Origin of the sequence: Rhizobium oryzicola (genome assembly GCF_030504645.1) — a bacterium.
Taxonomy (GTDB): Bacteria; Pseudomonadota; Alphaproteobacteria; order Rhizobiales; family Rhizobiaceae; genus Neorhizobium; species Neorhizobium oryzicola.
In genome coordinates this window covers 336,333-563,262 of record NZ_JAUKWQ010000001.1, presented here as the reverse complement: position 1 = coordinate 563,262, position 226,930 = coordinate 336,333, and the positions used below count along the sequence as shown (strand labels likewise).

The following is a 226,930-nucleotide window of genomic DNA, read 5'->3' as shown; positions in this document are numbered from 1 at the left end:
CGTCTGCAGGTTGGCGTCATAGCTGCGGTTGGCTTCGCGAAGGTCCGCCATCTCGACGAGCATGTTGACGTTCGGGAGCTTGACCATTCCTTTGTCATCCGCGGCCGGATTGCCGGGATCGTATTCCATCTTGAAGTCCGATTCGTCTTCGCCAAGTTTCTTGACGTTGACCACCTGGGCGCCGCTCACTTTGTCGAGCGTCGTGCCGAAGGTGATGGTCTTGCGGCGATAGGGTTCCGCACCAGGCGTATCGCCGGTGGAGCGGGAGTTTGCGATGTTTTCGGAGACGATGCGCAAGCGGGTTGCCTGTGCCTCCATCCCCGATCCCGCAATTTTCAGGGAGGCTGAAAGCGGATCCGTCATGGGTCTACCTCTTCACTGTCATCAGCATCATGCGATGGAAGGATGATACGAGGCCGTTGCTTAGGTCCGCCTGGCGCTTGATTTCGCCGGACTTCGCCAATTCCTGTGCCAGAGCCACGGTGTTGCCGGACTCCTGCACGCCGATCTCGTTATTGAGCTTTGCGTTTTCGACGTCGACGTTGATGCCGGTGTTCAGCGAATTCCCCGACAGGTGCGCCGGGTTGGTGCGGGCCATCGTCATGCTCGTTGAATTCAGGACCGCCGAAAAGGGCGTGATGTCCTTCGCCTTGTAATGGGGCGTGTTCGCATTGGCGATGTTGCCCGCAACCACCTCCTGGCGGATCGAAAGCCATTCAGCTTGCCGCGATGCCAGGTCAAAGAGTTGAATCGGTTGCATGGGCTTGTCTCCATTGTCTAATTGGAGACTATGCTGATAAACTTGCGTCAGACTTACGGGCGCGGCTGGCCTTGGTCGCCGTAGACCTCACCGTTAGACGTGACGATCACCCATTTGCCCTGACGCTGCTCAATCGTTGCCAAACGGCTGTTGTCCGGGAGGATCGATCCGATCTTCACCATGTACATCCCGCTGGCATCCTCGATCAAAGCTCGTCCGTTTGCCACATGCATGAGGCGGAACGTGTTCTTACCCGGCAGTGGCTGGTTCTGCCTGGGATCGGACTTGTCCGTTTCATCCTTGCCGGCTGATGGCACGGTGGCTGTGGTCAGGCGGTCCGTTTCCGGCAGTTCCTTTGTCTCATCGCTGGCGTTCTTATTGATGAGGGCCAGCGGCGACACGCTAAAAACATTCCGAGCGGGGCCATCCGGGAGATCACGCGTGTGGTCCATCGGGGTGACCCTCAGACCAAACTTGTCCTGATTGAAGAAAACATACCAGGGAAAGAGAGCTGAAGCACTGGCCAGTACGATCCCGCAGCCGATCAAGAGCTGATCGGATCGATCCCGCCGTGAGCGTCGCGGCTTGATGGGCTCGATGGTTTCATCAACGTCATCGTTGCTCATGAATTATCTCCTGCCACCGATACCTGCCGCAGACCCGGCGCGCAACGCTGCGGCCAGATCGCCATAGGCATCATCTGCGAATGCTTCGCCGGGCGTCTGTTTCAATACATCGTAAATGATGGGAACCTGCTTGATCGCCATATCGAGATCAGGATCGCTGCCGGCGCGGTAGCCGCCGATCAGCCGCAGGTCGCGGGTTTCCTCGTAGCGGTGGATGAGGGACTTCAGCCTTGCCACCAACTTTTCTTGATCCTCCGTCCAAGCCTTGCGCGCCAGACGTGAGATGGAAGACAGCGGGTTGATGGGCGGATAGCGCCCCTCTTCCGCCAGGCTGCGCTCCAGAACGATGTGACCGTCCAGAATACCGCGTGCGGAGTCGGCGATTGGATCGTTGTGATTATCGCCATCGACAAGGATCGAAATGATGGCAGTGATGGTGCCGGACCCCTCAATGCCGGGACCGGAACGTTCCAGCAGGCGCGGCAGTTCGGTGAAGACCGATGCCGGATAACCGCGAGCGATCGGCGGCTCCCCGGACGCCACGGCCACCTCACGGATGGCATGAGCAAAACGGGTCACGCTATCGGCAATGAAGAGAACGTTCTGGCCTTGATCGCGGAAATGCTCGGCAATCGTGATCCCGACGAGTGGCGCCATTTTGCGCAGCATCGGGCTTTCGTCGCTGGTCGCGACAACCGCGACGCACTTGCCCATGTTTTCGCCAAGGGTGTCCTCGATGAATTCACGCACTTCGCGACCGCGCTCGCCGACGAGGGCAATCACCACCTTATCGAAGGCATCGGCGCGCGCTACCATCGACAGAAGCGTGGATTTGCCGACGCCGGATCCCGCGAAGATGCCGAGGCGCTGACCGAGGCAGAGCGGAGAGAATATATCGATGGCGCGCACGCCGGTCTTGAAGCCGTGCTCGACGCGCGCACGGGTCATAGAGGGCGGAGCGGTGGTGGAAATTGGCCGCTTCATGCTGCCGTTTTTCAAAGGGCCACGACCGTCAATGGGTTCGCAAAGCGCGCTGATGGTACGCCCGCACCAGCTCTCATCCGGTGCGACACGAAAGGCACCCTTGCGAATGACGATATCGCCAATACCAATCGGCTCACCCGGCTCGATCGGGCAGACATAGATGACTTCCGGCTCCACGCGCACCACTTCGCCGAGATGGATGCCGGTAGCGCTTCTATGCGCAACGAATTCCCCAAGCCGCACATGCCGCGAAAGGCCGGACACCGTATAGTGGCCAGCCGCGATGGTCCGCACATGCCCGCCATGCGCGACGGACGCGCTTGGCTCGGCATATTTCTTCGCGAGATCAGCCAGCTGCGAAAGCTTGCCGCCCTTGATTGCCTCAGCCGCGATCCGAGCGTTCATCTAGACCAGCCTTTGATCACTTCGACCCGCCCAGTGTCTTGATGGCATCGCCGAAGCTGCTTTCCGTGTCACGCATCAGGGAGGCGACGGCTTCGAAGGCGCGGTTGACCTGGATCAGCTGCGTCATCTGCGACAGTGCGTTGACGTTGGAATGTTCGACATAGCCCTGCGCGATACCAGTATCGATGGTATCGACTACAGGCTGCGGCGGATCGACGGGAATGACACCGGAATTGTCATAGCGCAGATAACCCTTGGAGATATCCGCCTTGAAGACGCCGAGGGTCGCGACCGGCTGGCCGTCCTGCGTGATGCGGCCGTCGGGGCCAACCACTGGAGGACCGCCGGCACGGTTCAACTGGATCGGCGCACCGCCGGCATCAAGCACTGGAAAGCCACGCGTGGAAACCAGTTCACCGGTCTCCTTCATCGTAAAGCGGCCGTCACGCGTCAAAACCTTGCCGCCGGGGGTGCTAAGCTGAAACCATGCATCACCCTTGATAGCGAAATCGAGCGGACTGCCGGTCTGCTCCAGGGCGCCGCTGCGCGTGGAGAGATAGTCATTGCCCTGCGTAACGAAGGAAACCTTGGCATTGAGATCGTTGTGCGTCTTGCTCAAGACCTCATCGAACTTTACGTCCGTTGCGCGAAAGCCGACCGTGTTCATGTTGGCCATGTTGTCGGCGATCGTGTTCAGCCGCCGCTCAAGCGCGATCTGGGATGAAATACCGACATACAATCCGGACTGCATATCATGTGCCTCCGCGTTTCAGGAAATATGGCGCGTGCCAGCAGGAGACGGCGGGGTTTCCCGCTTCGCCCATGTCGTGACAGGCCGAATCGATGAAGATGCCGGACAGACCGGACCTGGCGGGAAGGCTTAAGCAGAAAGACTTGCGCGAAACTGTCTCAACCAGAAACACGATTCAGCGTCCGATTACCAAGCCTCACGCAAGCCACGACGCCTATCCAGAAGCCTGATATAACCACGGCACAGGCTTGCGATGATTATTGTAGTCGGATTCATCATTATCGTCGGGGCCGTTATCGGCGGCTTCATGGCCGAACACGGTCCCGTTGAGCGGCTGGTTCAGCCGTTCGAGCTGCTGATCATCGGCGGCGCCGGTCTCGGCACCTTTATCATGTCCAACTCCATCAAGGTGGTGAAGGACTCCGGCAAGGCACTGGGTGAGGCATTCGGCAACAAGGTTCCGAAAGAGCGCAACTATCTGGACGTGCTCGGCGTGCTCTACTCTCTGATGCGTGACTTGCGTACGAAATCGCGTAACGAGATCGAAGCGCATATCGACAACCCGGACGAATCGACAATCTTCCAGTCGGCGCCCACGGTGTTGAAGAACAAGGAGCTGACTTCGTTCATCTGCGACTATGTGCGCTTGATCATCATTGGCAATGCGCGCTCCCACGAGATCGAGGCGTTGATGGATGAGGAAATCGACACCATTCTGCATGATAAGATGAAGCCGCATGACGCCATCCTGGCTGTTGGCGACTCCTTCCCGGCCATCGGTATCGTCGCCGCCGTTCTCGGCGTTATCAAGGCCCTGGGCGCCATCAACGAATCGCCGGAAGTGCTTGGCGAGCTGATCGGTGCCGCACTTGTTGGCACCATGCTCGGGATCTTGCTGTCCTATTGCGTGTGCAACCCCATCTGCTCGCAGATCAAGATCGTCCGCAGCAAGCAGCACCGCCTTTACATCATCGTGAAGCAGACGCTGCTCGCTTACATGAACGGCTCGGTCCCGCAGGTCGCACTCGAATACGGACGCAAGACCATTTCCAGCTACGAGCGCCCATCCATCGATTCGGTCGAGCAGGAAATGATGAACCCCGGCGGCGGCGGGGATAGCAAGGCAGCGTGAGCACGATGAGCGAGCAAACCGACACGAATACGGCGTCTATGGATCTGGCGTTGCTGGCAAAGCTCACAGGTGGGCTTGGCTACCAGGAAATGGTCGAAAAGATCTGCAGCGAGTTCGGCCACCTCTACAGCGAATTCCTGCCTGATGTGTTTCACAGCGAAACGAACATTTCGATCAATGTCACCTATGGCGGCTTCAAATCCGGGCTGATGCGTGACCTCCTGGCGGATTTCGGCGATACCGTCTGCTTCTCCGATGGATCGCTGCGGAACTGGTGTCCGAACTTCGTTCTTGCCTGCGGCAACAGTTTCGTCATCGCGCTGATGGAACAGATGCTGGGCGCTGCCCCCGAACTGATCGAGCAGCCGCCGGAGCGCCCGCTCTCGGATATCGAGCTCGATCTCGCATCCATGGTCTTTGAACGCATCGCCAATGTCTTGCGGTCCGGCGTCAACGCGGCAGGCGGCTTCGAAGCCCTGCTGGAGCGCCCGCACAATGCCGATGACCGGCCGGCCCCGGACCCGGAAGCACCGGTAGAATTCGGCGCTCAGATCCGCATGACGGTGGAGCTTGGCAAGGTCACCTCCGAAGTGGCGCTGATCATTCCCCAGCGGGCCCTTCTCAAAACCAAGGTAATTGCACCGAAACCCAAGGGGCAGATAGCCAAGAGCAAGCAGGAATGGGCCGATCGGATCAAGGATCAGGTGCGTCGCTCTCCCGTCACGCTCGAAGCCCGTATTCGTCTCCAGAGCCTGGCGCTGAAGACGGTGGCCCACCTGGCAAAGGGCGATTTCATCGCCTTTGAAGACAAGGAAGACATCAAAGTACAGGTCAGCGCGAACGGCAAGGACATGTATGTCTGCGAGTTCGGACGATCGGGCGAGCGCTACACGGTGCGCGTCAAGGACAATATTTCAAACGAGGATGAGATCCTCAATCACCTGATTGGCTGATGATTGCGCGCCTGAGTTCCAAGCTTTTCGGTTGGGCAGGCTGACGCAAGTTTCAGAAGGGATAATGAACGCATGGTCAGAAAAAAGACACCACTCACCGAAGACGATGCCTTTCCGGCGGCCGGCAATGAAGCCGAGCTGGATCAGGCTATCGACGACCTCCGCGGCGTGCTGAAGGCAGATGCCGACGGCGGCGCGCCGGACTTTGGCGCCGAATTCGGCGCCGGCTCGGATTTCGCATCCGAACCGTCTTTCGGCGGTGGCATGGACCTCGGCGGCGATACGAGTGCCGATCTCGGTGGCTTCGGCGGCGATACGGACAGCTTCGGCGGCGGCAGCAGCTTTGGTGGCAGCAGCGATTTCGGCGGTGGGCTTGGCGATGACTTCGGCGGAAGCTCCGGCATGGGCCATTCGGTTCAGGAAGCAGGCAGCGCGCTGAATGCAAACCTCGACCTGATTATGGATATCCCGATCACGGTGGAAATCGTGCTCGGAACAAGCCGGATGCAGGTATCCGGCCTGATGGAACTAGAGGAAGGCGCCATCATCGCGCTGGACAAGAAGATCGGCGAACCCGTGGAGATTACCGTCAATGGAAGACGGATTGCCAAGGGAGAAATCACCGTTCTGGAAAACGACGATACGCGCTTCGGTGTGAAATTGACGGAAGTTTTAAGCTCTAAGAAAATCTGATCCCGGTTCGGGACAGTGAGGGAAGACCATGATGGACTTTGACGATTTCGGAGGCGCAGTCTCCACGAAACCGTTATCCCAAGCTGAAAAAGCCGCTGCAGTGCTTCTTGCCATGGGCAAGGGGGTAGCGGGCAAGCTATTGAAATATTTTACGCAGAGCGAGCTCCAGACGATCATCGCCTCCGCGCAGACCCTTCGTGAAATTCCTCCTGACGAGCTCTTGCAGCTCGTCAACGAATTTGAGGACCTCTTCACGGAAGGTGCCGGTCTAATGGACAATGCCCGCGCTATCGAGGGCATCCTGGAAGAAGGCCTGACACCGGAAGAAGTGGACAGCCTGCTGGGCCGTCGCACGGCATTCCAGGCTTACGAAACATCCATCTGGGACCGCCTGCAGGATGCCGATCCGAACTTCGTTGGCAAGTTCCTGCTGCGCGAACACCCGCAGACGATCGCCTACATCCTTTCGATGCTGCCATCTTCCTTCGGTGCCAAGGTTCTCCTTCAGCTGCCGGAAAACCGTCGCGCCGATATCGTCAACCGTACGGTCAACATGAAGGATGTCAGCCCGAAGGCCGCGCAGATCATCGAAAACCGCGTGATGGAACTGATCCAGCTGATCGAGGCAGAGCGCAATTCCAATGGTTCGAACAAGGTGGCAGAGCTCATGAACGAGCTCGAAAAGCCACAGGTCGACACATTGCTCAATTCGCTGGAGACAATCAGCAAAGAATCGGTCAACAAGGTACGCCCGAAGATCTTCCTGTTCGAAGACCTCATGGCCATGCCGCAGCGCAGCCGCGTCATGCTGCTCAACGACATCGCTGGCGACATCCTCACGATGGCGCTGCGTGGTGCTTCGAACGAGATCAAGGAATGTGTGCTCTCGGCGATCAGCCCTCGCCAGCGCCGCATGATCGAAGCAGACCTTGGCGCAACGAACGCTGCCATCAACCCGCGCGAGGTGGCAATCGCCCGCCGCGCCGTGGCCCAGGAAGCAATCCGTCTGGCCAATGCTGGCCAGATCCAGCTGAAGGAGCCGGTGGCAGAAGGCGAAAAGGCGCCCGAAGCGGCCTGAGATTAAGTCTGGTTGCGAGCTCAAAGATCGGGATCGCAACTAGACCGACAGAATACCCGGCCGGCAAGGCCGAACCTGTGGAAGCCATGATGGCTTTCGGATGACACCACGAGGCGGCTGCGGCCGCCGCGCCTCAAGGATGAAGCCTTGTCGGAAGAACAGGACAGCAAAACAGAAGACCCGTCTGGCAAAAAACTCAAAGATGCCGCGGACAAAGGTAATGTGCCATTTTCGAGAGAGGTCACGCTTTTTGCGTCCTCTCTCGCTTTCTATTTCTACCTGGTCTTCTTCCTGCCTGGTCGCACCTCGCAAATCAGTGAGCGCCTGAAGGATTTCTTCGAGCAGACCGACCAGTGGCCTCTCAATAATGCAACGGACGTGGTGTCTATTTCCTACCGGCTGGGCTGGGAAATGGCGGCTTTCCTGTTGCCGGCAATGCTGCTGTTTTGCATCTTCGGTGTTACCTCATCCATCGTTCAGAACATGCCTTCTGCCGTGCTGGAGCGTGTACGTCCGCAGTTTGACCGCGTCTCTCTGAGCAAAGGATTTTCGCGAATCTTCAGCGTGCAAGGCGCTATCGAATTTGGCAAATCCATCTTCAAGCTGCTGATTGTCGGCATCTGCATGTATTTCGCGATGCGCGCGGATTTCCTGCATTCGCTGGACGCGATGTTCGCGGACCCGCTGCTCATTCCGAACATGCTGTATAACGGCGTGAAGAAGATGATGATCATCATCATCCTGGCAACAGCGGTTCTCGCCGTTGCGGACTTCTTCTGGACACGTCACCACTGGTTCAGCCAGTTGAAGATGACCAAGCAGGAAGTGAAGGATGAAAACAAGCAGGCGCAGGGTGACCCAGTGGTCAAATCCCGCCAGCGGTCGCTCATGCGCAGCCGCGCAAGACAGCGCATGATCAACAACGTACCACGCGCAACCCTCGTTATCGCCAACCCCACTCACTATGCGGTCGCGTTACGTTATGTCCGCGAAGAAAGCGATGCTCCGATCGTGGTTGCCAAGGGCAGCGACCTGATTGCCCTGAAAATCCGCGAAATTGCAGAAGCGAACGACATCCCTGTTTTTGAGGACCCGCCTCTTGCTCGCTCCATGTTTGCGCAAGTCTCGGTGGATAGTGTGATCCCACCAGCCTTTTACAAGGCCGTGGCAGAGCTTATTCACAGGATTTACGCCTCTAGGGCGGCTAAAAAACGGGTTCGCTAGACGCTATGAAACGATGCAATTATTCGCTTGAACGAGAAAAAATACTGGCTCAAGCGATCAGCCCGGTAGCAACGGAATTACGTCTGCTTGACGCTGGAGATATCATTTCCTTACTGCGACTGGAATGTTACGGCAGCATCGCCGATCTGGTTTCTTCGGCGGCTGAATTGTACTTTCATCCTGGTACCGTTAACTTCGGATCCGGCGGTGAATACAAATTGGAATGGTCCGGTCAGCCCGAGGTCGTTCTAGACCTCGAAATCAAGCCGCGCGGCGTATCGGTCTATGCACGATTGATGCTTACAGACGAACGAGCCGGAATCGAAATCGATCACATCGCCTTCCAGTCGCCCTCCGATGATCCGGAAGAGAACACTGCTTTCCTGGCGCGCAGCCTAAACGAAGCGCGCTTCGTCCGGTCTCAGCCCACAGCAATGGCCAGCTGATAACGGCCTGTCCGGCGTAGTGGCCACTCTCAGTGGATATAGCCAAGGCGGATGGCCTTGGCGATCGCCTGGATTCGGTTCACAGAATCCAGCTTGATCGTGGCAGAGCCAAGATAGGCGTTTACGGTATGAACTGATAGTCCGAGCCGCTCAGCAATTTCTTCGCTGATCTGCCCGTCACCAGCCAGCTGAAGACATGCAATCTCGCGCTCGCTGAGTGTTTCCGCGGGAACTGTGCGACGCTCGTCAAGCGCCAGCAGGTCCATCATGATATGACAGCTGCGGACATGTGATTCCAGTACCGAATCTGGCGAGAGGGTCAGCTTGTCGCCGGAAAACACCACATACCCATTTCCGACCGCACCGAGCCGCACGGGGAAAGCGATCCCCGCGAACGGTAGATCCCCCTCGTCGAGCTTCAGGACCAACCCGTAGCAGTCCTCGAGCGTCGCTGCATTTGCATGGCCTGCCCTGCCCCAGGCAAGCGGCAGAACGGATACATCGATATGGTGGATCAAAACCTCACCGTAAATCTGGATGAGCGCATTGGAATACTCTCCAGCTCCTACACCCCAGTTGTCCAACTCGCAGACCATCTTCCGCTTGTTCGGCATGCCTGCGCCGGACACGCGAAAAATCGCAAAGTTTCTGGCATTGACGGCCTTCTGCATGGCTACCAATTTGGGAAAGATATCCGACCTGCTTGAGGCCCGCTGCACACGCAGAAACTGCATCCCTTATTCAATCCCCCGAGGTGCCCGCGAAGTCTACACCAGATTGTTACGTACCGCGAACGCGATCGCTTCAGATCGCGTCTTGGTTGCCGTCTTGCGCATCACGCTGGTGATGTAGTTGTTGATCGTATTTCTGGAAATGCCGAGGATAACGGCGATCTCGTCACTCGTCTTGCCTTCGGCAATCCAAAAAAGACATTCGAGTTCTCGATCCGTCAGCTCGAAATCGCGTTCCACCCGTGTGTCACGCTTGTCACCAAGGCTCAAGGCATAAGACGCGAGCAGCCCTACATCCCGCAAACATTCCTGCGAGAGGATAATCCCTTCCAGAAACAGCAGCATGATTGAAAAACGTGTGCGACCGACACAGAAGGTTAGCGAGCAGTATTCGCGACTCACCTCTTCCGGAATCGCACTTTCATCGGGCAACAGGTCAAATTGCGGGGTCAGCATGGACAGACATTTTTCCACCTCAGTGGATTTGCCATAGCCACGCGCCAGTTCCACGCCGAGCTGACGCACGAGATCGAAGGGCCAATTCGACGCAACGATAAAATCGAGCCCCTGTTCCTGGATAAGGTCGTAGCGGGCGAGAAGATAATAGGAAGCGCCGGCATAATCGGCCAGGATCCGCATCGTGCTGGGAATGTTAGCGCTACCGGCAGCCAGAGCAAGTCGTCGGAAGAGTTGATCCTTGGTTGCGGCTCTCGAAGAGGCGGGATCAATAAAACTACGTCCGTCAGTCCTCGTCTCTGCGCTTCTCAGCTCCATACACTCTTATCTCCGCTTCCCGGGAAAGAGAATTCTTTCCCCACTGGGATCACTTCATGTCGTACCAACCGAAGGGGGACGTTTTCCGACCAAAGCATCATGCAAGCTACCGAATCAAAGTCATTCTAGAAACTTGCCACGCAAATGCCACAAGTTGATCCTTTTTACCAAACTGGTCGGTCGGTTTTACACAAATGTAACCCGCTGTTTTTGAGCAGCAATCTGGCAAACGACAAAAGGGCCGGATTTTCCCGGCCCTCTGTTCACGCGATCGTGATCGAATTTCATCCTCAGGCGGCGGTTCCGACCGCCCATTTGCGAAGGATCTTCGCGGCGCGCTCTTCGGAAATTTCCACCATTCGTGCAAGCCGACGCTCCGGCCCTTCCTTGACCCGACGGTTGAAGCCGCCATTGGGGTCGTCTTCGGCACCAAAGACGTCGTCGGAACTGTCGAAGCCGAAGTCGGAACCGAAACCGTCCATGAGTGCGGGGCTTGCGCCACCGGGCGAGAAGTCCGGCAGTTCGAGACCAGCAGTTTCTGCAGCGGCCTCGCCAGCGACCGTCGTGCCAGCCACGCTGCGGACCACAGGCCGGACACCGAGCCAGATCACCAGGAAAGCAACCACGACGAAGGCGACCGAGTTAATAATTCCACCGAGGTTGCGGGTCAGCACCTCCATGACGCTCGGGCCTGCAGCCGCTTCGTCAAGCAACTGAGTTTCGAGGAAGTCCATGGCCGTGACAGTCACCACGTCCCCACGCTCGGCATTGATGCCTGCCGCAGAGGTCACGATCTTCTTCATTTCCGCGAGATATGCATCAATCTTCTGCTGATCCAGCGGCTCGCCGACCATCTTTGCAATGCGGCCCTTGTTGATCACAACAGCGATCGAAAGCTTTTCAATCTTGTAGCTGTTACGCGTCGTGGCGGTCGTCTTGCTATTAATTTCGTAGTTGGTCTGCTCTTCCTTCTTGTCCGACTGGTCGGAGGATTCAGGGCCATTACTACCACCGGGCTGCGGCGCTGCCTGGGGTACATTCTGTTCAACGGTGGTGGCCGAGTCAGACTGCTTCTGCTGAGATTTCTGCGCTTCCTTGGTCACCTTCACGGAGCGCTCTACACGCGATTCTGGATCGAAGGTGGTTTCCTGGATCTGCTGGCTGTCAGTATTGAGCGAAGCGGTGGCACTGGAGCGGAAGTTATCCATGCCGAGGAACGGAGCCAACGCCTTATCAACGCTGGTTTCGATTTCCTTCTGCACGTTCTGAACGATGTTCAGCGAACGCGTCATCGTGCTGTTGCCGTACTCGTCGCCCGAAGCGAGAAGCTGGCCGGTTGAATCAAGGATCGTGACATCATCGACGTCCAGACCGGGAACAGCGGAAGCGACCAGATGGCGGATGGAGGAAGCAGCACGCCGACCGACTTCAGCGGTCGCGCGGATCATGACAGATGCGGTGGGCTTCTGGCCAGCGCGGCGGAAATTGCCGACATCAGGCATAACGATATGAACGCGGGCTGCGGAGACACCGGAGATCTGCTGGATGGATCGACCAATCTCGCCTTCCAAGGCGCGGACACGCGTCACTTCCTGCATGAAGGAGGTCAGGCCAAGGGAGCCGACGTTGTCGAAGAGTTCGTAGCCGGCATTCGAGCTGTTCGGCAGACCCTTCTCGGCCAGCATCAACCGCGCCTTGCTGGTCATGCCAACCGGAACCTGAATGCTCTGGCCGTCCTGCCCGGTCTTGAAATCAATGCCTGCGGAGGCGAGCGCTACGCTCACCTGGCTCAGGTCGCTCTTTTCCAGTCCGACATAAAGTGTCTCGAATGCGGGCTTGTTGACGAAGAGCGCCGCAGCAATGATGATTGCGATGGAGAGCACGCCGACCCCGGCGAGCGCAATAAGGCGCGTCTGCCCTAGAGACCCTAGGTTCTTCGCAATTTGTGTAAACTGATTCAACAGATTCATTCTGTTCCCGCACCGTCAACTAGGATTGAGAGCCTTTTTGGCCAACGTCAAAGTAGCCAATGAAGCTTGCGCGAGCGTTTCGTCTTGCGAAAGCTCAACCTGTTGATGGCGCGGCGCGAAAAACGCCGTCAGAAGAAATCGAAGTCGCCGGCTGCCTTTGAGAGTGGCTGGGAGTGGCCGTGGCGAAGGCCCTTGCTCAGGGACTTGTGCATGTCTGCGAGTTTGACGAGGCTAAGCGCCGTCGTGACATCGACCGTCCAGCCATCCGGGATCGTTGCAGTGATCGTGTCGATGAATTCGGCAAGACCGCGCGTCTTTTGAACGGCCAGATCAATGCCCTGCAGAACTTTCATACTATCTGGCGACTGAAGAATTGCGGGCCCGCCAACCTCCAGCAGCTGCGGCTCTACACGCTCGATGAGATAGGCAACGTCGTACAGTTCCGTTACGATCCGCATCAGGACGTCGGGCAGGTTTTCTTCGAAGGAAGCGGACTGCTGGGGCATGGTGTCTGTCATCACTTCCTCTATTATTAAAAGAATTCGATAGAGCTTTCGACCGGTTTTGCGGGCTTTGCCGGGCGCTGCTGCTCCATTGCAACTGTCTTCTGCGTCTCGGCGCCTGTGAGGGGATAAGCACGCGCGCGGCCGCTGACCGGCCAGTATTCCAACTTGCGGCCGAATTCACCCCCAACGGATGAGCCGACAACCGAAATGCCTTCGTCTTTCAGGAACTGGGCCGCAAAGGCCGCGTTCTGCTCGCCGACATTCGAGAAGCTGGCGATCGTTTTCGCGCCGCCGAAGATCTTAGCCTCCAGACGCTCGCGTCGACCGCCCTGCTTCAGAATGCCGTTGATCAGCAATTCCATCAGGTGAACCCCGTAGCGGGACATGTCACCGCCTGACATCCCGCCAGGTCCGGTACCCGGCAGAAGGAAATGGTTCATCCCCCCCACACCAGCAACCGGATCTCTTAGGCACGCAGCCACGCACGAGCCCAAGATCGTCGTGATCACGGCGTTTGGATCATCCGTTACCTTGTACTCGCCCTGGATGATATTCATCCGTTTGGCTGCGGCCAGTTGGTTCATTTAAGAGCTCCGAATACAGCCTCGATGGCAGCCTTCATTTTCTCGATCGTGAAGGGCTTCGCCAGAACGTTGTTCGCGCCGAGCTGGGCAGCCTTCTGCACAAGGGCACGGTCGCCCTGTGCGGTCAGGATGATGAAGGCGGCCTTTTTGGTGGCCGGATTGGTCCGGACAGCCTGCAGCAGCCCGAGGCCATCCATCTTCGGCATGTTGAAATCCGAGATGACCAGGTGGTGCGGCTGCTCCGACATGATCTTCATACCTTGCTCGCCATCGCCTGCGGCGGTGATCTGCTTGAAGCCGAGTTGTGTCAGGGCGTCGCTGAGCAGCAACCGGCTCGTCACCTGATCATCGACGATCAGAACTTTGATTTTTTCAGCGAGAGACATTTATTCGGTACCTTCTTTTCGGGCGGCGGTTAATTTCATTATTTCTTCTCCAATCGAGCCAAGCGGCAGTTGCTGCTCGACCGCACCTATCTCATGCGCAACCCGCGGCATGCCGTAGACCACGCATGTTCTTTCGTTCTGCCCAATGGTGCGCGCGCCCGCGCCGCGCATCTTGAGCAGGCCGGAGGCTCCATCCCTTCCCATTCCTGTCAGGATGACGCCCACAGCATTTCGCCCGGCCAGTTCAGCAACCGACTCGAAGAGAACATCGACAGACGGCCGGTGACCGTTGACTGGATCGCGTTCCACAAGCCGGCAGCATGGCGCTGACGAATTGACGACCTGGAGATGCCGTTCACCACCGGGGGCAAGGTAGATCTTTCCGATCTCCAACCTTGCACCATCGGTCGCTTCCTGCACGACAGGTGCGCATATACGATTAAGCCTTTCTGCAAAACTTTTCGTAAACGTCGGCGGCATGTGCTGCGTAATTACAGTTGGAGGACAATTTTGTGGGAATTTCTGCAGCACCGTAATCAACGCCTCGACGCCACCGGTCGAAGACCCGATCGCAACGATCTTCCGGCCGACCCGATAATCGGCGACCGGCGTGCTTGCCACGGGCGCCACAGGTGCGGCAACCGGAGCCTTCGCGTACTGGGTGCGCGCAAGTCCAGACCGGGCCGCCGCCTTGACCTTTTCAGCCAGATCGCCGAAGGGGCGCGCATCACCTGGCACCGGCTTGCTCACACAGTCGAACGCACCGATCTCCAGCGCTGCCAGTGTCGCATTGGTTCCCTGGTGGGTCATGGTGGACACCATGATCACCGGCATGGGACGCAACCGCATGATCTTCTCGAGAAATTCGAGACCGTTCATGTTGGGCATTTCGATATCCAGCGTCACGACATCGGGATTAAGCTGCTTGATGGCAGCACGGGCCTCGTGCGCATCACCGGCCTGACCGACAACATTCACTTCCGGATCTGAATTCAGGACGGCGGTGATGAGACCACGCATCGTCGGCGAATCGTCAACAACCAGTACTCGTGCACGCATACTTATTTCCTCCCTCCGCCTTTTCCGATGTAGCGGTAGGTGGTAATTCCAATATTATCGAAGAGGTTCTTCGCGTCTCCCGTCACACGCTCGGAATGTCCGATATAGAGGTGCCCCCCCTCCGGGAACAGCGAAGCAAAACGCGACCAGATTTTCATCTGCGTCGGCTCGTCGAAATAGATCACGACATTGCGGCAGAAAATGACGTCGAAATTGCCCTTGAAAGGCCACTGCGCCATCAGATTGAGCTCGTTGTATGTGATCAGCTTCTTGACGCGATCATCGACCTGATATTTGCGGCGCCCACCGGCATCCACTTCCTTGAAGTATTGCTTGCGCATGGCAAGCGGTACGGTTTCCAAGGCATTCTCGTCATAGATGCCAGCACGGGCCTGCGCCAGAATCTTGGGATCGATATCGGTGGCCAGAATGCGGAAGTCGTAATCCACGGCATTCGGCAGCAGTGACAGAACCGTGAGCGCGATAGAATAGGGCTCCTGACCGTCAGAGCTTGCCGCGGACCAGATCCGCACACGCCCACCGTTTTTGGCACGCTGGATCAGTCCCGGCAGCACCTCGTCACGCAAATGCTCGAAATGATGGTTTTCCCGGAAGAAGCGTGTGAAGTTCGTCGTCAAGTGCGACAGCATTTCCCGGCGGGCGTCCGCGCCTTCCGGTGAGGATACAAGTTCGCAATAATCCCGGAAGCCTCTGAGCCCGAGGTTGCGAATGTGCTTCGACAGTCGGGAATAGACCAGCGAAGCCTTGGAGTCGTTGAGGTAAATCCCGGCATCAGAATAGATCATCGCAGCGATCTCCGAGAGATCCCGACGCGAGAGCGGGTATTCCCCGCTCGCCAGGATCTCATCCGGAGACTGTCGGCCGTCTAGTATGCCGGTCGCTTTCATGCAGCCTCGCTATCGGTGTCGGGGAACAGAGTGTCCAGTTCAATCAGGCAGATCATGCGCTTGTCGATCGCAAGAATGCCGCGAGCATACTGGCGCTCCAGTTCGGAAGAGACTTCCGGCACCGGCTGAATGTTTTCGTCCGTGACGGTGAGGATATCGGACACAGCTTCAACCAACAGTCCGACCACACGGTTCTTGACCTGTGCCACGATGATCACGTGGCGAGGAGTAGGCTCCGCACGACGCATACCGAGACGTGCGGACAGATCCACGATGGGCAGAACTGCGCCGCGAAGATTGATCACGCCCATCACATAGGAGGGAGAGTGCGGAAGGCCCGTTGCTTTGGTCCAGCCACGGATTTCCCGCACAGACATGATATTGACGCAGAACTCCTGATCCCCGATGCGGAAGGCAATGAGCTCCCGGCTTCCTTGAGCAAGATTCTTTACGGCATACGACATACACTTAACCCGCAGCTGCCAACGACATATCCGACTTCAGTGAACTTTCCTGCTTCAGCGACTGGCCGCGCGAGGCAGCGACAACCGCGTCAACATCGAGAATGAGCGCCACACGACCGTCACCCAGGATCGTCGCAGCCGCGATACCGGGTACGTGGGTGTAGTTTGCTTCCAGCGACTTGATGACCACCTGACGCTGGCCCTGGATCGCATCGACCATCAGTGCGCGCTGACCGCCACCTTCCGATTCCACGAGAAGGGCAACGCCTTCGACCGGGTTTGCCTGCGTGCCGCGGAAGTTCAGGATACGGCCGACATCGACGAGCGGGCAGAAGGAATTGCGGATGGAAATCAGGCGCTGGTTCGCACCGAAGGAATGGATACTTGAAGCTTCGGGCTGAAGTGTTTCCACAATCGCCGTCAACGGAACCACCAGCGTCTGACCGGCAACAGTCACGACCATGCCGTCAAGAACGGCGAGCGTGAGCGGCAGGCTCATGGTAAAAGTCGAACCCAGGCCAGGGCGAGAGCTGATCGAGATACGACCGCCGAGCGCCTGGATTGACCGCTTGACCACGTCCATGCCGACGCCACGGCCGGAGATGTCGGAGATCTTGTCGGCGGTGGAGAAGCCCGGCATGAAGATCAGGTTGTCGATTTCTTCGTCCGACAGATTGGCATCGGCCGGGATAAGATCATTGTCGATGGCCTTCTGGCGCACCTTTTCGCGGTTGATGCCGGCGCCGTCGTCGACAAGTTCGATAACGATGCGGCCCGAACGATGCTTTGCCGTCAGCTTGACCGTGCCTTCCGGGTTCTTGCCGGCGGCCTCGCGCTTTTCAGGGCTTTCGATACCGTGGTCGACCGCGTTACGGATCATGTGGGTTAGCGGTTCGGCCAGCTTGTCGATAACCGTCTTGTCGACTTCGGTGTTTTCACCTTCCGTGACCAGGCGGATCGACTTGCCCACCATGTCGGCCACTTCGCGAACAATACGCGACATGCGCTGGAAGACAGGCTTCACAGGCTGTGCGCGGATGGCCATGACCGAATCCTGGATCTCGCGGGTGAGCTGTTGCAGCTCTTCGAGGCCCATATTGATCGACGATGTACCAGTCGTGTCGTTTTCGATGACGCTCTGCGAGAGCATCGCCTGGTTGATGACAAGCTCGCCCACCAGGTTGATCAGGCGATCGACGCGGTCGAGGTCGACGCGGATCGTCTGGCCAGCACTGTTTGCAGCATTCGCCGCATTTGCAGCCGCGGCGGCAGCGGCCGCAGCAGCCTGGCTTTCCTTCTTTTCGACGCGCGAAGCGGCGGCGGCCATCTTCGATACATTCGTTGCCGTTTCAGCTGCGGCAACGGCTTCGGCAGCGGCAGCCTGAATGCTTGCGGCGTCCTCGGCAGCATCTTCTTCGCTGGCGCTATCATCATCGAGAGCTGAAAGATCGAACGGAACCGGAACCATCGGCAGTTCCTCATCTGTCGTTTCCGCCAGCTTCACGTCGAGATCGCAATCCCATTCCGCGAATTCGAAGACACTGCGGATATCCTGCTCACCCTTTTCCGTCTTGACGGAAATCTTCCAGCTGAAATAGGCGCCTTCCGGATCCATCTTGTCGAAATGCGGAAGCGTCTCGGTATCGCAGTTGATACTCATTTCGCCGACGCGGGTCAGATCGCGGAGCAAGAGAGCCGCTTCGTTACCCTTAGCGTAAAGTTCGCGGCGAGGCTTGAACGTGACCTCGTAAACCGAGGGTACAATCGTTTCTTCTTCGTCGTCGAACGAGAAGGGAACCGGCTGGAAGCCGCTTTCGTCCGTCGGCGCGGGAGCGGCAGGAGCCGCGGCTGCGGGGGCCGGAGCAGGCTTCGGAGCGGCCGGCTTGGGTGCTTCGGCAGCTCCACCCGTCGGCAGCTCTCCGCGAGCCAGCGCTTCCAGTTCCTTGACGAGGCCACGGCTACGGCCTTCGTCGACGCCTCCGCCATCGCGGGAAGCACTCACCAAGTCGGCCAACACATCGGCCGACTTCAGCATGACCTTGAGAACATCCTGCGTCGGTTCCAGCTTGTTCGAGCGAACGCAATCAAGCGTCGTTTCGAACACGTGGGCAAACGAAACCAGATCATCAAGACCAAATGCGCCGGCACCGCCCTTGATTGAGTGTACCGCACGAAATACGGCATTCACCGTCTCCGGGTCGCGGTCGCCATCATTCAGCTTGAGGAGACCGGATTCCAGTTCCGCGAGCTGCTCCTCGCACTCCTGGAAAAAGATCTCTTTGATTTCGTTCATATCCATCGCAGGAATTCCCGGTTCAGGCGGTTACACGCTCGATCGCATCAATCAGTTTCGCAGGATCGAAGGGCTTGACGATCCAGCCCGTCGCACCGGCCTGGCGAGCCCGGTTCTTTTTCTCAGCATCGCTTTCCGTCGTCAGGACAAGAATCGGAACTGCGCGATATTTGTCGTTGCGGCGAACGCCTTCGATGAAGCCGAAGCCATCCAGGCGGGGCATGTTGATGTCCGTGACGATGACGTCCGGATTGCATTCTTCCAGGACTTCCAGCCCTTCGACGCCGTCTTCAGCCTGAATGGTTTCAAAGCCAGCGTTGTTGAGCGTCACCAGAAGCATGTTCCGGATCGTCCGTGAGTCATCCACGGTAAGTACTTTTTTCTTCACTGCCGAATCTCCTTAGCGAGCAGATGATCGATGTTTATTCCGATGAGTTGCATGGTCTTGCGGAAGGCGTCGGAAACCTTCTCGAAGACGAAGGTCTTCTTGTCCTCTTCCCATGCCTTGGCTGCCGCCATAAGCACCTGTACGCACTGAACGCCCACGCGCTGAACCTCCGACGCATCGATGGTGACATCGTGGCCCCGGGCGTTCATCAGCTGTCCGTGGAGAACCGAGGCTTCGTTGAGGTCTAGAACCGCAACGAGCTTCAAATTGCCCTTTTCCGCTTTCTTGCCTGCCATGCGATCAAACCCTCATCGTCCAATTTCATCGTCTGCAACCATCATTAGCTGCAAGCATATTAAATTCCGGTATCCAGCAGACGAAGTTCGCCTACCGCGCTGCACCGGCCATGGAGACCGGAAACAGCATTGCATGCCCCACCGGCATGTCGTCTTCCGCAGCTTCACCTTCGCGAAGGACAGCGTCGTCTGACTGCATTGTCTTTGGCTGCCACACACGAGCCGGTGAACGGTTTTCCCGCTCGATGCGGAATTCGCGTATGGTACGTCCCAGTTCGAGAATGACCGTCTGAAGCTCATCGGCGCCGCGCCCGGCACGTTCCGCCGTATCCGCGCTCACAACCACCTGCTGATCGAGGCTACGCAGATCGGTCGCGACACGGTCGAGCTGTTGCGCCTGCTCACCCGTCGTACGCGCGATATCGGCGATAACGGTGTTGATGCCGGACACCTGCTCGACGATGCCGCCTATGGCGTCCTGCGTGCGGTGAACCATCTTCACCCCTGCATCCACCTGAGACTTGGTACCGTTCACCAGAACCTTGATCTCGCGCGCTGCCTCGGCGGAGCGCTGCGCAAGTGCGCGCACTTCCTGGGCAACCACGGCAAAGCCACGACCTGAATCGCCCGCCCGCGCGGCCTCGATGCCGGCATTCAGCGCAAGAAGGTTGGTCTGGAAGGCGATTTCATCAATCACCCCGATAATCTGGCCAATCTTTTCAGCTGAATTCTCGATATCGGCCATAGCGTTGATTGCACGCCCAACCACTTCACCGCTTTCGGTCACGGTCCTGCAAGTTTCGGCGGCAGCCTTTTCAGCAGCCAGCGTTTCCTCGGCATTCCGGCGCACCTGACCGGCAACTTCGCCCAGTTCGCTTGAAAGACGGCCAAGTTCCTCGCTGTTGCGGCGCGCATCCGACGCAAAGGCTGACGCTTCCTGCGACAGGAGAGAAGCGGCGGCCTCTGCAGCAACCAGCTTGTCGCCAGCATTCCGAACGGCAACCGATATCGCTTCCAGCGCCTGGTCCAGAATCGTCGAGAGCTCTTGATAGGCGCCCGGGACGTCCAAGGGCATCCGGGCCGTCAGATCCTTTTCGGCCAATGCCGTCAGCGTCGGGCCGAACAGGTTGGCAGCCTCCGCCTGGTCGCGCTGCTTCTGCTCCGCCAGCATTCGCTGATGCTTGATCCGCAGCTCATTGAACCGAAGCGAGATGGCAATCTCAACATCGACCATCACGAGGCGGATGACGCCACGAATGGCATCCGCAATTTCCTTTTCGCGCTTGCGACCACCCGTCAGCAGCGACTTGCCCGCCATCTGCTGGAGAAGACAGTCAACGAGATTTTCCAGCATGACCGCATGGCCGGCGATATGCCAGCGCGGATCGAGCCCCATCCGGCCTTCCGCATCGGACAGGACTTTCACACGCTCCGCATACAGCGCGTCAAACTGCGCATCCGTCAGCACGCTCCAATGGGAGGCCTGCAGATCGTGAAACCGTTCCAGCTGGTTATCGCTTTGGAAAAAGCGCATTGCGTCCTGGGATGACTGCAGGCGATGGAAAAAGTCGCGCAATCCTTCCTTCAAACGCTGTTCAAGCATAGGGCGAAAGCGACGCAACAGATCGCACTGGTCCGCATCCAGACCGGCAAAGGCAAGGCGATCACGCAGGCCACCAGCCTGTGTCCGTCTTCCTTGATCCGTTGGCGTTTCCTGAGCCAAGCTCGTCCCCATAAAAGCCGACCATAGATCGGCAGCAAAATACCTGGTGCGACACGCAAGCCCCTTCCCCTTTGGGATTATCTTTGCGTGCACGTTGGAAACAGCATGAGGGAACAAGCCCGCATGCAGTCATCTGCTTGTCCGTTGAACCCCTGATTTGCTTGTGCCAGGCTTGTGTCCCGCAAGGGCCAACGCTTGGCTCGCAATCACGAATGACCGGAAGTATCTGGATGGGATACCGGATCAGAACCGGTACGGCGGGGCGGCTTCATGCCTGAAAGGGATGGATCTCTTCCTCCCATTTCGCCGTGTAGGTCTATTTGTATGGTTAATTCCTTGCCCGAAGGTTAATGCTGTTTGGGCGCAGCCTCAATTACAACTCTATGATTTCATCTGCACAAAATCAGGGTCCGACAAGCTCGGTGCAAGTCATGGAGGATAAAGTACAACGATCAAGCATGATGTCCTTGGAGCCAGAGCAATGATTGTTCTTCACGTCGGCGCTACATTTATAGCAGCCTTGATATTCTTCGGAATTTTGCTGACAAGCAGCCGCGATGCGGGGCACAACACCTCACGCAGCCGAATTCTCTGAACTATAACAGTCGTTAAGTCGACCGCTATTGGCATTGCGGTGCCGCGGCGGCGGAAGGTGCGAGGGTTCATTCTCCGCCCTTCAGGGCCAACAGACGGACTGCCTGACCAGACCTGAAACCTGTTCCAGTTTGGCGCAGTCGGAAAAACTTTGTCGCTTTTTCGGTAACAATTTCTTATGACGCGACTGACTGCGACGTTGGGTGTTTTTGCGTAAGCAAACCTGCAGTTTGACACCATGATGTCGCAAGGTCTGCTTATAACCGCGTCCCGTCGCCGGAACACTATGGGCTTGCCGCACTTTTGTCCAAGTTGGAACGAGAGGAGTAGCGGCTGCGCCGCACTTTCGGTAAAGCAGCCTTGCGAAGACGCAGAAGCCAGGATCAGGTATTGGATGAGCACCCAGGAAACACATTCGGCGCCCGACGTGACGCGCCATCCTATCATCGCCTTGCTGACGCGCTTTCGCGTCTACTTGACCTCCCTGATCATGCTGGCCGTCTTTGCCATGATGGCCTATGCGGTCTACAAGCTGACAAATGAGGTCAGCTATGATGACGTGGTGCTGGCGCTGGAGAATACCAGCTGGTCGGCGATCCTGTGGGCGACACTCTTTACATTCCTGAGCTTCGCGTCGCTCATTTATTACGACATGAACGCGCTCGACTATATCGGCAAGAAGCTGCCCTTCGTGCCGGTTGCCGTCACGGCCTTCAGTTCATACGCCATCGGCAACACCGCAGGTTTCGGCGCTCTCAGCGGCGGCGCTATCCGCTTTCGCGCCTATAGCCGCCTCGGTCTCTCCCCCGAAGATATCGGGCGCGTCATTGCTTTCGTCACCTTGGCATTTGGTCTCGGCCTGATTTCAGTCAGTGCGATTGCTTCGCTGGTGACTGCACCGCGCCTTGCCGTCGTAGTTGGGCTCGATCCCGATTGGCTCCGCGCCTACTCGATCATCATTATCGCCATCCTCGGCTCTCTGCTCTTCGTCGGTCGCAACGGCAAGACGGTGCGCATCATGCGCGTGCGGCTTCGTTTGCCCGACAGCCTCACCTCGTCGCGCCAATTCCTGATCACCGCTTTCGACATCGCGGTTTCTGCCTCCGTGCTTTATGTATTGCTGCCAGAGACCAATGTGGGCTGGCCGACATTCTTTGCGATCTATGCGACCGCCGTCGGGCTTGGCGTCATCAGTCACGTGCCCGCTGGTCTCGGTGTTTTTGAAGCTGTCATCATCGGCGCGTTGAACAATGCCGTATCCGTGGACGCGCTGCTCGGCAGCCTGTTGCTCTATCGCCTGATCTACCACGTCGTACCGCTGACAGTTGCGATCATCATGATCGTGGTTTCGGAAGCACGCGAAATGGCGCAGCATCCCGTTGCAAGTGACATCAGCAATGTCGCAGGCCGCATATCGCCGGTTCTTTTGTCGGCCTTCGCTTTGATGCTCGGCACAATGCTGATCTTTTCCAGCGTGACGCCGACGCCGGATGCAGACCTCGACATCCTCTCCGACATTCTGCCCTTGCCTGTTGTGGAAGGCGCGCACTTCATCTCGAGCTTGCTCGGGATTGCGCTCGTTATTACCTCGCGCGGACTCAGCCAGCGATTGGATGGCGCCTGGTGGCTGGCGCTTATTTCGGCGAGCGCCGCCTTTGTCTTTTCATTCCTGCGCGCCGTCGCGATCTTTGAAGCCACGTTCCTCGGTGTCTTCATCGTCGCACTTCTTCTCAATGCGCGGCGGTTTCGTCGCCCGGCCTCGCTCTTCGCGCCGATGCTAAACCTGCCATGGATCCTGGCACTTCTCGTCATCGTCGCAGGTGCAACAACAATCCTGCTCGTTGTCTATCGCGACGTGGACTACAGCCATGACCTCTGGTGGCAGTTCGAATTTTTCGGGGAAGCGCCACGCGGACTTCGCGCCTTGCTGGGCGTGACGATTGTCACTTCGGCCATTGCCGTCTTTAGCCTTCTGCGACCTGCCTTTCACCATCCCGACCCTCTTACGGACGAGGATTTCAAGAAAGCAGTCGAAATCCTAGAAGGGCAGAACAATTCTGACGCCAATCTCGTGCGCATGGGCGACAAGCGCGTCATGTTTTCCGAAAGCGGACGAACCTTCGTAATGTACGGCATCCAGGGGCGCTCGTGGATCGCGCTCGGTGACCCCGTGGGCGAAAAGAGCGAGACCGGGGAGATGGTCTGGCGCTTTGTGGAACGTGCTCGGGAAGCCGGCGGTCGCGCCGTCTTCTACCAGGTATCGCCCGCACTGCTTTCCTTCTGTGCCGATGCGGGTCTGCGCGCCTTCAAGCTCGGTGAGCTTGCCGTGGTCGATTTGCAAAACTTCGAGCTGAAGGGGGGCCGTCTCGCCGGCCTTCGTCAAGCACTCAGCAAGGGACGCCGGGACGGCCTGGAATTCGAGGTGGTTGATCCGCCGCATGTGCGCGACATCGTGCACGAACTTCGCGCGGTTTCCGATGCATGGCTGGCCCACCACGACACCCGCGAGAAGACCTTCTCGCTCGGATCATTCGATGACGACTATGTGAGTTCGCTTCCCGTAGCGATTCTGCGAAAGGAAGGGCGCGCAGTTGCATTTGCGACGCTCTTCGTCACCGACAAGAAGTCCGAAGGCAGCGTGGACATCATGCGCTTCGCGCCGGATGCGCCCAAGGGGTCGATGGATTTTCTGTTCGTCAGTCTCCTAGAGTACCTGAAAAATGTCGGATATTCCTCCTTCAATCTGGGCATGGCCCCGCTTTCGGGTATGTCGAAGCGGGATATGGCGCCGGTCTGGGACCGGATTGGAGGAATTTTGTACGAACACGGCGAGCGCTTCTACAATTTCAAGGGTTTGAGAGCTTTCAAATCCAAGTTTCATCCACGGTGGCAGCCACGATACCTGGCGGTTGCCGGGGGAACGGCGGTGGTACTCGCAGTCATGGATGTGACACTCATCATCAGCGGAGGCGTACGGGGAGTGGTTGGCAAATGAAGAAGCTGATTGCAGGTCTTTCCATTCTTGCCGGACTGGCCGCCCAACCGGCGGCTTCGCAGACAGCAACACAGAGCTTCGATCTCGGCATGCTGCCGCAGCCGCATATCGTGCTGCCGAAGGGGCAGATGAAGGCCAATATCTTCCTACTGTCCGACATGAACGGATGGGGTGCGGAAGAAGACAAACAGGCCAGGACCCTTGCCGACAAGGGCGCGGTCGTCATCGGCATCGATCTTCCCTCCTACCTTGCGGCCCTGAACAAGGACGAGGGCGAATGCGTTTACATGATTTCCGATATCGAATCGGTTGCTCAGCAGGTGCAGCGCTCGCTCGGAAACGGTAACTACAAGACCCCGATCATCGCCGGCATCGGCGAAGGCGGCGCGCTTGTGTTGGGCATGGCCTCGCAGACGCCTCCCGCCACGATCGGCGAAGCTGTTGCGATCGATCCGAAGGCTGCCGTGCCGTTGCAGAAGGAATTGTGCACGCCGGCCGACAAGAAGACGGTGCCGGAAGGCATCATCTATGGCCTATCGGAAGGCGAGTTGCCTATGCCGATTTCGATCATTCAATCGAAGGGCGCCGACGAGGAGAGCAAGCGACACTCAAAGGAGCTGCAGGCGGCGCATCCCGATGTAGATATTGAATCCGTCGATGCCGAACCGGTCGATGCATTGCTGAAGGCGCTCTCCGATGCCATCGTTGCAAGTGCGGCCCTGGAAGAGCCATTGGGTCTGCCGCTCACGATCCTGGACACCAAGCCTAAGTGGGATACGATCGCCATCATCTACTCTGGCGACGGCGGCTGGCGCGATATCGACAGCGAAGTTGGTGCGGTGCTGCAACAGGACGGTGTGCCTGTCGTTGGCGTTGATGCGCTTCGCTATTTCTGGTCGGAGAAGAAGCCCGAGCAAACATCCGCCGACTTGAGCCGGATCATCCGCGCCTATCGCAAGCAGTGGAACGTCTCCAACGTACTGCTGATCGGCTATTCCTTCGGCGCCGACATTTTGCCGGCCACCTTCAACATGCTGCCGGAAACCGATCGCAGCAAGGTCATTATGATGAGCTTGCTCGGTCTTTCACGCCAGTCCAATTTCGAGATTTCCGTGTCCGGCTGGCTCGGCGGCAAGGGAAGCGGACGCGGCGGCGATCCCACTGTTCAACTGGAAAAGGTCGATCCGAAGATCATCCAGTGCGTCTATGGAACCGAGGATGAAGGTCAGGCCTGTACGGCTCTTCAGCCGCGTGGTGTGGAAACGCTCGGTATCGAAGGCGGCCACCACTTCGATGAAGATTACGAGAACCTCGCCAAGCAGATTCTCGTTGCACTCAAAAAGCGCTTGAAAAAGTAAAAGCCCGCTGCTTGCGAAAAGGCGGGTTTACTCGTCTTTCCGTGTTCAAGCACTAATTGCGCTTGCAAACCAAGCCCATTCGCTCTTTACCCTCAATGATGCGTTGGGGATGAAACGCACTGGACCGGGGACGAGGTTAAGGGACAAGCGCCTTATGGAAATTTTGACAGCCGCGGGCCTCGCGGCTCTGTTTCAGGTCATCGCCATCGATCTGGTGCTGGCAGGTGACAATGCGATTGTGATTGGCCTTGCTGCAGCGGGCCTTCCGGCAACGCAGCGACGTAAAGCGATCCTGGTCGGCATCATTGCCGCAACCATTCTACGCATCGGCTTTGCGACCATTACCGCCTATCTGCTGGGTCTGGTGGGTCTACAGCTTCTCGGCGGAGTTCTGCTTGCCTGGGTCTGCTGGAAGATGTGGAGCGAGTTGCGCCAAGGTGGCGACGATGCACAGGAAGCCCTCAGCGAAGCCGAGGCGGAGGTCACCAAGGTTGAGAAGACCTTCTTCCAGGCCGCCATGCAGATCGTCATCGCGGATGTTTCGATGTCGCTGGACAATGTTCTGGCGGTTGCCGGTGCGGCGCAGGAACATACAGTGGTGCTGATCATCGGCCTCATCGTGTCGATCGCCCTGATGGGATTGGCAGCAAACCTTGTCGCCAAGCTGTTGCATCGGCATCGCTGGATCGCCTATGTGGGGCTTGCGGTGATTGTCTATGTCACCATCAACATGCTCTATCACGGCAGCGTTGAAGTCTGGCCTTATGTGAAGGCTTGGATCAGCTAAAGACAGCCTTCTGGTATTGGGCGTGACATGAAGGGTCGGCATATCTGCATTATCGGTGGCGGACCTGCTGGCCTGATGGCGGCGGAACGTCTGTCTGCCTCCGGGCACCAGGTCCACGTTTATGATGCGATGCCGACCTTCGGACGCAAGTTCCTGCTGGCCGGCAAATCCGGGCTGAACATTACCCACAGCGAAGCCTATGAACAATTTCGCACCCGCTTCGGCGCTGCAAGCGATGCGCTCGCCGCTGCCCTTGATGCCTTCCGCCCGGATGATGTGCGGGCATGGGCGGCAGGGCTGGGCACCGAAACCTTTGTCGGCACGTCCGGCCGCGTCTTTCCCACTGTCATGAAAGCCTCCCCGCTGTTGCGCGCCTGGCTGAGGCGTCTGGACCAACAGGGCGTTACCTTTCATTCCCGCCACCGCATGGTGGATTTAGCGGCGAACCAAGCAACATTTGAAACCCCTGATGGTCTGTTGAGCGTAGAGGCCAATGCGATCCTGCTGGCGCTTGGTGGTGCGAGCTGGCCTCGCCTCGGTTCGGACGCAGCCTGGGTGTCTCTGCTTGCGCGGCAGGGCGTATCGATCACTCCCTTTCGCCCAGCCAATTGCGGCTTCGAGCGCGACTGGTCAGAAATCTTCGTAACGCGTTTTGCCGGCGAACCGGTCAAGTCGGTTATGGCCCATTCGGATGCCGGCTCAAGCCAAGGTGAATTCGTCATCAGCGACTATGGCATCGAAGGCAGCCTGATCTATGCGCATGCCGCGGCTCTGCGCGACAGGCTGGAGCAGACCGGAGCGGCAAATCTTCTCCTGGACCTTGCTCCCGGACGCAGCGAAGACCGGATTGCCGAAGCGCTTTCAAAACAGTCCTCGAAGATCAGCCTCTCCAACCGCTTACGGAAGGCGGCAGGGTTCGATGGGGTGAAAGTGGCACTGCTGCGCGAGATCCTGCCGGCCGATGCTTTCCGCAGTTCGGAAGCCATCGCCAAAGCCATCAAGGCGCTGCCACTCGACATCGCCAGGCCCCGCCCGATCGAGGAGGCCATCTCGTCCGCCGGCGGCATTAGACTCGATGCGATCAACGATCATTATATGCTAAACGTCCTGCCCGGCATCTTTGCCGCCGGCGAGATGCTGGATTGGGAAGCCCCGACCGGCGGATATCTGCTGACGGCCTGCTTCGCCACGGGCCTTGCCGCGGCGAAGGGAATTGAAGGATGGCTGGTGAAATAGCCCAAGCCAATGCGCCGCCGATCAACGCTTCGACAGATCAACCTCATCCGCAACAATCGCTGCCGCCTCTGTCCGCAAGACATCCTTTTCATTCTTGCGGGCGTTTTCGATCGCAACGTCAACGCTGAGACTGCGTTCGTTGGACTGGAGTCCATCGTCCTTGGCAGCCAGATCGTCCGCGCCCTTGTCTGACTTCAGAAGCTTGGCCGCCTCATCCATCTCCCGTTTGCGCTCTACCTCGTTCAATGACACGACAGCCTTTTCACGCTGTGCCTTGAGCTGAGCAGCGGCTTCCACGAATTTCTGGAAATCCGGATTGGTTTTCACGCGCGCATCATGACGTTGTTGCAATTGCGACAACAGCGCCTTGATGTCACCCTTCGCCTTGTAAGACGCCGGCTTGATCTCTGCCCATGGCAAGGCATTGTCGAAGCTTGCCTCACCACGCGTCTTCGGATCGGCAAGGCTTGGCAGGCTGATATCCGGCGTCACGCCACGCAATTGTGTGGTACCACCGTTGACCCGGAAGAACTGCGCGATCGTCAGTTTCAATTGGCCCAGAACCGGCTTGTCGTTTCGAGCCGCCTTATCGAGGTCGATCACCGTTTGCACCGTGCCCTTGCCGAAGCTCGGTTCACCGATGATCACACCACGACCGTAATCCTGAATGGCCGCCGCAAAAATCTCGGAGGCGGATGCCGATCCCCGGTTGATCAGCACGCCAACCGGGCCCGTGTAAAGCGGTTGACGGCGATCATCGCTTTCCACTTCGACATTGCCCGAAGCATCACGCTGCTGAACCACAGGTCCCTTGCCGGTAAACAATCCCGTCAGCTCGATTGCTTCCGTCAGAGACCCACCGCCATTGTCGCGCAGGTCGATCAGAACACCGTCGACATGCTCCTCGTTCAGTTCTGTCAAAAGCTTGGCCACATCACGGCTGGCGCTGCGATAGTTCGCGTCGCCCTTCCGCTTCGCTTCGAAATCCTCATAGAAGACCGGCAGCGTGATGACGCCGATCTTGCGTGTAAGCCCACGATCCTGAATCGGTACGATGCTCTTCTTGGCGGCCTGCTTGTCCAGGCTCACCTTGTCGCGCACGAGGCTGATGACACGGTGGGCTCCATTTCCACCCGCATCTGCGGGAAGAATGTCGAGACGTACGATGGAATCCTTGGCACCACGGATCAACTGAACCACTTCATCAAGACGCGTGCCAACCACTTCAGTGATCGGGCCATCAGCGCCCTGCCCCACGCCGCTGATGCGGTCGCCAACGGCAATCTTACCCGAAAGCTGTGCTGGGCCGCCAGGCACGAGCTCACGAACGGTGGCATAACCATCACGATCCTGAAGCACAGCACCGATCCCGACCAGCGAGAGCTTCATCGAAATGTCGAAATCAGCCGAAGCAGCGGGGCCAAAATAATCCGTGTGGGGATCGATCGACGTGGTGTAGGCCGTCATGAAGGACTGGAAGACATCCTTGCTGCCATAGGTTTTGATGCGCTCCAGCAAATTCAGGTAACGCTTTTCAAGCGTTTCGCGGATCTTGGCCTCGTTCTGGCCAGCCAGCTTCAGCCGCAACCAGTCATTCTTCGCGCGCTTGCGCCAGAGGTCATTGGCCTGCTCCTCCGTCTGCGGCCATGGCTCCTTCTCGCGCAGCAGGGGCAAATCTTCCTGCACGCTGAAATCAAAGCCCTTGTTGATCTGGGTTCGTGCCGAGATGATGCGTTCCGCCAGACGGCGCAAGTAGAGATCAAAGATCGAAAACGGCGTATGCAGATCGGCATTTTTGATGGCGTCGTCGATAGAGGTTCGCTCTTTCATGAAGCCATCAATATCGGCTTGCAGGAAAATGCTTCGGTCCGGGTCGAGCGATTTGATGTAGCGGTCGAGAATCTTCTCCGACAAGACATCGTCGAGGGGCACGGGCTTGTAAGCATAGCGGGAAAGCAGCTGTGCACTGAGATTGGCTGCCTGGCCCTGCGTCTGTATCGGTGCCAGCTGCGGCAGTTGCACATCAAGCGCAACGGCCGGCGATGCGAAGGCAATGAGAGCGCCGACAATCCAGTTTCTGAAGTGCATTAGAGCCGTTCCTTGAGCAACACCATGTCTTGACCCACGGTGTTGAAACAAAGGGAGCCGTTTGGCAACCAGATTATGCCACACAGTTTCGTGCGCGGGGCGCGCAAACATCATTGCAGCAGAGAATCTCTTCAGTAGCGTGGGCGTGAGCACAACCACCAAAGTCATATTTACCGGCACTGTCGAAGCACCAGATTGCCGGACACAAAACAAACCGAGAAATACGAATATGGGAAAAATGGTGCCCGGAGGCGGATTTGAACCACCGACACGCGGATTTTCAACAGGACTGGGATGCTCGTCAAACAGCATCAACTTATAGCAGCCTAGAGGCGAAGCTATTTTTCGCAACGACTATGAGTATTCCACTGCTTCGCAACCTTATAAATACTCATCCATCCAAGCGCACGATTATTGTGACCCATTTAACACCCAGCCTTATCATGTCGTAAGCTTATGCTTCAGTAGGCTTGGCCCAAGCGTACACTTGAGACGGAGACATCGAGCATAGGCGGGTAATCAAATCCTCATTGAACTCGACAGGCGATCTCATTTTCTTTCTTTTCTCACTCGCCATTTTCTTGTTCGTTGACAACCCGTTTTGACGGAGCCTCGCCAACACCGCCGTATAACGGTCGGATTGATCCCGGCCCCATACAGATTGAATGCTTTTTTTTCGAAGGCGTTCGGCATCAACACCTGTGAGTTCACGCGGGACGTACCAGATTAAATCCTTCAAGAATTGCTCAGAATTTAGGTCTCGAAAAAGCGCGTCTTCGAGCAACTCTACCAACATCTGGGATGCATGGATAAGAGAAGCAACCTCTTTAAATCTAGGGTCACCGTCCTCAAAACCAGCTAAAAACTCTTTGGCATCCAATCCCCGAAAGTCAGCTCTTAGCCTGCCAGAATTCTCTTCAATTATCTGACGCACGGAATCGTCGATATCTACATCTGCTTCAGAGTGCGCGCCTCTGTTTCGCCAAGCGACCATTACTAGCACCATTGCAAAGAGCAACGGGTCATGGGAGCCGTAAACTTTTTGAACAGCTAGAACCTTCCTGAAGATGCTTCGCCCGGCACCATCAATGTCATTTCGAAGGCCAACATTTTGGATAATTGAAGGAGCGCGCCTTGCATAGCGTATGTATACGTCGACAGCATCAGTGGCCCGGATCAAAGCGGTATCAAGGGCCATCCGCCGAGCCCTACGCGCGGAGACTTTGAAGTCCTTCGGACACCAAGCTGCTCGCAGCTCAGGCGGAGCTTCTTCCACCAAGTTCGCTTCAACTGCATGCAATCCCACCAAAGTAGTAATTATTAGATGGTTTGCATTACCTAGAAGATCTTTGAATTTTGATCTGGCAATACTGTCGTTTAAATACAAGCCATTCTTCATCTGATAAGCACCGGACACGATTCGAACGTGCATCACCCGATCTAAGGAAACCGAAGTTTTTTGAAGTCAGGCGCTCTAACCATTAAGCTACCGGCACATCATTCTGTTAATCCAAGACAAAGCCTGACGCAACCCTTAGATGAATTTCTTTTTCTACAATACGCGGCTTAACAAAGTCAGGCATGGTGTGCGGCTGCAGGTCAAGGACAAACTGCACAACCTTTTCATCAATTGCCTTTGTAACGGCCCTTCTGAAATCAGTTATTGTATTAAGATTTTCTTTCCGAGCTTCGCGCCTCCAAGATCGTTTCGCGCCGTCAGGCAGACTCCAATCAAGCAACCGAACCAACGCAGTGTGAGCGAACTGGATTCCGTCATTACCGGCTGTATGCCGAACCCAAATATGGTCGTCCGCATGATCTTCTTGCATCTCAAGATCCCAAGTCGCAAACAACGACCGCACGTCGTCAGATAAGTTGGTGATTGACTCTCCCTCCCGACCGCTAAACGCCACCTCACTTAGCCGCATTTGCCACTGCTCAAATCTTCCGTCTTCATTGTGATCCACAGACAAAATTTCTTCTTTTTCAAGTCGAAAATGAATGCCCGCACCTCTTCCAATTTTGTAGGCCAGATCACCAGCAAGAACTCCCAGCAGGTTCTCCTTTAAAGCATCTCCGAAGGAGATGTTAAAGTTCCTTTTCATTTTCTTGAGATGCTTTGCTTCAAACAGGACCCACATGGAATAAAATTTCCATGCGATCAGAAGCGGCATATCGACCATATTTGCATAATTTTCTAGACGCGCAAGATAATCTGGCGAGAATGAAAGAGTATTTGCTCTTTTGCTTTTAACCTCAATCAAAACGGGTTTTCTTAGCGACTGGGTGGAAAAGAAGGCGAGAATATCGGGCACCTGATAGGCTTTTTTTGACGCCCTTGGCATTTGATGCTGTTCTAACTTGTGCAGCAGCTCACACTTTCCAAGCCATGCACACAGCACCGAAAACTCGTCTTCGGCTGGCAGCCCAATGTCGAGCCTTTTCACTTGCTCAACAATTTTTTCGACGTCGGCGTTCCAGCCTACGGCTTCAAGAGTCTGATGGATCAACCTGTGTAAATCGTCTGGATAACCGCTCAATGTCTACTTACCACCGAGTGAGGGGATAAAAAGCTGTTTTACAGTTCTGGCGCGGCTGACGCTTCCCCCCCGAAACTTGGGGCAAGGAGCTTTAGATCGCGAAGGCCATATGAAGGAATTTCATTGAACAGCGTTTTTAGATCTTCTCGCAACCAGTCTGATGCGCCGCGAACCACTGCACTCTCATCAGGCAATCCACCAAATCCGGTATCTCTACCATGAAAATCCGGTAGGAGTATCGTTGATTCCCAGAAGGTGTAACTACCCTCTAATGGACGCCCCAGGCGCTTCCGCAATCGATCAGTTTCCCGCATATACGCTTCTATTGCTTCCCAACTGTTCCAATCGGAAGGAGCCTCTGGAAAGGCTACGACAGCACCAGCCTCCTGATAGCTGGCCACAGGAAATCCACGCTTGTGAAGCCAAGTGCGTACATAACCAACATCAGAGTTGAATCCCATTTCGATTTGCATAGAAAAAGGCATACTTCTAAAGCGAGTAAGGTAAGGTTTGAGCGCGGGCAAGCTCTCTTCAATAATCTCCGCATACGCGAGTTGGCGGCGTCGATAGTACTCGTCCAGCGTTTCTTGGCACAGCTGTTCAATATTTTCGGACTGTGGCCCCAATTGCTCTAGGTCGTGCCACCAAGGTTTTATCGAGGAAATCCCTCGATCTGTCAGCCAGCGAATGTCCTGCAGTAGCCGCTCAATCGAGAAGCTCTGTCCTTTTCTAAAGCTTTCGCCGGATACCATCTCGTCAGCGTGCGGCTCGAGAAACGCTAGGCATTCTCGAAGATCGGTAGCATCAATAGGAAATTCGTATTCATTCTGCAGGTGACGAATTCGGCCATAAACCAGTTCTTCAGTCCAAACCTCTCGGCCTCGTAGATCACGCTTACCTACAATTTCCAGCAAAATATCCCGAAACTTCGAGCATCCCAGGATTCTGCCTGCTTCTGGCCCATATCCCACTCGTCTCAGGGCATGCCCATACATTCTCGGTCGACGCGGTGTGCTGGCAGGTGACCGATTTACAATCACTGATGCGCCGGTGTCCTGCTCGATAAACGAATAGCCAATGTCATCAGCTCCCATTACGCCTTCGATCGCAAGCTTCTGAACGGGATGCCCGACAACTTCCTCAAAAATACTGTCACGCAGGCTTGTCGCATAATCAGCAACGAGAATTTCGAAAGACTCTTTGATGTCTGACAGAAGAACGCGAGCATCGCTCTCTGGATTGACCGGATCAAAATTTTCATCGCCTGATGCGAAATGAAGGGATCGGATAGCAACTTGCAGATTCCAGGTCGCGATTGCATTCCAAACGGTTCGCCTGTCTTCTCGTGAAGTAGCAGTCGAGAGCAAGAGTATCGGGAGTTGAGCGGACTGATCCGTCAATAGGTTGGTCAAATCAGCTTGAACGCATCCACGTTTCTGCTTCCAGAATTTCTGAGCTCTGAGGAAATCAGCTAGCCCCTCGTGCTGAAGCTCAACTGTCGTGCCGCGCACCGAATTGCATCTGCGTCCGATAATCTCTCTAGCGCCTGCCGCGAATCCTCATAATTGCGCCCAATAGCAACAGCATCTTCAATTGAAACAGGCCCTTCTGTCGTCTGCTCGGCAAGTTCCCCAAGAAAAACTCGATCAAGAGCACGTTCCACAGAAGAATATCTCGCGAGGATTTTATTTAGCCAAGCTTCATACAATGCGTTCAAGTTTGTCGGATACTTCCTCGTTGTCGAGTAGATTTGGATCACAAGCTCGGCTAGCAGCGGCACCTGCGAAACATTTTGGATGTAATGAGGAGCTGATACGAACACGTATTTAGCCTCTGGCAGCTCCGTCGCACTTCGCCGATCCGCAAGGTCGCGCAGGTCACCAACATCATATCCTTCCAACCACAACTCTGGCAGACTCAAATCTGTCGGCGCAGATTGCTTACGTGACATGATGACGGTCTGCGTCTTGGGGTAATCACGCATCCACTGCCGCAGGGCTGTTTCAACCGCACCTCGTTGTCCTAAGGGCACACGATCAAAACCATCCGCGAGGAGCAACACGCCAAAGTCTCGCGCAATTTTCAGAAGAGCCTCAACTGTAAAACCAGGCTTATGACTGGCAACCCTCTCGACGAGAAAGCCAGCAAGGCTCGATTGGCTGTTCGTGAAATCCGGTAAGAAAATTTCAAATGGCAAGATGGTTGAGGTTTCTTCAATCCGCCGTTCAAGAGCCTCATGCAAAAGCTGTTTCGCCAATGTGGTCTTGCCATAGCCTGACATACCCAACACCAATGCGCCACGCGAGTTATGGGTAAGCAGGTCCAAAGCCGAAATGGTAGAGTTCGTATCCGTTCGCGTCAGGCGCCGAGGAATTGATAAGCGTGTAATCGGGCCGATACGTTCGATTTCCGCTGATAGATATGCACCCAAGTCGTTGGCGGCGACATCAAACCGCTTGTGTCGTAATGCACCACAATGGTCCTTAAGGGCCTCCCGCGACAATAGCGATTCTATTTCGGCCCGCTTGCCAGCGATCTCCGCGACAGAGCAATCGAAAATTTTCTCACTCTCCGTCGTCAATTGCATCTGCCAGATTTCAAGCCTCTGGCCGTTCGTCATCAAGAGGATAGGAGTTCGTAGATTCTGCGCATATGATTCGCCTTGATCCTTGCCGTCGCCCAAAGGTTCGTTAGGACGTTTCGCTTCCACGACAATCAATGAGGTTGCGCGACTAAAGGGGCGTTCCGCATAGACGACAAAATCAGCTTCCGGCTTTCGCCCCGGGCGCTTTTCTCGACCTTCCTGGAAAGTGACGGGCACTTTCGAAGCTATACAATCGCGGTCATAGCCGAGTTCCTGGAGAAGCGGCAGGACTATCCGAGTCTCGACGTCTGCTTCATTGCCATCCGCGATCTCAACTACGCTGTCCCAAAAACCTCGCGAAGCCATCATCCAACATCACTCTGCTAACCGCTTGGTCCAGCTCTCATCTATTCTTGAACCTGCGCAAATCGTACCCTGACACGCGGACGTTGCAATCTTATTGTTACGTCATGCGAAAGAAACTCACACCCAAGCTGCTCGACAATCTTTCTCCCGCTGAAGACAAGCGGTACGAGATCCGCGACGAATTGGTCAGGGGGCTGTTGATCCGAGTGTCTCGGACCGGCGGAAAGGTCTGGTATCTCGCCACCCGCGTTGATGGCGTGCTTCGGCGCATCAAGCTGGGCACCTACCCGGTGCTGTCGCTAAAGGACGCTCGCGAGAAGGCGCAATCGCTGCTGCGCGACATTCAACTGGGCACGTTCCAGCACCGTGACGTTGAGCCAGCACCGCCGGTTTTGACGCTTGGCGATATCATACCTCAATTCATCACGCGATATGCCCAGCGGCAGACGAAGGATTGGAAGGGCACCGAGAGCATTTTGCGACGCATGAGCGGCCTTCACCCTATGCCGATAACTGCCATCAAGCGTGGCGACGTGACGCGAGAACTTGAACGCCTGATCAGCGATATCGGCGCGAAGGGAGGCAAAGGCACGCGGGCGAACCGTGGGCTGGCCGCAATCAAGAAACTGTATTCCTGGTGCATTGATCAGGGCATTGTCGAAACCTCGCCCGTGGTCGGTCTGAAGCCGCCGATCAAGGAGGAGTCGCGTGACCGTGTCCTGACCGATGACGAAATCGTCGCCTATTGGAAGGGATGCGAGTCCGAAGGCTATCCCTTTGAACAGTTCGGTAAGCTATTGCTTCTAACTGGACAACGCCGTGATGAAATTGCATCCATGCGCTGGTCGGAACTGGATCTGCATCGGGGGACGTTCACACTCAAGGCCGACCGAACGAAAAACAGCACTGCACATATTGTCCCGTTGTCCCGGCAGGCGCTGGACATTCTCCGTTCCATCCCGCGATTTCTCGGCTCGGACTATGTGTTCACCTCAACCGGTAAGACACCGATCTCGGGTTTCGGTCGCTTCAAGGATCGGCTGGATACCTTCGTCGGGCTGGATGCAGAGGATTGGCGCTTTCACGATGTCCGTCGCACCGTCGCAACCAACATGGCTATCCTGAAGGTCCAACCCCATATCATCGAGGCGGTGTTGAACCACAAATCCGGGATAGTCTCCGGCGTCGCCTCGATCTACAATCGCCACGCGTATTTGGACGAGAAGCGCGAGGCCTTGCAGACATGGGCGGATCGGGTGGAGAAGCTGATGGCGAAGATGAACCTTGGACATGGGAACGCGCCAAAGCATTCGCTGATAGCTGCGGTGAGCTGAAAGCCCGGTTTATCAACCACTTCGTAAGTCGGCCCTATAATGGCCACGCATATGGTCCTCACGATCTGGCGCAACTTCGACGCATATTATCACTGGACGAAAACGCATGGCCTGACACCGTGCTTCACGAGCACACCGACACCTTGGTGATTTTAACAGCAAGAGCATTCGTGATCACACCTCAAGAGGGTGCGAAGATCCGGCTGCAGCGGTTGAACAGCAAACTGCTCACCCCCACGAGAAAGTTGCTCATGGCATTGCAGGATGAAGAATTCGCACGGGAGTATGTCCAAGACGGATCGCCGTTGACCGAAGAGGATAGGCAACAGCTGATTGAGAGCGTTACCGTGTTCAAGGCCAATCTCGAAAAGCATATCGCAGAAATAAAGGATGCTGGGCGACGAGGAAAAGCGTGGGACAGCGATTTGAAGGACAGGTTTGTTACCTACGTTGATTGGATGTGCGAATTCCTTGACAACAATTTTGAACCGAAGCGAGCCGTAGATGCTGGCTCCGAGGATCACAGCCACTTCGGCAAGTGCGTCTATTTGCTAGCCCGCCCGCTAAAATGGAGTTCCGACGGCATACGCCCCGTTGGGTTCGATGGCGCGATCAGAAAGCATGTTGATCAATGGCGCAGTTCGATTTTTAGGGTCGCTCAAGAATTGGAAGATGAACGTAATGGACGAGATGGGGAAAATCCTCCCCCTTCCTCATCCATGTAACGCATTGGAATTCCTCGCGATAATTTGAGATAAAATCTTCGTCGCGAACAACCGAACGAAGAAGCGCTTCTTCATCACCTCAAACCTGATGGAGAATTCACAATGTCGAATACCATTACTCAGCAGATCATCGTTGGCCGTGAGGAACTTCGCAAGATGGGAATCCGCGTCAGCAACAGCAGCCTTCTGCGCTGGGAGCAGTTGGGCCGCTTTCCTCGCCGCATCCGTATGGCCGGTACCAGCGTGGCTTGGCTCAAGGCCGAGATCGATGCGTGGTTCGAAGCCCGCGCGGAAGAACGCAAGCGGCACGTTTACGCCGATTTCTGACAGAGGGGCCTGAGCGCCCCTCATTTCTCCCCTAGAAAATTTGGAGACCACCGATGCCGAACCTAGTTCGTATCGACGGGGATCTTTTGTCTTCGTCAAGATTAGAAGCAGCATGTGCATGGATCGATGCGGGTGCGAAAATCGTCGCCCTACATGGCATTGCCGCCAACGGGCGTTGTGAATGCGGAAATGCAAGTTGCCAATCACCGGGCAAGCATCCCATCACTGCTGAATTCCGGAACGGACACAAAAGCGCAACCGACTCGAAACAGAAGATCACGCGCGTCCTGAAATCCCATCCCAACGCAAACCTCGGCGTTGTCTTGCCTGAAAACATCCTCGTGCTCGATGTCGATGGCCCAAAGGGGAGAAAGACATACGAAACGCTCAAGCTGCCGAACACCGCAACAGTGAAAACTGGCCGTGGCACGCATCACTACTTCATGATCGATCGGCCACTGCCCAAGAAAAAGTTGCGTCTCGAAGGCATCGACATCAAAGACGGCGGAAGCGGCTACATTGTTGTTCCGCCCAGCAGGCATCACTCCGGCAAGCAATACCGCATGAAGCCGGAAAATGCTGGGAAGATTGCTACGTTGCCACCGAGTTTCCTTGATGTTTTGAAGCCAAAGCAGTCAAGGACGGTGAGCTTCGACATGCCTGGAAGCGTTACCAAGGGCGGCCGCAACAACACGCTCACGAGCTACGCGGGGTACTTCAGGTCTAAAGGCCTGCGCGGCTCGGCCCTTGAGCGGGTTCTCGCCACCGTAAATCGCGTGATATGCAGCCCACCGCTGGATGACGACGAAGTTGCTAACATCGCCCGAAGCGTTAGCAATTACGAGGCTGGATTCGAAAACGCTTTCGGCAGCCTGGCTGATGTTCAGGAGCAAGAGGTTCAGTTTCTTGCCTATCCCTATATCGTGAAGGGGGCGACCACCGTCCTCGACGGAAACATGGGGCAAGGCAAGTCGACCTTCACCGCTGCACTGGCGGCGGCTGTAACAACCGGCAAACCGCCACCTTTTCTTACGACAATTGAAGAGGGAGGCGTCTTGTTTCTGTCTGCGGAAGACGATCCGGCACGGGTCCTGAAACCGCGACTTGTCGAAAACGGGGCCGATGTTTCGAAGGTTCGCTACCAGGAAAAGGTCTTTTCCCTTGATGCCAATGGCATGATGATGTTGCGGCAGGAGATCGAAGCCCATCGGCCCGCGCTAGTGGTGATTGATCCAATCATCGCTTACATGGACGCGGACACCGACGGAAACAAAGCCAACGACACCATGCGCTTCATGGTCGAGCTGGACCTGATTGCCCGCGAATATGATGTCTCCATCCTGATCGTACGGCATTTGCGTAAGGCCAAGGCAGACAATGCGATGCATCAGGGTATCGGTTCGATTGCTATCTCGGCGCGGGTCCGATCTGGGCTCATCTTGGGCATACATCCCCATGACCCGACAAAACGCGCCATTGCACACGCGAAGGCGAATTATTCGGAAAAGGGGCCTACCCTTGTCTTTGAATTGCGCAGCCAGGAGAAAGGGCGCCCGCCAGTTGTGATATGGCATGACGCCGAGCCAGACATCAGCGAGGACGATCTTCTCGCTAAACCACCTGGCACGATCGGCAGGCCTAGCGAAGAACGCGACTTCGCCAAGGACTTCTTGCGTGAAACCTTATCCAAGGGGCCGGTGGAGAAGAACAAGCTCGACCAGATGGCGTCAACCCGGTCGATCACGCCCGAAACGCTGAGACGTGCCGCTAATGACATGAACATCGTCAAGCAGCGCGGGACGTCCGGACGCTCCATGTGGTCGCTGCCGTAGCATCACTGGCAACATCACCAGCGCCTGCCTCATTTGGCGGGCGCTTTCGCGACCACTTGTTCAAAACACCCCCATGTACGTGAATTTTGAACAAGTGAATTGCTTGCCTGTTTCCGTTCGATCGGTGGCGCGACAACATAAGCAGTCTCTCAAAAATGTTTACATACGATTGTTCTGAACAACTGCATTACCTGCCAAGTCCTCTTTTTCTGGCGCGAGGCGTTTCAAACCGTACCGGGACGCGTGCTGTTCAAGTTCCTAAACTTGCGAGGTTCACAGAAGGAGACAACCATGAACAGCAACTCTAAAATTCAGACGAAACTGAAGACCACGATCCAAGCAGCAATTTGGCAAACCTTGAATGCCGACGGCGAAGTCAAAACGCGCGTGGAAAACACCGATATCGTTGAGGCCCTGCTGGAGGTCGTCGGGGTATGGTCCGCTGTCCACGGCTTCCAGACCTATTCACGCAGCAACCTTGCCTTCAAACATGCGATGACGATCACGGCGCACATCGAAAAGTACGAACCCATCATGAAAAGTGGCAAGATGCCTTTCGACATCATCCCGCGCACTAATGCCAACTAAAGACCGAAGCCGGTACCAGGTTATGGTATCGGCTTTGTCCAGTTCTTGATCAGAAGCTATGCGCTCAAAATCTCGGCAGCATGTAACCCTCCCAATCCGCGCCAAGGCAGGTCGCAAATAAAAAAACGCCCTCCCCCATACCTGCGATGCCGTATGCGTCATGGACAAGTGGACGCTATCACCTCGACATGCGCCCTCAACCGTTGATAGGCTCGAGCCTAAGACAGAGTGCAGGGGGAACCGTGATCGAAACGCTGATCGAGAGAATTCAACACCGTCTACAGACCGGTTCCTATCCGAACGAGGCCGCCATTTCTTTCAGTGTTGTCATGCCCATCTTGCGCGCTTTGGGCTGGGACGACAGCGACCCGGAACAGGTGATGCCGGAATATGCGAGCGGGGGCAGGCGGGTAGATTTTGCCCTCAGCGGTATCGGCAAGAGGCCGAGCATCTTCATTGAAGTGAAGGGCGTAGGCCGCGCACTAGAGGGCGACCGCCAGCTTTTCGAATACGCCTTCCATGAAGGGATTCCGCTCTGCCTTCTGACTGACGGACGGGACTGGAGCTTCTACCTACCCAGCGGCCAAGGGACTTATGACGAGCGCCGCCTTTATCGGCTGCAACTGACGGACCGACCGCCTTCGGAGTCGCCACAGGTGTTGCGGCGCTATCTTGAACAGCCGCGCGTAAAAAGCGGTGCTGCATTTGACGATGCCATGCGCGACTACCGTGACATTGCCTCAACCCGAGAAGCGGCACGTAACCTACCTAAAGCATGGGCAGAACTCGTCGAGCAACCGGAAGACCTGCTTGTTGAACTTCTGGCAAGCCAGACGGAAACGAATTGCGGCTTTCGGCCTTCGGCGGAGGAAGTCATCGGCTTTCTTCGGTCACTGAAACAGACAGAACAGCTAAAAGGGCCACTGTCTTCGAAGCCAGCAAAAGTCGCGGCGGCGAAATCCGATCCTCCAAGCGCCAAGGTTCCGGAGCCTTCAGCCTCGCAGGTAAGCGAGCTGCAATCAGCAAGGGCCCTTACGTTTGAGCTTTTCGGAAAACAACAAGCGTCACCGCATGCCGCTGCCGCATTGGTCGATATCCTGCAGGCGATAGCACGCCGTTTTCCAACCGAGATGGAGGCCATTGCGGAGTCGGCGAAGGGACGCAGCCGAAACCATATAGCCCGCTCACCAGAAGAGATTTATCCGGCACGTCCTGACCTTGCACGGGCTGCGGAAATAGCGCCGGGATGGCTGGTCGGCCTCAATATCGCAAACCGTGAGAAAATGCGCATCATTCGCGAGGCTTGCCGCGTAACGGGACTAACGTTTGGCGTGGACGTGAAAATCGAGATGCCGAATGCAGATGCATGAACGGTGATGAAGCCGAAGACCGACACTGGGACTAATCATCAACCTGTCGGTCCGCCGGACCAAGCGACTTTGCCAACGAATACAACGATGACGGCTCAATGAGCGAGGACCAGCACGTCTCCTGGGTGCCAATCGGGTGAAATGCTGTCACGGGAATCGTTGAGTTTGACCTCTGAGGACCGTTTATCGGCGGAGGCATGTCACAACACCGAGCCATGTGCCGACAGCGCGTGCTGGCTCGTCAGTGAGCGACGCGGCGATGCTTCCGGCGCTGATGCAACGCGGCCGCGTGCGCATAGTCCGCACGGTCTTCCGGTCAGTTAAAGACGGCTGCGGCGTTCAAGCTCCTTGCGCACCCGCCGCCATTTGCCTTGATCGAAGTTCTGAGAATAGCGCCAAGCGCGATCCTCTTCGATCGCCGCGAATTCTTCAGCGCGCTCCCCGTGTTTGTCGATCAGTTCATCCGCCAGCTGCTCGATCTCGGCACGCGGGATGAGCAAAGGGCGAATGCGGCCTTGCCATTCAACGGAAAGGAATGCGCCAGCGGCAAAAGCGGCGACGCCGATAAAGGGCGCATAGCTTGAAGTCAGAAGTTCCATTGCTGCACTCCATCGAGAATATGCAGCACATTATCCCCAAATGGGATAATTCTAAATCGGGATTATTGCAGTCGCTCCGGAATTCCTTGGACGTCGGAGCGCGTGACCAAATCCACCCACACACCCGAGTATCACCGTCTCGTCGAGCTCCTTGTAGAGACACGACGCACGGCTGAATTGACCCAGCAGCAGGTTGCCGACCGGCTGGGCAAACCACAGTCCTATGTTGCCAAGGTCGAAGGCGCGGAACGGCGGATAGACGTGCTGGAGTTTGCAGCGCTGGTGAAGGCCATGGGCAGCAACCCGACGGCGCTGCTCGACAGGCTGCTGTCCGACCTCGAATGATCAGAAGGACGCGGGATTTTCCCTGACAGCCTCTCTGACCTTGTTTTAATGAAAAGATCGTCTTGAACCAAAGGAGACGATCATGACCGACAAGGCACCCGAAATCATCACCCTCAAGGCGCTCTGCGCCGAGTTGAAGATTGACCCGAAAGAAGCACGCGAACGCCTGCGTGATGCCGTCCGCGATCCGAAGAAGTATCCGGAGCTAGCCAAGTCGCACAAGCCGCGTTCGCCTTGGCAGTGGCTGAAGGGCACGCCCCCCGAGCAAGAAGCCCGAAAAGCACTACTGACCCAAGCAAGCGAAGAAGTTGTATCGCGTGGTTAAATGCTTAGGTGACGGATCGCAACAGCGCCTCGGCCTGTTCTAGCACGAGCTTCACAGCATCCTCCGAAAGGTCTGGGGGATATCCGTACTTTTTGAGGATGCGCTTCACGAGAACGCGCATCCTTGCCCGCGCGCTTTCCCGTTTATGCCAATCAACTGTTGCATTCTGCCGAAGTTGCTCCAGAAGCTCGTGGGCGATCAGTCGGAGTTTGTCGTCCCCGAGGACTTGAATGGCGCTCTCGTTTTGCGCCAAGGCGTCGTAAAATGCGATTTCTTCGCCAGAAAGCCCACTTTCCTCACCGCGACGTCTTGCGGCCTGCAAATCTTTAGCGAGAGCGATAAGCTCGTTGAGCATCTCCACCGCAGAGATTGCATTAGAGTGGTATCGGGCAACAGCTTCTTCCAAGCGCCTGGAGAATGTTCGGCTCTCGACAACATTGGTTTGCAGGCGACTTTTGATTTCTCCGTTCAGAAGCTTCTTCAAGGCTTCGAGTGCAAAGTTTTTGCGCTCCATCCCTTGAAGTTCCGCCAGAAAGTCGTCTGACAGAATTGAAATATCGGGGCTCTCGATACCTGCCGCACGCAACACGTCGATGATTTCCGTCGAAGCAACTGCACGGTCGATGAGTTGCTGAACGGCGAACGCTCGATCGGTTCCAGTGAAAGAACCCTTAGCGGTAGATTTCGCGATTGCCGCGCGGACGGTCTGGAAGAAACCAACCTCATCCCGCACAGCAGCGGCTTCGTCGCTTGCAGAAGCCAAGGCGTAGGCTTTTGTAAGAGAGAGAACTAGGTCTTGGTACGCACGGTGTGCTTGCTTGCGAGCGTCGTCACTGGACGCCTTAACCGCTTCACTCTCCTGCCACTTCAGGACCCAGTCGATAGCCAAGGCAAGCGCCCTCAAGCGCTCTTGCGGACTACCATTCAAGCCGCTGCTATAGTCGTGCCCGTGGAAGACCGATTTCACCCGCTGAAATGACTCAAGCATGACCGCAACGGCTTCCTCTTCAGGTATGCCCGTTTTGTCTTGGTCGTTTGGACTGTAGTCCTTGAGAGCGTTTTTCAAGTTTTGGAGAATTCCGATGTAGTCAACGATCAAGCCGCCAGGCTTGTCTCGGAACACACGATTGACGCGAGCAATCGCCTGCATGAGGCCGTGCCCTCTCATCGGTTTGTCTACATACATTGTGTTCATGGACGGAGCGTCGAAGCCTGTCAGCCACATGTCGCGGACGATCACTAGCTTGAGAGGGTCATTCGGATCTCGGGCGCGCTTTGCAAGCAAATCACGGCGCCGCTTGTTCCCGATATGCTGCTGCCAGTTCAATGGATCGGACGCCGCCCCCGTCATGACGATCTTGACGGCCCCCGCAGTGTCGTCCTCGGAATGCCAGTCCGGCCTCAACTTGACGATTTCATCATACAGCTCGACGCAAATGCGGCGGCTCATGCAAACAGCCATGGCCTTTCCGTCCAAAGCCGCCAGACGCGCCTCAAGATGTGCCACGAGGTCAGCCGCCACCAAGGAGAGCCGCTTCTCCGCGCCGACAAGGGCCTCGACGGTCGCCCACTTCGCTTTAAATTTCTCGGCTTCAGTCAGCGTGTCGTCTTCCACCAAAGCCTCGACTTCAGCGTCAATCTTGGGCTTCTCATCCTCGTCCAGTTCGATGCGTGCCAATCGGCTTTCATAATAGATTGGGACGGTCGCACCGTCTTCGACCGCACGAGATATGTCGTAGATGTCGATATAGTCGCCAAAAATAGCAGGCGTATTGCGATCTACGCCCTCAACGGGCGTGCCCGTGAACCCAATAAACGACGCATTGGGCAGCGCTTGGCGAATGTAGTGGGCATAGCCGTATCGCCGGACACCAGTCTTGGTATCGAGCCGTGCATCCAGACCATATTGTGTGCGGTGGGCCTCATCGGCGATGACAATGACGTTTCGGCGGTCCGTCAGAAGTGGAAAGCTTTCCTGCGACCCCAAGGGCAAGAATTTTTGAACCGTGGTGAAAATCACGCCGCCTGCCGAACGCTCTAAAAGCCGCTTCAGGTCATCGCGATTCTCGGCCTGCTCCGGTGTCTGGCGGATAAGATCACGGCAGAGGCTGAACGTGCCAAATAGCTGATCATCCAGATCGTTGCGATCGGTCAGGATAAGGACAGTGGGATTCTGAAGCTCAACTGAGCGTACGGCGAGACCCGCAAAGAATGCCATGAGGAAGCTCTTGCCGGAGCCTTGCGTGTGCCAAATCACGCCGATCTTTCGGTCGCCATCCGGGCGCGATGCATCAATCGCTTCGCGGATTGCCTTCTGCGCACCGTGGAACTGGTGGTATCCCGCGATGATCTTGAACGGCCCGTCCCCCCTGTCCCCAAATACGGTGAAATCCCGAATAAGCTTCAAAAACCGACTTTTCTCGAAGACGCCCTCTAGAAGCGTGTCGAGTTCGGGGGTGCCAGGAGGAGCATAGTCGTTGCCGTTCACCGTGCGCCAGGGCATGTAGCGCTCTTCCTGCGCAGTCAGCGACCCAATGCGCGCCTTGATGCCGTCGGAGGTTACCAGAAGTGCATTGGTGCGAAACAGCGAGGGGATGTCGCGCTTGTAGGTCTCGATCTGATTGAACGCCGCCTTGAGCGTTGCGTTTTCGTCGCCGGGATTCTTCAGCTCCAGAACTGCCAATGGCAAGCCATTGACGAATAGGACAAGGTCTGGACGGCGGTTCTTGCGTCCCTCGATTAGTGTGAACTGATTGACGACCAGCCAATCATTGGCATCCGGGTTTTCGAAGTCGACGAGCCAAACCTTTTCGCCGACGATCCGGTCTTTGGATCGGTACTCGACTGTTACACCCTCGGTGATCAGCGAATGGATGCGCCGGTTCTCCTCGACGGTGTCGTTCGTCTGGCTCACCAGAACCTGACGGATCGCCTCGGCTCGGGCCTCTTCGGGTATGTCGGGATTGATCTGCTCCACCCATGCTTCCAGCCGCTTCACCAGAACCGGGTCGGAGTAAGACGGGCGCTGGGGTGATGAGCCGTCTGGCGCTATCACGCTGCCATGCAGATACAACCAGCCGAGCGACTGCAGCGTCTCAATGCCAGCCTGTTCGACCGTGTCCTCAGAAAAGCCTATCATGTTTGTGCAACCGCTTGCTCGTCGGCAGTATCCCACACTCTGGAGGCAAGCCGTGCAAGAAACGCCTGGCGCTTCTCAATCGCGTCTCTATTCCAGACAGGAAATACATCGAGCCCGTCGACCGCTTTGGTGATCTTGTCAGCAACACCGACCTGCCCGCTTGCCTTGTCGGCCTGACACCGTGTCAGCAGATATTTGGACTGAGGATAGATCTTGATCTTGTCAGAATATTTCCCGTTCTGGATTGCTCGGTTGATGGACTTCTCGATCAGTAAGAGGTTGCCAAGTCGCTGGATGATCAGCTGATCTGTACCGCCTTCGCCAAATTCGGTGATCGCATCCGGATCGCCATGATCCGGCAAGATATGCTCAATGTCGTTCCCGCCTGAGAAATAGTCATCCAGATTGTCCCGCCCCTGGCTCGGACCATAGGCCTGGAGGTCAACGTATTGCGTGAGCTTTGCCAGCAGATAGCGCAACCGGAACTGCCGGGTGTCGCCAACACGCAGGGAAAGCAATCTCTGGCGGAACAGGATTGCCAGTCCGGCGCGCTCCTTCTTGAAATGCCGCTGAATGAAATCATCGAAATTTTCATCTGTCACCGCGCGAAGCTCGTGCGCTGCATCGACAATTCGGCGCTCGTATTCCTTGCCTGCCGTGCCACTCATAAGCCACACGAACATCGTCTTCTCGACTTCATCGCAAAGCGTCGTGAAGTTGGTCGGACTCAGGTGACGCCCAGCCATCAAAATGATGAAGTGCTGCTTGATTGACTTACCGCCGAGCGTTCGCGTGTTGACCAGGCCGCGCTCAATGCCGCCTGAGGCATTCATCCCAGTCGTAAAGCGGCGATAGGCTCTGGCGGCCTCAAGCAGGCGGTGAGCAAACGTCAGAGGCTCGCTTGCGTGCTTGGTAAGGTTCTCGTTCTTCTGAAACCAGTCGTAGATCAGCTCTTCTCGTTGCGTGCTATCAACGTCGAAGGTGGCCATCAGATAGTAGCGCAGGAAGCGCAAAGGCTTCTCGTTGGCCGCGTAGATTTCGCCTGTTAGCTGCTTCCAGACGTCCTTTAGCTTCGAATACTCCGCCTCCTTCGCGTTCATGAAGAGCAGATTTTTCAGCAGGTCCATCGCATCAAGGCCAACGCCCCGATCGTTGATGGTCTCGAAGATCTTCAAGGCTTTTGCGATCGTAGGAGTCTGAATGCGGATGATCTTAACCTTGTTTGTCAGATACCCGTGAAAGCGGCGGATGTTGATGGGATCGTTTTTCAAGGTGGAGGTGATGAACTCCCGGATGACACGATAAGCGTTACCGATATTCCGGATGGAGCGTGTCGATTGCCTATCTGCGGTAGCCCCATTGCCCTCAGCATATTGAACGAGCACACCGCCCGAGTCCTCATACTGAAGCTCAAGCCGATAGCGCGCGATGCTCTCACCTTGCCAGTCGACGGTACTTGATGCGATCTGACCTTTAAGCTCTTCCGGCAGCGACTGCCCCAACTCAACGAGTGCGTCCCGCAAAGCGCAGAGAGTGAGATAGGCTGTCGTGGTGCGCTGTTGGCCATCAACGAGCTCGAAAACGTCGTCTTTGCCCATGCAAACGACGATTGTGCCGATGAAATACTCGGGCGCAGCATCCTTGGTAGCGTTTTCGTATTCAGAGTAGATGTCCATCAGGAACTGGTCGACTTCTTCGCCGCCTTCACCCTTCGGATTGGTCTCACCCCAGACATATTCGCGCTGGTAATCGGGAACACGATAGAAGTCCTGAAAAAGACGCTTCAGGGTCATGTCATCGGATATGATGCTCTGTTCAGTCATCCAGCCCGCCTCCCATCAGTGTAAGCAACAGATCTTCAATATATTGGTCGTGGTCGTCAGCCGGATAATAGATCGGATGAATTTCAGCTTCAGCGAGAAAGGCCCGACGGGCTGCGCGCTCATTGTCCGCAGGTAGTGGAAGAAACGCATAGTGGCGAACTGGCGCATCCGCATTCTCAGCGCGGATGTCACGCAACGCGGCGTGGGTGCGGTCCGATTGGAGGCTTGCACCCATAAACAGTAGGCTGCGGGTACCAATCAGTGCGCCAAGGATATTGGTCAAGGTGACGCCACCGTTATAAGCAGCATCGTATTCATTTCGGGTTAGCACGCGCCCCTCACTGGCATCTGCTTCTCCATGGAGACGCAGAAGGCAATGCGGGTCGTTGCCGATGCGCTGGCGGGCTTCGCGTAGCCGCATGCCGCAGAACTCGTAAGCAAAAGGTAGCTCCGCGCGATGGTAGACGTGCGTCAGCACGTAATCGAAATTGGTTGTCAGGACCTCGTTGGGAAAGAGACGTGGCAGAAGGCAAACGGGTCCGGCCGTTTTGGGGCGATGGCGACCGAGTTGATTGGCGATCTCCTCCGCGAGCACATGCGACTGCAAGGTGTCGTGTACAAGTTGCGCGGCTTCTTCATATTCGCTACGACCCAGCATCGCCTCGACATCGGCCCTAATGTGCGGCGCATCACCCAAAAGCGACAGCAGGAATGCACCCCAAGGTCGATAACCACTGGCGATGGACATACCCGCCCCGACAAAAGGCAGAACTTGGCCGTTCTGTTTGCGAGCGCTCAAGGCACGAAAGCGGTCGAGGCACTGAGTTTCCTCCAGAAATTCCCGCGCGCGCTCTTTTGCCAATTGTATCTGGTCCTGTACAAAAACTGTGAACGTAGCTTCATAGTCTCCTTTTTCGCCATTCAGCCCTGTTGTCATTTTTTCGAATACGTCGGCGTTTTCCCAGGTGAAACCCGCGATCTCCACTGGACCGTTTTCGTTGAGGTACTCATGGTACCTTTGGCGGAAGTACTCCATGAGCCTACACCGCCAAAAGTTGATCGAGAATTCTGCCAACCTCTGCCAGCGTTTCTGACTGCAAGCAGATCAGATCGACGTTGCCGAGGTTCGGCATCTTTTCTAATGCGCTGTGGCGCCCGTACTGCGGGTCTCCGTTTTTACCTATTACTGAATAGAGCGATGACGCGAGCGATTGACGTTGCTTAATGCCGCTTGTCGTGAGCGCCCCTGCTAATCGTCTCTCGATCCACAGGTTGGCCGGTGTTTTTGGACTTTGCTCGAACATCAGTTCAAGAGGCATACCGCTGCGGGTCGTGAGGATGTACCGGCGCGCATAGGTGTCCTGATGGCCAAGTGGGTGTTCTTGGGCTAGCGCGTCCAAAATGGCGGCCATGGCCGTTTTGAGGTGGCTGCGATCAACGGGCATCATGACACCGCCCTTTCCGCATCCCGCACCCGCACCGCACCTGACATCAGCTTGGGCAGAAGATAGTCGCGGGTTTCGGCGAGAGTGCGGTTTTCGTTTGCTGCCGAAACGATGCGAGCAATGAGAGGGTCAACGATTTCCACGAAGGCCGTAAGGATCCTTTCATCCGAAGGGACCGCTGATTTGATGGGGCGGAAGTTCCTCTTGCTAATCTCCTGAAAAGTCGAACCGTTCGCATTAGCTTGGATCTGTTCCATGTTCGCCTTACACCAGAAATAAAGGTAAGCCGTACCAAAGCTCTCGCTAGGTGGCAGCGCGATGAACCCCTGATTGATCGCAATAGGGACTTGGCTGATCGCGAGGTAACCAATCGGTGCCCGAGAGGATAAAAGGACCGTCCCGGCGGGCAACAAGCCAGACGTGATGCGGGCCAGGCCTGCGTCACTTATCTTTCGTTCCGTTTCGAACAGAGCGAGGTCTGATTGCGCCGAAAGGTCCTTGGGAGTGGCCCAGCAGTGTTCCGCAGGCTCCCAAAAAGCTGGTTCCTTTGTGCTTGGGGTTGAGCCTCCCAAGGCTTGCGATTGTTCGCCAATCTCGCGCAACTCCCACCCTTGCGGCAATCCATCTTCTCCAAGATTGGTCGAAAAGAGGGCGGCAAGATAGGCAGCCTTAGCAGGGTCGGAGATGAGGCCGCCGAGGATGGCGACGGGATTGATTGCACCGCCCATCTTGCGGCGGGTGGGGCCGAAGCTAACGAACCAATCCTTGAAGATCGCCTGTGCCAAAGCCTCCAGCGTCTCATTCATACGGCGGTTTAACTGGATCTTCTCTTCAATTGCAGAGAGGACAGATGCGATGGCCTTTTGTTCGTCCGCTGTGTCGGGAACAACAAGCCTGTGAGTTGAGGCAAATTGGGTGTATTGAAACCGAGCGACGCCGGTATGCTGAACGTGATAGGGCAAAAGTTCGCCCCTCAAATATTCGTCCTGCAATTTCCAGAACAGAAATTGAGGATCAATAGAACCCTCTCTCACTCGCAAGAAGCGAGCGAAACTGGCACAAAGCAATGGCTTGTCTATAAGCTGGAAAAGCTCGTCCCTTAGATAGACGGTACGACCAGTTGGCTGGTCTTTGGTTCCACCGGCTGTCTCTATGAGAACATCTCCCGGCCTCAGTTGCTTCTTTTCGACGACGCCCGCGCGCACGTAGCGTGTGGGAATGCCAGAAAGGTCCCCGTATCTCACGCTCGAAAAATCTGTTCCCCGAATAATGCCCACGTTGACGAGGCCGTCACCTGCCTCGCCTTCGCCCCACTCTCCATCTCGAGTGAATTCCAATAGATCCGCCAAAACCGCCACGGTCATTCCACGACTCGTAACAAGTTCTTGGCTATCTGGATCTCAAGGCTTCTAGCATCCGAGAATTGCCGCGACAGTGTTTCCCGCAGTTGGACTAATCGCTCCTCAAACTTCACACCATCATCCTCCGCATCCTCTGCACCGACGTAGCGCCCCGGCGTCAGCACGTAACCGTGCTTGGCCACGTCCTCCTTTCTGGCCGATTTGCAGAAGCCAGGGACGTCCTGATAACCGCCGTCCTTGTTGCGCCAGCTATGATAGGTCGTCGCAATAACTTCGATATCCTTCGGGTCAAGCTCTCGCCGGGTACGGTCCACCATCGTACCGAGCTTGCGGGCGTCGATGAACAGGAATTCACCGCGCCGGTCACGATGGCCATTGGCACTCTTGTCTTTCGCCAGAAACCACAGGCAGGCTGGAATCTGCGTAGAATAGAAGAGCTGACCGGGGAGAGCCACCATGCAGTCCACCGCGTCCTTTTCGACCATTTGCCGGCGCATCTCGCCCTCACCCGATTGCTGGGACGACATGGACCCATTAGCGAGGACAACCCCCGCAGTGCCACGCGGGGCGAGGTGATGGTAGATGTGCGATAGCCAGGCATAGTTGGCATTGCCCTGCGGCGGCGTACCGAATGCTTCCCACCTCACATCTTCGGCCAAACTTTCGCGCCACCAATCCGAGACATTGAAGGGCGGATTGGCCAAGATGAAGTCGAAGTAGGTATTGGAGAACTCGTCTCGAATGAACGAACCCTCATTGTTCCAGCGAATGTCCGCATCGATCCCGCGCACCGCGAGGTTCATTTTGCAGAGCTTCCAAGTGGTGTGATTGCGCTCCTGCCCGTAGATCGAGATCCGGCGCTTGGCCGCCTCGATATCGCGCTGGTCAGAATGATCCTCGATAAACTTTTCGGATTGTACGAACATGCCGCCCGAGCCGCAGCAGGGATCGTAGACACGGCCCTGATAGGGTTCGAGCATTTCGACCATAACGCGAACGACTGAGCGAGGGGTGAAGAACTCTCCGCCGCGGCGCCCCTCGGCACCGGCAAAACCAGACAGGAAGTATTCGTAGGCCCGGCCCAGCAGGTCGCGGGACTTCTCGCCCTCGGTATGCATGGTGACATCGGAGAAGAGCTCGACCAGGTCGCCGATCATCTCCTTGTCGAGCGCGGGGCGGCCATAATCTTTGGGGAGAACGCCCTTGAGAGTCGTTGCATTGGCCTTTTCGATGGCCTCCATCGCAACGTCGATCAACCCGCCGATGTCTACCTTCTTTTCCTTGCCGGTGACCGGGTCAGTGATCTTGAGGTCACGGGCACGGGCATTGTCCTTGAGGTAGGACCAACGGGCAATCTCGGGCACCCAGAAGACGCGCGCCGCAAGGTATTCTTCGGGGTCTTCCGGATCGGCGTATTCTTCCTGTTCCAGCTTCACGCGCTGTGCTTCGAAGGCTTCGGAGATGTATTTCAGGAAGATGAGACCAAGCGCGACGTGCTTGTATTCCGACGGCTCCAGATTGCCTCTGAGTTTGTCTGCGGCTTTAAAGAGCTCCGCCTCAAACTGGAGATCGCTCCCGTTGCTTTCGTTTGCCATTCGTCTCGTTCACCTCTGTACAAATCACGCCGCACAATAGGCCAGTCAAACGAGAAAGGTGAAGAGGCAACTTCAACTCAGGCAACATAGCCCAAAGTTTTTGCAACAAATGGTGATTGACACCCAGAATGACACCCAGCCTCGCCCGACGCCAGATTGCGCAGCAATGCCACCGACTATAACATGTTGTTTTCTATTCTGAAAAATGGTGCCCGGAGGCGGATTTGAACCACCGACACGCGGATTTTCAATCCGCTGCTCTACCAACTGAGCTATCCGGGCATCTCGGCTTTCATGAAGCCTTCCGGTTTCTTTTCGAAACCGCCGGGGCGTGTCCCCCGGGAGCGAGCGGGGTTATAACATCTTGTTCGGGCATGGCAAGCAGGTTTGAAAACTTTTTTGACAGTCCCGTGAAAAACTTTGCCAAACCCTTGTTATCGCTCGCCAATAGCTGCGCGGGGTTCGCCCGAGCGCTGTGTATTACTGCTCGTCCGGGAAGTCCGCCTTGCTCTCATCGTCAGCCACGGGAATAGCATAAGCGCCGTTCAGCCAGCGAGAAAGGTCGAGTGTCCGGCATCGATCCGAGCAGAAGGGATAATGATCACGGGCGGAAGGCTTTCCGCATTCCGGGCATGGGCGTGCCTTGCGCAAGGGCTCAACCTTTGCGCCATTGTTGATGGTGTTGTCCGTCATGGATTAATCCTCGCCCCAAAGAGCGGCTACATCGAACCCTTCGCCATTCAGCAGAAGCGCCGTTTCATACAGCGGCAGGCCGACGACATTGGTATAGGAGCCGACCAGCTTCTGCACGAAGCTGCCGGCAATGCCCTGAATGGCATAGGCGCCTGCCTTGCCGCGCCATTGATCGGACGCCAGGTAGGCATCGATCTCGCGGCGGGAAAGGCGCTTGAAGCGCACCTTCGTTTCCACCACCTTCTGGCGGAACTGGCCGCCGGGCGTCACAAGGCACACGCCCGTATAGACCTTGTGTCCACGGCCGGACAACAGATGCAGCGCCGAAGACGCCTCATCCGTATATTCGGTCTTGGAGAGGATGCGCCGCCCGACCGACACCACCGTATCGGCGGAGAGGATAAAGCTCTGCCGCCATGTGGCATCTTCGCGAATGGCGGCAAAGGCTGCTTCCGCCTTCTCGGTGGAAAGCCTGCGCGCCAGGGAACGCGGATGCTCGGACCGCTTCGGTGTCTCGTCAATGTCCATCGGCATCAGGCGCGCCGGCTTGATCCCCATCTGATTGAGGAGGTCAAGGCGTCGCGGCGATCCGGAGGCCAGGATGAGCTTGTGTTCCAGCGCCATGGTTTTCCTGAAGGGTTGAGATCCCGGCTACCGCCTGCTTACTTGAAGCGGTAAGTGATGCGGCCCTTGGTCAGGTCGTAAGGGGTCATTTCCACGAGAACCTTGTCGCCCGCCAGAACGCGGATGCGGTTCTTGCGCATGCGGCCTGCAGTATGCGCGATGATTTCATGCTCGTTCTCAAGCTTGACGCGGAATGTTGCATTCGGCAGCAGTTCCGTCACAATGCCCGGGAATTCTAGGACTTCTTCTTTCGCCATCTAGAGCTTGTCTTCCTGTCGTTTAAGAGGGATGCGGCCGGCGAAAAGGCCAGCCGGTTTCAAAATTGCGCGGAAACTACACGTTTGCCGCCCGTTTGTGAACCATGTGAACACCGAATTCGCCGGTTCTTACACCTTCTGTATCCTGTGGGATATGGGTGTTGCGAATCGCGCCTCGATTTGCCGCCACAACTGGTCGCGAACAGCGCGATAGGCGTCGAGGATCTGCTCCCGGCTATCGCCGCCGACCGCTGTCGGATCGATCAAGGGCCAGTAGATCACCTCCACAGGCTGCGATCGCGTCAGTTCCAGCGCGAAATGATGCGCCTCCGGTGCCAGCGTAACGATGACGTCGAAATAATCATCCTCCAGCTCCTCCAGCGTGCGCGGCTGGTGACGTGGCAAGGCAAGACCGATTTCCTGCAGGACGGTATCGACGAAGTGATCCGGTTCTCCAGCCTTCACGCCTGCCGATTGGATGTAGATATCGGGTGGCAGCAGGCGTTTTGCAATAACCTCGGCCATGGGCGAGCGGATGGAGTTCTGGCCGCACATGAACAGAATGGAACCCGGCTTGTCGATCCGCGTCTCGAAAGCAGGCGCCTCTTCCATGCCTAACCCCGCCAATAGAGCACGCAGACGAGCGTAAACAGACGGCGCGCTGTATCGAAGTCGATCTCGATCTTGCCCTTCAATCGTTCGCGCAGCGTATCGGAGCCTTCATTGTGAATGCCGCGCCGTCCCATGTCGATCGCCTCGATCTGCGAGGGCGAGGCAGAGCGGATCGCCTGGTAATAGCTCTCGCAGATCATGAAGTAGTCCTTGATGATCCGCCGGAAGGGCGTCAGCGACAGGATGTGCGTGGCGACGTCTTCGCCGGTCTCCGTGGTGATCTTGAAGACAAGCTTGGTATCCACCAGCGAGATATCCAGACGGTAGGGGCCACCGGCATGACCCAGTGGCTCGAACCGGTTTTCCTCGATCAGATCGAAGATGGCGACAGCGCGTTCGTGTTCGACATCCGGCGTGGAGCGGCCAATGCTGTCATCCAGCACAACGTCGCATAGCCGAAAATCCCCCGCTGCCATCGATGGCTCACCCCTGGTTCAACCGGATTGCCACCGATCGCGCATGGGCGCTCAAGCCTTCGGAATGCGCGAGCGTGATTGCGGCGGGCCCCAGCGCCCGCAACTGATCCGGCCCAAGCCGGAGGATCGACGTGCGCTTGACGAAATCCAGCACCGAAAGACCGGAGGAAAAGCGCGCAGAGCGGGCGGTCGGCAGAACGTGGTTGGAGCCACCGACATAATCGCCGATCACCTCCGGCGTGTGACGCCCGACGAAGATGGCGCCGGCATTGCGGATATCGGCCATCAGGCTGTCAGGATCGGCGACGGCGAGTTCCAGGTGCTCGGCAGCGATACGGTTGGCGAGCGGCACGGAAGCCTTCAGATCGTCGACCAGAATGATGGCGCCAAAATCCCGCCAGCTGGCAGCCGCGGTTTCTGCACGTGACAGGGTCTTCAACTGCCGCTCGACAGCCGTTTCCACGGCCTCGCCCAAGGCCCGGTCATCGGTGATGAGGATCGACTGCGCACCGACGTCATGTTCCGCCTGGGCCAGAAGATCGGCGGCCAGCCAATCGGGATCATTCTCCTTGTCGGCAATGACCAGCACTTCTGAGGGACCGGCGATCATGTCGATGCCGACAGTGCCGAACACCTGCCGCTTGGCGGCTGCCACATAGGCATTGCCCGGGCCAACGATCTTGGCGACCGGCGCAATGGTTTCAGTGCCATAGGCAAGGGCCGCGACGGCCTGCGCGCCGCCGATGCGGTAGATTTCGGAGACACCGGCGATGCGCGCGGCCACCAGAACGGCGGGGTTGATTGCTCCGCCGCCGGCCGGCACGACCATGACGACACGCGGCACGCCGGCAACGCGGGCCGGCACGGCATTCATCAGAACGGAGCTCGGATAGGCGGCCGTACCACCCGGCACATAAAGGCCGACAGCATCAATGGCCGTCCAGCGCGAACCGAGACCGACGCCCAGCGCATCCTCGTAGATATCGTCCTTCGGCATCTGGCGGGCATGGTGGCGCTCGATCCGCTCCGCGGCAAGCTTCAAGGCGTCGACGACGGAAGTATCGACCACGTTGAACGCGGCATCGATTTCGGCTTGCGTGACCGCGAGACCGGCAGTTGCCAGGTCTACCCGGTCGAAGCGAAGGGTATAGTCATGCAAAGCCTTGTCGCCACGCGTCCGCACATCATCCAGAATGGCGCGTACCGTTGCGTTCACATCTTCCGAGACTTCCCGCTTGGTCAGCAGAAACGCCGAAAACCGCTGCTCGAAATCCGCAGACGCCTGATCAAGCCAAATTGCCAAGACTATCCCCTCAACTCACATCACAGTCTATCGAAGCTCAAGCGCCGTGGGCAGGCAGGTTGTTGGTACCCCAGACCCCGCCGGTATCGGCCAATTGCACTTCGATACATTCCACATCGAGGCTGATCGCCGCGCCACTGGCCAGCGTCAGCTCCACGGTGCCGTCCGGCCCCTCGCCGTTCTGATCGAAGCGCAACGCCAGCAGCGCATAGACCTCTTCCGCACCGCTGCGATCCACGCCCAAAGACCTGACAGCCTGAACGCGCTTGAAGGTCAGCACAGCACGACGGCGTTCGTAACCCTTGTTCTCGCGAACTGCCTTTTCCCAGACAAAGCGATTAACCACCAGCGAAAAATCGCCGCGGCGCGGTGTCCAGGCAATATCGCCAGCCTTGAAGACACTGTCCTGCATATGCGCAGAAATGATCTGCAAGTCATCCTTGTCCAGCGCCAGAAGCTTCAGTTCACTCATCGCCACCTACCATCCGTAGCCGCCCGGGGGCGGCCTGTTCCAGAGCCTTGGAGATAGGATGCGCGACGGGATTAAGCAACAGGCGAAGGCTATTCGCTGACGCGCTCCACCACGGCACCGCAACGGGTCAGCTTTTCTTCCAGCCGCTCAAAACCGCGATCCAGGTGATAGACGCGGCTGACCATGGTCTCGCCTTCGGCGGCAAGGCCGGCAATGACCAGCGATACGGAGGCGCGCAGATCGGTTGCCATGACAGGCGCACCCTTCAGCCGCGAGACGCCCTCGACACGGGCCATCTGGCCGGAAAGTGAAATGCGGGCGCCGAGGCGAGCAAGCTCCTGCACGTGCATAAAGCGGTTTTCAAAGATCGTCTCGGTAATATGGGAGACGCCGGATGAGCGCGTCATCAGCGCCATGAACTGCGCCTGCAGGTCTGTCGGGAAGCCTGGGAAAGGTTCTGTCACCACATCGACCGGCTGGATGCCATTGCCGTTGCGCACGACGCGCAGGCCGCTTTCCGTCTCGGTGATTTCCGCTCCCGCCTGGCGAAGCGTATCCAGTGCATTATCCAGAAGGCTGGCGCGCGTGCCGGCGAGCGTCACGTCGCCTCCGGTCATGGCAACCGCCATGGCGTAGGTGCCGGTTTCAATACGGTCCGGTAGCACGCGGTGGCGCGCGCCCGAAAGCGAGGAGACGCCTTCGATGGCGATGGTTTTCGTGCCGGCGCCGGAGATCTTTGCACCCATCGCCGTCAGACACTGGGCGAGATCGACGATCTCGGGCTCGCGGGCTGCGTTTTCGATCACGGTCGTGCCGCGCGCCAGTGTCGCGGCCATCAGCATCACATGCGTGGCGCCGACGGAAACCTTGGGGAAGGTGTAATGCGCACCGATGAGCCCGCCCTTCGGCGCCGTCGCGTTGACATAGCCTGCATCGATGTCGATCTCGGCACCCAGCGCCTGCAGGCCTTCCAGGAAGAGATCGACCGGGCGCGTGCCGATTGCGCAGCCGCCGGGCAGCGACACACGCGCCTTGCCTTCACGGGCAAGCAGCGGGCCGATGACCCAGAAGCTGGCGCGCATCTTCGACACGAGTTCATAAGGAGCGGTGGTATCGGCAATCGTGCGGCAGGTGAAATGGATCGTACGGGAATAGCCGTCTTCCTGGCGCTCGCGACGGCCATTCACGGCGATATCGACACCGTGATTGCCGAGGATGCGCAGAAGCCCTTCGACATCGGCCAGATGCGGCACATTCTCGAGCGTCAGGGTATCGCTGGTCAACAGCGAGGCGATCATCAGCGGCAGGGCTGCATTCTTCGCCCCGGAAATAGGAATGATGCCCCGCAGTTCATTGCCGCCGGTAATTCTGATGCGATCCATAAATCCTCGAACGGGCAGATTGCCCGCCTTTCTTTGTCCGTCAGGCGCCTTCGGCCTTTGTCTCGTCGCATGCCGTTATCGCAAAACCGCTATACACTTTTGCGCGGACCATGCTTCAGGTGTCGCGTCCTTAGCGGAAATCACCCTGCGCTTCAATTCGATTAGCGACCGCGCAAGGGAGACACACTTATGATTCGCCGTCACGCGAGGGCGCGGCAGGCAGGCCCTCCACCAGATCCGCCTCGCCGGCACGGCGCGCGCGCGCCTGCTGTTTGCGCCGCGCCAGGTTTTCCCGCAGCTTCTGGGCAGAGCGTAAGCGGCGCTGCTCCGCAGCATCAAACGGCGCAGGCTTTGCAGGGCGATCCGATTCGTCTTGAGCGTTCATGGAGCTTTCTTATCCTAAATGTGCAGCAAGCCAAAGACGTCCCTACCGTCCACACTTTCGTCACGAAAGTGGAAAATGCGGCTTGCACTCCCGAACAAGCTATGGCAATAGGCCCCTCGTTCCGACGCGGTCACCGACCGGTCACAGGATGCTGCGGTAGCTCAGTGGTAGAGCACTCCCTTGGTAAGGGAGAGGTCGAGAGTTCAATCCTCTTTCGCAGCACCATTTTCTTAAGCTCATCTAAAATTCTTCATGATCCTGTTTTGACGGCTGTCGCCAGATCTCACTTCTGCATGCGATATTCTGTCGGAATATATCATGCTTCTCTAAAACTCACAGACGATAAGTTGGTACATTATGGTTTCCGCTTCTTAACCAAATCGGCCCCATTTTGAATGATAAGCCCGGTTTTTCGGGCAACCCGTTCAAGTTGGCACGTGGTGAGGAGCGCATGAGAAATATTCCGATTCTTGGTAAGTTTACTGCGATCATGCTGCTATTCGGTGTGTTCGCGACGGGCGTGGCGTTTTATGCCGGCCACAGCATCATGACAATTGATGACGAATATAGCGCGCTCATCGATCACGATTCCTCGGTGGCGCTTTACACTGCACGCACCAATCGCGCTCTGCAGGCTTCGCGTGCGGCGATTGCAGAACTGATCATGGCGCGCGATGACAAGAGCACCGAGCTTGCGGAAAAGGATCTGAAGGATGCACGCGAATCCTTTAGCAAATTCGTTGACACGGCGATCAAAGCAAGCGGCAGCAACCCAGAAGTCGTCACGCTGAAGACCGAGGGCGAAAAACTGCTTGATTCCACCTGCTCCGCAGCCATAGCCCAAGGCAAAGCGGCCCGACAGGATGCAGAGATCGCCGCTGCGCAGCAGACCTACATGACCACCTGTCGCGCAGCTTTCAATGATGTTGCAGCCAAGGTCAGCAAGGTCACCAACGCGACGGTGGAAGCGTCAGCCAAGCGCAGCGACGAACTGACAGCAACCTCGATTACGACATCGCGCCTGACGGTCGGCGGCGTCATTCTGGGCGCTATTGCGATCATTGCACTCGGCTTCTTCCTGATCCGCGCCTGGTTGGTGACCCCGATCCGCGGCCTTGCTTCCACGATGGAAGTGCTGGCAGGCGGCAATCTGTCGGCCAATGTGGATGGAACCGATCGCCGCGATGAAGTGGGTGCCATGGCCAAGGCCGTGCAGGTGTTCAAGGACAACGGCTTGAAGGCCAAGGCTCTGGAAGCGGAAGCCGAAAGCAATCGCAACATGACCGAGGCCGAACGCGCCCGTGTGGCGGCATCGGATGCCAAGCGTGCTGCCGAGATGGCAGAAGCCACCTCCGGCCTGGCCGAAGGTCTGAAGCAGCTCGCCGGCGGCAATCTCGGTTTCGAACTGTCGCGTCCATTCGCGTCTGACTTCGAAGGCCTGCGCAACGACTTCAACCTCGCAGTCTCCCAACTGCGCGACACCCTCTCTTCCGTCGCCGAAGCCACCCGCTCCATCGACAGCGGCTCGCGCGAACTGTCTTCCAGCGCCAATGATCTTTCCAAGCGCACCGAACAGCAGGCGGCCTCGCTCGAAGAGACAGCCGCCGCGCTGGATCAGATCACCGTCAACGTCACCAATGCTTCGAAGCGCACCGAAGAGGCGCGCACGATGGCGATGGATGCCAACAGGTCCGCAGAGAAGTCGGAAACCGTCGTCGCGGATGCCGTCAATGCGATGCAGCGCATTGAGGCCTCGTCCAGCCAGATCTCCAACATTATCGGGGTCATCGACGAGATCGCCTTCCAGACCAACCTGCTGGCGCTGAACGCCGGCGTCGAAGCCGCACGCGCCGGTGAAGCGGGCAAGGGTTTTGCCGTCGTTGCCCAGGAAGTGCGCGAGCTTGCCCAGCGCTCCGCCCAGGCGGCGAAGGAGATCAAGGACCTCATCCGCACCTCGGCGGATGAAGTGGAAAATGGCGTCAGGCTCGTCAGTGCCACGGGCGATGCGCTGAAGATGATCGGCGGCTATGTCGTTTCGATCAATGGACAGCTGGATGCAATCGCCACCTCGGCCCGCGAGCAGTCGGTCGGCCTGTCCGAGGTCAACACCGCCGTCAACCAGATGGACCAGACCACCCAACAGAACGCTGCCATGGTGGAACAGGCAACCGCCGCCAGCGCCTCGCTGGCCGGTGAAGCAGACAAGCTTCGCCAGCTCGTCGGTCGATTCCAGATCGGTGGCGGCAGCGCTTCCGGCTATGGCCATTCCGGCCCCAGCGCAGCCTCCCCAGCCCATCGCCCGGTTGAGTCTCCAGTTCGGCGCATGGTTGGCAAGGTATCCAAGGCACTCAACCTGAACGCTGCCCCCAAAGCGGAAAGCTGGGAGGAATTCTGATGAAGACACTGCAGATCACCACGGACGGGCTTTTGGAAATCATAGCCTTCCGTCTTCATGCGCAGGAATTTTGCATTCGCACCACCTCCATTCGCGAAATCCGCGGTTGGGCACCGGTGACACCGCTGCCGCACGCCCCCTATGAGGTCATCGGCGTTATGAACCTGCGCGGCACAGTCATCCCGATCGTGGATCTGGCGGTGAAGCTTGGCATGCACAATACCGAAGTCAACGAGCGCAGCGCGATCGTGGTAACCGACATCAAGGGCATGACGGTGGGACTGCTGGTCGACCGTGTGTCTGACATCATGACGGTCCCGACAGAGCGCCTTCAGCCGGTTCCGCCGGCTGCCGGTTCGAGCGCGGCCTTCTCTGACGGCATCATTGCGCACGACAACGGCATGATCTGCTTCCTGAACCTGGAGCGGATGTTTGGCACTGACGACATGGACGACTGGGGCATGGTCGCCTAAGGCGACCTACCCATCCATTGCATACACGCTGCTTCGTTTTAAGCCTTGAGGGCTCTTAGTGGTGCAAGGCGCTCGCGGCCGGGAGCAACCTCCTGTCTGCGGCGCAGATCCAGCTTGCCTTCCCAGGCAAGAGCAGATTTGACGATGGCGGTCAGATCATCATGGCGTGGCTTCCAGCCGAGCAGCCGTCTTGCAAGCGTTGAATCCGCGATCACCGATGCAGCATCGCCCGGGCGGCGCGGTCCATAGCGCACATCAACATGGCGACCGCTGACCTTCTCGACAGCGTTGATGACTTCCAAGACGGAGTAACCGCGCCCATAGCCGCAATTGGCCACCAGAGGCTCGCCACCAAGCCGCAGATAATTCAGTGCCTTCAGATGCGCTGCAACGAGATCGCTGACATGGATGTAATCGCGGATACCGGTGCCGTCCGCCGTCGGGTAATCCGTGCCGAAGACGTCGACGCCGGCCCGTTTGCCGAGTGCTGCCTCGCAGGTAATCTTGATGAGATGCGTCGCACCTTCCGTCGAAAGACCGGTGCGCCCCTTGGGATCGGCTCCTGCTACGTTGAAATAGCGAAGCGCTACATAGCGGAAGGGGTAGGCTGCAGCGGCATCGCGCAGCATCATCTCCGCCATCAGCTTCGACATTCCATAGGGATTTTTCGGAACAAGCGTTCCGCTTTCGCGAACGGGGGTATCGTCCGGCTGCTCGCCATAAACGGCCGCTGTCGATGAGAAGACGAAGTGTTGAATACCGGCCTCGATGGCAGCGGCAGCAAGTGCGCCCGTCTTGCTCGTATTGTTGTCATAATATTCAAGAGGATGGGCGACCGATTGCGGCACCACAATCGAACCTGCGAAATGCATGATCGCATCGACACGATTTTCGTGGAATATCCGCTTCAGGATATCGGCATCGCCTACATCGCCCTGATAAAAGCGCGCGGCATCCGGCACAGCCCAACGGAAGCCGGTCGACAGCCGATCGAGAACCACAACGTCCTCGCCCGCGTCCAGCAACGCCCAAACCATGTGGCTGCCGATATAGCCTGCTCCACCAGTCACCAAGACCGCCATGCCGTACTCCCTGCCTTCTTTTTGTTGACGGCAGGAAAACACGCGAGATCTTCATCAGAACTTACCGGGACACGCTCCGGTAAGCTATTGTTCCGTTCATCGAAAACAGGAGCTTTCGATTTTAGGTAAAAGTTTAGCGAAGAACCTCAGAGGCGCTTGATATAGTCAGCCAGGCGGCCGGCTGCTTCCGTGATCTGATTGGGATCGCGCAGGAAGCATGCACGCAGGAAGGCTTCGCCGCCCATACCAAACGCCGTGCCAGGCGCCAGACCCACCAGCGTCTTGTCGACGATATCGAAGGCCGCTTTACGGGGATCGTCTATGCCATCGACCTTCAGGAAGGCGTAGATCGCGCCATCCGGCTTCAGTGTCTCGACACGGTTGGTGGCAATCAGTGCATCGCAGAGCAGATCGCGCGACGTACGCGCCCGTTCGATATTGGAACGGACAAACTCATCGCCATGATCGAGGGCCGCAATCGCGCCACGTTGCATGAAGGGTGTGAGGCCAGAACTCGAATACTGGATGAGGTTTTCCAGCACCTGACCGATGGCCGGGGGCGCTACGATCCAGCCGACGCGCCAGCCGGTCATGGACCAGTTCTTGGAGAAGGAATTGGCGTAGATGATCAGATCATCCGGCTCTTGCACATCCATGAAGGACGGCGCACGACCGCCATCGCGGAAGTAATAGAGCGCGTAGATCTCGTCGGCGACGATCCAGAGCCCGTGCTTGCGCGCAACCGCAAGAATGGCGCGCAGGTCATCATGGGTTGCCGTCCAGCCGGTCGGGTTCGAAGGGGTATTGATGAAGAGCGCACGGGTGCGCGGCGTGATTGCCGCTTCCAGCTTGTCCACATCCACCTGCCAACCGCCATTGACGAAACTCAGCGGCAGGCCAACGGCCTTGGCGCCAGCCACGCCGATAGCCGCGACAATGTTCGGCCAGCTTGGCGAAAGATAGATGACTTCATCGCCGGGCGATGTCAGCGCCTGCACGCAGATGTTGATGGCATGCATTCCCGAGCTGGTGGCGAAGAAATGTTCGCGCGGCAGGCTGACATCAAAGTGCCGCTGGTAGTAGCGCGACAGGGCATCGCGCAGTTCCGGCAGCCCCCGTTGCCAGGTGTAAAAGGTCTCGCCGGCATCCAGCGAATCCTTGGTGGCCTGGTTGATGAAAGGCGGGCTTGGCAGATCGCCCTCGCCGGCCCAAAGCGGAATGAGGCCGGGGCGTCCGCGCGCATAATTGACGAGTTCGACAATGCCGCTTTGCGGCGTGGCAAGGGCGCGGGGGCTGAGGCGTTCAACAAAGGTCATCGGACAATTTCTCCACGGTTGCGCCGTTCATAGCGCAGACCGAGGAGAAATTCCCATGACAATCCTTGAGATGCGCATCGATTTCGGTGATGCGCACAGGCGTATCACTTAGTCTTCAGGATATCGCGGATTTCCGTGAGCAGTTGAACATCTGCCGGCGGGGGTGCAGGCGTGGCCTCGGCCGGCTTCTTGTCCTCGTGAACGCGGATCTTGTTCACGCCCTTGACCATCAGGAAGATGATCCAGGCAAGGATGACGAAGTTGATGACGACTGTCAGGAACTTGCCATAGGCGAAGACCGCCCCCTGCGCCTTGGCAGCCTCCAATGTCGTGGCCGTCACCGTGGACTTCAACGGCAGGAAGTAGTTGGAAAAATCGATACCGCCGACGACGACGCTGACGACAGGCATGATGACATCATTGACCAGGGAGTTGACGATGCCCGTAAAGGCGCCGCCAATGATGATACCGACCGCCAGGTCGATCACATTGCCCTTGGCAATAAAGCTTCGAAATTCGCCGATCACTGACATGCGGGTCCCTCTCCATGCATAAATGACTTCGGTCGCCCAACATAGCGTGATGGCAGGCCGTGAAAAGATGCATCGCCACTTATAAAGAGACCTCGCATTGGACTTTTTGCCGAGACCAGCCTCGATTTCCAAGCGGGGGCAGATATCGTATCTTTCGCAGGGGGATGGATAGACCATCCCCGCCGTCCGTGGAGGGCCGATGCTGCCTGGCTGGATCATATTGCTGTCGGCATGCGCCTATATCCTGCTGCTGTTTGCCGTAGCAAGTTACGGCGACCGGCGCAGCCGCAGGCTTGGTGTGCCAAAGCGCGGGCGACCGGTGGTCTATGCCCTCAGCCTCGCCATCTACTGCACGTCCTGGACCTATTTCGGAGGCGTGGGCCTCGCATCGGAAAGAGGCCTTGAATACACCGGCATCTACATCGGACCGATCCTCGCCTTCACCCTTGGCCTGCCGCTGGTGCGGCGGATCATCGAACTGGCCAAAGCCGAGAAGCTGACCTCGGTGGCGGATTTCATCGCCGCGCGCTACGGGAAGAATTCCGCAGTCGCGCTGATCGTCGCAGTCATCTCCCTGGTCGGAGCCGTTCCCTATATCGCGCTCCAGCTGAAGGCCGTTTCCAATTCAGTCGCGGCCATGGTCAATCCCCTGGATTACGGGATTGGCAACGGCAATCTCTACTTCATCGATCTTCCCCTGATCGTCACGGTCATGATGGCCTGCTTTGCCGTCATGTTCGGCACGCGCCATACGGATGCGACGGAGCATCAGGACGGCTTGATCCTGGCAATTGCCATGGAATCACTGGTTAAGCTGATCGCCTTCTGTACCATCGGCCTCTCCGTCATCTTCCTGCTGTTCAACGGCCCGTCGGACCTCTGGGCGCAGGCGGCCGCGAACCCGCTGGTGGAAAGCGCCCTCTCCTATCACACGCCCTTTGCCCGCTGGCTGCTGCTGATCGGCCTTTCCGGCTTTGCCATCATCATGTTGCCGCGCCAGTTCCATGTCACCGTCGTGGAGAACCGGACGGCCTCCGAACTGAAGATGGCGGGATGGCTGCTGCCTGCCTATCTCGTCGGCATCAATATCTTCGTCCTCCCGGTTGCTTTTGCGGGTCTGCTGACCTTTGGAGGTTCCGGCAATGCAGACCTTTACGTGCTTCTGCTGCCGCTGAAACACGAGATGCCGCTGGTGACAATGATCACCTTCATCGGTGGTTTTTCTGCTGCGACGGCTATGGTGATCATGGCTTCGGTCGCGCTCTCCATCATGGTCTCCAACGATATCATCGTGCCGATCTTCCTGCGGCGGCGCCTGATGACATCGGTCGGGCAGCGGCAGGATTTTGCCCGAACGCTGCTTCGCATCCGCCGCTTCTCCATCTTCGTCGTGCTGCTGCTCGGCTATGCCTATTACCGTTCTGCCAACAGCCAGTCGGGCCTTGCCTCCATTGGCCTGTTAGCCTTTGCGGCCATAGCACAGATGGCACCCTCCCTGTTCGGCGGCCTGTTCTGGCGGCGCGCCAATGCGCGCGGCGCCATCATGGGCATGAGCCTCGGCTTCCTCACCTGGGCCTATCTGCTCTTCGTGCCTAGTCTCGGCGGACCGGACAATTCCGCGCTTGCCGCCATGATCCTGGACTTTCTGCTTCCCGGCACCGGACTGTTTTCGGGGCCGACATCGGATTCGCTCGTCAATGCCGTCCTTCTCAGCCTGATCATCAACAGCGTGGCCTTCGTCATCGGCTCCCTGTCGCGCAACCCGAAGCCGGTGGAGCGCCTGCAGGCAGGCATTTTCGTGAAACGGCATCTGCGCTCCCAATTTGCGACGCGCGGCTGGAAGACACGGGTCAGCGTTGGTGACCTCAAGGCCGCCATTGCCCGCTATCTTGGTGAAGAGCGCATGCGCCGATCCTTTGCCAATTACGAACGCACGATTGGCCGAAAGCTGGGTGACGAAGACGCCGCCGACATGGCGTTCATCCATTTTTCTGAGCAGGTGCTGGGCAGTGCCATCGGCTCCTCTTCCGCACGGCTGGTGCTGTCGCTGATCCTGCAAAAGGCGGAAGACACCAATGCCGATACGGCCTGGCTACTGGACCAAGCCAGCGAAGCGCTACAATACAATCAGGATATGCTGCAGACTGCGCTCTCCCAGATGGACCAGGGGGTTGCCGTCTTCGACAGCACGGACAGGCTGACCATCTGGAACCGGCGCTTTCGCAACCTTCTCGACCTGCCGGAGCAGGTGGGTCAAGTGGGCTTTCCGCTGCAGGATATCGTAGAGATTCTGACGGAACGGGGTGACGTTGCGCCTGACGACAGGGACGCTGTCATCGAGCAGTTTAAGACGCTGGACACGCCATTTACCCTGGTGCTGCGTGCCGGTGAGAGCATCATTGAAGTGCGCTCCAACGCAATGCCGGACAAAGGTATCGTCGCCACTTACACTGACATTACGGACCGGGTTGCAGCAGCCGAAGCGCTGCGCCAGATCAACGAGACGCTTGAGCAACGCGTGGCGGAGCGCACGGCGGAACTGACCCATGTCAACCGGGAGCTGGCGGAAGCGCGCGCCACGGCAGATGAGGCGAACCTTGGCAAGACGCGGTTCTTCGCGGCCGCCGGTCACGACATCCTCCAGCCCCTGAACGCCGCCCGTCTTTATTCCTCCGCTCTGGTGGAGCGCCTGGGCGATTCGGACAACAGTTCGCTCGTCCGTAACATCGATTCGGCGCTGGAGTCGGTCGAGAGCATTCTCGGCGCTGTTCTCGACATCTCCCGGCTGGATACGGGGGCCATGAAGCCGCGTCTTTCCTCCGTGCCGTTGGACGACCTTTTGAAGCGGATCGAGACGGATTTCGCCCCAATCGCACGTGAGAAAAAGCTGAAGTTCAAGGTCATGCCGACTTCGCTACAGGTGCGCACCGACCCCAACCTGCTGCGTCGCCTCATCCAGAACCTCGTGTCGAACGCCATCAAATACACGGTGAGCGGCAAGGTGATCGTCGGGGTGCGTCGCCGCGGCAAGGACGCCATTATCGAGGTGATGGATTCCGGCATCGGCATACCGCCCTCGAAATACCGCACGGTCTTCAAGGAGTTTGCGCGGCTGGAGGAAGGTGCAAGAACGGCAGCCGGTCTGGGGCTCGGGCTGTCCATCGTGGATCGCATCTCACGCGTGCTGTCGCATCCGGTGGAGCTGATCTCGACACCCGGCAAGGGCACGCTGTTCCGGGTAAAGATCCCGCGCGATGTCAACGCCATGCGACCGGCCACGACCGATACCGCGGCTCCGGCGGCGCCCCAGCCTCTTTCCGGCCTCAAGGTACTCTGCATCGATAACGAGCCGCGCATCCTGGAGGGCATGTCGCTCCTTCTTTCCGGCTGGGGCTGCACCGTGCTTCAGGCCGAATCGATGGCGGCTGTCGAGCGATTGGCCGCAAGTGGCGGAAGCGCGCCGGATATTGCCATTGCAGACTATCATCTGGACGACGGAACCGGCATTGAGGCAATCGTCAAACTGCGTTCGCTGTTCGGCAGTGCCATTCCCGGTCTCGTTATCACGGCCGATCGCGGACAGGATGTCCGCACACAGGTCGAAGTGTATGGTCTGACCCTCCAGCACAAGCCGGTCAAACCCGCAGCCCTTCGGGCCTTTCTGGCCCAGATGGCGAGCGCGAGGCGTATCGCTGCCGAGTGAATCTCGGTTTTTAAGAGTGCTGACAATTTTGTGACAATTTGTTCCTGTTTTGAGAGGTCTCTGCGGCGGAACCGTCCATCTCATGCCGCGTTACACGCCGACACTTGCCACCCGCGAGCGGCGGCTCGGACCCACTGGTTGTGACCATCGGGCTTGAGCCAAGACGGAGACGCCACCGATGAAACGCTATGACCTGATCGATGGAATGCGGGGATATTTCCTCGTCTTTATGCTGATCAATCACCTGATTTTTGCCGGCGGCTACTGGTTGGTGAATATCAACCATAACCAGCTGGCATTCGTGGAGGATGCGCAGGGCTTCGTCTTTTTGTCAGGCCTGCTGATCGGCATGGTTTACGTGCGCAAGATGGCAAAGAACGGTTATGCGGCCGGTCGTCAGGCGATCTACTCCCGCGCCTTCGAACTTTACCGCTATGCAATGGGCCTGATACTGTGCGTGCTCGCAATCCAGATGGTTCTGCCGGGCGCCTATTACATCTGGTTCAACTGGCTGGGCTACACCACGTTCGATGACCCGATCCGTCTTGCGGCAATCGCCACCTTCGTCTACCAGCCGACCTTCATGGATATTCTGCCGCAGTACATCATTTATATGATCTTTGCGCCCATGTTGGTAAAGCTCGTGATCGACGGCAAGTGGGCGCATGTGATGGCAGGCTCCCTCATTCTCTGGATGGCCGGGCAGCTCGGCCTGCAGAAGCTGGTGACGGATCCGCTCAACAGCTTCTTTATGCGCCCGGACGACCAGGGCATCCGCGTGTCCTTCAACCTGCTCGGCTGGCAGATCGTTTTCTATTCTGGTCTCGTCCTCGGTGCGCTGACCTCGCTGAACCGTATCGAATGGGGCCGCATCTTCTCGCCGGAGAACACGTTCATCCCGACGATATGTGCACTGATCTGCGGCTTCTTCCTGCCACTTCGGGTGATGACGGCCCACGGCCTGATGCCGGCGGAACTGGTCAGCAAGTTCGCGACGATGGAAATCCGCGCCGATTTCGGCCCGGTCTATCTCATCAACTTCGCCGCTGCGGCGACGCTGATCACCTGGCTGATCATTGCAGGCCCGCGTCATCGCTCGCCATGGGTTCAGACAATCGCCAATGCCATCATCTCGGTTCTGTCCCTGCGCTTCCTACAATTGCTCGGCCGTCATTCGCTTTACGTCTACGTCTGGCATGTCGGGATCGTCTACGCCGTCTACTATTTCGATGGCCGTACACCGGAACTTTCGGAACTGAGCAAGACGGCTATCGCCGGCGTGTGCATCGCGCTTCTCGCCATCCCGGCGCTGTGGCGGGAACGGGACAAATGGCTGGCACCTGCAGATGTCAGTCGCGATGGTCCCGTGACTGCCAAGGTCCCAGCCAAATCTTCCACAAGCATTGGCTCTTCAGGCATCAAGACCGCCTAAGTCTATGAATGAGAGGGCGCCAAGCGCCCTCTCAAGCCTGTATGCTGGCAAGCCGCATCGTGAAGCGCACGACCAGGCCGCTCGGCGCATATTCGAAATGGCATTCGCCGCCCAGGCTCTGCCCCATGCGCCGGACAAGCTCCGTACCAAAGCCATGACTTTCCGGTGCCGTTGCTGCGGGACCGCCTTGCTCCTGCCAGGCGAGATCAACGAAAGTTTCATCAGCTTCGGCATCCTCCGCCTCTACCCGGCGAGTGTTCCAGGTGAGGAGGATACGGCCATGATCGCTGGACAGTGCGCCGTATTTGAACGCATTGGTGCCGAGTTCATGCATGATGAGGCTGAGCGCAATCACTGAGGAGCCGTTGAGGCTGATCTGTTCTCCCTCAAAGGCCAGCCGGTCGCCGCGCGAAAGGCCAAGCGGCTCCAAGGCGGCGATGATTACATCGCGAATATCCGACTGCCCACCATGCAAGGAACCGCGCAACAGGCTGATGGAATGGCCCATTGCCTGGATGCGCTGCCGCAGTTGCGTGCCAAGCTGTTGGGGCGTGGTCGCATAACGTTGCGAGAGTGCAATGAGCCCGCTGGTGGTGGCCAGCAGGTTCTTCATGCGATGATCGACCTCTTCCGAGACCAGTTGCTGCAGTTGCAGGTTCTTTGTCAGCTCTTCGGTTGCCCGCATCTGCGCGCTATAGGCATTGAGAAGGAGCTGTAGCAGACCAAGATCGATCGAAATCACGGCGACATAGAAGGCAAGCGCCGTGATCGATTGAGGCGTCAGTGCAAAGCTCTCGACCGGCGGAATGAACCAGTACCAGGCCACAATCCCCGAAATCAGCGTGGTCAGCATGGCCGGATAGATGCCGAAGAAAAAGCCGGTCAGAATAACGGCCGGAAAAAAGGTCAGATAGGGGAAGCCTGGCGGCAGATAGTCATCCACCAAAAAGCGAACGAGGCTGGCAAAGCCCGAGATAATCACCGCTGCCGTATAACCAAAAAGTTTCTGGCCGGTTGTGCTACCATGCACGGCATCGCGAAATGCCGGAACCCGTGCCAGAAAACTGACGACCGCATTTTCCCTGACGAAGAACCGACTGGCGCCGAAGCTGCGAAAACCGGATTTTGCAAAACCCTTCGCCTTTCCTTCGCTATTCGAGCCGGTCATTCAATGCCTTTCCTGCGAACCAGAACCGTGAATTAGCATTTCAGCGTTTCATGCGACAGCCTGCTCTCCCCCGGAAAATGATGGACGAAAATTCCCGTCGCGGCTCAAATAATCCCGATCACCGCATCTGCTGCCTCTGTTCGCCACAATGGCTATTTTGTAGCATGGAATAAGTGGTGGTGAATATTACAAGAGATTAGCGGTTGCTTAGATTGGGGATCCTAGCATGCGTTTGATTCCGGTTTCAGTGGTTTTACTTGCCGGCTTTTTGGCTGGCTGCTCAGGAACGATGGACAAGGTGGAGAATGCGGCAAACCGCTCCTATACGGGATCGGTGATGGGAAAGACCTATGCGGAGGTCGAGGGATACGAAAGAAATCCGCTGATGCAGATGTCCGGCTCCGGGCCGGTCTTCGGGCCGATGATCGGCATGACCCGCCTTACCAACGGTATGACGATCTATCGTCATATTGCGCCGGGTGCCCGCACGGAGACCAAATCCAATTTCGGCGGTCTGGTGGGGCATGAGACCGTTTCACATCGTAATCGCCTCTCCTATTTTCTTGTGGGACAGGATGGCGTTATCAAGGATTGGGCCACGGGCTCGGTGGAAGGCACGACGAATGACTGCATCCGCTATATCGGCGGCTTGATCCAGAAGTGCACGGATGCCAACCAGTTGCAGGCATCGCTGGCGCTGTATGACATCCGGGTGTTGACGAAGGATAACAAGCCCATCACGTCCTGGGGCGAGGCGGTTCCCGACATAGCTCCGCCAGTTGCTCAACCAGCCACCATTGCTGTCGCCCCGAAAAAGCCGGCCAAGCCGATTCGGTAGGCCCAGCGGTCATCGCACGCTCTTGCAGAGGGTAATTAGGCAGCGCCGTTTCGCGCTGCCCAACATAATCAGTTGCCTGCGGGATGCAGCGAGTTCAGGATCCCATCCAGCTCCGCGCCGTGCTTCTCCTGCTCTCCCTTGGTACCCCAATAGGTGATGAGAAGCAGCTTGTCCGGCTTGGGCGACAGGACAGCGAGACCGATATTGACTGGACCATCGTCATCCTTGCCCTCCCAGCTGAAGATTGTGGTGTCCATGCCGTTGATCTTGTCGTCCGTCTTCTTCTGCGTGGACGCATCAATCGTCACGCCGTTCTTGTCCAGAAAGGCTATCGCTTCATCAATCACGCGATCACTGGTGCGCGAGGTCGCAACATCAATTGCGATATAGACGGCGCCATCTTCCGACGTCGCCTGAATACCGCTTTCCGTCTCTTCCGGTTCCCATTCGGAAGGAATGGAGATGCTTGCCACCGGCTTTTCGCTGGGGAACATCAGGTTTGTAGACTTTGCGAAAGAAGAAACGGGGCTCAGCAGCGCAAGAGCCAAGGTAACTGCAAGGATTTTTTTCATGGCGGATTCTTCCGGTGGGGTCTGAGTTTTACAAGCAAAGCTCGTGTTATTCACAACACGCCTATTTTATAAAACGATTCGGCCACACCAGACTTATGCCACCTCCTAAAATTCATAAATTTTTAGAGTGATGCTGCAAAGCAATCCCGGCTTCGCGTCGCGATAACGACAACAGAGGTAGGCATTGAACCATACCTACCTCTGCGCCCTCATCATACCGGTCGCGGCGTGCTCGATGGCTGCGCGGAGTCTGCGGAAGGCCGCATATCGGATAGTTTCTTCACGGCGGCGCCGCGTGCAGCGGCCACGCCGCCCGGAAAACCGCTGCGGTCGCCATAGGTGCGGATCGCCCCCGTTGCCCACGGCCTTGCATGACGGTTGGTGGTGGCCCGGGCCGCAATGATGTCGAGCAGCGTGATGCCGACCACCATGGTCAAAGCGAAGCCCACATTCTCCCGCTTCGGATTGTCGTGGGAAAGCGCCGGAAGCAGCGTCGCAATATCCAACCCATCACCCGCCACGCGGCTGACCAGACCCGCCTGCTTGTCCAACGATAAAGTGAGCATGCCGCTGGCGATCTCGCGGGCGCCATAGGCCCGCACCAGCCCCTCCTTGCCGCGCATGCCGAGAGCAGAGGTGAGTTTGTGCGGCGCCAGCAGCTCCGCAAGACCAAGCCCAATGCTGAACCAGCCAAGCGCACGTGCAAGGGAGTCTGATGAACTGAGCGAGCTTGTGCCGGTCGAGACGATCTTCGGGTCGCCTTCGGGGCGCAGATAGTTTGCGAGGAATGTCATGGGATGACCCTTCATGGCTTGAGCACGACCTTGATGCAACTGTCCTGCTTGTCGCGGAACAGCTTGTACATCTCAGGTCCGTCCGAGAGGTTTTCGGTATGGGTGATGACGAAGGACGGATCGAGTTTCCCCTCTTCGATGAGGCGGATGAGATCGTCCGTCCAGCGGTTCACATGCGTCTGCCCAGTGCGGAAGGTCAGCCCCTTGTTCATGGCCATGCCCATCGGCATCTTGTCGATCAACCCGCTATAGACGCCGGGTATCGAGACAATACCGCCCGGACGGCAGACATAGATGATTTCCCGCAGCACATGCGGCCGGTCATTTTCCAGCATCATCATTTGCTTGGCGCGGTCATAGACCGTATCCGGCTGAGCCATGGACACGTGGCTTTCGAGCCCAACGGCATCGATGCATTTTTCCGGTCCCTTGCCTTGTGTGAGTTCGTTCAGCCGCTCGATGACGCTTTCCTCCAGGAAGTTGATGGTGATGGCACCACCCGCTTCCGCCATGGAAAGGCGCTCGGTCAGACAATCGATCGCGACCACCTGTTTGGCACCGAGCAGTACGGCGGAGCGAATGCACATCTGTCCGACCGGGCCGCAGCCCCAGACCACGACCGTGTCTGTCGGCTCGATGTCGCAATGCACGGCCGCCTGCCAGCCCGTCGGCAGTATGTCGCTGAGGAACAGCGCCTGCTCGTCCGGCATGCTGTCCGGCACCTTGATGTGGGTGGCGTCGGCAAAGGGCACACGTAAGTATTCCGCCTGCCCGCCAGGATAACCGCCTGTCAGGTGCGTATAGCCGAACAGGCCCGCCGTGGTGTGGCCAAAAGCCTTTTCCGCCATGCCCTTGTTGCGGTTCGAGCGCTCGCAGACGGAGAAATTGCCGCGCTTGCACTGGTCGCATTCGCCGCAGAGAATGGTGAAGGGGATGACGACGCGATCCCCCTTCTTCAGCTTGCCGCGCATGTCGGATCCGGTTTCTACCACCTCACCCATGGTTTCATGGCCCATGATGTCGCCCGGCATCATGGCCGGGATGAAGTTGTGAAACAGGTGCAGGTCCGAACCGCAGATGGCGCAACTCGAAACTTTGATGATGGCATCACGCGGATGTTCGATTTCCGGATCCGTGACGGTATCGCAGCGAATATCTTCCTTGCCGTGCCAAACGAGGGCTCGCATTCTGGCGTCTCCTGGATGAAGGTTGCTGAAGCAACCGGGTTGGCGCGCAGCCTGCCCGGCATAACCGCGCCAGCAGACCCACTGCCCCACGAACAGGGGAACACCGTAATTGTTTCAGCGAGAGGGGATATTGGGTAGCAGCACTGACCCACGCACCTGCCATCACACCTCAAACGTGCAGTAGACCGCTGAACTTCTGGACAGGCTGTCGGCTAGGGAATACGATCGCGCGGTTGCTATTGAGATTTTGCCTGTGGACGAGGTCATCTGTTATTCATGAAGCGCAGTGCTTTGGTGTTACTCGTGAGCATGGGCGCCGCCACGGCAGGGCTTTCCACTCTCAATCGCGCTCCAGATTGCACGGCAGAGAAAGAAAAGTCGGACAAAACTTGTTACGGAAGCAGCAGTAGCTCTGGCCACGGAAGCGGTGGAGGGAATGCCAGCGCCTCCTTTGGATCGTCACACGTTGCAGGCAAATCCTCACGAGGCGGCTTTGGGATGACAGGTGAGGCACATGCAAGCAGCGGTCACGGCGGCGGCGGTCACGGTGGAAGCGGCGAATGATCCGGCGCTCCAGCCCCGTACGGCCAGATCTTGCCACACGTACAGCAGATCTTGGATTTGAATTTGCCGTTGGTGAGGATGATAGCCTCTATTGGGATGAAACGATCCGCTACGAATTCAGCCTTCGGCAGATCGAAGACGACCTCGAGGATCCCACGACGGAATTATGGTCACTGTGCCAGAAGTTGGCCGGAAGAGCCGCCCATGATCAATCCATATTGGAACGGCTCGGAATTCCACGTCGGCTTCATTGGGCAGTGGGAAATAGCTTCGACCACAACGCGCCGAGCCTCTATGGTCGTTTCGATCTCGCCTATGATGGCGACGGTCCCGCCAAGCTTCTTGAGTTTAACGCGGACACTCCAACAAGTATCTATGAGGCGGCTGTTTTTCAGTGGCACTGGTTGGAAGATTTGAAGGTCAGCGGGGCGCTACCGTCACATGCGGATCAGTTCAATTCACTGCACGAAGCCTTGATTGCCCAATGGCAAGGGATGATGCCGAATGGCGGAATGATCCATTTCGCTTGCATGGATAATGTGGAAGATCGGACTACCATTGAATATCTGGCAGACTGCGCCCTGCAGGCCGGATGTGATGTAGAATGCATGCGGATTGCCGAAATCGGCCTGCGGCACTCGCGTCTCGTTGATTTGAACGACGAGATCATAGGCACGCTTTTCAAGCTATATCCGTGGGAATGGCTCATCGCGGACGCCTGGGGCAGATCACCCGCCCTCTCCCAACTGACCATCATCGAGCCGATCTGGAAAATGATGCTTTCCACAAAAGCCATCCTGGTGGAGTTGTGGCGGATGTTTCCGGATCATCCCAATCTGCTGCCTGCTTATTACACCGATGAGGAACCTCGCTGGATGAAGCAGACAGATCGCGTCATCAAGCCCCTGCATTCGCGCGAAGGTGCGGGAGTGTGCATCATCAGTCAAGGCGACGCGCACATAGGAGCCAAGCTCGTATCCGACTCCCGCTACGTCACACAGTCCTTCGCCCGTAACCTTTTTCGAACAGAGACGGGACATGCCGTGATCGGCAGTTGGCTGGTGGGTGGCAAGGCATGTGGCATTGGCCTGCGCGAGGACGAAGGATTAATAACGCGTAACACCTCTCGCTTCGTTCCCCATGTGATCCTTTGACGGTTTCACCTGCAAAAGGCCAAAGGAAGCAGGCCCCGCAACCCGAGCGGAGCCTGCTCAAAGAGCAAATTACTTGGCGGGCTTCAGCGAGCCGATGATGTTTTCCATCGCCTTGTCGTGCTTGCTGTCCTTGCCCTTGGTACCCCAGTAGGTCAGCAGCAGAAGCTTGTCTGCGCTCGGAGCGATTGCGGCCAGGCTGATGTTGACCGGACCATCCTTGTCCTTGCCGGTCCAGTCAAAGCTGGTCAGCGGCATGCCGTTCAAAGTACCCTCGGTCTTCTTTTGGGTGGAATCGTCCACCTTGATGCCAGACTTGTCGAGGAAGGCGATCACTTCATCCACGGCCTTGCCGGCATCAGCGGCTTCGGCAACGTCGACCGCCAGATAGATGGCATTGTCGGCAGAGGTGGCCTGAATGCCGCTATCGGTTTCTTCCGGGTTCCAGCTATCCGGAATGGTGATGCTGGCAACCGGAGCATCGCTCGGGAACGAGAGCGTCTTGGCAAAGGAAGCGGCGGGAAACAACATGGCTGCAACAGCAGCGGCGGCGAAGATCTTCTTCACGGGATAGGTCCTTCGTGCGATGAAACTGATGGTGACGACAAATCGCCTCGCGGGAAGCTTTTATCGTTAAGAAATTTCTTACAAAATTTTTTCTGTCCGCAAAATGAATGAAAGTCGAGTGCTTCACTTTTCATAGTCGGTGATTGGCGTACACAACCAAAGGCTCCGACGACACTCTAAAAGCACTATAGAATACCCCAGAAACGCGAACAGGCCCCGAAAGGGGCCTGCTGCTATTCTATGAAATGGAAGACCGCTTATGCAGCCTGCTGCTCGGCCCCGTAAGGATTGAAGCGCGTGTAGAAGGTCTCACCCTTGGCGGCCATGTCGCGCAGCAGCGGCGTCGGCTTGAAGTGTTCGCCGTATTCGGCGGCGAGCTTTTCGCACAGAGCCACGAAAGTCTTCACACCCATGCCGTCGATATAGGACAGCGTGCCGCCCGTGTACGGCGCAAACCCAAAGCCGAGGATGGAGCCGACATCCGCCTCACGCGGATCGGTGACAATGCCTTCCTCTACTGTACGCGCGGCTTCCAGCGCGATCGTAACCAGCAGGCGCTGCTTCAGCACGTTGACATCCACTTCGGAAGCCGGCTTCTGGGGATAGAGATCCTTCAGGCCCGGCCACAGGAACTTCTTGGCGGGCTTGGCTGGATATTCATAGAAGCCCTTGGCGTTCTTGCGGCCGCGGCGATCGAGTTCATCCACGAGCTTGTTGACTAGCGCCATGTGCTCCGGCTTCACCGAGGCCTCACCGAGATCGGCAATCGAAGCCTTCATGATCTTCTGGGAGAGATCGACAGCCACCTCGTCGTTCAGCGACAGCGGGCCAACCGGCATGCCTGCCATCTTGGCGGCATTTTCGATCATTGCTGCCGGCACGCCTTCGATCAGCATGTCATAGGCCTCGTTGATGTAGCGGAAGACGCAACGGTTGACATAGAAGCCGCGCGTATCGTTGACCACGATCGGCGTTTTCTTGATCTGCGCGACATAATCCAGCGCGACTGCAAGCGCCTCGTCGCCGGTTTCCTCGCCGAGGATGACTTCCGTCAGCATCATCTTTTCGACCGGCGAGAAGAAATGCACGCCGATGAACTGTTTTGGACGCTTGGAATTCTTCGCCAGACCGGTGATCGGCAGCGTCGAGGTGTTGGAGGCGAAGATCGCCGTTTCCGGCAGGACGGCTTCGACCTTCTCGATGACGTCCTTCTTCACCTGACGGTCTTCGAAGACAGCTTCAACAACGAGCGAGACATCCGACAGCGTGGAGTAATCGGCGGTCGGGGTGATCAGCGAAAGAAGCTTCTCGCCCTCTTCCTTGGTCATCCGTCCCTTACCAACACTGTCAGCCACCAGCTTTTCAGAGACGGCCTTACCCTTGGCGGCGGCCTCTTCGTCGCGATCGATCAGCGAAACGGCAATGCCGGCGGCGGCCGTGACATAGGCGATGGAGGCGCCCATGAAGCCAGCGCCGACGACGCCGATCTTCGAGAGCTTCTTCTTTTCGACGCCTGCGGGGCGGCGCGCGCCCTTGCCTAATTCCTGCATGGAAATGAACAGCGAGCGGATCATCGAGAAGGCTTCGGTGGAGCGCAGCACCTGCGTGAAATAGCGCTGCTCGATCTTCAGGCCCGTATCGAAGGGAACCTGGAGGCCTTCATAGACGCATTTGAGAATGGCCAGAGCGCCGGGATAGTTACCCGCGGTTTCACGGCGAAGGATGGCGGGTGCTGCCGGCCAGAGTTGGGCGGAAGCGGGCGTCCAGATGCCGCCGCCCGGAACCTTGAAGCCTTTCTCGTCCCAGGGCGCGACCGGCTTCAGACCGTCCTTGATCATCTGCTTTGCGGCGGGGATCAACTGGTCGGGCTCGACCACCTGATGCACGAGGTTCATGGCCTTGGCGCGCGACGGAGTCAGCGTCTGGCCGGTCGTCATCATCTGCAGGGCATCCTGCGTATTGGCAAGGCGCGCCACACGCTGCGTGCCGCCGGCACCGGGGAAGATGCCGACCTTGACTTCCGGCAGCGCCAACTTGACCGACTTTGCGTTGGAGACCACGCGTCCATGGCAGGCGAGCGACAGTTCCAGCGCACCGCCCATGCACACGCCATTGATGGCGGAGACCCACGGCTTGCCGTTGGTCTCGATCTTGCGCCACAGCCAGGTCATGCTACCGGCCACGTCGAACAGTTTCTGCATGGCGGTGTCGGGGTTGTTGGCCTGTTCCTCATGCAAGAGCGAGAACATGCCGCGGATCATGGTGAGATCCGCACCGCCAGAGAAGGAATTCTTACCCGACGTGAAGACGACGCCCTTCACAGCCGCATCGGCGACCGTCTGATCGACGATCGCGTCGATCTCGTCCATCACCTCGACGGTGAAAACGTTCATGCTCTTGTCCGGCATGTCCCAGGTGACGAGAGCAATGCCATCTGCGTCGGTTTCGACAGTGAAATTCTTGTAGGTGCTCATATTGGGATTCCTCTTCCCTGAATTTTTTGACCGTCAGTAGAAGGTCACGGCCAGCGCAGCGACAACGAAGACAACCACCAGCATGATCAGTAGAGCCCGGTTTGTCTCACCAAGCACGCGCGCATGCTCTTTCGGAGTGACAGAAAGGCTCTCCTGATAATCTTCCGCCATCTGTTGCTCTCGCCGATCGTGTTCACGATTGTTGTCCAGGTGGCGTTGCCAATGGTCCATTTCGGCGCGCCCCTCAAACCCGCTCGATGACCGTTGCCGTGCCCATGCCCGCGCCGATGCAGAGCGTGACCAGCGCGGTGTTCAAATCGCGGCGTTCCAGTTCGTCCAGAACCGTGCCGAGGATCATGGCGCCCGTGGCCCCCAGCGGGTGCCCCATGGCAATTGCACCGCCATTGACGTTCATCTTCGCATGATCGATCTCGAAGGCCTGAAGATAGCGCAGCACGACAGCGGCGAAGGCTTCGTTCAGCTCGAACAGGTCGATGTCGAAGATCGACATGCCAGTCTTCTTCAAGAGCTTTTCCGTCACATCAACCGGGCCAGTCAGCATCAGGGCCGGATCGGAACCGATATTAGCAAAGGCCTTGATGCGGGCGCGAGGCTTCAACCCCATCGTCTGACCGCCTGCCTTGGAGCCGACGAGAACGGCGGCAGCGCCATCCACGATGCCCGAGGAGTTACCGGCATGGTGAACGTAGTTGATGCGCTCGACTTCGGGATGCGCCTGGATGCCGACGGCTTCGAAGCCGCCCATTTCACCCGGCATCTGGAAGGACGGGTTGAGAGAGGCCAAGCCTTGCATGTTCGTATCCGGACGCATGTGCTCGTCCCGGTCGAGGATGACGAGACCGTTCTGGTCCTTCACCGGAATGACCGAGTTCTTGAAGTAGCCCTTTTCCCAGGCGTGTGCTGCGCGCTTCTGGCTTTCTACCGCATAGGCGTCCACGTCATCGCGGGAGAAGCCGTATTTCGTGGCAATGAGATCGGCGGACACGCCCTGCGGCATGAAATAGCCGGGGAAGTTGACGGAGGGGTCCATGTACCAGCTGCCGCCGGACATGCCCATGCCGACGCGCGACATGCTTTCCACACCACCGGCGATGACGATCTCGTCCGAACCGGCGGCGACCTTGCCCGCAGCAAAATTCACCGCATCGAGACCCGAGGCGCAGAAGCGCGAGATCTGCATGCCGGGCGCCTTGGTGGAATAGCCTGCCTCAAACGCCGCAGCCTTGGGGATGACGGCACCGGCATCCATGACCGGATCGACGCAGCCCATGATGATGTCATCGACATTGGCCGTATCGAGGCCGTTTCGATCACGGATCGCTTCCAGCGTCTTCGCGGCGAGGCGAACGGACGGCACCTCGTGCAGCGAGCCATCCTTCTTGCCGCGACCGCGCGGCGTGCGCACGTGGTCATAGATATAGACTTCGGTCATTATCTCTCTCCCTTGGGCGCGCGGAGCGCCTCATGAAATTTCTTCTCACCGGCCAATCTGGAAGGGAGACTGCCCCTCATCCGCCTACCGGCACCTTCTCCCCGTGATGACGGGGAGAAGGGAAAATGCTTCACCGTCCTGCCCACACTCTTTCGTTTGCGTCGGCCACGTCCCCTCTCCCCGCCTGCGGGGAGAGGGTTAGGGTGAGGGGCAAACTTCAAAAAGCTTCCGCGGCCAGTTCCATCAGCGTATCCGCGCCCGCCTCGATGCGGACCTTACGAAGCGCCGTTTCCGGCATGATCTTGTCCATGTAGAAGCGCGCCATGACAAGCTTGTTGTTGAGGAAATCGGTGCGCTCATCGCCTGCCGCAATGAGATCCTGCGCGGACTTCGCCATCTTTGCCCACATGTAGCCCAGCATCACGAGGCCAAAGAGGTGCATGTAATCGGTCGAACCGGCACCGGCATTGTCAGGCTTGGCCATGGCGTTCTGCATGAACCACATGGTGGAAGCCTGAAGGTCGTTCAGACCCTTCTTCAGCGCCTTGGTAAACGGCGCCATCTGCTCGTTCGACCGGTTTTCCTCGCAGAAATCGCCGATTTCTTTGAAGGCGGCCATAACGGCGCGGCCGCCGTTCAGCGCCAGCTTGCGACCAACGAGATCGAGCGCCTGGATGCCGTTGGCGCCCTCATAGATCATGGCGATGCGGGCATCGCGCACATACTGGCTCATGCCCCATTCTTCGATATAGCCGTGACCACCATAGACCTGCTGCGCCATCACCGCATGGTCGAAGCCCTTGTCGGTCAGCACACCCTTCAGGATCGGCGTGGCAAGACCCAACAGATCGTCGGCATCCTGACGTTCTTTCGCATCCGCAGAGCGATGGGCAATATCAGACTTCAGCGCCGTCCAGAGCATGAAGGCGCGGCCCGCCTCATTGAAGGACTTAATGGTCATCAACGTGCGGCGGATATCGGGATGCACGATGATGGGATCAGCCGCCTTTTCCGGTGCCTTGGGGCCGGAGAGCGAGCGACCCTGTATGCGGTCCTTGGCGTAGGCAACGGCATTCTGGTAGGCCACTTCGGCAATCGCGAGACCCTGGAGACCGACGCCCAGGCGCGCCTCGTTCATCATGACGAACATGGCGTTGAGGCCCTTGTTCTCGGCCCCGATCAGGTAGCCGGTCGCCTCGTCATAGTTCATCACGCAAGTGGCATTGCCGTGAATGCCCATCTTGTGCTCGATGGCACCGCAGACGACCTTGTTGCGCGCGCCGAGCGAACCGTCCTCGTTGACGAGGTATTTCGGCACGATGAACAGCGAAATGCCTTTGGTGCCGGCTGGCGCACCTTCGATACGCGCAAGGACAAGATGGACAATATTGTCCGTCATGTCGTGTTCGCCGGCAGAGATGAAGATCTTCTGGCCGGATATCCTGTAGGTGCCGTCACCGTTCGGAACGGCCTTGGTGCGCAGCAGGCCGAGATCGGTACCGCAATGGGGTTCCGTCAGGTTCATGGTGCCGGACCATTTGCCCTCCACCATCTTCGGCAGATAGGTCTGCTTCTGTTCGTCGCTGCCGTGCACGAGGATCGCGGCAATCGCACCCTGCGTCAGACCGGGATACATCATCAGCGACATGTTGGCGGCGGAGGTATATTCGCCGACGGCCGCATGCAGCGTGTAGGGCAGGCCCTGTCCGCCAAACTCTTCCGGCACGGCAAGGCCGATCCAGCCGCCCTCGCAGTAGGCATCATAGGCGGACTTGAAGCCTTTCGGTGTCTTCACCGTTCCGTCATCGGAACGAACGCAGCCTTCCTGATCACCGGAGTAGTTGACCGGGAACAATACTTCCTCCGAAAGCTTTGCGGCTTCCGAAGCGATGGCGTCGATCATCTCAGGCGTCGCATCGCCAAAACCCGGCAGGTTGTTGTACCGCTCGATGCCGAGCACATCATTCAGGATAAACAGCGTATCAGCGACCGGAGCCTTGTAGACAGGCATTCGCGAACTCCTCCAAATCAGCGGCCGGATGGACCGGCATCCATAGGCTTACAAAATATTGACGTGCGCGTAAACGTCAATTGGAAAATTCGCCGCGGCCCGAGGCAAACAATCATGTGATCTGGCCGAAGCCTGTGAGAACAGTGATACGCAGCAGAGACCGAATGGAAAGCCATGGCAAGTGATGTTGCGGGAACATAGGTGCCAGCAGTGTTTCGCAGACTGCTGCGGGTGCGCAAGTCAATGCTGAAATACATTGCGAGACAATGCCTGCGCGCAATCTTAAGCGGCAAGATCACGTTAAACTTTCAGAATGTTAAAGCCTTGTTAACCATGTTTCGCGAAAGGTGAAGAGCAGAGCTGTCGTGCGTCGCACCGGCAGCCGGGTCCGCCCTTGGAGCGGTCCGCAGCGAAAGTTTCGGGCAAGCCCCGCGACCTAGTCCGGACCAATGCGCTTCCTGAAAGGCTGCCCGGACTGGCGGTCAGCGCTTTCACCCAGGCTTTCCCGGATTCAAGCTGCCGAAGCGAGCAAATTATGAACGGATCACGCCACAATGCCAATTCTCGCGGGGAGCGGACCTCGCTGGATGCGTTGAACCGCACGATCGAGAATCTGGAAGCGCGTATCGAAGGGTTGATGCATGGCGCCCCCGCCGATGACATCGACCGTCGAGCCGCGTCGCCGCGTCGCCCGCATCAGGATTCGCCGCTTTTGCAGGAAATCCGCGAACGGCAGCGCCTGCTGGACAGCAGCCGTGAGCCGCAGCGACCAACGCGCGAGCAGCAACGACAGATCAGTGAGCGGCTCACTGCAGCCGAAACTGCACGACCTGACCCGCGTACAGCCGTTTTCAGAAACCCCAGCCCCGCGGCCCCAGCAACCCGCAACGAACGGGTAGACGCGGTCGACCTGTCCGGCATCACGGCCACACTGCGCAACGAAATCTCCGCCACTATTTCGCGCGAGATCCAATCGCTGCGCGATTATGTCAAGTCCGCTCCTGCTCGCTCAGCCGATCCGCATTTTGAGGACGACATCCGCCATGAGTTGTCGCGCCTTTCCGAACGCGTCGATGCGTTGGGTGGCCAGACCAGCGGCGCACCGGGAGAGCTTCGCAAGGAGCTTCATCGCCTGCAGCAGCAGATCGCCGGCCTGAATCAGGATACGGTGCTGAAACAGCTGGAGCAGCGCTGGGACGATCTGGAAACGCGCCTTCAGGATATCGATACGTCAGGCATTCGTCAGGAGCTGATCGCGCTTGCCTATCGTATCGATGGCGTGAAGGCCGAACTGGGCAGCATCTCCAACAGCCCCGCTATCCTTGCCCTGGAAGACAGGCTGCTGTCGCTGGCTCAGACCGTCGAGGCGCTCGGCTCACGCGCAATTCCCACGGATCTGTTTGCCGAACAGTTTTCGCAGATCGATTACCGCCTGGAAGAGATCAGCCGCACCATCGCCAACTCCCCCCGCCATCGCAGTGACGGCAGCGAGCAGGTGCTGATTCACCGGATCGAAGACCGCCTGGACATCATCGCAAGTCAAGTGGATGCCATGGCGCGGGCGGCAGCCTCACTTTCCGCCCAGGATCTGGCATCCCGCGTCGAGGCGCTGACCGACAAGGTCGAGCTTCTGGCAGACGCCCAGCATACGGGGCGCGTTGAGGAACAGCTTGAGGGGCTGACTGAGCTTCTCCATCGAGGCGTCAACGTTCGGCCGCAGGCCGAAGTCACCGGCTTCCTCTCCGACATTTCACGCAAGATCGACGCGCTGGAAACCGGTTCGGTGAGTGACGTGCTGGCAGACCGGCTGGATTATCTGTCGCGACGGATCGATGAACTCGATCATGTGAGCGACCGTCAGCATAGCACCGAAAGCGCGCATCTGGAGCGGCTCACCACCCGCCTTGACGACATCGCCGCACGGCTGGATGATGCCGTTGCCAGCCCGCAGGCCGACAACCGGGCGATCCGCGACCTTGAGCAGCAGATTGCCAACCTCTCGACCCTGCTGTCCAGCTCGGAGCCGATGACGGCGACGCTGCCGCGCGCACTCGATGAGCGCATGGCGGCCATAGAAAGCTATATATCGACCAGCGACGAATATGTGCTGGAGGCGGCACGCCACGCTGCTGAGACCGTCGTGGAAGCCTATGGACGCGGCGGTCATTCCTCGCAGGCAACTCCGGACATTTCGGCGATCCTGGGTCTGGCGGATGATCTTCGTCACCTGGAGGCTCTCACACGCGGCTCCGAAGAGCGGACCCAGCAGACCTTTGACAGCCTGCACCGCACGATGGTGCAGATTGCCGAACGCCTGGACCGTATGGAAACCGGCACGGGCCGCTCGTCCATTTCGCAGCGTCCGCTTCTGGACGAAGCAGGCTACGAACCGGCAACGGTGCGCCCGCCCATGGCAGCCCCCGAGACGCGCAGCCGCGCAGTCCAGCAGGAGCCCGCGCCGCGCGTGCTGGAAAAGACAACCGAAGCGTTGATGTCCAACACCGCGCCGCCGATCGAAATGGCAGAGGCCGCCGAAGCTGACATCGCTTCCGTTCAGGAGCCGCAGCGCAAGAGCCTGTTGGGCGCACTGACAAAGCGCCTGATCCCGACCCAGAAGCAGGATGCGCGGCAGACATCGCCTTCCCCGCGCACGGTGGTGAGCCCAGCCCCGGCGCTCGACCCAGCCGACACCCTGTCGGATGGCCATGAAAACGACCTGCTTGAACCGGGTTCCGGCGTACCTGATGTTCGCAAGATTCTGGAACGCGTACGCGCCAGCCAAACGGGCGGCACGGGCCAAAGCCGCGGCATGGACGAGGAGCGGGTCGACTATATCGCGGCAGCCCGCCGGGCGGCAAAAGCCGCCGCGCAGGAAACGGCGCCATCACAAGCCCAACCGATCCGAGTTCCGAAGGCTGATGCCAAAGGCGGCTCCAAAAGCCTGCTTGCCCGTCACCAGCGTCCGATTTTGATGGCCGTTGGCGCAATCCTTCTCGCGCTTTTGGCGATGCCGCTCGTCAACACACTGACCGGGTCGGATCGCCCGCAACCATCCAGCACCACGGCGCAAACCGACTCCACTTCCAAGGGGCTGGAAGCGACCGGCAAGGCCGACAAGGTGCCGGGCGCCAACCCGCCCGCCTACACAACCACGAGCGACGGACCAAAGTCGCAGACGGCGGCGCCCACAACGCAGCCGCCCGTGACATCGACCGCGGCACCGCTTCCGGCCACCAATGGAGCTCTTGATAGCGATAGCGTCAGTGTCGGCGCAGATACGGTATCGGCTGCACCAGTTGCGCCCGTGACTGCCGCACCAGTTGCCGCGGCAGCAACGGCGCCTGCTACTGCCAAGAGCACCATTCCGGTTCCTGCGGAGATCACGCCGAAGGCGTTGGCCGATGCAGCCGCCAATGGCGACCCGCAGGCGCTTTTCGAAATCGGTTCCCGCTATACCGAAGGCCGTGGTGTTACGGCTGATCCCAAGCAGGCAGCCAATTGGTATCGACTGGCAGCGGATCGTGGTCTTGCACCGGCGCAGTATCGCCTTGGAGGCCTTTACGAAAAGGGAACGGGCGTCGAGCGCGACCTGAAAAAGGCCATGGCGCTTTATGAACAGGCAGCCCGTGCAGGCAATGCCAGTGCCATGCACAATCTGGCCGTGCTCTATGCCTCCGGCGCTCAAGGCACGCCGGACTACAAGAACGCCATGGAGTGGTTCGAGAAGGCGGCAGAGCTCGGCGTGACAGATAGCCAATTCAATCTGGCCATTCTCTATGCCCGTGGCAATGGTGCGACCCAGAACCTCGAGGAATCCTACAAGTGGTTTGCTATCGCGGCGAAGGGCGGCGACAAGGATGCCGGTCAGAAGCGCGACGAAGTCGCCAATGCCCTGAAGCCCGATCAGTTGAAGGCCGCTCGTGAGAAGGCGGAGAGCTGGAAGCCGCAGCCACTGGACCCGAAGTCCAATACCATTTCCTCCGCAGAAGCCTGGGGTGACAAGACCCAGAACGCTTCCGTCGACATGGGCAAGGCCATCCGCAACATTCAGGCGATCCTGAATCGCAAAGGATATGATGCCGGCCAGCCGGACGGAATGATGGGCAAGAAGACGGTACAGGCCATCAAGGCTTTCCAGCGCAAGAACGGCCTGCCCGATGACGGCAACGTGACGGAAGCGCTCGTTCGCAAGCTTCTTGAGCAGAACGGCCCGAAGGGCGCTTGAACCGCGCTCTCTCGACCACAAGCGTCGAAATTCGACCTTGGCAGTCGGATCGGAAGCGACATCGAAATTGACTTGGCCACAGGGCCAGCGCATGACGAATGATGCCGGACGCGGGTTTAATCCGCCTTGGCACCAGGAATGCCTGACGCCGAAACGGACGGCCTTCACCGGCTGGCCGCTGCGGTGTCCATTGTCGTATTCGAGGGGCTGCCGTGACTGTTTACCTGCCGATCGCAGAGCTGTCGGTGAACATCTTCATCATTCTCGGCATGGGCGCAGCCGTGGGCTTCCTGTCCGGCATGTTCGGCGTGGGCGGTGGCTTCCTCATCACGCCGCTCCTGATTTTCTATAATGTGCCCCCGGTCGTGGCGGTCGCCACCGGCGCCAACCAGGTGGTTGCTTCCTCCGTCTCTGGTGCCATCACGCATTTCCGGCGCGGCACCCTGGATGTGAAGCTTGGCACCGTGCTGCTGATGGGCGGCCTGGCAGGCGCCAGCGTCGGCATCTGGATCTTCTCCTGGCTCAGGCGCATCGGCCAGTTGGATCTGATCATTTCCATTCTCTACGTAGTTTTCCTGGGCACGATCGGCGGCTTGATGCTGGCGGAGAGCCTGCGCGCGATGCGCCGCGCCGCCCGCAACGAGGCCCTGCCGCTGAAACGCCCAGGCCAGCACAACTGGGTACACCGGCTGCCGCTGAAGATGCGGTTCAAGAAGTCGAAGATCTATCTCTCCGCCATTCCCGTCGTGGGCCTGGGTTTTGCGATCGGCATCCTCACCTCAGTCATGGGCGTGGGCGGCGGCTTCATCATGGTGCCGGCCATGATCTATCTGCTGCGCATTCCGACGAATGTCGTCGTTGGAACCTCGCTGTTCCAGATCATCTTCGTGACCGCCTATACGACCATGGTGCAGGCCGCGACGAACTATTCCGTCGATATCGTGCTGGCCACGTTCCTGATGGTGGCGGGCGTGATCGGTGCGCAATACGGCGTGCGTGTGGGCCAGAAACTGCGCGGCGAACAGCTGCGCGCGCTTCTCGGCCTTCTGGTTCTGGCGGTCGGCTTGCGTCTTGCACTCGACCTCGTGCTAACACCCGATGATATCTATTCGATTGCGGTTGGAGGCCCGTCCAGCCGATGAGACGGATTGCCCGTGCACTGAGCCTTGCCTTTACTCTGATGGCACTGCCGGCGACCGCCCAGATGCTGCCCGGTCAGGCGCAAAGTGTGCGTGAAGGTCTGGAGATCGGCACCTCCACCAGCGAAATCGCCATCACTTCGGATTTTCGCGGCGCAGACCTCACGATCTTCGGGGCGCTGACCAATACGGACGAACTGTTTCTCGCTATCGGGCAGTATGATGTGGTGGTGGCGCTGGAAGGCCCGCGCGATTACGCCACCGTGCGCCGCAAGGAGCGCGTGTTCGGCATCTGGATGAACACCCAGTCGATGACCTTCGAACAGGTGCCCGAATCCTATTCGATCGCCAGCACCCGCAAGATCGAGGATATTCAAGGACTGACCACGCTGAGCCGCATGGGCACAGGCGTCGGGATAGACCATATGACGCTGTCACCCACTGGTTATGTCGGAAATGCCGGATCGATTTCGGACTTCCGCAACGCCTATAAGCGGCTGAAACTCTCCAACGGGCTTTACCAGCGCGACACGACCGGCGTGCGCTTCGTCAGCTCCAGCCTTTTCCGCGCGACCTTGAAACTGCCCGCCAATATTCCTGACGGCGTCCACATCGTGCATGCCTATCTGTTCAAGAGCGGCGATCTGATTGCGCAACGGGAACTGCCGTTGCGCGTGGTGAAGACCGGCGTGGAGCAGGCCATCACCGATGCCGCGCATGAGAAGCCAGTAGCCTACGGCCTGCTTTGCGTGCTGATTGCGATCGTGACCGGCTGGGGTGCCAGTCTGGCCTTCCGCAAGGACTGACCTCTCGGCATATTGGCGTCACATGGTTTGCACAGATGGCCGCTAAGGCCTGCTTTATTGCCATATCCTTGAGGGTCAGCCCCATGCATTTAAGAACCGTCCTGCTTACCGCCGCTGCCTGCCTGATGGCTTGCACCAGCTCTGCCGAAACGCTGACCAGCGACAAATACATTGCCCTGATGCGCCATGGCGTGCGGCCACAGACCAGCATGAAGGAGCTGGAAAAGATGTCGCCCAAGGCCTGGGCGAAATGGGACACGGCAGACGGTCAGCTGACCCCGCATGGCGCTGAAGCTGCCGCGCAGCTGGCCCGTTGGGAGGTTTCCATGCTGCGATCCAAGGGCCTCGTTGCTGCCTCCGGCTGCCCGGCCAAGGGCGATGTGTTCGGCTGGGCCAATGGCCCAGTCCAGCGCACGATCGATACGGGCAATGTGGTGCTGTCCACCATGTTCGAAGGCTGCGGCCTGAAGGTCGGTTTCGTGAAGGCGGAGGTCGATCCGCTCTATGCGGCCTCCGATACCGCACTCGGCGCCATCGACCCCTCAAAAGCCAAGGCCGCGATCCTGGAAGCGGCTGGCGGTAGCTTTGACGCCATGAAGGCCAAGGTGCAGCCGCTGATGAAGGAGATGGACGCGATCCTGGGATGCGATGCACCCGGCAGCGCCTGCTCCCTGCAGAACCGCGAATGGTCGATCGAGGTGAAGGAAGCCAAGGGGGACAAACCCGCCAGCGTTTCCCTGAAGGGGCCCCTGGCTGAGGCTGGCACAGCTGCTCAGGTTTTCCTGCTGCAATATGCCAATGGCTTCCCGGCCGATCAGGTGGCCTTCGGGAAAGCATCGACAGCCACCGATATCATCCGCCTGTCGGAGCTTCGCCAGGTCAAATACGATATCGGCAACCGCGTGCCCTATCTTGCCAAGCGCGATGCTTCCAACTTCCTGAATCAATTGGTGTTGGCACTCGGCACCGGTCCCAGGGATGCAGCGCCCCAGGGCGGGCCGCCGAACGCAAAATTCCTGCTCCTGATGGGCAGCGACACTCAACAGGTCGAGATCGCAGCCATCCTCGGCCTGCATTGGAAGATCCCGCCCTATCTGGACGACGAAACCCCGCCCACCGGCGCATTGACCTTCGAGCGGCTGCATGATGCGAGCGGCAAGGTCTATGTGAAGCTCGGCTTCGTGGCGCCCAGCCTCGACCAGATCCGCAACGCGTCCGCGATCAACGAAGCGTCACCGCCGTTGCAGGCTGCTGTAACCGTGCCCGGCTGCGAGGCTGAAGCCGTGGATGGCGCCTGCCCACTCGACACCTTCATTTCCATCGCAAGGTCAAAGATGGACATGACGGCCGTGGCGGCGGTCACGTACAACTGATCAGCCGATCAGGCTGTTGAACCGCACCGAATAGATGCGGTCGCGGCCCAGCAGATGGGCAATCAGGGCCGCATGGTCGAACAGGCCATGCATGGCCTTGTGCTTCAGGTCCAGCCCGCCGGTCAGCACGCCGAAGGCTGGCATGACGAGGCGGGCACCATCAGTTGCAAAACAGGCGCGGCGGACATATTTGCCGCGCCGCCCGACGGTGGCCGAAGGGTGCAGATGGCCGGCCACCTCGCCGCGTCCGGCAATCAGCGACGGTTCGTGCCGGAAGACCAGCCCGCCATAGACCAGTTCATCCGCCGACTGCCCCGGCAGGTCCGTGGTACCATCCGGATCGTGATTGCCGTTGATCCAGATCCAGTCCCGCCCGAAGGCCAGTGTGCGGATCATGTCGCGGAAGGCGTCGGGCATCAGGGCGGAGCCGCGTCGATCATGAAAATTGTCGCCCAGCGAAATCACCGTCCTGGGGTCATAGCGCGCGATGACGGCGGCGAGCAGATTGAGGGTGGCCAACGTATCATAGGGCGGCAGCATCATGCCGCGCCGCGCAAAGGCAGCCCCTTTTTCCAGATGCAGATCGGAAATCACGAGACAGGACAGATCCGGCAGATAGAGCCCGCCCAGCGGGTCGCACACCGCCGCCACGCCGTGGACGGTGATCTCTGCGCCTGCGGCGGGAGCGGGTGTCTCTGCGGCGGCAAGCGCCAGTCTGTGGTTCATCATTGTCTTTTACGTCTTGTCTCATGCCATTTGGTGCAGCACGACTTGGCAGAGCGTCATGACGTCACCCCATCGCTTCGGCAATCAGCTCTTCCGCCGCCTCTGCCAGCACGAATTCCTGCGCTTCACCTGCCACAGGCTCCCGCCCGATTTCCAGCATGACGGGCACGGCAAGCGGCGAGACATGTTCTAGCGCGCGGTGAATCACATGGCCCTTGATTCGTGCCAGCATAGCGCCAAGCCGGCCAATATCCAAAAGCCCGGATGCCGCATCCCGGCGTGTGGCCTCCAGCAGGATATGGTCTGGCTCATGGCTGCGCAGCACGTCATAGATCAGGTCGGTGGACACCGTCACCTGCCGACCGGTCTTTTCCTTGCCCGGATGGCGGCGCTCGATGAGGCCCGAGATGACGGCGCATTGGCGGAAAGTTCGCTTCAGCATGAAGCTTTCGGCGAGCCAGGCTTCGAGATCATCGCCCAGCATATCCTCATCGAGGAGGTCGCCCAGCGACAGGCGCCCGCTGTCGATCATCGCGCCCATATCATTCAGCGACCAGATGGCGAGCGCATAATCATTGGCCACAAACCCCAGCGGCCTTGCCCCTGCCCGCTCCAGCCGCCGCGTCAGAAGCATGCCGAGCGTCTGGTGCGCGAGCCGCCCTTCGAAGCAATAGGCGACCATGAAGAAGCGGTTGCCGCGCGGAAAACTCTCGATCAGCAACTCGTCCCGCTTCGGCAGCATGGACTTTTCCTTCTGGATCGCCAGCCAATCGCGCACCTGATCGGGCAGAACATGCCAGCGGGAGGGATCAGCCAGCATGGCGCGCACCTGGTCCGCCAGATAGGTGGAGAGCGGAAACTTGCCGCCGGCATAGGCGGGGATCTTCGGGTCCAGCGAGAAGGCATTGGTGACGAGGCATTCATTCTCGCGAATACCTTCAAAGCGCAGCACCTTGCCGGAAAACAGAAACGTGTCACCCTGCACCAGCTGTTCCAGAAAGGATTCCTCGACCTTGCCGAGCGACATGCCGCCACGCCCGACAGTCCCAAGCTGGTTGCGCTTCACGAGGCGAACATTCAGCTCGGCGGCCTCGACGATGGTGCCGAGGTTCATGCGGTATTGCTGCGCCACTTGCGGATTGGAAACGCGCCAGCGCCCTTCCTTGGTCCTGCGGATTTTTGCATAGCGCTCATAGGTGCGCAGCGCATAGCCGCCGGTCGCGACGAAATCTACAATGCGCTCGAACATCTCCCAGCTAAGCCCCGCATAGGGCGAGGCACTGGTGACCTCATCATAGAGTTCCAGCGCATCGAAGGGTTCGGCGCAAGCCATGCCCAGCACATGCTGGGCAAGCACATCGAGCGCCCCCTCCCCCACCGGCGGCGTATCCTGGGCACCGAGATAGTTGGCGTCGAGTGCCGCCTGGCACTCCATCACCTCGAAGCGGTTTGCAGGTACGAGGATCGCCTTGGACGGTTCATCCATCCGGTGGTTGGAACGGCCGATGCGTTGCGCCAGTCTTGACGCGCCCTTGGGCGCGCCGACGTGAACCACCAGATCCACATCGCCCCAGTCGAGGCCCATATCGAGCGTCGAGGTGGCGACGACGGCGCGCAGTCTGTTGGCGCTCATCGCCGCTTCCACCTTGCGGCGCTGACCGGCATCCAGCGAGCCGTGATGCAGCGCAATCGGCAGATTGTCCTCATTGATGGTCCAGAGTTCCTGAAACAAAAGCTCCGCCTGAAAGCGGGTATTGACGAAGATCAGCGTCGTCTTGTGCTTGCGGATCTCCTCGTAGACGGCGGGAATGGCATAGGTCGCCACATGACCAGACCAGGGGATGCGGTCCTCCGTCGTCATGATGGAGATGTCAGGTGCCGCACCGCCCTTCACATGCACAAGGCCCGCAGGTTCCTGCGGGTGCAGCACCTCTTGCCCCGGGCCGCTTTGCGGCACCAGCCAGCGCTGCAGATCCATGGGGTCGGAGACGGTCGCCGAGAGGCCGATGCTGCGCAGACCCGGCGCATGCCGTCTCAGGCGCGCCAGACCCAGCGACAGCAGGTGGCCGCGCTTGGAGGTGACAAGCGAATGCAACTCGTCCAGCACCACATAACGCAGATGCTTGAAGAAGCGCTCCGCCTCCTTGTTCGCGAGAAGCAGCGCCAGCTGCTCCGGCGTGGTCAAAAGGATGTCGGGCGGATTGGTCTTTTGTCGCTGCCGCTTGGATTGCGGCGTATCGCCGGTGCGGTTTTCGATGGAGACCGGCAGCCCCATTTCCGCCACCGGCTTCATCAGGTTTCGCTCGATATCGACGGCCAGCGCCTTCAGCGGCGAGATGTAAAGCGTATGGACGCCGACGAAGGAGGAACCGGGCGGGACCTTGCCGCGCCGCGCCAGATCCGTCAGCGAGGGCAGGAAGCCAGCCAGCGTCTTGCCGGCACCGGTCGGCGCGATCAGCAGCATGTTCTCGCCGGCCGTCGCCCGCGCCAGCAATTCCATCTGGTGCGCACGCGGCGCCCAGCCCTTCTCCGCAAACCATGTCTGGAAGGGGCGAGGCAGCAGATCCGGCAGGTTGTACGGGGCGTCGGCGAGGGTCTTTTCCACGAGGTCGAAAGTAATGGCAGGCGCGAAAATTTGAAGAGGCTTGACGGCAAATCGAATCATGGATATTTTTTATCCATGATATGGAGATGGTGCGATGAAACTGGGTGACGGCGTTGAACAGGCCATCCACTGTGTTGGCCTCATGAGCGGACTTGACGGCAATGATGTGCTGTCAGCCGCAGCGCTGGCGGAATTCCACGGCGTATCAACGAGCTATCTGCTGAAGCATCTGCAGGCACTTTCCGGTGCCGGCCTGTTGGAAACGGTGCCGGGGCCGAAAGGCGGCTATCGGCTCGCCAGGAAACCCGCCGACATCAGCCTTCTCGATATCGTGCTGGCCGTCGAAGGCCCGCAACCGGCCTTTCGCTGTGCGGAAATCCGCCAGCGGGGACCGAACCCGCTGCCGAGCAGGTATTTCACCAAACCCTGCGGCATCAATGCCGCGATGCTCAAAGCCGAACGCGCCTACCGTGCGGAACTCGCGAAAACATCCATGGCCGATATCCTTGAGGGACTGGCCGCGGAAGACGATGGAGGCATTGCCGAGCGTGGCTGCCTCTTCCTGCAAAGCCATCAACGCGCCGCAAGCCGCAAGGGCTGAAGGCCCATCAAGGAGAGAAGATCATGCAACCCCGCCTCAACTTCTTCAAAGCCGCACCGGAAGCCTATCAGGCTGCCCTGGCGCTCGAAAACTTCGTGCAGTCCTGCGGTCTGGAGCGCCGTTTCATCCACCTGATCAAACTGCGCGCCTCCATCATCAATGGCTGCGCCTTCTGCGTGGACATGCATGTGAAGGAAGCGCGCCATGACGGCTTGTCCGAGCAATGGATCAACCTAATGAGCGTGTGGTGGGAATCGCCCGTCTATGACGACAAGGAACGGGCGCTGCTCCAATGGGTGGATGCGGTGACGAAGATTGCCGAAACCGGCATTCCGGACAGCGCCTACGCGCCGCTGCGAGACCATTTCACTGATCAGGAACTGGTCAACATCACGGTGGCGATCGGTGCGATCAACATCTGGAACCGGTTGGCCGTCGGCTTCCGTTCGCAGCATCCGATCGACAAGCCGGCCAAGGCGGCGTGATCAGCGAACAATATACCGGTCCGTGCGGTGGTTGATGGCCAGCGTCAGGTTCAACGTCACCGCCGCAAGGATCGAGCATGCTATCACAAAGGGCGTGGCGACGAAGAAGGATAGTGCCAGCACCACGAAATCCAGCCCCAGTTGGACGAAGCCGGCGCGCCAGCCGAACTTGTCCTGTAGGTAGAGCGCGAGAATGCCGAAGCCGCCGAGGCTGGCGCGATGGCGAAATAGCGCCAGCATGCCGGTGCCGATCAGGAGCCCGCCGAACAGCGCCGCAACGAGTGGGTTGATATCGCCGATCGGGATCAGCTTCGGCAGGACTTCCGTGAGGAAGGAGGTGAGCGCCACGGCGCAGAATGTCTTGATGGTGAAGGCGAGACCCAGCCGCTTGTAGGCCAGCCAATAGAAGGGCAGGTTCAACAGGAAGAAGACGACGCCGAAGCTGAGGCCCGTTGAGTAGCGCAGCAGAAAACCGAGACCCGCGGTGCCGCCGATCAGCAGATGCGCGGAGGCCAAGAGCGTCACGCCGAGCGCCGCCAGCATGGAGCCTGCCACCACGCCCTGGATATCCTCCAGAATGGAATGGCGCTCCGAGGTGGAAGCCCAGAAGCCGACGGGCGTCTTTTGTTGCGTTGCATTGGCCATCAGCGCACCACAATATAGCGGTCCGAGCGATGGTTGATCGCCAGGAACAGGTTGAGGATCACAGCGCCGAGGATGGACCAGATGACCACATGCCAGTCAAGCACCAGGAAGGCGGCGGCCATCACGCAGGCATCGAAGGCCAACTGGATGAGGCCTGCCTGGATACCGAATTTCTCCTGGATGTAGATGGCAAGAATACCGACCCCGCCGAGGCTCGCCCGGTGCCGGTAAAGCGCCAGCAAACCATAGCCCAGCAGCAGCCCGCCCATCAGCGCACCCCAAAAAGGATGCAGGTAATCGATCAACAGGAAGCGGCGCTCGATTTCCGTGACAACAGAGACCAGTCCGATCGCGACAAACGTCTTGGCGGAAAAGGCGAGACCCAGTCTCTTGAAAGAGAGATAGTAGAAGGGCAGGTTGACGATGAAGAAAAGCAGGCCAAACGAAATGTTGAAGGCGTAATGTACCAGGAAGGCGACGCCCGCCGTGCCGCCTGTCAGCAGTCCGACGCGCCCCAGCAGATAAAATCCGAGGCCTGAAACCAGCGCGCCCGTCAACAGACCCTGGCTATCCTCCAGAACAGTATGTTGCGATGGGTCAAGGCTATAAAAGCCCAGCGTCTTCTTACGCGCCACGTCTTCGTCCCCTTGTCTTTTCAGGGATTGTGCACCGCAAAATAATGGTCTTCAAGATGTGACAGCGATGCTGTCGCAAAAGGCAAGAAAACTGCCCGTCATGAGGTGCGGCGGGCAAGAAACAGCATGCCATGAACCGGTTTTCCGGCATCCATGCGAATCTCTGTTTTCCGCGTCTCGACGAGATCGAAGCCCTTGGCCGTCAGCAGTTGCCGCACATAGGCTTCCGAGTGGGCATAGCGCAACGAATCCTGCAGCCGGAAGCCTGAGCCGTCACCCGCATCCTCGACCGAAAACGCAAAGAAGCCACCCGGCATCAACAGCGCAGCGGCGAGGTCAAAGGCATTGTCGAGCGCGCCGAGATACATCAGCACATCGGCTGCCGAGACGAGATCCGCACGGTGGCGGGGATGCTCTTGCGAGAACAGACCGGATTGTTCTGCGGCCAGCGACAGATCTGCCTGGGCGAGATGATGGTAGAGGCTCTTCTGCGCGGCCTTAGCCAGCATGTTGGCCGAGAGATCATAGCCTTCGAGACGTGCCGTCGCGCCTGCCGCCTCGACGCCGAACAGGCCCGTGCCGCAGCCAAGATCGACGGTCAGCCGGAAGGGGCCATGCGGCTCAACCAATGAAAACAATTTTGCCGGCACGCTATAGTTCAGCTTTTCGACCAGCGCCGTCTCGAAGCGCTCGGCATAATCATCGAACAGGCCTTCCACATAGGCCGAAGGTGGCGCCTCGGGTACCGGGGCCGCACCCAGCAGCGCCAGCTTCAAGGCGGCGCCGAACACGCCCTCCTTGTCCAACTCCGCCGCACGGGCATATGCCTCGACGGCCTTGTCCTTCAGCCCCGCCTTCTCGGCAGCCTCGCCGAGACGAAACCAGCCGGCCGCCCAGTCGGGTGCAAGTTCCAGCGCCTGCTCCCACAACTCGGCGGCGGCGGCATGATCGCCTGCCTCCATCAGCATGCGGGCATAATCTGCGCGGCGATCGGCGATGACATCGCCGGAGGAAAACTGCTTGCGGGTCATTGTGCGGTTCCGAGGTGTTTCCGGCATCTGGCCGAAGCCACAAAAAAACTCAAGTTCTATCGCACCTCCCCGCCATCCGCTTGCGGCAGAGGGCGCCACCGCTTATCTGAAGCCGAAGAGTGGATCGCCCAACCGGAGAGAAACCAAGATGTCCGACCAGATGAACAGGCTGCTGGGAGATACGCCCGGTCGCACCGTGGTGAAACTGATCGTCGTCTCGCTGATCGTCGGCTTCGTCATGGCTGTCTTCAACCTGCATCCGTGGGATATCTTCTATGGCATCCGGGACTTTTTGGTCGATCTGTGGCATCGCGGCTTTCATGCGCTGGGCGCCGTGGGCGATTACCTGCTGCTAGGCGCCACTATCGTCATCCCCGCTTTCATCATCCTTCGCATTCTCAACTACAGACGTTAAATGACATTCCTGACTGATCTGACCGCCCGGCGAGGCTTTCTGCTGCTTTCGGGCGGCGCTCTTCTAACCATCGCCGGCTGCTCCACCACACGGCCCAAACCACCCGTCACCGCGGGTGCAACCGATGAGACTGCAGGCGCGCTTCCGCTCGTCAATGCTCTGCGCGCCAAGCACAAGCTAGGCTCGCTTTCCGCCAGCAAGGCAACGGCTCAGGCTGCGCAGGAACAGGCTGTGCGCATGGCACGCGCCGGCGAGATGAAGCACCTCATCGGTTTCGGCGACGATTTCGGCACACGCATGCGCCGTAACGACGTTCCGTTGCCGGCCGCGGAAAACATCGCCAGCGGCCAGAAGTCGGTAACGGAGGCGGTCGAGGCCTGGATCAATTCCAAGAAACATCTGGAAAACATGCTAGGCCCCTACAACTATGTGGGCGTGGCAGTGGCGCGATCCAGCAGCGATATGCGAGCCTACTGGGCGATGGTTCTTTCCGCCTGACTCCCTCTTCCTTCGGAAGCAGCCCAGGCAACTCCGGAGGCAATCGACATGGACAAGGCCACGGCCCAAACGCGTGCCTTTGAGGTGACGCATCGTCTTGTGCTGTCGATTGCCGTCCCGATGACACTCGGCTACCTGACCACACCCTTGCTGGGCCTCACCGACACTGCCGTCGTGGGCCATCTGGGCGACCCGGCGTCGCTGGGCGGACTGGCGATCGGCGCGCTGCTGTTCGATCTTCTCTATGGCAGCCTCAGCTTCCTGCGCACGGCAACAACGGGGCTGGTGGCACAGGCCTTCGGTCGGGGCGATGAACGCGAACAACAGGCTGTGTTCTGGCGCTCCCTCGTCAGTTCGCTGGCGCTCGGCGCGCTGATGCTGCTGCTCACGCCGCTCATCGTTCGCTTCGCACCAACTTTGCTGTCCGATGATCCAGCCGTGGTGGATGCCACGCGCACCTATTTCGGGCTGAGGGCGCTGACCAGCCCTGCCACCTTCGCCAATTATGCCATTCTCGGCTTCGTGCTGGGGCGCGGCGAAGGCATGCTGGGCCTAAAACTGCAGATCCTGCTAAACGGCACAAATATCCTGCTGACGCTCTGGCTCGGTTTGTGGCTCGGTCTTGGAGTAAAGGGCGTGGCGCTCGGCACGGCAGGAGCTGAACTCATTGCAGCGGGTGTCGGCATGGCGGTGATCATTACACGCTTCCGTCGCACGCCGATGAAACCGCGACGGGAAGAGATCCTCGATCGGCGACAGTTCACAGCGCTGTTCAAGCTCAACGGTGATATTCTGATCCGCTCCCTCGTCCTGAACGTCGCCTTCGCACTGATGGCACGGCTGGGCTCCAGTCAGGGTGCCGTGGTGCTTGCCGCCAATGCGGTGCTGATGAATATCTTCATGCTGTCGTCTTTCTTTTTAGATGGCTTGGCAGGCGCGGCGGAACAGCTTTCGGGACGCGCAGTCGGCGCTGCCTATCGCCCGGCCTTCCGGCGTGCACTAATCCTGACAGGCGGATGGTCGCTGGCCATCAGCCTTTTGATCACACTGCTGTTTCTGGTGGTTGGCACGCCGCTTATTGCGCTGATGACGACGGCACCTGATGTGCGTACCGTTGCAGCGACCTACTTGCCATGGGCGGCGCTCACAGCCATTACCGGAGCAATTGCTTTCCAGATGGACGGGGTTTTTATCGGCGCCACATGGTCACGCGAGATGCGAAACCGCATGCTCGGTGCCTTCGCAGGATACTGCGTTAGCCTGGCAATCCTGATACCACTTTTCGGAAATCACGGACTCTGGGCCGCGTTGCATGTATTCCTGCTTCTGCGTGGCGGACTGCTGGCCGCACGGCTGCCAGCGAAGATGCACCAGACCTTCGCGAGCAAAGGTCTTTAACGGACGAAATGTCAGGCGCCCGGCGCAAATGCCCAGATCGCCAGACGAAGAAAAAGGGCGCTCAAAAGAAGACCGCTAATGGTGACGCCCGGTAAACTGAAATGTGCTCGCATGAAAGCACCTCCGCGAATGTAACCTGACGTAACATATAGTGAGCAATGGTGGCGGAATTGTCAAAATCCGCCGACAAAATTTCGTGACCCAGAAATATTAGTGGCAATCACTTCCCAGGCTTAATCGAGAGTTTCCGCCGCCCATCGATCCACTGCACTGTCCCGCAATGCGCCAATATGGGCAATGCCATCCCTCTGCAGACACGCGGAAAGACCGCGAACGATCTCCGCCGCCAGTCCTGGCCCCTTATAGACCATGCATGAATAGACCTGCACGAGATCGGCTCCTGCGCGGATCTTTTCCAGTGCGGTATCCGCCGAGGATACGCCGCCCACACCAATGATCGGCAGTTGCGGACCAACGCGCTTGCGAATCCGCGCCAGTACCGCCGTGGAGCGGCGGAAGAGCGGCTTTCCGGACAAACCACCCGCCTCGCCGGCCTGGCGCGTATCCCGCAGACCGTTGCGGGAAAGGGTGGTGTTGGACACGATCAGACCATCGAGCGGATGCGCGAGCACCTCGGCTGTTATGTCGTCCATTCCCTCCTCGGTCAAATCAGGCGCGATCTTCAGGAAGACAGGAACCTTTCGGCCAGCCTTCTGTGCCTCTTCGTCCCGCGCGGCAAGAACGGCGGACAGCAGCGCCTTCAGACTGTCGCGCGCCTGCAGATCCCGAAGACCCGGCGTGTTGGGCGAGGAGATATTTGCGGTGAAGTAGCGCGCGACCCCATAGAAGCGGCGAATGCCGGCGACGTAATCGGCAATGCGGTCTTCGCTGTCCTTGTTGGCGCCGATGTTGACGCCGACGATGCCTGAGGTTTCCAGCGCCTTGAGCCGGGCGAGTGCCGCCTCATGCCCTTCATTGTTGAAGCCGAGCCTGTTGATGACGGCCTCATCTTCCACCAGACGGAAGATGCGCGGCTTCGGATTGCCACTCTGCGGCTTCGGTGTCAGCGTGCCGACTTCCGTAAAGCCGAAGCCGAGCCGAAGGATCGCTTCCGGCACCTCGGCATTCTTGTCGTAACCTGCTGCAAGGCCAACAGGGTTGGGGAAGCTGAGCCCCGCCACATCCACACGCAGCCGCGGATCGGCCATGGCGGTGCAAGAGGGAATGAGACCGGACTTCAGGGCCGCAATGGATGCGCCATGCGCGGTTTCAGGATCAAGCAGGAAAATGGCGTTCTTGGCCAGATCGAACAGGGACATTCAGGCAAGCTCCGGAAACACGTGAAGACCATCGGCGCCGAGTGGCAGCGGCTTTTCCCAAACAACCGCTTGAAGGGCCAAGCGCCCATAGAGATGCGGAAAAAGGTCGCCGCCGTGCGAGGGCTCAAAGACCAGTTCCGAGCCCAGAGCTTCGCCATCGACGGCCACCAGCAGAAGCCCTGACTGGCCGGCAAAATGCCGGCGTGCGGTTTCGACCGCCTGGGCGGCGGTGGAAAAATGAATGAACCCATCATGCAGATCGACAGGAGCGCCTTCGAAAAACCCGGTTTCTCTGGCCTTGTCCCACAGGTGTTCGTGCACGATCTTGTAGATGGTTCCAGTCATTTTGTTGAATCCCGGCTGGGTTAGACTTCGCTACAGCCTTTGCAGCAAAGCCTTTGGAATGTCCACCGGGCGGCGGGGTCGATCGCCGGTTTTGAGGAGGTAGCACCATGCGCAGTACTCTGTTGACCGCTCTTGCGGTCGTCATACTTGGCGGGATGCCTGCGCGGGCGGAGGAGCCAGCCAACCGTTTTCGCCTGGAGAAGACGGATGGCGGCTTCATCCGGCTGGACCAGCAGACCGGCGCCATCACCTTCTGCCGCGAACAGAACGGCTCACTGTCTTGCCGAATGGCCGCCGATGAGCGTGCCGCCTACGAGCGGGAACTGGATATGTTGACCAAGCGTGTGGAGGCCCTGGAAGCAAAGGCCGGCAAGGAGACCCTGCGCCAGCCAATGCCGAGTGATGCAGAAGTCGAACGATCCCTCTCCATCATGGAGCGCTTCATGCGCAGTTTCATGGGGCTTGTCCGCGAATTTCGCTCCGAAGAGCAGACTTCTCCCAACCGTACATGACGGTTGTCAATTTGCCCCTCTAAACTTAGTCTTGTCTCGTGATCCTGCCGGGTTTATTTATATTAGCGGGCAGAAAAAAGCTGACTATGCTCTTGGGAGGGGGCGTGGATATGCATACATTTACAATCATCATTGCAGACGACCATCCGCTGTTTCGTGGCGCGCTATGTCAGGCCGTCAATCTCATTTCCAACAGCATCTCAATCATTGAAGCCGGCACGCTGGAAGCAGCGCGCGAGGCAGCAACCGATCATCCGGAAGCAGACCTGATGCTACTGGACCTCGCGATGCCGGGGGTGAGCGGGTTCTCCGGCCTCATGTCCCTTCGCCAGGAGTTTGCAAGCCTGCCCGTCGTGGTCGTTTCTGCAACGGACGATGCCGGCACGGTCAGGCGCGCGATCGAACTGGGCGCCTCAGGTTTCATTTCCAAGTCCTCAGGCCTGGATGACATCCGCGAAGGCATTCAGACGGTGCTGGATGGCGGCATCTGGACGCCCGCATCTCTCAGCCGCGCGACCGAGGAAGATCCGGCACTGCTGGAGCTTCTGGAACGGCTGAAAACCCTTACCCCGCAACAGAGCCGGGTTCTGTCCATGCTGGCCGAAGGCCTGCTCAACAAGCAGATCGCTTATGAGCTTGGTGTCTCGGAAGCCACCATCAAGGCGCATGTCTCGGCGATCCTATTAAAGCTCAATGTGGATAGCCGCACCCAAGCCGTGATCAAGCTCGGCAAGGCAAATATGTCGCTGGTGGCGTGAGCGTTCATTAGACATCAGAAAAGGATTTTATTCCTTTCTCTCTTTACTCTTTAAGCGGCTTTCAGTACATCTAGAGCTACCGGGGCAAGATGTTGCCCCGTTCCATTGGCCGGAAGCTCGGAATTGATTTCTCTGGTCTCCCTGCCATTCCGAAAATCTGCAGCCCCTTGGATTTCGTTTGGCGAAAGGGGCGCTGGAGCGAAAGACGATGCTGTCACACGAGGCGGTCTGGAAAGCGATCGATACGCTGGCGGAGCGTCACCAGATGACGGCATCCGGCCTTGCCAGACGTGCCGGGCTGGATCCCACTTCGTTTAACAAGTCGAAGCGGCTGGGACCGGATGGACGCCTGCGTTGGCCGTCCACGGAGTCGCTCGCCAAGGTGCTCGAAGCCACAGGCGCAAGCCTGGATGAATTCATGAGCTATTTTCCGCCGGGTGCGCGCCCCTCGCTTGGCATGCCTTCCGGCGCGTTTCCGCCTCAAGCCAGCTCCATTCCGCTTCTCGGCTTTGCCCAGGCAGGTGCTGGTGGCTTCTTTGACGATGGCGGCTTTCCGGCAGGCCAGGGCTGGGATGTGGTGGATTTTCCGGTCGCTCCATCCAAGACCAACAGCGTCTATGCGCTGGAGGTTCAAGGTGACTCCATGCTTCCGCTTTATCGTGACGGCGACCGGTTGATCGTGGAGCCGGGCGCGCAAGTGCGCCGGGGCGACAAGGTGGTGGTGAAGACACGAGAAGGAGAAGTCATGGCAAAGGTGCTTCTGCGCCAGAGCGCCAAAACGATCGAACTCAGTTCACTCAATCCCGCTCATCCCAACCGTGTCTTCGATATGTCCGAGCTGGATTGGATGGCACGTATCATCTGGGCCAGCCAGTAGGCTTATTTTCCTGAAATACATTCACGTTCAGGGCATCCAATCCATCACCGCAGGCAACCGTACGCCACCTGATCCTCTCTTGTATCACTGTCACTTCGGGCGCAGCTCGCGACGAAGGATCTTGCCCACATTCGACTTCGGAAGCTCAGTGCGAAACTCGATGAAGCGCGGGCGCTTGTAGTTCGTCAGGTTCTCGGCGCAGTGCGCCTTCACCTCCGCTTCCGTCAGGTTCGGGTCCTTCTTGACGACGAACAGTTTTACCGCCTCGCCAGAATTGGCATCGGGCACGCCGACGGCCGCACATTCCAGGACGCCCGGATGCATGGCGGCGACTTCCTCGACTTCGTTCGGATAGACGTTGAAGCCGGAGACGAGGATCATGTCCTTCTTGCGATCAACGATCTTGATATAGCCGCGCTCATCCATGTAGCCCATGTCACCGGTGCGGAAATAGCCATCTGGCGTCATAGCCTTTGCAGTCTCATCCGGTCGCTTCCAGTAGCCCGCCATGACCTGCGGACCGCGAATGCAAATCTCGCCTACTTCGCCATAGACGAGCACATTTCCGTCGTCATCACGGATGGTCACCTCCGTTGAGGAAACCGGCAGACCGATCGCGCCGGTAAAATCCGTGACATCCAGTCGGTTGGCCGTTGCAACCGGCGAGGTCTCGGAAAGTCCGTAGCCCTCGGTGATCGGGCATCCCGTCATCTGGAACCAGCGCTCGGCCACGGGCCGTTGCACGGCCATGCCGCCGCCGAAGACAAGCTGGTAGGATGAATGGTCGAGCTTCTGGAATTCCGCATTGTTCATCAGCGCGTTGAACAGCGTGTTGAGGCCCGGGAAGACGTGGATCTTGTGCTTCTGCATCTCCTTGACCAGAGCGGCTAAGTCGCGTGGGTTGGCGATCAGCACATTATGGCTGCCGGTGGCGACGCCCATCAGGGAATTCACTGTCAGCGCAAAGATGTGGTAGAGGGGCAACGCGCAGAGGAAGGTCAGCACCTCCGGCCGCTTGCGCGTGAGGAAACCGCTGTCCAGCCAGACCGACATCTGCTCCTTGTTCGAGAGCAGATTGCGATGGGTCAGCATGGCGCCCTTGGAAACCCCGGTCGTACCGCCCGTATATTGCAGGAATGCGATGTCATCGAGATTGACGGTTACCGGCTTCAGGCTGCTTTCAGCGCCCTTTGCCTGCACCTGCTTGAATGTGTGGGCGGCGGGAAGCGACCAGGCGGGAACCAGCTTCTTCAGGCGGCGAACGACGAAGTTGACGATGTGGCCCTTGAGGCCGAGCATATCGCCCAGGCTCGTCACGACGACATGTTTGACATCTGTATGATGGACCACCTGCTCGACGGTATGAGCGAAATTCTCCAGCACGAAGATGGCACGCGCACCGGAATCGTTCAGCTGATGCTCCAACTCGCGGGGGGTATAGAGAGGATTGACATTCACCACCACCAAGCCAGCCCGCAGGATGCCATAAACGATCACGGGGTTCTGGAGGATGTTCGGCAACATCACCGCAACCCGGTCGCCCTTTTGTAGACCCTGGGCCTGCAGCCAGGCGCCTACCTTACGGCTTTCCTTTTCCAGCTCCGTAAATGTCAGCTCCCGCCCCATGCTTGAGAAGGCAACGCGATCCGCGTAACGCAGGCAGCTGTCTTCAAACAGATGACCGAGCGACGTGTGGGTGAGCGGCGGCAGTTCCGCCGGCACAGTGGGAGGATAGGAGGCCAGCCAGATCTTCTGCTGTGCGTGCGCACTGGACGCGGATGACATATTCATGCGGTTTCCTCCTCCATTTCAGGTTATCGCCGTTTGGCCTCCACTCCAACCGGCACCTGATTATTCGACGGGTCTCATCACAGCCGTCAACACAAAGCTAAGTAACTTTGACGTAAGCGTCAATATGAGTGCGGTGGCTTTGGGCGAATATGGGAACTTGCTCCAACGGAAAACGTTGGGAATGCACAGTCAGCAGCAAGAGGAGGTAACCCATGTTGCATCAGGAACCCAAAGCTGGTCAGGATCCGTATGTGAAGGAAACCTACGCGCTCATCGCCAGCGACAAGGTGGAAGGCACTAGCGTTTATGGTGCCGATGGCAAGCGGATCGGCAGCATCTCGCGCCTGATCCTTGAGAAGCGCGGGGGCCGCGTCGCCTATGCGGTATTGAGCTTCGGCGGCTTCTTGGGAATTGGAGATGATTACTACCCGCTGCCCTGGGAAAAGCTTCAGTATGACGAGCAGCTCGATGGCTATCGGATCGATCTCACCAAGGATCAGATCATTGGCGCGCCGCGTTATGAGGATCTGGAGGACGATCGATTCTATCGTCACAAAGACCCGACCATCTATGATTATTACGGCGTGCCGCCTTACTGGATGTAAGCGCTAGAGAACGACAAAGGCAAGAGGCTCCATTTGGGGCCTCTTTCGCGTTCATGCGAAGCGCCAAGCTTCAGTCAGGAAACTGGAGCGGGTGAAGGGCTCAAAACCTTTGTAGAAATCGTCAAAATAAAAATTTAATGTCAATGACTTAGTGAAGGAAATGTGATCGCGCCGTTAGTGTCGTGTAGCACAACTTGGGGCGCAGGTGGTGGCACAGCGGCGCGAAGATTTTTTTGACGTCGCTCTGCGGAAAACATGTGGTGCGGGCCGCCATGGTTGTGGCTCCCAATAGCAATCATGACGAGAATCGATCTAATATTTTTGCTATCGATCGCGAAAAGGATCTTGCATGCATGTCAGATGACTTAGAACAGATCTTTAGTCCGATAGCCTTCCGGCAGATGCAGCAGTTCAGGGACAGCGGTCGCCGCTTCGCCTATTACACCGACGCTGACACCGCATTGAAGATCATAAGCGGTGAGAAGCTTTGGCTAAGGAAAAGCCAATGCATGAATGATAGTGCCGAATTACATTGGGGTTTGTCGCACCTGTCCAGGCATCAGGAGAGGATTACCGCCGCGCTCAATCAAGCCTTCTCCCATATTGGAGAAGATCTTGGGACCGCCATTTGGCATTTGTTTATGGCCAACGAATGGAAGTTTCGTTGGAACAGTTTCGTTGCGTGCGTCTCAGAGCATGGCCCGGAGGATGACAGATTTGGCCGACTCTCTATGTGGCGAGCATATGGACGCAATTCCGGCGTCGCACTGGTATTCCACGCGGATAAGCTGATGCGTCTTTTCCAGATGCGGGGCCAATGGGCTTCACCGGTCTTCTATGCAGATGAAGACTCATTTTCTGACGCCGTGGGGGAGTGGGAGCGGTCTGTAAGAGATGGGACTATGGCGATAAGGGCGCACTTAACGACTGCGGATGACGCCATTCAGTCCGGTCTTCGGTGGCTGGCCGCAGCGACGATATGCACAAAACACAGGGCATTTGAGGAGGAGCGAGAATGGCGAGCGATTATCGCGCCCGATGCGCACCCAGCCGATTGCGAACGTTTCGTCCATACGTTCGGCAATACGCCTCAAGTTGTCTATTCTATGCCACTAAACTGTGGCGGGGCCGAACCTGTGCGGCTCGTTGACCTCCTTGAGCGGATCATAATCGGGCCGTGCCAGTTTCCTGCGGAAGTGTTTGATGCACTCGTTCATACGCTCCGGCCCAAATACAACGAAACAACTCAGTTTTCTGAGTGGGTAAAGATCCACGATTCTCAGATCCCTCTACGAGCCAATCCGGCATAGCGCCGAACCTACCCCGACACCCCGAAAATCAGCCCCACCGCCTCCAGGCCGGGACGCTCGCGAAGCAACTCCTTTTCCGCGTCGGGGTCGTCAACGACTTCATCCGAGCTTGCCTCGATATCGATGAAGCCGGGGCGTCGGTCATAGAGCACCTCGACGGCGCTCGCCATTCTTCCAACCTGCGACGGGATGCAGATCCGTACGAGTCGTTCGGTGGGGTTGTAGATGGTAATCATGCGTTGGGGCTCCTATGCCGCGTCGAGATCTAGAAGGTTGTAGGGTTTCTGTGCTGGTGCCGGTTGCTCCGGCAGGTCAGCGCCGTCAAGAAATGCGGCCCATTCCGAATCGGTATAGGGCCGCACCGCCTTTGGCCGGAGCTCGGTGGCCGGTTCGGGGCTGAACCCGGCTAGCTGGCGAACGAACGCGGGCAGCGTCTCCCGGACACCGGACACCGATTCCTCAGCCGCGATTGCGGCGCGGATCGCTGCCAGTTCGTTTTCCGCAAAGGCGACGGCGATACTGCCCCGTTGAGCGGGGCGCTCCAGGGCGCGCAGTGGCAGCAATCCCATCCGATGCCGGAAGGCGTCAGACGGCTTTCCGCCGTGGTCGCGGGCTTGAGTGCGGACGATATCCGCTTCCAGGCGGTTGGCCGAAATCCAAACGTGTTCGATGCGTCCAGCCGGTGCCGGGAAGGCTGCGCGGGTGGCTGGAGCTACAGTGTCGGGTCGGTCCTTCAGCGCGATTTTCGGCTTGGAAAACTTTGGGCCTGCACCGTCTCGCGCACCGCCGCGAATGGGCAACCCTGCCCGCTGGCGGATGATGTCGGGCGCCTTTAGGCCAAGGCGTAAGCCCTCTCCGTCGATCTCTTGGAAAACCGACTCATCCAGGTCAAATCTTACGGTGTTCGGGTTCGATTCGCAGGTGGTGAAGCAAGCGCGAATGAACTCCAATCCCGCAAGCGAAGCGAGTGCCAGCGCCGGATCGGCTGCCAATTCGGAAAGCAACTGCACCTGTTGCTCCGTCAAACGAACCGTAATGACTTTATTGCCCATCTGTCGCTCCGATGTCTTGCCTACCCCCATCCTCGCGGGCGGCACCGACATTTGACAAGACGTGCATCCGCCGCGCACCGTTGCAGGACTCCTTGTCGATTGCCTCCAGCCCGTCGCGTTGCCTAGCGCGGCGGGCACAGGCAAGTAAGAGATGGGAAGTTTCCCAACATCTAAAATATTCTTGAGAAGTCGATAAGATTTCTTATCGGAGATATGCCATAAATTTTCTTATTGGATACATGCAGGTGTGAACCCCGATACTTTGAGGGGGTTGACGCAAGTTGGGGGTCGGGGGGATTATACCTTTAGCCGCCCGCAAGGGCATAATGAAGCATTCGCTTCTAGCAATGGCCTGAAAAGATTTGGGCCTCACATCTTGGCGGATGGAGGCCCGGAGAAACTAGGTCATCGAAGGCGTTGACGCGCCCCGCTGAAGCGATCCACACAGCGCCGTGGACCCGATGACGTTTACTATTCTAGGCGGAAAGACCGCTAACCTGCAAGCATCTTCCGTCGCGGAAGAGTCTCCCAGATTCACAAACGCCTCTTACCGATTGGTGCAATCTCGCTATGCGGGTTGCTGGACGATAGAATACCTCCATTTCACAAACGCCTTCCGTGCCAGCTACGCCGCGTTGCTGGAAAATGGCTATTGCCCGCTGCCGGTTGGCTTCAACAAGCGGCCTGCCCTCTATCGAGGCATGTGGCACCCCGACGAAATCGCCGTCGCCCGCGAAGAAGGGTGGCCGTCCTATGTGGATGGCCGCTTTTTTGTCCGTCCCTACGACCCGCGTTGGAAGCCGCTGGAAAGCTGGCAATCCATTGACGCCACTTCCTACGAGGAAGGCGGCATTCTCTACGCGGACCTTGAAGTCGCCAAGCGGGCACCCGTTCAAGGCGTCGGAGTCCACCACGTTGGCGGGCTGCTAGGAATCGATGTCGATTCCGACGATCCGGCTTTTCTGGAGGCTGTCGAGTGTGGGCTTGCGGGGCTGGTCGGCGTTCGCGTTCGCCGTAAGGGCAGCAAAGGATTTCTGCAATACGTCCGCTGCCCGGAAGACATGGGGCGTTCGAAGCTGACAGTTGGCGCTCATGTGATCGACCTATTGGCCGGTGCCGGTTCGCAGTCGGTCTTGCCGCCTACATGGCATCCATCGGGCAAGCAATACGTTTGGGTCTCGCCCGACACGCTTTTGGATACGCCGCGTGAAAAGCTTCCGTTCGTTGATGCTGAATGGCTGGAACAATTTGCCCGTAACCTTGCCGACGCGATGGGAGTCGAACCGGCTACCATCGAACGCCGCACCCCCGGCAATGTAGAGGATCGCGGCAGCTTCACTGTTGCCGCGCTTGAGAACCTTGACAGCTGGATTCATGACCTTGGCCTGTACGGCCTAAAGCCGAAGCGCGGCGGCGGATACTGCGCGGTCGCCCACTGGAGAGGATCCGGCACCGGGCGCCCACTCTCCAAGCGCAAGCGCAATCTGCATATCGATAATGTCGGCATCGTGGATTTTGGCGATAACAACCGCGCCTATTCGCCGGTTCGCCTTGTTGCCGCCGCGCTTCGGCTGTCAGAGGCGGAAGCCTTCCGGTGGCTGGATGATCGCCTTGGCCTATCCGATGCCCGCCACGCGGCAATCCGGGCTGAATTAGCAGCTATGCCCGCAGTACGGATGCGCATCAATGGCGGGCGTACATGGCTGGTGATCGATGCCGGTGGCGAGAATCCGCGTTTGGTGGAGGAACCCGCCAATGATGACGCCTTTGACGCAGCAGAAGCCAATGCAGCCGCCCTTGCCGCTGCCAAGGAAGTTCGGGAGCGTCTTAGCGATCAAGCCGCCCTTGCGATTGCTGGCGACCGCTCCGCCGCCATAGAGCGGCACCGCGCAAAGGTGGACGCCGCAAAGCAGGCCGTTGAAGACTTCAAAAACGATCCGCGCATTGAGCTTGCGGAGCAAGAGCTTGCCGATAGTCGGGCAGCACTGGCAGCGGCGGAAGCCAGCTTCGACCAACTTATTCGCACCGATGATGATCACGCGGCGGCGGCGGCTCGCGACCACGTACGGGCATTGAAGGCGGAAGTTGGCGAGACTTACAAGGAACTCCACCGACTGCGAAAGGTTCGTCGGATTCAGATTCGAGACGCGCAGCGGATCATCAATGCGCCCGCCCCAAAATGCCCGGTGCCGGTGCAGCAGATTAACGTTTATCCGGGCCTTGGCAAAACCACGGCAGCCCGTGAGGAACTGTTTCCCCTGCTGGCTATGGCGCGGGTTTCGTTTGTCTATGCGGCGCCGTCGCATCACCTCGCCAAGGAAACGCTTACCGGCTTCCAGGCTGTGGCCGGTGCCGATGCTGGCACGTGGTGGCCGGGGCAGACTGCCGTGCAGGACGGCGAACCGATTTGCAAGCGCCACCGGGAGGCGGAAGCCGCCCGCAAGGCGGGATTGTCTGCGGGGGGTCTCTGTGGCGTCGATGCGGTGGACGAAGATCAACGCTGCCCGTTCTGGCAGTCGTGCCCCGTGTGGAATGCCCGTTCGGGGGTGGAAGGACGTTCGTATTTTACCGCGACAAGCATGCTGTTTCAGCCCCGCCCGGATCATATCCGCCCGCGCGCCATCGTGATCGATGAATCAATCACGCCGCTCGCCTTGGGCGCTGATGCCATCGAAATCGAACTTGAACGTTTCCTGACGGTGCCGGACCTCCCGCCGCCCAAGGGCGAAGCCGCTCGCCAAGCTTGGGAGCGGTTGCTGGCAGATGGTGAGATGGTGCTTCGCGCCATCAGAGAGCGCGCAGGAGTGCGTTTGAACGCCGTCGGGGTATTGATGTCGGATGGATCGCGGGAAGCCGCCATGCTGGCTGATATCGGCCCCCGCAGCGCGGAAGCCTTGGCGCGATTGGCCGGCTACGTTTCCAGCACCTTGCGCCGTGCGGCTTTGACCGCGAAAAGCAATCTTGCCGATATCGAATCTTTGGGACGGCAGCGGGCAGTGTCGATCCGCACAGCGGAAGCGTGGGCTGCCCTGGCAGATGAGTGCCTGCGGCGCGAATACAACGCGGAAACCGGTCGCATTCGCTTCATCGAGCGCGGCGGCAAGGTATTCGTTCGCATCCTGCCACTGTCGCGCATTCATTCTTCCTGGCTGGAACCCGAGGCCGGAGTCGAGCGGATTATCCTATTGAACGGTACGCCTGAGCGGACGGAATGGCTTCGCGAAGTCTTCAGTTACCACAAGCGCGGGCGGATCGAACGGCCAAATTTCCTACCTGCCATTGAAATCACGCGCCCACCGCTGGCGAAGACTGTTCGGGTCGAACAATGGCGCGGTGTGCCGTTTGCCAGCAGCAAGTTGGGGATGACAAACCGCAAGCGTGCGAATGTCGATCTTGGGGCGCATAACCGGCTGACGCTGTCAGCAATAGTTTCGGAGGCTGTTGCAGAGGCCGGTGCCGACAAATCGGTGATCATCGCCCCGGAGAAGCACCGCAGCGCGATCTTTGCCGGTGCCGGGGCGAACATGCTGGAGCGCGGCAAAAGCGCAGGCACAAACGATTATGAGCGCGCAGGGCTGGTTGTCTATATCGACGCGCATCAGCCCCCGGAAGCGATCCGCGAGAAGGCCATGCGGTTGGCGGGGCGCTGGCTGATGCCCGATCAATGGACCATGTCGGCGGATCGCGAGTACCTGCCGGACGATGACACGGCAGCGGACTATCTGCGGTGGGAGCGCCGTTCCGCTGCGCTCCAGGCTGCCGAGCGGTGCCGCACGCGTTGGGTGAAGGTCGGTGAAGACGGCAAGCCGATCCGGCAGCGCGTGATCATCATGAGTGATGCGTCGGACATTTTCCCCGCTGATGAGGTCACGGTTCGCCAGTGGGGCAGCGTTTCGGCTGGCGGCCTCAAAGCTGAGGCTCGCGACTATGCGGCTATCCAGAAGCTGCGGACAGAGGTTGCTGACCTGATGGCAAATGGCGGCATCGTTACGACGCATCCGGGGCTCATGGAGGCGATCCATGGCCGGAAGTTCGATGACCGGCATTTGTCACGGCTGATGGCTATCGCGGTGGAGGCCTCCTTTATTCCCGATGAATCCGCGCAAAGTGCTATATATAATAGGGAGGGTGATCCTATGCACTTTATGCGAATTCATCGTCCCATTAAATTCCGCGAATTGCCCGCAAATAAGCGCCGTTGGACCGTTGCTTTCGTCCGAGACGAAGCCATCAAAGCCATGATTTCAAAGCACTTTCGCGGGAATGTAGAGTTCCAGGGGGGAAGCTGCGGATAGCGATGCTTCTCCGAACAAGGCGTCGCATTCTCCGAACATCCTTGCTCCGAACACACCTACGTTCTCCGAACATCCGAAGCTGATATTTTGCAGCCCCGGTGCCGCTGTAGCTGCCGATCCTCATAGGTGGGCCTCTGTAGACGCCGCCAGAATGGCACTTAAGCGCACCCCACCGACAAAGCCGGATGGTTGGCTAGAGGGGCACGTCACATTAGAGGGAAAAGGTGAGAAGCCTGGGCTTTTCTACTATCACCCCGGCATCACGAACTTGGGGGCCGCTATCGAGGCGGCAACGGGGCGTAAAGTGCGGGCGGTCGCCAAACAATAGCTAATCGAGGTTGCGCACGCAGCAGGCGGCGCGCATAAAGCGAGTAGGCGGGCGGGTATTGAAGTACCTGCCTAGGATCAGGGCCGTAGGCATTTGGGATATGGATATGAGGAAAATTGCATTGATCGCGGGGCTGGTGGTTGGCGCTGCTGCGGGAGTCGCGGAGGCAGATATCCTAAAAAGAGGTGCGCTTATATGCACAACAGAGGATGCCATCACACGGATTGGTAACGCAGTGGTAGAGATGAATGAGCGTTTGGTGAAAGACATGCTGGAGACAGAGTGCGTCATCACCAAGGACAGGGCTGTTTATGAGCTGGTGAAGCGTGGCTACATCACCGCTCAAATTCTCGTATGGGCAAAAGGAGAGCGCAGGGAGGGGTACGTCCTGGTTCAGGATCTGCAATAGGCGTATTTTGCGCCACCGTGGCGCAAACCCCTAAAGACCGGAACTTTCTTTCAACAACGGTGAAAGCCGAAAATCCTCAGCGGCCAAGGTTTGCGGCCTAGTAACCATTATGGTCTCGCCTTGGTAAGCTATAGAGAATCCTTCCGCAATTCGCCGCATGTTATACGCTTTGAATTCTTCCCCATCAAAGAGTGTCGCGAGGCCCTCTAAGACATTCGGAAGGAACAGTTCTTCCGCTTCATTGCACTCTGACAAAAGCCGGTCGATTCTCTCTGCTGCTTCCTTCACGCTCTTGGAGACAAGGTCGATTCTCCGTCCGCTGATGTCCAAGACTTTGACATTATTCATTTGCGCCAGACTGCTGCCAACGGCTTCAGCTAAGCGATCCCGTAAGGGGCGCGACTGAACAAATAGATTAGAAGCAGGGCGGCGCAAAACGCCTCTGGACACGAAGGTGTACTGCTTGGTTACTCTCGCAGCTTGTAACCGCTTTCTTATTTCACTTATCACTGCTGGAGAGGCGCCGTCCTGCACCGCTTTGTCCAGTTCATCACCCGTCGCTTCGATCAATTTGCGCTGCTTGAGGGGGTCCTCCACCCTATATGTCGCAGACAGCATTTTTCCGCGCTCATCCGACCCACCTTGAAAATACTGAAGCAAGGGACCAGGAATCGTGTGAATTTGCCTTCTTAAATCGTCTACTGCGGCAACGGCTGGCGAGTTAGCAATTTCCTTCAATTGCTGTTCGTGCGACAGCAATAGCTCCACAGCTCTATCCAGCCAAAGCAAATCACCCCTGCGCTTGGCGGCAGTTTTCACATCGTTTTCCAGCCGAGACCACTGCAAGCCATAGTGATCTGCTGCGCAATCTTTTCCAATCAAAAACCGAGCTGAAGCGGAATTCTCCAGAACAAACCCGCGTCTGTGCAAGTGACCATATGCGCAAGTTTCAGAATTATTGCTCTCGTATCGAGCAACGAACCTGAGATCTTCTGTGGGGTCCGGCGGATGATCAACGATGCCGCTAAAGCTTTTAGGATCGTTTGTGTCAATTTGCTGCGCCCTAAGATCGTGGTCGCTCATATTCTCAAATATCAGCCGCCCCGTGACTTCAGGTTTCGGTTTCGCCATTAGACCTCCGTCGAATAATCCCGGATATATATCTCGAAATAGTGATTCTAAGGACAACTACAAGGTTTACCCACAATAAAGGCGCCCGCCGTGATGCCTTCAATATATAGGATTAGGCCCCCTCGACTCGCGCACGTTTAGGCGCGTTTGACAGTTTTTGGGCGCGTTCTGCACAATGATTTCAGAAGCGCTGGCATCCCGCCACGCGATGGAGATCAAGCAAAAATGCTCCTTTCGATCCAAGAAACCGCAAGGCGGCTGAACCTCAGTCCCAAGACGATCCGTCAAAGCCCTCACATTGCGAAAATCAGGCCCAACGGCGAGCACGGCCACCTGCGCGTGCCACTGGCAGAAGTCGAGCGCATCATTGCCTCCGGCACCGTGAAGGGGGCGGATCGATGATTACAATTACGGTACATGAGAGCCTCTCGGAAAACCAAGCCCGATACCGAGAACGCGAGCGCCGCGAACAACAGCGCGAAGAAGAGCGCCGTGCCTTGGAGCGCACCGTCTGGGATTTGGCGCACGATTTGCACCGCGAAGGGAAGTTGACGCGGGACAGCCTCGCAAATGCCGTCACCAGGGCGATTCCCGAGCACCAGCGCAAGGAAGCGCATTTTATCGCCGACTCATACTGCATGCGCAATCGTTCAACTCTGGGGATTGAAATATGACATTCTATACAGAACAGCAGGTCAAATCCTTGCTCCAGGAATTCGCCGCCAAAGGTGCCGTCAGCGTTGCTGGACAAACCTTTGCCTATGGCGCCGCAGCGGCACCGGCCAAGCCGCTGGACCCGCAGGCCGCACGCAACGCGGAAGCCGTAGCAGTAGCTCGCGCCTACAACAAGGCGCGCACCGGACGGCAGGCGCAGTCCCTGGCGGAAATCAAAGCCGAAATCCTAGCCACCATGCCCGCGTCAATGCCGCCTGATGATCGTGATCGCGCAGCGGAAGCAGCGGCAACGGCTCGCGCATACAATAACGCCCGCCTGGGCAAGCGGTAGGCGCTAGATGGGCATCGTTATCGATCTTGCGGGGGTATACAGCCCCCGCAACTATGACCGGGCGCAAGGCTTGCGCTCCCGACTATTGCAGCGCGCAGCGAATGACGTTGATGCGATTGGAGAGCCTTTTTTGGAGGCATCGCGCCAAGCTCAGCACATCGAGCGCGGCTTGCTCTCCAGCATGGCAAAGCATCGCATGCGCACCGAGATTGCGCGGGAGTTGGCGGACGGCGGCAGCGTTGAATCGGGCGTTCTCGTTGGCTGCCAGCGCGTCCAGGCTGCACTTGAACTCATTCAAGACCGGCGGGAGTTAATCGAACCATGCATTGCCTCACTGCTGGAGGATGCACGAGTCGCCCGGTGGGCGTCGGATGGGCTGCGCGCGATGGCTCACCCCTCCAGCAACCGGTAGACGGATGCACGCAAAGAAGAAGATTTGCGAACGCTTAGCGCTGACTCCCAAATGACGTGCGTGATAAGCTACTGCGAGTTTCAGCGGAACGGTGGGTTACGGAAATGAAGGCGGTTTTGCTCGTCGGACTGAGCCTAATCATGATGAGCTACAGCATAGCTCATGCAGATCCCACCAAAGCGGATCAGGCGGTGTTCAGGCTCGTTTATGACGAGCTTAGGGAGAAAACGGGGCTACCATCAGACCGTCGGAAACAGCTTGCCAACGCGATATTGGACTTTTGGAAAGACTTCAACATGAGGCTGCCCCGAAACTCACCCACCATATCTGAATGGTTGAACAACGAATTAAATACGACAGACACAAGCCGGATAGGAAGGGCCACATCTACGACAGAATACGCTCTTCGCGAGCTAGGAACGTTGACTGACGACTGCATATCAGACGCGGAGTTGGCCCAGAAATCCGTCGGGAAAAGCGCCCTTGTCGAAATGTACGCTTGGCTGAGGGTAGCTGGATGCTATGGCAACCCGCTAGGGACAGAACACTATCTAAAACTCGCAAAGTTATCTCAGGGCCTCTACGAAGGCCCTGTGACGATGGCGCACGCGGTTGTGCTTCACAACTTCATCACGGGAAGAGTGGGGAATGCGATCCTCTCGCAAGCCCAATAGCCACCGACAACCCGGCAGGGGTGCCTACGCTGGCGGATCGCTGAAGGCCGGTGCCGCTGCGGTGAGTCTGTACGTGGTAGGGGCACCCCCCCGGGGGGCTTTGTTAGGTTCTGGGAATGTCCTCAGCCTCATGCGGGGCGAACGACTGGCGATGTATGACAAGAAACCGACCATCCCTGGGGGCCTTGTATCATTTCGTACCCGAAACGAATTTCGCCAGATTCCGGCTTTTGTCCTTGAAAAAAATCCCATCAATTTTTCTAGGGGCCTACTATCACTGCGAGTTCGCGGCACCGGTGGGCGCAAAAATCCAGGCTGCGCTAGGGGTGATGCAGAGTTGGCGGCGCGCATCTGTGGGAGGTTTGCGCCATGTGGCGCAAACTGTCGAATGGACGTGCGCCACGGTGGCGCAAATTGGGGTCTTCTGCATATGGAGAAAACGGGTTTTGCTTCGCGGTGAAGCGAACGGCGCCCCATGTGGGGCGCGTACCCTCGTTACTCAAAGAGCGCGGGCGATGCGCTTCCTGGTGCGGTCTACCGCCCTCGGATCGCTGGCATCCTCACCGATAGCTGCCGCAACATGGCGGGCGATGAGCCGGTCGCCGCTAGGCATATGCTGCTCACCCCTGCGGCGCCCGTCCGGCAAGACTGCTGGGAAACTTGTCCCAGCAGTCAAAACCTCAGCCGCCTTTTTCGCATCCGCGAACTCGGCATCGGCTGCGGCCTTGGCTTGTTCCGCCAGCCGCAGGCGTTCAAGGGTGCTTATGCCTGGGCAAGCTGCCGGATAAATTCGCGGTCGCCACCGTCATCGTAGTCGTCGGCAAGCACGCGGATGGCAGCAAGCTCCATGCCCTCACCAGGGTCGTTTGCAGCCCGTAGGAAGTACGAAACGAATTTCTCATCCGCAGACTCTCGGTTGTGCGGCTCATATTCGATTTTGACCATCTGGCGTCCCTTTCTCATAATTAGGCGACACGATGCATACACGATACTGATGAGTCAAGTGCATGATTATAAACAAAAAATTCTTATCGGTGTTCGACCAGTCTGCTAGCATCTTGTCAGATTTCCGACTGCTACCGCAGACTGAAGATGGCCCCAGGCAATGGCCGTATTTTGATAAGGATTGTGCAATGATTCACTCAAGACTCCCCGCCCGCAAGTGGCCGGGACAATTCGCCGCCATAGGCTTCAACCCTGGCCAACGGAAGCTGGCAGTGGCAGTAGTCAAGGCTTTGGACTTCGTTGAAACTCACGGCGTTGACTGGACAGAGCGCGGTCAGCGCCTCAAGCAAATCGTAGAGTTGATGCGCGATTTGCGGGCCACGATACCCGACGGCAAACTGGATTTCCTCAAGTTCGCGCACGCCGTTGACGCATGTCGGGGCGCGCATGGTGGCGACCGCCTCCGGGTACTACTTGAGGCGACCGCCTGGGCAGCGCCCACTTTCGGATTGTCATGGAACGAAGTCGGCGACCTCATCAAGGCAGGGTGGGAGGCCGAACGTCGACGGATGTACGGCTATAGAAGGTGGGCCGCATGATCAAAAAACGCCCTCCGGCAGCGCCTCAGCTTCGGAGGGCGACACGTCTGTGGCCTTGCGGCGCGGTAGTTGGGGGCCGAGTATAGAGTGGCTAAAGGGCAGAGCGGCGCGTCGCATCACCTCTGCTTTTGTCCGTAAATCAAACCCCGCCCCATATTCTTGGTCGCGCCTGTTCCAGCCGCCAATATAGCGAATAAGTTCATCTCCGGCACCGGCCTTGCGCAGCCTGTCTTTGAAGGAATGCCGTAGGCTATGGACCGGGCGCGGCCTGCCAGTTGATGCCTTGCTTGCCGCCTGCGCTGGAGGCAGCAACCCGTTCTCACGAAAGAATTTGCCAATCGCCGTTGATACGGAGTTCTCGTTGTCTCTGTCCTTGGGGAACCCCTTAGGAAAGAGGCGCATGGCCGCTAGAGACACGCCCACCAACGGTACAGCCCGAACGCTGGCGGCGGTTTTGACTTCCCGCCTGAGGTCGCCGCCGTCGTCATAGTCAGTGACTAGGATGTGGGGAATTTCGTCATCAAGGCGGATATGCTCAGGCAGCAAATTCACGATCTCCCCAAGACGGCAGCCGGTTTCAACGCATGCCAAGAATATCGCCCGTCGGTCCAATGCCATTCTCTGGATACCCTCGCCTTGAAGGATCTTGTCGCGAACCCAGTCCTCTTGATAGGGGGCAGCTCGCTTAGTCTCCTCACGAAATCGCAACCCCTTGAACGGACTCTCGTAGGCTAGATCACCGGCATATCGGGCGTAGTCCCGCAGCATCTGGTTCAGTGTCTCAAGGCACCTGTTAGCCGTATTGGTACTGAACCGCGCACCAGTGCGGATGTTCTTTTGTTCTAGCCGCTCCGCCCAATGATCATAGACTGCCTGCGCATCCTTCCTGCTGATGCGACTCACGAGCCGGTCGCCAATGACATCAACAAACACCGCTGCCGCCCTGCGAGGCCATATCTCGGCGCGGCGACGTTGACTGTCGGACTTGCTGCGGAATGAATCGGTTCGAATTCTGCTGATCCAAACATCGGGCAATTCAGACACCCGAATTTCCGTTTCTTTGGCACCATCCGCAACCGGGGCAAGCCGTTCGAAAGCCTTAAGTTGATCGTCTGTTGGCGTGTTGTCGATGCCGTAAACTGTGTCTGCGATACGCGCCAGCCGGTTCGCCTCCCGCAGGTTTCCGGGCCGGTCCAATTCGTCCAGGCCGAGGGCGGTTTCTAGCTGATCTATAGCTCGGTTCCGGTCCAGGTCGCCGCCCGCCTTAAGAAACAGCTTGAGGGCATCCCAAACGCGATCATTGCGCCTGTCCCGCCTATCTCGTTCGCTCAGAGCTACGCGAAGATCCTCTGTGCCCAACCCCTCGCGAATGACAGGTGCGCGCCGGTCGTACGGGATTGCCCAAACCGGAACGCGGCGCGCATAAGTCCACCGCCTCCCGCGCAGTTTCAGATGACGCATGTCCTTTGCCATCGATATCGAACTCCAACTCCGTGGCACCGTCTATGGCACCAGTTGTGGCACACTGGCCCGTTGGAGCTAATATCGCGTAACACTGGGTTCCCGCGCAAGTCCCTGGCAATCAAGGGCTTTGTTGTATTGTGGAGGAGTATGGGAATGGAGCGGGTGAAGGGAATCGAACCCTCGTATTCAGCTTGGGAAGCTGCTGCTCTACCATTGAGCTACACCCGCGACGCTTCGAGAACTAGCACCAAGCGGCGCCCTGGTTCAAGTGCGGAAATGCTTTGAAAGCTTCAGACCCTGCGCCTGATAGTTGGAACCGAGCCCCGAGCCATAGAGGCCTTCCGGCCGCTCCTGCATATGCTCGTAAACCAGCCGGCCGACGATCTGGCCATGTTCCAGAATGAACGGCACCTCATGGCTGCGCACTTCCAGAACCGCCCGACTGCCGGTGCCGCCTGCCGCCGCATGGCCGAAACCCGGATCGAAGAAGCCGGCGTAATGCACGCGGAATTCCCCAACCAGCGGATCATAAGGCGTCATCTCGGCCGCATAGAGCGGCGGCACATGCACGGCCTCGCGGGAAACGAGAATGTAGAATTCATCCGGATCGAGGATCAGCTCGTCGCGGCCGCGGCTGTAGAGAGGCTCCCAAAAATCGAGAACGTCATGAGCAGCCTTGAGATCCACATCGATGACGGACGTGTGGTGCTTGCCGCGATACCCCACCAGACCGTCAGGGCCGGTGCCCTTGAGGTCGATGGAAAGTGCAATGCCGCCGCCGGAGATGTTCGGGGTTTCGCTCGCGACCAGCGTTTCTGCGTGGTGCAGGTCCAGCAGTTCATTCTCGCTGAGAAGAGCCTGGCCGACACGGAAACGGATCTGAGACAGGCGCGAGCCACGCCGCACGATGACCGGGAAGGTGCGCGGCGAGATCTCCAGATAGAGCTGACCCTTGTAGCCCGCCGGGATCTTGTCGAATTCTTGGGCATGGTCGACCATCACGCGGGTGAAGATATCGAGGCGGCCGGTCGAGCTTTTGGGGTTGGTGGACGCGGAAAGCTCTGCCGGCAGGTCCAGGCTTTCCATCAGCGGCACGATATAGACGCAGCCGGTTTCGAGCACGGCGCCCTGGGTCAGGTCGATCTCGTGCAGCGTCAGCCGCTCCAGCTTGGCCGCGACAGTACTGTTCGGTCCGGGCATGAAGCTTGCACGCACGCGCAGCGCCTTGGAACCAAGACGCAGGTCAAGGCTTGCCGGCTGGATCTGATCAACATCCAGCGACGCTTCGGAAACCAGTCGCCCTTCGGAAAAAAGCGAGGCGATCGCACTGTCTGCCAGAATGCCTGCGTTACGTTCCATTTAACCCAACTTTCATTAATCGCGCGACAAAAGCAAAAGGAGGCAATTGACGCAAGCATTGCTTGGGCGTATGGCAGATTTATCCCGTGGTGATTTGGCCGGTCGGCTTGCAGCCACGTTAAACAAGTGGCTAAAAGGACCGGGTGCGAAACCGGTCCGCGAACGCGACCGGTTTTTTTGTTACGAAGTGGTGACACGCATGAGCAAGACCTGGCGCCCCGCAACCCAACTGGTCCACGAAGGCACGCTACGCTCCCAATATGGTGAGACGTCTGAAGCCATCTACCTGACCCAGGGGTTCGTCTACGATACATCCGCATCGGCTGAAGCGCGTTTCAAGGGCGAGACGGACGGTTTCATCTACGCCCGTTACGGCAGCCCCACCAATGACATGTTCGAAAAGCGCATGATCGCGCTCGAAGGTGCGGAAGATGCGCGCGCCACGGCCTCCGGCATGGCGGCTGTATCGGCAGCCATTCTCTGCCAGGTGAAGGCCGGCGACCACATCGTCGCTGCTCGCGCGCTCTTCGGTTCCTGCCGCTGGGTGGTGGAAACGCTGGCGCCGAAATACGGCGTGGAATGCACGCTGGTCGATGGTCGTGACCTGAAGAACTGGGAAGCGGCAATTCGCCCCAACACCAAGGTCTTCTTCCTGGAAAGCCCGACCAACCCGACGCTGGAAGTGGTCGATATTGCCGGCGTCGCCAAGCTTGCCAACCAGATCGGCGCGAAGGTGGTGGTCGATAACGTGTTTGCCACGCCGCTCTTCCAGAAGCCGCTGGAGCTTGGCGCGCATATCGTCGTCTATTCCGCCACCAAGCATATCGATGGCCAGGGCCGCTGCCTCGGCGGCGTCATCCTATCCGACAAGCAGTGGATCGACGAAAACCTGCATGACTACTTCCGTCATACCGGCCCGGCCATGTCGCCATTCAATGCCTGGACGCTTTTGAAGGGCATCGAGACACTGCCGTTGCGCGTCAAGCAGCAGACGGAGAACGCTGCTCGCATTGCGGACTTCCTGGCCGATAGCGGCAAGGTGGGCAAGGTTATCTATCCCGGCCGCAAGGATCACCCGCAGGCAGATATCATTGCCCGCCAGATGAAGGGCGGCTCAACGCTCGTTTGCTTCGAACTGAAGGGCGGCAAGGATGCAGCGTTCGCGCTGCAGGACGCCCTGGAGATCGTCAAGATTTCCAACAATCTGGGTGATGCCAAGAGCCTGATCACCCATCCGGCCACGACCACGCACAAGAACCTGACCGACGAAGCCCGCGCAGAGCTTGGTATCTCCGGTGGCACGTTGCGTCTCTCCTGCGGCATCGAGGATACCGATGACCTGCTGGAAGATCTGGATCAGGCATTGAAGGCGATCGCTGGTTGATCCCTCAAGGGATTCACCATCTTGATTATGCTTAACGACTGAAAAGCAACGGCTTATTGCCCTGAGAAGGCCGGTTTCCTTGACGTTCCGGCCTTCTTGTATGATATCCGTCCCATGGATGGAAAAGGTGTCGCGATGTATCGTGCGCGGACAAAAGATATCGAAGTCGAGGTTGAGCCCTATTATCTGGAAGAGCAATCTGACCCGGATGAAAGCCGCTATGTCTGGGGCTACCGCATCGTCATCTCCAACCATTCAGATCTGACCGTAAAGTTGGTGCATCGCTATTGGCACATCACCGATCAGAACGGTCTTGTCGATGAAGTCGAAGGACCCGGCGTGGTTGGCGAACAGCCGCGGTTGGAGCCGGGCGATAGCTTCGAATATTCCTCAGGCTGCCCGCTCGACACGCCCTCCGGCATGATGTTTGGCCATTACGAGATGGAAACCGATGAGGGAGAAACTTTCATGGTCGATATCCCCGCCTTCTCGCTCGATTCCCCCGGCCTCACCCGCGTCCTGAACTGACGCGACATCCAACCTATCGCCTTACGCCGGTTCGAACTCCGACACCTCGTAGCGATAGGTGGTGGAGCAGAATTCGCAGGTCACTGCGATATGGCCGTCTTCCTGGCTCGCCTCGATTTCTTCCGCCGTGAAGCCTTCCAGTACGCCCTTGATCTTGTCGCGCGAGCAGCTGCACCGGTCGAAAACCGCCTGCGGTTCATAGATGCGCACGCCGCGTTCATGGAACAGGCGATAGAGAAGCCGCTCGGTGCCCACCTGCGGGTCTGTCAACTCGTCGGTATCGACGGTTTCCACCAGCACGCGGGCTTCCGACCACGCATCATCCTCGCCCTGATCATGGGCACGCTCGTCGCCATCGCCCCCATGCAGATCCGGCTGGCGCATGCGCTCAGGTGCCTGCGGCAGGAACTGCGCCAGCACGCCGCCGGCACGCCAGTTGTGGCGCGGCTTGCCATCGGCATCGCGGTCATAAAGCTCAGCCACGCCGAGGCGCACCTTGGTTGGGATCTGTTCCGACTGGCGGAAGTAGACACCGGCGATATCTTCCAGTGACGAACCGTCAAGCGGTACGATTCCCTGATAGGGCTGCATGCCGTGGCCCTGATCGATTGTGAAGGCGAGGATACCTTTGCCCAGCAGTTCCGGCGGAGAGGTACGACCTTCAGCCATCGCGGACTTCAGCGCATCTTCATCGAAGCGGGCATAGGCGCGCATGCTTTCGGGGCTGGAAAAGTCCGCCACCAGCAGGTCGACCGGTCCGTCACCCTTGGTCTGAACGGTGAAGCGACCTTCAAACTTCAACGAAGTGCCGATCAGCGCCGTCAGCACGATCGCCTCCCCAAGAAGGCGGGCAACCGGCGTCGGGTAATCGTGGCGCCCAAGAATGGCGTTGAGAAGCGGGCCGAGTTGTACCGCGCGACCACGCACATCCAACCCTTCCACCTGGAAAGGTACGACATGATCGTCACCGGCAAGGGTGAGACTGCTCAGTTCAACGGTGGCTTCTGCCATGATCTGCTCCTTGACCCTGTCTCCTCGTCTGGCTCATTTCGCACATAAAACGGCCAAGCGGAACCGCTGGCCGGGCACAAAACGATGACAGGGTTTGTGTGGTGTTCGGCATCCCACAGGCGCATGGGATGCAATACTAGCCCGAGAGATGGGTGGCGACAGCTGAAAATTCAAGCTGCCGCCCATGTTCGCCTCAAACGGCGCCCAGGCACCAGGCCAGGACGGACTTCTGCGCATGCAGGCGGTTTTCCGCCTCATCAAAGACGACCGATTGCGGGCCATCGATAACGGCATCGGTCACTTCCTCGCCGCGATGCGCCGGCAGGCAGTGCATGAACAGGGCATCCGATTTCGCCTTTTTCATCAGCTGCTCGTTGACCTGGTAGGGCTGGAAGATGTTATGGCCGCGTGCCTTGTGCTCCTGGTTCATGGAGACCCAGGTATCGGTCACCACCATGTCGACGCCTTCGACGGCGCGGTCGGCATCGTGGCACAGCATGATCTCGCCGCCATTGTTGCGCGACCAGTTCAGATACTTGTCGAGCGGCTCCGAGCCCATGGGCACGGCCATGTTCATCTTGTAGCCGAAGCGGGCAGCCCCTTCTACGAAGGAGTGCAGCACGTTGTTGCCATCGCCCGTCCAGGCAAACGTCTTGCCCTTTACCGGGCCGCGATGTTCCTCGAAGGTCAGAAGATCAGCCATGATCTGACAAGGATGCGTCTCGTCCGTCAAGCCGTTGATGACGGGCACGGTCGCGTGCTCTGCCAGCTCCAGCAGACGGTTGTGATCCGTGGTGCGGATCATGATGGCGTCGACATAACGGGAGAGAACCTTGGCGGTATCGCCAATCGTTTCCGCGCGGCCCAGCTGCATTTCCGTGCCCGACAGAAACAGCGTTTCGCCGCCGAGTTGGCGCATGCCGACATCGAAGGAAACGCGCGTGCGGGTCGAGGGCTTCTCGAAGATCATGGCCAGCACCTTGCCGGCCAAAGGCTTGTCGGCCGTGCCGGCCTTGGTGGCCTTTTTGCGGGTCAGCGCATCATCCAGAATGGTGCGCAGATCGCCGGTGGAAACCGCAGAAAGATCGAGGAAATGCTTCGGTGCTGCCATGATCGAATCCATCGAGGCGCCATCCGGCGGCCCGTTTGAGTGGTCCCTTGTGTCGATTAAGCCGTCTTCTTCAACTGTTCGCGCTGAATACGCTCCGCCGCCTTTTCAATGCGGGCAATGCCGTCACGCGCTTCTTCCGCCGTCACCACCAGCGGCGGCAGAAGACGGATGACGTTGTCGCCCGCCGGCACGCCAAGCAGATGTTCCTCGCGCATGGCGGTGTTCAGTTCGCCCGCCGGCACCTTGGCCTTGATGCCGAGCATCAGGCCTTCGCCGCGAATTTCCTCGATGACATCGGGGAAACGATCCTTGAGCGCTGCGAGGCCCTGGCGGAAGACCAGTGCGACATCGCGAACATTTTGCAGGAAGCCTTCGGCCAGCACCACGTCCAGCACGGCATTGCCGACAGCCATGGCCAGCGGGTTGCCGCCGTAGGTGGTACCGTGCACACCGGGCTTCATACCGGACGCTGCTTCGGCGGTTGCAAGGCAGGCGCCGAACGGGAAGCCCCCGCCAATGCCCTTGGCAACGGCCATGATGTCAGGCGCCACGCCCGACCATTCGTAGCCAAAGAACTTGCCCGTACGGCCGACACCGGTCTGCACCTCGTCGAACATCAGAAGCAGGCCATGCTCGTCGCAGAGAGTGCGCAGCGCCTGCAGGAACTCCTTCGGCACAACGCGAATGCCACCTTCGCCCTGGATCGGCTCGATCAGGATTGCCGCGGTGTTTTCTGTGATGGCTGCCTTCAGGGCCTCCAGGTCGCCGAACGGCACTTGGTCGAACCCTTGCGCCTTGGGGCCGAAGCCCTCCATATACTTCTCCTGACCGCCGGCCGCGATCGTCGCGATGGTACGGCCGTGGAAGGCACCTTCAAAGGTGATGATGTGGAACTTCTCGCCGTGCCCCTTGGAATAGTGGTAGCGGCGCGCCGTCTTGATGGCGCATTCCAGCGCTTCCGCACCGGAATTAGTGAAGAACACCTTGTCGGCAAAGGTAGCGTCCGCGAGCCTACGCGCCAGACGCTCCTGATCCGGGATTTCATAGAGGTTGGAGAGGTGCCAGACCTTTTCGGCCTGGTCCCTCAGCGTATCCACCAGATGCGGATGCGAATGCCCGCAGGAGGTGACGGCAACGCCGGCACCAAAGTCGAGATATCGCTCTCCGCTTTCCGTCACGAGCCAGACGCCCTCGCCGCGAACAAAGCGCAACGGGGCCCGGGAAAACGTGTCGAAAAGGGCGGCTTCAGCCATGGCGGCATCCCTCCTTGGGCATTGGGTTTTGATATGGCGGACAGCGCCGCCGGAAATTGAAAATGCCGCCTCGAAGGGCGGCGGGGGCACTATCCGCATTTCCCCCCGTTCTGTCAACAAACCGCTTGGATTTCCGGGCCTTTCGCGTGCAGAACCTCCCCTTGCAATATGTGACAAAAATGACTCGGGTTGCCAGCAAGTTGGGGAAAAACCCGAAATCGATTCGCGAGGATTCCGGCGACTCTTGTCAGCGAGTCGGGCGACCGTTAGGTTAAATAACAATTACTAGACTGCATGCGGCGGAACTAGTCACCAAAAGTATAGATGTAGTATGTATGCCGGCGAGGTTCCGCTTCGCCGAACGGTGAGAGATTCTGTCATGCGATCATTGCTGAAGGCGGAGACACAGCATGAACAGCGTGAACTGGACGGACGAGCGCGTCGAGAGATTAAAGAAATTATGGGCCGAAGGATTGAGCGCAAGCCAGATTGCGGCACAGCTGGGCGGCGTAAGCCGTAACGCCGTCATTGGCAAAGTACACCGGCTGAGCCTGCCTGGCCGCGCCAAGGCCGGCGGCAATGCAGCTCCGAACCGGGCGCAGAAGCGTCCGGCCGCGGTCCCGCAGCGTCCTGCGACTTATGCTGCACAGCCTCGCGCGGCAGCACCTTCCCGCCCGGTGTCGCGCCCGGTTGGCGCAACAATGGTGAAGGAAGAGGTTGAGGCCGAAATCTTCGAAGCTGTCGATTACGTACCGGCAAAGAATGTCGTCGTTCCGATTTCCCGCAAGATCGGCCTGACGGAACTGACCGAGCGCACTTGCAAGTGGCCGATGGGCGACCCGCTGAAGGACGACTTCTGCTTCTGCGGCGCAGAAGCTCCGGATACGTCTCCCTACTGCAAGTACCATGCGCGCATGGCCTACCAGCCGGTGGCAGAGCGCCGTCGTTCCGCTGAAGCACGCGGCTGATCCGCAACACAATTATTGACGACATCAAACGGGCTTCGGCCCGTTTTTTTGTGCGCTTGCAGTGGATCAGCGAACTAAAACGCGCGACACGCTGACCGCGCATGACATTCAAACTGGTTCAAAGGATGAGATTTTCAGGAGAAGTGGTGCCGCTTACGTGACTCGAACACGTGACCCCGTCATTACGAATGACGTGCTCTACCGACTGAGCTAAAGCGGCTTACGCTTTCGACGCATGTTTGCGTCGCGGTGTGAGCGGCCTGATACAGGCAATGAATGCGGATTTCAAGCGGATAAATTCATTCCGGACAAACTCTTTCCACAACATTGGATTTAAAGCCCGCGGTGGACACACTGGTCATGCCCGCATGGCAGTGCTTGCAGTTCCGCGGGCGAGAGGTTACCGAAAGATGAACAACCTCGGCATGGCAGACGACAAAGGATAATCAGTGAGCGGTTTGGAAACGGCAATCAGGAATGCGCTGGAGCGTTCCGACCGCAGCGATCCGGAAAACCGTGCGCGCATTTATCAATCGGCGCGCCAGGCTCTGGAGGCCGGTCTGCGCAAGCAGTCAGTCACCGATCCCCAGGTTATCTTTGCCCAGCGGCAGCGCCTGGAGGATAAGATCCAAGAAATCGAGATCCAGGAGCGGGTGCGCCTGCGGGAGGCAGCGCGAGAACCGGAACCTGATGTGCCTGATATCCTCGTGGACAGTCCGGCTGAACCCGTCGCCGCCGATAGACATCTTGAGCCGGAAATGACGCTGGGTGGACAGAGCCGCGCATCCTCGCCGGAGGCTGCTGCCCCTGTGGCTGACATCCTGCATGTGGCGCCTGTCGCCCCGGTCTCGCGGGCGAATGCTGAACCTGTACCGAACGATGGGGATGGATTCAGCGAAATGCGGGCCGAGCGCGAGGCAGAGCGCCCTGCGGCCCCCATCGCTCCCTCGAAAAAGAACAAGCGCGCTAAAGCGGATACAGAGCCTGCCGCCGAATACGCACCGCAGGTACCCGGGGAAAAGCGCAAGCGCCGCAAACGTCGCGGGACGATCGGCTATATTCTCTCGCTGATGGTGCTGGCTGGCGTTGGCTATGGCGGCTGGTGGGCTTACTCCAATGGCCTGCTGCTACTTCCGGCAGGCAAAAGCGCCAATGCACCTGTCAATCGCGCCGGCTTGGCCAGAGATCCAGGCACCGGGCGCGAGCCAGGTGCTGCCTTCGATCCACAACGCGGTTTCTCCTCCGACTGGCTTGAGGTTTTCTCTGCCGGGGGCAAGGCTGCGGCCTCACCGGGCAAGGATGCCTCTGCCGATCCCATGCCGCGCGCGGATGGGACAGCCTTGCGCATCACGTCGCGCTCCCCAGGTGCCAGCGGCGATGTCGGCATTGATGTGCCGGTGGACATCCTGCGTCAGCTGTCTGGAAAGACCTCGACCATTGCCCTCACGCTGCAATCGGCTTCGGACAATTCGGTGCAGCTTTCCGTGCGCTGCGATTTTTCCAGCTTGGGCAGCTGCAGCCGTCATCGCGTAACGGCAACGCAGGAGCGGAGCGATACCCTCTTCCGCGTCGCCTTCGATCGCACGCTGGCCCCGAACCAGCCGGGCCGTATCTATATCAATAGCGATATTCTGGGCGGTAGCCAGCCGGTCTTCCTCTACTCCATACGCGTTCTGCCCGGGCAGTAATCAGCCGCGCTCTAATTACTTGAGGAAGTCCGGGCCGAAGCCCAGGATGCTCTCGTCGATGTCGCCGATTGCCTTCAGGTCGCGTCCTTCGTAATCGACCGACAGCAGGATCTGCCTGATGATATTGATGCGCGCACGCCGCTTGTCATTGGCACGCACCACCGTCCAGGGGGCGGTCTTGCTGTGCGTCTTGTCCAGCATCAGGTCGCGCTTTTCGGAATACTCCCGCCACTTCGTCAGCGCCGCGATATCCATGGGCGACAGCTTCCAGATCTTGAGCGGATCGTGGCGGCGGTCATGAAAGCGCTTCAGCTGCATTTCCCGGCCGATGTTCAGCCAAAATTTGAAGAAGTGAATGCCCTCATCCACGATCAGGTCTTCGAAACGGGGTACGACCTTGAGAAAATGCTTGTGCTCTTCCGGCGTGCAGAAGCCCATGACAGGCTCCACGCCAGCACGGTTGTACCAGGAGCGATCGAACAGCACGATTTCGCCCTTGGTGGGGAAATGCGTCACATAGCGTTGGAAATACCATTGACCTGCCTCCGTCTCCGTCGGCTTCGTGAGTGCCACCGTGCGCGCATAACGGGGGTTGAGGCAGTCCTTGATGGCGGAGATCGCGCCACCTTTGCCAGCGGCATCACGCCCTTCGAAGAGGGCCATGATACGCTTGCCGGAATTCTTGAGGGATAGCTGCGCCTTGACCAGTTCGATCTGCAGCGCCTTTAACTCTTCGCGATAGATCTCCTCGTCCAGCTTTTTCTTGTATGGATAGCCACCCGACGTCAGCGCCTCATCGGAAATCCAGTCGGGAAGCTTCGGGTCCTCGATATCGAAAACCCTTGTCTTGCCGCCGATTTCCAGTTCCACGCCCTTGTCCGTTTCCTTCTCCGCCATGTGTTACCTCTCCTGCGGCTTCTCAATTCGGTGGCTTGATATAGAGCTGGTGCGGTTAAAGTCCTCTCCAACCCGCGCGGTGATGTGATGCTGCCACATCATTTCGTTTTGGCCGCGCGCCATGCTGCCATGCGAAACAAACATGCAATTCTGTCACGCAGAGCGGCTATGAAGGCCGGATAATAAGAATGGCAAGACCGAGCGATTCGGATAGGGGTAAAGATGGATCTGGGAGACTGGAGCCGTATATTGTTGGCTCGCGTGAGGCGGCAGTTTCCGGTACTGGCAGCGGCGACCCTGGTGGCGGTGCTGGCGCTGGCCGGTGGCGTCACTCCCCTGTTTGTGGCGGCTTCCTGGTTCCTGATCCTCCTGTCCCTGCTCCTGGGAGCGGCTGAGAAGGCTGAAGCGGAGCCGGTCGCAACTGTAGAACCGATCCCGGTTGAGGTCGACCCTCTGCCAGCCATCACTGCGGCCTTCGGGGCGCTGGACTGGCCGGTCATTCTGCTTTCCGCCGATGCGACGGTGCTTTTTCAAAACCGGTCGGCTGAAAAGGCGTTTGGTCAGGTGCCGGAAGGTGTTCACCTTTCGGCGCGTCTGCGCTCACCCGGCATTCTGGACATGGTGCGCGAAACGATTGCCACCGGGCAGCCGACCCAGATCGAACATTCGGAACGTCTGCCATCCGAGCGGGTCTATATCCTGCGCATTGCTCCGGTCGACCTGGGGGCGACCGAAGGCTTTGGATCCCCACAACGCCTGTTCGCCTTGGCCTTCCGCGACATCTCGGAGCTTCGCAATATCGACCGCATGCGCAGCGATTTCGTTGCCAATGCCAGCCATGAACTGCGCACGCCTCTTGCCTCCTTGCGTGGCTTCATCGAAACGCTGCAGGGGCCGGCGAAGGGCGACGTCAAGGCGCATGACCGTTTCCTCGGGATCATGCTGGAACAGGCCAACCGTATGAGCCGGCTGGTGGATGATTTATTGTCCCTGTCTCGGCTGGAACTGAAAGCCCATATCGCGCCGGATCAGACGGTGGATCTGGTGCCTGTCATCAATCACGTACGGGACGCCTTGCTGCCGCTCGCCCAGGAACTGGGCGTGGATGTGAAACTGCACCTGCCGGAGGCCAAAGCGGAAGTCCTCGGCGACCGGGACGAGTTGGTACAGGTCTTCGAAAACCTCATTGAAAATGCCTGCAAATATGGGCAGGAGGGCAAACAGGTCGACGTCTACGTGCGCGCAGAGCCAGCCTCGGCAGTCGAGGTGAGCGTGGTCGACTACGGACCCGGCATTCCGGCCGAACATGTGCCGCGCATTACGGAACGCTTTTACCGTGTCAGCGTCGCCGATAGCCGTTCGAAAAAGGGCACCGGCCTCGGGCTTGCGATCGTGAAGCATATCCTGACCCGGCATCGCGCACGGCTGATCGTAAAGTCGGAGCTTGGCAAGGGTACCGATTTCACAGTCCGGTTCTGATCGCTTTAGTTTGCCCCCAACAGGGATAAATGGAATCGTTCTGCCGAAAACCGAAGATAACGGCGGAAGATGATCCGGCCCCCGTTACGTCGCGTCGCCGATGCGAAGCGAAAAGCCGTAACAGAGGGTTTTGATGCTTGCCGGACGCCAAAGGCAATCCGGCGGGCGGATTGGCTGAGGCGAGGCATCTGCTTTATGGAGCGGCTTGGCCGTGTGCACTGGCTACGACACTTGGCCAGCTCTCCTTGCAGCCAATCCCTCCTGAGCCCGCAGAACTGTTCCTATTGAACACTGACGGGCTCAAGCCGTGACAGGGCCTCAGCAGGCACCTCGGTTGGGTCGCTGCTTTCGCTTTTCGATGGGCTGTGTGGCGTCTTCTTCCAGAAGAACGGATTTGTTCGAAGCTCGTTTGCCGCGCGCCATGCCGCGTAGGACACCATCAGCCAATGCATAGGAACCGCCGCCCAGCGCCAGCCGATCATTCTCTTTTCGTGATCGATCATGGAGCCGACGCCGAGCCCCAGAAACACCGCATAGCTGCCAAGAATATTCGTCGTGTCCAGCGCGAACAGGGCCAGCATGCTGTGAGGAATGGTGGCTACCGTTTGGCTGGAGAACGTGATGCTGGTGGAGATGAAGAACAACAGGATCAGCGGGTGTAGCAGGGCAGACGCGAGCATGCCCCCGATGAGAAGATGAAATGTCAGGCAACCGGCCCAGCCCATCTGTTTGAAAAGTCGGAGGGGTTGGCGCATTACCACCAGCCAGGTCTGAATCCAGCCTTTGAACCAGCGCACGCGTTGCCCCGTCCAGATGCGCAGGTCGGTCGGTGCATCTTCCAGCGTGTGATAGTGGAGCGTATCGGAGCGGTAGCCGAGCCGGTAAAGCCGAAGGCCAAGATCGGCATCCTCCGTCACGTTGAAAGGATCCCAGCCACCAACATTTTTCAGGATATTCGCCCGGAAATGCGGCACTATGTATCAACAGCACCAAGAACCCATAAGACTAGATACGTCGGTAGAGGGTAGGATAGGAGCGCACCAATGGATGCAGAAAAGGTGCGGTTTATCGCAGTAGATCTCCTTGGAGCTTTCGAGACGCTAGATAGGGAAGACGCTACGTATCACGCAATGTTGGGTCTTTCAGACATATTGCTTCACGTGGCAGACGACCCGGTTGCCGTAGATCTTGTTTCTAGGATTGAAGATATGATCGATAGAGAATGTGGAGTCGGCAAGCCGGACGCTTCGGAACTTATCGACGGTGAAGTTCCGCCACTCGTTTCTCTCTAAGGGCTCTGATGGATTTTTTACTTGGTTTCCGGCAACACAAAGATTGTTCTTGCTGGTCCAATAGACAATGTAAGGCGAGAAAATGCGTTCTGAGGAATCCTCATCATACTTGATCAGAACGTTTCTTCGCTCACGGATAGCCTCACAAAACATCTGCTGGTGCATGTTCCCCTCCCTCAAAGGACCATGCCGATATGAACACAGCACGGATAGCGCGTACAGAGACATTCGAGCACACCATAACCGGATTGCTTGGTAAGCGTGCAGACCTCTTCAACGAAGCAGAACGCATCCGCGACCGTCTGGCAGAGATTAAAAACGACATTGGCGCGATAGATAGAACGCTAGGCGTTCTCGGCTATGCTGGCGATCTAGACGCTGCCATGCCTCGCCAGAAGCGAGAAGTCATATTTGGACGTGGTGAGTTGACGAGGGCCATCATGGGCGAGCTACGGCACGCGGAAGGCCCGGTATCCAGTCGCGACATCGCAAAAGAGATTGTCGCCATGCGAGGGGAAGACGCTCGCGACAGGAAATACATCAGTGATCTGACAAAGCGCGTGAGCAAAGCCCTCCGGCAGATGAAGGCCGAAGGGCATGTTAAGAGCGCTGTGGACGCTAAGGGGAGTGTGAGTTGGGAGCGGCGTGCCTAATAGGCACCATCAATGGTGCAGCGTAAAAAGCTCTTCCGCTTTCACTTTCGAGCCTTCGTGCTTCTCGCCGCGAAACACTTCGCCAAGGCGATGAGTGTTCGTTCCAAGACGCTGTGCAATGATGTTGTATTTTACACCTTGCATCTTGAGCAAATGCGCAGTCACGGCCTCGTCAAACGTAAGTGCCTTGCGTTCGATCAGCACGGGGTTCATTTCCACCCCAGTCATGGGGTGCACCAAAGTAACCATCATGGTCCTTTCTACATAAAAGGGCCGATACGGTCTTGACGTCTCCCGCAGCATGAATCATTGTGCCGTGGTGATCACAACGCAGCCCGTACCGGCTGTTTTTCTCGAAGCCGACACGTCTGATTCACGTGTCGGCTTTACTATTTGAACGATTAAATTTTACTTTGTCGAATCTTTTTTAATAAGTGCGCCTTTTTTTGTTCATTTTACGTTCATGCGAAGCTGGACCGCTGCCAATAGCCTTTCCATGTGCGGCTAACCGGATGCGCGAGCGAAGCGCCAAGCAATGAGAAGGCATTCGCGCCGTTAGAATTACGGCGATGATCTTCCATCCAAGCCGCATGGTTTGCGTACTGGTACAGGTACTTGTGCGAAACGTGGTGATGCTGCCCCTGCACCATGCGACGGAGGCGCGAGAAGAAGCTTTCGACCATGTTCGTGTGCTTGCCGTTCAGGTCGCTGTACATCTGGCTATGGTTGATGCGGCCTGTCTCGTAGTGCATTTCGAGCGCATCCCAGTGGGCGGCTTCGTCAGCGAACAGCATGGAGTTCGCAGCGACACGAGCCTTTGCAATTGCAACGCCTTCGGCTTCTTCGCGGCGAACAAAGGTAAGGGTACGGCCATCGCGTTGACGCAGAGCGATAACGACGCGGCGGCGGTCTGACTGGTTAGCCTTCAAGCGGCGGTCCTTGCGGTCTTCCTTCATGTTCTCAGGGCGAACGTGACCACCGAAGTAAGCGCCGTCGATCTCAACTTCGCCTTCGACAACTTCGGAAGCGGTTTCAGCAGCCAGGGCTTCGCGTAGCTTGTGGGCCATAACCCAAGCGGTTTTGTACTGGACATCAATATCGCGGGAAAGCTGGAGAGCCGAGAGGCCCTTGGAAGCATTCACGAAGATGCAGATAGCAGCCAGCAGATCGCAAAAGCCAAGCTTGCGGCTTGCGAAGATCGTGCCGGACGTAACCGAAAACTGAGCATGGCAGGCAGCGCACTTGAACTTACGGCGTGTGGTGATCTCGTAGGTATCGACGCAGCCGCACTTAGGGCAAACGGCTTCACCGTTCGTCTGCTGCCAACGGAGCTTTTTGAACGTGAGGTAAGCCTTTTCCTCTCCACCCTTGTAAATCTCCTTAAGGGAGAGGGTGCGGGCTTCTGCTGAGAGGAGAAAGTGCTGGGCCATTTGTCAACGTTTCCGATGCTTATGTATCGCATATAGTACGTTGACCGGACTCTGTAAAGTGCCTATATCATCATATGCGATACGTTTTGCATCAACGGTGATACATGGCTGAAAAGACCGACTGGGAAATGAAGGCCGCAAACCTTCTCAAGGCCGAATTGAAGCGCAAGGGAGTGACTTATGCGCAGCTAGTCGAAAGGCTGGCGCAACTCGGTATTGATGAGAAGGAGGCAAATATTCGCAACAAGCTAAGCCGTGGGAAGTTTACAGCCGCATTCATGTTGGGCTGCTTTGCCGCGATAGAAGCGGAAACTGTTCGGCTTTGACTTTAAATGAAAAAAATCCGTTCGCCTTTTGGGGGTGCGAATGGAGCAATTTCTGTAATCAAGCCAGCATCCAGACCTTCCTCTGCATCAAGCCAGAGGTCGGCAACTTTGTGGGTTTCCCAATGTGTTTCAGGCAACGCAATCTCGGCCTTCAAAATTGCTTCCATTCTCGCGTCGTCAATGACCAGGCTGTTTGCTGCTGCGGTCATCCGTTCGGATGTCAAAGACAAAGCGGCGGATTGCGCTCTATGGATCATAAACGTCGAACTTTGCGCGGCGACTCTATTGGGTGCCCCCAAGTAGGCGATTACTCCTATCGAGCATATAGACCCAACATTATAGAGGCGAACCGTAATGGGCATTGTCTTGAAGAAGTTATACAATGCAACGCCGTCCCCAACTACGCCGCCAGAGCTTTGAAATAGGCAATGTATGTCCGTAAAGCCGTCTTGCGTTGCGGTCGAGAACATTGAGAATATGCTTCTGACAGAGTCTTGATTGATCATGCCAGCAAACACCATCCACACTTCCTTTTTTGGAAGTATGGTGCTCGACAGCAATCCTCCTATCTTATGTTCTGCCATTGCGCCTTCCCGATACCAAGCCGGTAAAAGCTTACTCTGTTTTTCCCAGTTGTTAAGCTGATAAAAGCCCTAACCCCTCTGGTGCTTCTGATACATAAGGCCGCGGAAATGATTGGATGTGCCGCCCAGCGGCATGGGCAGCCGGTAGCGGCCCAGCATGGGAAGAAGACCCCGAAACAGCGCCGCATATTCCACGGCAAACAGAGAACTGATGAAGGAAGCCCGCATATTGGCGATGATCAGTGGTGACTGCAGACAGGCCAATTCAGGGCCAGCGCGCTGGAAACGGCTGTAGGCTTCGAGCAATTGCTTGGGATGCGGTCGGTCTTCCGCGTCATAGATGGCGACGTAATCGCCTCTGACGGCAGAAAGTGCATAGGTGAGCGCCTTGGGTTTTGTGCGTGGATGTTGAGGCGGCACTTCCACCACTTCAAAATAGGGCGGAAGCTTGAGCACCCGAATTGCTTCCAGCGTCTCCTGATCATCAGCCTCGCAGACAAGCTTGATATCGAGGCGCGACCTCGGCCACTCCAATCGTTCCAGACTTGCCACAAGCTGAGGGATCATGCCGGCTTCACGATAGAGCGCCACCATGACCGTATAGATGGGAAATGGGCCCTGTGGCTCCGTGAAACGCCGACGGGCCACATGCTTCTGGCGAACAAGCGCCACGATACGCAGAAGCAGAGCGCAGAAATACAGAAGCGACATCGTGACATGCGCATGCGATACGAGGTTTTGACCATCGAGCCAGAGGCCGAGAGCGATGGCAGAGACCAGCATGCCGCCGATAAACCCTTGCCATCCGGACGCGACGATCCGCGCGGAATGCTCCGGCGCGCGCTCAAACAGCATGGAGACGGTGGCTGCCACCCGCCGCTTGGCGCCAGCCTGCCAGACAGCCTTTCGGATTGCGGAAGGCGTCGTGATGACAAGTCCTCTTGCCAGCTCCGGCAGACGCTCAAGTGTTGCCATCACTTCCGCCAATCGACCGGCGCTGGGCACGATAGCCGTCTCTGCGGCTGTCCTGCGATGATTGATGTGTAAACGGTTCGCCAGGATCAATTGCTTGTCGAGATCTTCAACGTCCATCACACTCTGCGACGAGATCGTCCTGATGAATGGCAAGCGAAGAGCGCGGGCCATCGCTCCGTAGTATGCATCTTCGCTGACGCGTCCCGTCGCCAGGAGTTCAGCCTCTACCGAACTTCCGTTTCGTGCGGCTCGTTCGCTCAATTGCACCAGGAATGGCTTGCTGAAGCCCAAGCTGCGCAGGGCACGAATTTCGGCGGAGGAGACTTCCTCCACCTCACTTGGTGCATGGGCAGCCTCAGTTCTCGCCTTATGTGACGACACGCGATATTCCCCCAACGCGTTGAACCTGCTACATCTTGCGGGCAGTTAGCATCCATCCCGCACGGGGAATATAACCATAACTGGAATTCTTCCATCAATAAAAATTTCAGGTTGCATTAGGGTTTGGTTAATCCTGATGTCTTTTCTCCTGTCGCACGTCGCTCAGGTTGCGGCGGCGGATGGTCAAAGCCTGCAGATGCCTGTCCTGTTCGATGCAGCGGAACGATTGCCGAAGCCCGATCTTGCGACCTTGCCACGCCTGCGCTTTCTCGCCACGGTGGATTTTCCTCCCTTTAGTTTTGTTGATCAGGCCGGCAAGCTGACCGGCTTTCACGTGGACCTCGTGCGTGAGATTTGCGCGGTGCTCGCCGTGGAGCCGAAGTGCCAGATCCAGTCCATGCCGTTCAATGATATTGCCAATGCGCTGGAAAGCGGCGGGGGCGAAGCGGCAATTGCCGGAAATGCTGTGACGGCAGAGTTGAGACAGCGGTTCGCCTTTTCCCGTCCTTACACCCTCATCCCGGCACGTTTTGTGCAGAACTTGAAGGTTCATCTTCAGGGAAATGCGGCAGAAGCATTGAAGGGACGCACCGTCGGTGTCGTGCAGGGCACTAGCCATGAGCGCATGCTGACGGCGTTTTTTGCTTCCGTGAAGCCGGCGCGTTTTGCCAGTCAGGAAGAGATGCTGGAGGCGGTGAAGGCCGGAACGGTTGACGCAGCCTTTTCCGATGGCTTGCGTCTACCCTTTTGGGTGGCAAGCGGCGCCTCGAACGGCTGCTGTGCCCTTTTCGATGGACCTTACCTGTCACAACAATTTCTGGGCGAAGGCCTTTCGATGATGGTGAGAAAGGATGCCCCCGTTGTGGCGCCTGCCTTGAATTATGCGCTGGCTGAATTGTCCCGCAACGGCCGCCTGCAGGAGATCTACCTCCGCTATTTTCCCAACGGCTTGTTCTAGGGTGAAGACTGTACGTGTTGCGCTTGGACAATCCAGCGCTAACAAATGATGCTGCGCTTGATTTGACACATAAAGCGAATAGGTTCCCCGTGAACCTATCATGATCCCACGAGGAGTGCCCATGCAGGCCATCGTCGACCAGCTCAAATCCACCGCCGCAGACACCCAGGCCACCGATATCCGGGCCGCGTTCAACTCCGACACGGCGCGCTTCGACAAATTCTCGGCTCGCTTCGAAGACATGCTGCTGGATTATTCCAAATGCGCCGTCAACGAACCGGTTCTCGCTTTGCTTGAGCGCCTGTTTGCAGAGGGTGGCGTGGCCGAGAAGCGTGAGGCGATGTTCTCCGGCGAGGCCATCAACTTCACGGAAAATCGCGCCGTGCTGCATACGGCGCTGCGCAACCGGTCCAACACGCCGGTCCTCGTCGAGGGCAAGGACGTGATGCCTGAGGTCAACGGCGTGCTCGCCGCCATGGGGTCATTTGCCGAAAAGATTCGTTCCGGCGCGCTGACGGGCGCCACCGGCAAGAGAATCACCGATGTCGTCAATATCGGCATCGGCGGCTCGGACCTTGGCCCTGTCATGGCGACGCTGGCGCTGGCGCCTTTCCACGATGGTCCGCGCGCGCACTTCGTTTCCAACGTGGACGGCGCACATATCGCCGACACGCTGAAACTTCTGAACGCTGAAACCACGCTCTTCATCATCGCTTCGAAGACCTTCACCACCATCGAGACGATGACCAATGCGGCATCCGCCCGCGCCTTCATTGCCGGCAAGCTGGGCGAAGACGCGGTGAAGCATCACTTTGCCGCTGTTTCCACAGCCCTCGACAAGGTTGCCGCCTTCGGCATCGAGAGCGATCGCATCTTCGGTTTCTGGGACTGGGTTGGCGGGCGCTATTCTATCTGGTCCGCGATCGGCCTGCCGCTGATGATCGCGGTCGGTCCCGACAATTTCGGCCGCTTCCTGGATGGTGCCCATGCGATGGACCGCCACTTCCGCGAAGCACCGGTGCGCCAGAACCTGCCGGCATTGCTGGGCCTGATCGGCTTCTATCACCGCAATGTGCTGGGCTATCCATCCCGCGCCATCCTGCCCTATGACCAGCGACTGCTGCGCTTCCCGGCCTATCTGCAGCAGCTGGATATGGAATCGAACGGCAAGGGCGTGACGATCGATGGCAAGCCGGTCGAGGGCAATTCCGGCCCCGTCGTCTGGGGTGAACCGGGCACCAACGGCCAGCACGCATTCTACCAGCTGATTCACCAGGGAACGACGATCATCCCGGCGGAATTCATGATTGCCGCCAAGGGTTTTGAACCTGAGCTGCGCCACCAGCACGAGCTTTTGATCGCCAATTGCCTGGCGCAATCCGCAGCGCTCATGAAGGGGCGTACGCTGCAGGAAGCCAAGGCGCAGTTGACCGCGAAGGGCATGCCCTCTGACCAGGCGGATTTCATCGCACCGCACCGCGTCTTCACAGGCAACCGTCCGTCGATCACTATCGTCTATGACCAGCTGACGCCCTACGCGCTCGGCCGCCTGATCGCGCTTTACGAGCATCGTGTCTTCGTGGAAGGCGTTCTCTTCCGCATCAACTCGTTTGACCAGTGGGGCGTGGAACTTGGCAAGGAACTGGCGACCGGCCTGTTGCCCGTGGTGGAAGGCAAGGCCGGCACGGAAGGTCAGGATGCCTCGACCGCCGGTCTCGTCAAGGCGCTGATCGGCTGAGGCGCTTGCCGTGGCGCTCACCGGCCCCAGCAAGACCGCACGCGGCGCCGCCGGTTACCGGGCAGCACACCAGGCTGCGGACGGCGCGACCATATTCCGGGATCCGTTCGCACGACTGATCCTGGAACCGGACGCGCTTGCGGAGGCCGATGAGCGGGCGCGTGATCCGGCCTCGCGCAATATCCGCCTGTTCATGGCCGCTCGCAGCCGGTTTGCCGACGACTGCCTGGAAGCCGCCGTGGCGCGATGCGTGCGGCAGGTGGTCGTTCTTGGCGCCGGCCTGGACACGCTCGCCCTGCGCAATCCGTTCCGGGAGATCGGCGTCAAGGTCTACGAAGTCGATCAACCCCTGACGCAAGCGTGGAAGCGGGAACGCCTGGCAGCAGCCAAACTGCGCGCGCCGAATGAACTGGTCTGGGTGCCGGTCGATTTCGAGACGGACGATCTTTCGACATCCCTGGCGACGGCCGGGTTTCGGCCAGATCAGTCCGCCATCTACGTCTGGCTCGGCGTAACACCCTATCTCACGCGACCCGCCGTGTTTTCCCTGCTGGAGAAGGTGGCACAATCGCCTGATGCGGCGATCGTCTTTGATTATTCGGAGCCGATCGAAAACTATCCGCCAGAGCGCCGGCCTGCCATCGCGGCCATGGCGGAGCGGGTTGCTGCCGCCGGCGAACCCTGGCTGACGCTTCTCGACCCGATTGACCTGCGTTTAACGCTTGAGGGAATGGGCTATACTTCCATCGAAGACCTCGGGCCCGGCGATGTGGCTGCGCGCTATTTTGGCGGCGACCATGCACAGAGCCGGGGCGGTGCCGGTCCGCATCTGGTCTTGGCGAGCACTGACCGGAAGCTTACCGAGATTTAATCCGGCGGGTCTTTCCGGGACCGAAGACCGCACCACATCACCTGACAGAACCCGCGAACAATCCGTAATCCGGACAGGAGGGGCAGAATGTCGGAGCTTCGCATTGATCGTGGCAACATCATCCGCACCCATCCGGATACGAGCAGGAAACGGGCGTTGCGCGTGGAATTCGGAAAGGCGCAGAGCGCATCCGCAGCGCCCCCCACTATCCCGTCAGCATGATCCAGGAGCCCGAACCATGGAAACGGTCGTCTTCGTCCAGCCTCTGATCGCCCTCATAGCGGGGATCATCATCCTCGTTATGCCGCGGATTTTGAACTACGTCGTTGCGCTCTATTTGATCTTCGTCGGCGTGATCGGCCTCTGGCCGAACCTGATGCACACCATGCCGCATTAGGCCCCTGACCGGGCGACCAGCGCTGCAAGCGAAGCCGCCCGTAAAACGTGTTTGCCACCCGTCAATTGCCGCGACAGCTTAGCCAGCTGGCCTTAGAGCCCGATCTCATGGGCATAAGGCGGGTTTGCACCGGCGCGAGAAACGGTCACGGCAGCAGCCTTTGCACCCAGCGTCAACGCATCTGTCACCGCCTGTTCGGAGAGGTTCGCCACTTTTTCCTTCGTCAGGAGATTTTGGCGCTTCAGGGAAGCCAGGATGCCGGCATCGAAGGTGTCGCCTGCGCCGACCGTATCGACGACCGTCACACGCTCTGCCGGAACGGCTACCTTGAAGCCAGCCGTGTATCCAACAGCGCCCTCGGCGCCACGGGTAATGACCACCAACTTGGCGCCCTGCCCCAGCCAGTATTTTGCCAGCGTGTCGTGGTCACCTTCCATGCCGAACCATTCGAGGTCTTCGTCCGAAAACTTGATGATATCAGACATGGCTGCCATGCGTGCCACGCGGCCATGGTGCTTTTCGCGATCCTTGATGAAGCCCGGGCGGATGTTCGGATCGAAGGAGATGACGCGCTTCTGATATTCGCGCGCCATCAACGTTTCATAGGTTTCGCCGCAGGGTTCAGGGATCAGGCTAATCGCGCCGAAGTGGATGGCCTCGATGCTGTCGCTGAGCGTCGGCAGATCCTCACGCGAGAGCATGCGCCCTGCCGTGCCTTCATCATAGAAGGCGTAGGTCGCCTGGCCGTTGACCAGCTTGACGAAGGCAATCGTGGTGGGACGCGACGAGATGGCGCAAAGGCTGGAATCGACATGGCTCTGCTTCAACGTCTCGCGCAGGATGTCGCCCATCATGTCGTCCGACAGTCCCGTGAAGAAGGCCGTCGGCTGGCCGAGGCGGCCAAGCGCAATAGCAGTATTGAAGATGGCGCCGCCTGCATAGGGGGCAAAGCCGTTTTCGCCCTGGGTGGTCTCCCGCGGCAGCATATCGATAAGGGCTTCACCACAGCACAAGATCATTTCATTCCTCCATCCGCTCGCCATCAGGCCTATTCAATCGATTAAATCAAAGCGTACAAAAAAGCCGAAAATTGAGCAATAGACACTACAGAGAGCAATTACTCAACTTTCGCGAATGTACTCAGCTCTCCGGCAGTTCCGCCACGCCGCCGCGGCTGGCAGACCAAGCGAGGGGTTTGTCCAGGAAGCTTTCCACTTCCGCCAGCGTTTCAGCATCGAAGAGCTTCTGTTCGCGGGCAACGGCCAGCACATGGCGCCAGGTCGCGATGTGGTGAAGCTGTACCTTGCCATTGGCGAAGCGGGCTTCCGCCTGCGGGAAGAAGCCGTAGTAGAAGAGCGCGATGGCATGATCCACGACGCCGCCAGCGGCACGGACGGCATCGATGAACTTGAACATGCTGCCACCGACCGTCGTCAGATCTTCGATGACCAGCACACGGGCACCTTCAGGCATATGGCCTTCAATCTGGGCATTGCGGCCGTGACCCTTGGGCTGCTTGCGGACATAGATCATCGGCAGAGACAGACGATCTGCGAGCAGCGCGGCGAAGGGAATGCCGGCCGTTTCGCCACCGGCCACGCAATCGAACTTTTCGAAACCCGCATCCCGCAGCACCGCGGAGGCAGCAAAATCTATGATGGTGGAGCGGATACGTGGATAGGAGAGCAGCTTGCGGCAATCGATATAGACGGGGCTGAACATGCCCGACGCCAGCTTGTACGGCTCCTGCGGGCGGAAATGCACTGCTCCGATTTCCCACAGCATCTTTGCCATCAGTTCAGCCATCAAGGCACGATCGGGAAATTGGGTCGTGATCATCCGCGTCTCCTCAGAAAAAATCTCCGCGCGGCAATAGCAGCAAGAGCGCAAAGAAACCAGCATGAACCGGCGTTTCGCGATCAGGCGGTGGTGCGTGTATCGCCGCTGCTCGGCATCGCCGTTTCAACCCGGTTGCGGCCGCCGCGCTTTGCATCATAGAGGGCGCTATCGGCGGAGGACAGCATTGCCTCAAAGGTTTCACCCCATTCTGCGCCATAAGCGATGCCGGCACTCACGGTCGCACGCACTTGCATGCCACCGGACTGAATATTCCGGTCGGCAAAGTTGCGACGGATTTTTTCTGCCACCCATTCCGCATAGCCTGCCTGAGCCTGCAGCAGCACGACGGCAAATTCTTCGCCACCCAGACGCGCGGCTGTCACAACGCCTGTGGCGTTGCGCAGATCGTCCGCAAGTGCCTGGATCACCCGATCACCGACCGCATGCCCATATTGATCGTTGATGGACTTGAAGCGGTCGATGTCAAAGACAATGACCGCCATCTTGTCGGTAAAGCTATGCCCCAGATGTTTATCGAACAAGGCGCGACGGTTGGCGAGGCCCGTCAGTCCATCGGTCATGGCCTCATGCCGATGCAGGGCCGTGATGCGGGCCTGATGCACCATCAGCGACATGGCGCCGATGCCTGTCATCCCCGCAATGCAGATGGCGACGTTCAGATTTTCCGACCAGTTGTCTGGTGCATGCCCCAGTTTCCACTGTCCCAAGCTAATGAGCATCAGACCGCAGAGCAGGAAGGAGGCAGCGGTGACGCCATAGAGAACCGCCATGCCCGTCAAGGGGCCGGGCGCTTCGGGGCGCGCCTTCCAATATTCGCGAGCAGCACCCAGGAGAAGTAGCATGGCGCCGACATTGAGCCCCACAAAGCCCAATCCATCAAAGCCCGCCAGCATGGGCGGCACGGTCAGGGCGATCGAAAAGCATGAACCGACGACAGTATACATGACCGGCGAGCCGCCGGTTCTGAACTGATAGCCAGCCGCGTGGATAATCGCAAAGCCGATCAGCATCAGTGAACAGCAAAGGGAACCAAGCACCGGATCGATATTGGTCGTGTAGTAGCTATAGGAAAAAATCCCGGCCACCAGGAAAAACAGACCAATAACCCAGGTGAGCAGAAAGCCGTCACCACGCCGGGCCATCCAGGTACCCAGCAAGGTCAGCAACAGACAAAGCGTCGACACGCCTAATGAGACGAGAAGTGTATTATAATCCAGCATCATGCTCGCCCGATTGATGACGCGTCCATACGTCCGGCAGAACCTGAACGTAGTTCTCGATTCTTCCCAAATCGTTACTGATTCACTTTGCCTCTGCTAACTTTTTTACACTACCTCACGCGCCAATGAAGAGGAAACATGGGATCAAACACGGTAATTGCGCCCGCTTCCGTTTCACATTTACCGGGGTAGACGATTGGCTGTTCCTGCTTTTCAAGAACCATCGTCTCTTCATTGACGGGCAGCCCGTACCAGGCGGGACCATTCAAAGAGGTGAAGGCCTCCAGCCTGTCCAGCGCGTTCTCCTCCTCGAAGACATGGGCGAGGCAGCTCATGGTGTTGGGTGCGGTATAGACACCCGCGCAGCCGCAGGCGCATTCCTTCAGCGGATCCACATGCGGTGCCGAATCCGTACCAAGGAAGAAACGAGCGTCGCCGGAGGTTGCCGCTCTGCGCAGCGCCTGGCGGTGATGCTCGCGCTTGGCGACTGGCAGGCAGTAATAATGCGGGCGGATACCGCCGACCAGAATGGCGTTGCGGTTGATGATGAGGTGGTGCGTGGTGATGGAGCCCGCAAGATTGCTGTCGGCCGCGAGGATATAATCCACGCCTTCCTTGGTGGTGACATGCTCCATGGTGATCTTCAGTTCGGGAAGACGGCGGCGCAGCCATTCCAGCTTCTCTTCGATGAAGACGGCTTCGCGGTCGAAGATGTCCACTTCCGGTGTCGTCACCTCGCCATGCACACAGAGCGTCAGGCCGATCTTCGCCATCCGCTCCAGCACCGGCATGGCCTTTTCCATATCTCGAACACCGCCGTGGGAATTCGTGGTCGCGCCAGCAGGATAGAGCTTCACAGCGGTAATGAGCCCGCTCTTCTTGCCCTCTTCAACATCATCAGGATCCGTATGCTCCGTCAGGTAGAGGGTCATCAGCGGCTCGAAACGATCGCCCTTGGGAATGGCTGCGATGATGCGTTCACGATACGCCTTGGCATCGGCGGTCGTCACGACCGGCGGCACAAGGTTCGGCATGATGATCGCGCGAGCAAAATGGCGGCTGGTATCGCCAATCACGCTTGCCAGCACGGCTCCGTCTCGCAGGTGAAGATGCCAATCATCCGGACGGCGGATGGTGATGCTGTTCATACTGGGCTCCCGCAAACAAGTGTCCTGTCTTTCCTTCGCCATAACACCAGCCGGGGAAGCTTCACAATGAGGGAAAACGGCTTTTCGGAAGCACCTGAGAAATCGCTCGTCAAGGGCAAGAGGTAACAAAAGCGTTAAAGCCGAGGAACAGGATTCACCATTCGGCGTTGTTGAAGCAGACGCAAGAAACAATGGCTGGAGGCAAGGATGAAATCCCGCCTTTCAAATATAACTTACATGTCTGCTTTGACCGCCGGTACCGCAATCGCGCTGGCAACTTTAACGGCCGCATCCAAGGCAGAGGCACCAACGCCGGTCGCGCTGACGGTTGCGATGCAGGAAAACTGCGACCGGCTGGCGGGCAGCCCCTTTGACCAGAACCGCAACAGCGCTTTTGCGCCTGTCGATATCGAGCAGATCGACCCGCAGGCGGTGGACGCCTGCCGCGTCGCCTTCGATACGACGGGAAATCCGCGCTTTGCCTTCCAGCTCGGCCGCGCGCTGAACAAGGTGCAGCAGCCGGAACAGGCCATGAGCGCCTATGAAACCGCGGTTCAGCATAATTATTCTGCCGCGAAGGTGAATTTCGGCATGCTGCTCGGTCGGCTCGGCGACGCCCAAGCTGAATTCAAAATGTACAGCGAAGCCGCTCAAACCGGCAATGTGCTGGCGGCCTACAATCTCGGTGTCGCCTATCGCGATGGTCTGGGAACCGATGTCGATGGCAAGAAGGCCATCGAATGGTTCGAAAAGGCCGCTGCTGGTGGCGATGATACCGCCGCTTTCAATCTCGGCGTGATGTATGACGATGGCCAGCTTATCCCCGAAGACAACCAGATGGCCATTGCCTGGTACGATGTCGCTGCCAAGCGCGGCAATGCGGACGCCATGATCAATCTCGGCCTGATGTACGAGAGCGGTGAAGGCATCAAGGCCAATCCCACGGAAGCTGCCAATCTCTTTGCTCAGGCAGCCGCGCAAGGCGACCAGTTCGCCGCCCTGAAACTGCGCGACCTGAGCCAGGCGGGTGTTGCCCCTGCACCTGCCGGTGACGAAGCCTCACAAGGCTTCGTCACCCTCGAATTGCGCGATGGCGACATGGAGCAGGCGATATTCGCCGGTGACATCTGATACCAAGTGTCGATGATAGGAATCGATTGCGTGGGACCGGAGGCCTTCATCCGACGAGAAGCATACCGGAGAGCGATGCTCCCGCATCGGTCGAGGATTGCGACAAAGTCGGGGAAGGATTTCCGGCCCATCCGAAGGACCGGGCGCTTTTGCCCCCCGGACGTCGTCGAAAATCCGCGCCGGACCGATGGGTCCGACTGTGGTTTTCTCCTCGCCGGAAACCAAAATCGCTTCGGCGCAATCGGTTCATATCATCGACACTTGGTATGAAGTCGTCATGTGCCGATCTCAGCCGAGGATATCTCCGGCTGATGGTCCCCAGACATCGGTCAATGCAAAGCCATTGCCGAGCGGGTCGAACGGATCGAGCGCCACTGTCTGAAGGCCGAAGGTAAATCCACGGCCGCTAATGGTGGGGATAATGGCTAACTTCCCGGCAATCTCCGTCACATCCTTCAGACCCACCTGAAACTCAGAGCCAATGATCGAGCGTGAGGTGAACACATCGCCCACCTTCGCTTTGCCGCGCGCATGAAGCGTCGCCAGATTGGCGGAGTTGCCCGTGCCGCAGGGCGAACGATCCGCCCTGCCCGGCCACATAGTGGTGCAGGTGCGCACGGCGCCATCTTCGTCGCGATCTCGGAACATCACGTAAGCCACGCCTGACACAGCCGGGATTTCCGGATGCACCACCGGAAAGGCAGCATTCACCGCACGCTTCAGCTCCATGCCGGCCTCTACAAGCGCTGCGGCATTGGCGCGGTCAATCTTGAGGCCGATCTGACCGACATCGACAAGCGCATAGAAGACGCCGCCGTAGGAAATATCAAGCTTGATCTGCCCCCATCGTGTTTCCAGGGGCACATCCAGCGCATGCACGAAACTCGGCACCATTGTCAGTTCAACGCGCTCACAGCGGCCATCACGGCAGGTGGCCTTGGCGCGGACCAGACCCGCCGCCGTTTCCAGGACGACAATCGTTTCCGGCTCCTGCATTTCTACCAGGCCGGATTCCAGCAGCGCGGTCGTTACACAGATGGAATTCGAGCCGGAACTTGCATGCGCCTGATCCGGCTGCAGGATGATGAAAGCCGCATCTGCTGCAGGGTCTGACGGCGGCAGGAGAAGATTGACCGAACCGATGGGGTTGCCGCGCGGCTCCAGGCAAAGAAAACGGCGAAGCTCCTGGCCCTTCGGATCGCTGTTCAACCAGGCCAGCTTGTCGGCGGTCGTGGCGCCGGGGATTTTTGGTACGCCGCCGATCGCCACCTTGCCGATTTCGCCTTCGCAGTGCACATCCAGCAACTGCATGGTGCGCTTCCATCTCATGCCATTTCCCTCTTCCTGTCTCGCCCTCTGTAGAGCGGCCCGACCTTATTGCGAACATCAGCACAAGGGAATAACAGACTTCAGACACACGTTTCACCAATTGGAATGTGGCAGAAGCCAAAGGCGATACGAAAAGCGGATGCTGGATCTCTTTGAAAAGGCGGCTCTTGAAGCGGGACGGATCATCATGGATCTGTATCGACGCGGCTGCACCATCGAGACCAAGGCAGACGACACGCCCGTGACCGAGGCCGACCGGCTGGCGGAAGAAGCGATCCTTTCCATCCTCCTGCCGCATCTCGGCGACATCCCAGTTATTGCCGAGGAACAGGCCGCCGCTGGCATCGTGCCGCAGACGAATGGTCACCCGTTTCTGTTGATCGACCCGCTGGATGGAACGCGGGAATTCATCAAACGCAACGGCGAATTTACCGTCAACATTGCCCTGATCGAGGAAGGTATCCCGACAGCGGGTGTAGTCTATGCGCCAGCGCTCGGCGTCGCCTATCTAGGCGACCGGCAAGGCGCGCTGAAGCTTCTGATCGATGAGGATCACCGAATTACCTCGGGCGCGGCTATTCACGCCCGCTCGCTGCTCGATCCGCCGGTGGCGCTTGCCAGCCGCTCGCATGGGGATGCGGAAACCACGGCCTTCCTGGATGAGATCGGCGTCAATGACTGCCGCACGATCGGCTCCTCTCTAAAATTTTGCTTGGTCGCAGAGGGCGTGGCGGATGTCTATCCGCGCTTTGGCCGAACCATGGAATGGGACACGGCAGCGGGGGACGCGGTGCTGCGTGCCGCCGGTGGCTCCACCGTACTGCCCGATGGGTCGCCGCTGACCTATGGCAAGCGCGGACGCAGCGACGCCATCGATTTTGCCAACCCCGCCTTCATCGCCTGGGGCCGCCGCTAATTAAACCGCAACCGAGTGCCGTGCAGTGCCACGACCGAAATACTGGTCAAAGCCTGAGGCAATGGTGCGCACGAACCTCTGGCCATCGCCCACCACCTCGAAGTGGTCGCCATCGAAACGGATGAAGCCGTCCTTGTCCTGCTGGAGCAGACGGGCCGCATCCGCCTTTACAACATCGGCAGCAACGCCATAGCGCTGGCTGAGTTCCTTGACGGAAAAGCTGTAGTGGCACATCAGCGCTTCGATTGCCTCCCCCACCGCACGATCCGTATCGCTGAGCGCAAAGCCACGCGCGACGGGCAGACGGCCCTCGTTGACGGCGCGGATGTATTCCCCCGTCGCGGTGATGTTCTGCACATGACCACCGGCATTGCGACCGATGGAAGAGGCACCGAAGCCGATGAGGCTTGCGGCGCGGTCCGTCGTATAGCCCTGGAAGTTGCGGCGGATTTGTTGCGAAGTGAGCGCTCGTGCTAAGCTATCCTCGGCGCGGGCGAAATGATCGAGACCGACTGCCAGATAACCCGCCTGCAAAAGCACTGCGCTCACCCGTTCGGCCATCTCATAACGTGCTTCCGCACCCGGAAGAGCAGCCTCGTCGATCAGCGTCTGGTGCTTTTTCATCCACGGCACGTGTGCATAGCCGAAGATGGCAAACCGATCCGGGTTCATGGAAAGTGCGAGATCGAGCGTGCGCTGGAGGCTTTCCAAAGTCTGGTGCGGCAGTCCGTAGACGATATCCAGGTTGATGCCGCCGACGCCGAAGCTGCGCAGCATCTTCACGACCTTTGCGGTCTGTTCAAAACTCTGCGGACGGTTGATCGCCTTCTGCACCACCGGATCGAAATCCTGAACGCCCACGCTGGCCCGCGTAATGCCAAAGCGGCGCCAGGCCTCCAGCTTGATCTCATCCACGAAACCGGGATCGATCTCCACGCTGATTTCGGCAGAGGGCTCTATATCGAAGTGGCGGTCCAGAACCTCGCGCAGTTTTGCCAGATCATCCGGCGAGAGGATGGTTGGCGAGCCACCGCCGAAATGGATCGACTCGACCCGGCGGCGCACGGGGAAGCGTTCGGCCACCATGGCGATTTCCGCCTGCAGTGCCCCCACGTAGCCAACGACAGGCTCATAGCGCTTGATCTGCTTGGTGTGGCAGCCGCAATACCAACAGAGGCGATCGCAGAAGGGGATATGGATGTAGAGCGAGAGCGCATCCGGTCCGCCATCCTCGGACAGCCATTTTCCGTAGAGATCGCCGGTCACGCCGTCATGAAAATGCGGAGCGGTCGGGTAGCTCGTATAACGGGGCACCGGGGCGGAATAACGGGCAAGCAGGTCTTTGTTCATGGTCCTCACATCCTTGTTGGCCCAAAATACAAAGGCTTTCCCGTCCATCCTTGATCAAGATCAAGCCCAGTGGTGCGACTGGTTTGAACGGGTTATATCTTTGCCCGCCATGGACATGACCCGCCGAGATATCCACAATTCCGAAGTCCCCGCTCTGTGCCGAAGCTGCGAGGTGCGGCACAAGGGCATGTGTGGTGCATTGACGCCGGACGAGCTTCTGCTGCTTTCGAAGCACACGAGACAGGTGCAGCACACATCTGGCGACGAGCTGGTGGGCGAAGGTGCGGATGTCGAATCCTATGACAACGTCATGCGCGGTGTCGTGAAGCTTTCCAAGACACTGGAGGATGGGCGTCAGCAGATCGTGGGCTTGCAATTCGCGCCTGACTTCGTCGGGCGGCTGCAGGCCGGCGAAAGCCCCATGACGGCGGAAGCGGCTTCTGACGTGGAAGTCTGCCGCGTGCCCCGCGCCATGCTGGAACGGCTAGTCGAACAAAGCCCGACATTGCGCAAGCGGCTGCTGGAACAGGCGCTGCGCGAACTGGACGAGGCGCGCGAATGGATGGTGACGCTCGGACGCAAGACGGCAGCCGAAAAGGTGGCGAGCCTGCTTCTCTTGATAGCGCTACACCTGGACCCGGAGCAGAAGGGTGAGAAGCGCCTGTTCGACCTGCCCATGTCGCGCCTCGACATCGCCGACTTTCTGGGCCTGACGATCGAGACAGTGTCCCGGCAGATGACCAAGCTGAAGGCCGACGGCATCATCACGATTACCGCCAACCGCCACATCGAAGTGCTCAGCCTGACGCGGCTCAAGGCCCGCTGTGGCTGATTGGCGACCGTCCTGCACAAAATCTGACAAAGATCAAAAACTGTGCAACCCGTTGTGCAATCGCGCAGCATGTCGCCTGAAAAATATTTACCGGACAGTCAAATTTTGACCTTTTGATAAATTTTTGAAGCCTCCAAAAATCAACCTATTGATTCATAAAGGTTATTTCAAACTGGCATGACGATTGCTTACTCCTTGGCATGACAAAGGGCAAAAGCCCGCAGCCAGAGGAGCAGGAACATGGAAATTGGCGTCTTCATTCCGATCGGAAACAACGGCTGGCTTCTTTCCGAAAACGCACCGCAGTACAAACCAAGCTTCGACCTGAACAAGGAAATCACGCTGAAGGCCGAGAAATACGGCTTCGACTTCGCGCTTTCCATGATCAAGCTGCGCGGCTTTGGCGGCAAGACGGAGTTCTGGGACTACAATCTCGAGAGCTTCACGCTGATGGCGGGCCTCGCCGCCGTCACCTCCAAGATCAAGCTGTTCGGCACCGCCGCGACACTGGTCATGCCGCCCGCCATCGTCGCGCGGATGGCAACCACGATCGACTCCATTTCCGGTGGCCGTTTCGGCGTCAACCTCGTCACCGGCTGGCAGCGGCCGGAATACAGCCAGATGGGTTTGTGGCCGGGCGATGACTACTTCGCTGATCGCTATGCCTATCTGACCGAGTACACGACCATTCTCAAGGACCTGCTGACGACAGGCCAATCGGACCTGAAGGGCGATTACTTCCAGATGGATGATTGCCGTATGAAGCCGATCCCGCAGGGCGACGTGAAGCTGATCTGCGCCGGCTCCTCCAATTCCGGCATGGCGTTTTCCGCGCAGTTTGCCGATTACAGCTTCTGCTTCGGTGTTGGCGTCAACACGCCGAAGGCGTTCGCCTCTACCAATGAGCGCCTGCTGGCAGCCACGGAAAAGACCGGTCGCGATGTGCGTTCCTTCGTACTGACCATGGTGATTGCGGAAGAAACGACGGAAGCCGCCTTTGCCAAGTGGGAGCACTACAAGGCAGGTGCCGATGAAGAAGCCATCAAGTGGCTGGGCCTGCAGAGCGCCGTCGATACGAAATCCGGCTCGGATACCAATGTTCGCCACATGTCGAACCCGGTTTCCGCCGTCAACATCAACATGGGCACGCTGATCGGCTCCTATGCCGAGGTAGCCGCCATGCTGGACGAGATGAGCGAAGTGCCCGGCACCGGCGGCGTGATGCTGACCTTCGACGACTTCCTGGAAGGCATCGAAAAGTTTGGCCAGTTCGTGCAGCCGCTGATGAAGAGCCGCGCCCATATCCAACCCATGCTGGAGGCCGCAGAATGAGCGAGGCAGTTGTAGCAGGTTACCAGCCGCGCCCGGAACTGACGAAGAGCGTGACGCTGCCGGCACGCCCGGAACCCATCTCTCTGAAGCCCTCCGAGACCGCCGTTGTTGTCGTGGATATGCAGAATGCCTATTCCACCGAGGGCGGCTATGTCGATCTTGCGGGCTTCGATATCGCGGGCGCCAAGGGCACGATCGCCAACATCAAGAAGACGCTCGATGCCGCGCGCGCCGCGGGCGTTCTCGTCGTCTATTTCCAGAACGGCTGGGACAAGGACTATGTGGAAGCCGGCGGCCCCGGTTCGCCCAACTGGCACAAGTCGAACGCCTTGAAGACCATGCGCAAGCGCCCGGAACTGCAGGGCCAGCTACTGGCCAAGGGTACTTGGGATTACGCGATCGTGGACGAGCTACAGCCGCAGCCCGGCGACATACTGGTGCCGAAGACGCGCTATTCCGGCTTCTTCAACACCAATATGGACAGCGTGCTGCGCGCCCGCGGCATCCGCAACCTCGTCTTTGTCGGTATTGCCACCAATGTCTGCGTGGAAAGCTCGCTGCGCGATGCCTTCCATCTCGAATATTTCGGCGTGATGCTGGAGGACGCGACCCATCATCTGGGGCCGGACTTCATCCAGCAGGCGACAGTCTACAATGTCGAGAAATTCTTCGGCTGGGTTTCCACCGTCAATGATTTCTGTGGCGCGATCGGTCAGGCTGCCCCTGCCGAAGCTGCCGAATAACCACCCGCAACACAACGGAGAGAATGAGAATGCCGAAGACTATCGTCGTTCCGGAAGGCACGCAGAAGCCCATCGCCCCCTATTCGCCCGGTGCACTGGCCGATGGCGTGCTGTACGTGTCGGGAACCCTTCCCTTCGACAAGAACAATGATGTTGTGCATGTGGGTGATGCGGCCGCACAGACCCGCCATGTGCTGGAAACCATCAAGTCGGTCATCGAAACCGCTGGCGGCACGATGGAGGATGTCACCATGAACCACATCTTCGTCACTGACTGGGCGAACTATCAGGCGGTCAACAAGGTCTATGCGGAGTATTTCCCCGGCGACAAGCCGGCGCGCTACTGCGTGCAGTGCGGGCTGGTGAAGCCGGATGCGCTGGTGGAGATCGCCACGGTTGCCCATATCGGGAAGAAGTAAGGGGGTTATTGCCCCTCATCCGCCTCGTACCTTCTAAAGCTTACAGGGAATACCCCCTCTGGCCTGCCGGCCATCTCCCCCACAAGGGGGGAGAATACCCGTGGCACCGCTTTGCCAAACTAGTGAGATGCGACGTCTCGGCAGGCTAGCCCCTCCCCCTTGTGGGGAGGGGTTGGGGAGGGGACTTTCATCCCAGCGCTTCTCTGATGGAGATGTCCCGCAGGGCAGAGGGGGTGCCAAACTCGAACACACAACGAGAGTTGTTCATGCATTACGATATCCACGGACTGACCGATCCAAACGCACCGACCATCCTGCTCTCCTCCGGCCTTGGCGGATCGGGTGCCTATTGGGCGCTGCAGATCCCGGCGCTCGCCGAGCACTTCCGCGTCATCACCTATGATCACAGGGGCTGCGGCAAGACCGGCGGCGAGGTTCCTGAAAACGGCGGCATCTCGGCCATGGCCGACGACGTGCTGGAAATCGTCGATGCTCTTGGCCTCACGAAATTCCATTTCATCGGTCATGCACTTGGCGGGTTGATAGGCCTTGATCTGGCGCTGAGACGCCCGGACCTGATCGACCGGCTGGTGCTGATCAATGCCTGGAGCATTGCCGACCCGCATTCCGGGCGTTGCTTTGATATTCGCCTGGAGCTTCTGGAAAAGTCCGGCGTCGAAGCCTTCGTGAAGGCGCAGCCGCTGTTTCTCTATCCGGCCTGGTGGATGAGCGAGAATGCCGAGCGCATGGCGCATGACGACCGCCATCATGTGACGCATTTCCAGGGCGCGACGAACATCAAGAGACGCATTGCTGCGCTGCGCGCCTTCGACGTGGACGCACGGCTTGGCGATATCACCTGCCCGACTCTTGTCATGGCAACCAAGGATGACCTGCTGGTGCCCTACACGCGCTCTCTTCGACTGGCCGAGGGCCTGCCGCAGGCAGAGCTTCATCTGACCGAGAGCGGTGCCCATGCCGTCAACATTGTCTTCCCGGATGCCTCAAACGAGGCGCTATTGCGCTTTCTTCAACGCCATTAACCGAAATGATGGATGGCGGCTTGCCCGCCACCATCTGGGACAACATAACCTTGATGGATCACGCACAGTGATCCAATCCGCTGGAAAGCCGTTTAAGCGGCGTAGACCTACATCGGAGACTGCCATGCCTGCTGCCCCCCTGACCCAAACGGTAGAGAATGACGAGGCCTATCGTCTGGAGTACCGCAACGCCATGGCACGTCTCGCGTCTGCCGTGACCATCGTCACGACTGATGGACCGGGCGGGCGGACAGGCTTTGCCGCAACCGCCGTCTGCAGCGTATCCGACAACCCGCCGACCCTGCTGGTCTGCCTGAACCGGGGGTCGTCTGCCTATGCAGCCGTCAAAGCCAATGGCGTGGTCTGCGTCAATGTGCTGGGGGCAGAGCATGAGGACTTAAGCAGGCTCTTTGGCGGCAAGACGCCGGTGGACGAACGCTTTGCGGCAGCCACGTGGTCAACGACCTCCACAGGCGCGTTGCGGCTGGAGAATGCGCTGACCTCGTTTGATTGCAGTATCACGTCGACCGCCGATGGCAGCACCCATGACGTACTCTTCTGCCGCGTCGAGGATATCCGCACGCGAACGGATGGCCAGGCGCTTGTCTATTTCGATCGCGGCTACCGCACCGTCTGATCACATAAATCCTGCGTGAACGGGGCCTTCAGGCGCCGTTCGATTCCGCTATCGTAGAAAGAAAGCGTTCAACGGCGGCATTGTCCGCACAGGGAGACGCTTTCATGACCCGCACTTCTTTCATCGCGACTGCTCTTGCTGCACTGATCGGTATCGGCGCTGCCGTACCCGCGTTCGCCAATGACGTGCGCATCGAACAATATGGCTGGTCGAATTCGGCGGGCGGCGCGCAGACAGGTTCGTGGAACCGCATCCGCACCTACCAGAACGGCTATTCCAACTCCGTCAACGCCCATCAGCGCGGCTATGACAACCTCTCCGCCATCGGGCAGGATGGCCATCACAACAATGCCACCACCTACCAGACCGGCAACCGCAACACGGCTGGTGTCGCCCAGTTCGGTTCCGACCACACGACGATGCTGACCCAGGATGGCAACGGCAATATTGCTGCCGGTGTGCAGATCGGCCGCGGTTGCAGCGCCAACGTTGCCCAGGGCGGCAGCGGCAATGTCGCCGCCTTCGTCCAGGCCTGCGATTAACCAACCCTCTTCAACACACTCTCGCGTCTGACCTCAAATCGTTAGGAGGACATTCCATGTCGCCCTTTGCCGTATCAGGAAACATATCGATTGCAGCGTTCGCCTTGGCTCTTGCTGTCCTGGGCGGCACGGCTGGAGTTGCAGCAACGGTGGCGAAGAAATCGCCGCTCAGCTGCGAGATCCGCAGCAGCCGACAGGGCGGCATGGTAACGCTTGAAGGGGTGGTGCTGAGCGACACCGCGACCAACGGCACCTATTCCCTCAAGGTGCAAGGGTCGGGCCGCTCCGGCAGCAACACCATCCAGCAGGGCGGTGCCTTCACCACGACTGCCGGCCGCGCCAGCACCGCGGGTTCTGTCTCGCTGGGCTCAAAGGGCGCGAGCTATGACGTGAACTTTGAGGCCCGCGCCGATGGCGCCAAAGTCACCTGCAGCGAATCCATCGACGGATAATTCCTATCCGTCTCAATCAATCCAGAAGCACCCGGCGCCTCGCGGCCCGGGTGTTTCGCTTTGTCTCCCACGACAAGGCGCGCAGATAAATTCTGGCTGAACGGCGGGTTCCACATCGGTTCAGCCGGCCTGTGCGAGATTGTCACCATCGGTCACGGAGCCCGAAATGGAGAGATGACAATGCAGACGGCTTTGACGAAAACCCTGACGGTCGTTGTTCTGGCAAGCCTTGCCGTGCCCGCCATCGAAGCGGCACCGGCCCATGCAGGCGGCAGCATTTCCTACACGCTCGCACCTTCAGCCGAAGACGGTGGCGACATCCTTTCCACAGGCATTCGGCTCTATTCGCTCTATCGCGGCCTGAAGAATGGCGAGATCCGCCAGAAGGGCGATGGCAATACCGCCGGGCTCTACCAGAACGGCAGCGGCAATGTGGGCTTCATCCGTCAGAAGGGACAGGGCCATTCCGCCACGCTGGAGCAGACCGGCGAGGACAATGCCTACGGCATATTCCAGTTCGGCCGCGGCACGCATACGGACGTGCGCCAACGTGGGTATGGCGAGGGCGGCCTGACCTTCAGTTACGGCTGGTAACTCGATCCGGCAAAGGTCAGGATAATGTCAGCGACATCGCCATTGGCAGCGGATGCAACGGTGGCTGTCGCTTTCTCGACACTGTCGAACCAGATGATGGCGACACGCTTTAGAAGCGCCTGCTTGAAGACAGTCAAAACGGAAGCCCTGAAATCAGAGCTGAGCCTCATCAAGCGTTTACTTGGCGATCAAGGCGTTGATGTAAGCGTTCACGACTGGCACGACAGATTCGAGAGCTTGCACGTTCTCCGCCACAGCGCGGTGCTTTTTCCCTGGATCGTCGAAACCATGCGTCGCACCTGCCAGGACTTTGATCTCCACATCGCCTCCGCCCTTTTTTGCCACTTCGGTCAAACGCGAGCAGGTCCGTGCAGACACCTCCTCATCGTTGTCACCCGAAAAGATCCTCACGCCCGCATAGGGATGGTAGCGGTGCTTGAAAGCGCCATGCAGCCCGCAGCCTGGATAAAAGGCAACGGCACCACGAAAGCCAGCACCAGGCTCTAGGCCCACCTTGCGGAGCATGTCATCGGACATGGCTGCAATCGCCGTGCTGCCCCCATTGGACCATCCCTGCATAGCAATGCGGTGGCCATCAATATCCTTACGGGTCTTCAGGTAGGAAAGCGCACCATAGGCATCGAGCGGGCGAGCCGTCAGTTCGCTGACCTGCTTGGGACGATCCGCATAGGAATGAATGGGAAAGCCGGCAGGAAAACCACGCGGACCGAAACTATCTACCAGGAGGGCAGCATATCCCATCTTTGCCCAATGCCTGCCCCAGAAGACATGTCTCTTCGTCAGAGTGCCGGCATTATATGTACCCTTCGCCAGTGACGAATATGCACCGCCACGGCCGTGCAACATGATCACCGCGCGCAGGGGTGAGGACGTCTTTCCGGGCGGCAGAAACAGATAGCCCACCAGACGAGTCTGTCCGTCGGCGCTTGGAAAGGAAACTGTCAACGGCGGAGCGGCAAGAGCGGAGCAAGGTGCAGCAACCACAAGCAGGGCAAGCAAAAAACCTCGACAACCCATGGGGCGTTCCATCTCGTCCGTTCGAGAATAGGTAGCAGGCAGCCAGCGGGCAAGCTGTGAAACAATGCGAACGCCCCCACCATGTGGCTGAAAGCCGTCACGGGAAACTACGTTCTCTGGTCAAACGTGGAAATGGCGCACCCGAAGAGATTCGAACTCCTGACCCCCAGATTCGTAGTCTGGTGCTCTATCCAGCTGAGCTACGGGTGCTTGCCTTTGAGCGACGGTGTCCGTCGCGGCGTTGGCGATCCTCTAAAGCGTTGCGCTCTGGAATGCAAGTGGTTTTGGAGAGGCTCGCGTCATTTTCCTGAAACAATAATTCAAGTGATTGAAAATAAAAGGTAATTTTCACGCCCTTGCTCGATAGTCCTGAAGGGCCACCGGTCGGTCGGGAATTTCGATGCGGAACTGCGTGCCTGGCCCGGGCTTTTCGACAAGCGCAATCGTGCCGCCATGGGCCAGCACAAGCTCTCGCGCAATCGCCAAGCCGAGGCCGGTTCCGCCGGAGCGTGCAGCGCCTCGAAACGCCGTGAACAGGTTCTCCCGCGCCTTTCGAGGCATGCCGGGTCCGTTGTCATCGACAGTAATACTGACGACGCCCCCCATGCGCTGGGCGGACACGGTGAGGCGATGCGGTATCCCCTCCTCGGACAGTTCCGACTGGGCAAGGGCCTGCACCGAATTGCGGCAGAGATTATGGATCACGCGGAAAAGCTGTTCGCTATCGGCATCGACCAGAAGATCCGCGGCAATCTGCTCAACGAATTCGATTCGGCCGTCCGGCTCCAGGGCGAGAATTTCCCGCACATCCTGACAGAGATCAGCCAGCTTCAACAAGCGCCGCTTCGGCGCAGCCTCGGAGGCCTGACCATAGGCTAGCACCTCGTTCGTGTAGCCAACCGCACGATCGATGGTTCTGAGAAGCTTCGGCGCAAAGCTGCGCACCATCGGGTCATCCACATCAACCAGACGGTCGGACATCAGTTGCGCCGAGGCCAGGATGTTACGCATGTCGTGATTGATCTTGGAGACCGCAAGGCCGAGATCGGCCAGGTTCTTCTGCTGCTTCAACGTGCGCTGCAACTGCGCCTGCATGGCTGCCAGGTGATAACCTGCAACTTCCAGCTCTCCTTTGGCGCGGCCGGGCTTGAAAATCCGCTCCGGGTCTTCCGGATGCTCGGAGAAATCCTGCATGCCGTGGGTCAGCCGACGGATGGGACTGATCATCATGCGGTTGATGGCCAGATAAATCAGCACGGCCGTAACCAATGAAATCAGAAGCGAAACGAAGAACATCAGCCGGGAAAAGCTCAGCATGGCCTTGCGCAAGGCATCGTCCGACATGACGAGCTCTATCACCATGTCGGTGTCGCCAATCGGGCCGAACACGCGCATCGTCTTGCCGCCGCCGAAAAGCAGGGTCGACAGTGCATCGCGCATGGAGCCGAGATAGGTTTGCTGGGAAAGATCGAACTGTTCGTCCACCTGCGGCGGCACATCGATGGCTGCCAACAGACGCGAGGTGCCATCCTTTCGCAAAGCCAGGACTTTCGTACCAGTGGCCAGCAGCGTGTCATCCTGCACTGCGCGCGGCAGTTCCGCCGGCTGCAGGCCATCGATGACGATACCGGCGGCGGCCGCTGTATCGAGGCTGTCACGCAGCCAGATCATCCGCATGATCGAAATCGACGGGACAAAAATCAGGACTTCGGCGAACATGACGAAGATAACGGTCAGCCACAGCAACCGTCCGGAAAGGCCGCGGAACCTTTGAGGCATTCGCTGCCTGGATATGTCCGCCTCGTTCTGCGGGCGCGACCCCAACAAAGCGGAGGCCTCCGCGTCAGTCGCCATGCGGATCTCCGTTCCAGGGCATAACCGCCAATTGTCGCCAACGGGCGACACGGGCATGCCAACACACAAGATCCTCACCCCACAACTGCGCCCCTGACGCGGCACGCGTACCGGCAAAGGAGGTCTGATCCGCGTGGCGGAATCCTGATCCTTATCATAAAGACGCCCGAGGACTTTTTCCAGTCCTCGGGCGCCATCAAAGGTCAGTCGGTTAAGGGGCCATAAAAGGCGACGGGGTTTCTCAGAACTCTTCCCAGTTCTCGCCGCTCGGGGCTGCGGCCGCAGGCGCGGAGACGGCACGCGCAAGATTATTCATCAAGCGACGCGCAGGAGACGGCCTGGGAGCGGAATTGCCAGAGGAGGCAGCGACCACGCGGGCCGGCACTGCCGGACGGCTTACCGACGCCTTGGCAGGCTGCTGCGACGTATAGCTTTGACCCGCCGTTGCGACCGAAGCGCCCACATTGAAGTGGGAGACGAGCGAGAGAAGACCATCGGCTTCCTGGGAGAGCTTTGCTGTGGCAGCGGAGGTCTCTTCCACCATGGCCGCATTTTTCTGCGTCACCTGGTCCATCTGATTGATGGCCGTGTTGACTTCCTGCAGGCCGGTTGCCTGTTCGCGCGAGGCGGTGGCAATCGACTGGATATGGTCGTTGATGGCCAGCACACGCGTCTCGATTTCCGTCAGCGCCTCGCCCGTTTTCTGAACGAGCTGTACGCCGCCCGCCACCTCATCACCGGATTTGGTGATCAGCGTCTTGATGTCTTTTGCGGCATTGGCGGAACGCTGCGCCAGTTCGCGCACTTCCTGTGCCACGACGGCAAAGCCCTTTCCTGCCTCACCGGCACGGGCTGCTTCCACGCCGGCATTCAGCGCCAAAAGGTTGGTCTGAAAGGCAATCTCATCAATGACGTTGATGATCTGGCTGATCTCGCGCGAGGCCTGTTCGATGCGCCCCATAGCGTCAACTGCATCGCGGACGACATTGGCGGACTGGGCGGCACTGGTCGTGGCCTCGCCAACCATGACGCTTGCCTCCTGGGCGCGCTGGGTGGAAGACTTTACGACGGAGGTAATTTCGTCGAGCGCCGCAGAGGTCTCCTCAAGGGCCGCGGCCTGCTGCTCGGTACGCCTGGAAAGGTCGTCGGCTGCAGCACGCAGTTCGTTCGAATTCATCGTGATGGTGCCCGTGGCACCACGAACATCTGCGAGCGTCTGACGAAGGTTCTGGATCGCGCCGTTCACATTCGTTTGCAGATCCGCAAAGGCACCCCGGAAATTGCCCGACATCGCAGCCGTCAAATCACCTTCGGCGAGCTTCTTCAGCACATGCCCGGTTTCAGAGAGGCCGCTATCCACGGATTCGAGCAACTGATCGACATTGCGCGCGAAACGGTCGATGTTCTCATCACCGAAGGTGCGGTTAATGCGGCGGGTGAAGTCACCCTCGGCAGCCGAGGAAACGACGACCGCCATGGCCGACTGGAATTCTTCGCTGCGGGCGCGGCGGCTCGATTCGGCTACTCCATTACGCTGGACTTCAAGACCATTGCGCTTGAACACCTCGACGGCGGCTGCCATGTCACCGACTTCGTCAGAACGACCGACAGAAGGAACCTCCGTCGTAAAATCCCCGGCAGCGAGCTGCTTCATCGCGCTCGTCAGCTGAAGGATGGGACGGCTCAGCGAGCGGCGCGAGAAGACGATGCCGACAACTGCACCGATGCTAGCGCCAACAACGGTGATTGCGGCGATGATGTTGAAGAGAAGAGTGCCGAAGCTGTCCATCTCGGCGTCGAGCCGCGCAAGTTCCGCCTTGTCCTGCGCAACGACAGCATCGATATCGGCCTGAAAATTCTTGCGATTGGCCCGGTTCAGTTCGTTGTTACCCTGCTGATTGGCAGCGGCCGGGCCCTGCTCCTTGCCAAGCCGCACGGTCTCAAGGCGGAATGTCTTGAATTCCTGAGATTTCTTGACGAGGCTTTCAAAAGCTGCGCGCTGGCTGGCCGGCACTTTCGGCTGCCACTCCGCCAAAAGCTTTTCCATCTGGGCAATGCTTTTCGCGACGCCGTCTCCGAAGGGAGCTGTTTCCTTGGCATCCTTGGCGGCATAGATACCGCGCGCATCCATCACGACAGCGGTAACAAGGCGATTCAGCACTTCTCCCTTGTAGGCGCGATCCGACACAGCCTCGTATGTGTTCATGCGATCATTGTAGACGGAAATTGCAAAGAGCGAGAGGCCGCCGATGATCAGCGCCACGACGCTCATCAACCCGACCAGCAGGTTGATCTTTCCTGAGATTTTCATGCTTCATCCTTTTCATCCGCGAATGCCGACAAACATGTCCCCACAGTCTGGCATTCCACCGGGTTCATTAGGACGAAGAAGATTAAATAAAGTTTGAATGATAAATTAGAAGAATGCCTCGGCAAACTGTGAGGGTACCCCTGATTACTTAGGGGTTTTGATTCGCGGATCTGACAAACCGCAAGTACCACAACAAATGGACACACGAACAAGCAATCGGCCGAATTGGTCGGCGATCGCGGGCTCGTCAATTGACTTTTGCGCAGGAGTCCTCTTATAAGCCGCGCACGTCCGGCTCCAAGGTCTGCGCGTCAGCGTAGATTTGTGCCGTTACGTTTTTCAGCAACGCTCTTGCTTGTTCAAAAGACAAAGCAAATCGAAGAAGGGCCGCACACCGCGGTATTAAAAAAATGAAGCGTACGTATCAACCGTCGAAGCTTGTTCGCAAGCGCCGTCACGGCTTCCGCGCCCGCATGGCAACCGCCGGCGGCCGCAAGGTTCTCGCAGCTCGTCGTGCACGCGGCCGCAAGCGCCTGTCGGCCTAAGGCCGACAAGCCCGGGAACTACGGGCAATGACGAAAGAAATCGTCTCGAACAAGACTGTCGGGCGGCTGAAAAGCCGGCCGCAGTTTCTTGCTGTTAGAGAAGGTGAAAAGCGCAAGGGTCGCCTTTTTCTTCTCGAAGTTCTCGACCGCAAGGAGCCCGATGCTCCGGCCCGGGTGGGTTTTACCGTCACCAAGAAACAGGGCAAGGCGGTCGAACGCAATCGCATGAAACGCAGGCTGCGTGAGGCCGTGAGGCAATCGGGCCAGTTTGCAATGAAAGACGGCCATGACTATGTCATCGTCGCCCGTCGAGAGGTGCTGACAGCTTCCTTCGGGAACTTGACAGCGGCGCTTTGCGAGCGCCTGGAGAGCCGGCCGAAACAGAAGCGGTCCGAGGAGACCCGTCCCAGGAAAGCATGATGGAAAAGAATCGCAATTACTTCATCGCGATCGCGCTCTCAGTAGTGATCGTTCTTGCCTGGCAATTCCTCTACATGAATCCCAGGATGGAAGCGCAGCAGCGTGCGGATGCCGCACGGCGCGCGCAGCAGGCCCAGACCCAGACGACAACGACCGCTGCGCAGAGCAACGGCGGAACCGTTTCCGGGAACTTGCCCGGCGCCAACCAGGCCCAGGCCACCGTGACGCGCGAGCAGGCCATCGCCAAAACGCAACGTGTCGCCATCGATACGCCTGCCCTCACCGGCTCGATCAACCTGACCGGCGCCCGCTTCGATGATCTCAGCCTTCGCGAATATCGCGAGACGGTTGATCCGAAGAGCCCGATGATCACGCTCTTCTCGCCCTCCGACACGAAGGACGGCTATTTCACAGAAATCGGCTATATCGCCGGCGACAATATCGGCTCCGTTCCCGGACCTTCGACCGTGTGGACCTTGGCCAGCGGCGACAAGCTGACAACGCAAACGCCGGTCACGCTGACGTTCACCAACGACAAGGGCGTGGTGTTCTCCCGCACCATCTCGGTGGATGAGCACTTCATGCTCACCGTCAGCGACAAGATCCAGAATGCCACCGGTGAGCCGATCAGCTTGGCGACCTATGGCCGCGTGACGCGCTACAACAAGCCTGTCACGCCATCGGTCTACGTCATTCACGAAGGCTTTGTCGGCGTCATTGGCAAGGATGGCAGCCTGACGGAACCGACCTATAAGGACGTTGAAAAGGCTGCCACCACCAATGCCAAGGCAACAGGCGGCTGGCTCGGCATCACCGACAAGTATTGGGCCGCTGCTGTGGTTCCGCCGCAGAGCGTGCCTTATGAGTCCCGCTTCTCGCATTTCGCCGATGGCCAACCGCGCTATCAGGCGGACTATAAATCGGACGCGGTTTCGATCCAGCCCGGCCAGGCGACGGAGTTGAAGAACCTGATCTTCGCAGGCGCCAAGGTCGTACCGCTGGTCGATGGCTACGAGCAGAGCTACTCGATCCCGCGCTTCGACCTCTTGATCGACTGGGGATGGTTCTACTTCATCACCAAGCCGATGTTTAAGCTGATGGATTTCTTCTTCCGCTACTTCGGCAATTTCGGCGTCGCGATCCTGTGCACTACCATCGTGGTGAAAGCCCTGTTCTTCCCGCTGGCAAGCCGCCAGTATGCTTCGATGGCCGCCATGAAGCGTGTGCAGCCGAAGATGGAAGAGCTGAAGGCCAAGTTCGGCGACGACCGCATGGGCATGCAGCAGGCCATGATGCAGCTCTACAAGGAAGAGAAGATCAACCCGATCGCCGGCTGCTGGCCTGTGGTCCTGCAGATCCCGATCTTCTTCTCGCTCTACAAGGTCATCTACGTGACCATCGAGATGCGCCACGCGCCGTTCTTTGGCTGGATCCAGGACCTTTCCGCCCCCGATCCGACCTCGCTGTTCAACCTGTTCGGTCTTCTGCCCTACGACGTGCCGCATGCGCTGATGATCGGTGTATGGCCGATCCTGATGGGCATCACCATGTTCCTGCAGATGCGCATGAACCCGACACCGCCGGACCCGACCCAGGCCATGATCTTCACCTGGATGCCGCTGGTCTTCACCTTCATGCTGTCGTCCTTCCCGGCCGGTCTCGTCATCTACTGGGCCTGGAACAACACGCTGTCGGTCACGCAGCAGGCGCTGATCATGAAGCGCCACGGCGCCAAGATCGAACTGATCGACAACATAAAAGCGTTGTTCAAGCGAAAACCGGCCGCCACAAAATAGCAATTCGCGAAACCCCGGCTCCGACCGGGGTTTTCATTTTGTCGGTTATCCGGCACATCAAGAGACAGAACCGGAACCGTCAGCAGCGTCCGTGACGCCGCAAGCGAGAGAATGAGCCAGATCATGACGACAGCAGACAAGACGGGGGACCGCTCCCTCTTCGGCAATCCCTGGATCTTCATCCGCGGCGTGCCGTCCATGAAGTTTCTGCCGCCGGAAGGCCCGTTGGAAGTGGCCTTTGCCGGTCGCTCGAACGTGGGCAAGTCCTCGCTGATCAATGCTTTGGTCGGACAGAAGGGACTCGCACGCACCTCGAATACGCCCGGCCGCACGCAGGAACTGAACTACTTCGTCCCTGATGGTTATTCCGGCGAAGGTGATGACTTGCCGCCCATGGCGATCGTTGACATGCCGGGTTACGGCTACGCACAGGCGCCCAAGGAACAGGTGGATGCCTGGACCAAGCTCGTCTTCGATTACCTGCGCGGACGTGCGACGCTCCGGCGCGTCTACGTGCTGATCGACAGCCGCCACGGCATCAAGAAGAATGACGAGGAGGTCCTGAGCCTGCTCGACAAGGCAGCTGTTTCCTATCAGATCGTGCTGACCAAGACGGACAAGATCAAGGCGCCCGCTGTTCCGAAGCTGCTTGCCGAAACGGCGGATAAGATCAAGAAGCGTCCGGCTGCCTATCCGGAAATTCTGGCCACATCGTCGGAGAAGGCTGAAGGGCTCGACGCCCTGCGTTACGCTATCGCAACGACGGTGGGAAAACCGGCCTGACGGTCTTCTTCGTGTGGGGACGCAGCGGATGCCGCCAGGCCGGCTGACGATGCGCGATGGCTGCGCCCGTCGAGCAGGCCGTTGCCGGGGACACGAAACAACGGCCTGCTGTGCCTTAAGATCTACGTAATACCCGCAAGGCCGGATTAGCTCTTCGGCAGCAGAACGTGGTCGATGACGTGGATCACGCCGTTCGACTGCTTGACGTCTGCAATCGTCACCTTGGCAACACCGCCGTTTTCGTCGGTCAGGGTAATGTGGCCCATGGACTGCTTGGCCTTCAGGATGCAGCCGCCTACCGTCTTCACATCATGGGTGCCGCCGTCATCCTTGATCATCTTCGCAATGGCGGTGGACATGGCATCGGCTGCCACGACATGGCAAGTCAGGATCTTGGTGAGCTTGTCCTTGTTTTCCGGCTTCAGAAGCGTTTCGACCGTGCCCTTCGGCAGCTTTTCGAAGGCTTCATTGGTGGGGGCGAAGACGGTGAACGGGCCCTTGCCCGAGAGGGTGTCGACGAGACCGGCAGCCTTCACTGCAGCGACCAGCGTCGTGTGATCCTTGGAGTTGACAGCATTTTCAACGATGTTCTTGTTTTCGTACATGGCAGCGCCGCCGACCTTCGGATTGGCGGCCTGAGCTGCAACTCCTCCAGCAGCCAGAACGGCGACTACGGCAACTGTGCGCATAGCGATCTTGAACATGGGCTTCTCCTCTATTGTCTTCAATGGACGGCGGTGAGACCCGAACCGTCGTTCCTCGTCATGGGAACATCAGAAGAGACGGAAGCTTGAGGAAAAGAGTTTCAGCTTGTCGCTATTTTTTTCTGATTTTTTTAACGCGCGCGGGTGCGACCGACGGCGAGGATTGGCCCGGTGGCGGAGCCGGTCGGCGAACCGCCATACGGCTCGAGGCTCACAGCAAGGGTCACGCCTTCCGAAAGTTGCGGACGGACCTTGTCCGGTATCGTGACGGAGCCTTGCCCATCAGCGGGAAGAATGCCCAGGGATACCGCGGGATCATTGCCCTTGATCATCCAGAGCTCCAGAGAATGCTGGTCGGCGGCACCGGCTGCAACGGGCGTCAGGCTCAGGCGGCCGCTGGTACGGTCATAGCGGGCGGCCAGCGTCATGGCAGCCGTACCGATGCCCGGCTGCGGCGAAAGATCCGCGACAAGGGAAGGACCACCAGCGACGGGCCTTGCCTCCTGCTGCTGTGAGGTAAAGAAAAGCGTGCCGCCGAGCAGAAAGATCGAGGCGAGCGCCACGCCGCGCCAGAGGGCCAGAGACGTCCAGAGTTGCTGCGCCAGCGGACGGGATGTTCGCGATTGCGCCTCACCAAACAGGCGCGCCTCGATCAGGGGCAGCACGAGGCTGGGCGGCGCGACGATTTCATATTCCTCGTTGAGCGAGGACAGGTTCTGCTCCCAGCGGCGCACGATCAGCGCGAACTGGCGATCGCGGCGAATACGCTCTTCCACCTCGACGCGCTTGGGCGCCGACAGAACGCCCAGCACATATTCGCCAGCAAGCACTTCGTCTCGGGCGCGATCGCCTTCGCTTTGACCGGGGGTCGTCATCGATCCATGCACTCTCTCAATTTCAAAAGACTACGCCGCAACCAGGTTCGCATCGTATTCAGCGGGACGCCATGATGCTCCGCCAGTTCCTGATAGCTCAGGCCTTCCACATAAGCTTTTTTCACTGCCAGCGCACGCTCAGAATCCAATTCCTGCATGCACCTGTCAATGCGCCGGCCCTCGCTTTGCAAAAGACTGGCCTCTTCGGGACCGAGTGTCGCATCGGCGATGTCATGGCCATCATCACCCAAAACCTCAGTCACCGGTTTGCGCGAACGCAAGAGATCGATGGAATGGTTGCGCGCCACGGCGCACAGCCAGGGGTAAGCGCTGGTATGGCTTGCGGAAAACCGCTCCGCCCCATGCCAAACCTTGATGAAGACCTCCTGCAAGGCATCCTCCGCATCGGTTCTGTCCTTCAAGATACGAAGGCAGATGCCGAAAAGTTTCGGTGCAGCCAGAGAATATAGCCTGTTGAAGGCGGCACGATCGCGAAGCGCCACTTTCGAGATCAGGGCGGAGAATTCCTCGTGGGCGGCGGTCATGCTCCTCCTGACGCGCATCATGCGGCGTTGTCATGCTTTTGCCTGAACGGGTTACGCTGTTTTCTTGCCGCTGGATTATTTTCACCGTCAAAAACATGGGTTACAAGGCCGCACCCAGCTTCAGAGGTTTAATCGATGTCTCCATCCGAAAGCGAAATGCAAGCCCGTCTGCTGACGCAGGCTTTGCCCTATATGCAGAAATACGAGAACAAGACGATCGTCGTGAAGTATGGCGGCCATGCCATGGGCGACTCCGATCTCGGTAAGGCATTCGCTGAAGACATCGCCCTTCTGAAGCAGTCCGGCATCAACCCGATCGTGGTCCATGGCGGCGGCCCGCAGATTGCTGCGATGCTGACGCGAATGGGCATCGAATCAAAGTTCGAAGGCGGCCTTCGCGTCACCGATGCGAAGACCGTTGAGATCGTCGAAATGGTTCTTGCTGGCTCCATCAACAAGGAGATCGTGGCACTCATCAACCAGACCGGCGAATGGGCGATCGGCCTGTGCGGCAAGGATGGCAACATGGTCTTCGCCGAGAAGGCGAAGAAGACGGTCATCGACCCGGATTCGAACATCGAGCGCGTGCTGGACCTCGGCTTCGTCGGCGAGATCGTCGAAGTCGACCGCACGCTTCTCGACCTGCTGGCAAAGTCGGAAATGATCCCGGTCATTGCACCGGTGGCGCCCGGCCGCGACGGCGCGACCTACAACATCAATGCCGACACGTTTGCGGGTGCCATTGCCGGCGCGCTGCGGGCCGACCGCCTGCTGTTCCTGACGGACGTTCCCGGCGTTCTCGACAAGAACAAGAACCTGATCAAGGAACTCTCCGTCGCCCAGGCAGAGGCTCTCATCAAGGACGGAACGATCTCCGGCGGCATGATCCCCAAGGTCGAGACGTGCATCGAGGCGATCAAGGCCGGCGTCCAGGGCGTGGTCATCCTCAACGGCAAGGTCGCCCATTCGGTTCTGCTGGAAATCTTCGCAGAAGGTGCGGGCACGCTGATCGTTCCCTGATCGCCAGACAGCCTTTCAAAATGCCCGCTCACCGGCGGGCATTTTCATTTTTGGGCATCTCCTGCGGCATGCCTTCCCTTTGCCGCGCAACACGTGCATAAACCACTCATGCCACAGCTCATCTCATCCGCGCCCGCCGACGAATTCGCCCATGTCCATGAATGGGTCTTCGATCTCGACAACACGCTCTATCCGCATCACGTGAACCTGTTCGCGCAGATCGACAAGAACATGACCGCCTTCGTGGCTGATCTCTTGCAGATGGAGCCGGACGAGGCCCGCGCGCTGCAAAAGCGCTACTACCATGAGCATGGCACCACGCTGCGTGGCCTGATGGTCCATAACGGCGTCGATCCCAATGCCTTCCTGGAAAAGGCGCATGCCATCGATTACGCGGCGCTTCTTCCGCACCCGGAGCTGGGCGATGCCATCAAGGCGCTGCCCGGGCGCAAGTTCATTTTGACCAACGGCACCGTGGCGCATGCGGAAAAGGCAGCCCGCGCGCTTGGCATTCTCGATCATTTCGAAGACATCTTCGACATCGTCGCCGCCGATTACCTGCCGAAGCCAGCGGGCGAAACCTACGACAAGTTCGTCAGCCTCAAGGGCATCAATACGGCGCATGCGGCGATGTTCGAGGATCTGCCGCGCAATCTGGTGGCGCCAAAGGCGCTCGGCATGAAAACCGTGCTGATCGTGCCCCGCAATCTCGGTGACGTGGTGATCGAACGATGGGAAAAGGCCACGGATGAGGACGCCCATATCGACTACATCACCGATGATCTCACCGCTTTCCTGCAGCCGCTGAAAGGCTGACGATCGCCCAAACTTACCAAAGTTTCATCCTGCCTTACGGATGTTTAAGTGGTCCTCCTTGTCACAGAGACCTAAGTTGTCCCTGTGTTCAACACAAAGAGGAAACACCATTCATGAATGGCAAGAAGTTCGCACTGGCCGCTCTTGGCGCGACGCTTTTGATGGGCGCTGCTGCACCTGCAAGCTATGCCGCACCTGATCGTCACGGCCCGCGCCCCGGCCCGGAGCGCGCCATGATGATGGACCGCATGTTCATCTATCTCCTGAAGAATGCCGATGCCAACAAGGACGGCAAGATCACCAAGGATGAACTGGTTGCCTGGGAAGAGAACCTCTTCTCGCAGATTGATGCCAACAAGGATGGCTCGATCACGCCTGGCGAATTGCGCGCCTACCAGAAGACCAAGATGGAAGAATGGCGCAGCAAGATGAAGGAGGCCCGCGCCGATGCGCCGCCGCCCGGGCCGGATGGTAAAGGTCCTGACGGAAAGGGCCCCGATCACAAAGGCCCGCATGGCCCTCGCAATGGCATGGGTCCAGACCGCATGGGCCCTGGCCATAAAGGCCCCGGATTGATGGGTAATCGCATCTTCCGCATGATCGATACCGATGAAAACGGCCAGATCAGCAAGGCGGAAGCCAGCGCTGCCGTCGACAAGCTGTTCACGCGGATGGACCGCAACAAGGACGGCGTGATCAGCATCGACGACCTGCCGAACGGCCCGTTCTAGTCGTTACCCGCCCCTTCGACCGCCTATCGAAGGGTCCATGAAAAGCTCGCTCCTGCCGCCTCAGGAGTGAGCTTTTTCCATGTCGTAGAAGTCGGAGATCACTTGCCAGGCTTCTTCGGCGGTTTCCGCGAAGTTGATCAGTTCCATGTCCTCGGGCGCGATCGTGCCGAAATCCGCCAGCGCGTTGAAATCGATGATCTTGCGCCAGAATTCCTCGGCGAACAGGATGAAGGGGATGCGCTCCATGCGGCGCGTCTGGATCAGCGTCAGCGCCTCGAACATCTCGTCCAGCGTGCCGAAGCCGCCCGGGAAGACGGCAATCGCGCGCGCGCGCATCAGAAAGTGCATCTTGCGGATGGCGAAGTAGTGGAAGTTGAAGCTGAGCTCCGGCGTCACATACTGGTTCGGCGCCTGCTCATGCGGCAGCAGGATGTTGAGCCCGACCGTCGGCGCGCCCTCTTCCGCCGCACCACGATTGCCGGCCTCCATCACGCCCGGGCCACCGCCGGTGACCACCACGAATTCATGATGGTTGTGCAGAGCCGAATGGCGAGCACAGAGGCGCGCGAACTTCTGCGCTTCCTCATAATAGATGGATGCCTGCTTCAGGTTCTCGCGCTGCACATCGTTGCGGGCCGCCCAGGGCTCCACACCGGGTGCGGGAATGCGCGCGCCGCCGAACAGCACCACCGTGGACTTGATGCCCTTTTCGGTCAGGATCATCTCGGGCTTCAGCAGTTCCAGCTGCAGGCGCACCGGGCGCAACTCATCCCGGCACAGGAAGTCGTCATCCGCATAAGCGAGGCGATAAGAGGGGGAATCCGTCTGCGGCGTCTTCGGAATGGCGCGAGCGCGAAGCTTGTCGACGGAACTGTCCTTCAAGGGATCCCACACGCCGCTCTTGCGTCTCAGATCATCGCGCTTTCCAGCCATGGTCCATCCTTCGCTATCGAAAATACCGATCCATCTCCATAACCCGGCCGGGCTTTACGGAGAGGAAATACGTGGAACAAATTCGTATGTTTCGCGGCATCGTGATCGCCGCCAAATAGTCGGGAAGACGCCAAATCACATTGACGCTTGACTGGTCGTCGCATAGAGCAAAAGCCACGATTTTGCCAGCCGGTAGACCGCCTTTACCTCATCACGATCCATGTGACAGCCAAGGATTTCCCATGACCACCCCCGCGAGCAAGGATTTCTCTTCCCTCGAAGCCATCATCGAAAAGGCTTTCGACGAACGTGACAGCGTCAACATCTCCACCAAGGGCGAGATCCGCGACGCCGTGGACGAGGCGCTGAACCTGCTCGACAGCGGCTCTCTGCGTGTCGCAACGCGTGGCGAGGATGGCGCATGGACCGTTCACCAGTGGCTGAAGAAGGCCGTGCTGCTTTCCTTCCGTCTGAACGATATGGAAGTGGTGAAGGGTGGTCCTGGCGCTTCCACCTGGTGGGATAAGGTTCCCTCCAAGTTCGAGGGCTGGGGTGAGAACCAGTTCCGTGCAGCGGGCTTCCGTGCCGTACCGAACGCTGTCGTTCGCCACTCGGCCTATGTTTCCAAGGGCGTCGTGCTGATGCCGTCCTTCGTCAACCTTGGCGCCTATGTGGGCGAAAACACCATGGTCGATACTTGGGCGACCGTCGGCTCCTGCGCACAGATCGGTGCCAATGTTCACCTCTCCGGCGGCGTCGGCATTGGCGGCGTTCTGGAGCCGCTGCAGGCGGGTCCCACGATCATCGAAGACAACTGCTTCATCGGCGCCCGCTCGGAAGTGGTCGAAGGCTGCATCATTCGCGAAGGCTCCGTGCTCGGCATGGGCGTCTATATCGGCAAGTCCACCAAGATCGTTGACCGCGCCACCGGCGAAGTCATGTATGGCGAAGTGCCGCCCTACTCCGTCGTCGTCGCCGGCTCCATGCCATCTGCCAAGACCACCATGGGCAATGGCTTGCCGGCACCGCATCTCTACTGCGCCGTCATCGTCAAGCGCGTCGATGAACAGACCCGCTCCAAGACCGGCATCAACGAACTGCTGCGCGACTGAGCGAAAGCCCGATACACATGTCCTGCATCGATCCCGTTTCGAACCTCCAGGCGCTCATCCGCTGCCCCTCCGTCACCCCGGCGGAAGGCGGGGCACTGACCGCGCTTGAGGCACTGTTGTCGCCGCTGGGTTTTGCCGTGGAGCGCGTGACCGCGACGGAAGCGGGAACGCCCGATATCGAAAACCTCTATGCCCGTCTTGGGGCAGAGGGCCCGCATCTGATGTTTGCGGGGCATACAGACGTAGTGCCTGTGGGTGACGAAGCGGCCTGGACGCATCCGCCCTTCAGCGCCGCCATCGAGGACGGCGTGATGTTCGGTCGCGGCGCGGTCGACATGAAGGGCGGCATTGCCTGCTTCGCGGCGGCGATTGCCCGCTACATCCAAAAGCACGGCAAGCCGAAGGGTTCGGTCTCCTTCCTCATCACCGGTGATGAGGAAGGTCCCGCCATAAACGGCACCGTGAAGCTTCTGGAATGGGCTGCCGCCAAGGGCGAGCGCTGGGATGCCTGCCTGGTGGGCGAGCCCACCAACCCGAATGCGCTGGGCGACATGATCAAGATCGGCCGCCGCGGTTCCGTCTCCGGCTTTGTGACCGTGCATGGCGTGCAGGGCCATGTGGCCTATCCACATCTGGCCGACAATCCGCTGCGCAGCGTCGCGGTGATGGCGCAAGCTCTGATGCACCCGCCACTCGATGCCGGCACGGCAGAATTCCCGCCGACCAATCTGGAGGTCACCTCCATCGATACCGGCAATGCGGCCACCAATGTGATTGCCGCCAAGGCGAGCTTTGCCTTCAACGTGCGCTTCAACGACACCTGGAGCGCCGACAGCCTGCAGGCGGAACTGATCCGGCGCCTGGATGCCGCAGCGGCCGATGAAACGCTGCGTCCCGGCCGTGCACCGATACGCTACGAGATCAAGTGGTCGGAACGTCCAAGCCATGTGTTTCTCACCCGCGACGATGCGCTGATATCGTCCCTGTCATCCGCCATCGAGGCCAAGACCGGCCGCGTGCCCGCCCTTTCCACCACCGGCGGTACATCGGACGCCCGCTTCATCAAGGACTACTGCCCCGTGGTGGAATTTGGGCTGGTGGGCCAGACCATGCATATGGTGGATGAGCGCGTTGCCGTGGCCGATCTCGAAGCGCTGACGGAAATCTACCTGCTGTTTATCGAACGCTGGTTTGCGGATGCAGCCGCTCGCTGAGATCCGCCACCACCTCAGCGGCCTCTGGCTGCTGGTGAGAGGTGACGGGCGCGGCCTTTCCGCCTTCGATATTTCGGACCAAGGCGTCCTCCGCTCCTTCCAGGCGATGCTGATCTGCCTGCCGGGCCTTCTGCTCTATGCCATCCAGATGCGAATTGCCTATCTGCAGGTCATCGTTGATCCGGGCCGGTCGCATCTGTGGTTCCTTTTGCAGGCGCTGTTTGCGGAAGTTCTGATCTGGGGATTAGCGCTCGTCTGCATTGCCGGATTCGGCTGGCCGATCGGTTATCGTCCGCTGCTGCGCGTGCTGATCGTCATGATGAACTGGGCAGCCATTCCCTTCGTCTACATCAGCCACGGACTTCTCTATCCGTTGCTATCGCTCCTGGACGGGGATCTCACGCTGATCTGGATTTCGCGCCTGCTTTTGATCGCCGCTGTCTTTTCGGGAACCATCTATCTCGTCTGGCGCATTCTCCACACCGTCGTGGGTGGCGCGTGGTGGAAACGCCTCACCTTTCTTCTGCTTGCAACCCTCACGACGTTCTGGATCGCCGGCGCCCTTGAAACTTCGCTCGGACTGACTATTCCCTAGGGGTGACAATCCCTTCCCGGAGCATGCCTCTTGCCTTCCTTCATCGAAATGAAGCTTTACCTCCTTGGCCTCTGGCTGCTGGTCAAGGGTGACCGCAAGGGGCTCGACTTTGTCGACTTCTCCGATCGGGGCCTGATGCGCTCTTTCTGGGCCATTCTCTGGTGCCTGCCGACCATCCTGATTTCATGGTTCTGGGTGCGCATGGCCATGATGCAGGCCATGCCGATCGGCCAGGCACCCGGCCCCATCTTCTTCTTCCGCATGGGCATGCTGGAAGTGGCGACCTGGCTGATACCGCTGATCCTCGCCGGAGCGCTCTGCTGGCTTATGGGGCTGGGACGGGTGTTCCCGGCGGTCGTCTTCACCGCAAACTGGATCAATGTGCCCTTCTCCTATCTCTACGGCGTGCTCAGCATCCTGCTGATGGTCTCGCACCGCATGAGCGGCTTCGTGGCATTGGTCTGGCTCATTGCCATCATCGCCATGGTCGTGGCGCTGTCGCGGATCTTCCGGCTGATCATCGGTCCGCAACCGCTGACGGTTGCAGCCATGACACTGGCGCTGATCATTCCCTCATTCGTCCTCTCCGACTTCCTGGAGCGGTTCCTGGGTGTCTCGCTCAATTGAGGCATAGCCCTCTCGATAATCGACCTGCATGAAGTAGAGCCCCTCCGGGGGCGCGACCGGGCCACAGGCTGCGCGGTCCCTTGCTTCCAGCGCATGCCGCACATCGTCAGGCGTCATCTTGCCCTCGCCTGCGAGCTTCAACGTGCCGGCAAAGGAACGGATTTGATTGTGCAGGAAGCTCTGGGCGGAAGCGCGGATTTCGATGAATTCCGCCTGACGGGTTACATCCAGCCGGTCCAGCGTACGCACAGGGCTCTTCGCCTGGCAATGGGCGGAGCGAAACGTCGTGAAATCATGGTGCCCGACCAGCATCTGTGCCGCCGCATGCATGGCTTCGTGGTCGAGATCCTTGGCCACCCACCAGGCGCGCTTGGCCTCGATCGCGAGCGGCGAGCGGCGGGATATGATGCGGTAGAGATAATGACGGCGGATTGCGGTGAAGCGGGCATCGAAACCGGAAGCCACGGCCTCTACATCCAGCACCGACACTTTCTCCCCCGCCAGCATCAGATGCGCATTCAGCGCATTGCGAAGCTTATAGGGCGCCCAGTCGCGGCTGAGATCCGCATGTATAACCTGCCCCAGCGCATGCACGCCGGAATCGGTTCGGCCCGCGCCACGAATGGAAACCTTCTCGCCCGTCAGCGATAGGATGCCGCCTTCGAGTGCGGCCTGCACGGAATGACCGTTTTCCTGCCGCTGCCAGCCGACATAGGGGGTGCCATCATATTCGACGGTCATCTTGAAACGGGGCATCAGCCGACTTTCGTACCTTTAGAAATAGGTGTGCCGCGCAAGAATTCCGTGGCAGCCAGCGGCTTGCCGCCTGCCCTCTGTATCCGCGTCAGCCGCACCGCACCCTCGCTGCAGGCAATCGCCAAGGCATCATCGAGAACAGTGCCAGCCTCGCCATTGCCCTCGGCCAATTCGCTCGCCAGCACCTTTACGCGCTCCGGCTTGCCATTGATCTCGAGCTCGAACCAGGCGCCCGGAAAGGGGGAAAGCCCGCGAATGTGATTGTGCACTTCGATGGCCGGACGACCGAAATCGATGCGTGTTTCGCCCTTGTCGATCTTGGCGGCGTAGACCACGCCCTTTTCCGGCTGCGGCGTCAGCGGCAGGTCATCCGCCTCCAGCTTGGACATGGCTTCGACCATGGCGCGCGCGCCAACCAGCATCAGCTTGTCATGCAGTTCGCCGGCGGTGATATTGGGCGAGATCTCGACTTCAGCCGTCAACGCAACAGGACCGGTGTCCAGCCCCTTTTCCATCTTCATCACCATCATGCCGGTCTTGGCATCTCCCGCCATGATGGCGCGCTGGATCGGGGCAGCACCGCGCCAGCGCGGCAGAAGCGAGGCATGGCCATTGTAGCAGCCAAGCCGCGTGCCTTCGAGCACAGGCACCGGCAGCAGCAGACCATAGGCAACGACGACTGCCACATCCGCCTTGAAATCGGCGAAGGTCTGGCGGTCTTCCTCCTGCTTGAAGTTGAGCGGCGTCAATACCGGCAAGCCCAACAGCTCCGCCGCCTGATGCACGGGAGACTTCTGCAGATCAAGTCCACGGCGCCCACCGGGACGCGGCGGCTGCGTGTAGACCGCCACGATCTCGTGGCCCGCCTCCTTCAGCGCCCGAAGCGTCGGCACGGAAAAATCCGGCGTGCCCATGAAGATGATGCGAAGTGCCATGCGTCCGATCCTGAGTTACTCGACGCCTTCAAACGGGTTTACGAGCGCAAGATCAAGCCCCTCAAAGTCTTTTGTGTTGCGCGTGGCAAGCGTCGCATCATTGCCCAAGCAAATCGCAGCAATCATGGCGTCCTGAACACTCATTGGACGACCTAGTGCATCGCGCCGGCCGCAAAGTTCACCTGCCATAAGAGCATCCGTTTGCCGCAGGCAAAGAATCCTGCCCTCGAAAAGAACCAGAGTGGATGCAAGGTTTTCAAGATATCTGCGGGAACCAGTCTTCAGAAAGAAGCGCTCGGCTCCATAAGATAGTTCCATGACCACGATATCGCAGAGATAGAAGCCTACCGCAGAATTGGCGCGCCTCCATTTGGCGACAGCATCATCCATCCGCACCTTGGCAAATTCGGAGACAATGTTGGTATCGAGAAGGATCATTCGAAATCTTTGACGGGGCGACCGAAATCCGATTTCCGTTTGGCCTCTATCTCGTTCATGATCTCGGAATAGACTGCGGCTTCTTCCTCGCTTTGGGGCATCATAATCTCGCGCAAAGCCTCAAGGGAAGACAGAGGGCTCGCATCGCTCTTTAAAACCGGATGCAAGAGCGCATCGCCGAGAATCGCCGCCGCTTCCTCTGACAGACTGGTTCCAGCCTGATCGGCACGTTCTGCAAGGCTTTGTCGCAGAGCATCGGAAATATTCTTGATCAGCAGGTCACCCATGGGCATATCCTCCTTGATATCGCCGATATCATAGGATGTGCGGGATGCGGCTTCAAGCCGATCAGACCGCCTTGCCCTTGGCGGCCTTGGTGAATTTCTTGATCACCATGTCCCGCTTCAGGCGCGAGATGTGATCGATGAAAAGCACGCCGTTGAGGTGATCGATCTCGTGCTGCAGGCAGGTGGCAAGAAGCCCATCCGCCTCCAGCAGGTTTTCCTTGCCGTCGCGCCCGATATGCTTGACGATGATTGTCGCGGGACGCTCCACCTCGGCATAATATTCCGGAATGGACAGGCAGCCTTCCTCATAGACGGATCGCTCATCCGACGAGCGGACGATCTCGGGATTGATCACGACGATCGGTGCCTTTTCCTCGCCTTCACGGGCGACATCCACCACCAGCAGCCGGCGCGGAACGCCGATCTGGATAGCAGCAAGACCAATGCCGGGAGCGTCATACATCGTCTCCAGCATGTCGTCGGCGAGTTTCAATACGTCGGCGTCCACCTGTTCGATCGGCTTCGAAACCTGGCGGAGGATCGGGTCGGGAAGAGTAATCAGCGGCTTGATGGTCATGGCCTCCCATAACCCAGTTTTTTATTGGAGAAAACAGGTTCCACACGCTCATAGGCTCGAGAAACAAGATTTGTTCTTGTTTTGATCTTCCCCTTCTCGTGAAAATCCTCTAGCCTCACCCGCATGGGCAATCAAACTTCGTCATCTGTCGCGTCACTTCTCTCACTCCTGGATGGACCCGGCGGGTTGCTCGCAGGCATTGTTGCGGTCGTGATCCTGTTTGTGATCGTACGGCTGATGACCGCGCGCTCCAACGCCATGGCCGAGGAGCGGATGGAACAACTCCTGCACGCCCAGACTGAAATGCAGGGTAGATTGTCTGCCATGGCAGAAGCCTTGGCGGCGCGGCAATCGGAGCTGAACCGGGCGGTCAACCAGCGTCTGGACGGGATGTCGCACAAGATCGGAGCGACGCTCGCCGAACAGACAAAATCGACGCATGAGAACCTGCGCAACCTGCAGGAACGGCTTGCGGTGATCGATTCGGCGCAGAACAACATCCAGTCGCTGGCGAAGGATGTGGTCGGCCTGCAGGCTATTCTTTCGAACAAGCAGACGCGCGGCGCCTTCGGACAGGGCCGCATGGAAGCGATTGTTGCGGATGCGCTGCCGAAAGGTGCCTATGCATTCCAGGCGGTGCTGCCGAATGGCACGCGGCCAGACTGCCTGATCTTCATGCCCAATAATGCGCCGCCGCTGGTTATCGATGCCAAGTTTCCGCTGGAGGCCTGGAACAGCTTTCGCGAGGCAACGCAGACGGAAGATCGCAAGCTCGCCGGTCAGCAGTTCCGCCGCGATCTGGATGTGCATATCCGCGACATCTCGGAAAAGTACCTGATATCGGGCGAGACGCAGGAAACGGCCTTTCTCTTCGTGCCGTCGGAATCGATCTTCGCCGAGATCCACGAGCATTTCGAAAGCGTGGTGCAGAAGGCCCAGCGCGCCCGGGTGGTGATCGTATCTCCGTCGCTGCTGATGCTTTCCATCCAGGTCATCCAGGCAATCCTGCGGGATCAGCGCATGCGCGAACAGGCGCATCTGATCCAGGGCGAGGTCGCCGTGCTGATGGAGGATCTGGGACGACTGGACGAGCGGGTGCGAAAACTGCAGAGCCACTTCCTGATGGCGCAGAAGGATGTGGAGCAGGTGCTAATCTCTTCCGACAAGCTCAACCGCCGCGGTGCGAAGATTGCCTCGCTGGAGCTGGAAGCCGGTCCGCAGGCACCCGACCCTGCGCCGCAGGAGCGCGCCGTGGAGAGCCGCACCGGGCTTCTCAAGCTCAGGGTGGTTGACGAGGAATAAGTCTGTCGGGCAGTGTCCCCGCCGATTGACCCATGGGGTCAAAACTCAATCAGGATTCAAACGTCATGATTACCGTTTTCGGCTCCATCAATATGGACCTCATCGCCACCACGGCACGCCTTCCGCAACCCGGCGAAACCGTGCCGGGTGATACCTTCTCCACGGCAGCAGGTGGCAAAGGCGCAAACCAGGCGCTCGCGGCAGCGCGTGCGGGAGCGCGTGTGAAGATGGCAGGAGCCGTAGGACGGGATGCCTTTGCCGAACCGGCGCTCGCCTTGCTCGGTGCGGCACATGTGGATCTTAGACCGGTCAAGAAGGTGGACGGCCCGACCGGCACCGCGCTCATCCTCGTCGGCGGCGATGGCGAGAACATGATCGCTGTGGTGCCGGGTGCGAACGGCACGATCACCGCCGAGGATGCCCAAACTGCCGTTTCGGCACTCCAGGAAGACGACATCCTGATGCTGCAGATGGAAATCCCCGCGGAAGCTGTGGAGGCTGCGTTGGTCGCAGCCGGTGAACGAGCCGTCACGACAATTTTCAATACCGCCCCGTTCACACAGGAAACGGCCCGGCTGGCCAAGCTGGCAACCATCATCGTGTCGAATGAAACCGAATTCGACCTCTTGGTCGGTCGCGGCCCGCTGGATGACGAACAACGGATTGCTGCAATCCATGAAGTGCATGCGACAACCGGCCAGACCCTTGTCGTAACGCTGGGCGCCAAGGGTGCCGCCGCCATTCACCAGGGGCATCTTTACCATATGGCGGGCCTCAAGATCGAACCGGTCGATACGGTCGGCGCCGGCGACACCTTTTGTGGCTATCTGGCCGCGACTCTGGACGAGGGCATGCCTTTCCCGGCCGCAGTTCACCGCGCAGCAATTGCGGGGTCGCTCGCCTGCCTGAAGCCTGGCGCTCAGCCCGCCATTCCGCTGGGGTCTGAGGTTGCAGCTGCCATCAACGGCTGATTTGCCGCCGTTGCCACGACAGGCAATTTGCATGAGGAGTGACCGGCGCAAGCAAGCGATTGGAACTTGCGCCGGTGAAACAGACTTCCCATATATTCGCCATGACATCGCATGCCTTTGGGGTGCGATGAAGGTCGCTTGCTTTCAAGGACTGAGACATGAGCCGAATCACACCATTTGCGAGCCCACTGTTGCTTGGGTTCGATGCGATGGAAAAAACGCTTGAACGCCTCGCCAAGGCGAATGATGGCTATCCGCCTTACAATATCGAGCGACTGCGCGCAGATGCCGCTGGCGCACCGGAAAGGTTGCGAATCACGCTCGCCGTTGCAGGTTTTTCCGAAGACGAGCTGGATGTGAGTGTCGAGGAGAACCAGTTGGTGATCCGTGGCCGTCAGATCGAACACGGCGAGCGGGAGTACCTCTACCGTGGCATTGCTGCGCGGCAGTTCCAGCGCATGTTCGTGCTGGCCGACGGAATGCAGGTTGCCGGCGCAAGTCTTCGTAACGGCTTGCTTTCCGTCGACCTCATTCGGCCCGAGCCGGAGCGTATGGTGCGAAAAATTAATATTTCCGTCTCAGACTAGGTGGAGTGGCAGTCATGCCCGACTAGCTTGAGATGGAGGCATCTATGCTCCTGAAGAACGCGACCACCCGCCTGACCGAATCCGAACTAGCCCATCTTGGATCAGGCGAAATCGGCTATATCCGTAAGATGCGCTCCGAGGACGTGTCACGCTGCTTCCCGGAAGCGCCTGATATTGATCCAAGCCTGGATCTCTGGGCATTGTTTGGTGCAGACGGCACGCCGATCCTGCTGACCGACAACCGATCCAGCACCTTTTTCAAGGCAGCAGAAGACGACCTGAAGACCGTCAGCATTCACTGACGGTCCCTATCGGGCTTGACGGCGTCGAGCCTCAAGCCTTGCGGAATGTGAGATAGGCGGAGGAACGACCTTCGCGGCGAGCTTTGGCTTCATAGCGTGTGCTCGGCCAGTTGGCGTAAGGCTCCAGCCAGTCCGCAGGCTCTTCTGCGAGCCAGACGAAGCCTCCGTGATCACGGCAATGCGTCAACGTCCAGTTGACATAGGTGTCGATGTCGGAAGCAAAGCAGAACACCCCGCCCGGCTTCAGCACACGATGGAAACGGTCGAGATTAACGTCTGAGACAAAGCGGCGCTTCCAGTGCTTCTTCTTCGGCCATGGGTCCGGATAGAGCAGATCTATCTGGTCAATCGACGCTTCCGGAAGCCAGTCCAATAGCTGCGTCGCATCGTCGTCATAGACGCGGACATTCTTCAGACCAAGCTCATCCACCTTGGCCAGCAGTTTCGCCATGGAATTGACGAAGGGCTCGACGCCGATGAAGCCGGTCGACGGTGTTTCCTGTGCGCGATGCACCAGATGCTCGCCACCGCCGAAGCCAATCTCCAGACGAATCCGCTGCACATCAACTGGAAACAGCGCCGACAGATCTGCCGGCGCGTCCGTGGAAAGGTCAAGCTTCAGCTCCGGCAGGAACGTCGCGATCATGTCGGCCTGACGTTCCCGAAGAGGCTTTCCCTTGCGCCGGCCGAAGAACGCCTCGGTGGCGCGCGACCGGCGCTCGTTTTCCATCATGCTTTCCTCAGCCCTTCAATGCTTCCTTGAGCGGCTTGACGAGGTCCAGCTTCTCCCAGGAGAAGGAACCGTCACGGCCGGACTTGCGGCCAAAATGGCCGTAGGACGAGGTCTTGGCATAGATCGGCTTGTTGAGGTCGAGATGACGGCGAATGCCGGTCGGCGACAGATCCATGACCTTGCGGATGGCGGCTTCCACCTGGTCCTCGGTCACGCCGCCAATACCGGTGCCATGCAGGTCCACATAGATGGACAGCGGCTGGGCAATGCCGATGGCATAGGAAATCTGGATCGTGCACCGATCGGCGAGACCGGCAGCAACCACGTTCTTCGCGAGATAGCGAGCGGCATAGGCAGCCGAACGGTCGACCTTGGTCGTGTCCTTGCCGGAGAATGCACCGCCGCCATGGGGGGCTGCACCGCCATAGGTGTCAACGATAATCTTGCGGCCGGTCAGGCCCGCATCGCCATCGGGGCCGCCAATCACGAACTTGCCCGTGGGGTTGATATACCACTTGCAGTCGGAAGCGATCTTCAGGTCACCCAGCGCTTCACGGATATAGGGCTCAACGACCTCACGAACCTTCTTCGAATCCCAGCTTTCGTCGAGATGCTGGGTCGAGAGAACGATGGAGACCGCCTCCGAAGGCTTGCCGTCGACGTAACGGACCGTCACCTGGCTCTTGGCATCGGGGCCGAGCTTGGCCACATCGCCCTCGCCTTTCTTGCGGGCGGTGGAGAGCAGCTGCAGGATCTTGTGAGAATAATAGATCGGTGCCGGCATCAGATCCGGCGTTTCGCGGCAGGCATAACCGAACATGATGCCCTGGTCGCCAGCACCTTCCGCGTTGTCATGGTCAGCGGCCTTGTCGACGCCCTGAGCGATGTCAGCCGACTGCGAATGCAGGAGCACGTCGATCTTGACGTTCTTCCAATGGAAGCCATCCTGCTCGTAACCGATGTCCTTGATGGCACGGCGAGCGGCTGCCTTGAACTTCGAGGGGTTGATCACGCCCTGTCCGTTCTTGTCCTGCTTCATCAGGCTCGGCGGCAGACGAACTTCGCCAGCAATCACGACGCGATTGGTGGTCGCAAGCGTTTCGCAGGCAATGCGCACCGTCCAGGGATCAACGCCCGTCTTCGCGGCTTCGCGATAGACCAGATCGACGATCTCATCAGAGATACGATCGCAAACCTTGTCGGGATGACCTTCCGCGACGGATTCGCTGGTAAAGAGATAATTGGCGCGCATGCTGGGAATCCCCTCAAGAACAATCCGCTGATGTCCTAGTCAGATAACCGTCCGAAAACAAGGACACAACCACATAAATATATCTTTATGTGTACGAACAGAAGGTTTACGCGCCGGGAAAATCGTAGACAAGAAAAAAGCGGCCGTGGGGCCGCTTTTGGGGATGCTGCTTGCAATCACATCACTCGACATCAGCTTCGGCGGCCAGCGCCTTGACAAGATCGACGAGCTTGCGGCGCACCTTCGGGTCTGTAATCTTGACGAAGGCACGGTTGAGCTGAAGTCCTTCCGAAGAAGAGAGGAAGTCGACGACATAATTGGAGCTTGAAGCTTCAGCCATGCCCGGCTGGCCGGAGGATTGTTCACCTGGCGCATCTTCAAAGAAGAAAGATACGGGAACGTTCAGGATGCTGGAGATATTCTGCAAACGGCTGGCGCCGACGCGGTTGGTACCCTTCTCGTATTTTTGAATTTGTTGAAAGGTAATTCCCAGGCTCTCGCCAAGCTTTTCCTGGCTCATTCCAAGCATTGTGCGGCGAAGACGAATGCGACTGCCGACATGGATGTCGATCGGATTCGGCTTCTTCTTGTTTTCAATCATGTTTTTGTCGTCCTAAGTTGCTGTACAGTCCCCATAACCCGTTCCATCTGATCGATTATACTTTACTAATTTAGCATTCCAGGCAAAGCTAAAAAGCATAATACGACACGATAGGCGTCATCACTATGCAATTTTAGGGTTTTGAGGTCAATTGAGCTTGATTTTAAAACCTATACGCGAAATCACTGCAATCACGCTGAGCGCAATGATAATCAACCAGAAGTACGTTTCACGGCTGTAGTTGCTCCAGGTTGAGACGGCATTGCCACCCAAGGGCGAATCGATCACACCTTTTTGATTGTAGTCAAGTCCGCGCACGATTTGTCCATAGGCGTCAATGAACGCCGAAATGCCGTTATTGGCATCGCGAATCACTGGAACACCGGTCTCCACCGCTCGCAGCCGCGCCTGCAGAAAATGCTGGTAGGGACCGGGCGTATCGCCAAACCAGGCATCATTTGTGATATTTAGGATGGCAGTCGCCCTGGTTACATCCGCGCCGATCTCAAACGGAAAGATCGCTTCATAGCAGATGAGCGGATAGAAAATTGCACCGCTGGGTAAGGTTAACAAAGTACGACGATTGCCGGATGTGAAACCTCCCGGCATGTTGACGATGTTGCCGATGCCGAACCGGTTCCAGAAATCCTCAAATGGGAGATATTCGCCGAATGGCGTCAGATGTACTTTGTCGGATGCTGCAATGATCTGACCCTGGCTATCGATCACATAGATGGAATTGTAATAGAGCGGGAGCTTGCCAGGCGCAGATTCTTCTGCCCGTACTACACCCGCGATCAGGATTTGTCCGTCCTGCAGCACCTCACCGATGCGGGTCAGCGCATCCCTGTTCTGGGTCAGGATGAAGGGAACCGAGGTTTCCGGCCAGACGATGACGTCCGGGCGCTTTGCTCCAGGTTGAGGCGGCAATGCCGACAGTGCCAGATGCTCCTCAAAGACGCTCGCGCGATCGGAATCGTCCATCTTGCGTGCCTGATCGATCACCGGCTGGACCAGTCGCACACTGAGAGCCGCAGCATCACGCGCAGGCGGGGCCGCCTGCGACATGCGATAAGCACCGTAACTAAAATGGGCTGCGCTCAACGCACCCGCTAGCATCAGCCCTTGAGCGGCACCTTTTCGAGTTCCCAACAGGGCAGGCGCGGAGAGCACGAACACGGCAAGCGCGCTTACTCCGAACAGCCCAATCACCGCATCAGATTGCATCATCAGCGGGATCGGCATGACCCCATAGCCGATCGCATTCCAGGGAAAGCCCGTAAAAAGAAAGCCACGCAGCCATTCGGCAAGACCGAAACTGGCTGCCAGCGCAGCAATGCGACCAAAACCATCAGACCAGAGCAAACCGGCGACCGCGGTCGCAAGACCATAATAGATGGCAAGGAAGGCCGGCAGGCCGAAGATTGCAAGGGGCAAGGCCCAGGCGAAATCATCCGCCTCGACCATCAGCGCATTGCCGAGCCACCAGAGTCCGGCCACGAAATAACCGAAGCCGAACCACCAGCCTATGCTGAAGAACGCCTTGGCGCGACTGAAAATGCCGGCACCGGGGCTGACCGCCGAACCATCCATCAACCAGGTGAGAAGCGTGAAGGAGATGAACAGGGCCGCGATAAAGCCCACCGGCGGCATGGCCAGCGCCCCGATGGCACCAGCGGCAACAGCCAACAGAACGCGACGAACACCCCAGAGAAGAATCACGCGTGCTGCAAGCCGCTCCATCCTGAACCTTCCATCCGTCGCCCGGCCGTGTCCTGAGACTGCCGGCGCTGGCTTGTTTCCAAACATACATGCACACTGACGCCGACTCACACGACACATATCGGCTGCGTCAGTTAGAATGTTTCAGGATCAAAAGGAAACGGTCGACATTGCCAGCGGCCTTATCGGCGATCATTCGCCGTGAGGATCGCCGGACGCGACGGGCGTCAGGCCTTGTCGGCTTCACCTGCCGGCTGTTCCGGGTTCGGAAGTGCCGCCGCATCGGCACCAACCCCATCGCCATCACCCTTTAACTGGCGACGGCGCACGGCGTTGTTGCGCTTGCGAAGGATACGCACCTTCTTGATACGGCGAGGATCGGCGTCCAGGATCTGGAATTCGAAGCCGGGTACCGCCTGCACCAATTCGCCGCGAACGGGAATGCGGCCAAGCGCCGAGAAGATCAGGCCGCCCAGCGTATCGACATCTTCCTGCTGCTCGCGCACGTCGAAATCCGGGCCAATGGCTTCAGCAATCTCTTCCAGTTCAATACGGGCATCGACAACGAAGACATCATCTCCGACGCGGGAGAACATGACCTCGTCATCGTCATGCTCATCCTCGACATCGCCGATGACCATTTCCACGATGTCCTCGTGGGAAACGAGGCCGTCGGTTCCGCCATATTCATCGATGACCAGCGCCATCTGCGTGCGGGCTGCCTGCATGCTCTGCAGCAGGTCGGAAGCCAGCATGGAGGGCGGCACGAAAAGGATCTTTCGGATGAGACCGGCTTCAGCCACCGTCTTGCTGAGATCGACACGGCCGAGATCGAAGGCCGGTCGCGGCACCCGTACCGGCTTTTCAGAAAGCGTTGCGCCTGGGGCGACTTCCACTTGCGCCGTCTTCGAAGACGTGCGGCGCTTGTTGCGTGCCTGCTTGGCGAGATAGGAAAGGAGGTCGCGGATATGCACGAAGCCGCGCGGGTCATCCAGCGTGTCGCAATAGACCGGCATACGGGAACGACCGGTTTCCTCGAAATGGATCATCAGGTCGCCGAGCGTCATGGTGATATCGACGCCTTCGATATCCGCGCGCGGCACCATGATGTCTTCCACACGTACCTCGCGGAAACGCAGGATATTGTGGAGCATCGCCCGCTCTTCGGGGGCAAAGGCATTGCTGACGGCCGTATCGGTCATCAGCGCATCGGCCAGATCCTCACGCAGACGCTCGCCTTGCGAGGGTCGCAATAGGCGGATCGCACGCGCCCAAAAAGAGTTTGGCGTGCGCGATGACTGCTCACGTCGTAAAGGACTGCCACCCTCTTCCGAGGACGACTGTTCCGAACCATTGCCGTCACGGGCGGCGCTTGTCGAAATCTCGTTCATCGTTCCAATTATACCAGCGGCTCCTGTCCCGCATAGGGATCAGATAGGCCAAGCTTGGCCAAAATGCGAGTCTCGAGCCCTTCCATTTCTTCCGCTTCCTCGGTCTCCATATGATCGTAGCCGAACAGATGGAGGAATCCATGGACGAGAAGATGCGTCAAATGCTCGTCGAAAGGCTTGTCCAGTTCAACCGCTTCACGCTCCACGGTTTCCCTTGCTATCACGATATCGCCCAGCATGGGCCCCGGCATATCACCGGGTTCCACGGGAAAAGCGGGGAAGGACAGAACATTTGTCGGCTTGTCCTTGCCACGCCATTCCGCATTGATTTCGCGGATCTGCGCGTCATCGCTGAAAACCAGCGAAAGTTCTACAGGTTGCGACGGAAATGGCTGTTCTTCTTCCGCCGCCAGATATTTCGCCGCCGCACCGATCACGCGCTCGCTCATGGCGGTCAGCGCTTCTTCCGTCGGCCAGCCATCGCTTTCGACGCTGATTTGTATATCCAGTTCCGGCATCTTGTCTCGGCGGAGCTTCAGCGCTCCTCGCCTTCCTCGATTTCCAGACGTACGGCATATTGCGCATCATAGGCCTGCACAATGCGGCCAACCAGTGGATGACGCACGACATCGGTATCCTTGAAGCGGATGACAGACACGCCTTCGACGTCCTTCAGGATCTGCAGCGCCTCGACGAGACCAGACTTTACGCCACGCGGAAGGTCGATCTGGCTCGGGTCGCCGGTGATGATCATGCGGGAATTTTCACCGAGACGCGTCAGGAACATCTTCATCTGCATGGATGTGGTGTTCTGCGCCTCGTCAAGGATAACGGCGGCATTGGCGAGCGTGCGCCCGCGCATGAAGGCCAGCGGCGCAATTTCGATAACGCCAGCGGTGATCGCCCGCTCGACCTTATCGCCGGGCATCATGTCATACAGCGCATCGTAGAGCGGCCTGAGGTAAGGGTCGACCTTTTCCTTCATGTCACCCGGCAGAAAGCCGAGACGTTCGCCCGCTTCGACAGCCGGGCGGGAGAGGATGATCTTGTCGACCGCGCCACGCTCCAGAAGCTGGGCCGCATGCGCCACAGCCAAATAGGTCTTGCCGGTACCGGCCGGGCCGACGCCGAAGACGAGTTCCGAACGCTCCAGCGCCCGCATATAGGCATCCTGGGTCGGCGTGCGGGCGGCAATCGTTTTCTTGCGGGTGGAAATCTGCGTCATGGAGAGCTTCGCCTTCCGCTCAAGGGTGGGAAGGGTCAACTGGTCGTCGGCGGCAATCGCCATACGGATGGCGCCTTCAACATCCGATGTTTCTGCCGTGCCACCCTTCTGAAGGCGGTCGTACAGGAAATCGAGAGCCCGGCGCGCCTGGGTGGTTGCCAGGACTTCACCGGAGATGCTCACCGAATTGCCACGGGCGCGAGCATCAATGTGCAGCCGCTCCTCGAGAAGCTTCAGGTTCTGATCGAACTGTCCGAAGAGTTCCTTGGCGAGCCGATTGTTCTCGAACGTCAAAACGAAGTGATTGGCGTCAGTCGCTGCGGTTCTGTGGTTGCGCGAGGATGAAGAAACCAATTCTCTTCCGTTCAAGCCGGCGTGCTCCTGTTTGGTGCGTCGGGCCTATTTAACTCCCTGTCTGCTCCGCAAACAAGCTGTTGGGGCCCGTGCCTATGATTCGTACAGAAATAATGTCACCGATTTGCGATGATTTTGCATCAACATTCACAGACTGAAGCCAGGGCGAGCGTCCGATCAGCTGGCCGGGCATGCGGCCGGGCTTTTCAAGGAGGATATCGATCGTCTTGCCGACGCAGGCTTCCGCAAATTCATGCTGCTGCTTCAGAAGCAGGGCCTGCAGCCGTTCGAGCCGTTCAGCCTTGACCTCTTCAGCCACATGAAACCCGAGTTCGGCACCGGGAGTTCCAGGCCGCACCGAATATTTGAATGAGAAGGCCTGCGCGTAATTCACCCTCTCGATGAGGCGCATCGTCGCTTCGAAATCCTCGTCCGTCTCGCCGGGGAAACCGACGATGAAATCACCGGAGAGAGCAATATCGGGTCGGACGCCGCGGATGCGCTCGATCAGGCGGATATATTCATCTGCCGTGTGGCGGCGGTTCATCGCCTTCAGGATACGGTCTGAACCCGCTTGAACCGGCAGATGCAGATACGGCATCAACTGGCGAAGATCGCGATGCGCCTCGATGAGACGATCATCCATATCGCGCGGATGGCTGGTGGTATAGCGCAGCCGCGCCAGGCCCGGAACTTCCGCGAGACGATAGAGCAGATCGCCCAGCCCCCAGCTTTCGCCGTTCGGACCGTTGCCATGCCAGGCATTCACATTCTGGCCGAGCAGCGTCACTTCACGCACGCCGCTTTCGGCAAGGCGGGTAGCCTCATCGATGATCTGTTGCAGGGGCCGAGAGACCTCAGAACCGCGCGTATAGGGCACCACGCAGAAGGTGCAGAACTTGTCGCAGCCTTCCTGAACGGTCAGAAACGCGGTGACGCCGCGCGAGCGTATCACCTTCTTTTCCGTCGGAGGCAGATGCTCGAACTTGTCCTCGACGGCATATTCCGTCTCGATCACACGCTCACCGGCACGCGCACGGCGCAGTGCCTGCGGCAGGCGGTGATAGGTCTGCGGGCCAATCACCACATCAACGGCAGGCGCGCGACGCAGGATCTCCTCGCCTTCGGCCTGGGCGACGCAACCGGCAACACCGATCATCAGTTCCTGACCTTGCGCATTGCGCGCCTTCTTCATCTCGCGCAGGCGCCCCAGCGCGGAATAGACCTTTTCCGCCGCCTTCTCGCGGATATGGCAGGTATTGAGAAGAACGAGATCCGCCTCTTCCAGCGTCCCGGTCGTGACATAGCCTTCGCTCGACAGCGCATCGCCCATGCGGGTGCTATCGTAGACATTCATCTGGCACCCGTAGGTCTTGATGAACACCTTGCGTGTATTGGCGATCGCCTCGCCCGTCGCGACGGGCGCTGAAAGAGAAGCTGTCTGGTCGGTCATGGCGGCTTCTTTACTGCAAGACAGGCGGAAATAGAAGCCTTTCCCTTTGATGAGAAAGGTCAGGGATTCGGAGGACGCAGGCGGTTGCGCAACATCTGCCGCATGCGACTCACCACGGTCGCAGCCGCCACCTTTCGGTTGGTCTCCTTGCGGAATTCCACCACCTCGCCGAAATCCACATCCACCTCAAGTGCCTCGGCCTTCAGCACGCCCATCAGGTGCGGCACTAACTGGACATCGCCCGGCCAAGCGGCGATCGGGCGGTGATAGCGCCCCATCGGCATGCCATAGATGCCCGTATAGGCAAGCGTCACCGGCTGCACATAGACAACGCCATCCGGCGCAGATGGAACGGCAGCGGATGCGGCTCCAAAGAGCGAGGACTTGATATCCAGCAGACGGTTTCCGTCGGACGTCGTGCCTTCCGGAAACAGAACGATGATTTCGCCACCGGCCAGACGGTCGGCAACCTCATTCACCTGTTCGCCGGTCTTGCGCTTCTGCTCGCGCTCCACAAACACGGTCTTCTGCCATTTGGCAAGCCAGCCGAAGACGGGCCAGTTGGCCACTTCCGACTTCGCGATATAGGCGACATCGGCGACTGCCCCCAGCACCATGATGTCCTTCCAGGACACATGATTGGACGCCAGCATCAGCGGACGGCGGGTTTCGAGCTTGCCATGCACGCGGATGCGGATGCCGAGCAAATAGCAGGCGACGCGGTGCCAGTAACGCGGCAGTGTGCGGCGTACGCGCCAGTCATATTGCAGCGCCAGCAATTGCACCGGCAAAAGCACCAGCGTCCACAGAACCAGCAGCAAGATGATCAGCGCGATCCGGAAACGGGTGATCACCGCTCGTCCTTATCCAGCGGCACACCGTAGAGTTCCAGCCGGTGGCCGACCAGCCGGAAGCCGTGTTCGCGGGCAATGCGCTCCTGAAGCGCCTCGATCTCGGCGGAATGAAACTCGATCACCTCGCCGGACTTCAGGTTGATCATGTGATCGTGGTGTTCTTCCGGCACGGTTTCGTAGCGCGAACGACCGTCGCGAAAATCGTGCTTCTCGATGATGCCGGCATCTTCGAAAAGCTTCAGCGTGCGATAAACCGTGGAAATGGAGATGCGCGAATCAATCTTGGAGGAGCGCCGATAGAGCTCTTCCACATCCGGGTGGTCATCCGAGTCCTGGAGAATTCGGGCAATGACGCGACGCTGGTCCGTCATTCGCATACCACGCTCGGCACACAGCTCCTCCAGAGTTTTGGAAAGGTCTGTCATGTCGTCACGGCCTTGTCGCAGATCAATTTCAGACACGGACTAGCGAAGATCACGCCGCATGACAAGCGCTGCCGTCCGGGTACCATCAGCCGCTGTATAATAGGCAGGCCTGCGCGCCACTTCCGCGAACCGCAAGCGACGATAAAGCGAGACCGCGGCGACGTTGGTTTCCTCGACTTCCAGGAACATCGAGTCGGCACCACGATCCTGCGCTTCACGCATGGCCGCCTGCATCAACCGCCAGCCGAGGCCAGAGCGGGCGACCTTTTCCGTAACGGCAATCGTCAGAATTTCCGCCTCGCCCGCGGCTTCCCGCGCCAGCACGAAACCGCCCAAGGGCCTGCTGAAAAAGGCATTGGTCTGCAACGCGCAGAAGCCGAATACGCCGGCCTGCGTCAGCAGACTGAGCATCTCCTCCTCGCTCCACTGGCGGGAAAAGCGCTGGCCATGCAAGTCCGACACACCGCGGCAGTCATTATCCTGCATCGGTACGATATCGAAGAAAGGTTTCCAGGTCAGGTAGTCATCAAGCATGGGCAGTTTTACGCGCGGGCGAGAGCGAATCCATCCTGCGGTTTAGCATCGGGGCCGCGAAGGTAAAGCGGTTTTGGTGCCAATGCTTTATCATCCGCTTCAGCCGCGATGCGGGCAACGGTCGCGATGTCGAAACGATCCGGCTCCGTCGCTGCGGGCTCCCCGCGCAAAAGCGGTGCTGCCGTGCCGATGATCTCTGCCTGATATTGATCGGCCAGCGCCTTCAGCGCTTCCAGCGTCACGATCTGCGGCTCGGTCAAGGGCTTGCCATCCGACCCGAAAGCCTGTGCATAAATCTCGGAGCGCTTGGCATCCATTGCGGCGATGACGGGGCGCGAGACATCGCAATCGAGATGAGAACGCGCCATGGCATTCAGCGTCACCACACCGACCGCCTGTGCTGGCAGGGATAACGCAAGGCCTCTCGCTGTCGCAACGCCCACGCGAATGCCGGTGAAGGAACCGGGGCCGATGGTGACCCCGATGCGCGCGATGGACTGAAGCGGCAAGCTGGCCGCAGCAAGCACCTCATCGATCATCGCCATCAGCCGCTCGGCATGGCCCTTGCCGATGCGTTCCGTGATCTCGGACAGGATACGGCCCTGTTCCGTACAAAAGACCGCAGCGGAACAATCCACCCCGGCCGTATCGATGGCGAGAACCTTCATGATGTCAGAGCGCTTCGACGGCCTGGACCTCGGGCACGAAGTGCTTCAACAGGTTCTGCACGCCATGTTTCAGCGTGGCCGTGGAAGACGGGCAGCCGGAGCAGGCGCCCTTCATGTTGAGATAGACGGTACCATCGCGGAAACCCTTGAAGGTAATATCGCCGCCATCCTGCGCCACAGCCGGACGTACGCGGGTTTCCAAGAGCTCCTTGATGGTCGCAACGATCGTGCCGTCTTCCTCATTGAAGAATTCGCCTTCCTGATCCGACAGTTCCGCCGTTGCAGCAGAGCCGCCCATGATCGGCTGGCCGGACATGAAATGCTCCATGATGGAGCCAAGGATCGCTGGCTTCAGGTGCTGCCATTCCTGGGCTTCCTTGCTGACGGTCACGAAATCATAACCGAAGTAGACGCCGGTCACACCCGGAATGGCGAACAGGCGCTGCGCCAGCGGCGAAGCTTCCGCTTCGTCGGCGGAACGGAAATCCGCCGTGCCCTTTTCCATCACGACCTTGCCGGGTAGAAACTTCAACGTGGCCGGATTCGGGGTGGCTTCCGTCTGGATAAACATGATTCAGTCTCCTCGGCAGCCGCATCGCCACCAGTTTAGAATTCTTCCAAAGAAGATAATCCGTCTCAGGTTTGGGTTCAAGTGCGCAATGGCTGAAAGATGCGGAATCCTCCCCGCCATTCAAGCCAGCGCGTCGATTTCCTCATCCGTCAGGGTATCAGGGAGAACCGTGACGGGGATTGGAAAGGCTGCACCGCGACCGGCGATAGAGGAGACAAGCGGTCCGGGACCCTCTTTGGTCGAGCCTGCGGCGAGGATCAGGATCGCCACATCGCGATCCTCCTCGATCACCTTGTTGATCTGCTCGCTGGCGCCGCCTTCGCGGATCACCACTTCCGGATCGATGCCGATCGTCTCGCGCACGCGTTGCGCCGCCTTCGCCATGACGGCCTCTGCCTCTTCCCGCGCTTCTGCGCGCATGATCTGCTCCACACCCAGCCATTGCTGGAAATCGCCTTCCGGGATCACGTACAGCAGAACGAGGGCGCCATTCGTATTCTTGGCGCGGCGACCGGCATAGTGGACAGCCTTTTCGCATTCCGGCGTGCCGTCGATGACAGCCATGAACTTGCGCCGGTGCCCTTCAAGCCGCGACAGCCGTTTGGAAACCATGCATCCCCCCGTATCCCAAATCTCGACCGCATCAATCGAGTTGCGAACTTATACCAATCGCAGAAAATGAAAACCCGCCGCGCTGTGCACGCGACGGGTTGAAAAAGTCGATCGAGATGAATCAGCGCAGGAAGCCGACGATGTCGAAGACATCCTTCATGACCGCTTCCGCACGGGCACCGGCCCGCTCGCCACCATCGCGCAGGATGGCATCGATATGGCTGGTATCGCCCAGCAGGCGCTGCATTTCGGCGCTGATCGGCGCCAGCACATGCACGGCCAAATCGGCAAGCGCCGGCTTGAAGACCGAGAACTGCTGACCACCGAATTCGGCGAGAACATCCGCCTTGGTCTTGTCGGCGAGCGCCGCATAGATGCCGACGAGGTTGTCGGCTTCCGGGCGGCCCTTCAGGCCATCCACTTCCGAGGGAAGACCATCCGGATCGGTCTTGGCCTTGCGGATCTTCTTCAGGATTTCGTCGGCATCATCCATCAGGTTGATGCGTGAGAGATCCGACGGATCGGACTTCGACATCTTCTTGGTGCCGTCACGCAAGCTCATGACACGCGGCGCCGGCCCATCGATCAGCGGCTCGACCAGCGGGAAATAGCCATGGATCGGCTCTTCGCCGACGACCATGTCGACACCCTTGCCGGTGGCGCGGATCTTTTCCTGGAAGTCAATATTGAACTTCTGGGCGATGTCGCGAGCGAGTTCCAGGTGCTGCTTCTGGTCATCACCAACAGGCACATGGGTGGCGCGGTAGACCAGAATGTCAGCCGCCATCAGGCTCGGATAGGCGAGCAGACCAAGCGAGGCATTCTCGCGGTCCTTGCCGGCCTTGTCCTTGAACTGCGTCATGCGGTTCATCCAGCCGATACGCGCGACGCAGTTGAACACCCAGGCGAGTTCCGCATGCTGCGGCACGGCGGCCTGATTGAAGACGATATGTTTGACCGGATCGATGCCGGAAGCGATGAAGGCGGCGGCAATCGAACGGATCTGGCCGCGCAGGTCCTCATGCACCAGTTGTGCGGTGATGGCATGCAGGTCCACGACGCAGTAGATGCAGTCATTGTTTTCCTGCAGCGCCACGAACTTGCGGATCGCGCCGAGATAATTGCCGAGATGGAGATTGCCGGTGGGCTGAACGCCCGAAAACACGAGCGGAGAAAAACTGTTCATATCGTCCTCGATAGGCTGGTGGAGGGCCACAGGCTTTCGGAAACGAGGCATCGGAAAGGGTGAGTTCTTCCCGCGTCCCGCCCCTTAAGGCCAGGCTATTTTACGCGGCGCATCAAGCACAGCAGAACCCGTTCGATCAAGTGGCTTCAAGACAACAGCAGAAGTTTAATCGGGGGCGATACTGAGCCAGCGAGTCCTTGGGAATGCCCCTCACCCGGCCTCCGCTGCGCTCGGCCACCCTCTCCCCGTTTCACGGGGCGAGGAAGATTGGCGACGGCTCGGCAAATTCGTCCCCTCTCCCCGCGTGCGGGGAGAGGGTTAGGGTGAGGGGCAAACCCCGAGTTTCCCCATGCAGAACGACTCAGTTACACCGCATGCTGGATCAGATCCCACAAGTTTCCGTAGAGATCGGAAAACACGGCGACCGTGCCGTAGGGCTCATGGCGAGGCTCCTCCAGAAAGCGAACGCCCTTGGCGAGATAGGCCGCATGATCGCGGGCAAAGTCATCCGTCTTGAGGAAGAAGCTGACACGGCCTGCCGTCTGGTTGCCGATTGCCGCCCGTTCCGCGTCGCCATCGGCACGGGCGAGCAACAGGCTTGCGCCGTCCGTACCCTTTGGCTTCACCACCACCCAGCGCTTACCCTCCTCCGGCAGAGGTGAGTCGAAGACGACTTCAAAACCGAGGGTGCCGCAATAGAAGTCCTTGGCGCGGTCATAGTCATCAACGATGAGCGTCACGAGAAAAAGCGATTGGGCGGACATGGCGAGACTCCAGGTTGGCTCAGCAGATGTGCATGAAGCACGCCGCCATGCAACGGCTCATCGGAAGAGGTTTGGCCAACATCCCCACCAGCGTCATCCTCGGCCTTGAGCCGAGGATCCATTGATGTCCAGCAAATTCAATCGGTTGTAGATGCTCGGGTCAAGCCCGAGCATGACGAAGTAGATCAATGCGTGAAGGCCGCAGCGATGAGCGTCTTGGTGTAATCCTGCGCCGGACGGTCAAAAATGTCGTCCGTCGGACCTTGCTCGACGATCTTGCCGTTCTTCATGACCACCACATGGTCGGAGATCGCCTTGATCACCGACAGGTCGTGGCTGATGAAGACGTAGGAGAGATCATGCTTCTGCTGCAGGTCACGCAGCAGCTCGATCACCTGCCGCTGCACCGAGCGGTCGAGCGCCGAGGTCGGCTCGTCGAGGATGACCACCTTCGGCTTGAGGATCATCGAGCGGGCGATCGCGATACGCTGACGCTGGCCGCCGGAGAATTCGTGCGGATAGCGGTTGCGGGCACCCGGATCGAGGCCCACTTCCTTCAGCGCCTCGACGGCACGCGCATCCCGCTCCGCCTTGGTCAGGTTCGGTTCATGCACATAGAGGCCTTCGGTGATGATCTCGCCGACCGTCTGGCGCGGCGACAGCGAACCGTAGGGATCCTGGAAGACGAGCTGCATCTGACGGCGATAGGGGCGCATGCCCTTGCGATCGAGATGCGAGATGTCGTTGCTGGCGAAGCTGTAGCGGCCGTCCGAATCGAGCAGGCGCAGCAGCGCGCGGCCGAGCGTTGACTTGCCCGAACCGGATTCGCCAACCACACCGATCGTCTGGCCCTGGCGCAGCGTGATGTTGATGCCATCGACCGCGCGGAAGGTACGGTGGCTCTTGAAGAACATGCCAGTGCCGATCTGGAAATCGACCACGACATTTCGACCTTCGAGAATGACCGGAGCATTATCCGCCGGCGGCGCCTTGGAACCGGAGGGTTCGGCCGCCAGCAGCATCTTGGTGTAATCGGCGGTGGGTCGCTCGAAGATATCGTCGCGCGTGCCCTGCTCCACCACCTCGCCACGGCGCATGACGACGACGCGGTCCGCCACATGCTTCACGACGCCGAGGTCATGGGTGATCAGCACGATCGCCATGCCAAAACGCTTCTGCAGGTCGGCGAGCAGATCGAGGATCTGCGCCTGGATCGTCACGTCGAGCGCCGTTGTCGGCTCGTCGGCGATTAGGAGATCGGGCTCATTGGCGAGCGCCATGGCAATCATCACGCGCTGGCGCTGACCGCCGGAAAGCTCGTGCGGGTAGCTGTCGATGCGGCGCTCCGGTTCCGGAATGCCGACAAGCTTCAGAAGCTCCAGCACGCGGGCGCGTGCCTGGGCCTTGCCCATGCCACGGTGATGGATCAGCGGCTCGGAGATCTGCTTGCCGACCGTGTAGAGCGGATCGAGCGAGGTCATCGGCTCCTGGAAGATCATGGTGATCTTGGAACCGCGCACATCGTTGAGAGCCTTCGGGCTTGCGCCGATCATCTCGGCACTGCCATAGCGGGCCGAGCCGGAAACGCGCCCGTTCTTGGCCAGCAGGCCCATGATTGCCATCATGGTCTGGCTTTTGCCGGAACCGCTCTCGCCAACGATCGCCAGCGTCTCGCCCTTGCGGACGTCGAAGTTGACGCCCTTGACGGCATTCACCTCACCATCCGGCGTGGTGAAATTGACCTTGAGATCCTTTACCGTCAGCACGGTAGTCTCAGTGGTGTTCATATTGTCAGCCATTCTCAGCGATCCTTCGGGTCAAGCGCGTCACGCAGGCCATCGCCGACAAAGTTCAGCGAAAACAGGGTGATGACGAAGAAGGTCGCGGGGAAGATCAGCAGCCAGGGCGCATTCTGCATATTGGCTGCCCCTTCGGAAATCAGCGTGCCCCAGCTGGCAAGCGGTGCCTGAACACCAAGGCCGAGGAAGGACAGGAAGCTTTCCGTCAGGATGACATGCGGCACGACGACCGTCACGAAGACGATGACCGGACCGATGGTGTTGGGAATGATGTGGCGGCGGATGATCTGCCAATCGGTGAGGCCGAGCGCCTGCGCGGCACCGACGAATTCACGCCGCTTCAGGGAGAGCGTCTGACCACGCACGATACGCGCCATTTCCAGCCATTGCACCGCGCCGATGACGACGAAGATCAGCACGATGGAGCGGCCAAAGAAGACTACCATCACGACCACAAGGAAGACGAAGGGCAGCGAGTAGAGGATTTCGACGACACGCATCATGACGTTGTCGATACGCCCGCCGAGATAGCCCGATGTCGCGCCGTAGACGACGCCGATGCCGAGCGAAACGAGCGACGCGGCAAGGCCGACAGCGATCGAGATCTGCCCGCCCAGCATGACGCGCACCAGAAGGTCGCGGCCGTTGCTATCGGTGCCGAAAGGGAAATACTCCTGAGCAACACGACCGGTCAGCACCATGGAGAGCTGGTCGGGCGCCGTTTCCTTGACCTGCGTGTCCTTGAATTCGTTGACGCGGTCGAAATAGCGGACTGTGCGCGGATCGATCGGGCTGGAGGCGGATACCTTGGCCGTGAACGTGCCCTTGGCAACATCGAAGCTTTCCAGCTTCAGACGTGCGCGCTTGGCGGTCGCATCGGCCACATCCTGCAGCGTCGATGTTTCCGGCAGCGGCTTCAGGCTCGGCGGCACCGAGACATAGGACGGGAAGACTTCGTCATATTTGTGCGACACCAGGAACGGGCCGCCAAAAGAGAACAGGGCGATCAAAAGCAGCATGAACATGCCGCCCATGGCCGCCTTGTTGCGGCGGAAGCGAAGCCAGGCCAGCTGGCCAAGGCTGCGGCCTTCGACCTTGTTGGTGTTTGTGGTGGAGATATCAGTCATGGCGGACCCTCGGGTCGAGCAGACCATAAGCAATGTCGACCAGGAGGTTGAAGACGATCACGAACACCGCGACGATGACGACGGTGGCCATGACCAGGGGATAATCGCGGTTCAGCGCACCCAGCACGAAGAAGCGGCCGATACCGGGAATGGTGAAGATGCTTTCCACCACGGCGGAACCGGTGAGCAATGCAGCAGCAGCCGGTGCGAGATAGGATACAACCGGCAGCATGGCGCCACGCAGCGCATGCGTGATGACGACGACGCGAGACGGCAGACCGTAGGCCTTGGCGGTGCGGATGTGATCCGTATGCAGCGCCTCGATCATGGAGCCGCGCGTCAAGCGCGCGATGATGGCGATCTGCGGCAGGGCGAGAACGGTGATGGGCAGGGCAAGTTGCCGGATCGAGCCATCCCCCCAGCCACCGGCCGGAAGCCAGCCCAGCATGAGGGCGAAGATGAGCGTGAGCACCGGACCCATGACGAAGGTCGGAACCGTGATGCCGACCGTCGAGACGGACATCAGCGCGATATCGATGATGCCGTTCTGGCGAAGGGCTGCCGTCGTGCCGAGAATGACCCCGCCAATCAGCGCGATGGACAAGGCCGTGGCACCGATCTGGACGGAATAGGGCAGCGCCTGCGCAATCAACTGCGCAACGGTGTTGTCCTTGTAGATGAAGCTCGGACCAAAATCGCCCTGCACGGCATTGGCCAGATAGTGGATGTATTGCTTCCACAGCGGCTGGTCGAGCTGATAGGTCTTCATGATGTTTTCCATCGTCTCCGGCGGCAATGGACGTTCGAGATCGAACGGGCCGCCCGGTGCGAAGCGCATCAGGAAGAAGGAAATCGTGATGACGAGGAAGACCGTGGGTACGGCGCTCGCCAATCGTCGCAGAACGAAGTTGATCATGGTCGAATTAAAAGGCGCGCGACGAACATTTTCGTTCGCCGCGCGCCAATCTCCAGATGACGTTACTTGGAAACGCTAAGGAACTTGGACAGGTGGTTGTTGGTCGAGTTATCGACCCAGCCCTGAACCTTGTCAGACACCAGCCACAGATCGGCGGTCGCCATCAGCGGCGCCAGCGGCTGGTCGGCAACCAGCATGGTTTCAGCCTGACGCATCAGTTCCATGCGCTTGGCCACATCACGTTCCTCGTAGGACTTCTTGATCAGTTCGTCATACTTCGGGTTGTTGTAGTGCGGGTAGTTGAACGTCTTGTTGGTGCTGACGTTCAGCGCCAGGAAGTTTTCCGGGTCCGCATAGTCGGCAGCCCAGCCGGCGCGGGCAACGTTGAACTTGCCGCCTTCCTTCAGGTAGGAATAGTGCGAGGCCACATCGAGGTTGACCAGCGACACGTTGGCACCCAGAGCCGTCTTCCACATGTTGGCAACCGCAGTCGCAACACGCTCATGGTTGGTGTTGGTGTTGTAGCGGATCTCGATGTTGAGCGGCTTGCCGCCCTTGCCGTAACCGGCTTCCTTCAGAAGCTCGACAGCCTTGTCTTCGCGGTCGATCTGCGACATGGAGGCGAAATCGGGCTGCGGCGGCTTGCCGTAACCTTCCATGCCATCCGGAACGAGCGAGTAGGTCGGCAGCTGCGCGCCCTTGTAGATTTCGTTCGACAGGAAGTCGCGGTCGATCGCCATGGAGAGCGCACGACGGACGCGGATGTCGTCATACGGCGGCTGGCGCATGTCGAAGGCGTAGTAGTAGGTCGACAGCGACGGAGTTACATGAACCTGATTGTTGTAGGCGGCGCGCAGGCGCTTGATCTGGTCCGCGGAGAAGTTGTAGGTGACGTCCAGTTCCTTGGCTTCGAAACGGCGAACGGCAGCCGCAGCGTCTTCGATCGGGTAGAAGATCACCTTGTCGATCTTGACGTTGCTGGCATCCCAGTAATTCTCGTTCTTGACAACCGTCAGCGTGTCGTTCGGAACATGCGACTGCAGCTTGAAGGCGCCGTTGGACACCATGTTGCCAGGCTTGACGAACTGGTCGCCGAACTTCTCGTAGTTCGCCTTGCTGATCGGCAGAGCCGTGTAGTGCGACAGAAGCTGGATGAAGTAAGGCGTTGCACGCTCCAGCGTGATTTCCAGCGTCTTGGCGTCGATGACCTTCACGCCCAGATCTTCAACCGGGGACTTACCCTTGTTGACGGCTTCGGCGTTCTTGATCGGGTAAAGGAGGTTTGCGTATTCGGCAGCCGTCTTCGGGTTCTCGATGCGGCGCATTGCGAACTGGAAGTCTTCAGCCGTTACCGGCGAGCCATCCGACCACTTTGCGTTATCGCGGATCTTGAAGGTGTAAACGGTACCATCGTCGGAGACCTTCCAGCTTTCGGCCGCACCCGGTGCAATCTCGCCCTTGGCATTATGAATGACCAAACCTTCGAACAGATCGTAGATCACGAAGCCTTCGATGTTGATCGAGATATGCGCATAATCGAGCGACTTCGGCTCGCCGCTATTGCCGCGACGAAGAACGGTTTCGGCAAATGCGTTGCTGGCGCCAAGAATGAGCGTGCCGGCAAGAAGAGCGGTTGCGAGTTTGGAATTCACGAGAGCCATGACAGTCTCCTTTTCCCCGTGGGTGTTTTTTTACAAATAGTGGTGAAACGCGAATCCTGTTTGGATTACAAGCCCAAATCAGAAATGTTGTTCTCCAATCAAGATTTTGTGAGCCTTCCTTTTGTGGCCCGGCAATTTCTGAAAAGAAGTTTCCGCTTGCGCGCAATGACATGACTCAAGAAGAAAACTTTTCCACAGAGATCCCTACAGTCCAGCAAGGCAAAATGTCGGTTCCGAGCGTCGCAACAAGGCGTCAACTGGCTGAAAAAGTAAATGAGGGTTAAGCTTCTGGGCAGGACAGATCTCAAAATTGAGCAAATTTGTCCTTATTGACGTCACTTTCTGAAACGAAATGCTCCGTCGACTTCAATGCACGCCTGTGCTTTCGGGCGTCCGGTTGACGGAGATAAACATGCGCATCCTGTTTTGCGTGGCGCTCGCCTCACTCATGACGATTTCGACGGCGTTCGCAGGAGAAGTGGACATGGTCAAGAAGCGCCGCGGCAACCTGTTCAAACACGACTATACGGCGGCCTATTCGGTTCAGACGGTCAGCGTGAAAACGGCCTGCTTTCCGGAAAAGCTGGAAGCCATCCTCGCCCATATCCGCGATGAAACCGGCCGCAAGCCGATCGTAACGTCAGGGCATAGACCACGTGCCGGGACATCACAGCACAGCCACTGCCTGGCGGCCGATATTCGCGTGCCTGGCCTTTCCGACAAGGCGATCATCGCCGCCGCGTCGACGGCTCCGGGCATTGGTGGCATCGGCCGCTATTGCAACGGCATCATCCATGTGGATGTGGGGCCGCAACGCCGCTGGACACATTGCGGACGTTCGAGGTCGTAGCCTCGGGTCAGCCCTTGGCTTTGCGCTTCAGATTGCGGCGGATCATCCCGAGATCCGCCCCGCCAATGGCAAAAGCGGTAGCGAAATAGACCAGCATAGCCAGGCCTATCAGCGCAAACAGTGCCGCGGTCTTTTCCAGAAGCGGTGTACCTGGCACCAGCCACGACTTGGCGTAATCAAGGCCATAGATCAGTGCCGTGCACATGACGCCGGTTGCGACCAGCAGAAGTGCGGCCCGCCGCGCCAAGGCCCATTCCCATTGCAGGTCGCCGCGACGCAGAAGCGTCGTGAAAAGAAGAACCGTGTTGATCCAGCCCGCCGCCACTTCCGCCGTGGCAATGCCGCGTTCGGCAATCAGCGGGAAGAGCGAAATGGCGAGAGCAGAATTCACGACAACCGACAGCATGGTGAAACGCATCGGCGTCCTGGTATCCTCGCGGGCATAAAATCCCGGCTGCAATGCCTTGATCATGACGAAGCCCGGCAGGCCCAGTCCGTAGATGGCGAGGATGGAGGCAACGACTGTGGTATTGTCGGCGGAGAAGGCGCCACGCTCATAGAGCACGCGGATAATGGCCTCCGACAGCATCCAGATGCCACCCGCCGCCGGCAGCGTCAGGAACAGCACGAATTCGAGCGAACGGTTCTGGATATTTGCCGCTTCTTTCATGTGGCCGGACTTCAGCGCACGGGCAAGTTCCGGCAGCAAAACGACACCGACAGCAACACCGACCACACCCAGCGGCAACTGGTAGATTCGATCCGCATATTGAAGGGCCGCGATCGCGCCTTCCTTGGCGGAGGCAATCGCCTGACCGATGATCTGGTTGATCTGGGTAATGCCGCCGGTAACAGCAGCCGGAATGGCCAGCACCAGCAAGCGCTTGACATTAGGGGTGAACCGCGGCGCGCGGAAACCGATCCTGATGCCCGCGTGAATGACGCCGAAATAAACGACCGCAAGCTGGAGAATGCCGGCAACGAGGACGCTCCAGGACAGATACCAGGCCGTCGTCAACGGATCAGTTCCCACCCACAAGGCGTAGAACAGCGCACTGATCATGACAACGTTGAGGAAGACGGGTGCGATGGCCGCCGCGAAGAAATGATGCAGCGAGTTCAACATGCCGCTCATCATGGCCGTCAGCGACATGCACATGAGATAGGGGAACATCACCGCGGCCATGCGGATGGTGATCGAAGTCTTTTCCGGGTCGTCGGCGAAACCAGGCGCAATGATGAAGCGCACCAAAAGCGGCATGGAAAGCTCCATGACGATGGTGATGACCAGCAGCACCGTGAAGAGGACGCCGAACACTTCCTCGGAAAAGCGTTTGGCACCCTCGACGCCGTTGGCCTCGATCTCCTTCGAAAACAGCGGCACGAAGGCCGCATTGAACGCCCCTTCCGCAAACAGCCGGCGGAAGAGGTTAGGGAAACGGAAGGCCGCGTAAAACACGTCGGCCATGGGTCCGGTGCCGAGCGCTGCCGCCATCAGCGTCTCACGGGCAAAGCCGAATAGGCGGCTTCCAAGCGTTGCTCCGCCAACGGTCGCGAATTTCTTGACGAGGCTCATGCTTGTGCGCGTGTGGTGCGGATGGTTGTGGCGGAGGCTGGATCGGGCGCGATGATGCCCGACGGCATGCCCTTGCGCAATTCATCCTCCTGCTCGCTGACGACAGTCTTCAGCCGTTGCAGGATCGTTCCCTGACGGTTTTCATTGGTGATCTTCTGGCCGACGAGATCGGTGACATAAAAGGTGTCGATCACCTTCTCGCCGAATGTGGTGATGCGGGCCGAATGAATATCAAGCGACAGATCGGCCAGCACGGAGGTGATTTCCGCAAGAAGACCAGTGCGGTCGAGACCTTCGACTTCCAGAACCGTGAACTTGTTCGACAACGTGTTGGAAATCGTCACCGAGGGATGAACTGTAAAGGTCTTGTTGCGCTTCTTGGCCTTGGCGCGGGTGGCGATGACCTCTGGCAGGCGCTTTCGGCCGGCAAGAACATCCTCGATCATGCGGCCGATCGTGGCCGCACGGCGAAGTTCGTCCTCGTCGTTCTGGAATTCGCGGCTGACCAGAATGGTATCCAGTGCCCGGCCGTCGGTGGTGGTGAAGATCTGCGCGTCGGCAATGTTGGCACCGGCAGCCGCACAGGCACCTGCGATGATCGACAAAAGGCGCGGATGGTCCGGCGCCAGCACCGTGATTTCCGTAATTGCCCGAAAGCTGTCGGTGCGCACCATGGTGGCAAGCGCCTTTTCGGAGCGATCGGCTTCGCGGATGAAGGTGACATGCCGTACCTGGTCTTCCAGCGGCACAGACAGAAGATAGGGCTGGTAATGCAGCCGGGAATAGAGCTTGCGGTCCTTCTGGCTCCAGTCGGAAAGCGCATGCGCCAGTGCCTCTTCCGAGGCTTTCGCGCGCTCCTTGCGAGAAACTTCGGAAAAGCCGCCCGACAGCAGCAACTCGGTTTCGTAGTAAAGGGTGCGCAGCAACTGGCCCTTCCAGCCGTTCCAGACACCCGGACCGACAGCTCTGATATCCGCAATCGTCAGGATCAGCAGCATCTTCAGCCGGTCGAGCGACTGCACGGTATCGGCAAAGTCGGTCACCGTCTTGCGGTCGTTCAGGTCACGCGTCTGCGCCACCATCGACATCAAGAGATGCTGGTCGATGAGCCAGACCACCAGATCCGTCTGCTTCGGCTTCAAGCCAAACCGAGGGCAGAGCTTGCGGGCAACGCGCGCACCAGCAATGGAATGATCCTCCTGACGGCCCTTGGCAATATCGTGCAGCAGCACTGCCACATAGAGCGCCTCGCGCTCCTCGATATGCGGCATCAGCTTGTTGGCGAGCGGATGCTCGTCCGCAAACAGGCCCTTGTCGATATTCGACAGCGCCTCGACGGCGCGGATCAGATGCTCATCCACCGTGTAGTGATGATACATGCTGAACTGCATCATCGCGACGATCTTGCCGAATTCCGGAATGAATCGCCCCAGAACGCCCGCCTCGTTCATGCGGCGCAGCGTCATGGCGGGATCAATGCGGGACGTGAGGATCGACATGAACAGTCGGTTCGCCTCGGCATCCTCACGCAAGCGGTCATCGATCAATGACAGGCAGCGGGTAATCGCCTTCAAGGCATCCGGGTGGTACTCAAGCCCGTGCAGATCGGCGACGTGGAACAACCTGATGATGCTGACCGGATCGCGCTTGAAGACCTCGGGATCGGCCAGCGCAATGCGGCCCTGATCCTCCACGAATTCAGAACTGCCGGGAATGCGGCGCACACGACGACGGAACCGGGAAATCACGCCTGTCAGGCCCGGCGCGGGCTTTGCCTGTTCCTCTTCCAGAGCCGCGCAGAGGATACGTGTGAGATCGCCCACATCCTTCGCCACCAGGAAGTAATGCTTCATGAAGCGTTCGACTGCTGAAAGACCCGGGCGGGCATGATAGCCGAGGTTTTCTGCAATTTCGCGCTGGATATCGAAGGAGAGACGCTCCTCCGCCTTGCCGGTCAGGAAGTGCATGTGGCAGCGAACCGCCCAAAGGAAGTCTTCCGCCTTCTGGAACAGGCGCCATTCCTGGCGCGACAGCACGCCGAGTTTCACCAGTTCTTCCGCCGTGCGGACACGGTAATGGTACTTGGCAATCCAGAACAGCGTCTGGATATCGCGCAAGCCACCCTTGCCTTCCTTCACGTTCGGCTCGACCAGATAGCGCGTATCGCCTGCCTTCTTGTGGCGCGCATCGCGCTCGCCGAGCTTGGCGGCGATGAAATCCGGACCGCTATGGTTGACGATCTCGCCATAGAAGCGGTTCTGCAGATCCTGCTCCAGCTTGACGTTGCCGCAGATATAGCGCGTCTCAAGGATCGCCGTGCGGATGGTCATGTCCTGCTTGGAGAGCGCAATGCACTCATCCACCGTGCGGGTGGCATGGCCCACCTTGAAGCCCAGGTCCCAGAGAACATAGAGCAGGAATTCCACTGCCTTGCGCATTTCATCGGTGTTCTTGGGCGGCAGTAGAAAGAGAAGATCGATGTCAGATCCGGGTGCCAACGTGCCGCGACCGTAACCGCCGACTGCCGTCACCGACACATCGGCGGTAGACTTCGGATAGATATGCTTGGCAACGAGAGCGTAAATGACTTCGATCAGCCGGTCCTGAATCCAGGAAATGCGTTCGGCGCAATTGAGACCGCTGCCGTCTTCCGAAAGCTTCTGTCGTGCCTTCTCGCGACCTTCATTGCTCGCCTGGCGAAGAACCGGCAGCAGCGCTGCTCTCACTTCCAGAAGCTTTCCGGAGCCCTTTGCCGCCACGGCATCGCAGTCCTTACGCAACTGCTGCACATCGAGAAGTTCGGAAAAATCGATTTCGTGTCTTGCCATGTCATCCTGCCGGTGCCGCTCCCGCAAAGCGGCTATAGCCTTTTAGGCCATTAATGCCCAATCAAAATAGGTAGAAACCATTTCAAACACGAACAATCCGGCAAGGGTGTTTCGGAGAAGTTTCTTCCAGCTTGGATGATGGGGCGGAAATCGGCTTTTTCACCCACTTGGTTTCGAAGATATTACCCGGCAACCTTCTTGCGCGCATTGCTACGCCACTGCGCCGGGCTGGTGCCGGTGACGCGGCGGAATTCGCGGTTGAAATTCGACTTGGTGGAAAAGCCCGCCTCCAGCATCAGCGCGGTCACGGATTTCTCCGTCTGCTCCAGAAGGCGACAGGCCTCCTCAATGCGGCGATTGTTGACATATTGAGAAACGTTGAGACCCGTTATGCGGTTGATGACGGCGGAGACCTCGCGGGCGGGCATGCCGGCCTTTCGCGCCAGACGCGCCAGGCTCAGATTCTCCTGCGCATAGAGCTGGCCGCTTTCCAGCGCTTCGGCAATCCTTTCGAGTGCGGCCTCATCCTCCGGCGCATTCTGCTTGCCTCGACCGGTCGCGGCAACGAAAAGCGACGCCTCCTGCTCCGGCCAAAGATAATAGGCGCCCACAATCATGATGGCGCCGATATTCATGCCCGTCACGGCGATCGGCACATAGGCATTGCCGTAGAAAAAGGTGAAGACGGAAAGAAGACCATCCGTCAGCGAGAAGAAGGCCAGCAAAAGCGCCGTCACGCGGGCAGCGCGGATCGTTGCCGTCGTTTTCTGTAGAGCAGCTTCCGTGAGGTCGTCCTCGACGGTTAAACGCCAGATCGCCACCCCATAGCCCAGAAAGATGGAGAGCAGCAGCGGATCAACAAACCACGGTGCAAAGGCAACGCCCAACGCCAGCAGCAGCGGAGGCAGGATATGCGGCCAAGGCTTGATCACGGGGTTCGATGACAGGGCGCGGAAGGTGAGATAAGCGAGCGGCGGCATGATGGAGGCCGTGACCGGCTGCACCAGCATCAGCGCATTCACGCCATAGCCAAACCGCAACCCAATGATCATGCCCTGTACAGCATACAGGCCGAGAAAGGTGTTGAGATATCGCCGCGAACCCGGCGCTTCGACGCCCTTGAGGTTGCGGTAAAGGATCAGCGCGACGACGAGACCGGCAATGAATGGCAGCGGAACCGACAGCACGACTGGATAATCCTCAAGACGCAGAGGGAATGATAGCTGGTCACCGCTCTAGCATGTTCCAGAGAGAATGACAGCGGCCCATCATCCCAACTGCTTCTTCAGCGCATAGAGCGCATCCAGCGCCTCCCGAGGGGTCATATCATCAGGGTTGATCGCCTTCAGCGCCTCCTCCACCTTGGAAGGCCCGCGCTTCTCCTGTTCTTTCCGTACCGCCACCTGGAACAGCGGCAGATCGTCGATCAGCTGGCTGGCGGGGTTCTTGCGATCAGCATCTTCCAGCTTGTTCAGGACGTCACGGGCGCGCGCCACCACCGCATCCGGCAGGCCCGCGAGTTTTGCGACCTGAATGCCGTAGGAACGGTCCGCCGCGCCGGGGCCGACCTCGTGCAGGAAGATGACGTCGCCATCCCATTCCTTGACGCGCATGGTGGCGTTGGATAGCCGGTTCAGCTTTTCCGACAGCGCCGTCAACTCATGGAAGTGGGTAGCAAACAGCCCGCGGCAACGGTTGGCCTCGTGCAGATGCTCCACCGCCGCCCAGGCAATCGACAGGCCATCGAAGGTCGCGGTACCGCGCCCGATTTCATCCAGGATGACCAGCGAGTGATCCGTAGCCTGGTTGAGGATGGCCGCCGTCTCCACCATTTCCACCATGAAGGTGGAGCGGCCACGTGCCAGGTCATCCGAGGCCCCCACACGGCTGAAGAGGCGATCGACAACGCCGATCTGCGCAGCGCGCGCCGGCACGAAGGAACCCATCTGCGCGAGAATGGCAATCAACGCATTCTGGCGCAGAAAGGTCGATTTACCCCCCATGTTGGGGCCGGTCAGCAGCCAGAGGGCGCCAAAGCCCCCATCAGTATTCGGCGAAAGATCGCAATCATTGGCAATGAAGGCCGTGGCCGATTGCCGCCTGAGCGCCTGTTCCACCACCGGGTGGCGCCCGCCTTCGATGCAGAACTGGCGAGAGCCATCCACATCCGGACGGCAGTAGTTCCACTCCTCCGCCAGAAGGGCGAGCCCCGCCGCAACATCAATGATGGAAAGCGCCCGCGCACCGGCCTTCACCGCCTCGCTTTTCTCCAGAACCGCTGCCGTCATGCGATCGAAGGCGTCAAGCTCGATCGTCAGAGCCCGGTCGGCAGCGTTGGCGATACGGCTTTCCAGATCCGCCAGTTCCGTGGTGGTGAAGCGCATGGCGTTTGCCATGGTCTGGCGATGGATGAAGCGCGCCTTGGCTTCCGGCGTATCGGTCATGGGACCAGAATTTCCGGCCGTCACCTCGATGAAGTAACCCAGCACATTGTTGTGCTTGATCTTCAGCGACTTGATGCCGGTCTCTTCCGCATATTGCAGCTGCAGCCCAGCAATCACTCGGCGCGACTGGTCGCGCAGCGCCCGGACTTCGTCCAGTTCCACATGCGAGCCATCGCGGACGAAACCGCCGTCGCGCTTTAACAGCGGCAGCTCATCGCCCAGCGTTTCCCCCAGCAAATGCTCCACGTCGAAGGGCAGTGCGCTTAGATCCTTCAGCGCATCCGACAATTCTTCCGGCAGCAGGGCACCAGACAGGAACTCGCCCACATGCCGGGCAGCCGACAGGCCCTGCCGGATCGCGCCGAGATCCCGCGGGCCGCCGCGGTCGAGCGCCAATCGAGAGAGCGCGCGCGGCATATCCGGCACATGCTTCAACGCAGCCCGGAGATCACTGCAAAGCGACGGCTCATCGATCAGGAAGGCGACCGAATCCAGCCGCCGGTTGATCGCATCCGGGTCCGTCAGCGGTGACATCAACCGCTCGGCGAGAAGCCGCGCACCGCCGCCGGTGACTGTCCGATCGATCGCCTTCAAGAGCGAACCGTCACGATCGCCCGACAGAGTGCGTGTCATTTCCAGATTGGCGCGGGTGGCCGGATCGATGAAGAGGGTCGAGGCGCCGCTTTCCCGTTCCGGCGGGTTGAGCGGTGGGCGCTCGGCAATCTGGGTCTTTTCGACATAGGCAACGGCTGCGGCTGCAGCCGCCAGTTCCGCACGGGAAAAGGTGCCGAAACCATCCAGCGTTCCAACGTTGAAATAGCGGGTGATGCGGCCTTCTGCCGTTGCGCTATCAAACAGCACGCCCGGCTGCGGCACGGCCACCCGCCCCAGAATGTCGAAGGTCGCCTTGAGGTCGGGATCGTGGAAGACGGTATCAGCCACGATCAGTTCGCGCGGTTCGATGCGCAGGATATCGGCCAGCAGACGCAGCGGCGTCGTTTCCGCCAGCCGGAACACACCGGTGGAAATATCGATCCAGGCGAGCGCCATCTGCGCGTCGCTTCCGCCGCGAATGCGTGCGAGCGCCATCAGATAATTGGACTCCGATGGTGACAGCAGCTTTTCTTCCGTCAGGGTTCCCGGCGTGACGAGCCGCACCACATCGCGCTTCACCACGGATTTGGAGCCGCGCTTCTTGGCTTCTGCCGGATCTTCCACCTGCTCGCAGACAGCCACACGGAAGCCGAGCGAGATCAGCTTTTGCAGGTAATCGTCGGCGGCGTGGATCGGCACGCCGCACATGGGAATTTCCTGGCCCAGATGCTGGCCGCGCTTCGTCAGCGTGATGCCGAGCGCACGCGAGGCTTCCACGGCATCCTCGAAGAACAGCTCGTAGAAGTCTCCCATCCGGTAAAACAGAAGCGAATCCGGATTGTTCGCCTTGATCTCGATATACTGCTCCATCATCGGCGTGGCCGATGCGCGGCTTTCCGCAGAGGTTAGCTCGGCTGTATTCAAGATTTCTGATCTATGACTATCCAAGAGGTTTCGGCCATTTTTTATTGCGCGGGCGTGGTTGCGACTCTATCGATGAAGACCCCGTGAAGACAATAACATGCATCCGAAAGCTGCCGGATGCCCACAAGATGCTGGAGGAGACATGACGTCCATGGACAATCGGCCTGCGCCGCGCAAGAAAGCGTCCGTTACAGAACAGGAAGCGCTCGATTTTCACAGCACCGGCCGACCTGGCAAGCTGGAGATTACCCCCACCAAACCCATGGCGACACAGCGCGACCTTTCGCTCGCCTATTCGCCGGGCGTTGCCGTGCCGGTAAAGGCCATCGCCGCCGACCCGGCAACCGCCTATGATTACACCACGCGCGGCAATATGGTCGCCGTCATCTCCAACGGCACGGCCATCCTTGGCCTCGGCAATCTCGGCGCGCTCGCCTCCAAGCCGGTCATGGAAGGCAAGTCTGTTCTCTTCAAGCGTTTCGCTGACGTCGATTCCATCGATCTGGAAGTCGATACGGAGAATGTCGACGAGTTCATCAACTGTGTGCGCTATCTCGGCCCCTCCTTCGGCGGGATCAACCTGGAGGACATCAAGGCACCGGAATGCTTCATCATCGAAAGCCGCCTGCGCGAGCTGATGGACATCCCGGTCTTTCATGACGACCAGCACGGCACCGCGATCATCGCAGCCGCCGGCCTCATCAACGCGCTGGAACTGACGGGCCGTGACCTCAAGACCACCAAGCTGGTCTGCAACGGAGCCGGTGCTGCGGCCATTGCCTGTATCGAACTCATCAAGGCGATGGGCTTCAACTCGGAAAACATCATTCTCTGCGACACCAAGGGAGTCATCTATCAGGGTCGCACCGAGGGCATGAACCAGTGGAAGAGCGCGCATGCGGTGAAAACCGACACGCGCACGCTGGAAGAAGCCATGAAGGGCGCCGACGTGGTCTTCGGCCTTTCGCAGAAGGGCGCCTTCACGGAAGAGATGATCCGCTCCATGGCGGACAGACCGATCATTTTCGCCATGGCGAACCCGGACCCGGAAATTACCCCGGAGGAAGTCGCCCGCATTCGCGACGATGCGATCATGGCGACCGGTCGCTCCGACTATCCAAACCAGGTGAACAACGTTCTCGGCTTCCCCTATATCTTCCGTGGCGCGCTTGACGTTCGCGCCCGGCAGATCAACGATGCCATGAAGATTGCCGCTGCCGAGGCACTTGCCAATCTTGCCCGCGAAGACGTGCCTGATGATGTTGCCGCCGCCTATCAGGGCGTTCGTCCGCGTTTCGGGCCGCAATACATCATTCCGGTTCCCTTTGATCCGCGCCTCATCTCGGCCATTCCGGTCGCGGTTGCCAAGGCGGCGATGGAAAGCGGCGCAGCACGGCGGGAGATCACCGATCTCGACGCCTATGGCCGCGAGCTTTCCGCCCGTCGCGATCCGATCGCGGCAACCACGCAAGGGATTTACGAGCAGGTTCGCCGCCGCCCGAAGCGCGTCGTCTTCGCGGAAGCGGAAGAAGAACAGGTGATGCGCGCTGCGGTCTCCTATATCGCGCAGGGGCTCGGCACTGCCATCCTGCTTGGCCGTGACGATGTGATCCGCACGACGGCGGAACGTGCAGGCATCGAACTCGATCGCCCCGGCATCGAGATCGTCAATGCCCGCCTTTCCACCCGCGTCGAAGCCTATACGGATTATCTCTACGCCCGCCTGCAGCGTGAGGGTTACCTGCTGCGCGACGTGCAGCGCCTGATCAACAACGACCGCAACCATTTTGCCGCCTGCATGGTGGCGCTCGGTGACGCGGACGCGATGGTGACGGGCACCACCCGCAATTATGCGACAGCCTTGTCAGACGTTCGCCGCTGCATCGATGCAAAGCCCGGCCATCGGGTGATCGGCGTATCGCTGGTGGTATCGCGCGGTCGCACCGTCTTCGTGGCGGATACCGCCGTGCATGACATGCCGACGGCGCACGAACTGGCGGATATCGCAACGGAAGCCGCCCGCATGGCGCGGCGCATGGGGTACGAGCCGCGCGTTGCCTTCCTCGCCTATTCCACCTTCGGCCAGCCGCGCGGCGAACGCTCAGAGCGGGTGCGCGAGGCGGTGGCTATCCTCGACGAGCGCCGCGTCGACTTCGAATATGACGGCGAAATGGCAGCAGACGTGGCACTGAACGCGCAGCGCATGGAACAGTATCCGTTCTGCCGCCTGTCCAGCACGGCCAATGTTCTGGTCATGCCCGCCATTCATTCCGCTTCCATCTCGACGCGCATGCTGGAAGAGTTGGGCGGCACGACCGTGATTGGCCCGCTGCTGGTCGGCTTCGACAAGTCGGTGCAGATCACCTCCATGGGCGCCAAGGACAGCGACATCGTCAACATGGCAGCAATCGCCGCCTACAACGCCGGCAGCTGATCAGCCGTCACCGGACATGAAAAAAGGGCGGCCTTTTGGGACGGCCCTTTTTTCATTGAAGAGAGATCATCTCAAGCGAAGCGGCTGGCGTCCGCGCCGTAATAGTTGATGTAGCGACCGGCGATTGACGCCGTCGGCAGAACGATCAGCACATCCGTGGTGTTGAAGGCCTGATCCACAACGGCACCGTCACCCACCATAGCGCCCAGGCGCAGGTAGCCCTTGATGAGCGGCGGCATGGCCATGATGGCGCGCTTGGCGTTGACGGCTTCCGCCGGCATCATATCCATATCGCGATAAAGTTCTGGCCGTGCGGAAACAGTCCAGTCCCCCTTCACGCGGGCATTATGATGCAGGAAGGAGAGCGCCAGAGCATGGGTTTCCGGGCTGATGCCCGGGAAGGAGGCGCAGCCGATCATGGCATCCATGCCATGCTTGACGGAATAGGCCCAGTTGCCGAGCCACAACAGTTCGACCGTACGCTTCGTGCGATAATGCGGCAGCACGCAGGAGCGGCCAAGCTCCATGAACCGCTTGTCCGGATGGCGGGCGAGAAGCGGGGCCAGATCATATTCGCAACCGGAATAAAAACCGCCATGCGCCATGGCCACTTCCTGCCGCAGCAGGCGGTAGGTGCCGACAATCTGGTCTTCCGGATCGCCGAAAAGAGCCGTGTCGACGACAAGAAGATGGTCGCAGATTTCATCAAAGCTGTCGAAATCGCGCTGGCGGCGCATCGCCTCCGGCGGCAACTGCGCATGCATCTCCTCGACGAAAACGCGATAGCGGATCGCCTGTGCGGCGTCGATTTCCCTTTGCGAACGTGCCAGACGCACTTCCATACTGCCGATGCGGCCAAATACGTCTGTTTCCTGCCGCTGCAAAGGTGCGGTGTGTTCGGCTTCCAAGGCGACTTCGCGCTTGAGCAGATCGATGGTCATATGATTCACCCCGTCCCTGAGTGGCTGCATTCATAGAACATCAATCTACGACAATAAAGTGACAGATGATGACACAGGTTCAGGATGAGCGGCGAAAGCCTTGGCTTGCCGAGAGAGCGGACCGGACTTCCTGCAACAAAACCTGCGGATCAACCGGCTTTTGCAACACTTGTTTTACACCATGCGCCAGAATTTTGGCCTGAATGCGGCCATCGGTTTCGCCGCTCAGAACAAGAAGGGGGGGCGCACCCGCCTGGAGTTCGTTTTTGTCCGTTTCGAAAGCAGGAAGAAAGTCTGTCAGATCGCCGCCCGGCATGTGAATATCGGAAATGATGAGGTCGGGACGGCGGTCATTGCGCGCCTGTTGCAATCCATCCATGTCGGACACGTGTCGCACTTCGTAGCCTGCGCGACGAAGGATGGCGCCGACCATCATCGCGCTGACCGGATCATCCTCAGCGAGAAGCACGGAAAATCCTTGAGTCGCATCGTCAACGGGTAAAGACGCTTCCGCTGTCTGTTCTGTTCGCCTGTTTGCGAAACCGCCGAGCCGGCCACGCAGCACATCCACCAGCGACTGCTCACGCAAAGGCCGGATCAGCCAGGCATCGTAGGAATCCCAGGGCTGCGAACCGCGCTCCTCCGGGCTCACCAGCAGGATGCGCCTGAGGTCTGTGGCCATATGGCTCTCCACCAGACCTGCTGTACGATGGTCCACGATCATGTCGGTGAAGCCACTACCCTGACGCCCGGCCTGTGCGAGCGCGCGTTCTGCCTCTTCTGCCGTGCGCACATGGCGGCAGCGTCCGCCAAGCGTTTCGATCGTCGCGATGGTGGCACTGGCGGCAGGTCCGATAGGCGCCACGAACAGCACCCGGGAGGAACGCAGGAGCAGCATCCGGTCGCTACTCTCCTTGCCATCTTCGGCACGCGCCGCCGGGAAGCGGATGGTAAAGATGCTGCCTTTGTCGATTTCGCTCATGACCGTGAGCGAGCCCTTGAACTCCTTCAGGATGCGCGCAGAGATGGACAGGCCAAGCCCCGTGCCTCCGCTTCTGTCTTCCGCGCCGCCCGCCTGTTCGAATTCCTCGAAGATCTTTCGCTGCGCCACTTCCGACATGCCGGGTCCGGTATCCCTCACGCTGATGACGAGATCATCGCCCTCGACGGCGACCCGGATCAGAACGCCCCCTTTCGCCGTGAACTTCACCGCATTGCCAATGACGTTGAACAGAACCTGGCGCAGGCGTGCCGGATCGAAGTCCATCAGGGAGGGAACTTCTGAAGAAACCGTCGCGCCGATCTCGATGCCTTTTTCATGGGCCCGCGGCGCCAGCATCTCGACCACACTTTCCAAGAGCTGGCGAAGGCTTTCGGCGCGGCTGTTCAGCCGGAAGCGGCCGGCTTCCATGGTGGCATAGTCGAGGAGGTCGTCGACAAGCTGCGCAAGCGCCGAGCCTGCCTGGCGAATGCCGCCGATATAGTTCTTCTGCTCCAGCGTCAGCGATGTCTGCCACAAGAGATGGCTCATGCCGAGAATGCCGTTGAGGGGTGTGCGCAACTCATGCACGACCGTCGCCACCTGGCGGGATTTGGATGCGGCCACACGCTCTGCCCGCAGCCGCGCCTCCTCGCGCAAATGCGCCGTGTCGCGCTCATCGCTCACATCGCGAGCAATGCTGAAGAACAGGCTCTCGCCGCCCGAGGGGCTGACCAGACGAGCATCCTGCCAAGCGAGGATACGAAAACCGGTTCGCGTGGAGACCTCGACATCATAGGGCTCGAAGGAGGGTGCTGCGCGCAGCGAAATTCCCAGTTCCTCGAGTTCGATCGGCTGTTCATCGGTATAGCCGGTCAACTTCTGGAAGCTTCGGTTGGCGACCAGCAGCAGGCCATCCAGTGTGCGCACAAGTGCGGGCACGCCAAAGAGATCCTGCGCATCCAGCAACGCTTGCAATCCGGCGCCGGAGCGTGTCGGCTGGGCCGACTCTTCAAAACTTGAATGGTCCGAGGATTGTGCGGCGGAAAGACCAGCCCTCGCAGCGAAATCGACAGCCGGAAGCGGCAGAGTTACGACCTCGCCCTCGCCTCTCGGCAACCCAGTTTCCGAGGCACGCACATCACCCTCAGCCTTCTGCGGGTCGCCAAAGGCTGCTTTCAGGAGGTTTTGCAGGTCTGCGAGATCGCGCATAAAGCGAACCTAGCAGGCTTTTGCTTCCAAATACTTTCTAAATGCAGATCAAGTTTTAGGATCTGTCCTTGTGCTACGCGAGCCGACCAACTCATCGAGAATGACGCAGCCGGCACCAATGGTGATGAAGCTGTCGGCTAGGTTGAACACGGCAAAAGACCAGGTGCCCGTATGGAACAGGATATAGTCCACCACATGGCCATAGAGAAACCGGTCGAACAGGTTGCCAAGAGCCCCGGCAATAATCAGTGCAAAACCTGTGTGGGCGAAATGCCTGTGTTTGGGCGTACGTTTCCAGAGCCAAAGAACAAAGGCGACGATGACAAGGCGCATGCCGACGATGAACCAGCCTTCCATATCGGCCAGCATGGAAAAGGCCACGCCGAGATTATAGGTGCGATACAAGGCCAGGAAAGGCAGCACCTCGACCGAATCCTGGAAGGGCAGATATTTCTCAACCGCGATCTTGATCAACTGATCCGCCAGCACCGCCAGCACCACGAAGGTCAGGATGGGGATCGGTCGGGCAAACAGCGTGGGCTTTTCGTCGATAGAACTCATGCCGTCTGGTCCAGATTGAGAAGATGCCGACGCGCCTCGAACAACATGACAGCCGTCGCCACCGCAAGGTTCAGCGAATCGGCACGGCCCTGCTGGGGAATGCGTGCCAAACGGTCAGCCGATTTGGCGAGGCTGGGTGGCAGGCCGGACTGTTCGTTGCCCATCAGAATGATCGTCGGTTTTGCTGCGTAGTTGACAGTTCTATAATCCACGGCGCCAGCCAGATGGGTTGCCACCACCTGCCCGCCCGATCTCTTCGCCCAGGCGGTAAACTCTGCTTCCGTGGCGCGCAGCACGGGAAGCGCGAAGATCGACCCCATGGTGGCGCGCACCGTTTCCAGAGAAAACGGATCGGTACATTCGCCAACCAGAATCACGCCGGAAGCACCGGCGGCATCGGCCGTGCGGATGATGGTACCGAGATTGCCGGGATCGCGTACGCGGTCAAGCGCCACATAGGTCTGTGACTTGTCGAGCGAGAGATCATCAAGCCGCGCGAAGCGCTGCTCGAACACACCGACCACCATTTGCGGATTGTCGCGGCGCGTGATGGAGCCGATGACCTTTTCGCTGACTTCCAGCACGAGACCGCCGCGCGCAACCGTCTTGGCGGCCGCTTGCTCGACCAGCGGCTTGCCCTTGGCAGCCTTGGCATAAACAAGGGTACGGATTTCCCAGCCGAGTTCCAGCGCATCGATGACGAGCTTCAGGCCTTCCGCCAGGAAGGCACCGCTCTGCTCGCGCTCCTTCTTCTGGGTCAGCGCCTTGATATCCTTGATGATGGGATTGGCGAGGCTGGTGACCTCCTTCACCTGTCCCACCCGTCGGGCACCTGCCCTGCGATCAATATCCGTCATTGCCTTACCCAGCGGCTAAAGAGAGAAGTGGAAAGCGCCCTGCCCGATGCCTTGCCGTCCACGCCGGCTTCACGAATGACAAGCTCGCCGGATTCCACAACGCCGCCGGCGCCGCGCATGGTCTCCCGCATCAACTCGTGAATGGAATAGAAGCTCGCGCGAATTGAATAGGCCGTCAGAACAAGGCCCACAGATTTTTCTGACAAAAGCTCACGGCAGACATCCAGCATCAGCGGCAGTTGTTCGAAGAGATGGAACACTTCGCCATTGGGTCCGCGCCCGAACTTGGGTGGGTCCGCCAGGATGATGTCATAGCGGTTGCCGCGGCGCTCCTCGCGCAGGATGAATTTCATCGCGTCATCGCACATCCAGCGGATCGGCGCCCGGTCGAGCCGCGCCAGCGTCTGGTTTTCCCGCGCCCAGCCGATCGCCTTCTTGGAGGCATCCACATGGGTTACTTCCGCACCGGCGGCGGCCGCTACCAATGAGGCAACGCCGGTATAGCCGAACAGATTGAGGACCTTCAGCGGTCGGCCGGCCGCCTCCTGCTGTTCCTTCACCCAACGCCAGTGAACGATCTGCTCCGGGAAAATGCCCACATGCCGAAAGGCGGTGAAACGGCCCAGGAAATCGACGCCGAGCAAAGAGAGCGGCCAGGTTTCGCCAAGTGCCTCGCGGGGAAAACGCCAGCGACCCATGCCATCTTCGTCCGTATCTCCGGTGAAGATCGCATCCGCCTTTTCCCAGACCTGCGCGCTTTCGGACGGACGCCAAAGCGCCTGCGCTTCCGGCCGCACGATTCGATAGGGACCGTATTGCTCCAGCTTTAGACCATCACCGCTATCAATGAGATGGAAATCTCCCGCGCCTGATGATTCGAGGATAACGGGAACACGCTCTGGCGGGCGCTCTCCGCGCCGATCGAGCAACGGGCGGGCGGGCGCCTCGGTAGACTTTGGTTCAACGGCTTTTGGCTTTGCTTGCGGCTGCGGTTGCGCCGGCGTTTTCGGACGTGGCCGAAACTCCTGCTTTTGCGCCTTTGGCCGCGCCTCATGCCGGTCTAGTTTCTTCTTCAACGCGTCCACCCGGTTTGTCGCCATTGTTCCGGCGAGCAGATAGCATCCGCTTTGCCCTTGGCAAAGGCCTTTCCCATCTGCGATACATAAGGATGTCATTGCCGGAAGAGGAGTCCGGCCTGGGAGGAGCTTATGGAAATCAGCGGCGAAGAACGCATTGCGGCCCCGCGTCATATTGTCTGGGCTGCCTTGAACGATCCCGAAATCCTGCGGCAGTGTATTCCCGGCTGCCAGACTCTTGAACAGAAGTCCCAAACTGAACTTGCTGCAACGGTGCGTATCAAGATTGGACCCGTCTCCGCCAACTTCGCCGGCGAGGTGACGCTGAGCGACATCAACGCTCCCGAAAGCTACCGGATATCAGGCGAAGGCAAGGGCGGTATTGCAGGCTTTGCGAAGGGCTTTGCCGATGTTCAACTGACCGAGGAAGGCAACGAAACCATCCTGCGCTATTCGGCAGACGCGCAAGTGGGCGGCAAGCTGGCACAGCTCGGATCACGCCTGATCGGCTCTACCTCACAGAAACTCGCGCAGCAGTTCTTTGCAGAATTCAACGCGACCGTCGCCCACCGGGAAATGGAACTCTGATCGATGCTGTTAGAGCCTATCAGGGTTAAATGGAAACAGTTCTGTTGGCTCAGGCGGGATCAGATGCGAGGAGAGCGGCGCGTGTCGTAGCCAATGCATACGGCCAAGCCGCTGGACGAAGCAGATGACCCGCCTCAGCTAACCCGAAGGGCCGGATCATTTTCCGCCATTATCTTCGGCTTTCGTCTCGACTGTACCAGAAGGTACGCCCTTCGCCGAAAGCCTTGATCCTGACAAAAATGCTTCCGGCAGAACGAATCCATTTAGCCCTGATAGGCTCTAGCCGTGGCGCGAGATTAGCGCCGTGGAGGATGCGGTGCTCTGCGGCTCGCTCGCCTGGCGCTTCAGCGCTTCACGTGCTTCGATGCGCGCCTGACGACGGTATTTGCCCTGTGCAAACCAGGTCGCGACGGATCCGATGACCATTCCGAACAGCAAGGCCACAAACAGCAGCAGGAAGAGCGGGCCAGTCAGCGACAGCACCGTATCGGACGGATTGAACGGATTGAGCGCAAGCGTGACGCTCTGGCGATTGGCAACGCAGAGCACAACAAGGATAATCGCCAACGGCACAAGAATGACCATTCCGATGATTTTCTTGATCCGTTCCATGCCAAGGCTCCGCCAAGTGATCCCGACCGGCGGAATCATTCCGTAATTTCGATACATTTGAGAATAGTGCCGCCTGAGGCCGTTTCAAGGCGGTGGAACAATCCACCCGCCTGGCCCGCAGGAGGAATGACAACAATCAGTCGCCGTCTTCTTCGTCCACCAGATCCGGGTTGAGGCGCTCACGCAGCTCCTTACCCGTCTTGAAGAAGGGAACCCACTTTTCCTCGACGAACACCGTCTCGCCCGTGCGCGGATTGCGGCCGGAACGCGATGGACGGTTCTTCACGGAAAAGGCACCGAAGCCGCGCAGCTCGACACGGTTTCCGGCGGCAAGAGCATCGGTGATCTCATCCAGGACCGCGTTCACGATATTCTCGACGTCACGATGGTAGAGGTGCGGATTCCGTGCCGCAACGATCTGCACCAGCTCTGACTTGATCACGAGGTCCCCCTGAAAGGCTTGAAAATTCAATCCTGTCCAACCTGCCAAACCGAAAGGAGACCGTCAAGGAACAACTTCTTTGTTGCCCAGTCGCGCATTGCATCCGGTGTCCCCGTGGCATCGACACCGAGCAGGCGAATGAAATAGGCAGCGGCCGTGGGGAGGGCAAAGAAGCTGCGCTCCTCATCCTTCTTCCATTCGAGAACCGGAAGGTTTTCCGCCACGCCGCGGCCCTTCAGATAAGCGCGGATCTCGGCGTCGCCGCCCAGCGCATCCACCAGCTTCGCCTTGAGCGCCTGCCGACCGGTAAAGATCGTTCCATCAGCAAGCTTCAAAACTTCCTCTCGGCTCATATGGCGGCGGTCGGAAACGAGACCGACGAACCAGTCGAAGCTATCCATCACCATGGCGCGGATCATCGCCTTGGCGTCGTCGCTCGCGGCGTGGAAGGGGGAAGGCTCGGCCTTCAGCGGCGCGGACTTGATCTCCTGCAGCGAGACGCCGAGCTTGTCCAAGAGGTCCTGTACCTGCGGGTATTGGAAGATGACGCCGATCGAGCCGGTGATCGAGCTTTCGCCAGCAACGATGTAATCGCCCGCGGTCGCAGTCATGTAACCGGCCGATGCCGCCAGGGTGCGCACATCCGAAACGACGGGCTTTTCGGCGGCAACGGAACGGAGAGCCTTAAACAGGCGCTCGCCGCCATAGGTCGTCCCGCCCGGCGACGAAATGGACACGACAAGCGCCTTCGCCTGGCTGCTCTTGCGGATCTTCTCGATGCGCTCCAGAAGCTCGCGATCATCTGTGATCATCCCGGAAATTTCGATGCGGGCAACATGCGGCCGCGAGACGCCGTCCGTGGGTGCTGCGCCGAATCGGTAGAGCGAGAAACCGATCGCAACGATCAGCAGCGCTGCCGCCACACGCCAGAAGGTCAATTTCCGCCGCAAAGCCCGCCTATCCGCTATCGCCAGTTGATCCATTGTCGCCTTGCCCCATCCAGTGTCGCACTTTTCATCATCCATGACGGACGAATCGCTACAGTCACTACACGAAATTGTGTCATTCGTTATTGTTTGTTGAATAAGAAAAGCCATATTAGGGCTTCATGCGCCGTTCCTTGTCGCCAGGCAGCCACGGCTGGCGTGACGTCGATTGATGGCCAGAAGGAATTCATGCTGCAGACCATGTCACAACCAACCTCGTCTGAGGTCACGGGAGGTTCGCGTGCCACCGCGTACCAGGCTGCGCTTGCGCATTCGCGCAGGGTGCGACGCCTGCGCATCCTTCTTCCCATCGCGGCAGCCGTCATTTCGGCCATCTTTATCGCCGTATCTTTTGTCCGCGCCTATCTCCCGGAAAAGCTGACGATCCAGAGCGCTCGCATCGAGGATGGCAAGATCGTCATGGAAAGCCCTGCCATGGCCGGCCGCAATGAGAAGGGCGTAAGCTACTCTTTGACCGCCACACGCGCGCTGCAGGATCTTCAGAACCAGAATCATTTGACGCTGGAAAATGTGAAGGCTGCGATGCCGTTGAATGCCACCGTGATTGCGCGCGTTGCCGCCGAAAGCGGTGTTTACGACCGTTCGACCGACCGCATGAACCTGACGGCACCTTTTCAGGTCGATCTCAGCAATGGCATTACGGCCAATTTCCAGTCCGCAAGTCTTGATGTTCAGCAAGGCCTGATGGACACGCAAGATACGGTGCACATTAAAACGCAGGAAGCGTCTATTGTTGCGCAGTCGATGAAGATATCCGATAAGGGTAAAACAATCAGCTTCGCGGGGCAGGTTCAGGTTAATCTGGCTGCCAACGCAATCCACAACGAAGGCAACCAGAGTTCGGCCCCATGACGAGTCGTTTTCACTTCTCTACCAGCGACATGATCCGGCTCGCGACCGGGCTTACCCTTGCCTGTCTGTCTTCAGCGGCCTTTGCACAGTCGACGACAAAGTCGATGGACGGAATGAAGCTGTCAAAGGACCAACCCATCCAGATCCAGAGCGACCAGCTGGAAATCAAGGATGAGGAGAAGAAGGCTTACTTCACAGGCAATGTGGAAGTTGTGCAGGGCACGACGACCATGAAGTCGTCCAAGATGACCGTCCTTTACAAGGACAAGGATAAAGCTGACGGCGATGCCGCATCCAAGAGTTCGGGCGGCAGCCCGATCTCGTCCGGCCAGGCCGACATCGACAAGATTTTCGTGGATGGCAAGGTTCTGCTCAACTCGGGCACCCAGCAGGCAACGGCCGATAACGGCGTGTTCGAAATGGCAACCCAGACGCTGGTGCTGACGGGTAAGCAGGTCGTGCTTTCGGACGGACCAAACGTCTTCAAGGGCTGCAAGCTGACGGTTCTGATGAACTCGGGACAGGCCAAGCTCGACGCTTGTGGTGGACGCGTGGAGATCATGCTGGATCCCAAGTCCAAGCCCAGCAACGCGCCCGGCGCGAAGCAGTAACCAGACCGCATGATGTCTCTTTTTTCCAAGCGCGCCAAACCGGAGGCCGTTGAAGGCTTCGATCCGCGCGACAAAGCCCGGTATGAAGGCACGCTGATTGCGCATGGCCTGTCGAAGACCTACGACTCGCGCCGCGTGGTCAACGGGGTGTCCCTGGTGGTGCGCCGTGGCGAAGCCGTGGGCCTTCTTGGCCCCAACGGCGCCGGCAAGACCACATGCTTCTACATGATCACCGGCCTGGTCGGCGTGGATGAGGGCATGATCGCCATCAACGGCAACGACGTGACGCGCATGCCGATGTATCGCCGCGCCCGTATTGGGGTTGGCTATCTTCCGCAGGAAGCCTCGATCTTTCGCGGGCTGACGGTCGAGGAAAATATTCGCGCCGTTTTGGAAGTGCATGAGCGCAATCGCGAAAAGCGCGAACGCAAGCTGGACGAGTTGCTGGAAGAGTTCCACATCAGCCGCTTGCGCAAGGCACCGGCGGTCGCGCTTTCGGGTGGCGAACGTCGTCGTCTTGAAATCGCCCGCGCGCTGGCAACCGATCCGGCCTTCATGCTGTTGGACGAGCCCTTTGCGGGTGTCGACCCCATTTCGGTTTCGGATATCCAGAACCTGGTGCGTCACTTGACGGCGCGCGGCATTGGCGTTTTGATCACTGACCACAATGTGCGTGAAACGCTCGGCCTTATCGACCGCGCCTACATCATCCATGCAGGTGAGGTTCTGACCCATGGCCGCGCTGAGGACATCGTCAACAACGCCGATGTTCGACGGCTCTATCTCGGCGACAAGTTTAGCCTTTAAGGCTGTTGCGCGAGAAATTTTCGCCCACACCCTCTGACCGCTTGACCAAGTTGTTTAAAAAAGCAATTTTTGGGCCAAGTGAGTTTGGCTGCACGTAAAAAGTTGAGCCTCAGTCACATACAGGGGGATTGTAGGGAGTTCAGCGTCCGCCATGGCCTTATCCGCCAGCCTTTTCCTGCGCCAGACCCAGTCGCTCGTGATGACGCCGCAGCTGATGCAGTCCATCCAGCTGCTTCAGATGACGCATTTTGAGCTGAACCAGTTTATCGCGCAGGAAGTGGAAAAGAACCCGCTGCTCGAATTTGCATCAAGCGATGGCGAAACAGGCAGCGAAGGCGGCGATGGTGCCGATCTGTTCGCTGAAGCGCCCGCTGGTTCCGAGGATGCGCGCGATGGCGGCGACGATGGCGATTGGTTTGACAATACCTCTCGTAAGCCGGAAGGACTGAGCGAGCAGCTGGACTCCAACTTCGAGAATATCTTCCCGGACGATACCGCTGAGCGGCGACCGGATGCGCCAGAGCTCATCAGCCAGTGGAAGTCGATGCCTGGCGGAGAAGCCGGGGAAAGTTACGACCTCGACGAGTTCGTCGCCGGTGCAGTCACTTTGCGGGAGCATCTCCAGCAGCAGATACCCTTTGTCGTTACCAATGCATCCGCCCTGCTGATTGCCCAGCACCTGGTCGACCAACTGGATGAAAACGGTTACCTTCAGGGGAATTGCAGCGAAACCGCAGACCGACTGGGCACCAGCCTTCAGGATGTCGAGCAGGTGTTGGAGAGCCTGCAGACACTGGATCCGCCGGGTGTATTTGCCCGTTCCCTGGCGGAATGCCTTGCGATCCAGCTGCAGCAGAAGGATCGTTTCGATCCCGCCATGCAAGCGCTAATCGCGCATCTCGAGCTTCTGGCCAAGCGCGACTTCAGTTCGCTGCGCAAGATCTGCGGCGTCGACGACGAGGATCTCGTCGACATGCTGGCCGAGATCCGCGCACTCAACCCGCGTCCCGGCAGCACCTTCGAAGGCGGAGTGAGCGAGGCCGTTGCTCCCGATATCGTGGTGCGTGCCTCCTCCAATGGGGAATGGCTGATCGAGCTCAACCCGGATACACTTCCCAAGGTGCTGGTCAATCACACCTACTTCCAGAGTGTGTCGAGCCGCGGCACCCGCAATGACGAAGACCAGAACTTCCTGTCGGAATGCATGCAGAACGCCAACTGGCTGACACGAAGCCTGGACCAGCGGGCCAGAACCATTCTGAAGGTCGCCACGGAAATCGTGCGCCAGCAGGATGCCTTCCTTCAGCACGGGGTGGATCACCTGCGTCCGCTGAACCTGAAGACGGTGGCCGAAGCAATCAAGATGCATGAATCCACCGTCAGCCGCGTCACCTCGAACAAATACATGCTGACACCGCGCGGCCTGTTCGAGCTGAAATACTTCTTTACGGTCTCAATCAGCTCGGCCGAAGGCGGCGATAGCCATTCGGCAGAGGCCGTTCGCCATCGCATTCGCCTCATGATTGAAAAGGAATCGCCAGACGCGGTCCTTTCGGACGATGATATCGTCACCAGCCTCAAGAACAGCGGCGTCGAACTAGCACGCCGTACGGTGGCAAAATACCGGGAAGCCATGAACATTCCCTCCTCCGTACAGCGGCGGCGGGAGAAAAAGGCCATGGCGAAACTCGCAGCGGTATAATACCGCAGACGTCAACAGCCTCTAATTTACGGATCGTTGACTTTTATGTCCGAGCCGCCTACAAGCCCGGCGCACCAGCATGGATGGAAGGCACACGCGCTAACGAACCGGAAGGGCATTTGACGTTTATGTCCCGGAATGTCTGCGGGAGGCGCTTGGATGCGTGGGCGGCTTGACGTAGAGTGATACGTGCAAGTCACGACGAGAAGGAAGCATTCCATGAGTGTGCGTGTATCCGGAAAACATATGGAAATCGGGGATTCGTTTAGAAAGCGGATCGAGGACCATATAGGGGAGGCGGTTACAAAGTACTTCGACGGAGGATATTCGGGACAGGTCATCGTCGAGAAATCCGGTTCCCGGTTCTCGGCCGATTGCAAGGTGCATCTCGATACAGGGATCATCCTGCATGCGGCAGGCGAAGCCAACGACCCGCAGCATAGCTTCGATGCCGCCGCAGAGCGGATTGAGAAGCGCCTTCGCCGCTATAAGCGCAAGCTTCGCGACCACCATTCTGGCGCAACCCAGAACGGTCATGCTGAGATTGCTTATACGGTGATGGACAGCATTCCTGACGAAGCCGACGAGGTGCCTGAGGACTTCGCTCCGACTATCGTGGCCGAAAGCTCGAAGCCACTGAAGACAATGACTGTAGCCAGCGCCGTTATGGCACTGGACATGACTGACGAACCGGTACTGTTCTTCCGCAATCCGGGGAAGCAGCTCAACATCGTTTACCGCCGTAATGACGGCAATATTGGCTGGATCGACGCCGCCAGTATCAAGGGATAGAATAGCCTGAAGGGAGCGCTCTCGCAGCGCTCCCATTCCCCTTCGGGGGCATGAAGGATGAAGAGAATGGCGTTGGCAGATCTCCTGCAGCAAGATGCAATTATCCCCGCCCTCAAGGTGAATTCCAAGAAGCAGTTGTTGCAGGAATTGGCGGCGAAAGCCGCCAAGCTGACGGGTGTTGGTGAGCGCGAGATCTTCGACGTGATCCTGCAGCGGGAGCGCCTGGGCTCCACAGGTGTCGGTCACGGCATTGCCATTCCGCATGGTAAGTTGACAAGCATTCCCTCCATCAAGGGGGTTTTTGCCCGTCTGGAAACGCCGGTCGATTTCGAAGCGCTGGATGACCAGCCGGTCGATCTGGTATTTTTGCTTTTGGCGCCGGAAGGAGCCGGTGCCGATCACCTGAAGGCATTGTCGCGGATTGCGCGCATTCTGCGCGACCAGGAACTGGTTGCGAAGCTGCGGGCGACCGATTCTGCGACTGCGATCTACGCCTGCCTCAACGAGCAGCAGACATCCAACGCCGCCTGATGCACTTCGATAACACTGATGGCATGAAAAAGCCCGCATCGCGCGGGCTTTTTGCTGTTCGGAAATGTCACTAGAAATTTCAGGCGTTGCTGTCCTGAGCAGCCGGTTCGCCGGCAGCGTCAGCCTTGGGGCCGCCCTTGGCGACACCGACCATGGCCGGACGCAGAACGCGCTCGCCAATGACGAAGCCAGCCTGCACGACCTGCACCACCGTGTTGTTTGGTACATTCGGGTTTGGCACTTCGAACATCGCCTGGTGGAAGTTCGGGTCGAACTTCTGGCCTTCCGGCTCGATCTTCTTCACGCCGTGACGCTCCAGCGCCGACAGCATAGAGCGCTCGGTCATATCGACGCCTTCGATCAGGGCCTTCAAACCGGCATCACCATTGTCCTTGGCATCGGCCGGAATGGCATCCAGCGCACGGCGAAGGTTGTCGGATACGCTGAGCATATCGCGCGCAAATGCGGTCACGGCATAGGACTTGGCATCCTTGACGTCGCGCTCGGTGCGGCGGCGCAGATTGTCCATTTCCGCCGCCAGACGTAGGAAGCGGTCCCGCAACTCCGCATTTTCGGCACGAATGGCTTCCAATGGATCGGGATTGGCCTGCGCGCCTTCGCTTGCAGCTTCGTACTCGGCGGATGCAGCAGCTTCCGTCGTCGTTTCGGTGGCTGATGCGTCAGGTCCGTTCTTCTTGGTTTCGTCGGTCATGACGGTCTCCGGTCACATGAGATTGAATGAGAGAGGATTAAAGTTGAGCCCGATATCGAGGTTCCCCGATCAAAAATCAAGGCTGAATGGATCGGTTGCGCCTGAGATCACGGCCCGCTGCGCGATAGCCGCGTCATGATCTGTGCCGTGTAATCCACCATCGGCACGATCCGGGAATAGTTGAGACGTGTTGGCCCGATGACACCCACGGCACCAACAATACGATCTTCCTCGTCGCGGTAGGGCGCCACGATCAGCGAAGACCCGGACAGGGAAAACAGCTTGTTTTCCGACCCGATGAAAATGCGCACCCCAGGCCCGCTTTCGGCAAGGTCGAGGATCTCGATGAGGCTGTCCTTCTTTTCGAGATCATCGAAAAGCAGCCGCAGCCGGTCGATATCATCCGCGCCCTCGAGGCCTTCGAGCAGGTTTGCCCGGCCGCGAACGATCAGGCGAGCCGGCTTTCCTTCCTCGCTCTCACCAGACCAAATCGCGAGCCCCCGCTGCACGAGATCCTGCGAGAGGCTGTCGAGTTCATTCTGCACCTGCACTTTCAGCGCAGCAAGCTGTCCACGCAGTTCGGGAAGTGTCTGGCCGGACAGATGCGCGTTGAGGAAGTTTGCAGCCTCTGTCAGCTGAGAAGAGGTAACACCGGCCGGCAGATCGATGATGCGGTTTTCGACCTGATTGTGATCGCCGACCAGAATGGCAAGCGCCTTGGTGGGCTCCAGCCTTATGAATTCGACATGTTTCAGAACAGGATCGTTCTTGGCAGTGATGACGATGCCGGCGCCGCGCGAAACGCCCGAGAGCATCCGGCTCGCCTCCGTCATCAGGTGTTCCATAGGGTGGGCTCGGTCATCGACACCGATTTGCCGCTCGATCGCCGCACGCTCCTCCATCGAAAGATGGCCCACCTGCATGAAGGCATCTACGAAGAAGCGCAGGCCGGTCTGGGTCGGTAGACGACCGGCACTGATATGCGGTGCATAGATCAGGCCCAGCTCTTCGAGATCGCTCATCACATTACGCACGGAAGCCGGCGACAGCGACATGGGCAGCAGGCGCGACAAATTCCGCGAGCCGAGCGGCTCGCCGGTTTCCAGATAGCTCTCGACGATGCGGCGGAAGATTTCCCGCGAACGATCATCGAGGACAGACGTGCTGTCCTTCGGGATCGATGTTTGAAATCCGTTCTGGCGCATTGCATCCGATCATTGACTATGAGCTGCGAATATAATGCCTCTTGTGCCGAAGGCAAAAGAGAAATGCAGGATGCGGAGCCAACAGAACTGTTTCCATTTGGTCTCGAAAGGCTCTATGACGCCATCACCGAACCTCAGGAGAAGAGAATGCGCCCTTCAGGCAGAAAAACCGATCAGATGCGCCAGGTCAGCTTCCAGCGCAACGTATCCAAACATGCC

Annotated in this window: 222 protein-coding genes, 6 tRNA genes, 1 pseudogene and 1 riboswitch (2 of these 230 only partly in view); of the genes and pseudogenes, 95 read left to right on the top strand and 134 right to left on the bottom strand. The window is 58.7% G+C overall.

What is annotated here, in order from left to right:
• The 5 genes in view from flgC to flgF are tightly spaced (at most 53 nt apart) and all read right to left on the bottom strand, a layout consistent with a single transcriptional unit that may run on beyond the window.
• On the bottom strand, positions 1-363 hold the 5' portion of the coding sequence (gene flgC / locus Q2T52_RS02775; protein ID WP_302075146.1) for a flagellar basal body rod protein FlgC. 60 nt of this gene lie to the left of the window's left edge; 363 of the gene's 423 nt are visible here — the first part of the coding sequence; the start codon lies at positions 361-363; the stop codon falls past the left edge of the window.
• A gap of 4 nt (positions 364-367) precedes the next feature.
• Entirely contained in the window at positions 368-760 is a 393-nt protein-coding gene (gene flgB, locus Q2T52_RS02770) for a flagellar basal body rod protein FlgB (protein ID WP_302075145.1), read from the bottom strand.
• Positions 761-813: 53 nt separating this feature from the next.
• A complete protein-coding gene (locus Q2T52_RS02765; RefSeq protein ID WP_302075144.1) occupies positions 814-1,386 on the bottom strand; it encodes a flagellar protein in 573 nt (190 codons plus the stop codon).
• A gap of 3 nt (positions 1,387-1,389) precedes the next feature.
• Positions 1,390-2,775 carry a flagellar protein export ATPase FliI gene (fliI, locus tag Q2T52_RS02760; RefSeq protein WP_302075143.1) on the bottom strand — a complete coding sequence of 462 codons (1,386 nt, stop codon included), beginning with the start codon at positions 2,773-2,775 and terminating at the stop codon, positions 1,390-1,392.
• Between the two features lie 16 nt (positions 2,776-2,791).
• On the bottom strand, positions 2,792-3,526 hold the full coding sequence (flgF, locus tag Q2T52_RS02755) for a flagellar basal-body rod protein FlgF (RefSeq protein ID WP_302075142.1): 735 nt from the start codon (positions 3,524-3,526) through the stop codon (positions 2,792-2,794).
• A gap of 253 nt (positions 3,527-3,779) precedes the next feature.
• Here flgF and motA point away from each other — a divergent pair, with 253 nt between their 5' ends.
• From motA to Q2T52_RS02725, 6 genes are all read left to right on the top strand, one after another.
• Positions 3,780-4,658, top strand: a complete 879-nt coding sequence (gene motA, locus Q2T52_RS02750) for a flagellar motor stator protein MotA (protein WP_302075141.1) — start codon at positions 3,780-3,782, stop codon at positions 4,656-4,658.
• Positions 4,659-4,663: 5 nt separating this feature from the next.
• Positions 4,664-5,611 (top strand): FliM/FliN family flagellar motor switch protein, encoded by a 948-nt coding sequence (locus Q2T52_RS02745; RefSeq protein ID WP_302075140.1) that lies wholly within the window; start codon positions 4,664-4,666, stop codon positions 5,609-5,611.
• 72 nt (positions 5,612-5,683) lie between these two features.
• Positions 5,684-6,304, top strand: coding sequence for a flagellar motor switch protein FliN (gene fliN, locus Q2T52_RS02740; protein ID WP_302075139.1), 621 nt, complete (start codon positions 5,684-5,686; stop codon positions 6,302-6,304).
• Between the two features lie 28 nt (positions 6,305-6,332).
• Positions 6,333-7,382 carry a flagellar motor switch protein FliG gene (gene fliG, locus Q2T52_RS02735; RefSeq protein ID WP_302075138.1) on the top strand — a complete coding sequence of 350 codons (1,050 nt, stop codon included), beginning with the start codon at positions 6,333-6,335 and terminating at the stop codon, positions 7,380-7,382.
• A gap of 147 nt (positions 7,383-7,529) precedes the next feature.
• Complete coding sequence (gene flhB, locus Q2T52_RS02730) at positions 7,530-8,606, top strand: flagellar biosynthesis protein FlhB (protein WP_302075137.1); 1,077 nt, start codon at positions 7,530-7,532, stop codon at positions 8,604-8,606.
• A gap of 5 nt (positions 8,607-8,611) precedes the next feature.
• Entirely contained in the window at positions 8,612-9,052 is a 441-nt protein-coding gene (locus Q2T52_RS02725) for a BspJ family T4SS effector nucleomodulin (RefSeq protein ID WP_302075136.1), read from the top strand.
• A 29-nt stretch (positions 9,053-9,081) separates the two neighbouring features.
• On the opposite strand, the gene visR is transcribed toward Q2T52_RS02725, so the two are convergent.
• The 13 genes from visR to Q2T52_RS02660 all read right to left on the bottom strand — a co-directional run bounded on the left by visR (position 9,082) and on the right by Q2T52_RS02660 (position 21,146).
• A complete protein-coding gene (gene visR / locus Q2T52_RS02720) occupies positions 9,082-9,786 on the bottom strand; it encodes a transcriptional regulator VisR (protein ID WP_302075135.1) in 705 nt (234 codons plus the stop codon).
• A 33-nt stretch (positions 9,787-9,819) separates the two neighbouring features.
• A complete protein-coding gene (gene visN / locus Q2T52_RS02715) occupies positions 9,820-10,557 on the bottom strand; it encodes a transcriptional regulator VisN (RefSeq protein ID WP_302075134.1) in 738 nt (245 codons plus the stop codon).
• A 290-nt stretch (positions 10,558-10,847) separates the two neighbouring features.
• Positions 10,848-12,527, bottom strand: a complete 1,680-nt coding sequence (gene fliF / locus Q2T52_RS02710) for a flagellar basal-body MS-ring/collar protein FliF (RefSeq protein ID WP_302075133.1) — start codon at positions 12,525-12,527, stop codon at positions 10,848-10,850.
• A gap of 128 nt (positions 12,528-12,655) precedes the next feature.
• Positions 12,656-13,045, bottom strand: a complete 390-nt coding sequence (gene cheT, locus Q2T52_RS02705) for a chemotaxis protein CheT (protein WP_302075132.1) — start codon at positions 13,043-13,045, stop codon at positions 12,656-12,658.
• A gap of 14 nt (positions 13,046-13,059) precedes the next feature.
• Entirely contained in the window at positions 13,060-13,617 is a 558-nt protein-coding gene (gene cheD / locus Q2T52_RS02700; RefSeq protein ID WP_302075131.1) for a chemoreceptor glutamine deamidase CheD, read from the bottom strand.
• The gene (locus Q2T52_RS02695) at positions 13,614-14,003 is read right to left on the bottom strand and encodes a response regulator (RefSeq protein WP_302075130.1); all 390 of its coding nucleotides are present in this window, start codon (positions 14,001-14,003) and stop codon (positions 13,614-13,616) included. Before Q2T52_RS02695 ends, cheD begins: the two co-directional genes overlap by 4 nt.
• Complete coding sequence (gene cheB, locus Q2T52_RS02690) at positions 14,004-15,068, bottom strand: protein-glutamate O-methylesterase CheB (protein ID WP_302076009.1); 1,065 nt, start codon at positions 15,066-15,068, stop codon at positions 14,004-14,006.
• Complete coding sequence (gene cheR / locus Q2T52_RS02685; protein ID WP_302075129.1) at positions 15,065-15,970, bottom strand: protein-glutamate O-methyltransferase CheR; 906 nt, start codon at positions 15,968-15,970, stop codon at positions 15,065-15,067. The genes cheB and cheR overlap by 4 nt, the downstream gene beginning before the upstream one ends.
• Positions 15,967-16,434 (bottom strand): chemotaxis protein CheW, encoded by a 468-nt coding sequence (locus Q2T52_RS02680; protein ID WP_302075128.1) that lies wholly within the window; start codon positions 16,432-16,434, stop codon positions 15,967-15,969. Before Q2T52_RS02680 ends, cheR begins: the two co-directional genes overlap by 4 nt.
• Before the next feature lie 4 nt (positions 16,435-16,438).
• Entirely contained in the window at positions 16,439-18,733 is a 2,295-nt protein-coding gene (locus Q2T52_RS02675) for a chemotaxis protein CheA (RefSeq protein WP_302075127.1), read from the bottom strand.
• Between the two features lie 16 nt (positions 18,734-18,749).
• Positions 18,750-19,115 carry a chemotaxis response regulator CheY1 gene (cheY1, locus tag Q2T52_RS02670; protein ID WP_302075126.1) on the bottom strand — a complete coding sequence of 122 codons (366 nt, stop codon included), beginning with the start codon at positions 19,113-19,115 and terminating at the stop codon, positions 18,750-18,752.
• Positions 19,112-19,411 (bottom strand): STAS domain-containing protein, encoded by a 300-nt coding sequence (locus Q2T52_RS02665; protein ID WP_302075125.1) that lies wholly within the window; start codon positions 19,409-19,411, stop codon positions 19,112-19,114. Before Q2T52_RS02665 ends, cheY1 begins: the two co-directional genes overlap by 4 nt.
• 91 nt (positions 19,412-19,502) lie before the next feature.
• Positions 19,503-21,146 carry a globin-coupled sensor protein gene (locus tag Q2T52_RS02660; protein WP_436799477.1) on the bottom strand — a complete coding sequence of 548 codons (1,644 nt, stop codon included), beginning with the start codon at positions 21,144-21,146 and terminating at the stop codon, positions 19,503-19,505.
• Between the two features lie 976 nt (positions 21,147-22,122).
• On the opposite strand from Q2T52_RS02660, the gene mprF reads away from it, so the two are divergent.
• The 4 genes from mprF (at position 22,123) to Q2T52_RS02640 (ending at position 28,104) form a co-directional block, all read left to right on the top strand.
• Complete coding sequence (gene mprF / locus Q2T52_RS02655; RefSeq protein ID WP_302075123.1) at positions 22,123-24,723, top strand: bifunctional lysylphosphatidylglycerol flippase/synthetase MprF; 2,601 nt, start codon at positions 22,123-22,125, stop codon at positions 24,721-24,723.
• Positions 24,720-26,081 (top strand): virulence factor family protein, encoded by a 1,362-nt coding sequence (locus Q2T52_RS02650; RefSeq protein ID WP_302075122.1) that lies wholly within the window; start codon positions 24,720-24,722, stop codon positions 26,079-26,081. Before mprF ends, Q2T52_RS02650 begins: the two co-directional genes overlap by 4 nt.
• A 154-nt stretch (positions 26,082-26,235) precedes the next feature.
• Positions 26,236-26,868: a TerC family protein gene (locus tag Q2T52_RS02645; protein ID WP_302075121.1), complete on the top strand. Its 633-nt coding sequence runs from the start codon at positions 26,236-26,238 to the stop codon at positions 26,866-26,868.
• A gap of 27 nt (positions 26,869-26,895) precedes the next feature.
• Positions 26,896-28,104: a TIGR03862 family flavoprotein gene (locus Q2T52_RS02640; protein ID WP_302075120.1), complete on the top strand. Its 1,209-nt coding sequence runs from the start codon at positions 26,896-26,898 to the stop codon at positions 28,102-28,104.
• Positions 28,105-28,125: 21 nt separating this feature from the next.
• On the opposite strand, the gene Q2T52_RS02635 is transcribed toward Q2T52_RS02640, so the two are convergent.
• From Q2T52_RS02635 to Q2T52_RS02610, 6 genes are all read right to left on the bottom strand, one after another.
• A complete protein-coding gene (locus Q2T52_RS02635) occupies positions 28,126-30,192 on the bottom strand; it encodes a carboxy terminal-processing peptidase (protein ID WP_302075119.1) in 2,067 nt (688 codons plus the stop codon).
• A 454-nt stretch (positions 30,193-30,646) separates the two neighbouring features.
• The gene (locus Q2T52_RS02630; RefSeq protein ID WP_302075118.1) at positions 30,647-31,591 is read right to left on the bottom strand and encodes a hypothetical protein; all 945 of its coding nucleotides are present in this window, start codon (positions 31,589-31,591) and stop codon (positions 30,647-30,649) included.
• 6 nt (positions 31,592-31,597) lie between these two features.
• Positions 31,598-31,688 (bottom strand) — tRNA-OTHER (locus Q2T52_RS02625).
• Between the two features lie 9 nt (positions 31,689-31,697).
• Positions 31,698-32,702: a PDDEXK family nuclease gene (locus Q2T52_RS02620; RefSeq protein ID WP_302075117.1), complete on the bottom strand. Its 1,005-nt coding sequence runs from the start codon at positions 32,700-32,702 to the stop codon at positions 31,698-31,700.
• A gap of 68 nt (positions 32,703-32,770) precedes the next feature.
• Complete coding sequence (locus Q2T52_RS02615; protein WP_302075116.1) at positions 32,771-34,243, bottom strand: hypothetical protein; 1,473 nt, start codon at positions 34,241-34,243, stop codon at positions 32,771-32,773.
• The gene (locus Q2T52_RS02610; RefSeq protein WP_302075115.1) at positions 34,204-35,685 is read right to left on the bottom strand and encodes a type I restriction enzyme HsdR N-terminal domain-containing protein; all 1,482 of its coding nucleotides are present in this window, start codon (positions 35,683-35,685) and stop codon (positions 34,204-34,206) included. Before Q2T52_RS02610 ends, Q2T52_RS02615 begins: the two co-directional genes overlap by 40 nt.
• 101 nt (positions 35,686-35,786) lie before the next feature.
• Between Q2T52_RS02610 and Q2T52_RS02605 the strand changes: the two genes are divergently transcribed.
• The 6 genes from Q2T52_RS02605 (at position 35,787) to Q2T52_RS02580 (ending at position 41,858) form a co-directional block, all read left to right on the top strand.
• Positions 35,787-37,016: a tyrosine-type recombinase/integrase gene (locus tag Q2T52_RS02605; RefSeq protein ID WP_302075114.1), complete on the top strand. Its 1,230-nt coding sequence runs from the start codon at positions 35,787-35,789 to the stop codon at positions 37,014-37,016.
• On the top strand, positions 36,926-37,741 hold the full coding sequence (locus tag Q2T52_RS02600; protein ID WP_302075113.1) for an SGNH/GDSL hydrolase family protein: 816 nt from the start codon (positions 36,926-36,928) through the stop codon (positions 37,739-37,741). The genes Q2T52_RS02605 and Q2T52_RS02600 overlap by 91 nt, the downstream gene beginning before the upstream one ends.
• Before the next feature lie 102 nt (positions 37,742-37,843).
• On the top strand, positions 37,844-38,068 hold the full coding sequence (locus Q2T52_RS02595) for a helix-turn-helix transcriptional regulator (RefSeq protein WP_302075112.1): 225 nt from the start codon (positions 37,844-37,846) through the stop codon (positions 38,066-38,068).
• A 53-nt stretch (positions 38,069-38,121) separates the two neighbouring features.
• A complete protein-coding gene (locus tag Q2T52_RS02590) occupies positions 38,122-39,900 on the top strand; it encodes a bifunctional DNA primase/polymerase (protein ID WP_302075111.1) in 1,779 nt (592 codons plus the stop codon).
• 291 nt (positions 39,901-40,191) lie between these two features.
• Positions 40,192-40,488 (top strand): hypothetical protein, encoded by a 297-nt coding sequence (locus tag Q2T52_RS02585; protein WP_302075110.1) that lies wholly within the window; start codon positions 40,192-40,194, stop codon positions 40,486-40,488.
• Positions 40,489-40,730: 242 nt separating this feature from the next.
• Positions 40,731-41,858 carry a hypothetical protein gene (locus tag Q2T52_RS02580; RefSeq protein ID WP_302075109.1) on the top strand — a complete coding sequence of 376 codons (1,128 nt, stop codon included), beginning with the start codon at positions 40,731-40,733 and terminating at the stop codon, positions 41,856-41,858.
• 320 nt (positions 41,859-42,178) lie between these two features.
• Here the strand turns inward: Q2T52_RS02580 and Q2T52_RS02575 are convergent, their stop codons facing one another.
• Positions 42,179-42,457: a hypothetical protein gene (locus tag Q2T52_RS02575; RefSeq protein ID WP_302075108.1), complete on the bottom strand. Its 279-nt coding sequence runs from the start codon at positions 42,455-42,457 to the stop codon at positions 42,179-42,181.
• Positions 42,458-42,559: 102 nt separating this feature from the next.
• Here Q2T52_RS02575 and Q2T52_RS02570 point away from each other — a divergent pair, with 102 nt between their 5' ends.
• Together Q2T52_RS02570 and Q2T52_RS02565 are read left to right on the top strand one after the other, a co-directional pair.
• Positions 42,560-42,802 carry a helix-turn-helix domain-containing protein gene (locus tag Q2T52_RS02570; RefSeq protein ID WP_302075107.1) on the top strand — a complete coding sequence of 81 codons (243 nt, stop codon included), beginning with the start codon at positions 42,560-42,562 and terminating at the stop codon, positions 42,800-42,802.
• Positions 42,803-42,884: 82 nt separating this feature from the next.
• Entirely contained in the window at positions 42,885-43,127 is a 243-nt protein-coding gene (locus Q2T52_RS02565) for a hypothetical protein (protein WP_302075106.1), read from the top strand.
• Between the two features lie 4 nt (positions 43,128-43,131).
• Here the strand turns inward: Q2T52_RS02565 and Q2T52_RS02560 are convergent, their stop codons facing one another.
• The 16 genes from Q2T52_RS02560 to Q2T52_RS02485 all read right to left on the bottom strand — a co-directional run bounded on the left by Q2T52_RS02560 (position 43,132) and on the right by Q2T52_RS02485 (position 58,694).
• A complete protein-coding gene (locus Q2T52_RS02560) occupies positions 43,132-46,266 on the bottom strand; it encodes a type I restriction endonuclease subunit R (RefSeq protein ID WP_302075105.1) in 3,135 nt (1,044 codons plus the stop codon).
• Positions 46,263-48,089, bottom strand: a complete 1,827-nt coding sequence (locus Q2T52_RS02555; protein ID WP_302075104.1) for a DUF262 domain-containing protein — start codon at positions 48,087-48,089, stop codon at positions 46,263-46,265. The genes Q2T52_RS02560 and Q2T52_RS02555 overlap by 4 nt, the downstream gene beginning before the upstream one ends.
• A complete protein-coding gene (locus Q2T52_RS02550; RefSeq protein ID WP_302075103.1) occupies positions 48,082-49,125 on the bottom strand; it encodes an SIR2 family NAD-dependent protein deacylase in 1,044 nt (347 codons plus the stop codon). Before Q2T52_RS02550 ends, Q2T52_RS02555 begins: the two co-directional genes overlap by 8 nt.
• Positions 49,126-49,129: 4 nt before the next feature.
• Positions 49,130-49,537, bottom strand: coding sequence for a hypothetical protein (locus Q2T52_RS02545; protein WP_302075102.1), 408 nt, complete (start codon positions 49,535-49,537; stop codon positions 49,130-49,132).
• Positions 49,534-50,898, bottom strand: coding sequence for a restriction endonuclease subunit S (locus Q2T52_RS02540; RefSeq protein ID WP_302075101.1), 1,365 nt, complete (start codon positions 50,896-50,898; stop codon positions 49,534-49,536). The genes Q2T52_RS02545 and Q2T52_RS02540 overlap by 4 nt, the downstream gene beginning before the upstream one ends.
• Complete coding sequence (locus Q2T52_RS02535) at positions 50,895-52,490, bottom strand: class I SAM-dependent DNA methyltransferase (RefSeq protein ID WP_302075100.1); 1,596 nt, start codon at positions 52,488-52,490, stop codon at positions 50,895-50,897. Before Q2T52_RS02535 ends, Q2T52_RS02540 begins: the two co-directional genes overlap by 4 nt.
• A 206-nt stretch (positions 52,491-52,696) precedes the next feature.
• Positions 52,697-52,772, bottom strand: a tRNA-Phe gene (locus Q2T52_RS02530).
• 198 nt (positions 52,773-52,970) lie between these two features.
• Positions 52,971-53,183: a DNA gyrase inhibitor YacG gene (gene yacG, locus Q2T52_RS02525; RefSeq protein ID WP_302075099.1), complete on the bottom strand. Its 213-nt coding sequence runs from the start codon at positions 53,181-53,183 to the stop codon at positions 52,971-52,973.
• Between the two features lie 3 nt (positions 53,184-53,186).
• The gene (locus tag Q2T52_RS02520) at positions 53,187-53,807 is read right to left on the bottom strand and encodes a Maf-like protein (protein WP_302075098.1); all 621 of its coding nucleotides are present in this window, start codon (positions 53,805-53,807) and stop codon (positions 53,187-53,189) included.
• 38 nt (positions 53,808-53,845) lie between these two features.
• The gene (infA, locus tag Q2T52_RS02515) at positions 53,846-54,064 is read right to left on the bottom strand and encodes a translation initiation factor IF-1 (RefSeq protein ID WP_007759621.1); all 219 of its coding nucleotides are present in this window, start codon (positions 54,062-54,064) and stop codon (positions 53,846-53,848) included.
• Positions 54,065-54,193: 129 nt separating this feature from the next.
• On the bottom strand, positions 54,194-54,676 hold the full coding sequence (locus Q2T52_RS02510) for an arsenate-mycothiol transferase ArsC (protein ID WP_302075097.1): 483 nt from the start codon (positions 54,674-54,676) through the stop codon (positions 54,194-54,196).
• Between the two features lie 2 nt (positions 54,677-54,678).
• On the bottom strand, positions 54,679-55,152 hold the full coding sequence (locus tag Q2T52_RS02505) for a UPF0262 family protein (RefSeq protein ID WP_302075096.1): 474 nt from the start codon (positions 55,150-55,152) through the stop codon (positions 54,679-54,681).
• A 7-nt stretch (positions 55,153-55,159) separates the two neighbouring features.
• Positions 55,160-56,455: a histidinol dehydrogenase gene (gene hisD / locus Q2T52_RS02500; protein WP_302075095.1), complete on the bottom strand. Its 1,296-nt coding sequence runs from the start codon at positions 56,453-56,455 to the stop codon at positions 55,160-55,162.
• 37 nt (positions 56,456-56,492) lie between these two features.
• Positions 56,493-56,927, bottom strand: coding sequence for a DUF2948 family protein (locus Q2T52_RS02495; protein WP_302075094.1), 435 nt, complete (start codon positions 56,925-56,927; stop codon positions 56,493-56,495).
• Between the two features lie 89 nt (positions 56,928-57,016).
• Positions 57,017-58,309 (bottom strand): UDP-N-acetylglucosamine 1-carboxyvinyltransferase, encoded by a 1,293-nt coding sequence (gene murA / locus Q2T52_RS02490; protein WP_302075093.1) that lies wholly within the window; start codon positions 58,307-58,309, stop codon positions 57,017-57,019.
• Between the two features lie 187 nt (positions 58,310-58,496).
• On the bottom strand, positions 58,497-58,694 hold the full coding sequence (locus Q2T52_RS02485) for a hypothetical protein (RefSeq protein WP_302075092.1): 198 nt from the start codon (positions 58,692-58,694) through the stop codon (positions 58,497-58,499).
• Positions 58,695-58,844: 150 nt separating this feature from the next.
• On the opposite strand from Q2T52_RS02485, the gene Q2T52_RS02480 reads away from it, so the two are divergent.
• From Q2T52_RS02480 to Q2T52_RS02470, 3 genes are all read left to right on the top strand, one after another.
• Positions 58,845-58,919: transfer RNA gene (locus Q2T52_RS02480), tRNA-Thr, on the top strand.
• Between the two features lie 226 nt (positions 58,920-59,145).
• Positions 59,146-61,089, top strand: a complete 1,944-nt coding sequence (locus tag Q2T52_RS02475) for a methyl-accepting chemotaxis protein (RefSeq protein WP_302075091.1) — start codon at positions 59,146-59,148, stop codon at positions 61,087-61,089.
• The gene (locus Q2T52_RS02470) at positions 61,089-61,562 is read left to right on the top strand and encodes a chemotaxis protein CheW (RefSeq protein ID WP_302075090.1); all 474 of its coding nucleotides are present in this window, start codon (positions 61,089-61,091) and stop codon (positions 61,560-61,562) included. The genes Q2T52_RS02475 and Q2T52_RS02470 overlap by 1 nt, the downstream gene beginning before the upstream one ends.
• Positions 61,563-61,600: 38 nt before the next feature.
• On the opposite strand, the gene galE is transcribed toward Q2T52_RS02470, so the two are convergent.
• From galE to mscL, 3 genes are all read right to left on the bottom strand, one after another.
• The gene (galE, locus tag Q2T52_RS02465) at positions 61,601-62,644 is read right to left on the bottom strand and encodes a UDP-glucose 4-epimerase GalE (protein ID WP_302075089.1); all 1,044 of its coding nucleotides are present in this window, start codon (positions 62,642-62,644) and stop codon (positions 61,601-61,603) included.
• Between the two features lie 146 nt (positions 62,645-62,790).
• A complete protein-coding gene (locus Q2T52_RS02460; protein ID WP_302075088.1) occupies positions 62,791-63,960 on the bottom strand; it encodes a pyridoxal phosphate-dependent aminotransferase in 1,170 nt (389 codons plus the stop codon).
• A gap of 104 nt (positions 63,961-64,064) precedes the next feature.
• A complete protein-coding gene (gene mscL / locus Q2T52_RS02455; RefSeq protein ID WP_436799476.1) occupies positions 64,065-64,493 on the bottom strand; it encodes a large conductance mechanosensitive channel protein MscL in 429 nt (142 codons plus the stop codon).
• A 199-nt stretch (positions 64,494-64,692) separates the two neighbouring features.
• Between mscL and Q2T52_RS02450 the strand changes: the two genes are divergently transcribed.
• Together Q2T52_RS02450 and Q2T52_RS02445 are read left to right on the top strand one after the other, a co-directional pair.
• The gene (locus Q2T52_RS02450; protein WP_302075087.1) at positions 64,693-68,196 is read left to right on the top strand and encodes a PAS domain-containing hybrid sensor histidine kinase/response regulator; all 3,504 of its coding nucleotides are present in this window, start codon (positions 64,693-64,695) and stop codon (positions 68,194-68,196) included.
• A gap of 178 nt (positions 68,197-68,374) precedes the next feature.
• Positions 68,375-69,628: an OpgC family protein gene (locus Q2T52_RS02445; RefSeq protein ID WP_302075086.1), complete on the top strand. Its 1,254-nt coding sequence runs from the start codon at positions 68,375-68,377 to the stop codon at positions 69,626-69,628.
• A 31-nt stretch (positions 69,629-69,659) separates the two neighbouring features.
• Here the strand turns inward: Q2T52_RS02445 and Q2T52_RS02440 are convergent, their stop codons facing one another.
• Positions 69,660-70,796 carry a sensor histidine kinase gene (locus Q2T52_RS02440; protein ID WP_302075085.1) on the bottom strand — a complete coding sequence of 379 codons (1,137 nt, stop codon included), beginning with the start codon at positions 70,794-70,796 and terminating at the stop codon, positions 69,660-69,662.
• 226 nt (positions 70,797-71,022) lie between these two features.
• Between Q2T52_RS02440 and Q2T52_RS02435 the strand changes: the two genes are divergently transcribed.
• A complete protein-coding gene (locus Q2T52_RS02435) occupies positions 71,023-71,634 on the top strand; it encodes a hypothetical protein (RefSeq protein ID WP_302075084.1) in 612 nt (203 codons plus the stop codon).
• 68 nt (positions 71,635-71,702) lie between these two features.
• Here Q2T52_RS02435 and Q2T52_RS02430 read toward each other — a convergent pair whose 3' ends face one another.
• The 3 genes from Q2T52_RS02430 to Q2T52_RS02420 all read right to left on the bottom strand — a co-directional run bounded on the left by Q2T52_RS02430 (position 71,703) and on the right by Q2T52_RS02420 (position 74,187).
• Positions 71,703-72,206, bottom strand: coding sequence for a histidine kinase (locus Q2T52_RS02430; protein ID WP_302075083.1), 504 nt, complete (start codon positions 72,204-72,206; stop codon positions 71,703-71,705).
• A gap of 212 nt (positions 72,207-72,418) precedes the next feature.
• On the bottom strand, positions 72,419-73,000 hold the full coding sequence (locus Q2T52_RS02425) for a hypothetical protein (RefSeq protein ID WP_302075082.1): 582 nt from the start codon (positions 72,998-73,000) through the stop codon (positions 72,419-72,421).
• An 11-nt stretch (positions 73,001-73,011) separates the two neighbouring features.
• Positions 73,012-74,187, bottom strand: coding sequence for a zinc-dependent alcohol dehydrogenase (locus Q2T52_RS02420; RefSeq protein ID WP_302075081.1), 1,176 nt, complete (start codon positions 74,185-74,187; stop codon positions 73,012-73,014).
• A gap of 560 nt (positions 74,188-74,747) precedes the next feature.
• Here Q2T52_RS02420 and Q2T52_RS02415 point away from each other — a divergent pair.
• Complete coding sequence (locus Q2T52_RS02415; protein WP_302075080.1) at positions 74,748-75,905, top strand: glutathionylspermidine synthase family protein; 1,158 nt, start codon at positions 74,748-74,750, stop codon at positions 75,903-75,905.
• Positions 75,906-75,974: 69 nt separating this feature from the next.
• Here Q2T52_RS02415 and Q2T52_RS02410 read toward each other — a convergent pair whose 3' ends face one another.
• The 5 genes from Q2T52_RS02410 to Q2T52_RS02390 form a co-directional block, all read right to left on the bottom strand.
• Complete coding sequence (locus Q2T52_RS02410) at positions 75,975-76,469, bottom strand: histidine kinase (RefSeq protein WP_302075079.1); 495 nt, start codon at positions 76,467-76,469, stop codon at positions 75,975-75,977.
• Between the two features lie 257 nt (positions 76,470-76,726).
• Positions 76,727-78,943 carry a 3-hydroxyacyl-CoA dehydrogenase NAD-binding domain-containing protein gene (locus Q2T52_RS02405; protein WP_302075078.1) on the bottom strand — a complete coding sequence of 739 codons (2,217 nt, stop codon included), beginning with the start codon at positions 78,941-78,943 and terminating at the stop codon, positions 76,727-76,729.
• A 33-nt stretch (positions 78,944-78,976) separates the two neighbouring features.
• On the bottom strand, positions 78,977-79,174 hold the full coding sequence (locus Q2T52_RS02400; protein WP_302075077.1) for a hypothetical protein: 198 nt from the start codon (positions 79,172-79,174) through the stop codon (positions 78,977-78,979).
• A gap of 13 nt (positions 79,175-79,187) precedes the next feature.
• The gene (locus Q2T52_RS02395) at positions 79,188-80,396 is read right to left on the bottom strand and encodes an acetyl-CoA C-acetyltransferase (protein ID WP_302075076.1); all 1,209 of its coding nucleotides are present in this window, start codon (positions 80,394-80,396) and stop codon (positions 79,188-79,190) included.
• Positions 80,397-80,613: 217 nt separating this feature from the next.
• Positions 80,614-82,407 (bottom strand): acyl-CoA dehydrogenase C-terminal domain-containing protein, encoded by a 1,794-nt coding sequence (locus Q2T52_RS02390; protein ID WP_302075075.1) that lies wholly within the window; start codon positions 82,405-82,407, stop codon positions 80,614-80,616.
• Between the two features lie 535 nt (positions 82,408-82,942).
• On the opposite strand from Q2T52_RS02390, the gene Q2T52_RS02385 reads away from it, so the two are divergent.
• The 4 genes from Q2T52_RS02385 to Q2T52_RS02370 all read left to right on the top strand — a co-directional run bounded on the left by Q2T52_RS02385 (position 82,943) and on the right by Q2T52_RS02370 (position 89,950).
• Positions 82,943-86,632 (top strand): peptidoglycan-binding protein, encoded by a 3,690-nt coding sequence (locus Q2T52_RS02385; protein WP_302075074.1) that lies wholly within the window; start codon positions 82,943-82,945, stop codon positions 86,630-86,632.
• A 212-nt stretch (positions 86,633-86,844) separates the two neighbouring features.
• Entirely contained in the window at positions 86,845-87,774 is a 930-nt protein-coding gene (locus tag Q2T52_RS02380) for a sulfite exporter TauE/SafE family protein (protein WP_302075073.1), read from the top strand.
• A complete protein-coding gene (locus Q2T52_RS02375) occupies positions 87,771-88,577 on the top strand; it encodes a TIGR02186 family protein (RefSeq protein ID WP_302075072.1) in 807 nt (268 codons plus the stop codon). The genes Q2T52_RS02380 and Q2T52_RS02375 overlap by 4 nt, the downstream gene beginning before the upstream one ends.
• Positions 88,578-88,660: 83 nt before the next feature.
• Positions 88,661-89,950 (top strand): histidine-type phosphatase, encoded by a 1,290-nt coding sequence (locus Q2T52_RS02370; RefSeq protein WP_302075071.1) that lies wholly within the window; start codon positions 88,661-88,663, stop codon positions 89,948-89,950.
• On the opposite strand, the gene pdeM is transcribed toward Q2T52_RS02370, so the two are convergent.
• Both pdeM and Q2T52_RS02360 read right to left on the bottom strand, forming a co-directional pair.
• Positions 89,951-90,679 (bottom strand): ligase-associated DNA damage response endonuclease PdeM, encoded by a 729-nt coding sequence (gene pdeM, locus Q2T52_RS02365; protein ID WP_436799475.1) that lies wholly within the window; start codon positions 90,677-90,679, stop codon positions 89,951-89,953. It lies immediately after the preceding gene.
• A gap of 61 nt (positions 90,680-90,740) precedes the next feature.
• On the bottom strand, positions 90,741-93,341 hold the full coding sequence (locus Q2T52_RS02360) for a ligase-associated DNA damage response DEXH box helicase (RefSeq protein ID WP_302075069.1): 2,601 nt from the start codon (positions 93,339-93,341) through the stop codon (positions 90,741-90,743).
• A 34-nt stretch (positions 93,342-93,375) separates the two neighbouring features.
• On the opposite strand from Q2T52_RS02360, the gene Q2T52_RS02355 reads away from it, so the two are divergent.
• Complete coding sequence (locus Q2T52_RS02355) at positions 93,376-93,882, top strand: RrF2 family transcriptional regulator (protein WP_302075068.1); 507 nt, start codon at positions 93,376-93,378, stop codon at positions 93,880-93,882.
• A gap of 23 nt (positions 93,883-93,905) precedes the next feature.
• Entirely contained in the window at positions 93,906-94,367 is a 462-nt protein-coding gene (locus Q2T52_RS02350) for a carboxymuconolactone decarboxylase family protein (protein WP_302075067.1), read from the top strand.
• Here Q2T52_RS02350 and Q2T52_RS02345 read toward each other — a convergent pair whose 3' ends face one another.
• From Q2T52_RS02345 to Q2T52_RS02335, 3 genes are all read right to left on the bottom strand, one after another.
• The gene (locus tag Q2T52_RS02345; protein WP_302075066.1) at positions 94,368-95,012 is read right to left on the bottom strand and encodes a YitT family protein; all 645 of its coding nucleotides are present in this window, start codon (positions 95,010-95,012) and stop codon (positions 94,368-94,370) included.
• On the bottom strand, positions 95,012-95,647 hold the full coding sequence (locus tag Q2T52_RS02340; protein WP_302075065.1) for a YitT family protein: 636 nt from the start codon (positions 95,645-95,647) through the stop codon (positions 95,012-95,014). Before Q2T52_RS02340 ends, Q2T52_RS02345 begins: the two co-directional genes overlap by 1 nt.
• Positions 95,648-95,745: 98 nt before the next feature.
• Positions 95,746-96,678, bottom strand: coding sequence for a class I SAM-dependent DNA methyltransferase (locus Q2T52_RS02335; protein WP_302075064.1), 933 nt, complete (start codon positions 96,676-96,678; stop codon positions 95,746-95,748).
• Positions 96,679-96,826: 148 nt separating this feature from the next.
• Here Q2T52_RS02335 and Q2T52_RS02330 point away from each other — a divergent pair, with 148 nt between their 5' ends.
• Genes Q2T52_RS02330 through Q2T52_RS02320 form a run of 3 tightly spaced genes read left to right on the top strand, consistent with a single transcriptional unit; the run spans position 96,827 to position 98,989 of the window.
• Complete coding sequence (locus Q2T52_RS02330) at positions 96,827-97,093, top strand: DUF6460 domain-containing protein (RefSeq protein WP_302075063.1); 267 nt, start codon at positions 96,827-96,829, stop codon at positions 97,091-97,093.
• Entirely contained in the window at positions 97,094-97,591 is a 498-nt protein-coding gene (locus Q2T52_RS02325; RefSeq protein ID WP_302075062.1) for a CAP domain-containing protein, read from the top strand.
• A gap of 48 nt (positions 97,592-97,639) precedes the next feature.
• On the top strand, positions 97,640-98,989 hold the full coding sequence (locus Q2T52_RS02320) for an MATE family efflux transporter (protein ID WP_302075061.1): 1,350 nt from the start codon (positions 97,640-97,642) through the stop codon (positions 98,987-98,989).
• 233 nt (positions 98,990-99,222) lie between these two features.
• Here Q2T52_RS02320 and Q2T52_RS02315 read toward each other — a convergent pair whose 3' ends face one another.
• Together Q2T52_RS02315 and Q2T52_RS02310 are read right to left on the bottom strand one after the other, a co-directional pair.
• Complete coding sequence (locus Q2T52_RS02315; RefSeq protein ID WP_302075060.1) at positions 99,223-100,308, bottom strand: quinone-dependent dihydroorotate dehydrogenase; 1,086 nt, start codon at positions 100,306-100,308, stop codon at positions 99,223-99,225.
• Complete coding sequence (locus Q2T52_RS02310) at positions 100,309-100,653, bottom strand: DUF952 domain-containing protein (RefSeq protein WP_302075059.1); 345 nt, start codon at positions 100,651-100,653, stop codon at positions 100,309-100,311.
• Between the two features lie 107 nt (positions 100,654-100,760).
• On the opposite strand from Q2T52_RS02310, the gene Q2T52_RS02305 reads away from it, so the two are divergent.
• The 3 genes from Q2T52_RS02305 to Q2T52_RS02295 all read left to right on the top strand — a co-directional run bounded on the left by Q2T52_RS02305 (position 100,761) and on the right by Q2T52_RS02295 (position 102,800).
• Positions 100,761-101,165, top strand: a complete 405-nt coding sequence (locus Q2T52_RS02305) for a hypothetical protein (RefSeq protein WP_302075058.1) — start codon at positions 100,761-100,763, stop codon at positions 101,163-101,165.
• A 110-nt stretch (positions 101,166-101,275) separates the two neighbouring features.
• The gene (locus tag Q2T52_RS02300; protein WP_302075057.1) at positions 101,276-101,923 is read left to right on the top strand and encodes a response regulator; all 648 of its coding nucleotides are present in this window, start codon (positions 101,276-101,278) and stop codon (positions 101,921-101,923) included.
• Between the two features lie 208 nt (positions 101,924-102,131).
• Positions 102,132-102,800 carry a helix-turn-helix transcriptional regulator gene (locus tag Q2T52_RS02295; protein ID WP_302075056.1) on the top strand — a complete coding sequence of 223 codons (669 nt, stop codon included), beginning with the start codon at positions 102,132-102,134 and terminating at the stop codon, positions 102,798-102,800.
• A 90-nt stretch (positions 102,801-102,890) separates the two neighbouring features.
• Here the strand turns inward: Q2T52_RS02295 and Q2T52_RS02290 are convergent, their stop codons facing one another.
• The gene (locus Q2T52_RS02290) at positions 102,891-104,591 is read right to left on the bottom strand and encodes a long-chain fatty acid--CoA ligase (RefSeq protein ID WP_302075055.1); all 1,701 of its coding nucleotides are present in this window, start codon (positions 104,589-104,591) and stop codon (positions 102,891-102,893) included.
• Positions 104,592-104,803: 212 nt separating this feature from the next.
• On the opposite strand from Q2T52_RS02290, the gene Q2T52_RS02285 reads away from it, so the two are divergent.
• Together Q2T52_RS02285 and Q2T52_RS02280 are read left to right on the top strand one after the other, a co-directional pair.
• Complete coding sequence (locus tag Q2T52_RS02285) at positions 104,804-105,196, top strand: PRC-barrel domain-containing protein (RefSeq protein ID WP_302075054.1); 393 nt, start codon at positions 104,804-104,806, stop codon at positions 105,194-105,196.
• Between the two features lie 233 nt (positions 105,197-105,429).
• Positions 105,430-106,506 carry a DUF2971 domain-containing protein gene (locus Q2T52_RS02280; RefSeq protein ID WP_302075053.1) on the top strand — a complete coding sequence of 359 codons (1,077 nt, stop codon included), beginning with the start codon at positions 105,430-105,432 and terminating at the stop codon, positions 106,504-106,506.
• An 8-nt stretch (positions 106,507-106,514) separates the two neighbouring features.
• Here Q2T52_RS02280 and Q2T52_RS02275 read toward each other — a convergent pair whose 3' ends face one another.
• A complete protein-coding gene (locus Q2T52_RS02275) occupies positions 106,515-106,742 on the bottom strand; it encodes a hypothetical protein (RefSeq protein ID WP_302075052.1) in 228 nt (75 codons plus the stop codon).
• A 12-nt stretch (positions 106,743-106,754) separates the two neighbouring features.
• A complete protein-coding gene (locus tag Q2T52_RS02270; protein ID WP_302075051.1) occupies positions 106,755-107,558 on the bottom strand; it encodes a hypothetical protein in 804 nt (267 codons plus the stop codon).
• Positions 107,559-108,115: 557 nt separating this feature from the next.
• Between Q2T52_RS02270 and Q2T52_RS02265 the strand changes: the two genes are divergently transcribed.
• Both Q2T52_RS02265 and Q2T52_RS02260 read left to right on the top strand, forming a co-directional pair.
• Entirely contained in the window at positions 108,116-111,853 is a 3,738-nt protein-coding gene (locus Q2T52_RS02265) for a bifunctional DNA primase/polymerase (RefSeq protein WP_302075050.1), read from the top strand.
• Positions 111,854-112,287: 434 nt separating this feature from the next.
• Positions 112,288-112,590 carry a hypothetical protein gene (locus tag Q2T52_RS02260; protein ID WP_302075049.1) on the top strand — a complete coding sequence of 101 codons (303 nt, stop codon included), beginning with the start codon at positions 112,288-112,290 and terminating at the stop codon, positions 112,588-112,590.
• Between the two features lie 30 nt (positions 112,591-112,620).
• On the opposite strand, the gene Q2T52_RS02255 is transcribed toward Q2T52_RS02260, so the two are convergent.
• Entirely contained in the window at positions 112,621-113,721 is a 1,101-nt protein-coding gene (locus Q2T52_RS02255; RefSeq protein WP_302075048.1) for a hypothetical protein, read from the bottom strand.
• A 225-nt stretch (positions 113,722-113,946) separates the two neighbouring features.
• Between Q2T52_RS02255 and Q2T52_RS02250 the strand changes: the two genes are divergently transcribed.
• From Q2T52_RS02250 to Q2T52_RS02230, 5 genes are all read left to right on the top strand, one after another.
• Entirely contained in the window at positions 113,947-114,123 is a 177-nt protein-coding gene (locus Q2T52_RS02250; RefSeq protein WP_302075047.1) for a helix-turn-helix domain-containing protein, read from the top strand.
• The gene (locus Q2T52_RS02245; RefSeq protein ID WP_302075046.1) at positions 114,120-114,395 is read left to right on the top strand and encodes a hypothetical protein; all 276 of its coding nucleotides are present in this window, start codon (positions 114,120-114,122) and stop codon (positions 114,393-114,395) included. The genes Q2T52_RS02250 and Q2T52_RS02245 overlap by 4 nt, the downstream gene beginning before the upstream one ends.
• Entirely contained in the window at positions 114,392-114,727 is a 336-nt protein-coding gene (locus tag Q2T52_RS02240; protein ID WP_302075045.1) for a hypothetical protein, read from the top strand. Before Q2T52_RS02245 ends, Q2T52_RS02240 begins: the two co-directional genes overlap by 4 nt.
• A 7-nt stretch (positions 114,728-114,734) precedes the next feature.
• Positions 114,735-115,139, top strand: coding sequence for a hypothetical protein (locus tag Q2T52_RS02235; RefSeq protein ID WP_302075044.1), 405 nt, complete (start codon positions 114,735-114,737; stop codon positions 115,137-115,139).
• 104 nt (positions 115,140-115,243) lie between these two features.
• Positions 115,244-115,813, top strand: a complete 570-nt coding sequence (locus tag Q2T52_RS02230) for a hypothetical protein (protein WP_302075043.1) — start codon at positions 115,244-115,246, stop codon at positions 115,811-115,813.
• 762 nt (positions 115,814-116,575) lie between these two features.
• On the opposite strand, the gene Q2T52_RS02225 is transcribed toward Q2T52_RS02230, so the two are convergent.
• From Q2T52_RS02225 to Q2T52_RS02205, 5 genes are all read right to left on the bottom strand, one after another.
• Entirely contained in the window at positions 116,576-116,758 is a 183-nt protein-coding gene (locus Q2T52_RS02225; RefSeq protein ID WP_302075042.1) for a hypothetical protein, read from the bottom strand.
• Between the two features lie 197 nt (positions 116,759-116,955).
• Positions 116,956-117,207, bottom strand: coding sequence for a hypothetical protein (locus tag Q2T52_RS02220; protein ID WP_302075041.1), 252 nt, complete (start codon positions 117,205-117,207; stop codon positions 116,956-116,958).
• Between the two features lie 150 nt (positions 117,208-117,357).
• On the bottom strand, positions 117,358-118,830 hold the full coding sequence (locus tag Q2T52_RS02215; RefSeq protein ID WP_302075040.1) for a site-specific integrase: 1,473 nt from the start codon (positions 118,828-118,830) through the stop codon (positions 117,358-117,360).
• A gap of 145 nt (positions 118,831-118,975) precedes the next feature.
• A tRNA-Gly gene (locus tag Q2T52_RS02210) sits at positions 118,976-119,049 on the bottom strand.
• Between the two features lie 36 nt (positions 119,050-119,085).
• A complete protein-coding gene (locus tag Q2T52_RS02205; protein ID WP_302075039.1) occupies positions 119,086-120,180 on the bottom strand; it encodes a 2'-deoxycytidine 5'-triphosphate deaminase in 1,095 nt (364 codons plus the stop codon).
• A 76-nt stretch (positions 120,181-120,256) separates the two neighbouring features.
• A riboswitch (SAM riboswitch) is annotated at positions 120,257-120,335 on the top strand.
• A 44-nt stretch (positions 120,336-120,379) separates the two neighbouring features.
• Here Q2T52_RS02205 and Q2T52_RS02200 point away from each other — a divergent pair.
• Positions 120,380-121,564, top strand: coding sequence for an O-succinylhomoserine sulfhydrylase (locus Q2T52_RS02200; RefSeq protein ID WP_302075038.1), 1,185 nt, complete (start codon positions 120,380-120,382; stop codon positions 121,562-121,564).
• Positions 121,565-121,699: 135 nt separating this feature from the next.
• The gene (apaG, locus tag Q2T52_RS02195) at positions 121,700-122,092 is read left to right on the top strand and encodes a Co2+/Mg2+ efflux facilitator ApaG/CorD (RefSeq protein ID WP_302076007.1); all 393 of its coding nucleotides are present in this window, start codon (positions 121,700-121,702) and stop codon (positions 122,090-122,092) included.
• Positions 122,093-122,113: 21 nt separating this feature from the next.
• Here the strand turns inward: apaG and Q2T52_RS02190 are convergent, their stop codons facing one another.
• The 3 genes from Q2T52_RS02190 to Q2T52_RS02180 form a co-directional block, all read right to left on the bottom strand.
• The gene (locus Q2T52_RS02190) at positions 122,114-123,103 is read right to left on the bottom strand and encodes an Hsp33 family molecular chaperone (protein WP_302075037.1); all 990 of its coding nucleotides are present in this window, start codon (positions 123,101-123,103) and stop codon (positions 122,114-122,116) included.
• Positions 123,104-123,296: 193 nt separating this feature from the next.
• Positions 123,297-124,214 carry an ornithine carbamoyltransferase gene (argF, locus tag Q2T52_RS02185; RefSeq protein WP_302075036.1) on the bottom strand — a complete coding sequence of 306 codons (918 nt, stop codon included), beginning with the start codon at positions 124,212-124,214 and terminating at the stop codon, positions 123,297-123,299.
• 56 nt (positions 124,215-124,270) lie between these two features.
• On the bottom strand, positions 124,271-125,467 hold the full coding sequence (locus Q2T52_RS02180; protein WP_302075035.1) for an aspartate aminotransferase family protein: 1,197 nt from the start codon (positions 125,465-125,467) through the stop codon (positions 124,271-124,273).
• Between the two features lie 419 nt (positions 125,468-125,886).
• On the opposite strand from Q2T52_RS02180, the gene Q2T52_RS02175 reads away from it, so the two are divergent.
• A complete protein-coding gene (locus Q2T52_RS02175; RefSeq protein ID WP_302076006.1) occupies positions 125,887-126,435 on the top strand; it encodes a GcrA family cell cycle regulator in 549 nt (182 codons plus the stop codon).
• A 144-nt stretch (positions 126,436-126,579) separates the two neighbouring features.
• Here the strand turns inward: Q2T52_RS02175 and Q2T52_RS02170 are convergent.
• Positions 126,580-126,655: transfer RNA gene (locus Q2T52_RS02170), tRNA-Thr, on the bottom strand.
• A gap of 229 nt (positions 126,656-126,884) precedes the next feature.
• Here Q2T52_RS02170 and Q2T52_RS02165 point away from each other — a divergent pair.
• Entirely contained in the window at positions 126,885-128,123 is a 1,239-nt protein-coding gene (locus tag Q2T52_RS02165) for a hypothetical protein (protein WP_302075034.1), read from the top strand.
• A 15-nt stretch (positions 128,124-128,138) separates the two neighbouring features.
• On the opposite strand, the gene ppk2 is transcribed toward Q2T52_RS02165, so the two are convergent.
• Entirely contained in the window at positions 128,139-129,020 is an 882-nt protein-coding gene (gene ppk2, locus Q2T52_RS02160) for a polyphosphate kinase 2 (RefSeq protein WP_302075033.1), read from the bottom strand.
• A gap of 252 nt (positions 129,021-129,272) precedes the next feature.
• Between ppk2 and phoR the strand changes: the two genes are divergently transcribed.
• Positions 129,273-130,499, top strand: a complete 1,227-nt coding sequence (gene phoR / locus Q2T52_RS02155) for a phosphate regulon sensor histidine kinase PhoR (RefSeq protein ID WP_367187269.1) — start codon at positions 129,273-129,275, stop codon at positions 130,497-130,499.
• A gap of 281 nt (positions 130,500-130,780) precedes the next feature.
• Here the strand turns inward: phoR and Q2T52_RS02150 are convergent, their stop codons facing one another.
• The gene (locus Q2T52_RS02150; RefSeq protein ID WP_302075031.1) at positions 130,781-131,473 is read right to left on the bottom strand and encodes a glycosyltransferase family 2 protein; all 693 of its coding nucleotides are present in this window, start codon (positions 131,471-131,473) and stop codon (positions 130,781-130,783) included.
• A 69-nt stretch (positions 131,474-131,542) separates the two neighbouring features.
• Here Q2T52_RS02150 and Q2T52_RS26925 point away from each other — a divergent pair, with 69 nt between their 5' ends.
• Positions 131,543-131,791, top strand: a complete 249-nt coding sequence (locus Q2T52_RS26925) for a hypothetical protein (RefSeq protein WP_302075030.1) — start codon at positions 131,543-131,545, stop codon at positions 131,789-131,791.
• 6 nt (positions 131,792-131,797) lie between these two features.
• Here Q2T52_RS26925 and Q2T52_RS26920 read toward each other — a convergent pair.
• Positions 131,798-131,944, bottom strand: a pseudogene (locus Q2T52_RS26920) (hypothetical protein); the annotation flags it as partial.
• A gap of 41 nt (positions 131,945-131,985) precedes the next feature.
• On the opposite strand from Q2T52_RS26920, the gene Q2T52_RS02140 reads away from it, so the two are divergent.
• The gene (locus Q2T52_RS02140) at positions 131,986-132,444 is read left to right on the top strand and encodes a hypothetical protein (RefSeq protein WP_302075029.1); all 459 of its coding nucleotides are present in this window, start codon (positions 131,986-131,988) and stop codon (positions 132,442-132,444) included.
• Positions 132,445-132,453: 9 nt separating this feature from the next.
• Here the strand turns inward: Q2T52_RS02140 and Q2T52_RS02135 are convergent, their stop codons facing one another.
• The gene (locus Q2T52_RS02135; protein WP_302075028.1) at positions 132,454-132,696 is read right to left on the bottom strand and encodes a hypothetical protein; all 243 of its coding nucleotides are present in this window, start codon (positions 132,694-132,696) and stop codon (positions 132,454-132,456) included.
• A gap of 209 nt (positions 132,697-132,905) precedes the next feature.
• Positions 132,906-133,874: an IS1595 family transposase gene (locus Q2T52_RS02130; RefSeq protein ID WP_302075027.1), complete on the bottom strand. Its 969-nt coding sequence runs from the start codon at positions 133,872-133,874 to the stop codon at positions 132,906-132,908.
• Positions 133,875-133,978: 104 nt separating this feature from the next.
• Between Q2T52_RS02130 and Q2T52_RS02125 the strand changes: the two genes are divergently transcribed.
• Positions 133,979-134,200, top strand: a complete 222-nt coding sequence (locus tag Q2T52_RS02125) for a DUF6471 domain-containing protein (RefSeq protein ID WP_302075026.1) — start codon at positions 133,979-133,981, stop codon at positions 134,198-134,200.
• A 2-nt stretch (positions 134,201-134,202) separates the two neighbouring features.
• Here the strand turns inward: Q2T52_RS02125 and Q2T52_RS02120 are convergent, their stop codons facing one another.
• Together Q2T52_RS02120 and Q2T52_RS02115 are read right to left on the bottom strand one after the other, a co-directional pair.
• The gene (locus tag Q2T52_RS02120) at positions 134,203-134,784 is read right to left on the bottom strand and encodes an ATP-dependent Clp protease proteolytic subunit (protein ID WP_302075025.1); all 582 of its coding nucleotides are present in this window, start codon (positions 134,782-134,784) and stop codon (positions 134,203-134,205) included.
• Between the two features lie 69 nt (positions 134,785-134,853).
• A complete protein-coding gene (locus Q2T52_RS02115) occupies positions 134,854-136,140 on the bottom strand; it encodes a glycosyltransferase (protein ID WP_302075024.1) in 1,287 nt (428 codons plus the stop codon).
• Positions 136,141-136,276: 136 nt separating this feature from the next.
• Between Q2T52_RS02115 and Q2T52_RS02110 the strand changes: the two genes are divergently transcribed.
• From Q2T52_RS02110 to Q2T52_RS02090, 5 genes are all read left to right on the top strand, one after another.
• Positions 136,277-137,098 carry a transporter substrate-binding domain-containing protein gene (locus tag Q2T52_RS02110; RefSeq protein WP_302075023.1) on the top strand — a complete coding sequence of 274 codons (822 nt, stop codon included), beginning with the start codon at positions 136,277-136,279 and terminating at the stop codon, positions 137,096-137,098.
• A 121-nt stretch (positions 137,099-137,219) separates the two neighbouring features.
• Positions 137,220-138,836, top strand: coding sequence for a glucose-6-phosphate isomerase (pgi, locus tag Q2T52_RS02105; RefSeq protein WP_302075022.1), 1,617 nt, complete (start codon positions 137,220-137,222; stop codon positions 138,834-138,836).
• A gap of 10 nt (positions 138,837-138,846) precedes the next feature.
• Positions 138,847-139,707 carry a class I SAM-dependent methyltransferase gene (locus tag Q2T52_RS02100; protein WP_302075021.1) on the top strand — a complete coding sequence of 287 codons (861 nt, stop codon included), beginning with the start codon at positions 138,847-138,849 and terminating at the stop codon, positions 139,705-139,707.
• 87 nt (positions 139,708-139,794) lie between these two features.
• Positions 139,795-139,929 carry a hypothetical protein gene (locus Q2T52_RS02095; RefSeq protein WP_302075020.1) on the top strand — a complete coding sequence of 45 codons (135 nt, stop codon included), beginning with the start codon at positions 139,795-139,797 and terminating at the stop codon, positions 139,927-139,929.
• A gap of 16 nt (positions 139,930-139,945) precedes the next feature.
• Positions 139,946-140,104 carry a DUF3096 domain-containing protein gene (locus Q2T52_RS02090; RefSeq protein WP_302075019.1) on the top strand — a complete coding sequence of 53 codons (159 nt, stop codon included), beginning with the start codon at positions 139,946-139,948 and terminating at the stop codon, positions 140,102-140,104.
• A 92-nt stretch (positions 140,105-140,196) separates the two neighbouring features.
• On the opposite strand, the gene Q2T52_RS02085 is transcribed toward Q2T52_RS02090, so the two are convergent.
• The 4 genes from Q2T52_RS02085 to pyrC all read right to left on the bottom strand — a co-directional run bounded on the left by Q2T52_RS02085 (position 140,197) and on the right by pyrC (position 144,332).
• The gene (locus tag Q2T52_RS02085) at positions 140,197-141,123 is read right to left on the bottom strand and encodes a carbohydrate kinase family protein (protein ID WP_302075018.1); all 927 of its coding nucleotides are present in this window, start codon (positions 141,121-141,123) and stop codon (positions 140,197-140,199) included.
• Positions 141,124-141,244: 121 nt separating this feature from the next.
• Positions 141,245-141,943 carry an orotate phosphoribosyltransferase gene (locus Q2T52_RS02080; protein ID WP_302075017.1) on the bottom strand — a complete coding sequence of 233 codons (699 nt, stop codon included), beginning with the start codon at positions 141,941-141,943 and terminating at the stop codon, positions 141,245-141,247.
• Positions 141,944-142,023: 80 nt separating this feature from the next.
• Positions 142,024-143,184, bottom strand: coding sequence for a GGDEF domain-containing protein (locus Q2T52_RS02075; RefSeq protein ID WP_367187268.1), 1,161 nt, complete (start codon positions 143,182-143,184; stop codon positions 142,024-142,026).
• Positions 143,185-143,294: 110 nt separating this feature from the next.
• Positions 143,295-144,332 carry a dihydroorotase gene (pyrC, locus tag Q2T52_RS02070; protein WP_302075015.1) on the bottom strand — a complete coding sequence of 346 codons (1,038 nt, stop codon included), beginning with the start codon at positions 144,330-144,332 and terminating at the stop codon, positions 143,295-143,297.
• A 237-nt stretch (positions 144,333-144,569) separates the two neighbouring features.
• Between pyrC and Q2T52_RS02065 the strand changes: the two genes are divergently transcribed.
• Complete coding sequence (locus Q2T52_RS02065) at positions 144,570-145,463, top strand: tetratricopeptide repeat protein (RefSeq protein ID WP_302075014.1); 894 nt, start codon at positions 144,570-144,572, stop codon at positions 145,461-145,463.
• A gap of 288 nt (positions 145,464-145,751) precedes the next feature.
• On the opposite strand, the gene Q2T52_RS02060 is transcribed toward Q2T52_RS02065, so the two are convergent.
• The gene (locus Q2T52_RS02060; RefSeq protein WP_302075013.1) at positions 145,752-146,792 is read right to left on the bottom strand and encodes a proline racemase family protein; all 1,041 of its coding nucleotides are present in this window, start codon (positions 146,790-146,792) and stop codon (positions 145,752-145,754) included.
• A gap of 139 nt (positions 146,793-146,931) precedes the next feature.
• On the opposite strand from Q2T52_RS02060, the gene cysQ reads away from it, so the two are divergent.
• Positions 146,932-147,708, top strand: a complete 777-nt coding sequence (gene cysQ, locus Q2T52_RS02055; protein WP_302075012.1) for a 3'(2'),5'-bisphosphate nucleotidase CysQ — start codon at positions 146,932-146,934, stop codon at positions 147,706-147,708.
• Here cysQ and hemN read toward each other — a convergent pair whose 3' ends face one another.
• Positions 147,709-149,058, bottom strand: coding sequence for an oxygen-independent coproporphyrinogen III oxidase (hemN, locus tag Q2T52_RS02050; RefSeq protein WP_302075011.1), 1,350 nt, complete (start codon positions 149,056-149,058; stop codon positions 147,709-147,711). It lies immediately after the preceding gene.
• A 109-nt stretch (positions 149,059-149,167) separates the two neighbouring features.
• Between hemN and Q2T52_RS02045 the strand changes: the two genes are divergently transcribed.
• The 9 genes from Q2T52_RS02045 to Q2T52_RS02005 all read left to right on the top strand — a co-directional run bounded on the left by Q2T52_RS02045 (position 149,168) and on the right by Q2T52_RS02005 (position 155,652).
• Positions 149,168-149,890 (top strand): Crp/Fnr family transcriptional regulator, encoded by a 723-nt coding sequence (locus tag Q2T52_RS02045; RefSeq protein WP_302075010.1) that lies wholly within the window; start codon positions 149,168-149,170, stop codon positions 149,888-149,890.
• 240 nt (positions 149,891-150,130) lie between these two features.
• On the top strand, positions 150,131-151,222 hold the full coding sequence (gene rutA, locus Q2T52_RS02040) for a pyrimidine utilization protein A (protein WP_302075009.1): 1,092 nt from the start codon (positions 150,131-150,133) through the stop codon (positions 151,220-151,222).
• Positions 151,219-151,965, top strand: coding sequence for a pyrimidine utilization protein B (gene rutB / locus Q2T52_RS02035; protein ID WP_302075008.1), 747 nt, complete (start codon positions 151,219-151,221; stop codon positions 151,963-151,965). The genes rutA and rutB overlap by 4 nt, the downstream gene beginning before the upstream one ends.
• Positions 151,966-151,994: 29 nt before the next feature.
• Complete coding sequence (gene rutC, locus Q2T52_RS02030) at positions 151,995-152,384, top strand: pyrimidine utilization protein C (protein WP_302075007.1); 390 nt, start codon at positions 151,995-151,997, stop codon at positions 152,382-152,384.
• A gap of 266 nt (positions 152,385-152,650) precedes the next feature.
• A complete protein-coding gene (gene rutD, locus Q2T52_RS02025) occupies positions 152,651-153,427 on the top strand; it encodes a pyrimidine utilization protein D (RefSeq protein WP_302075006.1) in 777 nt (258 codons plus the stop codon).
• Positions 153,428-153,551: 124 nt separating this feature from the next.
• The gene (locus tag Q2T52_RS02020; protein ID WP_302075005.1) at positions 153,552-154,064 is read left to right on the top strand and encodes a flavin reductase; all 513 of its coding nucleotides are present in this window, start codon (positions 153,552-153,554) and stop codon (positions 154,062-154,064) included.
• Between the two features lie 104 nt (positions 154,065-154,168).
• Positions 154,169-154,606 carry a curlin gene (locus tag Q2T52_RS02015; protein ID WP_302075004.1) on the top strand — a complete coding sequence of 146 codons (438 nt, stop codon included), beginning with the start codon at positions 154,169-154,171 and terminating at the stop codon, positions 154,604-154,606.
• A 56-nt stretch (positions 154,607-154,662) separates the two neighbouring features.
• Complete coding sequence (gene csgH / locus Q2T52_RS02010; protein WP_302075003.1) at positions 154,663-155,058, top strand: curli-like amyloid fiber formation chaperone CsgH; 396 nt, start codon at positions 154,663-154,665, stop codon at positions 155,056-155,058.
• A 180-nt stretch (positions 155,059-155,238) separates the two neighbouring features.
• Positions 155,239-155,652 (top strand): curlin repeat-containing protein, encoded by a 414-nt coding sequence (locus tag Q2T52_RS02005; protein WP_302075002.1) that lies wholly within the window; start codon positions 155,239-155,241, stop codon positions 155,650-155,652.
• Here Q2T52_RS02005 and Q2T52_RS02000 read toward each other — a convergent pair.
• The 5 genes from Q2T52_RS02000 to Q2T52_RS01980 all read right to left on the bottom strand — a co-directional run bounded on the left by Q2T52_RS02000 (position 155,640) and on the right by Q2T52_RS01980 (position 160,855).
• Positions 155,640-155,822 (bottom strand): hypothetical protein, encoded by a 183-nt coding sequence (locus Q2T52_RS02000; protein ID WP_302075001.1) that lies wholly within the window; start codon positions 155,820-155,822, stop codon positions 155,640-155,642. The genes Q2T52_RS02005 and Q2T52_RS02000 overlap by 13 nt on opposite strands.
• 7 nt (positions 155,823-155,829) lie before the next feature.
• Positions 155,830-156,576 carry a dienelactone hydrolase family protein gene (locus Q2T52_RS01995; RefSeq protein WP_302075000.1) on the bottom strand — a complete coding sequence of 249 codons (747 nt, stop codon included), beginning with the start codon at positions 156,574-156,576 and terminating at the stop codon, positions 155,830-155,832.
• Positions 156,577-156,823: 247 nt separating this feature from the next.
• Positions 156,824-156,900, bottom strand: a tRNA-Arg gene (locus Q2T52_RS01990).
• A 138-nt stretch (positions 156,901-157,038) separates the two neighbouring features.
• Positions 157,039-158,469, bottom strand: a complete 1,431-nt coding sequence (locus Q2T52_RS01985; RefSeq protein ID WP_302076005.1) for an ATP-binding protein — start codon at positions 158,467-158,469, stop codon at positions 157,039-157,041.
• 316 nt (positions 158,470-158,785) lie between these two features.
• Complete coding sequence (locus Q2T52_RS01980) at positions 158,786-160,855, bottom strand: HAMP domain-containing methyl-accepting chemotaxis protein (protein WP_302074999.1); 2,070 nt, start codon at positions 160,853-160,855, stop codon at positions 158,786-158,788.
• 410 nt (positions 160,856-161,265) lie between these two features.
• Between Q2T52_RS01980 and rpmH the strand changes: the two genes are divergently transcribed.
• The 4 genes from rpmH to yihA all read left to right on the top strand — a co-directional run bounded on the left by rpmH (position 161,266) and on the right by yihA (position 164,399).
• Positions 161,266-161,400: a 50S ribosomal protein L34 gene (rpmH, locus tag Q2T52_RS01975; protein ID WP_302074998.1), complete on the top strand. Its 135-nt coding sequence runs from the start codon at positions 161,266-161,268 to the stop codon at positions 161,398-161,400.
• Between the two features lie 27 nt (positions 161,401-161,427).
• Entirely contained in the window at positions 161,428-161,820 is a 393-nt protein-coding gene (rnpA, locus tag Q2T52_RS01970) for a ribonuclease P protein component (protein WP_302074997.1), read from the top strand.
• Positions 161,820-163,616: a membrane protein insertase YidC gene (yidC, locus tag Q2T52_RS01965; protein ID WP_302074996.1), complete on the top strand. Its 1,797-nt coding sequence runs from the start codon at positions 161,820-161,822 to the stop codon at positions 163,614-163,616. The genes rnpA and yidC overlap by 1 nt, the downstream gene beginning before the upstream one ends.
• A 123-nt stretch (positions 163,617-163,739) precedes the next feature.
• Positions 163,740-164,399, top strand: coding sequence for a ribosome biogenesis GTP-binding protein YihA/YsxC (yihA, locus tag Q2T52_RS01960; protein WP_302074995.1), 660 nt, complete (start codon positions 163,740-163,742; stop codon positions 164,397-164,399).
• 146 nt (positions 164,400-164,545) lie between these two features.
• On the opposite strand, the gene Q2T52_RS01955 is transcribed toward yihA, so the two are convergent.
• From Q2T52_RS01955 to Q2T52_RS01945, 3 genes are all read right to left on the bottom strand, one after another.
• Positions 164,546-165,103, bottom strand: coding sequence for a fasciclin domain-containing protein (locus tag Q2T52_RS01955; RefSeq protein WP_302074994.1), 558 nt, complete (start codon positions 165,101-165,103; stop codon positions 164,546-164,548).
• Between the two features lie 131 nt (positions 165,104-165,234).
• Positions 165,235-165,978, bottom strand: coding sequence for an anti-sigma factor (locus Q2T52_RS01950; RefSeq protein WP_302074993.1), 744 nt, complete (start codon positions 165,976-165,978; stop codon positions 165,235-165,237).
• Entirely contained in the window at positions 165,975-166,523 is a 549-nt protein-coding gene (locus tag Q2T52_RS01945; RefSeq protein ID WP_302074992.1) for a sigma-70 family RNA polymerase sigma factor, read from the bottom strand. Before Q2T52_RS01945 ends, Q2T52_RS01950 begins: the two co-directional genes overlap by 4 nt.
• Positions 166,524-166,658: 135 nt before the next feature.
• Here Q2T52_RS01945 and argB point away from each other — a divergent pair, with 135 nt between their 5' ends.
• The 3 genes from argB to Q2T52_RS01930 all read left to right on the top strand — a co-directional run bounded on the left by argB (position 166,659) and on the right by Q2T52_RS01930 (position 169,090).
• Entirely contained in the window at positions 166,659-167,543 is an 885-nt protein-coding gene (gene argB / locus Q2T52_RS01940) for an acetylglutamate kinase (RefSeq protein ID WP_302074991.1), read from the top strand.
• 108 nt (positions 167,544-167,651) lie between these two features.
• Positions 167,652-168,359 carry a pyrimidine 5'-nucleotidase gene (locus Q2T52_RS01935; RefSeq protein ID WP_302074990.1) on the top strand — a complete coding sequence of 236 codons (708 nt, stop codon included), beginning with the start codon at positions 167,652-167,654 and terminating at the stop codon, positions 168,357-168,359.
• Positions 168,360-168,472: 113 nt separating this feature from the next.
• Complete coding sequence (locus Q2T52_RS01930; RefSeq protein ID WP_302074989.1) at positions 168,473-169,090, top strand: EF-hand domain-containing protein; 618 nt, start codon at positions 168,473-168,475, stop codon at positions 169,088-169,090.
• A 60-nt stretch (positions 169,091-169,150) separates the two neighbouring features.
• Here the strand turns inward: Q2T52_RS01930 and Q2T52_RS01925 are convergent, their stop codons facing one another.
• Positions 169,151-170,023 carry an LOG family protein gene (locus Q2T52_RS01925; protein ID WP_302074988.1) on the bottom strand — a complete coding sequence of 291 codons (873 nt, stop codon included), beginning with the start codon at positions 170,021-170,023 and terminating at the stop codon, positions 169,151-169,153.
• 242 nt (positions 170,024-170,265) lie between these two features.
• Here Q2T52_RS01925 and dapD point away from each other — a divergent pair, with 242 nt between their 5' ends.
• From dapD to Q2T52_RS01905, 4 genes are read left to right on the top strand one after another with little or no spacing between them, the layout of a single operon-like run.
• Entirely contained in the window at positions 170,266-171,135 is an 870-nt protein-coding gene (gene dapD, locus Q2T52_RS01920) for a 2,3,4,5-tetrahydropyridine-2,6-dicarboxylate N-succinyltransferase (RefSeq protein WP_302074987.1), read from the top strand.
• Between the two features lie 17 nt (positions 171,136-171,152).
• A complete protein-coding gene (dapE, locus tag Q2T52_RS01915; RefSeq protein WP_302074986.1) occupies positions 171,153-172,349 on the top strand; it encodes a succinyl-diaminopimelate desuccinylase in 1,197 nt (398 codons plus the stop codon).
• Complete coding sequence (locus tag Q2T52_RS01910) at positions 172,333-172,944, top strand: hypothetical protein (RefSeq protein ID WP_302074985.1); 612 nt, start codon at positions 172,333-172,335, stop codon at positions 172,942-172,944. Before dapE ends, Q2T52_RS01910 begins: the two co-directional genes overlap by 17 nt.
• Positions 172,945-172,974: 30 nt before the next feature.
• Entirely contained in the window at positions 172,975-173,571 is a 597-nt protein-coding gene (locus Q2T52_RS01905) for a hypothetical protein (protein WP_302074984.1), read from the top strand.
• Here the strand turns inward: Q2T52_RS01905 and truA are convergent.
• From truA to def, 5 genes are all read right to left on the bottom strand, one after another.
• Positions 173,518-174,327: a tRNA pseudouridine(38-40) synthase TruA gene (gene truA, locus Q2T52_RS01900; protein WP_302074983.1), complete on the bottom strand. Its 810-nt coding sequence runs from the start codon at positions 174,325-174,327 to the stop codon at positions 173,518-173,520. The two genes, Q2T52_RS01905 and truA, sit on opposite strands and share 54 nt — an antisense overlap.
• A complete protein-coding gene (gene fmt, locus Q2T52_RS01895; protein ID WP_302074982.1) occupies positions 174,327-175,262 on the bottom strand; it encodes a methionyl-tRNA formyltransferase in 936 nt (311 codons plus the stop codon). Before fmt ends, truA begins: the two co-directional genes overlap by 1 nt.
• 15 nt (positions 175,263-175,277) lie before the next feature.
• Positions 175,278-175,700 carry a PIN domain-containing protein gene (locus Q2T52_RS01890; protein WP_302074981.1) on the bottom strand — a complete coding sequence of 141 codons (423 nt, stop codon included), beginning with the start codon at positions 175,698-175,700 and terminating at the stop codon, positions 175,278-175,280.
• The gene (locus Q2T52_RS01885; RefSeq protein ID WP_302074980.1) at positions 175,697-175,987 is read right to left on the bottom strand and encodes a FitA-like ribbon-helix-helix domain-containing protein; all 291 of its coding nucleotides are present in this window, start codon (positions 175,985-175,987) and stop codon (positions 175,697-175,699) included. The genes Q2T52_RS01890 and Q2T52_RS01885 overlap by 4 nt, the downstream gene beginning before the upstream one ends.
• Positions 175,988-176,048: 61 nt before the next feature.
• On the bottom strand, positions 176,049-176,564 hold the full coding sequence (gene def / locus Q2T52_RS01880) for a peptide deformylase (RefSeq protein ID WP_302074979.1): 516 nt from the start codon (positions 176,562-176,564) through the stop codon (positions 176,049-176,051).
• Between the two features lie 123 nt (positions 176,565-176,687).
• On the opposite strand from def, the gene Q2T52_RS01875 reads away from it, so the two are divergent.
• The 4 genes from Q2T52_RS01875 (at position 176,688) to Q2T52_RS01860 (ending at position 179,726) form a co-directional block, all read left to right on the top strand.
• Positions 176,688-177,866, top strand: a complete 1,179-nt coding sequence (locus Q2T52_RS01875) for a DNA recombination protein RmuC (RefSeq protein ID WP_436799474.1) — start codon at positions 176,688-176,690, stop codon at positions 177,864-177,866.
• Between the two features lie 65 nt (positions 177,867-177,931).
• A complete protein-coding gene (locus tag Q2T52_RS01870; protein ID WP_302074978.1) occupies positions 177,932-178,837 on the top strand; it encodes a ribokinase in 906 nt (301 codons plus the stop codon).
• Positions 178,838-178,995: 158 nt separating this feature from the next.
• Complete coding sequence (locus Q2T52_RS01865; protein ID WP_302074977.1) at positions 178,996-179,424, top strand: Hsp20 family protein; 429 nt, start codon at positions 178,996-178,998, stop codon at positions 179,422-179,424.
• A gap of 44 nt (positions 179,425-179,468) precedes the next feature.
• Positions 179,469-179,726: a BQ00720 family protein gene (locus Q2T52_RS01860; protein WP_302074976.1), complete on the top strand. Its 258-nt coding sequence runs from the start codon at positions 179,469-179,471 to the stop codon at positions 179,724-179,726.
• A gap of 31 nt (positions 179,727-179,757) precedes the next feature.
• Here the strand turns inward: Q2T52_RS01860 and trmB are convergent, their stop codons facing one another.
• From trmB to Q2T52_RS01760, 20 genes are all read right to left on the bottom strand, one after another.
• On the bottom strand, positions 179,758-180,456 hold the full coding sequence (gene trmB, locus Q2T52_RS01855) for a tRNA (guanosine(46)-N7)-methyltransferase TrmB (protein WP_302074975.1): 699 nt from the start codon (positions 180,454-180,456) through the stop codon (positions 179,758-179,760).
• A gap of 10 nt (positions 180,457-180,466) precedes the next feature.
• Positions 180,467-181,711, bottom strand: coding sequence for a methionine adenosyltransferase (gene metK / locus Q2T52_RS01850; protein ID WP_302074974.1), 1,245 nt, complete (start codon positions 181,709-181,711; stop codon positions 180,467-180,469).
• 181 nt (positions 181,712-181,892) lie between these two features.
• Complete coding sequence (locus tag Q2T52_RS01845) at positions 181,893-182,312, bottom strand: helix-turn-helix domain-containing protein (RefSeq protein ID WP_302074973.1); 420 nt, start codon at positions 182,310-182,312, stop codon at positions 181,893-181,895.
• Between the two features lie 147 nt (positions 182,313-182,459).
• Positions 182,460-184,055 carry an apolipoprotein N-acyltransferase gene (gene lnt, locus Q2T52_RS01840; RefSeq protein WP_302074972.1) on the bottom strand — a complete coding sequence of 532 codons (1,596 nt, stop codon included), beginning with the start codon at positions 184,053-184,055 and terminating at the stop codon, positions 182,460-182,462.
• Positions 184,056-184,261: 206 nt separating this feature from the next.
• The gene (locus Q2T52_RS01835) at positions 184,262-185,425 is read right to left on the bottom strand and encodes a hemolysin family protein (protein ID WP_302074971.1); all 1,164 of its coding nucleotides are present in this window, start codon (positions 185,423-185,425) and stop codon (positions 184,262-184,264) included.
• A gap of 8 nt (positions 185,426-185,433) precedes the next feature.
• Positions 185,434-185,943 (bottom strand): rRNA maturation RNase YbeY, encoded by a 510-nt coding sequence (gene ybeY, locus Q2T52_RS01830; RefSeq protein WP_302074970.1) that lies wholly within the window; start codon positions 185,941-185,943, stop codon positions 185,434-185,436.
• Between the two features lie 17 nt (positions 185,944-185,960).
• Entirely contained in the window at positions 185,961-187,019 is a 1,059-nt protein-coding gene (locus tag Q2T52_RS01825) for a PhoH family protein (RefSeq protein WP_302074969.1), read from the bottom strand.
• Between the two features lie 34 nt (positions 187,020-187,053).
• Positions 187,054-188,457, bottom strand: coding sequence for a tRNA (N6-isopentenyl adenosine(37)-C2)-methylthiotransferase MiaB (miaB, locus tag Q2T52_RS01820; protein WP_302074968.1), 1,404 nt, complete (start codon positions 188,455-188,457; stop codon positions 187,054-187,056).
• Between the two features lie 59 nt (positions 188,458-188,516).
• Positions 188,517-189,311: a lyso-ornithine lipid O-acyltransferase gene (gene olsA, locus Q2T52_RS01815; RefSeq protein ID WP_302074967.1), complete on the bottom strand. Its 795-nt coding sequence runs from the start codon at positions 189,309-189,311 to the stop codon at positions 188,517-188,519.
• Positions 189,308-189,736 (bottom strand): Fur family transcriptional regulator, encoded by a 429-nt coding sequence (locus tag Q2T52_RS01810; RefSeq protein WP_302074966.1) that lies wholly within the window; start codon positions 189,734-189,736, stop codon positions 189,308-189,310. The genes olsA and Q2T52_RS01810 overlap by 4 nt, the downstream gene beginning before the upstream one ends.
• A 39-nt stretch (positions 189,737-189,775) precedes the next feature.
• A complete protein-coding gene (locus tag Q2T52_RS01805) occupies positions 189,776-190,270 on the bottom strand; it encodes a GNAT family N-acetyltransferase (RefSeq protein ID WP_302074965.1) in 495 nt (164 codons plus the stop codon).
• Between the two features lie 8 nt (positions 190,271-190,278).
• Entirely contained in the window at positions 190,279-190,938 is a 660-nt protein-coding gene (gene tsaB / locus Q2T52_RS01800; RefSeq protein WP_302074964.1) for a tRNA (adenosine(37)-N6)-threonylcarbamoyltransferase complex dimerization subunit type 1 TsaB, read from the bottom strand.
• A gap of 4 nt (positions 190,939-190,942) precedes the next feature.
• Complete coding sequence (locus Q2T52_RS01795; RefSeq protein WP_302074963.1) at positions 190,943-191,509, bottom strand: NifU family protein; 567 nt, start codon at positions 191,507-191,509, stop codon at positions 190,943-190,945.
• A gap of 120 nt (positions 191,510-191,629) precedes the next feature.
• On the bottom strand, positions 191,630-192,121 hold the full coding sequence (locus tag Q2T52_RS01790) for a universal stress protein (protein WP_302074962.1): 492 nt from the start codon (positions 192,119-192,121) through the stop codon (positions 191,630-191,632).
• Positions 192,122-192,242: 121 nt separating this feature from the next.
• Entirely contained in the window at positions 192,243-193,307 is a 1,065-nt protein-coding gene (gene trpS / locus Q2T52_RS01785; RefSeq protein WP_302074961.1) for a tryptophan--tRNA ligase, read from the bottom strand.
• 365 nt (positions 193,308-193,672) lie between these two features.
• Positions 193,673-194,071, bottom strand: a complete 399-nt coding sequence (locus Q2T52_RS01780; protein WP_302074960.1) for a VOC family protein — start codon at positions 194,069-194,071, stop codon at positions 193,673-193,675.
• A 185-nt stretch (positions 194,072-194,256) separates the two neighbouring features.
• Entirely contained in the window at positions 194,257-195,858 is a 1,602-nt protein-coding gene (locus Q2T52_RS01775) for an ABC transporter ATP-binding protein (RefSeq protein WP_302076003.1), read from the bottom strand.
• 14 nt (positions 195,859-195,872) lie between these two features.
• Positions 195,873-196,997, bottom strand: a complete 1,125-nt coding sequence (locus tag Q2T52_RS01770) for an ABC transporter permease (RefSeq protein WP_302074959.1) — start codon at positions 196,995-196,997, stop codon at positions 195,873-195,875.
• Positions 196,990-197,913, bottom strand: a complete 924-nt coding sequence (locus Q2T52_RS01765; protein ID WP_302074958.1) for an ABC transporter permease subunit — start codon at positions 197,911-197,913, stop codon at positions 196,990-196,992. Before Q2T52_RS01765 ends, Q2T52_RS01770 begins: the two co-directional genes overlap by 8 nt.
• Positions 197,914-197,975: 62 nt before the next feature.
• The gene (locus tag Q2T52_RS01760; protein WP_302074957.1) at positions 197,976-199,574 is read right to left on the bottom strand and encodes a peptide ABC transporter substrate-binding protein; all 1,599 of its coding nucleotides are present in this window, start codon (positions 199,572-199,574) and stop codon (positions 197,976-197,978) included.
• Between the two features lie 412 nt (positions 199,575-199,986).
• Between Q2T52_RS01760 and Q2T52_RS01755 the strand changes: the two genes are divergently transcribed.
• The gene (locus tag Q2T52_RS01755; RefSeq protein ID WP_436799473.1) at positions 199,987-200,424 is read left to right on the top strand and encodes a YcbK family protein; all 438 of its coding nucleotides are present in this window, start codon (positions 199,987-199,989) and stop codon (positions 200,422-200,424) included.
• Between the two features lie 7 nt (positions 200,425-200,431).
• Here Q2T52_RS01755 and murJ read toward each other — a convergent pair whose 3' ends face one another.
• The 4 genes from murJ to mutS form a co-directional block, all read right to left on the bottom strand.
• A complete protein-coding gene (gene murJ, locus Q2T52_RS01750) occupies positions 200,432-202,000 on the bottom strand; it encodes a murein biosynthesis integral membrane protein MurJ (protein WP_302074956.1) in 1,569 nt (522 codons plus the stop codon).
• A complete protein-coding gene (locus tag Q2T52_RS01745) occupies positions 201,997-204,828 on the bottom strand; it encodes a [protein-PII] uridylyltransferase (protein WP_302074955.1) in 2,832 nt (943 codons plus the stop codon). Before Q2T52_RS01745 ends, murJ begins: the two co-directional genes overlap by 4 nt.
• Before the next feature lie 182 nt (positions 204,829-205,010).
• Positions 205,011-206,015, bottom strand: a complete 1,005-nt coding sequence (locus Q2T52_RS01740; protein WP_302074954.1) for a helix-turn-helix domain-containing protein — start codon at positions 206,013-206,015, stop codon at positions 205,011-205,013.
• An 81-nt stretch (positions 206,016-206,096) separates the two neighbouring features.
• A complete protein-coding gene (gene mutS, locus Q2T52_RS01735; protein ID WP_302076001.1) occupies positions 206,097-208,739 on the bottom strand; it encodes a DNA mismatch repair protein MutS in 2,643 nt (880 codons plus the stop codon).
• A gap of 202 nt (positions 208,740-208,941) precedes the next feature.
• Between mutS and Q2T52_RS01730 the strand changes: the two genes are divergently transcribed.
• Positions 208,942-211,224 carry an NADP-dependent malic enzyme gene (locus Q2T52_RS01730; RefSeq protein ID WP_302076000.1) on the top strand — a complete coding sequence of 761 codons (2,283 nt, stop codon included), beginning with the start codon at positions 208,942-208,944 and terminating at the stop codon, positions 211,222-211,224.
• A 71-nt stretch (positions 211,225-211,295) separates the two neighbouring features.
• Here Q2T52_RS01730 and olsB read toward each other — a convergent pair whose 3' ends face one another.
• The 5 genes from olsB to Q2T52_RS01705 form a co-directional block, all read right to left on the bottom strand.
• Entirely contained in the window at positions 211,296-212,165 is an 870-nt protein-coding gene (gene olsB / locus Q2T52_RS01725; RefSeq protein ID WP_302074953.1) for a l-ornithine N(alpha)-acyltransferase, read from the bottom strand.
• A 79-nt stretch (positions 212,166-212,244) separates the two neighbouring features.
• Positions 212,245-214,356, bottom strand: a complete 2,112-nt coding sequence (locus tag Q2T52_RS01720) for a hybrid sensor histidine kinase/response regulator (protein WP_302074952.1) — start codon at positions 214,354-214,356, stop codon at positions 212,245-212,247.
• A 48-nt stretch (positions 214,357-214,404) separates the two neighbouring features.
• A complete protein-coding gene (gene lspA / locus Q2T52_RS01715; RefSeq protein WP_302074951.1) occupies positions 214,405-214,917 on the bottom strand; it encodes a signal peptidase II in 513 nt (170 codons plus the stop codon).
• Positions 214,914-215,774: a TrmH family RNA methyltransferase gene (locus tag Q2T52_RS01710; RefSeq protein WP_302074950.1), complete on the bottom strand. Its 861-nt coding sequence runs from the start codon at positions 215,772-215,774 to the stop codon at positions 214,914-214,916. Before Q2T52_RS01710 ends, lspA begins: the two co-directional genes overlap by 4 nt.
• A complete protein-coding gene (locus Q2T52_RS01705) occupies positions 215,771-216,874 on the bottom strand; it encodes a class I SAM-dependent methyltransferase (protein WP_302074949.1) in 1,104 nt (367 codons plus the stop codon). The genes Q2T52_RS01710 and Q2T52_RS01705 overlap by 4 nt, the downstream gene beginning before the upstream one ends.
• 108 nt (positions 216,875-216,982) lie before the next feature.
• Here Q2T52_RS01705 and Q2T52_RS01700 point away from each other — a divergent pair, with 108 nt between their 5' ends.
• Positions 216,983-217,438: an SRPBCC family protein gene (locus Q2T52_RS01700; protein ID WP_302074948.1), complete on the top strand. Its 456-nt coding sequence runs from the start codon at positions 216,983-216,985 to the stop codon at positions 217,436-217,438.
• Positions 217,439-217,717: 279 nt separating this feature from the next.
• Here the strand turns inward: Q2T52_RS01700 and Q2T52_RS01695 are convergent, their stop codons facing one another.
• The 3 genes from Q2T52_RS01695 to sppA form a co-directional block, all read right to left on the bottom strand.
• Positions 217,718-218,050: a lipopolysaccharide assembly protein LapA domain-containing protein gene (locus Q2T52_RS01695; protein WP_302074947.1), complete on the bottom strand. Its 333-nt coding sequence runs from the start codon at positions 218,048-218,050 to the stop codon at positions 217,718-217,720.
• A 136-nt stretch (positions 218,051-218,186) separates the two neighbouring features.
• The gene (locus Q2T52_RS01690; RefSeq protein WP_302074946.1) at positions 218,187-218,492 is read right to left on the bottom strand and encodes an integration host factor subunit beta; all 306 of its coding nucleotides are present in this window, start codon (positions 218,490-218,492) and stop codon (positions 218,187-218,189) included.
• A gap of 26 nt (positions 218,493-218,518) precedes the next feature.
• Positions 218,519-219,475, bottom strand: a complete 957-nt coding sequence (sppA, locus tag Q2T52_RS01685; protein WP_302075999.1) for a signal peptide peptidase SppA — start codon at positions 219,473-219,475, stop codon at positions 218,519-218,521.
• Between the two features lie 192 nt (positions 219,476-219,667).
• Between sppA and lptC the strand changes: the two genes are divergently transcribed.
• The 6 genes from lptC to ptsN all read left to right on the top strand — a co-directional run bounded on the left by lptC (position 219,668) and on the right by ptsN (position 224,794).
• Positions 219,668-220,351 (top strand): LPS export ABC transporter periplasmic protein LptC, encoded by a 684-nt coding sequence (lptC, locus tag Q2T52_RS01680; protein WP_302075998.1) that lies wholly within the window; start codon positions 219,668-219,670, stop codon positions 220,349-220,351.
• Entirely contained in the window at positions 220,348-220,962 is a 615-nt protein-coding gene (locus Q2T52_RS01675; protein ID WP_436799472.1) for an LptA/OstA family protein, read from the top strand. Before lptC ends, Q2T52_RS01675 begins: the two co-directional genes overlap by 4 nt.
• A 12-nt stretch (positions 220,963-220,974) precedes the next feature.
• Positions 220,975-221,769: an LPS export ABC transporter ATP-binding protein gene (gene lptB, locus Q2T52_RS01670; protein WP_302075996.1), complete on the top strand. Its 795-nt coding sequence runs from the start codon at positions 220,975-220,977 to the stop codon at positions 221,767-221,769.
• A 151-nt stretch (positions 221,770-221,920) separates the two neighbouring features.
• Complete coding sequence (gene rpoN / locus Q2T52_RS01665; protein WP_302074945.1) at positions 221,921-223,471, top strand: RNA polymerase factor sigma-54; 1,551 nt, start codon at positions 221,921-221,923, stop codon at positions 223,469-223,471.
• A gap of 219 nt (positions 223,472-223,690) precedes the next feature.
• Positions 223,691-224,263: a ribosome hibernation-promoting factor, HPF/YfiA family gene (hpf, locus tag Q2T52_RS01660; protein WP_302075995.1), complete on the top strand. Its 573-nt coding sequence runs from the start codon at positions 223,691-223,693 to the stop codon at positions 224,261-224,263.
• Positions 224,264-224,329: 66 nt separating this feature from the next.
• Positions 224,330-224,794, top strand: a complete 465-nt coding sequence (ptsN, locus tag Q2T52_RS01655) for a PTS IIA-like nitrogen regulatory protein PtsN (RefSeq protein WP_302074944.1) — start codon at positions 224,330-224,332, stop codon at positions 224,792-224,794.
• Positions 224,795-224,873: 79 nt separating this feature from the next.
• On the opposite strand, the gene grpE is transcribed toward ptsN, so the two are convergent.
• Together grpE and hrcA are read right to left on the bottom strand one after the other, a co-directional pair.
• The gene (gene grpE / locus Q2T52_RS01650) at positions 224,874-225,506 is read right to left on the bottom strand and encodes a nucleotide exchange factor GrpE (protein WP_302074943.1); all 633 of its coding nucleotides are present in this window, start codon (positions 225,504-225,506) and stop codon (positions 224,874-224,876) included.
• A 107-nt stretch (positions 225,507-225,613) separates the two neighbouring features.
• Positions 225,614-226,711 carry a heat-inducible transcriptional repressor HrcA gene (gene hrcA, locus Q2T52_RS01645; protein WP_302074942.1) on the bottom strand — a complete coding sequence of 366 codons (1,098 nt, stop codon included), beginning with the start codon at positions 226,709-226,711 and terminating at the stop codon, positions 225,614-225,616.
• 147 nt (positions 226,712-226,858) lie between these two features.
• Here hrcA and rph point away from each other — a divergent pair, with 147 nt between their 5' ends.
• Positions 226,859-226,930, top strand: the start of a protein-coding gene (gene rph / locus Q2T52_RS01640; RefSeq protein ID WP_302074941.1) for a ribonuclease PH. The gene runs 645 nt beyond the window's last position; only the first 72 of its 717 coding nucleotides appear in the window; it begins with the start codon at positions 226,859-226,861; its stop codon lies beyond the right edge, outside the window.

Bases quoted from the DNA above. Each gene is read 5' to 3' on its own strand.
- flgB (WP_302075145.1), bottom strand. From the start codon at position 760: ATGCAACCGATTCAACTCTTTGACCTGGCATCGCGGCAAGCTGAATGG.
- Q2T52_RS02765 (WP_302075144.1), bottom strand. From the start codon at position 1,386: ATGAGCAACGATGACGTTGATGAAACCATCGAGCCCATCAAGCCGCGA.
- fliI (WP_302075143.1), bottom strand. From the start codon at position 2,775: ATGAACGCTCGGATCGCGGCTGAGGCAATCAAGGGCGGCAAGCTTTCG.
- flgF (WP_302075142.1), bottom strand. From the start codon at position 3,526: ATGCAGTCCGGATTGTATGTCGGTATTTCATCCCAGATCGCGCTTGAG.
- motA (WP_302075141.1), top strand. From the start codon at position 3,780: ATGATTATTGTAGTCGGATTCATCATTATCGTCGGGGCCGTTATCGGC.
- Q2T52_RS02745 (WP_302075140.1), top strand. From the start codon at position 4,664: ATGAGCGAGCAAACCGACACGAATACGGCGTCTATGGATCTGGCGTTG.
- fliN (WP_302075139.1), top strand. From the start codon at position 5,684: ATGGTCAGAAAAAAGACACCACTCACCGAAGACGATGCCTTTCCGGCG.
- fliG (WP_302075138.1), top strand. From the start codon at position 6,333: ATGATGGACTTTGACGATTTCGGAGGCGCAGTCTCCACGAAACCGTTA.
- Q2T52_RS02725 (WP_302075136.1), top strand. From the start codon at position 8,612: ATGAAACGATGCAATTATTCGCTTGAACGAGAAAAAATACTGGCTCAA.
- visR (WP_302075135.1), bottom strand. From the start codon at position 9,786: ATGCAGTTTCTGCGTGTGCAGCGGGCCTCAAGCAGGTCGGATATCTTT.
- visN (WP_302075134.1), bottom strand. From the start codon at position 10,557: ATGGAGCTGAGAAGCGCAGAGACGAGGACTGACGGACGTAGTTTTATT.
- fliF (WP_302075133.1), bottom strand. From the start codon at position 12,527: ATGAATCTGTTGAATCAGTTTACACAAATTGCGAAGAACCTAGGGTCT.
- cheT (WP_302075132.1), bottom strand. From the start codon at position 13,045: ATGACAGACACCATGCCCCAGCAGTCCGCTTCCTTCGAAGAAAACCTG.
- cheD (WP_302075131.1), bottom strand. From the start codon at position 13,617: ATGAACCAACTGGCCGCAGCCAAACGGATGAATATCATCCAGGGCGAG.
- Q2T52_RS02695 (WP_302075130.1), bottom strand. From the start codon at position 14,003: ATGTCTCTCGCTGAAAAAATCAAAGTTCTGATCGTCGATGATCAGGTG.
- cheR (WP_302075129.1), bottom strand. From the start codon at position 15,970: ATGAAAGCGACCGGCATACTAGACGGCCGACAGTCTCCGGATGAGATC.
- Q2T52_RS02680 (WP_302075128.1), bottom strand. From the start codon at position 16,434: ATGTCGTATGCCGTAAAGAATCTTGCTCAAGGAAGCCGGGAGCTCATT.
- Q2T52_RS02675 (WP_302075127.1), bottom strand. From the start codon at position 18,733: ATGGATATGAACGAAATCAAAGAGATCTTTTTCCAGGAGTGCGAGGAG.
- Q2T52_RS02665 (WP_302075125.1), bottom strand. From the start codon at position 19,411: ATGGCAGGCAAGAAAGCGGAAAAGGGCAATTTGAAGCTCGTTGCGGTT.
- Q2T52_RS02660 (WP_436799477.1), bottom strand. From the start codon at position 21,146: ATGGGGACGAGCTTGGCTCAGGAAACGCCAACGGATCAAGGAAGACGG.
- mprF (WP_302075123.1), top strand. From the start codon at position 22,123: ATGAGCACCCAGGAAACACATTCGGCGCCCGACGTGACGCGCCATCCT.
- Q2T52_RS02650 (WP_302075122.1), top strand. From the start codon at position 24,720: ATGAAGAAGCTGATTGCAGGTCTTTCCATTCTTGCCGGACTGGCCGCC.
- Q2T52_RS02645 (WP_302075121.1), top strand. From the start codon at position 26,236: ATGGAAATTTTGACAGCCGCGGGCCTCGCGGCTCTGTTTCAGGTCATC.
- Q2T52_RS02640 (WP_302075120.1), top strand. From the start codon at position 26,896: ATGAAGGGTCGGCATATCTGCATTATCGGTGGCGGACCTGCTGGCCTG.
- Q2T52_RS02635 (WP_302075119.1), bottom strand. From the start codon at position 30,192: ATGCACTTCAGAAACTGGATTGTCGGCGCTCTCATTGCCTTCGCATCG.
- Q2T52_RS02630 (WP_302075118.1), bottom strand. From the start codon at position 31,591: ATGAAGAATGGCTTGTATTTAAACGACAGTATTGCCAGATCAAAATTC.
- Q2T52_RS02610 (WP_302075115.1), bottom strand. From the start codon at position 35,685: ATGATGGCTTCGCGAGGTTTTTGGGACAGCGTAGTTGAGATCGCGGAT.
- Q2T52_RS02605 (WP_302075114.1), top strand. From the start codon at position 35,787: ATGCGAAAGAAACTCACACCCAAGCTGCTCGACAATCTTTCTCCCGCT.
- Q2T52_RS02600 (WP_302075113.1), top strand. From the start codon at position 36,926: ATGGGCGGATCGGGTGGAGAAGCTGATGGCGAAGATGAACCTTGGACA.
- Q2T52_RS02595 (WP_302075112.1), top strand. From the start codon at position 37,844: ATGTCGAATACCATTACTCAGCAGATCATCGTTGGCCGTGAGGAACTT.
- Q2T52_RS02590 (WP_302075111.1), top strand. From the start codon at position 38,122: ATGCCGAACCTAGTTCGTATCGACGGGGATCTTTTGTCTTCGTCAAGA.
- Q2T52_RS02585 (WP_302075110.1), top strand. From the start codon at position 40,192: ATGAACAGCAACTCTAAAATTCAGACGAAACTGAAGACCACGATCCAA.
- Q2T52_RS02575 (WP_302075108.1), bottom strand. From the start codon at position 42,457: ATGGAACTTCTGACTTCAAGCTATGCGCCCTTTATCGGCGTCGCCGCT.
- Q2T52_RS02565 (WP_302075106.1), top strand. From the start codon at position 42,885: ATGACCGACAAGGCACCCGAAATCATCACCCTCAAGGCGCTCTGCGCC.
- Q2T52_RS02560 (WP_302075105.1), bottom strand. From the start codon at position 46,266: ATGATAGGCTTTTCTGAGGACACGGTCGAACAGGCTGGCATTGAGACG.
- Q2T52_RS02555 (WP_302075104.1), bottom strand. From the start codon at position 48,089: ATGACTGAACAGAGCATCATATCCGATGACATGACCCTGAAGCGTCTT.
- Q2T52_RS02550 (WP_302075103.1), bottom strand. From the start codon at position 49,125: ATGGAGTACTTCCGCCAAAGGTACCATGAGTACCTCAACGAAAACGGT.
- Q2T52_RS02545 (WP_302075102.1), bottom strand. From the start codon at position 49,537: ATGATGCCCGTTGATCGCAGCCACCTCAAAACGGCCATGGCCGCCATT.
- Q2T52_RS02540 (WP_302075101.1), bottom strand. From the start codon at position 50,898: ATGACCGTGGCGGTTTTGGCGGATCTATTGGAATTCACTCGAGATGGA.
- Q2T52_RS02535 (WP_302075100.1), bottom strand. From the start codon at position 52,490: ATGGCAAACGAAAGCAACGGGAGCGATCTCCAGTTTGAGGCGGAGCTC.
- yacG (WP_302075099.1), bottom strand. From the start codon at position 53,183: ATGACGGACAACACCATCAACAATGGCGCAAAGGTTGAGCCCTTGCGC.
- Q2T52_RS02520 (WP_302075098.1), bottom strand. From the start codon at position 53,807: ATGGCGCTGGAACACAAGCTCATCCTGGCCTCCGGATCGCCGCGACGC.
- infA (WP_007759621.1), bottom strand. From the start codon at position 54,064: ATGGCGAAAGAAGAAGTCCTAGAATTCCCGGGCATTGTGACGGAACTG.
- Q2T52_RS02510 (WP_302075097.1), bottom strand. From the start codon at position 54,676: ATGGAAGAGGCGCCTGCTTTCGAGACGCGGATCGACAAGCCGGGTTCC.
- Q2T52_RS02505 (WP_302075096.1), bottom strand. From the start codon at position 55,152: ATGGCAGCGGGGGATTTTCGGCTATGCGACGTTGTGCTGGATGACAGC.
- Q2T52_RS02495 (WP_302075094.1), bottom strand. From the start codon at position 56,927: ATGAGTGAACTGAAGCTTCTGGCGCTGGACAAGGATGACTTGCAGATC.
- murA (WP_302075093.1), bottom strand. From the start codon at position 58,309: ATGGATCGCATCAGAATTACCGGCGGCAATGAACTGCGGGGCATCATT.
- Q2T52_RS02485 (WP_302075092.1), bottom strand. From the start codon at position 58,694: ATGAACGCTCAAGACGAATCGGATCGCCCTGCAAAGCCTGCGCCGTTT.
- Q2T52_RS02475 (WP_302075091.1), top strand. From the start codon at position 59,146: ATGAGAAATATTCCGATTCTTGGTAAGTTTACTGCGATCATGCTGCTA.
- Q2T52_RS02470 (WP_302075090.1), top strand. From the start codon at position 61,089: ATGAAGACACTGCAGATCACCACGGACGGGCTTTTGGAAATCATAGCC.
- galE (WP_302075089.1), bottom strand. From the start codon at position 62,644: ATGGCGGTCTTGGTGACTGGTGGAGCAGGCTATATCGGCAGCCACATG.
- Q2T52_RS02460 (WP_302075088.1), bottom strand. From the start codon at position 63,960: ATGACCTTTGTTGAACGCCTCAGCCCCCGCGCCCTTGCCACGCCGCAA.
- mscL (WP_436799476.1), bottom strand. From the start codon at position 64,493: ATGTCAGTGATCGGCGAATTTCGAAGCTTTATTGCCAAGGGCAATGTG.
- Q2T52_RS02450 (WP_302075087.1), top strand. From the start codon at position 64,693: ATGCTGCCTGGCTGGATCATATTGCTGTCGGCATGCGCCTATATCCTG.
- Q2T52_RS02445 (WP_302075086.1), top strand. From the start codon at position 68,375: ATGAAACGCTATGACCTGATCGATGGAATGCGGGGATATTTCCTCGTC.
- Q2T52_RS02440 (WP_302075085.1), bottom strand. From the start codon at position 70,796: ATGACCGGCTCGAATAGCGAAGGAAAGGCGAAGGGTTTTGCAAAATCC.
- Q2T52_RS02435 (WP_302075084.1), top strand. From the start codon at position 71,023: ATGCGTTTGATTCCGGTTTCAGTGGTTTTACTTGCCGGCTTTTTGGCT.
- Q2T52_RS02430 (WP_302075083.1), bottom strand. From the start codon at position 72,206: ATGAAAAAAATCCTTGCAGTTACCTTGGCTCTTGCGCTGCTGAGCCCC.
- Q2T52_RS02425 (WP_302075082.1), bottom strand. From the start codon at position 73,000: ATGACATTCCTCGCAAACTATCTGCGCCCCGAAGGCGACCCGAAGATC.
- Q2T52_RS02420 (WP_302075081.1), bottom strand. From the start codon at position 74,187: ATGCGAGCCCTCGTTTGGCACGGCAAGGAAGATATTCGCTGCGATACC.
- Q2T52_RS02415 (WP_302075080.1), top strand. From the start codon at position 74,748: ATGATCCGGCGCTCCAGCCCCGTACGGCCAGATCTTGCCACACGTACA.
- Q2T52_RS02405 (WP_302075078.1), bottom strand. From the start codon at position 78,943: ATGAGCACCTACAAGAATTTCACTGTCGAAACCGACGCAGATGGCATT.
- Q2T52_RS02400 (WP_302075077.1), bottom strand. From the start codon at position 79,174: ATGGACCATTGGCAACGCCACCTGGACAACAATCGTGAACACGATCGG.
- Q2T52_RS02395 (WP_302075076.1), bottom strand. From the start codon at position 80,396: ATGACCGAAGTCTATATCTATGACCACGTGCGCACGCCGCGCGGTCGC.
- Q2T52_RS02390 (WP_302075075.1), bottom strand. From the start codon at position 82,407: ATGCCTGTCTACAAGGCTCCGGTCGCTGATACGCTGTTTATCCTGAAT.
- Q2T52_RS02385 (WP_302075074.1), top strand. From the start codon at position 82,943: ATGAACGGATCACGCCACAATGCCAATTCTCGCGGGGAGCGGACCTCG.
- Q2T52_RS02375 (WP_302075072.1), top strand. From the start codon at position 87,771: ATGAGACGGATTGCCCGTGCACTGAGCCTTGCCTTTACTCTGATGGCA.
- Q2T52_RS02370 (WP_302075071.1), top strand. From the start codon at position 88,661: ATGCATTTAAGAACCGTCCTGCTTACCGCCGCTGCCTGCCTGATGGCT.
- pdeM (WP_436799475.1), bottom strand. From the start codon at position 90,679: ATGATGAACCACAGACTGGCGCTTGCCGCCGCAGAGACACCCGCTCCC.
- Q2T52_RS02360 (WP_302075069.1), bottom strand. From the start codon at position 93,341: ATGATTCGATTTGCCGTCAAGCCTCTTCAAATTTTCGCGCCTGCCATT.
- Q2T52_RS02355 (WP_302075068.1), top strand. From the start codon at position 93,376: ATGAAACTGGGTGACGGCGTTGAACAGGCCATCCACTGTGTTGGCCTC.
- Q2T52_RS02350 (WP_302075067.1), top strand. From the start codon at position 93,906: ATGCAACCCCGCCTCAACTTCTTCAAAGCCGCACCGGAAGCCTATCAG.
- Q2T52_RS02345 (WP_302075066.1), bottom strand. From the start codon at position 95,012: ATGGCCAATGCAACGCAACAAAAGACGCCCGTCGGCTTCTGGGCTTCC.
- Q2T52_RS02335 (WP_302075064.1), bottom strand. From the start codon at position 96,678: ATGACCCGCAAGCAGTTTTCCTCCGGCGATGTCATCGCCGATCGCCGC.
- Q2T52_RS02330 (WP_302075063.1), top strand. From the start codon at position 96,827: ATGTCCGACCAGATGAACAGGCTGCTGGGAGATACGCCCGGTCGCACC.
- Q2T52_RS02325 (WP_302075062.1), top strand. From the start codon at position 97,094: ATGACATTCCTGACTGATCTGACCGCCCGGCGAGGCTTTCTGCTGCTT.
- Q2T52_RS02320 (WP_302075061.1), top strand. From the start codon at position 97,640: ATGGACAAGGCCACGGCCCAAACGCGTGCCTTTGAGGTGACGCATCGT.
- Q2T52_RS02315 (WP_302075060.1), bottom strand. From the start codon at position 100,308: ATGTCCCTGTTCGATCTGGCCAAGAACGCCATTTTCCTGCTTGATCCT.
- Q2T52_RS02310 (WP_302075059.1), bottom strand. From the start codon at position 100,653: ATGACTGGAACCATCTACAAGATCGTGCACGAACACCTGTGGGACAAG.
- Q2T52_RS02305 (WP_302075058.1), top strand. From the start codon at position 100,761: ATGCGCAGTACTCTGTTGACCGCTCTTGCGGTCGTCATACTTGGCGGG.
- Q2T52_RS02300 (WP_302075057.1), top strand. From the start codon at position 101,276: ATGCATACATTTACAATCATCATTGCAGACGACCATCCGCTGTTTCGT.
- Q2T52_RS02295 (WP_302075056.1), top strand. From the start codon at position 102,132: ATGCTGTCACACGAGGCGGTCTGGAAAGCGATCGATACGCTGGCGGAG.
- Q2T52_RS02290 (WP_302075055.1), bottom strand. From the start codon at position 104,591: ATGAATATGTCATCCGCGTCCAGTGCGCACGCACAGCAGAAGATCTGG.
- Q2T52_RS02285 (WP_302075054.1), top strand. From the start codon at position 104,804: ATGTTGCATCAGGAACCCAAAGCTGGTCAGGATCCGTATGTGAAGGAA.
- Q2T52_RS02275 (WP_302075052.1), bottom strand. From the start codon at position 106,742: ATGATTACCATCTACAACCCCACCGAACGACTCGTACGGATCTGCATC.
- Q2T52_RS02270 (WP_302075051.1), bottom strand. From the start codon at position 107,558: ATGGGCAATAAAGTCATTACGGTTCGTTTGACGGAGCAACAGGTGCAG.
- Q2T52_RS02260 (WP_302075049.1), top strand. From the start codon at position 112,288: ATGAGGAAAATTGCATTGATCGCGGGGCTGGTGGTTGGCGCTGCTGCG.
- Q2T52_RS02255 (WP_302075048.1), bottom strand. From the start codon at position 113,721: ATGGCGAAACCGAAACCTGAAGTCACGGGGCGGCTGATATTTGAGAAT.
- Q2T52_RS02250 (WP_302075047.1), top strand. From the start codon at position 113,947: ATGCTCCTTTCGATCCAAGAAACCGCAAGGCGGCTGAACCTCAGTCCC.
- Q2T52_RS02245 (WP_302075046.1), top strand. From the start codon at position 114,120: ATGATTACAATTACGGTACATGAGAGCCTCTCGGAAAACCAAGCCCGA.
- Q2T52_RS02240 (WP_302075045.1), top strand. From the start codon at position 114,392: ATGACATTCTATACAGAACAGCAGGTCAAATCCTTGCTCCAGGAATTC.
- Q2T52_RS02235 (WP_302075044.1), top strand. From the start codon at position 114,735: ATGGGCATCGTTATCGATCTTGCGGGGGTATACAGCCCCCGCAACTAT.
- Q2T52_RS02230 (WP_302075043.1), top strand. From the start codon at position 115,244: ATGAAGGCGGTTTTGCTCGTCGGACTGAGCCTAATCATGATGAGCTAC.
- Q2T52_RS02225 (WP_302075042.1), bottom strand. From the start codon at position 116,758: ATGGTCAAAATCGAATATGAGCCGCACAACCGAGAGTCTGCGGATGAG.
- Q2T52_RS02220 (WP_302075041.1), bottom strand. From the start codon at position 117,207: ATGCGCGCCCCGACATGCGTCAACGGCGTGCGCGAACTTGAGGAAATC.
- Q2T52_RS02215 (WP_302075040.1), bottom strand. From the start codon at position 118,830: ATGGCAAAGGACATGCGTCATCTGAAACTGCGCGGGAGGCGGTGGACT.
- Q2T52_RS02205 (WP_302075039.1), bottom strand. From the start codon at position 120,180: ATGGAACGTAACGCAGGCATTCTGGCAGACAGTGCGATCGCCTCGCTT.
- Q2T52_RS02200 (WP_302075038.1), top strand. From the start codon at position 120,380: ATGAGCAAGACCTGGCGCCCCGCAACCCAACTGGTCCACGAAGGCACG.
- apaG (WP_302076007.1), top strand. From the start codon at position 121,700: ATGTATCGTGCGCGGACAAAAGATATCGAAGTCGAGGTTGAGCCCTAT.
- Q2T52_RS02190 (WP_302075037.1), bottom strand. From the start codon at position 123,103: ATGGCAGAAGCCACCGTTGAACTGAGCAGTCTCACCCTTGCCGGTGAC.
- argF (WP_302075036.1), bottom strand. From the start codon at position 124,214: ATGGCAGCACCGAAGCATTTCCTCGATCTTTCTGCGGTTTCCACCGGC.
- Q2T52_RS02180 (WP_302075035.1), bottom strand. From the start codon at position 125,467: ATGGCTGAAGCCGCCCTTTTCGACACGTTTTCCCGGGCCCCGTTGCGC.
- ppk2 (WP_302075033.1), bottom strand. From the start codon at position 129,020: ATGGCGGAGAAGGAAACGGACAAGGGCGTGGAACTGGAAATCGGCGGC.
- Q2T52_RS26925 (WP_302075030.1), top strand. From the start codon at position 131,543: ATGGATGCAGAAAAGGTGCGGTTTATCGCAGTAGATCTCCTTGGAGCT.
- Q2T52_RS02140 (WP_302075029.1), top strand. From the start codon at position 131,986: ATGAACACAGCACGGATAGCGCGTACAGAGACATTCGAGCACACCATA.
- Q2T52_RS02135 (WP_302075028.1), bottom strand. From the start codon at position 132,696: ATGATGGTTACTTTGGTGCACCCCATGACTGGGGTGGAAATGAACCCC.
- Q2T52_RS02130 (WP_302075027.1), bottom strand. From the start codon at position 133,874: ATGGCCCAGCACTTTCTCCTCTCAGCAGAAGCCCGCACCCTCTCCCTT.
- Q2T52_RS02125 (WP_302075026.1), top strand. From the start codon at position 133,979: ATGGCTGAAAAGACCGACTGGGAAATGAAGGCCGCAAACCTTCTCAAG.
- Q2T52_RS02120 (WP_302075025.1), bottom strand. From the start codon at position 134,784: ATGGCAGAACATAAGATAGGAGGATTGCTGTCGAGCACCATACTTCCA.
- Q2T52_RS02110 (WP_302075023.1), top strand. From the start codon at position 136,277: ATGTCTTTTCTCCTGTCGCACGTCGCTCAGGTTGCGGCGGCGGATGGT.
- pgi (WP_302075022.1), top strand. From the start codon at position 137,220: ATGCAGGCCATCGTCGACCAGCTCAAATCCACCGCCGCAGACACCCAG.
- Q2T52_RS02095 (WP_302075020.1), top strand. From the start codon at position 139,795: ATGTCGGAGCTTCGCATTGATCGTGGCAACATCATCCGCACCCATCCG.
- Q2T52_RS02090 (WP_302075019.1), top strand. From the start codon at position 139,946: ATGGAAACGGTCGTCTTCGTCCAGCCTCTGATCGCCCTCATAGCGGGG.
- Q2T52_RS02085 (WP_302075018.1), bottom strand. From the start codon at position 141,123: ATGATCTTGTGCTGTGGTGAAGCCCTTATCGATATGCTGCCGCGGGAG.
- Q2T52_RS02080 (WP_302075017.1), bottom strand. From the start codon at position 141,943: ATGATCACGACCCAATTTCCCGATCGTGCCTTGATGGCTGAACTGATG.
- Q2T52_RS02075 (WP_367187268.1), bottom strand. From the start codon at position 143,184: ATGCTGGATTATAATACACTTCTCGTCTCATTAGGCGTGTCGACGCTT.
- pyrC (WP_302075015.1), bottom strand. From the start codon at position 144,332: ATGAACAGCATCACCATCCGCCGTCCGGATGATTGGCATCTTCACCTG.
- Q2T52_RS02065 (WP_302075014.1), top strand. From the start codon at position 144,570: ATGTCTGCTTTGACCGCCGGTACCGCAATCGCGCTGGCAACTTTAACG.
- Q2T52_RS02060 (WP_302075013.1), bottom strand. From the start codon at position 146,792: ATGAGATGGAAGCGCACCATGCAGTTGCTGGATGTGCACTGCGAAGGC.
- cysQ (WP_302075012.1), top strand. From the start codon at position 146,932: ATGCTGGATCTCTTTGAAAAGGCGGCTCTTGAAGCGGGACGGATCATC.
- hemN (WP_302075011.1), bottom strand. From the start codon at position 149,058: ATGAACAAAGACCTGCTTGCCCGTTATTCCGCCCCGGTGCCCCGTTAT.
- Q2T52_RS02045 (WP_302075010.1), top strand. From the start codon at position 149,168: ATGGACATGACCCGCCGAGATATCCACAATTCCGAAGTCCCCGCTCTG.
- rutA (WP_302075009.1), top strand. From the start codon at position 150,131: ATGGAAATTGGCGTCTTCATTCCGATCGGAAACAACGGCTGGCTTCTT.
- rutB (WP_302075008.1), top strand. From the start codon at position 151,219: ATGAGCGAGGCAGTTGTAGCAGGTTACCAGCCGCGCCCGGAACTGACG.
- rutC (WP_302075007.1), top strand. From the start codon at position 151,995: ATGCCGAAGACTATCGTCGTTCCGGAAGGCACGCAGAAGCCCATCGCC.
- rutD (WP_302075006.1), top strand. From the start codon at position 152,651: ATGCATTACGATATCCACGGACTGACCGATCCAAACGCACCGACCATC.
- Q2T52_RS02020 (WP_302075005.1), top strand. From the start codon at position 153,552: ATGCCTGCTGCCCCCCTGACCCAAACGGTAGAGAATGACGAGGCCTAT.
- Q2T52_RS02015 (WP_302075004.1), top strand. From the start codon at position 154,169: ATGACCCGCACTTCTTTCATCGCGACTGCTCTTGCTGCACTGATCGGT.
- csgH (WP_302075003.1), top strand. From the start codon at position 154,663: ATGTCGCCCTTTGCCGTATCAGGAAACATATCGATTGCAGCGTTCGCC.
- Q2T52_RS02005 (WP_302075002.1), top strand. From the start codon at position 155,239: ATGCAGACGGCTTTGACGAAAACCCTGACGGTCGTTGTTCTGGCAAGC.
- Q2T52_RS02000 (WP_302075001.1), bottom strand. From the start codon at position 155,822: ATGAGGCTCAGCTCTGATTTCAGGGCTTCCGTTTTGACTGTCTTCAAG.
- Q2T52_RS01985 (WP_302076005.1), bottom strand. From the start codon at position 158,469: ATGCCTCAAAGGTTCCGCGGCCTTTCCGGACGGTTGCTGTGGCTGACC.
- Q2T52_RS01980 (WP_302074999.1), bottom strand. From the start codon at position 160,855: ATGAAAATCTCAGGAAAGATCAACCTGCTGGTCGGGTTGATGAGCGTC.
- rpmH (WP_302074998.1), top strand. From the start codon at position 161,266: ATGAAGCGTACGTATCAACCGTCGAAGCTTGTTCGCAAGCGCCGTCAC.
- rnpA (WP_302074997.1), top strand. From the start codon at position 161,428: ATGACGAAAGAAATCGTCTCGAACAAGACTGTCGGGCGGCTGAAAAGC.
- yidC (WP_302074996.1), top strand. From the start codon at position 161,820: ATGGAAAAGAATCGCAATTACTTCATCGCGATCGCGCTCTCAGTAGTG.
- yihA (WP_302074995.1), top strand. From the start codon at position 163,740: ATGACGACAGCAGACAAGACGGGGGACCGCTCCCTCTTCGGCAATCCC.
- Q2T52_RS01955 (WP_302074994.1), bottom strand. From the start codon at position 165,103: ATGTTCAAGATCGCTATGCGCACAGTTGCCGTAGTCGCCGTTCTGGCT.
- Q2T52_RS01950 (WP_302074993.1), bottom strand. From the start codon at position 165,978: ATGACGACCCCCGGTCAAAGCGAAGGCGATCGCGCCCGAGACGAAGTG.
- Q2T52_RS01945 (WP_302074992.1), bottom strand. From the start codon at position 166,523: ATGACCGCCGCCCACGAGGAATTCTCCGCCCTGATCTCGAAAGTGGCG.
- argB (WP_302074991.1), top strand. From the start codon at position 166,659: ATGTCTCCATCCGAAAGCGAAATGCAAGCCCGTCTGCTGACGCAGGCT.
- Q2T52_RS01935 (WP_302074990.1), top strand. From the start codon at position 167,652: ATGCCACAGCTCATCTCATCCGCGCCCGCCGACGAATTCGCCCATGTC.
- Q2T52_RS01930 (WP_302074989.1), top strand. From the start codon at position 168,473: ATGAATGGCAAGAAGTTCGCACTGGCCGCTCTTGGCGCGACGCTTTTG.
- Q2T52_RS01925 (WP_302074988.1), bottom strand. From the start codon at position 170,023: ATGGCTGGAAAGCGCGATGATCTGAGACGCAAGAGCGGCGTGTGGGAT.
- dapD (WP_302074987.1), top strand. From the start codon at position 170,266: ATGACCACCCCCGCGAGCAAGGATTTCTCTTCCCTCGAAGCCATCATC.
- dapE (WP_302074986.1), top strand. From the start codon at position 171,153: ATGTCCTGCATCGATCCCGTTTCGAACCTCCAGGCGCTCATCCGCTGC.
- Q2T52_RS01910 (WP_302074985.1), top strand. From the start codon at position 172,333: ATGCAGCCGCTCGCTGAGATCCGCCACCACCTCAGCGGCCTCTGGCTG.
- truA (WP_302074983.1), bottom strand. From the start codon at position 174,327: ATGCCCCGTTTCAAGATGACCGTCGAATATGATGGCACCCCCTATGTC.
- fmt (WP_302074982.1), bottom strand. From the start codon at position 175,262: ATGGCACTTCGCATCATCTTCATGGGCACGCCGGATTTTTCCGTGCCG.
- Q2T52_RS01890 (WP_302074981.1), bottom strand. From the start codon at position 175,700: ATGATCCTTCTCGATACCAACATTGTCTCCGAATTTGCCAAGGTGCGG.
- Q2T52_RS01885 (WP_302074980.1), bottom strand. From the start codon at position 175,987: ATGGGTGACCTGCTGATCAAGAATATTTCCGATGCTCTGCGACAAAGC.
- def (WP_302074979.1), bottom strand. From the start codon at position 176,564: ATGACCATCAAGCCGCTGATTACTCTTCCCGACCCGATCCTCCGCCAG.
- Q2T52_RS01875 (WP_436799474.1), top strand. From the start codon at position 176,688: ATGGGCAATCAAACTTCGTCATCTGTCGCGTCACTTCTCTCACTCCTG.
- Q2T52_RS01870 (WP_302074978.1), top strand. From the start codon at position 177,932: ATGATTACCGTTTTCGGCTCCATCAATATGGACCTCATCGCCACCACG.
- Q2T52_RS01865 (WP_302074977.1), top strand. From the start codon at position 178,996: ATGAGCCGAATCACACCATTTGCGAGCCCACTGTTGCTTGGGTTCGAT.
- Q2T52_RS01860 (WP_302074976.1), top strand. From the start codon at position 179,469: ATGCTCCTGAAGAACGCGACCACCCGCCTGACCGAATCCGAACTAGCC.
- trmB (WP_302074975.1), bottom strand. From the start codon at position 180,456: ATGGAAAACGAGCGCCGGTCGCGCGCCACCGAGGCGTTCTTCGGCCGG.
- metK (WP_302074974.1), bottom strand. From the start codon at position 181,711: ATGCGCGCCAATTATCTCTTTACCAGCGAATCCGTCGCGGAAGGTCAT.
- Q2T52_RS01845 (WP_302074973.1), bottom strand. From the start codon at position 182,312: ATGATTGAAAACAAGAAGAAGCCGAATCCGATCGACATCCATGTCGGC.
- lnt (WP_302074972.1), bottom strand. From the start codon at position 184,055: ATGGAGCGGCTTGCAGCACGCGTGATTCTTCTCTGGGGTGTTCGTCGC.
- Q2T52_RS01835 (WP_302074971.1), bottom strand. From the start codon at position 185,425: ATGAACGAGATTTCGACAAGCGCCGCCCGTGACGGCAATGGTTCGGAA.
- ybeY (WP_302074970.1), bottom strand. From the start codon at position 185,943: ATGCCGGAACTGGATATACAAATCAGCGTCGAAAGCGATGGCTGGCCG.
- miaB (WP_302074968.1), bottom strand. From the start codon at position 188,457: ATGACCGACCAGACAGCTTCTCTTTCAGCGCCCGTCGCGACGGGCGAG.
- Q2T52_RS01810 (WP_302074966.1), bottom strand. From the start codon at position 189,736: ATGACAGACCTTTCCAAAACTCTGGAGGAGCTGTGTGCCGAGCGTGGT.
- Q2T52_RS01805 (WP_302074965.1), bottom strand. From the start codon at position 190,270: ATGCTTGATGACTACCTGACCTGGAAACCTTTCTTCGATATCGTACCG.
- tsaB (WP_302074964.1), bottom strand. From the start codon at position 190,938: ATGAAGGTTCTCGCCATCGATACGGCCGGGGTGGATTGTTCCGCTGCG.
- Q2T52_RS01795 (WP_302074963.1), bottom strand. From the start codon at position 191,509: ATGTTTATCCAGACGGAAGCCACCCCGAATCCGGCCACGTTGAAGTTT.
- Q2T52_RS01790 (WP_302074962.1), bottom strand. From the start codon at position 192,121: ATGGTTTCCAAACGGCTGTCGCGGCTTGAAGGGCACCGGCGCAAGTTC.
- trpS (WP_302074961.1), bottom strand. From the start codon at position 193,307: ATGAACAGTTTTTCTCCGCTCGTGTTTTCGGGCGTTCAGCCCACCGGC.
- Q2T52_RS01780 (WP_302074960.1), bottom strand. From the start codon at position 194,071: ATGTCCGCCCAATCGCTTTTTCTCGTGACGCTCATCGTTGATGACTAT.
- Q2T52_RS01775 (WP_302076003.1), bottom strand. From the start codon at position 195,858: ATGAACACCACTGAGACTACCGTGCTGACGGTAAAGGATCTCAAGGTC.
- Q2T52_RS01770 (WP_302074959.1), bottom strand. From the start codon at position 196,997: ATGACTGATATCTCCACCACAAACACCAACAAGGTCGAAGGCCGCAGC.
- Q2T52_RS01765 (WP_302074958.1), bottom strand. From the start codon at position 197,913: ATGATCAACTTCGTTCTGCGACGATTGGCGAGCGCCGTACCCACGGTC.
- Q2T52_RS01760 (WP_302074957.1), bottom strand. From the start codon at position 199,574: ATGGCTCTCGTGAATTCCAAACTCGCAACCGCTCTTCTTGCCGGCACG.
- Q2T52_RS01755 (WP_436799473.1), top strand. From the start codon at position 199,987: ATGCGCATCCTGTTTTGCGTGGCGCTCGCCTCACTCATGACGATTTCG.
- murJ (WP_302074956.1), bottom strand. From the start codon at position 202,000: ATGAGCCTCGTCAAGAAATTCGCGACCGTTGGCGGAGCAACGCTTGGA.
- Q2T52_RS01745 (WP_302074955.1), bottom strand. From the start codon at position 204,828: ATGGCAAGACACGAAATCGATTTTTCCGAACTTCTCGATGTGCAGCAG.
- mutS (WP_302076001.1), bottom strand. From the start codon at position 208,739: ATGATGGAGCAGTATATCGAGATCAAGGCGAACAATCCGGATTCGCTT.
- Q2T52_RS01730 (WP_302076000.1), top strand. From the start codon at position 208,942: ATGGACAATCGGCCTGCGCCGCGCAAGAAAGCGTCCGTTACAGAACAG.
- olsB (WP_302074953.1), bottom strand. From the start codon at position 212,165: ATGACCATCGATCTGCTCAAGCGCGAAGTCGCCTTGGAAGCCGAACAC.
- Q2T52_RS01720 (WP_302074952.1), bottom strand. From the start codon at position 214,356: ATGCGCGATCTCGCAGACCTGCAAAACCTCCTGAAAGCAGCCTTTGGC.
- lspA (WP_302074951.1), bottom strand. From the start codon at position 214,917: ATGAGTTCTATCGACGAAAAGCCCACGCTGTTTGCCCGACCGATCCCC.
- Q2T52_RS01710 (WP_302074950.1), bottom strand. From the start codon at position 215,774: ATGACGGATATTGATCGCAGGGCAGGTGCCCGACGGGTGGGACAGGTG.
- Q2T52_RS01705 (WP_302074949.1), bottom strand. From the start codon at position 216,874: ATGGCGACAAACCGGGTGGACGCGTTGAAGAAGAAACTAGACCGGCAT.
- Q2T52_RS01700 (WP_302074948.1), top strand. From the start codon at position 216,983: ATGGAAATCAGCGGCGAAGAACGCATTGCGGCCCCGCGTCATATTGTC.
- Q2T52_RS01695 (WP_302074947.1), bottom strand. From the start codon at position 218,050: ATGGAACGGATCAAGAAAATCATCGGAATGGTCATTCTTGTGCCGTTG.
- sppA (WP_302075999.1), bottom strand. From the start codon at position 219,475: ATGGATCAACTGGCGATAGCGGATAGGCGGGCTTTGCGGCGGAAATTG.
- lptC (WP_302075998.1), top strand. From the start codon at position 219,668: ATGCTGCAGACCATGTCACAACCAACCTCGTCTGAGGTCACGGGAGGT.
- Q2T52_RS01675 (WP_436799472.1), top strand. From the start codon at position 220,348: ATGACGAGTCGTTTTCACTTCTCTACCAGCGACATGATCCGGCTCGCG.
- lptB (WP_302075996.1), top strand. From the start codon at position 220,975: ATGTCTCTTTTTTCCAAGCGCGCCAAACCGGAGGCCGTTGAAGGCTTC.
- rpoN (WP_302074945.1), top strand. From the start codon at position 221,921: ATGGCCTTATCCGCCAGCCTTTTCCTGCGCCAGACCCAGTCGCTCGTG.
- hpf (WP_302075995.1), top strand. From the start codon at position 223,691: ATGAGTGTGCGTGTATCCGGAAAACATATGGAAATCGGGGATTCGTTT.
- ptsN (WP_302074944.1), top strand. From the start codon at position 224,330: ATGGCGTTGGCAGATCTCCTGCAGCAAGATGCAATTATCCCCGCCCTC.
- grpE (WP_302074943.1), bottom strand. From the start codon at position 225,506: ATGACCGACGAAACCAAGAAGAACGGACCTGACGCATCAGCCACCGAA.
- hrcA (WP_302074942.1), bottom strand. From the start codon at position 226,711: ATGCGCCAGAACGGATTTCAAACATCGATCCCGAAGGACAGCACGTCT.